207 protein-coding genes and 1 pseudogene (2 of these 208 running past the window's edge) are annotated in these 229631 nt (G+C 71.6%); 98 read left to right on the top strand and 110 right to left on the bottom strand.

All coding sequences use genetic code 11. The features are described 5' to 3' along the window. From KIS93_RS38660 to KIS93_RS38645, 4 genes are all read left to right on the top strand, one after another. Nucleotides 1-1345, top strand: partial view of an extracellular solute-binding protein gene (locus KIS93_RS38660; protein ID WP_080043003.1) — the 3' portion only. The gene continues 296 nt to the left of window position 1, outside the view; only the last 1345 of its 1641 coding nucleotides appear in the window; its start codon lies off the left edge, out of view; it ends in the stop codon at nt 1343-1345. 33 nt (nt 1346-1378) lie between these two features. After that, nucleotides 1379-2365: an ABC transporter permease gene (locus KIS93_RS38655; protein ID WP_080043004.1), complete on the top strand. Its 987-nt coding sequence runs from the start codon at nt 1379-1381 to the stop codon at nt 2363-2365. Continuing rightward, the gene (locus tag KIS93_RS38650) at nt 2362-3273 is read left to right on the top strand and encodes a carbohydrate ABC transporter permease (protein ID WP_080043005.1); all 912 of its coding nucleotides are present in this window, start codon (nt 2362-2364) and stop codon (nt 3271-3273) included. Before KIS93_RS38655 ends, KIS93_RS38650 begins: the two co-directional genes overlap by 4 nt. A 74-nt stretch (nt 3274-3347) precedes the next feature. Beyond that, nucleotides 3348-4472 carry an alpha/beta hydrolase family protein gene (locus KIS93_RS38645; RefSeq protein ID WP_080043006.1) on the top strand — a complete coding sequence of 375 codons (1125 nt, stop codon included), beginning with the start codon at nt 3348-3350 and terminating at the stop codon, nt 4470-4472. Nucleotides 4473-4545: 73 nt separating this feature from the next. On the opposite strand, the gene KIS93_RS38640 is transcribed toward KIS93_RS38645, so the two are convergent. The 4 genes from KIS93_RS38640 to KIS93_RS38625 form a co-directional block, all read right to left on the bottom strand. Next, a complete protein-coding gene (locus KIS93_RS38640; protein ID WP_230465598.1) occupies nt 4546-4977 on the bottom strand; it encodes an imine reductase family protein in 432 nt (143 codons plus the stop codon). A gap of 18 nt (nt 4978-4995) precedes the next feature. Next, complete coding sequence (locus KIS93_RS38635) at nt 4996-5448, bottom strand: hypothetical protein (protein ID WP_080043007.1); 453 nt, start codon at nt 5446-5448, stop codon at nt 4996-4998. A gap of 104 nt (nt 5449-5552) precedes the next feature. Continuing rightward, nucleotides 5553-7412: a HEAT repeat domain-containing protein gene (locus tag KIS93_RS38630; protein ID WP_186404641.1), complete on the bottom strand. Its 1860-nt coding sequence runs from the start codon at nt 7410-7412 to the stop codon at nt 5553-5555. Between the two features lie 242 nt (nt 7413-7654). Then, complete coding sequence (locus tag KIS93_RS38625) at nt 7655-10339, bottom strand: cellulose binding domain-containing protein (RefSeq protein WP_080043010.1); 2685 nt, start codon at nt 10337-10339, stop codon at nt 7655-7657. 186 nt (nt 10340-10525) lie between these two features. On the opposite strand from KIS93_RS38625, the gene KIS93_RS38620 reads away from it, so the two are divergent. Then, on the top strand, nt 10526-11296 hold the full coding sequence (locus KIS93_RS38620; RefSeq protein ID WP_080043011.1) for an SDR family NAD(P)-dependent oxidoreductase: 771 nt from the start codon (nt 10526-10528) through the stop codon (nt 11294-11296). Here the strand turns inward: KIS93_RS38620 and KIS93_RS38615 are convergent. The 7 genes from KIS93_RS38615 to KIS93_RS38585 all read right to left on the bottom strand — a co-directional run bounded on the left by KIS93_RS38615 (nt 11231) and on the right by KIS93_RS38585 (nt 21836). Continuing rightward, on the bottom strand, nt 11231-11752 hold the full coding sequence (locus KIS93_RS38615) for a DoxX family protein (RefSeq protein WP_080043012.1): 522 nt from the start codon (nt 11750-11752) through the stop codon (nt 11231-11233). The two genes, KIS93_RS38620 and KIS93_RS38615, sit on opposite strands and share 66 nt — an antisense overlap. A gap of 235 nt (nt 11753-11987) precedes the next feature. Continuing rightward, the gene (locus KIS93_RS38610; protein ID WP_080043013.1) at nt 11988-14870 is read right to left on the bottom strand and encodes a glycoside hydrolase family 3 protein; all 2883 of its coding nucleotides are present in this window, start codon (nt 14868-14870) and stop codon (nt 11988-11990) included. A 16-nt stretch (nt 14871-14886) separates the two neighbouring features. Then, nucleotides 14887-15708 carry a carbohydrate ABC transporter permease gene (locus KIS93_RS38605; protein WP_080043014.1) on the bottom strand — a complete coding sequence of 274 codons (822 nt, stop codon included), beginning with the start codon at nt 15706-15708 and terminating at the stop codon, nt 14887-14889. After that, nucleotides 15705-16568, bottom strand: a complete 864-nt coding sequence (locus KIS93_RS38600) for a carbohydrate ABC transporter permease (RefSeq protein ID WP_080043015.1) — start codon at nt 16566-16568, stop codon at nt 15705-15707. Before KIS93_RS38600 ends, KIS93_RS38605 begins: the two co-directional genes overlap by 4 nt. Beyond that, nucleotides 16569-17876, bottom strand: coding sequence for an ABC transporter substrate-binding protein (locus KIS93_RS38595; protein ID WP_080043016.1), 1308 nt, complete (start codon nt 17874-17876; stop codon nt 16569-16571). A gap of 17 nt (nt 17877-17893) precedes the next feature. Beyond that, a complete protein-coding gene (locus tag KIS93_RS38590) occupies nt 17894-20179 on the bottom strand; it encodes a TIM-barrel domain-containing protein (protein WP_080043017.1) in 2286 nt (761 codons plus the stop codon). A gap of 268 nt (nt 20180-20447) precedes the next feature. Next, nucleotides 20448-21836, bottom strand: coding sequence for an NAD(P)H-quinone dehydrogenase (locus KIS93_RS38585; RefSeq protein WP_080043018.1), 1389 nt, complete (start codon nt 21834-21836; stop codon nt 20448-20450). Between the two features lie 386 nt (nt 21837-22222). On the opposite strand from KIS93_RS38585, the gene KIS93_RS38580 reads away from it, so the two are divergent. The 3 genes from KIS93_RS38580 (at nt 22223) to KIS93_RS38570 (ending at nt 23968) form a co-directional block, all read left to right on the top strand. Further along, on the top strand, nt 22223-23086 hold the full coding sequence (locus KIS93_RS38580; protein WP_080043019.1) for a recombinase zinc beta ribbon domain-containing protein: 864 nt from the start codon (nt 22223-22225) through the stop codon (nt 23084-23086). Between the two features lie 19 nt (nt 23087-23105). Next, a complete protein-coding gene (locus KIS93_RS38575) occupies nt 23106-23372 on the top strand; it encodes a hypothetical protein (protein WP_080043020.1) in 267 nt (88 codons plus the stop codon). A gap of 104 nt (nt 23373-23476) precedes the next feature. Beyond that, nucleotides 23477-23968, top strand: coding sequence for a gamma-glutamylcyclotransferase family protein (locus KIS93_RS38570; RefSeq protein ID WP_281261987.1), 492 nt, complete (start codon nt 23477-23479; stop codon nt 23966-23968). On the opposite strand, the gene KIS93_RS38565 is transcribed toward KIS93_RS38570, so the two are convergent. Then, entirely contained in the window at nt 23965-25269 is a 1305-nt protein-coding gene (locus tag KIS93_RS38565) for an MFS transporter (protein ID WP_230465599.1), read from the bottom strand. The two genes, KIS93_RS38570 and KIS93_RS38565, sit on opposite strands and share 4 nt — an antisense overlap. Nucleotides 25270-25372: 103 nt before the next feature. Here KIS93_RS38565 and KIS93_RS38560 point away from each other — a divergent pair, with 103 nt between their 5' ends. Genes KIS93_RS38560 through KIS93_RS38540 form a run of 5 tightly spaced genes read left to right on the top strand, consistent with a single transcriptional unit; the run spans nt 25373 to nt 30822 of the window. Next, nucleotides 25373-26359 (top strand): Lrp/AsnC family transcriptional regulator, encoded by a 987-nt coding sequence (locus KIS93_RS38560; RefSeq protein WP_230465600.1) that lies wholly within the window; start codon nt 25373-25375, stop codon nt 26357-26359. After that, nucleotides 26356-27678 (top strand): M20/M25/M40 family metallo-hydrolase, encoded by a 1323-nt coding sequence (locus KIS93_RS38555; protein ID WP_080043021.1) that lies wholly within the window; start codon nt 26356-26358, stop codon nt 27676-27678. Before KIS93_RS38560 ends, KIS93_RS38555 begins: the two co-directional genes overlap by 4 nt. Before the next feature lie 2 nt (nt 27679-27680). Next, nucleotides 27681-28484 (top strand): purine-nucleoside phosphorylase, encoded by an 804-nt coding sequence (locus KIS93_RS38550; RefSeq protein ID WP_080043022.1) that lies wholly within the window; start codon nt 27681-27683, stop codon nt 28482-28484. Continuing rightward, nucleotides 28481-30109, top strand: coding sequence for a phospho-sugar mutase (locus KIS93_RS38545; protein WP_080043023.1), 1629 nt, complete (start codon nt 28481-28483; stop codon nt 30107-30109). Before KIS93_RS38550 ends, KIS93_RS38545 begins: the two co-directional genes overlap by 4 nt. Continuing rightward, the gene (locus KIS93_RS38540) at nt 30106-30822 is read left to right on the top strand and encodes a hypothetical protein (protein ID WP_080043024.1); all 717 of its coding nucleotides are present in this window, start codon (nt 30106-30108) and stop codon (nt 30820-30822) included. Before KIS93_RS38545 ends, KIS93_RS38540 begins: the two co-directional genes overlap by 4 nt. A 43-nt stretch (nt 30823-30865) precedes the next feature. Here the strand turns inward: KIS93_RS38540 and KIS93_RS38535 are convergent, their stop codons facing one another. The 7 genes from KIS93_RS38535 to KIS93_RS38505 form a co-directional block, all read right to left on the bottom strand. Beyond that, nucleotides 30866-31351 carry a GyrI-like domain-containing protein gene (locus KIS93_RS38535; RefSeq protein ID WP_080047266.1) on the bottom strand — a complete coding sequence of 162 codons (486 nt, stop codon included), beginning with the start codon at nt 31349-31351 and terminating at the stop codon, nt 30866-30868. An 11-nt stretch (nt 31352-31362) separates the two neighbouring features. Further along, nucleotides 31363-32292 carry a sigma-70 family RNA polymerase sigma factor gene (locus KIS93_RS38530; RefSeq protein WP_155128579.1) on the bottom strand — a complete coding sequence of 310 codons (930 nt, stop codon included), beginning with the start codon at nt 32290-32292 and terminating at the stop codon, nt 31363-31365. Beyond that, complete coding sequence (locus KIS93_RS38525; RefSeq protein ID WP_080043025.1) at nt 32286-33101, bottom strand: MerR family transcriptional regulator; 816 nt, start codon at nt 33099-33101, stop codon at nt 32286-32288. The genes KIS93_RS38530 and KIS93_RS38525 overlap by 7 nt, the downstream gene beginning before the upstream one ends. Nucleotides 33102-33144: 43 nt before the next feature. Then, nucleotides 33145-33753, bottom strand: coding sequence for a PH domain-containing protein (locus KIS93_RS38520; protein WP_080043026.1), 609 nt, complete (start codon nt 33751-33753; stop codon nt 33145-33147). After that, a complete protein-coding gene (locus tag KIS93_RS38515; protein WP_080043027.1) occupies nt 33750-34823 on the bottom strand; it encodes an adenosine deaminase in 1074 nt (357 codons plus the stop codon). Before KIS93_RS38515 ends, KIS93_RS38520 begins: the two co-directional genes overlap by 4 nt. 166 nt (nt 34824-34989) lie before the next feature. Next, nucleotides 34990-35343 (bottom strand): cupin domain-containing protein, encoded by a 354-nt coding sequence (locus KIS93_RS38510; RefSeq protein ID WP_080043028.1) that lies wholly within the window; start codon nt 35341-35343, stop codon nt 34990-34992. Between the two features lie 5 nt (nt 35344-35348). Then, entirely contained in the window at nt 35349-35933 is a 585-nt protein-coding gene (locus KIS93_RS38505; RefSeq protein WP_080043029.1) for an AMIN-like domain-containing (lipo)protein, read from the bottom strand. Between the two features lie 125 nt (nt 35934-36058). On the opposite strand from KIS93_RS38505, the gene KIS93_RS38500 reads away from it, so the two are divergent. Continuing rightward, complete coding sequence (locus tag KIS93_RS38500; protein ID WP_155128581.1) at nt 36059-37699, top strand: SigE family RNA polymerase sigma factor; 1641 nt, start codon at nt 36059-36061, stop codon at nt 37697-37699. 51 nt (nt 37700-37750) lie between these two features. Here the strand turns inward: KIS93_RS38500 and KIS93_RS38495 are convergent, their stop codons facing one another. Next, a complete protein-coding gene (locus KIS93_RS38495) occupies nt 37751-39115 on the bottom strand; it encodes an MFS transporter (protein WP_230465601.1) in 1365 nt (454 codons plus the stop codon). Between the two features lie 135 nt (nt 39116-39250). On the opposite strand from KIS93_RS38495, the gene KIS93_RS38490 reads away from it, so the two are divergent. Beyond that, nucleotides 39251-39640: a MarR family winged helix-turn-helix transcriptional regulator gene (locus tag KIS93_RS38490; RefSeq protein ID WP_080043032.1), complete on the top strand. Its 390-nt coding sequence runs from the start codon at nt 39251-39253 to the stop codon at nt 39638-39640. 7 nt (nt 39641-39647) lie between these two features. Here KIS93_RS38490 and KIS93_RS38485 read toward each other — a convergent pair whose 3' ends face one another. The 6 genes from KIS93_RS38485 to KIS93_RS38460 form a co-directional block, all read right to left on the bottom strand. Beyond that, the gene (locus KIS93_RS38485) at nt 39648-40925 is read right to left on the bottom strand and encodes a thymidine phosphorylase (RefSeq protein WP_080043033.1); all 1278 of its coding nucleotides are present in this window, start codon (nt 40923-40925) and stop codon (nt 39648-39650) included. After that, the gene (locus tag KIS93_RS38480; protein WP_080043034.1) at nt 40925-41320 is read right to left on the bottom strand and encodes a cytidine deaminase; all 396 of its coding nucleotides are present in this window, start codon (nt 41318-41320) and stop codon (nt 40925-40927) included. Before KIS93_RS38480 ends, KIS93_RS38485 begins: the two co-directional genes overlap by 1 nt. Then, entirely contained in the window at nt 41317-42585 is a 1269-nt protein-coding gene (locus KIS93_RS38475; RefSeq protein ID WP_080043035.1) for an ABC transporter permease, read from the bottom strand. Before KIS93_RS38475 ends, KIS93_RS38480 begins: the two co-directional genes overlap by 4 nt. Continuing rightward, nucleotides 42582-43724, bottom strand: a complete 1143-nt coding sequence (locus tag KIS93_RS38470) for an ABC transporter permease (RefSeq protein WP_080043036.1) — start codon at nt 43722-43724, stop codon at nt 42582-42584. The genes KIS93_RS38475 and KIS93_RS38470 overlap by 4 nt, the downstream gene beginning before the upstream one ends. Beyond that, nucleotides 43724-45268 carry an ABC transporter ATP-binding protein gene (locus tag KIS93_RS38465; protein ID WP_080043037.1) on the bottom strand — a complete coding sequence of 515 codons (1545 nt, stop codon included), beginning with the start codon at nt 45266-45268 and terminating at the stop codon, nt 43724-43726. The genes KIS93_RS38470 and KIS93_RS38465 overlap by 1 nt, the downstream gene beginning before the upstream one ends. Before the next feature lie 81 nt (nt 45269-45349). Beyond that, nucleotides 45350-46420 (bottom strand): BMP family lipoprotein, encoded by a 1071-nt coding sequence (locus KIS93_RS38460; protein WP_080043038.1) that lies wholly within the window; start codon nt 46418-46420, stop codon nt 45350-45352. A 289-nt stretch (nt 46421-46709) separates the two neighbouring features. Between KIS93_RS38460 and KIS93_RS38455 the strand changes: the two genes are divergently transcribed. After that, nucleotides 46710-48590 carry a Xaa-Pro dipeptidyl-peptidase gene (locus tag KIS93_RS38455; RefSeq protein ID WP_080043039.1) on the top strand — a complete coding sequence of 627 codons (1881 nt, stop codon included), beginning with the start codon at nt 46710-46712 and terminating at the stop codon, nt 48588-48590. 132 nt (nt 48591-48722) lie between these two features. Here the strand turns inward: KIS93_RS38455 and KIS93_RS38450 are convergent, their stop codons facing one another. Then, a complete protein-coding gene (locus KIS93_RS38450) occupies nt 48723-49946 on the bottom strand; it encodes a M20 family metallopeptidase (RefSeq protein ID WP_080043040.1) in 1224 nt (407 codons plus the stop codon). A gap of 536 nt (nt 49947-50482) precedes the next feature. Here KIS93_RS38450 and KIS93_RS38445 point away from each other — a divergent pair. Further along, nucleotides 50483-51835: a peptide ligase PGM1-related protein gene (locus KIS93_RS38445; protein WP_080043041.1), complete on the top strand. Its 1353-nt coding sequence runs from the start codon at nt 50483-50485 to the stop codon at nt 51833-51835. Between the two features lie 206 nt (nt 51836-52041). Here KIS93_RS38445 and KIS93_RS38440 read toward each other — a convergent pair whose 3' ends face one another. Further along, entirely contained in the window at nt 52042-52278 is a 237-nt protein-coding gene (locus KIS93_RS38440) for an SCO4848 family membrane protein (protein WP_230465603.1), read from the bottom strand. An 83-nt stretch (nt 52279-52361) separates the two neighbouring features. Here KIS93_RS38440 and KIS93_RS38435 point away from each other — a divergent pair, with 83 nt between their 5' ends. Continuing rightward, nucleotides 52362-53540: a D-alanyl-D-alanine carboxypeptidase family protein gene (locus KIS93_RS38435; protein ID WP_080043042.1), complete on the top strand. Its 1179-nt coding sequence runs from the start codon at nt 52362-52364 to the stop codon at nt 53538-53540. An 812-nt stretch (nt 53541-54352) separates the two neighbouring features. Here the strand turns inward: KIS93_RS38435 and KIS93_RS38430 are convergent. Together KIS93_RS38430 and KIS93_RS38425 are read right to left on the bottom strand one after the other, a co-directional pair. Beyond that, nucleotides 54353-55357 carry a YihY/virulence factor BrkB family protein gene (locus KIS93_RS38430; protein WP_080043043.1) on the bottom strand — a complete coding sequence of 335 codons (1005 nt, stop codon included), beginning with the start codon at nt 55355-55357 and terminating at the stop codon, nt 54353-54355. Nucleotides 55358-55385: 28 nt separating this feature from the next. Beyond that, complete coding sequence (locus tag KIS93_RS38425; protein WP_080043044.1) at nt 55386-56666, bottom strand: amidohydrolase family protein; 1281 nt, start codon at nt 56664-56666, stop codon at nt 55386-55388. 61 nt (nt 56667-56727) lie between these two features. Between KIS93_RS38425 and KIS93_RS38420 the strand changes: the two genes are divergently transcribed. Further along, the gene (locus tag KIS93_RS38420; protein ID WP_186404639.1) at nt 56728-57231 is read left to right on the top strand and encodes a MarR family winged helix-turn-helix transcriptional regulator; all 504 of its coding nucleotides are present in this window, start codon (nt 56728-56730) and stop codon (nt 57229-57231) included. A 16-nt stretch (nt 57232-57247) separates the two neighbouring features. Here KIS93_RS38420 and KIS93_RS38415 read toward each other — a convergent pair whose 3' ends face one another. Next, nucleotides 57248-58105 carry a haloalkane dehalogenase gene (locus KIS93_RS38415; protein WP_080043046.1) on the bottom strand — a complete coding sequence of 286 codons (858 nt, stop codon included), beginning with the start codon at nt 58103-58105 and terminating at the stop codon, nt 57248-57250. Nucleotides 58106-58197: 92 nt separating this feature from the next. Between KIS93_RS38415 and KIS93_RS38410 the strand changes: the two genes are divergently transcribed. The 4 genes from KIS93_RS38410 (at nt 58198) to KIS93_RS38395 (ending at nt 60484) form a co-directional block, all read left to right on the top strand. Next, nucleotides 58198-58653 (top strand): MarR family winged helix-turn-helix transcriptional regulator, encoded by a 456-nt coding sequence (locus KIS93_RS38410; protein WP_230465604.1) that lies wholly within the window; start codon nt 58198-58200, stop codon nt 58651-58653. An 81-nt stretch (nt 58654-58734) separates the two neighbouring features. Continuing rightward, nucleotides 58735-59925: a helix-turn-helix domain-containing protein gene (locus KIS93_RS38405; protein WP_080043047.1), complete on the top strand. Its 1191-nt coding sequence runs from the start codon at nt 58735-58737 to the stop codon at nt 59923-59925. Nucleotides 59926-60026: 101 nt separating this feature from the next. Continuing rightward, entirely contained in the window at nt 60027-60221 is a 195-nt protein-coding gene (locus KIS93_RS38400) for a hypothetical protein (RefSeq protein ID WP_155128585.1), read from the top strand. Then, the gene (locus KIS93_RS38395) at nt 60218-60484 is read left to right on the top strand and encodes a hypothetical protein (RefSeq protein ID WP_080043048.1); all 267 of its coding nucleotides are present in this window, start codon (nt 60218-60220) and stop codon (nt 60482-60484) included. Before KIS93_RS38400 ends, KIS93_RS38395 begins: the two co-directional genes overlap by 4 nt. A gap of 117 nt (nt 60485-60601) precedes the next feature. On the opposite strand, the gene KIS93_RS38390 is transcribed toward KIS93_RS38395, so the two are convergent. Further along, complete coding sequence (locus KIS93_RS38390; RefSeq protein ID WP_222107721.1) at nt 60602-61423, bottom strand: alpha/beta fold hydrolase; 822 nt, start codon at nt 61421-61423, stop codon at nt 60602-60604. 98 nt (nt 61424-61521) lie between these two features. Between KIS93_RS38390 and KIS93_RS38385 the strand changes: the two genes are divergently transcribed. Further along, nucleotides 61522-62619, top strand: a complete 1098-nt coding sequence (locus tag KIS93_RS38385) for a sensor histidine kinase (RefSeq protein WP_155128589.1) — start codon at nt 61522-61524, stop codon at nt 62617-62619. Next, entirely contained in the window at nt 62616-63275 is a 660-nt protein-coding gene (locus KIS93_RS38380; protein WP_080043050.1) for a response regulator, read from the top strand. Before KIS93_RS38385 ends, KIS93_RS38380 begins: the two co-directional genes overlap by 4 nt. 58 nt (nt 63276-63333) lie before the next feature. Here the strand turns inward: KIS93_RS38380 and trpS are convergent, their stop codons facing one another. Beyond that, entirely contained in the window at nt 63334-64338 is a 1005-nt protein-coding gene (gene trpS / locus KIS93_RS38375; protein WP_186404638.1) for a tryptophan--tRNA ligase, read from the bottom strand. A gap of 14 nt (nt 64339-64352) precedes the next feature. Further along, nucleotides 64353-65666, bottom strand: a complete 1314-nt coding sequence (locus tag KIS93_RS38370; protein ID WP_080043052.1) for a hemolysin family protein — start codon at nt 65664-65666, stop codon at nt 64353-64355. A gap of 86 nt (nt 65667-65752) precedes the next feature. Here KIS93_RS38370 and galE (KIS93_RS38365) point away from each other — a divergent pair, with 86 nt between their 5' ends. Then, nucleotides 65753-66700, top strand: coding sequence for a UDP-glucose 4-epimerase GalE (galE, locus tag KIS93_RS38365; RefSeq protein ID WP_080043053.1), 948 nt, complete (start codon nt 65753-65755; stop codon nt 66698-66700). Nucleotides 66701-66976: 276 nt separating this feature from the next. On the opposite strand, the gene KIS93_RS38360 is transcribed toward galE (KIS93_RS38365), so the two are convergent. Together KIS93_RS38360 and KIS93_RS38355 are read right to left on the bottom strand one after the other, a co-directional pair. Continuing rightward, the gene (locus tag KIS93_RS38360) at nt 66977-67963 is read right to left on the bottom strand and encodes a malate dehydrogenase (RefSeq protein ID WP_080043054.1); all 987 of its coding nucleotides are present in this window, start codon (nt 67961-67963) and stop codon (nt 66977-66979) included. Between the two features lie 57 nt (nt 67964-68020). Then, nucleotides 68021-70093, bottom strand: coding sequence for a serine/threonine-protein kinase (locus tag KIS93_RS38355; protein ID WP_080043055.1), 2073 nt, complete (start codon nt 70091-70093; stop codon nt 68021-68023). Nucleotides 70094-70258: 165 nt separating this feature from the next. Between KIS93_RS38355 and KIS93_RS38350 the strand changes: the two genes are divergently transcribed. After that, nucleotides 70259-71386, top strand: a complete 1128-nt coding sequence (locus tag KIS93_RS38350) for a saccharopine dehydrogenase family protein (protein WP_080043056.1) — start codon at nt 70259-70261, stop codon at nt 71384-71386. Here the strand turns inward: KIS93_RS38350 and KIS93_RS38345 are convergent. The 5 genes and pseudogenes from KIS93_RS38345 to KIS93_RS38325 form a co-directional block, all read right to left on the bottom strand. Then, the gene (locus KIS93_RS38345; RefSeq protein ID WP_080043057.1) at nt 71380-72378 is read right to left on the bottom strand and encodes a polysaccharide deacetylase family protein; all 999 of its coding nucleotides are present in this window, start codon (nt 72376-72378) and stop codon (nt 71380-71382) included. The two genes, KIS93_RS38350 and KIS93_RS38345, sit on opposite strands and share 7 nt — an antisense overlap. Before the next feature lie 164 nt (nt 72379-72542). After that, nucleotides 72543-77998, bottom strand: a pseudogene (locus KIS93_RS38340) (ATP-binding protein). Nucleotides 77999-78232: 234 nt separating this feature from the next. Continuing rightward, a complete protein-coding gene (locus tag KIS93_RS38335) occupies nt 78233-79450 on the bottom strand; it encodes an NADP-dependent isocitrate dehydrogenase (RefSeq protein WP_080043059.1) in 1218 nt (405 codons plus the stop codon). A gap of 53 nt (nt 79451-79503) precedes the next feature. Beyond that, nucleotides 79504-79806, bottom strand: a complete 303-nt coding sequence (locus KIS93_RS38330; RefSeq protein ID WP_186404637.1) for a DUF3017 domain-containing protein — start codon at nt 79804-79806, stop codon at nt 79504-79506. Then, the gene (locus tag KIS93_RS38325; RefSeq protein WP_080043061.1) at nt 79803-80924 is read right to left on the bottom strand and encodes a citrate/2-methylcitrate synthase; all 1122 of its coding nucleotides are present in this window, start codon (nt 80922-80924) and stop codon (nt 79803-79805) included. Before KIS93_RS38325 ends, KIS93_RS38330 begins: the two co-directional genes overlap by 4 nt. Nucleotides 80925-81105: 181 nt before the next feature. Here KIS93_RS38325 and KIS93_RS38320 point away from each other — a divergent pair, with 181 nt between their 5' ends. Then, nucleotides 81106-81753, top strand: a complete 648-nt coding sequence (locus tag KIS93_RS38320; protein ID WP_080043062.1) for an FHA domain-containing protein — start codon at nt 81106-81108, stop codon at nt 81751-81753. A 298-nt stretch (nt 81754-82051) separates the two neighbouring features. Here KIS93_RS38320 and KIS93_RS38315 read toward each other — a convergent pair whose 3' ends face one another. Continuing rightward, a complete protein-coding gene (locus tag KIS93_RS38315; RefSeq protein WP_080043063.1) occupies nt 82052-83581 on the bottom strand; it encodes a glycoside hydrolase family 10-like protein in 1530 nt (509 codons plus the stop codon). Between the two features lie 87 nt (nt 83582-83668). On the opposite strand from KIS93_RS38315, the gene KIS93_RS38310 reads away from it, so the two are divergent. From KIS93_RS38310 to KIS93_RS38300, 3 genes are all read left to right on the top strand, one after another. Next, nucleotides 83669-85099 (top strand): glycoside hydrolase family 3 protein, encoded by a 1431-nt coding sequence (locus tag KIS93_RS38310; protein WP_080043064.1) that lies wholly within the window; start codon nt 83669-83671, stop codon nt 85097-85099. After that, nucleotides 85096-85956 (top strand): MurR/RpiR family transcriptional regulator, encoded by an 861-nt coding sequence (locus tag KIS93_RS38305; protein WP_155128591.1) that lies wholly within the window; start codon nt 85096-85098, stop codon nt 85954-85956. The genes KIS93_RS38310 and KIS93_RS38305 overlap by 4 nt, the downstream gene beginning before the upstream one ends. A gap of 64 nt (nt 85957-86020) precedes the next feature. After that, the gene (locus KIS93_RS38300; RefSeq protein WP_080043066.1) at nt 86021-87598 is read left to right on the top strand and encodes a thiamine pyrophosphate-dependent enzyme; all 1578 of its coding nucleotides are present in this window, start codon (nt 86021-86023) and stop codon (nt 87596-87598) included. A 28-nt stretch (nt 87599-87626) separates the two neighbouring features. On the opposite strand, the gene KIS93_RS38295 is transcribed toward KIS93_RS38300, so the two are convergent. Beyond that, the gene (locus KIS93_RS38295; RefSeq protein ID WP_080043067.1) at nt 87627-88478 is read right to left on the bottom strand and encodes a bifunctional methylenetetrahydrofolate dehydrogenase/methenyltetrahydrofolate cyclohydrolase; all 852 of its coding nucleotides are present in this window, start codon (nt 88476-88478) and stop codon (nt 87627-87629) included. A 304-nt stretch (nt 88479-88782) separates the two neighbouring features. Here KIS93_RS38295 and KIS93_RS66005 point away from each other — a divergent pair, with 304 nt between their 5' ends. Further along, entirely contained in the window at nt 88783-89910 is a 1128-nt protein-coding gene (locus KIS93_RS66005; protein WP_080043068.1) for an ROK family protein, read from the top strand. Nucleotides 89911-90321: 411 nt separating this feature from the next. After that, nucleotides 90322-91194: an alpha/beta fold hydrolase gene (locus tag KIS93_RS38285; RefSeq protein WP_230465606.1), complete on the top strand. Its 873-nt coding sequence runs from the start codon at nt 90322-90324 to the stop codon at nt 91192-91194. 140 nt (nt 91195-91334) lie between these two features. Here KIS93_RS38285 and KIS93_RS38280 read toward each other — a convergent pair whose 3' ends face one another. The 3 genes from KIS93_RS38280 to purN form a co-directional block, all read right to left on the bottom strand. Then, nucleotides 91335-91517: a hypothetical protein gene (locus tag KIS93_RS38280; RefSeq protein ID WP_080043070.1), complete on the bottom strand. Its 183-nt coding sequence runs from the start codon at nt 91515-91517 to the stop codon at nt 91335-91337. A 146-nt stretch (nt 91518-91663) separates the two neighbouring features. Beyond that, nucleotides 91664-93217, bottom strand: coding sequence for a bifunctional phosphoribosylaminoimidazolecarboxamide formyltransferase/IMP cyclohydrolase (gene purH / locus KIS93_RS38275; protein ID WP_080043071.1), 1554 nt, complete (start codon nt 93215-93217; stop codon nt 91664-91666). Beyond that, nucleotides 93214-93843 carry a phosphoribosylglycinamide formyltransferase gene (gene purN, locus KIS93_RS38270; RefSeq protein WP_080043072.1) on the bottom strand — a complete coding sequence of 210 codons (630 nt, stop codon included), beginning with the start codon at nt 93841-93843 and terminating at the stop codon, nt 93214-93216. Before purN ends, purH begins: the two co-directional genes overlap by 4 nt. 74 nt (nt 93844-93917) lie before the next feature. On the opposite strand from purN, the gene KIS93_RS38265 reads away from it, so the two are divergent. Continuing rightward, the gene (locus KIS93_RS38265) at nt 93918-94337 is read left to right on the top strand and encodes a hypothetical protein (protein ID WP_246005405.1); all 420 of its coding nucleotides are present in this window, start codon (nt 93918-93920) and stop codon (nt 94335-94337) included. A 137-nt stretch (nt 94338-94474) separates the two neighbouring features. On the opposite strand, the gene KIS93_RS38260 is transcribed toward KIS93_RS38265, so the two are convergent. The 3 genes from KIS93_RS38260 to sucC form a co-directional block, all read right to left on the bottom strand. Next, a complete protein-coding gene (locus KIS93_RS38260; RefSeq protein WP_080043074.1) occupies nt 94475-96100 on the bottom strand; it encodes a cell division protein PerM in 1626 nt (541 codons plus the stop codon). Nucleotides 96101-96428: 328 nt separating this feature from the next. Then, nucleotides 96429-97304 carry a succinate--CoA ligase subunit alpha gene (gene sucD / locus KIS93_RS38255; RefSeq protein ID WP_080043075.1) on the bottom strand — a complete coding sequence of 292 codons (876 nt, stop codon included), beginning with the start codon at nt 97302-97304 and terminating at the stop codon, nt 96429-96431. Between the two features lie 3 nt (nt 97305-97307). Beyond that, nucleotides 97308-98489: an ADP-forming succinate--CoA ligase subunit beta gene (gene sucC, locus KIS93_RS38250; protein WP_080043076.1), complete on the bottom strand. Its 1182-nt coding sequence runs from the start codon at nt 98487-98489 to the stop codon at nt 97308-97310. 263 nt (nt 98490-98752) lie between these two features. Here sucC and KIS93_RS38245 point away from each other — a divergent pair, with 263 nt between their 5' ends. The 3 genes from KIS93_RS38245 to KIS93_RS38235 all read left to right on the top strand — a co-directional run bounded on the left by KIS93_RS38245 (nt 98753) and on the right by KIS93_RS38235 (nt 101412). Next, a complete protein-coding gene (locus KIS93_RS38245; RefSeq protein ID WP_155128593.1) occupies nt 98753-99571 on the top strand; it encodes a hypothetical protein in 819 nt (272 codons plus the stop codon). Between the two features lie 123 nt (nt 99572-99694). After that, nucleotides 99695-100576: a hypothetical protein gene (locus tag KIS93_RS38240; RefSeq protein WP_080043078.1), complete on the top strand. Its 882-nt coding sequence runs from the start codon at nt 99695-99697 to the stop codon at nt 100574-100576. A 68-nt stretch (nt 100577-100644) separates the two neighbouring features. Next, nucleotides 100645-101412, top strand: a complete 768-nt coding sequence (locus KIS93_RS38235; protein ID WP_080043079.1) for a hypothetical protein — start codon at nt 100645-100647, stop codon at nt 101410-101412. A 443-nt stretch (nt 101413-101855) separates the two neighbouring features. On the opposite strand, the gene galE (KIS93_RS38230) is transcribed toward KIS93_RS38235, so the two are convergent. After that, nucleotides 101856-102851, bottom strand: a complete 996-nt coding sequence (galE, locus tag KIS93_RS38230; protein ID WP_080043080.1) for a UDP-glucose 4-epimerase GalE — start codon at nt 102849-102851, stop codon at nt 101856-101858. A 687-nt stretch (nt 102852-103538) separates the two neighbouring features. On the opposite strand from galE (KIS93_RS38230), the gene KIS93_RS38225 reads away from it, so the two are divergent. The 3 genes from KIS93_RS38225 to KIS93_RS38215 all read left to right on the top strand — a co-directional run bounded on the left by KIS93_RS38225 (nt 103539) and on the right by KIS93_RS38215 (nt 105991). Continuing rightward, nucleotides 103539-104945: a glutamate-cysteine ligase family protein gene (locus KIS93_RS38225; protein WP_230465608.1), complete on the top strand. Its 1407-nt coding sequence runs from the start codon at nt 103539-103541 to the stop codon at nt 104943-104945. Nucleotides 104946-104975: 30 nt separating this feature from the next. Beyond that, a complete protein-coding gene (locus KIS93_RS38220) occupies nt 104976-105635 on the top strand; it encodes a neutral zinc metallopeptidase (RefSeq protein WP_080043082.1) in 660 nt (219 codons plus the stop codon). Nucleotides 105636-105733: 98 nt separating this feature from the next. After that, nucleotides 105734-105991: a WhiB family transcriptional regulator gene (locus tag KIS93_RS38215; protein WP_080043083.1), complete on the top strand. Its 258-nt coding sequence runs from the start codon at nt 105734-105736 to the stop codon at nt 105989-105991. 467 nt (nt 105992-106458) lie between these two features. Here KIS93_RS38215 and KIS93_RS38210 read toward each other — a convergent pair whose 3' ends face one another. Next, complete coding sequence (locus KIS93_RS38210) at nt 106459-107424, bottom strand: hypothetical protein (RefSeq protein WP_186404635.1); 966 nt, start codon at nt 107422-107424, stop codon at nt 106459-106461. 271 nt (nt 107425-107695) lie between these two features. Continuing rightward, nucleotides 107696-109480, bottom strand: a complete 1785-nt coding sequence (locus KIS93_RS38205; protein ID WP_246005404.1) for an ATP-binding protein — start codon at nt 109478-109480, stop codon at nt 107696-107698. A 181-nt stretch (nt 109481-109661) separates the two neighbouring features. Here KIS93_RS38205 and KIS93_RS38200 point away from each other — a divergent pair, with 181 nt between their 5' ends. From KIS93_RS38200 to KIS93_RS38185, 4 genes are all read left to right on the top strand, one after another. After that, nucleotides 109662-110018, top strand: coding sequence for a VOC family protein (locus tag KIS93_RS38200; protein ID WP_080043085.1), 357 nt, complete (start codon nt 109662-109664; stop codon nt 110016-110018). Nucleotides 110019-110114: 96 nt separating this feature from the next. Then, nucleotides 110115-110726 carry a VOC family protein gene (locus tag KIS93_RS38195; RefSeq protein WP_080043086.1) on the top strand — a complete coding sequence of 204 codons (612 nt, stop codon included), beginning with the start codon at nt 110115-110117 and terminating at the stop codon, nt 110724-110726. A 47-nt stretch (nt 110727-110773) separates the two neighbouring features. After that, nucleotides 110774-111217, top strand: a complete 444-nt coding sequence (locus KIS93_RS38190) for an iron chaperone (protein WP_080043087.1) — start codon at nt 110774-110776, stop codon at nt 111215-111217. Nucleotides 111218-111366: 149 nt separating this feature from the next. Continuing rightward, nucleotides 111367-112518: an NAD(P)/FAD-dependent oxidoreductase gene (locus tag KIS93_RS38185; RefSeq protein WP_080043088.1), complete on the top strand. Its 1152-nt coding sequence runs from the start codon at nt 111367-111369 to the stop codon at nt 112516-112518. Nucleotides 112519-112548: 30 nt separating this feature from the next. Here the strand turns inward: KIS93_RS38185 and KIS93_RS38180 are convergent, their stop codons facing one another. Next, complete coding sequence (locus KIS93_RS38180; protein WP_080043089.1) at nt 112549-113016, bottom strand: flavodoxin family protein; 468 nt, start codon at nt 113014-113016, stop codon at nt 112549-112551. Between the two features lie 91 nt (nt 113017-113107). On the opposite strand from KIS93_RS38180, the gene KIS93_RS38175 reads away from it, so the two are divergent. From KIS93_RS38175 to KIS93_RS38165, 3 genes are all read left to right on the top strand, one after another. Further along, nucleotides 113108-113824 carry a CPBP family intramembrane glutamic endopeptidase gene (locus KIS93_RS38175; RefSeq protein ID WP_080043090.1) on the top strand — a complete coding sequence of 239 codons (717 nt, stop codon included), beginning with the start codon at nt 113108-113110 and terminating at the stop codon, nt 113822-113824. A 243-nt stretch (nt 113825-114067) separates the two neighbouring features. Next, nucleotides 114068-114289: a type II toxin-antitoxin system VapB family antitoxin gene (locus KIS93_RS38170; RefSeq protein WP_155128595.1), complete on the top strand. Its 222-nt coding sequence runs from the start codon at nt 114068-114070 to the stop codon at nt 114287-114289. Then, the gene (locus tag KIS93_RS38165; RefSeq protein WP_155128597.1) at nt 114271-114699 is read left to right on the top strand and encodes a PIN domain-containing protein; all 429 of its coding nucleotides are present in this window, start codon (nt 114271-114273) and stop codon (nt 114697-114699) included. Before KIS93_RS38170 ends, KIS93_RS38165 begins: the two co-directional genes overlap by 19 nt. A gap of 34 nt (nt 114700-114733) precedes the next feature. Here the strand turns inward: KIS93_RS38165 and KIS93_RS38160 are convergent, their stop codons facing one another. After that, nucleotides 114734-115453: a PIG-L deacetylase family protein gene (locus KIS93_RS38160; RefSeq protein WP_080043093.1), complete on the bottom strand. Its 720-nt coding sequence runs from the start codon at nt 115451-115453 to the stop codon at nt 114734-114736. 124 nt (nt 115454-115577) lie between these two features. Between KIS93_RS38160 and pcrA the strand changes: the two genes are divergently transcribed. Then, nucleotides 115578-117806: a DNA helicase PcrA gene (gene pcrA / locus KIS93_RS38155; RefSeq protein ID WP_080043094.1), complete on the top strand. Its 2229-nt coding sequence runs from the start codon at nt 115578-115580 to the stop codon at nt 117804-117806. A 45-nt stretch (nt 117807-117851) separates the two neighbouring features. Here pcrA and KIS93_RS38150 read toward each other — a convergent pair whose 3' ends face one another. The 3 genes from KIS93_RS38150 to KIS93_RS38140 all read right to left on the bottom strand — a co-directional run bounded on the left by KIS93_RS38150 (nt 117852) and on the right by KIS93_RS38140 (nt 120897). Next, nucleotides 117852-118799: a L,D-transpeptidase gene (locus KIS93_RS38150; protein WP_080043095.1), complete on the bottom strand. Its 948-nt coding sequence runs from the start codon at nt 118797-118799 to the stop codon at nt 117852-117854. A 260-nt stretch (nt 118800-119059) separates the two neighbouring features. Continuing rightward, nucleotides 119060-119692 (bottom strand): response regulator, encoded by a 633-nt coding sequence (locus KIS93_RS38145; RefSeq protein ID WP_080043096.1) that lies wholly within the window; start codon nt 119690-119692, stop codon nt 119060-119062. Next, nucleotides 119689-120897, bottom strand: a complete 1209-nt coding sequence (locus KIS93_RS38140) for an ATP-binding protein (RefSeq protein WP_080043097.1) — start codon at nt 120895-120897, stop codon at nt 119689-119691. The genes KIS93_RS38145 and KIS93_RS38140 overlap by 4 nt, the downstream gene beginning before the upstream one ends. 3 nt (nt 120898-120900) lie before the next feature. Here KIS93_RS38140 and KIS93_RS38135 point away from each other — a divergent pair, with 3 nt between their 5' ends. The 9 genes from KIS93_RS38135 (at nt 120901) to KIS93_RS38100 (ending at nt 131279) form a co-directional block, all read left to right on the top strand. After that, nucleotides 120901-122712 (top strand): PspC domain-containing protein, encoded by a 1812-nt coding sequence (locus KIS93_RS38135; protein ID WP_080043099.1) that lies wholly within the window; start codon nt 120901-120903, stop codon nt 122710-122712. Further along, nucleotides 122702-122905, top strand: coding sequence for a hypothetical protein (locus KIS93_RS38130; protein WP_080043100.1), 204 nt, complete (start codon nt 122702-122704; stop codon nt 122903-122905). Before KIS93_RS38135 ends, KIS93_RS38130 begins: the two co-directional genes overlap by 11 nt. Nucleotides 122906-123016: 111 nt before the next feature. Beyond that, nucleotides 123017-123499 (top strand): (2Fe-2S)-binding protein, encoded by a 483-nt coding sequence (locus KIS93_RS38125; protein ID WP_080043101.1) that lies wholly within the window; start codon nt 123017-123019, stop codon nt 123497-123499. Beyond that, on the top strand, nt 123496-125847 hold the full coding sequence (locus tag KIS93_RS38120) for a xanthine dehydrogenase family protein molybdopterin-binding subunit (protein WP_080043103.1): 2352 nt from the start codon (nt 123496-123498) through the stop codon (nt 125845-125847). The genes KIS93_RS38125 and KIS93_RS38120 overlap by 4 nt, the downstream gene beginning before the upstream one ends. Then, nucleotides 125844-126698 carry an FAD binding domain-containing protein gene (locus tag KIS93_RS38115; RefSeq protein WP_080043105.1) on the top strand — a complete coding sequence of 285 codons (855 nt, stop codon included), beginning with the start codon at nt 125844-125846 and terminating at the stop codon, nt 126696-126698. The genes KIS93_RS38120 and KIS93_RS38115 overlap by 4 nt, the downstream gene beginning before the upstream one ends. A gap of 76 nt (nt 126699-126774) precedes the next feature. Next, entirely contained in the window at nt 126775-127500 is a 726-nt protein-coding gene (locus KIS93_RS38110) for an SRPBCC family protein (protein ID WP_080043106.1), read from the top strand. A 91-nt stretch (nt 127501-127591) separates the two neighbouring features. Further along, nucleotides 127592-128566 carry a glycosyltransferase family 2 protein gene (locus tag KIS93_RS66000; RefSeq protein WP_246005403.1) on the top strand — a complete coding sequence of 325 codons (975 nt, stop codon included), beginning with the start codon at nt 127592-127594 and terminating at the stop codon, nt 128564-128566. A gap of 176 nt (nt 128567-128742) precedes the next feature. Further along, nucleotides 128743-130224 (top strand): CDP-glycerol glycerophosphotransferase family protein, encoded by a 1482-nt coding sequence (locus KIS93_RS65995; RefSeq protein ID WP_246005431.1) that lies wholly within the window; start codon nt 128743-128745, stop codon nt 130222-130224. Beyond that, a complete protein-coding gene (locus KIS93_RS38100) occupies nt 130221-131279 on the top strand; it encodes a glycosyltransferase (protein ID WP_080043110.1) in 1059 nt (352 codons plus the stop codon). The genes KIS93_RS65995 and KIS93_RS38100 overlap by 4 nt, the downstream gene beginning before the upstream one ends. A 46-nt stretch (nt 131280-131325) precedes the next feature. On the opposite strand, the gene KIS93_RS38095 is transcribed toward KIS93_RS38100, so the two are convergent. From KIS93_RS38095 to KIS93_RS38085, 3 genes are read right to left on the bottom strand one after another with little or no spacing between them, the layout of a single operon-like run. Continuing rightward, a complete protein-coding gene (locus tag KIS93_RS38095; protein WP_080043112.1) occupies nt 131326-132363 on the bottom strand; it encodes a sulfotransferase family protein in 1038 nt (345 codons plus the stop codon). Between the two features lie 21 nt (nt 132364-132384). After that, nucleotides 132385-133275 carry a CDP-alcohol phosphatidyltransferase family protein gene (locus KIS93_RS38090; RefSeq protein ID WP_230465610.1) on the bottom strand — a complete coding sequence of 297 codons (891 nt, stop codon included), beginning with the start codon at nt 133273-133275 and terminating at the stop codon, nt 132385-132387. 48 nt (nt 133276-133323) lie between these two features. Then, the gene (locus KIS93_RS38085; protein ID WP_080043114.1) at nt 133324-134769 is read right to left on the bottom strand and encodes a glycosyltransferase family 2 protein; all 1446 of its coding nucleotides are present in this window, start codon (nt 134767-134769) and stop codon (nt 133324-133326) included. A 158-nt stretch (nt 134770-134927) separates the two neighbouring features. On the opposite strand from KIS93_RS38085, the gene KIS93_RS38080 reads away from it, so the two are divergent. Both KIS93_RS38080 and pseI read left to right on the top strand, forming a co-directional pair. Then, on the top strand, nt 134928-135419 hold the full coding sequence (locus KIS93_RS38080; RefSeq protein WP_080043115.1) for a GNAT family N-acetyltransferase: 492 nt from the start codon (nt 134928-134930) through the stop codon (nt 135417-135419). Then, nucleotides 135416-136459, top strand: a complete 1044-nt coding sequence (pseI, locus tag KIS93_RS38075) for a pseudaminic acid synthase (protein ID WP_080043116.1) — start codon at nt 135416-135418, stop codon at nt 136457-136459. Before KIS93_RS38080 ends, pseI begins: the two co-directional genes overlap by 4 nt. A 1-nt stretch (nt 136460) precedes the next feature. On the opposite strand, the gene KIS93_RS38070 is transcribed toward pseI, so the two are convergent. Next, a complete protein-coding gene (locus KIS93_RS38070; RefSeq protein WP_080043118.1) occupies nt 136461-137444 on the bottom strand; it encodes a PseG/SpsG family protein in 984 nt (327 codons plus the stop codon). Then, nucleotides 137441-138169 carry a cytidylyltransferase domain-containing protein gene (locus KIS93_RS38065; RefSeq protein WP_080043120.1) on the bottom strand — a complete coding sequence of 243 codons (729 nt, stop codon included), beginning with the start codon at nt 138167-138169 and terminating at the stop codon, nt 137441-137443. The genes KIS93_RS38070 and KIS93_RS38065 overlap by 4 nt, the downstream gene beginning before the upstream one ends. Nucleotides 138170-138272: 103 nt before the next feature. Between KIS93_RS38065 and pseB the strand changes: the two genes are divergently transcribed. Together pseB and KIS93_RS38055 are read left to right on the top strand one after the other, a co-directional pair. Further along, entirely contained in the window at nt 138273-139250 is a 978-nt protein-coding gene (gene pseB / locus KIS93_RS38060) for a UDP-N-acetylglucosamine 4,6-dehydratase (inverting) (protein ID WP_080043122.1), read from the top strand. Beyond that, on the top strand, nt 139250-140374 hold the full coding sequence (locus KIS93_RS38055; RefSeq protein ID WP_080043123.1) for a DegT/DnrJ/EryC1/StrS family aminotransferase: 1125 nt from the start codon (nt 139250-139252) through the stop codon (nt 140372-140374). The genes pseB and KIS93_RS38055 overlap by 1 nt, the downstream gene beginning before the upstream one ends. 126 nt (nt 140375-140500) lie before the next feature. Here the strand turns inward: KIS93_RS38055 and KIS93_RS38050 are convergent, their stop codons facing one another. The 3 genes from KIS93_RS38050 to KIS93_RS38040 are packed head-to-tail and all read right to left on the bottom strand — an operon-like array spanning nt 140501 to nt 144969. After that, the gene (locus KIS93_RS38050) at nt 140501-142387 is read right to left on the bottom strand and encodes a glycosyltransferase family 2 protein (protein WP_186404632.1); all 1887 of its coding nucleotides are present in this window, start codon (nt 142385-142387) and stop codon (nt 140501-140503) included. 33 nt (nt 142388-142420) lie between these two features. Next, the gene (locus KIS93_RS38045) at nt 142421-144136 is read right to left on the bottom strand and encodes a class I SAM-dependent methyltransferase (protein WP_080043127.1); all 1716 of its coding nucleotides are present in this window, start codon (nt 144134-144136) and stop codon (nt 142421-142423) included. Continuing rightward, on the bottom strand, nt 144133-144969 hold the full coding sequence (locus tag KIS93_RS38040) for a hypothetical protein (RefSeq protein WP_230465611.1): 837 nt from the start codon (nt 144967-144969) through the stop codon (nt 144133-144135). Before KIS93_RS38040 ends, KIS93_RS38045 begins: the two co-directional genes overlap by 4 nt. A gap of 161 nt (nt 144970-145130) precedes the next feature. Here KIS93_RS38040 and KIS93_RS38035 point away from each other — a divergent pair, with 161 nt between their 5' ends. The 10 genes from KIS93_RS38035 (at nt 145131) to KIS93_RS37990 (ending at nt 156985) form a co-directional block, all read left to right on the top strand. Further along, entirely contained in the window at nt 145131-145379 is a 249-nt protein-coding gene (locus KIS93_RS38035) for an acyl carrier protein (RefSeq protein ID WP_080047271.1), read from the top strand. Next, nucleotides 145354-146121, top strand: coding sequence for an SDR family NAD(P)-dependent oxidoreductase (locus KIS93_RS38030; RefSeq protein WP_080043128.1), 768 nt, complete (start codon nt 145354-145356; stop codon nt 146119-146121). The genes KIS93_RS38035 and KIS93_RS38030 overlap by 26 nt, the downstream gene beginning before the upstream one ends. Beyond that, a complete protein-coding gene (locus KIS93_RS38025) occupies nt 146121-147428 on the top strand; it encodes an AMP-binding protein (RefSeq protein WP_080047272.1) in 1308 nt (435 codons plus the stop codon). The genes KIS93_RS38030 and KIS93_RS38025 overlap by 1 nt, the downstream gene beginning before the upstream one ends. Nucleotides 147429-147591: 163 nt before the next feature. Then, nucleotides 147592-148611, top strand: coding sequence for a LuxE/PaaK family acyltransferase (locus tag KIS93_RS38020; RefSeq protein ID WP_080043130.1), 1020 nt, complete (start codon nt 147592-147594; stop codon nt 148609-148611). After that, the gene (locus KIS93_RS38015; RefSeq protein WP_222107718.1) at nt 148611-150266 is read left to right on the top strand and encodes an acyl-CoA reductase; all 1656 of its coding nucleotides are present in this window, start codon (nt 148611-148613) and stop codon (nt 150264-150266) included. Before KIS93_RS38020 ends, KIS93_RS38015 begins: the two co-directional genes overlap by 1 nt. A gap of 437 nt (nt 150267-150703) precedes the next feature. After that, nucleotides 150704-152617: a hypothetical protein gene (locus tag KIS93_RS38010; protein ID WP_186404631.1), complete on the top strand. Its 1914-nt coding sequence runs from the start codon at nt 150704-150706 to the stop codon at nt 152615-152617. 108 nt (nt 152618-152725) lie between these two features. Beyond that, entirely contained in the window at nt 152726-153871 is a 1146-nt protein-coding gene (locus KIS93_RS38005; protein WP_080043133.1) for a glycosyltransferase, read from the top strand. 4 nt (nt 153872-153875) lie between these two features. Beyond that, nucleotides 153876-154577, top strand: a complete 702-nt coding sequence (locus KIS93_RS38000) for a class I SAM-dependent methyltransferase (protein ID WP_080043134.1) — start codon at nt 153876-153878, stop codon at nt 154575-154577. A 104-nt stretch (nt 154578-154681) separates the two neighbouring features. Then, complete coding sequence (locus KIS93_RS37995; protein WP_155128601.1) at nt 154682-155371, top strand: polysaccharide deacetylase family protein; 690 nt, start codon at nt 154682-154684, stop codon at nt 155369-155371. A 30-nt stretch (nt 155372-155401) separates the two neighbouring features. Next, the gene (locus KIS93_RS37990; protein WP_186404630.1) at nt 155402-156985 is read left to right on the top strand and encodes a hypothetical protein; all 1584 of its coding nucleotides are present in this window, start codon (nt 155402-155404) and stop codon (nt 156983-156985) included. On the opposite strand, the gene KIS93_RS37985 is transcribed toward KIS93_RS37990, so the two are convergent. From KIS93_RS37985 to KIS93_RS37975, 3 genes are read right to left on the bottom strand one after another with little or no spacing between them, the layout of a single operon-like run. Next, a complete protein-coding gene (locus tag KIS93_RS37985) occupies nt 156982-157449 on the bottom strand; it encodes a response regulator (RefSeq protein WP_080043142.1) in 468 nt (155 codons plus the stop codon). The two genes, KIS93_RS37990 and KIS93_RS37985, sit on opposite strands and share 4 nt — an antisense overlap. Continuing rightward, nucleotides 157446-159071 (bottom strand): sensor histidine kinase, encoded by a 1626-nt coding sequence (locus KIS93_RS37980; RefSeq protein ID WP_080043144.1) that lies wholly within the window; start codon nt 159069-159071, stop codon nt 157446-157448. Before KIS93_RS37980 ends, KIS93_RS37985 begins: the two co-directional genes overlap by 4 nt. Next, nucleotides 159068-160246 carry a PP2C family protein-serine/threonine phosphatase gene (locus tag KIS93_RS37975; RefSeq protein WP_080043145.1) on the bottom strand — a complete coding sequence of 393 codons (1179 nt, stop codon included), beginning with the start codon at nt 160244-160246 and terminating at the stop codon, nt 159068-159070. The genes KIS93_RS37980 and KIS93_RS37975 overlap by 4 nt, the downstream gene beginning before the upstream one ends. Nucleotides 160247-160481: 235 nt before the next feature. Here KIS93_RS37975 and KIS93_RS37970 point away from each other — a divergent pair, with 235 nt between their 5' ends. Beyond that, the gene (locus KIS93_RS37970) at nt 160482-160979 is read left to right on the top strand and encodes a hypothetical protein (protein WP_155128603.1); all 498 of its coding nucleotides are present in this window, start codon (nt 160482-160484) and stop codon (nt 160977-160979) included. Between the two features lie 92 nt (nt 160980-161071). On the opposite strand, the gene KIS93_RS37965 is transcribed toward KIS93_RS37970, so the two are convergent. Next, complete coding sequence (locus tag KIS93_RS37965) at nt 161072-162946, bottom strand: hypothetical protein (protein ID WP_080043149.1); 1875 nt, start codon at nt 162944-162946, stop codon at nt 161072-161074. A 122-nt stretch (nt 162947-163068) separates the two neighbouring features. After that, nucleotides 163069-163644: a TetR/AcrR family transcriptional regulator gene (locus tag KIS93_RS37960; RefSeq protein WP_080043150.1), complete on the bottom strand. Its 576-nt coding sequence runs from the start codon at nt 163642-163644 to the stop codon at nt 163069-163071. 76 nt (nt 163645-163720) lie between these two features. On the opposite strand from KIS93_RS37960, the gene KIS93_RS37955 reads away from it, so the two are divergent. Continuing rightward, the gene (locus KIS93_RS37955) at nt 163721-164095 is read left to right on the top strand and encodes a nuclear transport factor 2 family protein (protein WP_080043152.1); all 375 of its coding nucleotides are present in this window, start codon (nt 163721-163723) and stop codon (nt 164093-164095) included. After that, nucleotides 164092-164298: a heavy-metal-associated domain-containing protein gene (locus tag KIS93_RS37950; RefSeq protein WP_080043153.1), complete on the top strand. Its 207-nt coding sequence runs from the start codon at nt 164092-164094 to the stop codon at nt 164296-164298. Before KIS93_RS37955 ends, KIS93_RS37950 begins: the two co-directional genes overlap by 4 nt. Before the next feature lie 7 nt (nt 164299-164305). On the opposite strand, the gene guaA is transcribed toward KIS93_RS37950, so the two are convergent. Further along, nucleotides 164306-165853, bottom strand: a complete 1548-nt coding sequence (gene guaA / locus KIS93_RS37945; RefSeq protein ID WP_080043155.1) for a glutamine-hydrolyzing GMP synthase — start codon at nt 165851-165853, stop codon at nt 164306-164308. Nucleotides 165854-165949: 96 nt separating this feature from the next. Between guaA and KIS93_RS37940 the strand changes: the two genes are divergently transcribed. Further along, on the top strand, nt 165950-166855 hold the full coding sequence (locus tag KIS93_RS37940; protein WP_080043157.1) for a hypothetical protein: 906 nt from the start codon (nt 165950-165952) through the stop codon (nt 166853-166855). Between the two features lie 32 nt (nt 166856-166887). Here KIS93_RS37940 and KIS93_RS37935 read toward each other — a convergent pair whose 3' ends face one another. Together KIS93_RS37935 and KIS93_RS37930 are read right to left on the bottom strand one after the other, a co-directional pair. Beyond that, nucleotides 166888-167709, bottom strand: a complete 822-nt coding sequence (locus tag KIS93_RS37935; RefSeq protein ID WP_186404629.1) for an SDR family NAD(P)-dependent oxidoreductase — start codon at nt 167707-167709, stop codon at nt 166888-166890. A gap of 111 nt (nt 167710-167820) precedes the next feature. Continuing rightward, a complete protein-coding gene (locus tag KIS93_RS37930) occupies nt 167821-169314 on the bottom strand; it encodes a DUF885 family protein (RefSeq protein WP_080043160.1) in 1494 nt (497 codons plus the stop codon). A 99-nt stretch (nt 169315-169413) separates the two neighbouring features. On the opposite strand from KIS93_RS37930, the gene KIS93_RS37925 reads away from it, so the two are divergent. Further along, entirely contained in the window at nt 169414-170157 is a 744-nt protein-coding gene (locus KIS93_RS37925; RefSeq protein WP_186404628.1) for an N-acetyltransferase, read from the top strand. 85 nt (nt 170158-170242) lie between these two features. On the opposite strand, the gene KIS93_RS37920 is transcribed toward KIS93_RS37925, so the two are convergent. Next, on the bottom strand, nt 170243-170827 hold the full coding sequence (locus KIS93_RS37920) for a TetR/AcrR family transcriptional regulator (RefSeq protein ID WP_080043164.1): 585 nt from the start codon (nt 170825-170827) through the stop codon (nt 170243-170245). A 19-nt stretch (nt 170828-170846) separates the two neighbouring features. Continuing rightward, a complete protein-coding gene (locus tag KIS93_RS37915; protein ID WP_268966901.1) occupies nt 170847-172427 on the bottom strand; it encodes a succinic semialdehyde dehydrogenase in 1581 nt (526 codons plus the stop codon). Here KIS93_RS37915 and KIS93_RS63715 point away from each other — a divergent pair. From KIS93_RS63715 to KIS93_RS37900, 3 genes are all read left to right on the top strand, one after another. Then, nucleotides 172426-174624 carry a WD40 repeat domain-containing serine/threonine protein kinase gene (locus KIS93_RS63715; RefSeq protein ID WP_080043168.1) on the top strand — a complete coding sequence of 733 codons (2199 nt, stop codon included), beginning with the start codon at nt 172426-172428 and terminating at the stop codon, nt 174622-174624. The two genes, KIS93_RS37915 and KIS93_RS63715, sit on opposite strands and share 2 nt — an antisense overlap. 31 nt (nt 174625-174655) lie before the next feature. Continuing rightward, entirely contained in the window at nt 174656-176599 is a 1944-nt protein-coding gene (locus tag KIS93_RS37905) for a beta-propeller domain-containing protein (RefSeq protein ID WP_080043170.1), read from the top strand. Nucleotides 176600-176755: 156 nt separating this feature from the next. Beyond that, nucleotides 176756-178012: a S8 family peptidase gene (locus KIS93_RS37900; protein ID WP_080043171.1), complete on the top strand. Its 1257-nt coding sequence runs from the start codon at nt 176756-176758 to the stop codon at nt 178010-178012. Between the two features lie 67 nt (nt 178013-178079). Here KIS93_RS37900 and KIS93_RS37895 read toward each other — a convergent pair whose 3' ends face one another. The 3 genes from KIS93_RS37895 to KIS93_RS37885 all read right to left on the bottom strand — a co-directional run bounded on the left by KIS93_RS37895 (nt 178080) and on the right by KIS93_RS37885 (nt 181132). After that, a complete protein-coding gene (locus tag KIS93_RS37895; RefSeq protein WP_080043173.1) occupies nt 178080-178556 on the bottom strand; it encodes a DinB family protein in 477 nt (158 codons plus the stop codon). Then, a complete protein-coding gene (locus KIS93_RS37890) occupies nt 178553-180292 on the bottom strand; it encodes a glycerol-3-phosphate dehydrogenase/oxidase (RefSeq protein WP_080043175.1) in 1740 nt (579 codons plus the stop codon). Before KIS93_RS37890 ends, KIS93_RS37895 begins: the two co-directional genes overlap by 4 nt. Nucleotides 180293-180361: 69 nt before the next feature. Continuing rightward, a complete protein-coding gene (locus KIS93_RS37885) occupies nt 180362-181132 on the bottom strand; it encodes a DeoR/GlpR family DNA-binding transcription regulator (RefSeq protein WP_080047274.1) in 771 nt (256 codons plus the stop codon). Between the two features lie 129 nt (nt 181133-181261). Here KIS93_RS37885 and KIS93_RS37880 point away from each other — a divergent pair, with 129 nt between their 5' ends. From KIS93_RS37880 to KIS93_RS37865, 4 genes are read left to right on the top strand one after another with little or no spacing between them, the layout of a single operon-like run. After that, a complete protein-coding gene (locus tag KIS93_RS37880) occupies nt 181262-182134 on the top strand; it encodes an SIS domain-containing protein (RefSeq protein ID WP_222107717.1) in 873 nt (290 codons plus the stop codon). Then, nucleotides 182131-183264 (top strand): N-acetylglucosamine-6-phosphate deacetylase, encoded by a 1134-nt coding sequence (gene nagA, locus KIS93_RS37875; RefSeq protein WP_080043179.1) that lies wholly within the window; start codon nt 182131-182133, stop codon nt 183262-183264. Before KIS93_RS37880 ends, nagA begins: the two co-directional genes overlap by 4 nt. Further along, a complete protein-coding gene (locus KIS93_RS37870; RefSeq protein ID WP_080043180.1) occupies nt 183264-184166 on the top strand; it encodes a 1-phosphofructokinase family hexose kinase in 903 nt (300 codons plus the stop codon). The genes nagA and KIS93_RS37870 overlap by 1 nt, the downstream gene beginning before the upstream one ends. An 18-nt stretch (nt 184167-184184) precedes the next feature. Further along, nucleotides 184185-185009, top strand: coding sequence for a class II fructose-bisphosphate aldolase (locus tag KIS93_RS37865; protein ID WP_080043181.1), 825 nt, complete (start codon nt 184185-184187; stop codon nt 185007-185009). 60 nt (nt 185010-185069) lie between these two features. Here KIS93_RS37865 and KIS93_RS37860 read toward each other — a convergent pair whose 3' ends face one another. Genes KIS93_RS37860 through KIS93_RS37850 form a run of 3 tightly spaced genes read right to left on the bottom strand, consistent with a single transcriptional unit; the run spans nt 185070 to nt 186738 of the window. Then, the gene (locus KIS93_RS37860) at nt 185070-185504 is read right to left on the bottom strand and encodes a GNAT family N-acetyltransferase (protein ID WP_080043182.1); all 435 of its coding nucleotides are present in this window, start codon (nt 185502-185504) and stop codon (nt 185070-185072) included. Next, complete coding sequence (locus KIS93_RS37855; RefSeq protein ID WP_080043183.1) at nt 185501-186277, bottom strand: phosphotransferase; 777 nt, start codon at nt 186275-186277, stop codon at nt 185501-185503. Before KIS93_RS37855 ends, KIS93_RS37860 begins: the two co-directional genes overlap by 4 nt. Before the next feature lie 11 nt (nt 186278-186288). Continuing rightward, nucleotides 186289-186738 carry a nuclear transport factor 2 family protein gene (locus KIS93_RS37850; protein WP_155128605.1) on the bottom strand — a complete coding sequence of 150 codons (450 nt, stop codon included), beginning with the start codon at nt 186736-186738 and terminating at the stop codon, nt 186289-186291. A gap of 147 nt (nt 186739-186885) precedes the next feature. Between KIS93_RS37850 and KIS93_RS37845 the strand changes: the two genes are divergently transcribed. Next, nucleotides 186886-187701: a TetR/AcrR family transcriptional regulator gene (locus tag KIS93_RS37845; RefSeq protein ID WP_222107716.1), complete on the top strand. Its 816-nt coding sequence runs from the start codon at nt 186886-186888 to the stop codon at nt 187699-187701. A 66-nt stretch (nt 187702-187767) separates the two neighbouring features. On the opposite strand, the gene KIS93_RS37840 is transcribed toward KIS93_RS37845, so the two are convergent. Both KIS93_RS37840 and guaB read right to left on the bottom strand, forming a co-directional pair. Continuing rightward, nucleotides 187768-188889 carry a GuaB3 family IMP dehydrogenase-related protein gene (locus tag KIS93_RS37840; RefSeq protein WP_186404627.1) on the bottom strand — a complete coding sequence of 374 codons (1122 nt, stop codon included), beginning with the start codon at nt 188887-188889 and terminating at the stop codon, nt 187768-187770. Nucleotides 188890-188893: 4 nt separating this feature from the next. Continuing rightward, on the bottom strand, nt 188894-190375 hold the full coding sequence (guaB, locus tag KIS93_RS37835; protein WP_080043186.1) for an IMP dehydrogenase: 1482 nt from the start codon (nt 190373-190375) through the stop codon (nt 188894-188896). Nucleotides 190376-190803: 428 nt separating this feature from the next. On the opposite strand from guaB, the gene KIS93_RS37830 reads away from it, so the two are divergent. Further along, a complete protein-coding gene (locus KIS93_RS37830; RefSeq protein WP_080043187.1) occupies nt 190804-191820 on the top strand; it encodes a helix-turn-helix transcriptional regulator in 1017 nt (338 codons plus the stop codon). Between the two features lie 39 nt (nt 191821-191859). After that, nucleotides 191860-192237 carry a DUF5319 domain-containing protein gene (locus KIS93_RS37825; RefSeq protein ID WP_080043188.1) on the top strand — a complete coding sequence of 126 codons (378 nt, stop codon included), beginning with the start codon at nt 191860-191862 and terminating at the stop codon, nt 192235-192237. On the opposite strand, the gene KIS93_RS37820 is transcribed toward KIS93_RS37825, so the two are convergent. The 5 genes from KIS93_RS37820 to groES all read right to left on the bottom strand — a co-directional run bounded on the left by KIS93_RS37820 (nt 192198) and on the right by groES (nt 197003). Continuing rightward, a complete protein-coding gene (locus tag KIS93_RS37820; protein ID WP_155128607.1) occupies nt 192198-192350 on the bottom strand; it encodes a hypothetical protein in 153 nt (50 codons plus the stop codon). The two genes, KIS93_RS37825 and KIS93_RS37820, sit on opposite strands and share 40 nt — an antisense overlap. Next, complete coding sequence (locus tag KIS93_RS37815) at nt 192347-192982, bottom strand: sigma-70 family RNA polymerase sigma factor (RefSeq protein WP_090930520.1); 636 nt, start codon at nt 192980-192982, stop codon at nt 192347-192349. The genes KIS93_RS37820 and KIS93_RS37815 overlap by 4 nt, the downstream gene beginning before the upstream one ends. 260 nt (nt 192983-193242) lie before the next feature. Then, nucleotides 193243-193845 carry a DUF7711 family protein gene (locus tag KIS93_RS37810; RefSeq protein ID WP_196223943.1) on the bottom strand — a complete coding sequence of 201 codons (603 nt, stop codon included), beginning with the start codon at nt 193843-193845 and terminating at the stop codon, nt 193243-193245. 1154 nt (nt 193846-194999) lie between these two features. After that, the gene (gene groL / locus KIS93_RS37805) at nt 195000-196619 is read right to left on the bottom strand and encodes a chaperonin GroEL (protein WP_080043190.1); all 1620 of its coding nucleotides are present in this window, start codon (nt 196617-196619) and stop codon (nt 195000-195002) included. A gap of 72 nt (nt 196620-196691) precedes the next feature. Next, nucleotides 196692-197003 (bottom strand): co-chaperone GroES, encoded by a 312-nt coding sequence (gene groES / locus KIS93_RS37800; protein ID WP_043623565.1) that lies wholly within the window; start codon nt 197001-197003, stop codon nt 196692-196694. Between the two features lie 303 nt (nt 197004-197306). Between groES and KIS93_RS37795 the strand changes: the two genes are divergently transcribed. Together KIS93_RS37795 and KIS93_RS37790 are read left to right on the top strand one after the other, a co-directional pair. Further along, nucleotides 197307-198506 (top strand): class I SAM-dependent methyltransferase, encoded by a 1200-nt coding sequence (locus KIS93_RS37795; protein ID WP_080043191.1) that lies wholly within the window; start codon nt 197307-197309, stop codon nt 198504-198506. Between the two features lie 166 nt (nt 198507-198672). Further along, nucleotides 198673-200544: an apolipoprotein A1/A4/E domain-containing protein gene (locus tag KIS93_RS37790; RefSeq protein WP_080043192.1), complete on the top strand. Its 1872-nt coding sequence runs from the start codon at nt 198673-198675 to the stop codon at nt 200542-200544. A 42-nt stretch (nt 200545-200586) separates the two neighbouring features. Here KIS93_RS37790 and tsaD read toward each other — a convergent pair whose 3' ends face one another. From tsaD to KIS93_RS37730, 12 genes are all read right to left on the bottom strand, one after another. Next, nucleotides 200587-201618 carry a tRNA (adenosine(37)-N6)-threonylcarbamoyltransferase complex transferase subunit TsaD gene (gene tsaD / locus KIS93_RS37785; protein ID WP_080043193.1) on the bottom strand — a complete coding sequence of 344 codons (1032 nt, stop codon included), beginning with the start codon at nt 201616-201618 and terminating at the stop codon, nt 200587-200589. Beyond that, nucleotides 201611-202042 carry a ribosomal protein S18-alanine N-acetyltransferase gene (gene rimI, locus KIS93_RS37780; RefSeq protein WP_080043194.1) on the bottom strand — a complete coding sequence of 144 codons (432 nt, stop codon included), beginning with the start codon at nt 202040-202042 and terminating at the stop codon, nt 201611-201613. The genes tsaD and rimI overlap by 8 nt, the downstream gene beginning before the upstream one ends. 11 nt (nt 202043-202053) lie before the next feature. Further along, on the bottom strand, nt 202054-202701 hold the full coding sequence (tsaB, locus tag KIS93_RS37775) for a tRNA (adenosine(37)-N6)-threonylcarbamoyltransferase complex dimerization subunit type 1 TsaB (RefSeq protein ID WP_080043195.1): 648 nt from the start codon (nt 202699-202701) through the stop codon (nt 202054-202056). Nucleotides 202702-202748: 47 nt separating this feature from the next. Next, entirely contained in the window at nt 202749-203678 is a 930-nt protein-coding gene (locus tag KIS93_RS37770; RefSeq protein WP_080043196.1) for an aminoglycoside phosphotransferase family protein, read from the bottom strand. Between the two features lie 6 nt (nt 203679-203684). Further along, nucleotides 203685-204233: a class F sortase gene (locus KIS93_RS37765; RefSeq protein ID WP_230465612.1), complete on the bottom strand. Its 549-nt coding sequence runs from the start codon at nt 204231-204233 to the stop codon at nt 203685-203687. 4 nt (nt 204234-204237) lie between these two features. Then, nucleotides 204238-204894: a hypothetical protein gene (locus KIS93_RS37760; RefSeq protein WP_155128611.1), complete on the bottom strand. Its 657-nt coding sequence runs from the start codon at nt 204892-204894 to the stop codon at nt 204238-204240. 210 nt (nt 204895-205104) lie between these two features. Then, the gene (gene tsaE / locus KIS93_RS37755) at nt 205105-205563 is read right to left on the bottom strand and encodes a tRNA (adenosine(37)-N6)-threonylcarbamoyltransferase complex ATPase subunit type 1 TsaE (RefSeq protein WP_346434017.1); all 459 of its coding nucleotides are present in this window, start codon (nt 205561-205563) and stop codon (nt 205105-205107) included. After that, nucleotides 205563-206615: an alpha/beta fold hydrolase gene (locus KIS93_RS37750; protein WP_080043198.1), complete on the bottom strand. Its 1053-nt coding sequence runs from the start codon at nt 206613-206615 to the stop codon at nt 205563-205565. Before KIS93_RS37750 ends, tsaE begins: the two co-directional genes overlap by 1 nt. Nucleotides 206616-206634: 19 nt before the next feature. Further along, nucleotides 206635-207795 carry an alanine racemase gene (gene alr / locus KIS93_RS37745; RefSeq protein WP_186404626.1) on the bottom strand — a complete coding sequence of 387 codons (1161 nt, stop codon included), beginning with the start codon at nt 207793-207795 and terminating at the stop codon, nt 206635-206637. A 94-nt stretch (nt 207796-207889) separates the two neighbouring features. Beyond that, complete coding sequence (locus KIS93_RS37740; RefSeq protein ID WP_080043200.1) at nt 207890-209341, bottom strand: NAD(P)H-hydrate dehydratase; 1452 nt, start codon at nt 209339-209341, stop codon at nt 207890-207892. A gap of 9 nt (nt 209342-209350) precedes the next feature. Beyond that, nucleotides 209351-209701 (bottom strand): holo-ACP synthase, encoded by a 351-nt coding sequence (locus KIS93_RS37735; protein ID WP_080043201.1) that lies wholly within the window; start codon nt 209699-209701, stop codon nt 209351-209353. 12 nt (nt 209702-209713) lie between these two features. Further along, nucleotides 209714-211108, bottom strand: a complete 1395-nt coding sequence (locus KIS93_RS37730; protein WP_080043202.1) for a PhoX family protein — start codon at nt 211106-211108, stop codon at nt 209714-209716. 195 nt (nt 211109-211303) lie between these two features. Here KIS93_RS37730 and coaA point away from each other — a divergent pair, with 195 nt between their 5' ends. The 6 genes from coaA to KIS93_RS37700 all read left to right on the top strand — a co-directional run bounded on the left by coaA (nt 211304) and on the right by KIS93_RS37700 (nt 216734). Next, a complete protein-coding gene (coaA, locus tag KIS93_RS37725) occupies nt 211304-212206 on the top strand; it encodes a type I pantothenate kinase (protein ID WP_080047278.1) in 903 nt (300 codons plus the stop codon). Nucleotides 212207-212376: 170 nt separating this feature from the next. Continuing rightward, nucleotides 212377-213303 (top strand): DUF389 domain-containing protein, encoded by a 927-nt coding sequence (locus KIS93_RS37720; RefSeq protein ID WP_080043203.1) that lies wholly within the window; start codon nt 212377-212379, stop codon nt 213301-213303. A 40-nt stretch (nt 213304-213343) separates the two neighbouring features. Then, nucleotides 213344-214252, top strand: coding sequence for an ABC transporter ATP-binding protein (locus tag KIS93_RS37715; protein WP_080043204.1), 909 nt, complete (start codon nt 213344-213346; stop codon nt 214250-214252). After that, a complete protein-coding gene (locus KIS93_RS37710) occupies nt 214245-215105 on the top strand; it encodes an ABC transporter permease (protein ID WP_080043205.1) in 861 nt (286 codons plus the stop codon). The genes KIS93_RS37715 and KIS93_RS37710 overlap by 8 nt, the downstream gene beginning before the upstream one ends. Then, entirely contained in the window at nt 215102-216016 is a 915-nt protein-coding gene (locus KIS93_RS37705) for an ABC transporter ATP-binding protein (protein WP_080043206.1), read from the top strand. Before KIS93_RS37710 ends, KIS93_RS37705 begins: the two co-directional genes overlap by 4 nt. Before the next feature lies 1 nt (nt 216017). After that, the gene (locus tag KIS93_RS37700; protein WP_080043207.1) at nt 216018-216734 is read left to right on the top strand and encodes an ABC transporter permease; all 717 of its coding nucleotides are present in this window, start codon (nt 216018-216020) and stop codon (nt 216732-216734) included. 3 nt (nt 216735-216737) lie between these two features. Here KIS93_RS37700 and KIS93_RS37695 read toward each other — a convergent pair whose 3' ends face one another. Both KIS93_RS37695 and KIS93_RS37690 read right to left on the bottom strand, forming a co-directional pair. After that, nucleotides 216738-216899 (bottom strand): hypothetical protein, encoded by a 162-nt coding sequence (locus KIS93_RS37695; RefSeq protein ID WP_186404625.1) that lies wholly within the window; start codon nt 216897-216899, stop codon nt 216738-216740. After that, on the bottom strand, nt 216896-217312 hold the full coding sequence (locus tag KIS93_RS37690; RefSeq protein WP_186404624.1) for a hypothetical protein: 417 nt from the start codon (nt 217310-217312) through the stop codon (nt 216896-216898). The genes KIS93_RS37695 and KIS93_RS37690 overlap by 4 nt, the downstream gene beginning before the upstream one ends. 10 nt (nt 217313-217322) lie before the next feature. Here KIS93_RS37690 and KIS93_RS37685 point away from each other — a divergent pair, with 10 nt between their 5' ends. After that, nucleotides 217323-217949: a hypothetical protein gene (locus KIS93_RS37685; RefSeq protein WP_155128613.1), complete on the top strand. Its 627-nt coding sequence runs from the start codon at nt 217323-217325 to the stop codon at nt 217947-217949. Nucleotides 217950-217994: 45 nt separating this feature from the next. On the opposite strand, the gene glmM is transcribed toward KIS93_RS37685, so the two are convergent. From glmM to rplM, 3 genes are read right to left on the bottom strand one after another with little or no spacing between them, the layout of a single operon-like run. Next, on the bottom strand, nt 217995-219341 hold the full coding sequence (gene glmM / locus KIS93_RS37680) for a phosphoglucosamine mutase (RefSeq protein ID WP_080043210.1): 1347 nt from the start codon (nt 219339-219341) through the stop codon (nt 217995-217997). 1 nt (nt 219342) lies between these two features. Beyond that, nucleotides 219343-219867, bottom strand: coding sequence for a 30S ribosomal protein S9 (gene rpsI / locus KIS93_RS37675; RefSeq protein WP_080043211.1), 525 nt, complete (start codon nt 219865-219867; stop codon nt 219343-219345). 26 nt (nt 219868-219893) lie between these two features. Next, nucleotides 219894-220337, bottom strand: a complete 444-nt coding sequence (gene rplM / locus KIS93_RS37670; RefSeq protein ID WP_080043212.1) for a 50S ribosomal protein L13 — start codon at nt 220335-220337, stop codon at nt 219894-219896. A 385-nt stretch (nt 220338-220722) separates the two neighbouring features. Here rplM and KIS93_RS67735 point away from each other — a divergent pair, with 385 nt between their 5' ends. Continuing rightward, on the top strand, nt 220723-221406 hold the full coding sequence (locus KIS93_RS67735; RefSeq protein WP_155128615.1) for a CAP domain-containing protein: 684 nt from the start codon (nt 220723-220725) through the stop codon (nt 221404-221406). Nucleotides 221407-221480: 74 nt separating this feature from the next. Here the strand turns inward: KIS93_RS67735 and KIS93_RS37660 are convergent, their stop codons facing one another. Next, on the bottom strand, nt 221481-221678 hold the full coding sequence (locus KIS93_RS37660) for a hypothetical protein (RefSeq protein ID WP_186404623.1): 198 nt from the start codon (nt 221676-221678) through the stop codon (nt 221481-221483). Between the two features lie 1170 nt (nt 221679-222848). On the opposite strand from KIS93_RS37660, the gene KIS93_RS37655 reads away from it, so the two are divergent. Further along, complete coding sequence (locus KIS93_RS37655; RefSeq protein WP_186404622.1) at nt 222849-223523, top strand: hypothetical protein; 675 nt, start codon at nt 222849-222851, stop codon at nt 223521-223523. Nucleotides 223524-223623: 100 nt separating this feature from the next. Continuing rightward, nucleotides 223624-226473: a hypothetical protein gene (locus tag KIS93_RS37650; protein WP_155128619.1), complete on the top strand. Its 2850-nt coding sequence runs from the start codon at nt 223624-223626 to the stop codon at nt 226471-226473. A gap of 130 nt (nt 226474-226603) precedes the next feature. Here the strand turns inward: KIS93_RS37650 and truA are convergent, their stop codons facing one another. The 4 genes from truA to rpsD all read right to left on the bottom strand — a co-directional run. Further along, the gene (truA, locus tag KIS93_RS37645; RefSeq protein ID WP_080043216.1) at nt 226604-227461 is read right to left on the bottom strand and encodes a tRNA pseudouridine(38-40) synthase TruA; all 858 of its coding nucleotides are present in this window, start codon (nt 227459-227461) and stop codon (nt 226604-226606) included. Between the two features lie 105 nt (nt 227462-227566). Then, a complete protein-coding gene (gene rplQ, locus KIS93_RS37640; protein WP_080043217.1) occupies nt 227567-228115 on the bottom strand; it encodes a 50S ribosomal protein L17 in 549 nt (182 codons plus the stop codon). A gap of 123 nt (nt 228116-228238) precedes the next feature. Then, nucleotides 228239-229255 (bottom strand): DNA-directed RNA polymerase subunit alpha, encoded by a 1017-nt coding sequence (locus KIS93_RS37635; protein ID WP_043623495.1) that lies wholly within the window; start codon nt 229253-229255, stop codon nt 228239-228241. 106 nt (nt 229256-229361) lie between these two features. Then, a protein-coding gene (rpsD, locus tag KIS93_RS37630) for a 30S ribosomal protein S4 (RefSeq protein WP_080043218.1) crosses the window boundary here: on the bottom strand, nt 229362-229631 show its 3' portion. Its footprint extends 357 nt past the window's final position; 270 of the gene's 627 nt are visible here — the last part of the coding sequence; its start codon lies beyond the right edge, outside the window; the stop codon is at nt 229362-229364.

The raw sequence follows: 229631 nt of genomic DNA, 5'->3' as shown, positions 1-229631 counted from the left end.
CACGGTGCCGCCCGGCCTCGGCAGCAACTCCTACTACGACGAGGTCAACAAGCGGCTCGGCGGCGTCGTCCGCTTCAACATCTCCGACGGCAACACCTACGGGCAGAAGCTCAGCACCGTCCTGGCCAGCGGCGACGTGCCCGAGATGGTGATGGTCCCGCAGTGGGAGCTGATCAAGATCGGCCACTTCACCGAGGCCGCCAACAAGCTCTTCGCCGACCTGTCGCCCTACCTGACCGGGGACAAGGCCAGGGAGTTCCCCCTGCTGGCCAACTACGACACCGCCGCCTGGCAGTACGGCGTCTTCGGCGGCCTCCTCCAGGGCATCCCCTGGCAGAACGACCCGTACCCGTTCGCCACGTTCGTCCGCCAGGACATCATGGAAGAGCTCGGCCTGGAGCACCCCAAGAGCGCCGACGACCTCGCCGCCCTCGGCAAGGCGATCACCGACCCCAAGAAGAAGCGCTGGGCGTTCGGCGGCGGCATGGAGCAGGAGCTCCAGCGGGCGTTCGGCGCGCCGCGCGAGTGGCGCAAGAAGAGCGACGGCACGCTGATCTACAAGTACGAGACCGAGGAGTGGATGGCCGCGATCGAAGCGCTCACCAAGCTCTTCGAGGCCGGCTACGTGCACCCCGACATCGTGGCCAACAAGGACGCCGACAACAAGGCCATCTTCGGCAGCGGCGAGATGGTCGTCTACCGTGACGGGCTCGGCGCCTGGCACGAGGCCCTGGGCCGCTTCCAGGCCGACAACCCGAAGTTCGACATGCAGATCGTGGACCCGTACCCGGCGCACGCCGGCGGCACCCCCATCATGTGGCGCAACGAGCCCGCCAGCATGTTCGTCTTCATCAAGAAGGGCCTCGGCGACGCCCGCACCCGCGAGCTGCTCGCCCTGTCGAACTGGGCCTCAGGGCCGTTCGGCACCCAGGAGTACGAGCTGTGCTCCAACGGCATCGAGGGCAAGCACTACACGGTCGAGAAAGGCCGGGTCAAGCAGACCGCGCTCGGCCGCAAGGAGGTCGCGCCCACCTACCTGTTCCTGTCGGGCCGGCCCAACGCCAACGCGATGAGCCAGTACGAGGGCCTCGTCCAGTCGCTGTGGGACTGGCAGACCAAGGCGGCCAAGCTCCTGGAGAACGACCCGTTCGTGGGCATCCGGGTGGAGACGCCCTCCAAGATGGCCGGGCTGACCACCCCCACCGAGGACAAGATGCACGAGATCTTCCGCGGCAAGCGCCCCGTCTCCGAATGGCCCAAGATCGTCAAGGAGTGGCAGGAGCAGGGCGGGAACGAGGCGCGCGAGTTCTACATGAAGGTCGCGCGGGAGAACGGCAGGCTTTGAGGTCTTCTTCATGAACGTCGGAAAGGGCCTCCCATGGGCGCCGTGACCACCCGGCGGCGCTCCCCCGGCCGTACCACGCCCCCGGAAACCCGCACCAAGCCGCACGACCTGACCTGGCGGGCCAAGCTGCGCAGGGACTGGCCGCTGCTGGTGATGAACCTGCCCATGCTGCTGATCGTCGTCGCCTTCTGGTGGGTGCCGGCGCTCGGCAACGTGATCGCCTTCCAGGACTACAACCCGTACACCGACGGGATCCTCGGCAGCCCCATCATCGGCTTCACCAACTTCGCGCTGCTCTTCCAGGACCCGCAGTTCATCCGCGCCATCACCAACACCCTGTCCATCACCGCCTTCCAGCTCGTCTTCTACTTCCCCGTGCCGATCCTGCTGGCGCTGCTGCTCAACAGCATCGTCTCGGCCAAGCTGCGGGCGTTCGTGCAGGGCGTCGTCTACATGCCGTTCTTCTTCTCCTGGGTGCTGGTCATCGCCGTCTTCCAGCAGATGTTCGGCGGCGCCGGCCTGCTCGCGCAGACCCTGCGGCAGCACGGCCACGAGGGCGTCGACCTGATGACGAACTCCGACACCTTCATCCTGCTGCTCACCTCCCAGACCATCTGGAAGGACGCCGGCTGGGGCGCGATCATCTTCCTGGCCGCCCTCAGCACCATCGACCCCAACCTGTACGAGGCCGCCGCCGTGGACGGCGCCCGCCGGTGGCGGCGCATGTGGCACATCACGCTGCCCGGCCTGCGGCCCGTGATCGTCCTGCTGCTCATCCTGCGCCTCGGCGACGCCCTGAACGTCGGCTTCGAGCAGTTCATGCTGCAACGCAGCGCCGTCGGCAGCGAGGCGTCCGAGGTCTTCGACACGTTCGTGTACTGGTCGGGCATCCGCACCGGCGACCTCGGGTACGGCGCGGCGGCCGGGCTGTTCAAGGGCGTCGTGGGGCTGCTGCTCATCATCGCGGCCAACCGCGTGGCGCACGCGTTCGGCGAACGAGGGGTGTATTCACGATCATGACCGCTCTCACCCGAAGGAAACCCGCGCGGCTGGCGCCGTGGGAGGAGCGGCCCTCACCGGCCGGCCAGCTCGGCAAGGGCACCCTGATCACCCTCATCCTCGTCGCCGTGCTCGGCCCCCTCTACACGATCGTCCTGACCAGCCTCAGCTCCTCCGCCACCGTCAACCGGGCGGGCGGCCTCGTGCTGGTGCCCGACGGGATCACGTTCGAGGCGTACCGGCAGATCTTCTCCGACACGGTCGTCAGCCGGGCCGTCCTCGTCAGCACCGGCGTCACCGTCGTCGGCACCCTGATCAGCGCCGGGGTGAGCGTGCTCGGGGCGTACTCGCTGTCGCGCCCCGGCTCCTTCCTGCACCGGCCGCTGCTGTTCAGCGTGCTGCTGATGTTCGTGTTCTTCCCCGGCATCATCCCCGTGTACCTGATGGTGAGCGGGCTCGGGCTCAAGGACAGCTACTGGTCGCTGATCCTGCCCACGGCCGTGTCGGCGTTCAACGTGGTCGTGCTGCGCTCGTTCTTCATGAACATCCCCGGCGAGCTGCTGGACAGCGCCCGCATCGACGGGGCCGGCGAGTTCCGCATCCTGTTCCGCATCGTGCTGCCCATGTCGAAGGCGGTCACGGCCGTCGTGGCGATGTTCTACGCGGTCGGGTACTGGAACGCCTGGTTCAACGCGATGCTCTACATGGACGACACCCGCAAGTGGCCGCTGGCGCTGATCCTGCGCCAGTACGTCGTGGACTCCAACCCCTTACCGGCGGCCACGGCCGGCGTCACCGGCGACGCGCCCCCGACCCTGGCCATCAAGATGGCGATCGTGGTGATCGCCGTCATCCCCGCGCTCATCATGTACCCCATGGTGCAGCGCCACTTCACGAAGGGTGTGATCGTCGGCGCCATCAAGGGATGACCGACGAAAGTCGGGGGTGCGCGGCTACTTTCGCCGGGGACGGTCCGGCGCGGCCGGGTGGCACGGTGGGCGGCATGAGGAAGACCCTGGCCGCGACCGTGCTCGCGCTCTCCGCTTCGCTGACCGTCCTCGCCGCGCCCCCGGCTCAGGCCGCGCCGCCCGTTCCCCGGCTGCCGGCCCCGACCGGCGATCTCCCCGTCGGCAAGACCGACCTGCACCTCATCGACACCAGCCGCCCCGACCCGTGGGTCCCCGAGCGGAAGGCGCGGGAGCTGATGGTGTCGATCTGGTACCCGGCGCGCGCCGCCACGGGCGCGCCGGCCCGCTACCTGACGCCGCGCGAATCCGAGCTGATCATCAGGAGCGAGCCGCGACTGAAGGACGTGCCCGCCGACACCCTCGCCAAGACCGTGACGCACGCCAGGGCCGGCGCCCCCGCGCTGCCGCGCAAGGGCGGCTGGCCGCTGGTGGTCCTGTCCCCCGGCATGACGCTGCCCCGGGCCACCATGACCTCGCTGGCCGAGGAGTTCGCCAGCCGCGGCTATCTGGTGGCGGGCATCGAGCACACGTACGAGTCGCTGGCCACCACCTTCCCCGACGGCCGCACCGTCACCTTCGAGGCCGGGAAGGCGGGGCAGACGGCCGAGACCGGGGAGAAGGTGGCGCGGGTGCGCGAGGCCGACACGGAGTTCGTCCTCGACCGGTTGGCCAGGAGCAAGCACTGGAAGCGGCTCGTCGACGAGCGCAGGATCGCCATGGTCGGCCACTCGGTCGGCGGCCAGAGCGCGGCGCACCTGCTGCCTGCCTCCAGGCGGGTGCAGGCGGCGGTCAACCTCGACGGCACCTACAACCCCCCGACCCCGGCCAAGCCCCTGAAAGAGCCCTTCATGATGATCGGCAACCCCCGGCACCAGCCGCAGTCCGGCGGCAAGGACGGCTCGTGGGACCAGTTCTGGCCGCACGTGACCGGCGGCTGGAAGCGCTGGCTGACCGTGACCGGAGCCGAGCACATGAGCTTCATGGACTACGCGGTGCTCCTGCCGCAGCTCGGGCTGGGCGAGTTCCCGCTGGACGGCGAGCGGGCCCTGCGCGTCACCCGCACGTACGTGACCGCCTTCCTCGACCTGCACCTGAAGGGGAAGCCGCAGCCGCTGCTGGACGGGCCGTCCGAGAGCTATCCCGAGGTGCGGTTCTGGTAGCCGGTCGGCGGCGCTTCAGGTTCTGGCGGCCGGGTCAGCGGCGCTCAGGTTCTGGTAGCCGGGTCAGCGGCGCTCAGGTTCTGGTAGCCGGGTCAGCGCGCTTCAGCACGCCGATCAGGCTGGTGAGGCTCTGCCCGCCGTGGCCGGCGGCGACGCCCCGGCGGAAGAGGTCCAGCACGGCCGCCGGCAGTGAGTCGTCGACCCCGGCCGCCTGCGTGGTGCGCAGCACGTGCTCCATGCTGGCCACGCCCATGGAGACGCGCTCGACGTCCCCCTCGTGGTGGCCCGCGGTGATGCGGGGCGCGTAGAACTCCAGGAAGTACCGCAGGTCCATGGTCTTCACCGCGCGCGGCAGAAACTCCTCCGCCGAGATGCCGTTGGCCTCCGCCACCGCCTGCCCGTGCAGGTAGCCGGTCAGCGCCGTCCAGAACATGTCGATCCCGATCTGGTAGTACAGCGCCGCCAGCCCCGGGTCCTCGCCGAGATGGTCGATGCCGGTCAGCACGGTCCCGGGCTCCTCGGGTCAGGAACGCAGCAGCTCGTAGGCCGCGTACGCGGTGATCCCGTACGCCAGGTGCGGCACCGCGTCCGAGATCCAGGCGGAGGGCGGCCACTCGCGCGGGTCCGTGGTGCCGAGGGCCGTCAGCGGGACGTTCGAGCCGGCCATGGCCAGCGCCGTCAGCGCCGACACCCCCACCGGCCAGGACGGGCGGCGGCCGGCGGCGAGCAGGGCGTAGCAGAGGGCGGCGCCCGCGCCCGTGGCGTAGCCGAGAAGGGAGCCCAGGGCCTCCTTGCGGTTCTCGGCCTGCTCGCCGTCCCCCAGGCCGACGTCCGTGAGGTCGGACAGCTTCTCCACGGCCTGCTGCGGGGTGCTGCTGGCGGCGCGCGCCCGGATCACCATGTCTAGATATGTGGCGATATTGAGTGCGCTGGTGCCGGCCGCGCCCGCGATCAAGCCCTTGACGAGTGTGTGCATGCGGGCCAGCTACCCGGAGGGCTCACCCGCAGGCCCCCACGTCCAATAGCAGTCCTTTCGGGGATTCATCGGGATTTCCATGGCCCGGGCCGCGGTCCATGCGGTCAGGCGGGGAGTTGGAGGGACACACGCAGCAGGCGGGCGTTCTCCTCGCCGAGCGTGGTGCCCGCCGCCGCCACCAAGGTCTCCAGTTCCGTACGGACGTCGGGCGGGCAACCGCGGTGGTACGGCCTCGTCGCGTCCGTGCGGCACCACAGGATCAGGTCGTCGCGGGCGCGGGCCCGCAGCCTCTCGTCCGGGTCGTGCAGGAGGAGCAGGTCCGCCTTGATGCGACTCCAGGTCGTGCGGGCGACCAGCAGCCGATGCGCGGCCTGCCGGACGTGGCGGGGGCGATCGGGGGGGAGCAGGGGCCACAGGTGCTCGATCGGCACGGTGGGGCCGACGGTGGTGAGGGTGGTCACCACCTCCCGCACCACCACCGGGGCCGGGTCCTCCAGCAGGGGGATGACGTCGGCGGTGGCTCCGAGGCGGCGCAGCGTCCGTACGGCCTCGGCGCGGACGCGGGGGCTCGGGGCGGACAGGTACGGCAGGACGAGCGGCGCGTCGGCCTTCGTGCCACAGTCACCCAGCCCGGCCAGCAAACCACGCACCGCCCGGCCCACCCCCGGCTCCGGGGTATACGCCGTCGGCTCCGACTCCTCGACGTGCGCTGCCTGGTCTGCCTCCTCGACGTGCATCGCCTGCTCCGCCTCTTGGGCGTGCGCCGTTGGTTCCACCTCCTGAAGGCGCGCCGCCCGTTCCGCTTCCTGGGCGTGCGCGGCCCGGTCCGGGGTCAGGGCGCGGCGGTAGAGGGTGGCCGGGTCGGTACCTGACTTGCGGAGTGCCCACTGGGCGGTCAGGCGGACCATCGAGGCCGGGTCGTCGAGGAAGCGGTGGCCGTGCTCGACGTGGCCGAGGCGCACGAGGGCGGTCAGGGCCTGGACGCGGCCCTCGGCCGTGGTGCCGTCCAGGATGGCCGTCGCCAGGTCCGGCCGTTCGTGGGTGACGGCGGCGTCGGCGAGGGCGCGGGCGCAGCGCGTACGGGAGATCTGGTCGTGTTCGTGCAGCGCGGCGGCGGTGAGGCGGGCGGGGTCGAGGCGGCCGGCGTCGAGCGCCACCTCGTACGTGAAGCGCCGGCCGAGCCGGTCCTGGCACGCGCGTACGGCGTCCAGGGTGTCGTCGGAGGCGCGCAGGAGGGCGGCGCGCACCAGGTCCAGTGCCGGGCGGGCACGCGTACGGCGGCGCAGGCGGGCGGCCGTGGGCACGGCGGCCAGGAGGGTCGTCGCGTCGGCGTCGCGAAGGGCCTCCTCCAGAGCCTCCAGCGCCAGGTCACGGACGGGCTCGGCCCAGTCGGTGGTTCTGATCAGGAGCACCGGGAGCAGGGCCGGCTCGGTGCGCATCGAGGGGTGGGTGAGGGCGCGCGCCCGCTCCCGCCCGTCCCAGGCGCAGGCGGCCAGCATGAGAACGAGCAGGAGGTGGTCATCCGGGCCGCCCGAAATGCCCGACGTGCCTTGGGCGCCTGACGAGCCGACGGTGCCCGACGTGTCTAGGGTGCCCGACGAGCCGAAGGTGCCCGGCGCGTCCAGAGTGGCCGGCGCGCCGACGGTGTCTGGCGCGCTCGGGGTGCCCGGCGTGCTCGAAGTGCGGCTGCGGCGGCGGAACAGCCGTCCGAGGACAGAGCGCGGGTCAAGGCGGCCCACCGAGGCCAGGCGCGGGTCGAGGGGGGTCAGGAAGGTCAGGCGCGAGTCGAGGTGGCGTACGGCCACGTCGAGGTCGGGCCACACCGCCGGCTCCGCCGCCAGCGCGTCCAGGATCGGCCCGGCGGGATCGTGGTCGTGGACGGCGGCGAGCAGCGCGGCGGCGAGGTCGTCGAACGCACCCCGCCGGCGGCGCCCGACGGCCTGCACGACGAGGCGGCGGATCACGTCCGAAAAGCTCGCGTCAGAACGGCTCGCATCAGAACGGCTCGCCTCCGAACGGATCTCGTCCGCACAGCTCGCGTCCGAACGGCTCGCGTCCGCACGACCCGCATCCGAATGGCTCGCGGTGGTTCGCCGGGTGTCCGTCACGCCGACATCGTGCCAGCCGCCGCAAGCGATGATCGACTGGTTATCCGGAGGAGGCGCTGCCCGTGGGGCTCCCAGCCGGGGCAGCGCCTCCCCGAGCCCTACACCGGGGTGCAGGTGAGGGTGGCGGGCGGGGTGTTGGTGCCGGTGTAGCCGCCGTTGAAGCCGAACGACGTCGAGGCGCCGGCGGCCACGTTGCCGGTGTAGCCGACGTTGACGGCGGTCACGTTGGCGCCCGACTGGGTTTGCGTGGCGCCCCAGATCTGGGTGATCTTCTGGTCGCCCGGCCAGGTCCACGTCACCTTCCAGCCGGTGATCGGGGCGGTGCCGGTGTTCTTGACGGTGACCTCGGCCTGGAAGCCGCCGGGCCAGGAGTTGCCCGCCTTGTAGGTGGCGGTGCAACCGCTGTCAGTGGTGGGGGTGACGGTCGGGGTCACGGTGGGGGTGACCGTGGGCGTCACGGTGGGGGTGACCGTGGGCGTCACGGTCGGGGTGACGGTGACGGGCGGGCCGGTGCGGTCGCCGTAGATGATGCCGCGCCCGTTGGTCCCCACGTAGACGCGGCCGTACACGCGGGGGTCGCCCGTCAGCGCCTCGCCCATGTTGCCCCATTGGTGCTTGTCGTCGTTGATCCGCACCCAGGTGGAGCCGCCGTCGTCGGAGCGGTACAGGCCGGCGGTGCCGTCGACGGTGGCGACGGCGTAGATCGCCTGGTACGTGGCGCCGGGCGCGGCCTTGCCGAAGCCGACGTTCACGGAGCTGGTGACGCCGGAGACCTTGGTGAAGGAGGCGCCGCTGTTCGTGGAGTGCCAGAGGCCGCCCTCGCCGGCCAGCCACAGGTCGCCCTCGATGCCGGGCACGGCCTTGAACTTGGTGGCGGTGGCCGGCAGGCCGGTCGCGGCGGTGGCGGTGAAGGTGGCGCCGCCGTTGGTGCTGAGGTAGAGGCGTCCGCCGCTGAGGCCGTAGAACTTCATGGGGTTGACCCGGTCGGACTCGACGGTGGCGCCGGTGGGCAGGCCGGTGGCGGTCTGCCAGGAGTTGCCGTACCCGACGGAGTAGACGGGGGTGACGCCCTTGGGCGCCCAGACGAAGCGGGAGCCGTCGGCGGCCGCCGCGACCGTGCCGCCCTCGTTGACGCCGCCTGGCTCGGTGCCCTGGAACCAGTTGGCGCCGCCGTCGGTGGAGAAGGCGACGTGGCTGTCGTTCGGGCGGTCGGAGTCAGTGAAGTTGCCGGCCCTGACCATGATCGAGGGGGACTTCTCGGCGTAGTCGAGGCTGGTGGTGGAGGTGAAGACCGGCTGGGTGAACATCATGGACGGCACGGCGTCCAGGCTGGTGTGGCGGAAGCCGGCGATGTCGCCGAGGCCGCTGACGAGGGGCGCGCCGGTGGGCGGGCTGATCAGGTCGAGGACGGCCGTCTCCTCCAGGCCCTTGGCCATGGGTTTGATGGTGAACTGCCCGCCGGAGTCCCACAGGCCGAGGTCCTCGGTGCCGTAGATGGTGGCGCCGGTGCCGTACATCATCCGGTTGGAGTCGAACGGGTCGATCTCCAGGGATTCGGTCATCCAGCCGAGCTTGGGGGTGACCTCGGGGGGTTGCGGGTTGGTGCCGAAGGTCAGCCACGGGTTCGCGGAGATGTCCATCTTGTAGCGGAACGAGCGGTTGGGGTAGGAGGTCCAGTCCCACACGCGGGTCCACGTGGCGCCGGAGTCGGTGGAGCGGAAGAAGATGACGTCCGGCCACCAGGAGACCTGGGTGGCGACCATGATCGTGGACGGGTGCTGCCGGTCGATGGTCAGGCCGCTGTAGCCGAAGTAGTCGTCGGAGCTGGAGGACGGGATGGGGCTGATCTGGGTCCAGGTGCCGGTGGCGGTGGCGTAGCGCCACACGTCGCCCTTGGCCCCGTCGTACGGGCCGCCGGTGTCGCTGGTGGCGAGGTAGAGGTAGCCGTTGACGGTGTCGAGCACGCCCTTGTGGGCGATGTAGCCGGTGGGCTGCCCGGCGAGGCGGGACCAGGTGGCGCCGCCGTCGGTGGTGCGGTAGACCGTGTTGTCCTTGTCGGCGACGCCCACGTAGATGGTCTTGGTGGCGCTGCCGGCGCTGGAGGAGCGCTTGTCGTAGGTCACCCAGATCACGCCGGGCCGGTGGCTGAGGTAGCCGTTGGGGTCGCTGGGGTCCTGGGCGTAGTTGCCGGCGTTGGGGAAGCTGCTCACCTTCGACCAGGTGGCGCCGTAGTCGGTGCTGCGCCACAGGCCGTTGCCGTTGGGTGCGCCGAAGTAGAGGACGCGGTTGTCGTTGGGGTCCACCGACAGGGCCTCGCCCATGCCCCGGCCGGGCATGTTGCCGCCCAGCTTGAACGGCAGCGCCGTGACCTGCCAGGTGTCGCCCTTGTCGGTGGAGCGCAGGATGGCGCCGTTGTTCGGGTCCCAGGAGTTGGTGTACATGCCGACGGCGGCGTACACGCGGTTGGTCTGGACGGGGTCGGTGGCCATGCTGATCACACCGTTGTAGCCCCATTTGTCCCAGCCGACCCAGTCGAGCAGCGGGGTCCAGGACTTCGTGGACTGGTTCCACCGGTACGCGCCGCCGATGTCGGTGCGGGCGTAGATGAGGTTGCGCTCGGTCGGGTTGAAGATGATGCCCGGCACGAACCCGCCGCCGTCGATCCGCACGTTCTTGTACGCGTACGGATCGGCGGCGACCGCCGAGACCGGCGACATCCGCACCACGGCCGCCACGAGCAGGACGGCGGCGGTCGTGAGCATGACGAATAATCTTCTTCGCATGCGCGGCTCTTCCTTTCCGGGCACGCCGGAGGGCGCGCCAGAGGCGTCAGAATGACCGCCATGCACGAGCAGAGTGCACCGACCCTGACCGTCGCCGCGCCTTCGCGCATGAGCTTCACCCAGAAGGCTCACACACGCGCGTAACGCAGGTCAATAGTTTGGACAAGCAACCAATTAAGGGGCGTCATGACAGGCTTTCCCGAGTACCGGGTGGACGGGAAGATCGCACTGGTCACGGGTGCGGCGAGGGGTCTCGGACGGGCCATCTCGCTGGCCCTGGCCCACGCCGGAGCCGACGTCGCCCTCGGCCTCCGGGACGTCACGGCGGACGAGGGCCTGACCGCCGAGATCGAGCGCATGGGACGCGCGGCGCTGCCGCTGCAGATGGACATGACCGTCCCCGCCGAGATCTCCGCAGCGGTCCGGCACACGCTGGACCGGTTCGGCCGGATCGACATCCTGGTCAACAACGCGGGCATCGCTCCCGGCAACCCGGCCGAGCACGTCACGGAGGAGGACTTCGACCGTACCTTGCAGGTGAACCTGAAGGGCACCTTCCTGGCCAGCCAGGCGGCCGGCCGGGCGATGATCGAGCAGGGGCACGGCACGATCGTGAACGTGGGCTCGCAGGCCGGCGAGGTGGCGCTGCCCGGCGAGTCCGTCTACTGCATGACCAAGGCCGCCATCGCCCACCTCACCCGCTGCCTCGCCGTCGAGTGGGGCCCGCACGGCGTCAGGGTGAACAACGTCGCCCCGACCTTCATCCGCACCCCCGGCACCGAGCCCGCCCTGTCGGACCCGGCGTTCGAGGCCGACGTGATCGAGCGGATCGCGGCGCTGCACCGCATCGGCGAGCCGATGGACGTCGCCGGTGCGGTGCTCTTCCTGGCCTCACCGGCCGCCGCCCTGGTCACTGGGCACACGCTGGTGATCGACGGCGGCTGGACGGTCCGCTGAGGGCCGGCGCAGCCCCGCCGCCCAGAGGGCGATCCCGATGTAGAGCACCTGCTCGGGGACGCGCTGCCACAGCGGCGACCCGACGTCCTCCAGGCCGAGCTGGGCCGCGTTGACGTTGGCCGGCAGCAACGCGACGAACAGCAGCGCCAGGCAGATGCCGGCGGCCCTGCGGGTGGGCTCCAGCACCAGCCCGACGGCCCCGGCCAGCTCCAGCACCCCGCTCAGGTACACCATGAAGCCCGGGAACGGCACGAACGACGGCACCATGGCCACCATGTCGTCATAGTTCGGCATGAACGTCACGTCACCGGGGACGAAGTGGGCGCTCGCGGTCATCACGAGCATGACCGCGAGCCCGTGGGCGGCGCTCACCCGCCACGTGGCGAAGCGGCGCACGCCGAGCAATCCGAGCAGCCGGAACGCCACGGTGGCGACCAGCAGGACGGCAACAGTCACCGGAACCTCCATTGGATAGCAGCACTACCTAGCTCTATTAGATAACACCGCTATCCAACGAAGTCAACTCCGGTGCTCACTCTGTCCGCCTCGCTCTTCGGCGGCGCCTTTGACGGGTCTGCCGGCGTGGCGGCCACGAGCGCGGCCATGGCCGCCACGACGGCACCTGCGATCGTCCGCTTCATGAGCTCCCTTCAGAGAGCGGAGTGGATCGCAGGATGCTGCCGGACCCGGTTCACGACCTGGCGAACGCGAAGTCCTTGATCCGCAGGTCGCCCTTGAACACGAGGTACACGCTCCCGCTCCCCGCCTTCACGGTCGCGGTCACGTTCCCGTACTGGTAGATCCCGCCGGTGGCGGGCACCTGGACGGTGGCGAGCAGGGCGCCGGTCGGTGAGCCGCGCCGGACCTCGAACGAGCCGCCGCCCGCCGAGGCGACCGAGGCGGTCAGGCGGGAGCCCCAGGTGGCGCCGGTGAAGGAGACCCAGTCGCCCGCCGACCCTTCGACGACCTCGCCGCGCACCTTGCTCTCGTCGGCGAAGGCGACGCCCGCGTAGTCGTCGAAGTCCATGGCGCGGGTGGTCCTGGTCAGGTCGCGCACGGGGACGGTCTCGCCGGACACGCGCAGCGTCGTGGACTGGCGGATCCGGTCGGAGGAGGAGCCGACGAGCACGTCGTGGGTGGCGTTCTCGACGGTCCACTTGCCGCGGGTGTGGTCCCAGACGGCCAGGTCGGACTTCTTCAGGGTGAAGGTGACCGTGCGGGTCTCGCCGGGGTTCAGGGTGACCCGCTGGAAGCCGCGCAGCTGCTTGACCGGCTGCTCGAAGCGGGAGGAGCGCTGGTGGGTGTAGAGCTGGACGACCTCGTCACCCCTGACCTTGCCGGTGTTGGTGACCTTGACGCTGACCCGCTCGCCCTGCACGCGCAGGCCCTGGTAGGCGAAGGAGGTGTAGCTGAGGCCGTGCCCGAAGGCGTAGAGCGGCCGGTCGTTGCCGTACAGGTACGTCATGCCGGTCTTGGTCAGGTCGTAGTCGAGGATGCTCGGCAGGTCGTCGGTGGCCGGCCAGGTCTGGGTGAGCCGGCCGCCGGGGTTGACGTCGCCGAAGAGCACGTCGGCGACGGCGTGGCCGGTCTCGGCGCCCGCGTGCGTGGTCCACAGCAGCGTCGGCGCGTCCACGATGACGGGGTAGCTGGTCTCCAGCACCACGACCGTGCGCGGGTTGGCCTTGCGGACGGCCTCGATCAGCCGCCGCTGGCCCTCGCCGAGCTTCAGGGTGTCGCGGTCGTGGAACTCGCGCCCGGCCACGAACGGGTGGCTGCCCACCACCACGACGGCGACCTCGGCCTTGGCGGCCTGCGCGGCGGCCTCGGCGACGCCGTCGGAGACGACTTCCTTGGCGAACTTCGCGGCCTGCGCCTTGGGCACCAGGCCGAGCGTGCCGTCGGCGGCGACCCCGACGTAGGCGTCGGGCAGGCCGAACCAGCTCTCGACGGTCTCGAAGCCCGCGTAGCGGATCAGGTGGCTGCCGTCGGGCTGCCGCTCCAGCGCGAACTGCTGGGAGACGTACCAGCCGTCGGGCTCGGCGTCGTCGGTGTCGAGCGAGCGCCAGTCGCCGCCGAGCAGCTTGCCGTTGCCGGCGTTGCGCAGCGTGGACACGCCGCCGGTCCAGTCGGTGAGGTCCCACTGGGAGGCGGCGGTGGGAGCGGTGTCGCTGAGCGTGGCGTTGTCGTCGGGGCCGGTGCCGGTCGCGGTGATGTACTTGCCGGAGTCGAGGTGCTTGAGCGCGATGCGCTCCAGCCCCTCGCCGGTGCGCACGTCGGGCACCCGCTCCTTGATCCCGTCGAGCGGCGTCACCTGGTACGGGAGCTGCCCCGCGTACCAGTCACGGTAGAGCCGGTCCGACAGGGGCCCGACGACGGCCGCGGACTTCGGCTTGGCCAGCGGCAGCACGCCGGAGTTCTTCAGCAGCACCGCCGCCTTGCCGGCGGTCTCGCGGTTGAGCTTGCGGTGCGCCGCGCTGTCGATCACGTCAGCGGTGATCTTCTTGTACGGCCCGCCGTCCGGGTCGAAGTGCCCCAGCCGGGTCCGGATCGACAGCACGTTGCGCACGGACTTGTCGACGTCGGCCTCGGTGATGCGGCCCTGCTGGAGCGCGGCCTTGAGGTTCGTGACGAGCACGCTGACGTCGCTGTTGTCGATCGTGAAGCTGTCGAGTCCGGCCTTCAGCACGGCGGCGAACGCCTCGGGCTTGGTGTCGTAGTACTTCTCGAGGTCGGTGAGGGCGTGCGGCCCCCACGCGTCGCTGGGGTTGTAGAGCGTCTTGTCCGTCCACGACCGCACCACGTCGTTGAGGTCGGGGTTGACGTGGTTGGGCCGCCCGTTGACCAGGTTGTACGACGCCATCACGCCGGTCGCGGCGTCGGCCGAGATCGCCGCCTTGAACGCCGGCTCGTAGTACTCGTGCTTCAGCTTGGGCGTCAGGTTCGAGGAGGTCAGGCTGCGGTTGTTCTCGTTGTTGTAGGCCAGGTAGTGCTTCAGGACGGGCGCGGTCTTGAGGTAGAAGGGGTCGTCGCCCGACAGGCCCTTGCCGTACGCGGTGGAGATGGCGCCGGTCAGCAGGGGGTCCTCGGAGTAGCCCTCCTCGTTGCGGCCGGCGCGGGGGTCGCGCAGCAGGTCCACCACCGGCGCCCACACCTGCAGCCCCCACAGGACGGGGTCGGTGGCGTTGTAGCCGCGGGCCTCGTCGCCCACGGCGGAGCCGACCTTCTTGATCAGGTCGGTGTCCCAGGTGCTGGCCAGCCCGATGGCCTGCGGGAACACGGTGCCGCTGGCGAACTTCTGGTTCCAGTTGTCGTTGAGGTGGTTGGACCAGGCGACGCCGTGCAGGGCCTCGGTGCCGTTCTTGTGGTAGGCGATGCCGAGGCGCGGGATCGCGGGCTGCGACTGGTGCAGCAGGCTCAGCTTCTCGTCCAGGGTGAGCCGGCCGAGCAGGTCGTTCACCCGCTGCTCCAGCGGCAGGCCGGGGTCCTGGAAGGGGAACGATTCGGCGGCCTGGGCGGGCGCGGTGAACAGGGAGGCAGCGAGGGTTAAAGCCGCAAATAACGGGATTTTTCGCATAGGAGTGGGTTCTCCATCACTTGATGGCGCCGACCGTCACACCTCGGGTCAGCGTGCGCTGGAAGATCAGGAAGAAGGCGATCGCCGGCACGACGCCGAGCAGGGCCGAGGCGCTGGACGTGGTCGCGTCCATGTACTTCTCGCCCTGCAGCACGCCGAGCGCGACGGGCACCGTCTGGGTGTCGTTCGAGATCAGGAAGATCAGCGGGAGGAAGAACTCGTTCCAGGTCCAGATGAAGAAGAAGATCAGCAGCACGTTGATCGTCGGCCGGCTGATCGGCACCACGATCCGCCAGAGCGAGCGCAGCCGCCCCGCCCCGTCGATCGCCGCCGCCTCCAGGATCTCCTTCGGGAACTGGCCCAGCACCGCGCTCAGCAGGTACGTGCCGAACGCCGCCTGGATCGCGGTCATCACGATGATCACCGCGAGCTGGGTGTCGTACAGATCGACGGCCTTGGCCAGGTAGTACAGCGGATAGGCCAGGGCCTCCTGCGGCAGCGTGTTCGCCACCAGGAACAGCACGAGGATCCACAGCCGCCCCTTCACCCTGCCGATGCCCAGCGCGTACGCGTTGAGCACCGACAGCACGACCGCCAGCACCGCGACGGACGCGCTGATGAGGAAGCTGTTCCAGAGCTTCGTCCCGAACTGCACCCGGTTCCAGAAGTCGATGATCCCTTGCAGGTAGAGCCCGTCGGGCAGGCTCAGCGGCCCCTGCGAGCCGTACTCGGCGGGCGACTTGACCGCGTTGACCGCCACGATCAGGAACGGGAAGATCATCACGACGGCCAGCACGACCAGGGCGAACAGCACCGCCCAGCGTCCCGGGCCCCTCATGACTCACGCTCCTGGACGCGCAGGAACAGGAACGTCACCACGATGATGATCAGCGCCAGCACCGTGGCGATCGCGGAGCCGTACCCGACGTTGCTCTTCTGGAAGAAGTTCAGGTACGAGAAGTACGACGGCACCATCGTCGCGTTGCCGGGCCCGCCGCGGGTCAGCACGAAGATCGGCCCGAACACCTTCAGCGCGGCGATCGTGCACGTCAGCAGCACCACGAAGATCTCCGGCCGGATCTGCGGGATCGTGATGTGCCAGAACTTGCGCCACCACGAGGCCCCGTCGATCTCGGCCGCCTCGTAGTAGGACGGGTCCACGCGCTGCAGCCCGGCCATGAAGATCACGACCGGGTAGCCGAGCTGGAACCACACCATGATCGCCATGACCGTGGCCAGCGCCAGGTCGGGGTCGCCGAGCCAGTTGACGTCCAGCCCGAAGATCTGGTTGACGGCGCCGTACGACGGGTGCAGCATCCAGCCCCACACCACGCCGGCCACCGCCACCGGCAGCACCTGCGGCAGGTAGTACATCGCGCGCAGCGCCGAGGCGGTGCGCGCCCCGAAGCGCTTGCCGATGTAGTCGAACAGCGCCGCCGCCAGCACGAGGCCGATCATGGTCGGCACGACGGCCATGGCCACGATCAGCCCCACGTTGTGCTGGAACGACTCCCAGAACCGCACGTCCGCCAGCAGCCTGGTGTAGTTGTCGAGCCCGATCCACCGGGGCGTCCCCACACCCGACCAGCGGGTGAAGCTGGCGCCCACGTTCATCAGGAACGGCACGACGATGACGGCCAGGAACAGCAGCAGGCTGGGGATCAGGTAGAGCCAGTATCCCCTCGTTCGAGCTCTCATCTAGTTACCGATGTCGGCGAGGTTGTCCTCGTACGGCTTGGCGAGCTCGTCGAGCACCTGCGCGGAGGTCTTGCTGCCGTTGATCAGCTCCTGAACCCCCGCCACCAGCACGTCGTAGTAGCCGGGCGCCGGCCAGTCGGGGTAGAAGGCCAGGCCGTCGGCGGTGGTCAGCTTGTTGAAGGTCTCGATCAGCTCCTTGCTCTTGGCGTCGGTGATCGCGGCCGGGTCGGCGGCCACGGGGACGCCGCCGGAGTTGCCGAGCAGGTTCTGGATGTCCTTGCTCATCGTGATGTCGATGAAGTCGTAGGCCAGGTCCTTGTTCTCCGACTTCTCGGGCACGACCCAGATGTTGCCGCTGGAGCCGGGCGACATCGTGGCGCCGGGGAACAGGAAGTGGCCCCACTCGAAGTCCTTGATCTCGGAGGCGAAGCGGCCGTACCACCAGCTTCCGCTGATCATGATGGGGAACTTGCCGTTCATGAACGCCACGCCCATGTCCTCGGCCTTCAGGCCGGCCGAGTTCTTGGCGAGGTAACCCTTCTTCACCCAGTCGGCGAACGTGTCGGCGCCGTAGGTGAACTCGGGGTCGTGGAAGTCGACCTTGCCCTTGTAGGACTGGAAGGCCTCCAGCCACGGCTTCTGCGCCTTGGTGAGCGCGAGCTGGTAGAAGATCTGCTGCGCCGGGTACTCGGCGCCGGCGTTGGAGATGGGTGTCACGCCGGCCTTGACGAACGTGTCGAGGGCGGCCGTGAACTCCTCGAACGTGGTGGGCACCTCGACCTTGTGCTTCTTGAACAGGTCCTTGTTGTAGTAGACCATCACGAACTCGCCGTAGTTCGGCACGCCGTACCACTTGCCCGAGCCCATCACGCCCCGGTCGTCGTACTTGGCGGTGGTCTGCAGGCCGCCGGGCAGCAGTTTGTCCCAGCCCCGCTTCGTGACCTCCTCGCTCAGGTCGGTGAGCAGGCCCTGCTTGGACAGCAGCCCGGCCGTGGCGTTGCCCTTGTTGTACTCCATGATGTCGGGCGCCTCGTCCGAGTTCAGCACCATGCTGGCCGTCTTCTGGATCTGCTCGAAGCCCTTCTCCTCGAACTTGACGGTCACGTTCGGGTGCGACGCCTCGAACTTCTTGATCGCCTCGGCCCACGCCTTGCCCATGGCGCTGTCGGCGCTCTCGTAGTGCCACAACTTCAGCACGCGCGGCTCCGTGCCGGTCGGGCTGGGGCTGCCCGATCCGCCGCCCGAGCCGCACGCCGACAGGGCGAGCGCGGCGGCGGCCAGCACCGCGGCGCCTCTCAATCTGACCATGATCCCTCCAGGGGGTGTTACGAGATGACGGCCCGCGCGGGAGCTCCGGCCACCGGGGCGATCTCGACCCCGGTGACGCGCTTCGGGCCGGTGACGGCGACACGCAGGTCCGCGCCGTCCCTGGTGGCGACGGCGATCGTCACGCCGTCCGCGTCGTGGATTTCGACGGTGCCGTCGCCGCCCCCGAAGGCGACGAGGGCGATCTCGGCCGGCACGTCCACGGTCTCCCGCTGCTCCTGGACGGGGATGAGCGCGCCATGCCGGACGAACAGCGGGATCTGGTCGAGCGGCTTGCTGACCGTGACGTAACGGGCGCCCTCCAGCACCTCGTGCGTCCAGTAGTCCACCCACAGGCCGCGCGGCAGGTACACGCTCCGGGTGCCCTCCGGCGCGGTCATGGGGGCGACGAGCAGGTCACGGCCGAGCAGGTACTGCAGGTCGGCCTGCCAGGCCACCGGGTCGTCGGGGAAGTCCACGCACAGGGCGCGCATCATCGGCGCGCCGGTGCGCGCGGCCTCGACGGCCGCCGAGTACAGGTAGGGCATCAGCCGGTAACGCAGCTTGAGCGCCGCCACGGCCTCCGCCTCGACCTCGGGGAACTCCCACGGCTCCCTGGTCGTGGTGCCGTGCAGGCGCAGCAGCGGCGACAGGGCGCCGAACTGGGTCCAGCGCACGTACAGGTCGTCGGTGGGCCGGCCGGTGAAGCCGCCCGCGTCGTGGCTCCAGAACGGCACGCCGGACAGGCCGTGCGCGAGCCCGCCCCTGATCGTGCTGCCCATGGCGGCGTAGCTGGTGTAGGTGTCGCCGCCCCACTGGGCGCTGTGGCGCTGCCCGCCCAGGTACGACGAGCGCGCCCAGACCAGCTCGTGCCCGTTGACCTCGCGGGTGACCCCGGCGACCACGTCGTTGAACAGCAGCGTGTACACGTTGTGCAGGTCGGCGCCGCTCATCCCGTTGTACGCCACGGCGTCGCTCGGCACGCCCTCGGCGAAGTCGGTCTTGAAGGCGGCCACGCCCTGGCGCAGCAGCGGGCGCAGCAGGCCCTTGAACCATTCGGTGGCGGCCGGGTTGGTGAAGTCGACGATGCCGCAGGCGGGGAACGAGCCGTGCCAGCAGTCGGCCACGTACACCTGGCCCGCCTGATTTTTCAGGAAATATCCGGCCTCAGCGGCCTCGCGGAACGTCGGGCTGAGATGGGAGATGTACGGGTTCATCCACAGGCACACCTTGAACCCCATCCCGTCCAGCTCGGCCAGCATGCCGTCCGGGTCCGGGAAGTTCGTGGCGTCCCACTTCAGCTCCGACCAGTGCCCGTCGGCCTGCCAGTAGGTGTCCAGGTGCAGCACGTCGCACGGGATGCCGCGCTCCCTGATCGTGCGCGCCCTGGCCAGCACCCGCTCCTGGCTGTCCACACAGAACCCCGAGGAGATCCACGTCCCGAACGCCCACTTCGGCGGCAGCGACGGCCGGCAGGTCAGCAGGTCGTAACGGTCCAGGACCTCCGCGGGCGTCGGCCCGGCGATCACGTAGTAGTCGAGCACGTCGTCCGGCACCACGATCTGCACCACGCTGTGCGTCGACTGGCACACGTCGAACTCCGTGGGCGCGCCGCTGTCCACCAGCACGCCGTACCCCCTGCTCGACAGGTACAGCGGCACGTTCTTGTACGCCCGCTGCGACTCCGCCCCGAAAGCGTCGAAGTTCCACATGACCGGGCGCTGGCCGCGCTTGTCCAGCCGGGTGAACGACTCCCCGAACCCGGAGAACGCCTCGTCCGGCGCGGCGGCGAAGCTCTCGTGGTAGGCCACCGGCGTACCGGCGGAGCTGGAGCGCCCGAACGGCAACGTCCGCAGCCGGCCGCTGATGTCGACGTGCCCCCGGTCCTGCTCGACCAGCGTCGCGCCGGCCGCGTCGGTGAAGCGCAGGTGCCACGGGTTCAGGCTGATCTCGGCCCGCAGCGGGCCGGCGTCGATCACGATCGGCGCGCCCGGCGCCACCTCGGCGCGCGCCCGCGCGTACGTGCCGGGCGACACCAGCCCGACGGCCCGCTCGGAGCGCGGCCGCGCGGTCGCGTCCTCCGACAGCCGGACCCTGATCACCCCTTCGCCCGCCACGCCCACCTGCACGACCAGTGTCTCCTCCGCCGAGGTGACCGCCTTCAGCATCACCTCGGCGCCGTCGGCCGCGACCAGCTCGGCGGAGGTGAGCGCGGACAGGCCGCCCTCGCCCCGCTCACGGACCGGCAACTCGGGCGGGTCGGCGACGAAGTACTCGTGCGCGACCAGCGGCGGGCGATAGGGCATGGAGGCTCCTTCAAGAACGGCTGCGCCAACTCGTGAGTTAGTTTGCTGTCCATACCAACAAACGTCAACGCCCAGCCGCCCCCGACCCCGCTCCCGTCCCCCCCTCCTCCCACCCCGGACCCCCCGAACCCGCCCGCTCCCCGAGCCCGCGCTGTTCCAGCCCCCGCCCGCTCCCGGCCCCGCTCCGTTCCCGCGCGACCCGCCCCGGAACGCGAAAAGGCGCGTGGTGCCATGCACCACGCGCCTCCAGCAGTCGGGGGCTACCGGCTCAGATCGACACTCCCGGCTGCATGAGCCGCCGCGCCGCCTCCGTGATCGACCCCGACAACGACGGATACACCGCGAACGTGTGCGCCAGCTGATCCACCGTCAGCCGCTGCTGCACCGCCACCGACACCGCCAGGATGAGCTCGGACGCCCGCGGCGCCACGACCACGCCGCCCAGCACGATCCCGGTGTGCGGCCGGCAGAACAGCTTGACGAACCCGTCGTTGAACCCCTGCATCTTCGCCCGCGCGTTGGTGGCCAGCGGCAGCTTGACCACGTTCGCCTCGATCTCGCCCGCCTCGATGGCCCGCTGCGCCACGCCCACCGCCGCGATCTCGGGGTCGGTGAAGATGTTGGAGGCCACCGTGGCCAGCCGCAGCGGCTGCACCGCCTCCCCCAGCGCGTGCCACACCGCGATGCGGCCCTGCATGGCCGCGACCGAGGCCAGCATCAGCACGCCCGTGCAGTCGCCCGCCGCGTACACGCCGGGCGCCGACGTGCGCGACACCTTGTCGACCTTGACGAACCCGCCCCGGTCGAGCTGCACCCCGGCCTCCTCCAGCCCGATGCCGGAGGTGTTGGGGATCATGCCGACCGTCATCAGCGCGTGCGACCCCTCGGCCGTGCGCCCGTCCTCCAGCGTCACCACGACCCCGTCGGCCGTGCGCTTGACGGAGGCGGCCCGCGAGCGCCCCATGACGTTCATCCCGCGCCGCCGGTAGACCTCTTCCAGCACCTCGGCGCCGTCGGCGTCCTCGTTGGGCATCATCCGGTCGCGGCTGGACACCAGCGTGACCTCCGCCCCCAGCGACCGGTACGCGCCCGCGAACTCGGCCCCGGTCACCCCGGACCCGACCACGATCAGGTGCTCGGGCAGCTCCTCCAGGTCGTAGAGCTGCCGCCAGGTGAGGATGCGCTCCCCGTCGGGCTCGGCCCCCGGCAGCACCCGCGGCGTCGCCCCGGTCGCCACCAGCACCACGTCGGCCCTGATCGTCCGGTCACCGGCCCTGACGACCTGCGGATCGACCAGCCGCCCGCGCGCCTTGATGATCTCCACGCCCTCGGCCTCGACCCGCGTCGCGATGTCGGCCGACTGCGCCTGCGCCAGCTCCTTGACCCGCTTGTTGACCAGCGGCAGATCGACCCCCACCGCCCCAGCGTCACCGTCGGGCCCGCCGGAGAACGACACGCCGAGCGACGGCGCGTCGAGCAGCGCCTGCTTGCGCACGGAGGTCGCGATCAGCGTCTTGGACGGCACGCAGTCGGTCAGCACGCAGGCACCACCGGGGCCGTCCTGCTCGACCATCGTGACTTGCGCGCCTAGCTGCGCGGCCACCAGCGCCGCCTCGTAGCCGCCTGGTCCGCCACCGATGATCACGATCCTCGTCACGTGTCCCATTCTCCCGCACCAGCCAGACGAAGCGACAACGGGGCCGTGATCACGGCGTATCCATCCAGACAGGCGAGGGATCGCTAGGTTTGGGACACGGCTGCCGACCAAGGTTGAGGGTTCTCTTTCATGGATGTCTCCGAACTCCCCATCGCCACCTACGATCGCGTCAGCGTGGACAGAAGCGGCCGCTCGGCCAGTTGCGACGAGCAGCACCGCGACAATGTGGACTGCTTGCGCGAGCTGGGCCTCGGGAGAGGCGCACGCTATTCCGACCCCGGCCGTAGAGCATCACCCGGCTCCCCCAGCCGCCCTCAATGGGATCGACTCACGCAGGCCGCCCGCGCCGGTCTCTGGGGCGGGATCTGCGTCTCGCCGGATTCCGAATGATTTCCGCGAGCACCGACGAGGTCTTCGATCTCTCTTCCGAAGAGGGTGCCGCAGCCTTCACAGCCCGCGTTCGGGAGAGTGAACGCGAGGTCACCAAGCTGCGAAGACGTGTGGCACGCAGCCTGCGCAGAAAGGCCGAGGCCGGCGAGATGACAGGCGGACCCCGCCGACGCTTCGGCTTCATCGACGTCCACGCGGGAACGCTCCAAGAATCCGAAGCCGCACTCATCAGAGAAGCCGCCACCCGCATCCTGAGCGGCGAGCGCATCGGCGCCATCACACGCGATTGGGCGACGCGTGGCGTGACCACCCCCGAGATCCGGTCCGACGACGGAACGCGAGTCGTGCACAAAGGCGGCGTCCACTTCACCATCCAGGCTCTGAAGCAGCAGCTGCGTCGCCCGGCCCTGACGGGGCACACACGCTGGACCGCAGGCGCTCTCATCGGGCGTATGCGGGGTGAGAGCACGATCCTGGACGTTTCCACTTGGCTGCACGTGCAGAGCGTGCTGGGCACGACCGGCCCGGGACGCCCTCCGACCGACGACAAATACCTCCTGACCAGTCTGAAACTGTTGTTCTGCGACTCATGCGGCTCCAGCATGAGCGGCCACAGCCCCACAGGCCGCGCTAACCGCTACCGATGCAGCTACAACTCCGGCAAGATCGACTCGCGAGGATGCGGGCAGTCCATCAACGCGGCCGGTCTGGAGGAGCTCGTTCAGGAGACCGCGCTGAACTGGCGGCTCGGAGCCGCGCAGAGAGGGCATCCAGCACGCCCTGTGGACGCGGACCAGGAAATCCAACGGCTGCGCCGGAGAGCAGACCTACGTCGAGCAAAGCCGCATCCTCTCCCCTGACCTGCATCATCTGCTCGGCGTGCCGGTCACCGAGATCGCCAGGGTGCGGGCAGAGATCGAGGAGCGCACCCGCCGAGCCGACCTCACCGAGATCACCGCGGCCGCCGTGCTGGGAGACTGGAACATCGGGACGGACGACCACGACCCGGCACGCCGAGTCCAGCGGCGCCGCATGATCAGACAGGCGTTCCAGTGGATCCGCATCAAGCGCCCCACCAGCCCGCATGGCCGACGCCCCGCCTTCGATCCCGCACGGGTGGTTCTGGGGCTGCGTGAAGAGAGCTGACACGACCCTCCGCCGCCCGATGCGATGGACCGGCGCGGCCCCCAAGCGTGGCAGGATGGCGCGGTAGCTGGATGACGAGTGGCACCCGGCGGGAGGGGTGGATCGTGGCATGGGCTTCGGACCGTTCGGGCAAGCCGAGTGATCTCAGGCTGTACGGCGCGTACGGCACCAACATGGATCCCGAGCAGATGGCGATGCGCGCTCCCCACTCACCGATCTGGGGTGTGGGATGGCTGCCCGGGTGGCGGCTGACGTTCGGGGGCATGGATCTCGCCTGGGAGGGCGCGGTCGCCACGATCGTCGAAGACCCCGACGAGCACGTGTTCGTGGTGCTCTACGACGTGCCCGACTGGGAGGAGACCTCGCTCGACCAGTGGGAGGGGGCCGTCCGGGGCGCCTACCACAAGGTGCGGCTGCGGGTGCAGACGCTCGACGGCGAGGTCGTGGCCTGGTTCTACGTGCTCGACGGTTACGAGGGCGGCCTGCCCTCGGCCCGCTACCTGGGCAGCCTGGCCGAGGCGGCCGAGCGGGCGGGCGCCCCCGACGACTACGTCAAGGAGTTGCGGGAGCGCCCCTGCACCTCGTTCGGGGGTTAGCGCAGCGGCTGGTCCTTGGTCTCCTTCAGGACGAAGAGGTAGACCAGGGTCGAGATGAGCGCGAGCGCCGACATGTACCACGGGAACAGCCCGGGGTTCTTGGCCTCCTGGAGCGCGGTGCCGATGAGCGGCGCGGTGCCGCCGAACAGGGCCACGGTCAGCGAGTACGGGAACCCGGCCCCGGCCGCCCGCACCCGGGTGGGGAAGAGCTCCGAGTTCACCGCGGCCGAGATCGAGGTGAAGCAGCCGAGGAAGACCATGCCGACGAGCTGCACGACCAGCAGGCTCGCGTACGACTGGGTGAGCAGGCCGAGCAGCGGCACGGGCAGCACGAGGAAGCCGAGGCCGAACGTGATCAGCATCGGCCGGCGCCCGATGCGGTCGGACAGCATGCCGAGCAGCGGCTGCAGGATCATGAAGAAGACCAGCGAGATCGTGCCGATCTGCAGGGAGTCGGCCTTGTCGAACGTGACGGTGATCTGCGCGTAGGTGGGCAGGAAGCTGGTCCACGTGTAGTACGCGACGGTGCCGGCGATCGTGATGCCGACGATGGTGGCGGCGGAGCGCGGGTGGTGCTTGAGGAACTCGAACAGCTTGGGCCGCTCGGCCTCGCCGCGCTGGATCTCCTCGGCCACGGCGGAGGTCTCGTCGGCGCCCTTGCGGATCCAGAGGCCGACGAAGCTCAGCAGCGCGCCGACGAAGAACGGGATGCGCCAGCCCCACGAGTTCATGTCGGCCTCGATGAGGCTGGTGGCCAGCAGGGCGGCCAGGCCGGAGGCGAGGAGCTGGCCGATGGTGGTGCTGACGTACTGGAAGCTCGAGTAGAGGCCGCGGCGGCCGGGCGGGGCCGACTCCACGAGGAAGGTGGTGGCGGCGGCGAACTCGCCGCCGACCGAGAGGCCCTGGATGAGGCGGGCCAGGGTGAGGATGACGGGTGCGAGCAGCCCGACGGCCGCGTACGTGGGGGTGAGGCCGACGAGCAGCGAGCCGGCGCCCATGAGCACGATGGTGAACGTCATGGCGGCCTTGCGGCCGTACCGGTCGGCGAAGGCGCCGACGAGCAGACCGCCGAGCGGGCGCATGAAGAAGCCGACGGCGAAGACGGCGAAGGAGCTCAGCAGCGGTACGAGGCTGTTGGCCGAGCCCTTCGGGAAGACCTGCTCGGAGAAGTAGACAGCGAGGAAGGTGTAGGCGTACCAGTCGTACCACTCGACGACGTTGCCGATGCTGGCCGCCATGAGCTGGCGGACGCGGCTCTTGGGGATGCCGAGTGGTGATTGCGCCACCGGGGAGGTCGCCACGTGGGCTCCTTTGCTGACAAGTGCGTGATGGCTTACTGTGCATTCGGGCGACCGAAACAGTCAAATGTTCCCCACAATATTTACAATTCCGACATGGAAACGGGTGCAGGTGGACGTTCTCGACCGGCGGCTCGTGGCCGCGCTGCAAGTCGCTCCGCGTGCCTCGTGGGGTGAGATCGGCCGGGCGGTGGGCGAGCACGAGCGCACGGTCGCCCGGCGGCTGCAGCGGCTGATCGCCGAGGGCGTCGTGCGGGTCACGGCCATCTACGACGACCTGCGCACGGGGCACGGCCGGCCGGTGCACCTGCACGTCCAGGTGCGGCCGGGCACGGCCACGCAGGTGGCCAAGGCGCTGGCCGACCGGCCCGACACGCGCTCGGTCTACTCGCTGACCGGGGCCGCCGACATCGGCTGCGAGCTGGTGCCGCCCTCCAGGGACGAGCTGCACCGCATCCTGTCCTCGCAGGTGTCCGACATCGACGGTGTGCTGCAGACGCAGACGCAGGTGGTGCTGCACACGTTCAGGACGGTCGCCGAGTGGCACGCCCCCTACCTGACCGAGCGGGAGGTGGCCGAGCTGCGGCCCGGCCGGCCGGCCGAGTGCCTGCCCGACGAGGAGGGGCTGTCGCCGCTGGAGCAGGAGATCGCCGAGTTACTCACCGCCGACGGCCGGATCGCGTTCACCGCCGTCGCCGAGCGCCTCGACATCTCCGTGCCCACCGCCCGCCGGCGGGTCACCTCGCTCATCGAGCGGCGGCTGCTGCTGCCCAGGGCCGAGGTGGAGCCCGCGCTGCTCGGCCTGGAGGTGGAGGCCATGCTGTGGCTGAAGGTCCGCCCGCACGGCCTCGACCTGGTCGGCCAGGAGCTGGCCGCGCACCCCAGCGTCCGTTACTGCGCCGCCACGACGGGCACGCACTCCCTCATCGTGCAGGTCGTGGCGGCGCACGAGGCGGCGCTCTACCGTTTCATGACCGGCGTCGTCGGCCGCCACGACGAGATCACCGACGTCGACCTCACGCTGATCACCCGCGCTCACAAGCGCGGCCACCTCCACAAGTCCGGACTGCTCACACTGGAGAGGACCCCATGACCCCTGCCGAGCCCATGACCCCCGCGGAGAAGGAAGTCGCCGACCTGTGCGTGGAGCTGATCCGCGTCGACAGCAGCAACTACGGTGACGGCAGCGGCCCCGGTGAGCGGGCCGCCGCCGAGGTCGTGATGTCGCGGCTGGCCGAGGTCGGCATCGAGGCCACGTACGTCGAGAGCGAGCCGGGCCGCGGCAACGTGGTCACCCGGATCGAGGGCACCGACCCGTCGCTGCCGGCGCTGCTCGTGCACGGCCACCTCGACGTCGTGCCGGCCAACGCCGACGACTGGTCGGTGGACCCGTTCGCGGGCGAGGTGCGCGACGGCTACATCTGGGGCCGCGGCGCCGTGGACATGAAGGACATGGACGCGATGATGCTGGCCGTGCTGCGCCAGATCAAGCGCGAGGGCCGCCGGCCGCGCCGCGACCTCGTCTTCGCGTGGGTGGCCGACGAGGAGGCCGGCGGCGTGTACGGCGCCAAGTACCTCACCGCCCACCACCCGGAGCTGTTCGAGGGCGTCACCGAGGCCATCAGCGAGGTCGGCGGCTACTCGCTGGAGGTGGACCCGTCGCTGCGGCTCTACCTCATCGAGACGGCCCAGAAGGGCCTGGCCTGGATGAAGCTGATCGCCGACGGCACCGCCGGTCACGGCTCGATGCTGAACGACGACAACGCCGTCACCGAGGTCGCCAAGGCGGTGGCCAGGATCGGCGACCACGACTGGCCGCTGACCTACACCCCGACGGTCCGCCGCTTCCTCACCGAGGTCGCCGACGCGTTCGGCATCCCGTTCGACGAGGAGAACCCGCAGCCGATCCTCGACAGGATCGGCCCGCTGGTGCGCTTCGTCGGCGCCACCCTGCGCCACACCACCAACCCGACCCAGCTCGGCGCCGGCTACAAGTCGAACGTCATCCCGGGCCAGGCCACGGCCGTGGTCGACGGGCGGTTCCTGCCCGGGTTCGAGGAGGACTTCTTCAAGACCGTCGACGGGCTGCTCGGGCCGAAGGTGCGGCGCGAGTTCATCCACCACGACATCGCGCTGGAGACCTCGTTCGACGGGGCGCTGGTGGAGTCGATGATCGCGGCGCTGAAGGAGGAGGACCCGGCGGCGCGGGCGATCCCGTACTGCATGTCGGGCGGCACCGACAACAAGACGTTCTTCGCGGACCTGGGGGTGCGCGGGTTCGGGTTCGTGCCGCTGCGGCTGCCGGCGGACATGGACTTCGCGGCGATGTTCCACGGCGTGGACGAGCGGGTGCCGGTGGACGCGCTGCAGTTCGGGGTGCGAGTCCTGGACAGGCTGCTCCTAAACTACTGAAGGTGACCAAAGACGCGTACACCCTGGCCGGTGAGGCCGCCGCGGCGCTGCGCAGCGCCGCGGGCCTCGACACCTTCGACGTGGCCCTTGTCATGGGGTCGGGCTGGGTGCCCGCCGCCGACGCGATCGGTGAGACGGTGCGGGAGATCCCGTTCACCGATCTGCCCGGTTTCCGCGCGCCCGCCGTCGCGGGCCACGGCGGGAAGATCCGTGTCGTGCGCACCTCGTCCGGGCGGCACGCGCTGATCTTCCTCGGCCGCACCCACCTGTACGAGGGGCTGGGGGTGGACGCGGTCGTGCACGGCGTCCGCACGGCGGCCGCGGCGGGCGTGCGCACGCTGGTGCTCACCAACGCGGCCGGCGGCCTGCGCCCCGAGACGCAGAACGTCGGCGACCCCGTCCTGATCAGCGACCACATCAACCTGACCGGCGCCAACCCGATCACCGGCACCACGTTCATCGACCTCACCGAGGTCTACTCGCGGCGCCTGCGCGCGCTGGTGCGCGAGGTCGATCCGAGCCTGGCCGAGGGCGTCTACGTCGCCTTCCGCGGGCCCACCTACGAGACGCCGGCCGAGATCCGCATGCTGCGCACGCTGGGCGGCGACATGGTCGGCATGTCCACCGTCCTGGAGGCGATCGCGGCCCGCGAGGCGGGCCTGGAGGTGCTCGGCATCTCGCTGGTCACCAACCCGGGGGCGGGCCTGTCGGGCGAGCCGCTCAACCACGAGGAGGTCCTGGAGGTGGGCCGCGCCACGGCCGCCCGCATGGGCGTGCTGCTGGCCAAGGTGGTGGACCGCCTGTGACCGTCCTGGAAGCGGCGCGCGCCTGGCTGGCACAAGACCCCGACCCCGGCACGCGCGCCGAGCTGTCCGCCCTGATCGACGCCGGTGACCTGGCCGCTCTGGAGGAGCGGTTCGGGGCCAAGCTGGAGTTCGGTACGGCGGGCCTGCGCGGCGAGCTGGGCGCCGGCCCCAACCGGATGAACCGCGTCACCGTCATGCGGGCCGCCGCCGGCCTGGCCGCCGTGCTCGGGCCGGGCCGGCACGTGGTGATCGGCTACGACGCCCGGCACAAGTCCGACGTGTTCGCCCGCGACACCGCGGCCGTGCTGACGGGCGCGGGCCTGCACGCCTCGCTGCTGCCGCATCCGCTGCCCACGCCCGTGCTGGCCTTCGCCGTGCGCCACCTCGGCGCCGACGCCGGCGTGACCGTCACCGCCAGCCACAACCCGCCGCGCGACAACGGCTACAAGGTCTACTGGGGCGACGGCTCCCAGATCGTCCCGCCGGTCGACGCCGAGATCTCGGCCGCCATCGACGCCGTCGGCCGGGTGGACGAGCTGCCCCTGAACGGCCCCGGCACGCTGACCGAGCTGGGCGAGGGCATCGTCGACGACTACCTCGACGCCGTGACCGCCCTGCCGCTCGGCGACGCCCGCGACCTGCGCGTGGCCTACACGCCGCTGCACGGGGTCGGCGCGGCCACGCTCACCGACGCCTTCCTGCGCGCCGGCTTCGAGAGCCCGATGGCGGTCGAGGAGCAGCGCAACCCCGACCCCGACTTCCCCACCGTCGCCTTCCCCAACCCGGAGGAGCCGGGCGCGATGGACCTCGCCGTCGCGCTGGCCGCCAAGCTCGGCGCCGACCTGGTGCTCGCCAACGACCCCGACGCCGACCGGTGCGCGGTGGGCGTGCCGCTGGCCGGGGGCGGCGTGCGCATGCTGACCGGCGACGAGGTCGGCGGCCTGCTGGCCGAGCACGTGATCACGCACACGAGCGGCGACCGCATGGTGGCCACCACCATCGTCTCGTCCTCTCTCCTGAGCAAGATCGCCCGCGCGCACGGCGTCCGGTACGGCGAGACGCTGACCGGCTTCAAGTGGATCACCAAGGCCGGCCCTGGCCTGGTCTTCGGCTACGAGGAGGCCCTCGGCTACAGCCTCGGCACCGACGCGGGCCTGCCCGTCAACGACAAGGACGGCATCGGCGCCGCCCTCACCGTGGCGGCCATCGCCGCGGCGGCCAAGCGCGACGGCCGTACCCTCCTCGACCTGCTCGACGACCAGGCCCGCCGCTACGGCCTGCACGCCACCTCGCAGCTCTCGTTCCGCGTCGCCGACCTGTCGCTGATCACCGCCGCCATGACGCGCCTGCGCGCCGACCGCACCCCCGTCCTCGGGGGCCGCGCGGTGGAGCGGGTGGACGACCTGTCGCGCGGCGACGGCGGCCTGCCGCCCACCGACGGCCTGCGCTACCGCCTGTCGGGCGACGCCCGCGTGGTGGTCCGCCCGTCCGGCACCGAGCCCAAGCTGAAGTGCTACCTGGAGGTCGTCGTCCCGGTGACCGGCACCCCGGCCCAGGCCAGAGCCGTGGCGGACGAGCAACTGGCCGCCCTGCGATCCGACCTGACCGCCCGGCTGGGCCTGTGACGTTCGAGACGTTCCTGGCCCGCGCCCTGGACGACCCGGACGTGCTCGGGGTGGTGCTCAGCGGCTCCCAGGCCCGCGAGGGCGCCGCCACCGCCCACTCCGACCACGACGTCTACGTGATCGTCGCCGACGGCTCGGCGTTCCCGCCTCGGCGGGACGCCGTCCTGGACGTGGCCGTGATGACGCTCGGGGAGTTCCGGGAGCACGCCCTGCCCGGCTCCGGCACCGCATGGGACCGGTACTCCTTCGCCTACGCCAAGGTCCTGAAGGACACGGGCGGCATCGCCGACCTGGTCACCGCCAAGGGCACCCTCTCCCCGGAGGAGGCACGGTCGCTGGCCCCCGAGGCGCTGGGCGCCTTCCTCAACAGCGCCTACCGGTCACTGAAGAACGACCGCGCGGGCGACCTGCTGGCCGCCCGCCTCGACGCCGCCGACGCCGTCGGCTCCTACCTGACGTACGTGTTCGCCCTGCACGGGCGGGTGCGGCCGTACAACAAGTACCTGGCGTGGGAGCTGCGCCACCACCCGCTGAGCCTGCCGATGTGGTCGCACGAGGAACTGCTGCCCTTGCTGGAGGCCACGCTGTCGCCGGAGACGGCGAGCGCCGTGCGCAGGCTGCTGAACGACCTCGAACCGCGGGCACGGGCGGCCGGGCACGGTGAGGAGTTCGACGGGTGGGGGGATGACCTGGCGTTCATGCGCGGCAGGTGAACGCCTCTGGCGCTGAGCCGCCGCCCAGCGCCAGAGGCGGGCGTCAGGCCAGGCGGAACTGCAGGTCGGTGTCCCAGTTGTGCGGGTCGGGCTCCACTCTGGGGTCGGTCTGGAAGAGCTCCAGGCGGCAGCCCCAGTGCTCGGCCCCGTCCTTCTCCGTCATGTCCCACTCAAGGCCCTGCTCGGCGCCCCACTTCAGCAACGACTCGATGACGTGCCGGAGCTCGTCGGGGTGGCCGTGGTGGGTGACGGTGGCGTAGCGGCCGGCGGGGAGGGTGGCGGCGAACAGGTCGCCCTCCGCCTCCACCGGCTCGGGCACCGGCACCCCCGCCTGCACCACCAGGCGGTCGGCCGCCAGGTCGATGCTCTCGTAGCGCAGGAACGGCGCCCCCGCGATGGGCACGCCGCGTTCGGCGAGCCAGCCGATGATCTCCCCGATGCGGTCGGCGACCAGCCCGAAGGTGGTCATGGTGATGGTGCGGCGCACCCCGACGTACGGGCGCTCGGGCAGTTCGATGATCTGTGGCATGGTGTCCTCCTTCACCCCTCAGTACGGAGCGCGGCGCCGAAACTCATCGGCAGCCCGAAGAGCGGGAACAGCCCGGGATCGAGGAACGTGGTCTCGCCGATGATCAGGCCGCCCGAAACCTCCAGCACGACCAGCGCGAACGGCTCGCCGTCGCGGTCGTAGTGGCCGAAGGCGGGGCAGCCGTTGGCGCGGGTCGGGAGCAGGCGGGCACCCGCGCAGGGCGCCCCGGCGGCCAGCAGGACCGCGCGCACGGCCTCCCGGCCGCGCAGCCACCACGTGAACGGCGGCATGGACGAGGTCGCGTCCTCGTGCAGCAGCGAGACCAGCGTGTCCACGTCGTAGCTCTCGAACGCCGTCACGTACCGGGCCAGCAGGCCCTCGTCCACCTCCTCGTCGAGGGGCGCCACGGCGGGGAGCCTGGTCCTGGCGCGCTGGAGTGCGGAGTTGACCGAGGTGACGGTGGCGGCCAGCAGGTCGGCGGTCTCGGCGGCGCTCCACCTGAGCACGTCGCGCAGGATGAGCACGGCCCGCTGGCGGGGCGGCAGGTGCTGCAGGGCCGCCACGAACGCCAGCCGCACGCTCTCGCGCGTCACCGCCACATCGGCGGGGTCGAGGACGCGGGCGTCGGGGACGGGCTGCACCCAGCGGCTCTCCGGCAGCGGCTCGCCCAGGGCGGCCCCGGGGACGGCGGCCGGGCCGAGGTCCATGGCGCGGGCGCGGCGCTGCGGGCTCCTGAGCAGGTCGAGGCAGACGTTCGTGGCCAGGTGGAACAGCCAGGGGCGCAGCGGGCCGCGCCCGGGGTCGTACGTGCGCCACGCCCGCACGAACGCCTCCTGCACGGCGTCCTCGGCCTCGAAGCCGGAGCCGAGCATGCGGTAGCAGTAGCCGGTCAGCTCGGCACGGTGCCGCTCCAGGTCCTCCTCCAGCTCGCGGGTCAGCACGGGATCACCTCGATCTGCAGCTCCGTCACCCAGGCGTCGATGTCGCACGGCACGTGCAGGCTGATCTCCCTGGCCAGGGCGCGGGAGCGGTAGCCGTGCTCCTCGATCCAGTGGGCCAGCACCTGGAACGTCGACCACGCGGCGTCCATCGACCCCCGATGGATGATCGTGGCGGCCGTCTCGATGGCCGGCAGGTCCACGACGTCGAAGTCGTACGCGCCGGGCCGGACGTTCACGGGCAGGCAGGCGTGCGCCATGACGGAGCCGTCCTCCTCTTGCAGGTAGTGGGCGATGCCGGGCCCGGCGATGCGGACGCACGCGGCCTCCAGCCGCCGGCACAGCTCGTCGAACAGCGGCACGAGGACGGGCCCGATGTCCTCGGGCTCGTAGCTGGCGGCCCTGGCCGCGAGCTGGGCGACGCGCACCCGGGGCACCTTCTTCAGCACGACCTCCGCCGTGCGCATGTGCCCTTCGGTCTCGATGGTGCGCAGCCGCGCCTCGACGCTGCGCAGCCGGGCGAGGTCGGCGCTGATCCTGGCCTCCAGCTCGGCGCGGCGCAGGCGGACCATGCCGTGCAGCTCCTCGGTGCCGACCTGCTCGTCGAGGATCGTCCTGACCTGCTCCAGCGTGAAGCCCAGGTCCTTGATGGCGACGATCCGGTGCAGCCGGGCGAGCTGTTCGGCCTGGTAGGACCGGTAGCCGGAGACGGGGTCCACGTGCGCGGGCCGCAGCAGGCCGATGGCGTCGTAGTGGCGGAGCATGCGTACGGACACCAGCCCGAGCCTGGCGAACTCTCCTATGCTGAACATGGCGACTCAAGAGGTAGGGCCTGACACGGTGTCAGGGTCAATCTCAGGCGACGATCGCGGCGACCACCAGCGCCACCGCGACGACGAGCAGCCCGATCGCGTCGTACGACCAGCTCGTGCGCGCCGGCGCGGCCTCCTCGCCGCGGCGCCTGGCCGACTCGGCGCGCTCGCGGATCTGCTCGCCCACCCAGTCGGCGTGCGTCTTGCCGGCGAACGCCTCGGCCGCCGCCTGCTCGGCCCTGGGCAGCGTCGGCTCGGTCTTGAACCGGCCGCGCTGCTCGGTGGCGGCCCCGCGCCGCTGCGCCCTGGCCCGCTCGCGCGCGCTGCTCATCGGCGTCCACAGCCGCAGCACCCGGTCGTCGCCGTGCCGGACGGTGATGGCGTGCGACACCGTGACGTCCTCGATGGCGGCCCAGGGGAGGAACGTGGTGCGGAAGGGGTTGCGCCCGACCAGCCCCGCCTCCGTGAACACGGTGGCGGGGCGCAGCGCGACGGCGTACACGAGCGCCGTCAGCGCCCCGAGCACGGCCAGCGCGACGAGCGACGCCTTGCCGTTGTAGCGGACGATCAGGTCCCAGACGTTGAGCGCGACGAACGCCAGCCACACCCACGCCATCACGAACGCGAACCGGGACCGGTAGGTCTGCTTCACGGCTGCCACTTGATCTGCTGGAACCCCGGCTTGATCACGCCGTTGATCAGCGCCAGCCGCTCGTCGAACGGGATGAACGCCGACTTCATCGCGTTGACCGTGAACCACTGCAGGTCGTCCCAGTCGTAGCCGAACGCCTCGACCAGCTTGTGGAACTCCAGCGACACGCTGGTGGAGCTCATCAGCCGGTTGTCGGTGTTGACCGTGACGCGGAAGTGCAGCCGCCGCAGCAGCCCGATCGGGTGCTCGGCGATCGAGGCGGCGGCCCCGGTCTGCAGGTTGGACGTGGGGCACATCTCCAGCGGGATGCGCTTGTCGCGGACGTACGCGGCCAGCCGGCCCAGCTTGGCGCTGCCGTCACCGGCGACGGAGATGTCGTCGATGATGCGCACGCCGTGGCCGAGCCGGTCGGCGCCGCACCACTGGATGGCCTGCCAGATCGACGGCAGCCCGAACGCCTCGCCGGCGTGGATCGTGAAGTGCGCGTTCTCCCGCTGGAGGTACTCGAACGCGTCGAGGTGCCGGGTGGGCGGGTAGCCGGCCTCGGCCCCGGCGATGTCGAAGCCGACCACGCCGCCGTCGCGGTAGCGCACGGCCAGCTCGGCGATCTCCCTGGAGCGGGCCTGGTGCCGCATGGCCGTCAGCAGCGTGCCCACCTTGATGGCGCGGCCCCGCGAGCCCTGCTCGAACCCCTCCAGCACCGCCTCCACCACCTGGTCGAGGCTCAGCCCCCTGGTGGTGTGCTGCTCGGGCGCGAACCGCACCTCGGCGTAGACGACGCCGTCGTCGGCCAGGTCGATGGCGCACTCGGCGGCCACGCGGACGAGCGACTCGCGGGTCTGCATGACGGCGACCGTGTGGTCGAACGTCTCCAGGTAGCGTTCGAGCGACCCCGAGTCGGACGCCTCCTCGAACCACTGGCGCAGGTTGTCGGGGTCGGTGGTGGGCAGGCGGTCGTAGCCGCTCTCCCTGGCCAGCTCGACGATCGTCTCGGCGCGGAGCCCGCCGTCGAGATGATCGTGCAGCAAGACCTTGGGAGCCCGGCGGATCTGGTCAAGGGTGGGGCTCATCTGGCCATGATATGAGCACCGCCCGGCTCTCCCGCCGCATCCGGTGCGGGTCCTTTGGGGGAGAAGAGGGGACGGCGGAGCGGCCGCATCCGGTGCGGGTCCTTTCGGGGAGAAGAAGGGACGGCGGAGCGGCCGGTTTTGGCGCGGGTCCTTTCAGCGGCGGCGGTCAGTCGTCGCGGCCGGCCGTTTCCGGGCTGAACGCGGGCAGGCACACGGCGATGTACTCGGCGCCCTCGGGGCCGACGCTGTAGCGGATCTTCTCCCCCGGCGACGTCACCACCGACTGCCCCGCCTCGACCCGGGTGCTGCCCCCGGCGTGCTCGACGATCACCGCTCCGCGCAGGACCACGGTGTACTCGGTGAACGACGGCGTCTGCGCCGGCTCCTCCCAGCCCGGGGGCGCGGTCATGTGGGCGATGGAGATCGCCTCGTCGCCGCTGTTGACGCGGCCGATGTGCTCGTCGATGAGCTTGCCGCCGGGTACGGGGATGCGGGCCGGGCCCTCGATCTTTCTCACCACGGACGTCAGTGTGCCACGTCGAGGATGAGCCGGCTCGGCGAGCCCCGCTCGGTGAGCTGGAACCCGGCGCGCCTGCCCAGCACCAGCCCGATGCCGACGCGCCCCTCGAAGTCGCCGGTGCGGACGACACTGGCGAGGTTGCCGAGCTTGGCGGGGTATATGGGGCCGCCGCCCCAGGTGGCCTTGCCGTCGTCGTCGTGGGCGTTCGCGGGGAAGAGCGTGAGCTGCAGGTACGCGCCGCCGCGCACGTCGATGGGCCGCCCCGACCCGTCCTGGACGAGCTCGTCCACCCATTTCACGTTGTACCCGGGAACGTCGCCCTTCAGGTCCACGACCAGCCGGTCATAGGTGTCGTGGGCGGCGTACCGCACGCCTGTCACGACGGCCGGGTCCGTGCCGGGCCGGTCGACGTCCACCTCGGCGGTGCTCGTCGGCGCGCCCGGCGAGCCGGTGGCGGTGGACGTCTGCCGGGGCAGGGTGGCGCTCTGGTGGGCGGTGCCGCACGCGGTGAGCAGGGCGGCGAGGCAGGCGAGCGAGACGCCCACGCGGGCGTGCGACGGCCGGCCGCGGGGCGGGGATGACGTGCGCATGCCCGGTAGATGCCCAGCGTACGGGCCTGCAAGCGGTGTCGAGGCGGATCGGTGCGGGGTTCACGGGGGCTTCCGGAGAGCGGTGGGCGACGTCTACTCTGATCAACCCACAAGGAGTTATATACGTGAGCAAATCCAATGATTTATCGACTTTTCTGGTCGATTACGGGCCTTCGTTCGCCCGCACCGCGTACCTGCTGACCGGCGACCAGGACCGCGCCAGGACCCTGGCGACGGACGCGCTGGTGACGGTGTGCCGGCGCTGGCCCGCCATCCGCTCCACCGGGCCCGCCCTCCTCGTGCTGCGCGAGCTCTACCGGCGCTTCCTGGCCGCCGACGTGCCGCCGCCCGCGACGTACCCGCTGGCCGTGCTCCCGCCCAGGACGCGGGCCACCGTCGTCGCCCGCTACCACGACGCGCTGCACCCGCAGCAGGTGGCCATGCTCACCGGCACGTGGATCGGCGAGCTGGACAAGGAGCTCCAGCAGGCGCTGGCCCACCTGCGTTCCGCCCACCCCGGCCTCTTCCCCGCCGCCCCGCAGCCCCCCGCCGAAGGCGAGCAGGGCCCTGACTGGGCACACCCGTCCGAGACGGCACAGGCGGCGGCGCCGCACACCCCCGAGGACCAGGGGCCGCGCGGCGCGCTGGTCGCCCTCGCCGCCGAGCTGCCCGCCACACACACCGATCTCGCCGCACCGGTGCTGGCCCTCATCGGCAGGAAGCGCAGGATCCGCGTCGCCACGTGGACGACGGTCTCGGTGGGCACGGTGGGCGCGTTCGTGGCCCTGATCGTGCTCGGCGTCAACGCCATGGTGGCCAACGTCGAGCGCACGATCGCCCGGTCGTCCCCCACGTCCGCGCAGCAGGCGGAGGAGGACGTCCCCGACCCGCTCCCGGCCACGCTGGACGACCCCATCCAGTACGCGTACCTGGGCTACTGCCGCGGCCGGACCGACAACGACCCGAGCAACCCCCAGCCGTGCGCCCAGTGGCGGCTGCAGACCACGTCCGGCAACGAGTGGCGGCTCGGCGGCGCGCGGGCCGGCTACGAGGAGGACAGCCGCACCTCCATGCCCCTGGCCATCAGCCAGGACGGCCGCCGCATCGCCTACCGGCAGCTCGACGGCGCGTACGTGGTCCGCGACGTGCCCTCCGGCGCGGTCAAGACCATCGACGTCGAGGCCGGGAAGGGGAGCGCGCACCTCACCTCCTCCCCCAACGGCCGCTACTTCTCCGTGGACTTCGGCTCGGCCGACGGGGCCACGCTCGACTTCGACACGGGCGTCACCCACTACGAGTACGGCGACGAGGTGCGCATCCTCGCGGTGGCCGACGACGGGACGCGCGTGGTCGCCGAGAAGGAGAAGGCGAAAGACATCCCCGGGCACGCGTCGATCACCAAGCTCTTCATGAACGGCCTGACCACCCTCGAAGGCGACTACCGCGTCGACCCCGGGCTCCTCGACTTCGGCGGCGCCCTGTCCCCCGACGGCCGCACGCTGGCCCTGATCACGGCGGACTCCGAGCTCGTCACCATGGACGGCCGCACCGGGCGCGTCGGCGGGCCGCGTACGGACCTCGCGGACTACGACCTGATCGGCGTCGAGCGGTGGACCGGCCCCGAGGAGGTGCTGGTCCGCTCCTGGGACGACGACTACGTGATGCTGACCAAGGTGAACGTGAAGTCGGGCGCCGTCACGGAGGTCGCCGGCGACTGGGTCGAGTGGCTCGACTACGAGTCCCCGATCGGCGCCGTCCGCCCGTAAAAGGGAAGGACCCCGCCGATGCCGGTCGGCGGGGCCCCGTCGGAGGCGGGCTCAGACCGTCTCGTACACCTTCGCGCTCTCGGCCACGGCGGGCGCGGCCTTGCGTGCCCGCAGCCCCGTCGCCGAGATCGCCAGCCCGACCAGGGCGAGCACCAGCGAGACCACGATGGCCGCGCGCAGCGAGCCGATGGACAGCGTCTCGCCGCCGCCGCCCGAGGTGAGCACGGCGGTCACGACGGCCAGCACGATGGCGCCGCCGACCTGGCCCGAGGTGTTGAGCAGGCCGGAGGCCAGGCCCTGCTCGTCGTCGTCCACGCCGTTGGTGGCCTGGATGTTGAGCGAGGGGAACGACAGCGCGAACGCGATGCCCAGCAGGATCATGCCGGGGATCACCATGCCGCCCAGGCTGGGGGTGCGGTCGATGCCGAGGAAGATCGCGTAGCCGCCGGCCAGCGCGGCGGCGCCGATGACGATCAGCTTGCCGGTGCCGAACCGGTCGGCGAAGTCGCCCATCTTCGTCGAGGTGACGGCGACGAGCAGGCCGGCGGGCAGGAACGCCATGGCGGTGCCGAGGGCCGACCAGCCGAGCAGGTTCTGGAAGTACTGCATGGCGACGAACTGGAAGGCCACGTACGAGCCCATGAGGATGAGCAGCCCCAGGTTGGCCCGCACGATGTGCCCGGAGCGCAGGATGCCCAGCCGCACCAGCGGGTGGCGCATCCGCAGCTCGGCGAAGACGAACAGGCCGAGCAGCAGGGCGACGCCCACCAGCGAGCCGATCGTCTGCAGCGAGGCCCAGCCGACCTCGGGCGCCTGCACGACCGTGAAGACCAGCAGCAGCATCGACGCGGTGATGGTCACGGCGCCGACCAGGTCGTGGCCGCCCTCGGCGCGCTCCTCGCGGCCCTTCGGCAGCACCTTCAGCGCGGCCACGAGCGCGATCACCGCGACGGGCACCGGCATGAGCAGCGTCCACCGCCAGCCGATCTCGGTCAGCAAGCCGGACAGCACGAGGCCGAGCGAGTAGCCGCTGGCGCCGCAGGCGGTGAAGATGCTCAACGCCCTGTTGCGCTCCGGGCCCTCGGGAAAGGTCGTCGTGATGATCGACAAAGCGGCGGGCGCGGTGAACGCGGCGGCCACGCCCTTGATGAACCTGGCGGCGATCAGCAGCCCGCCGTCGTCCACCACGCCACCGAGCAACGACGCCACGGCGAAGACGCCGAGCGCGGCCAGGAACACCCTGCGCCGCCCCAGCAGGTCGGCGGTCCTGCCCCCGAGCAACAGAAGACCGCCATAGCCGAGCACGTAGCCGCTGACCACCCATTGCAAGGACGACGTCGTCAGGCCCAGGTCGTGCTGGATGGCGGGCAGGGCGACCCCGACCATCGAGACGTCAAGGGCGTCAAGAAAGATCACAGCGCAGAGCACGGCGAGCGCGCCCCAACGGGTTGAGGAAGAGGACATGGGTCAGAAGATTACATGCACACACATCTAATGCAAGTGCATTTAATGTCGTTGCATAAATTTTCTCGAAGTGGTAACCTCCGCGACATGGACGAGCGGTTCGTGGTCGACACCTGGCACTACGTCCTGGCGAAACACGCCCAGGCCATGTGCCAGCTGGAGCGCGAGCTGGGCGACCGGCACGGGCTGGGGCCCAGCGAGTTCGAGGTGCTGGATCGCATCGTGCACCACGACAGGAAGCTCCGCATCCAGGAGCTGTGCGACGAGGTCCACCTGAGCCAGAGCGCGCTGTCGCGCGTGGTGGCGCGGCTGGAGAAGGCGGCGCTCGTGACGCGCGGCGTCTGCGACTCCGACCGGCGCGGGGTGTTCGTGTGCATCACGGACGAGGGGCGCGCCCGCCACGCCGAAGCCCTGCCGACGCAGCGGGCGGTGCTCACCGAGGTCTTCGCCGACGCCCCGGTCCCCGCGGTCCCCTGATCTCCGGTTACGCGGTGATGCGGTCGATGATCAGCGGAAGCTGCTCCTCGGTCGCGTCCCCGACCGCGTAGCCGCCCTCCAGCGCCTCCAGCGCCCGCTCGAAGCGGGACGTCTCGTCGGCGTGCAACGTCATCAGCGCCTGCCCGGCCCGCACCAGGTCCCCCGGCTTGGCGTGCAGCTCGATCCCGGCCCCGAACGAGACCGGGTCCTCCTTGCGGGCCCGCCCGGCGCCGAGCCGCCACGCGGCCAGCCCCACGGCGTACGCGTCCAGCCGGGTCAGCACCCCGGACGCGGGCACCTCCACCGTCATCGTCTCCGCGGCCCGCGGAAGCAGCGCGTCGGGGTCGCCGCCCTGGGCGGAGATCATCCGCCGCCACGCGTCCATCGCGGACCCGTCCTCCAGCGCCTTCTCCGGGTCCTTGCCCGCGGCGATCCCGGCCGCCTCCAGCATCTCCCGCGCCAGCCGCACGGTCAGCTCCACCACGTCGGCGGGCCCGCCGCCGGCCAGCACCTCGACCGACTCGGCGACCTCCAGCGCGTTGCCCACGGCCCGCCCCAGCGGCCGGTCCATGGCGGTCAGCAGCGCGACGGTCCGCACCCCGGCGTCGGTGCCGAGCGCGACCATGGTCTCGGCCAGCTCGCGCGCCTCCGTGACGGTCTTCATGAACGCCCCGGAGCCCACCTTCACGTCCAGGACCAGCGACCCGGTCCCCTCGGCGATCTTCTTCGACATGATCGACGAGGCGATCAGCGGGATCGACTCGACCGTGCCGGTGACGTCGCGCAACGCGTACAGCTTCTTGTCGGCGGGCGCGAGGCCCGAGCCGGCCGCGCACACCACGGCCCCGGCCGAGCGCAGCACGTCCAGCATCTCGGCGTTCGACAGGGAGGCCCGCCAGCCGGGCACGGACTCCAGCTTGTCGAGGGTGCCGCCGGTGTGCCCGAGACCGCGCCCCGACAGCTGCGGCACGTACGCGCCGCACGCCGCCACCAGGGGCGCGAGCGGCAGCGTGATCTTGTCGCCGACGCCGCCCGTCGAGTGCTTGTCGGCCGTCGGCCGGTCGAGGGCCGACCAGTCCATGCGCTCGCCCGAGCGGATCATGGCCTGCGTCCAGTCGGCGATCTCGCGCCGGTTCATGCCGTTCAGCAGGATCGCCATGGCCAGCGCCGACATCTGCTCGTCGGCCACCTCGCCCCGCGTGTACGCGTCGATCACCCAGTCGATCTGGGCCGTGGTCAGCTCGCCCCGGTCCCGCTTGGCGCGGATGACCTCGATGGCGTCCATCACGCGCTCCTGCTCAGGTCCTGGGGCCCGAACGCGTACGGCAGGATCTCGGCCATGCGCTTCGGCCCGTCCTCGGTCTCGACCAGCAGGTCCTCGCCGCCGAACTCGTACAGGAGCTGCCGGCAGCGCCCGCACGGCATCAGCAGCTCGCCGTGACCGTCCACGCAGGTGAAGGCCACCAGGCGGCCGCCGCCGGAGCGCTGCAGCGCCGAGACCAGCCCGCACTCGGCGCACAGGCCGACGCCGTAGGAGGCGTTCTCGACGTTGCAGCCGGTGACGACGCGCCCGTCATCCACCAGCGCGGCCGCGCCGACGGGGAATTTCGAGTACGGCGCGTACGCGTGCCGCATGGCCTCGGCCGCCTCGTCCCGCAGGCCGTTCCAGTCGATGTTCAATGTTGTTCCCCCCGGCGGTAGACGACGCCGTCGGCCTTGGGCATCCGCAGGCGCTGGGAGGCGACCAGGAGCACGAGCAGCGTGAGCACGTGTGGTGTGATGAAGACGAACTCGTTCGGCAGCTGGTCGACGACCAGCCAGAGCCAGAACAGCACGATCGCGCCGGCGACGGCCGCGGCCATCAGCACGTACTGCTTGACACCCCGCCCCGCCGGGTCGGCCGTCATGAGACGGCGGGCCTGGAGGATCAGGTAGGCCAGCAGCAGCACGGCCCCGAACAGGAAGAACGAGGTGACCGCGGTGGAGCTGCGCAGTTGCAGCCCGTCGGCGTAGCCGAACAGCGAGGCGCCGATCGCGAGCCCGCCAGGACGCCAGTTGCCGAAGATCATGGCGGCCAGGCCGATGAAGCCGCGCCCGGCCGTCTGGCCCTCGACGTACTTGGTGGAGACGAAGACCAGGAACACGCCGCCGAGCCCGGCGAACGCGCCGGAGATGACGACCGCGACGTACTTGATCAGGTAGACGTTCACGCCCAGCGACTCGGCCGCCCACGGGTTCTCGCCCGCCGAGCGCAGCCGCAGGCCGAAGGCGGTGTGCCAGAGCACGAAGAACGTCAGCGGCAGCAGCAGCACGGCCAGGACCACCAGCACGTTGACGTTGTGCGTGAGCCCGCGCAGGATGCCGGCCAGGTCGGCGAGCAGGAACCAGTGCGTGCTCTCCAGCTTGCCGAGCAGGTCGGGGCCGTCGGAGAGCACCGGCAGGCTGACCTGCCACGTGGAGCCGGAGATGGCGGGCGAGGTGGTGATGCCGGCGCCCGCCTCGGCGGCCTGGGTGCCCTCCTTGAACAGGACCTCTGACAGGAACCGGGTGATCCCCGGCCCGAGCAGGTTGATGGCGACGCCGCTGATGATGTGGTCGACGCCGAAGGTGACGGTCGCGATCGCGTGCAGCAGCCCGCCGAGCGCGCCGCCGAGCAGCCCGGCGACCAGCGCGACGACGGGGCCCCACTGGTAGCCGGCCCAGCCGGCGAACCAGGTGCCGAGCACCATCATGCCTTCGAGGCCGATGTTGACCACGCCCGCCCGCTCGGCCCACAGGCCGCCGAGCCCGGCCAGCCCGATCGGCACCGCGAGCAGCAGCGCGGCGGCGAACGTGCCGGAGGAGGTGATGTCGTTCTGGCCGGACAGGACCCGCACCAGCGACATCAGCAGGATGAGCGCGGCGACGCCGATCAGCGCCACGTGGTACTTGCCGACCCGGGTCATGCTGTCACCTCAACCGGTGTGTTCCTGCCGAGCTGCTGGGCGGCGCGCCGCTCTTCGAGCCTGAGCGCGAACCGGTTGGTCACCTCGTTGGCCACGACCACCAGCAGGACGATCGCGCCCTGGATGATCGTGATGACGGACGGGGGGATGTCGGCGAACTGCAGCGCGCCCTGCGCCCGGTCGAGGAACGCGAACAGCAGCGCGGCGATCGCGATGCCGACGGGCTTGTTGCGGCCGAGCAGCGCCACCGCGATGCCGAGGAAGCCCAGGCCGGCGGTGAAGTTGGAGTTGTAGGCGCCCCGGTCGCCGAGGATCTCGGGCAGGCCGATGAGCCCGGCGATCGCCCCGGACAGCACCATCGCCGAGATCACCATGGTCTTCGGGTTGACGCCCGAGGCGAGGGCGGCCGGGCCGTTGAGGCCGCTGGCCTTGACGTTGAAGCCGAACCGGGTGCGCTCCAGCACCACCCAGATCACCACGCCGAGCAGGATGGCCACGACCAGGAAGCCCCACAGGCCGCCGCCGCGGGTGGGCGGCAGCATCCCGAACCCCTCGAACAGGAAGTTCAGGTCGGGGAACATGGCCGAGTCGGGCAGCTGCGGCGTGGTCACCGTCAGCTCGCCCTTCGCCCGCTGCCCGGCGAAGGGGCCGCGCACGAGGAAGGCGGCCAGGTTGATCGCGATGTAGTTCAGCATGATCGTGGCGATGACCTCGTTCACGCCCCTGGTCACCTTCATGACGGCGGGGATGAGCGCGTACAGGCCGCCGACCAGCGCCGCGACCACGATGATCACGGGGATCTGGATCCAGGCCGGCGCGGTGAACGTGGAGCCGACGTAGGCCGCGCAGATGGCGGCGATGCGGTACTGGCCCTCGACGCCGATGTTGAAGAGGTTCATGCGGAAGCCGACGGCCACCGCCAGGCCGGCGATGAACAGCGGCACCGCGCGGTTGAGGAAGGTGGCGATCGAGTTCGCCTGCGCGCGCGGGGTCTCGCCGAAGTCGAACAGAGCGGTCAGCGCCGTGAGCGGATCGCCGCCCGCGACGTTGATCGCCACACTGCAGATCGCGATCGCCAGGACGATGGCGACGACGGCGCCGGCGACGGTGAGCAGCGCCCGGTTGAGCCCGGCGGGCATCACGTCTCCTCAGTGCCGGCGATGGCGCCGGTCATGTAACCGCCCAGCCGTTCGGGCGTGATGTCGGAAGGGTCGAGCGCGGCCACGAGCCGCCCCCGGTAGATGACCTGGATGGTGTCGGACAGCCCGATCAGCTCGTCGAGGTCGGCCGAGATGAGCAGCACCGCGAGCCCGGCGGCGCGGGCGTTGCGCAGGTGGTCCCAGATGGCGGCCTGGGCGCCGACGTCCACGCCGCGGGTGGGGTGGGCGGCGATGAGGAAGGCGGGCTCGCCGCTCATCTCGCGGCCCACGATGAGCTTCTGCTGGTTGCCGCCGGACAGGGCCAGGGCCAGGGTGTCGACGCTCGGCGTCCGCACGTCGTAGTCGCGCACGATGCGCTCGGTGTCGGCCTTGGAGGCCCGCCGGTCGATCCAGATGCCGCTGCGCGCGGGTTTCCTGGTCTGGTGGCCGAGCACGCGGTTCTCCCACAGGGACGCCTCCAGGAGCAGGCCCTGGCGGTGGCGGTCCTCGGGGATGTAGCCGATGCCGGATTCGCGGCGTTTCAGGGTGGACCAGGTGGTGATGTCCTGGCCGGTCAGCTCGATGCGGCCCTGCGCGGGCCTGATGCCCATGATGGCCTCGATCAGCTCGGACTGGCCGTTGCCCTCGACGCCGGCGATGCCGAGGATCTCGCCCTGGTGGATCTCGAACGACACGTCGTCGAGGAGCAGGCGCTCGCCCTCGCCGGGCATGGTCAGCTCGGAGACCTTCAGCGTGACGGTGTCGGTCACGGTGGACTCGCGCGTCTCGGGCGTGGGCAGCTCGCTGCCCACCATCAGCTCGGCGAGCTGCCGGGCGGTGACCTCCGACGGGTCCACGCTGGCGACGGTGGTGCCGCGCCGGATCACGGTGATCGCGTCGGCGATGTCGAGCACCTCGTCCAGCTTGTGCGAGATGAAGATGACGGTCAGGCCCTCGGCCTTCAGCTCGCGCAGGTTCTGGAAGAGCTCCTCGACCTCCTGCGGCACCAGCACGGCCGTGGGCTCGTCGAGGATGAGGATGCGGGCGCCCCGGTAGAGGACCTTGAGGATCTCCACGCGCTGGCGGTCGCCGACGCCGAGGTCCTCCACGAGCTTGTCGGGATCGACCCGCAGGCCGTGGGTCTCGGCCAGCTCGACGATGCGCCTGCGGGCCTTGCCCGTGTCGAGCACGCCGGCCCGTTTCGGCTCGGCCCCGAGGACGATGTTCTCCAGGACCGTGAAGTTGTCGGCGAGCATGAAGTGCTGGTGCACCATGCCGATCCCGACCGCGATGGCGTCGCTCGGCGTGCGGAAGCTGACCTCCGCGCCGTTGACCCTGATCGTGCCCTCGTCCGGCTTCTGCATGCCGTAGAGGATCTTCATCAGGGTGGATTTGCCCGCGCCGTTCTCCCCGACGATGGCGTGCACCGTGCCGGGCTGGACGGTGATGCGGATGTCGTGGTTCGCGACGACACCGGGGAAACGCTTGGTGATGCCCTCCAGCTCTACGGCGGGTTTCACCGTGGCCAGGGTGTCAGCACTCATTTCGCCTCTCCTACGGGGGGCGGCATAGACAGAAGGCCCGAAGTTCGGACTCCGGGCCCTCAGCTGTCTCTCCTACCCCATTTACGGCTTGGCAGGAACCGTGATTTTGCCGTCGACGATGTCTTGCTTGGCAGCGTCGAGCTTGTCCTTGATGTCGTCGATCTCGCCACCGGTCGTGGACAGGCCCACGCCGTCGACCTTCAGGTCGTACGTGGTGTTCGAGCCGCCCTTGGCGCCGCCCTGGAAGGCCTTGATGAACTCGAACACGCCGACGTCGACGCGCTTGAGCATCGAGGTCATGATCACCGACTGCAGGTCGGTCTCCTTGACCGTCTGGCGCTGGTCGGAGTCGACGCCGATGGCCTTCTTCTTGGCCGCGGCGGCCGCCTGGAACACGCCGAGACCGGAGTCACCGGAGGCGTGGTAGATGATGTCCGCGCCGTCCTGGTACATCTTCTCGGCCGCGACCTTGCCCTTGTCGGGGGCCTTGAAGCCGGAGAAGTCGCCGTCGGGGGTGAGGTACTTGATGTCGATCTTGGCGTCCGCCTTGACCGACTTCACGCCCGCCACGAAGCCGGCCTCGAACTTCTTGATCAGGTCGCTCTCGACGCCGCCGACGAAGCCGACGTGGCCGGTCTTCGACTTGGTGGCCGCGGCGACGCCCGCCAGGTAGGAGCCCTGCTCCTCGGCGAACAGCAGGCCGGTCACGTTCGGCGCGTTGGAGGCCGAGTCCACGATCGCGAACTGGATGTCCGGGTACTCCTCGGCGGCCTTCTTGACGTCCTCGGCGTAAGCGAAGCCGACGCCGATGATCGGGTTGTAGCCGGCGTCCGCGAGCTGGCGGAGCAGGTCACCGCGGTTGGAGCCGTCCGCGGACGGGCTCAGCTCCTTGATCTCGGCGCCGAGCTCCGTCTTGGCTTTCTCCAGGCCGGCGTAGGCCGAGTCGTTGAAGGACTTGTCACCGCGACCGCCGACGTCGAACGCGAGCCCCACCTTGAGGTCGCTGCTCTTCGGCGCCTCGCTGCTGGCCGCGCCGGTCGGCTCCTGGCTGGCCGTGGTCCCCCCACCGCCGCCACCACAGGCGGCCGCCGCCATGAGCATGACGCCGGCGACCGAGCCGAGCGCCACCTTGTTGAATCGCTTGCCGAGCAAGGCGACTCCCTTCCATTTCCCCGCCGCCGATTTGGTCGCAGGCGCGACAGAACGTACGGCACCTGCACGGAAGATAGTTGCTTGACCAGGGACAACCAAACTGGGACACAGGGTCGCAACCGCTCCGTTACCGACATCACTCGCGTCCGTGACCTGAATCGCGATTCAGGCACATCGGACGCCTTTGGAAAGATTTGCCCAACTTTGGTGGTCGATCACCCCTTGCCCTAGGGGCCGCTCGTGACGGAGATTCCGACCGACGGTGGAAATCTTCGTATCGGAGCCCCGCATGCACCCGAGGAGAGCCCTCTCCCTACCGCTGGCCGCCTTACTCGTGGCCACCCTGACCGGCACCGTACCCGCCGCGGCCGACACCCCGGCCGTCACAATCGAGAACGGCGCCACCCAGCCCGTCTTCTCCAGGGCGGACGCCATCCTGCAGACCGTGTTCATCGAGGTCGAAGGGACCGACAGCGACCACGACGGCGCCGACGACCGCGTCGCCGTGGACATCCTGCGCCCCAAGGAGACCGACCAGGGCCTCAAGGTCCCCGTGATCATGGAGGCCAGCCCCTACTACGCCCCCGGCAACGACGTCCCCAACCACCCCGTGGACGTGGACGAGAACGGCGTCCCCCTGCCCGCTCTGACCGCCCTGTCGGCCAAGCTCGACGCCGGCCCCTTCGACGGCTACTACGACAACTACTTCCTGCCCCGCGGCTACGCCATCGCCCTCGTCGAGAACGTCGGCAGCGCCCGCGCCACCGGCTGCCCCACCTCCGGCGGCCGCAACGAGACCGCCGGCCCGAAAGCCGCCATCGACTGGCTCAACGGCCGCGCCAAGGGCTTCGACACCGCCGGCAACCCCGTCGAGGCCACCTGGTCCACCGGCAAGGTCGGCATGATCGGCGTCTCCTACAACGGCACCCTGCCCAACGCCGTCGCCGCCACCGGCGTCGAGGGCCTGGAGACGATCGTCCCGATCGCCTCGATCTCCAGCTGGTACGACTACTACCGCGCCAACGGCGGCGTCGTCGCACCCGGCGGCTTCCAGGGCGAAGACCTCGACGTGCTCGCCAAATACGTCCTGACCAGGCAGAACGGCCAGGAGGCGTGCGGCGCGCTGATCGACGGGATCACCGCCGCCCAGGACCGGATCACCGGCGACTACAGCCGCTTCTGGGACGAGCGCAACTACCTCAACGACGTGCGCAAGGTGAAGGCCAGCGTCTTCCTCGTGCACGGACTCAACGACTGGAACGTCAAGACCAAGCAGTTCGCCCAATGGTGGTACGCGCTGTCCAAGCGGCACGTCCCGCGCAAGATCTGGCTGCACCAGGGCACCCACATGAGCCCGTTCAACCTGCGCACCGCCGAATGGCTGCGCCAGCTGCACGGCTGGTTCGACCAGTGGCTGTACGGGATCGACTCCGGCATCATGCGCGAACCGCAGGCGGACGTCGAGATCGGGCCCGGCCAGTGGGCCCAGCACGCCTCGTGGCCACTTCCGGGCGCCACCACCGTCCCCCTCTACCCGGGCGCCGGCTCCTCGCTCGGCCTCGTGCCGCGGCCCCGGTCCGCGCCCGAGACGTTCGTGGACCAGAAAGCCCGCACGGCCGAGCAGCTCGTCGAGGCGACGGGAGCCGACCCGAACCGGCTCGCGTACACGACCGGGCCGCTGCCCGCCGACGTGCGCATCTCCGGGACGCCGACGGTGTCCGTGCGGGCCTCGTTCAAGGACGGGTCCTCGCCGTACCTGACGGCGCTGCTGGTGGACTACGGCACGGACGTGCGCGCCAACGGGACGCTCGTCTCCACCGGGCAGAGCTACTGCTACGGGCAGGGGGTGCCCGGTGACACCGGTTGCACCACGCTTCGGACGCTCGGCACCGCCACCACCCCGTACAAGATCGTCACGCGGGGGTGGCTCGACGTGCGCAACCGCCACCGCATCGACCGGTCCGAGCCGGTGCGGGCGGGCAAGGACTACAGCTTCACCTGGGACTTCCAGCCCACCGACTACCTGTTCAAGAAGGGGCACCGGCTGGGGCTGGTGATCATCTCGACCGACTACGACTACACGCTGCGGTACCCGCCGGGCACGAAGATCACCGTCTCACCGGGCAAGTCGTCGCTGCGACTCCCGGTGGTACTCGGCCGACTCCCGTAACGCACGGTCCTCGCCGCAGGCTCACGGCGCTCGCCTTAATCGGCGGCCCTCGCCGTGGCCCTTCTCACATCACACTCTCATCACAGCCTGAGGCCCCCGCCGGAGTGCGGCGGGGGCCGGGAGGAGAGCGGATCAGGCCAGCGCGGAGGTGATCGAGTCGAGCGGGCCGACCTCCCACAGCGCCGTCAGCGCCGTGGCGGCCATCACCCGCACGCCCATCGCGATCGCCTTCTCATCGACGTCGAATGTGCCCTGGTGGATGTCGTACGTGAGCCCGTCGGGCGAGCGCGTGCCCAACCGGGCGAAGGCACCCGGGATCGACTCCAGGTACCAGGCGAAGTCCTCCCCGCCGAGCGACTGCTGGGTGGGGACGACGGCCCCGGCGCCGAGGGCCCGCTCGGCCGCCTCGGCCAGCATCTCGACGCTGACCTCGTCGTTGACCACCGGCGGCACCCCGCGCGTGTAGTCCATCGTGGCCTCGATGCCGTAGGCGCTGGCCACCGACTCCAGGAGCGACTTGATCAGGTCGGGGGCGGCGTGCCAGGCGTTCTCGTCGAGGCAGCGCACGGTGCCGGCGGCGATGCCGTCGTCGGGGATGGCGTTGGCGGCGGAGCCGGCCTCGACGCGGCCCCAGACGAGGCTGAGCGACGAGCGCGGGTCGACCCGGCGCGACAGGGCGGCGGGCAGCTCGGTGAGGATCTTGGCCAGCGCGAAGACGAGGTCGGCGGTCAGGTGGGGGCGGGCGGTGTGGCCGCCGGGCCCCGAGACGCGGATGACGATCTTGTCGCAGGCGGAGGTGATCGGGCCGGTGCGCAGGCCGAGCTGGCCGACGTCCACGCGCGGGTCGCAGTGGAGGCCGAAGATGCGGTCGACGCCGCTGATGCCGCCCTGGGCCATGACCTCCAGCGCGCCACCGGGAAGCTCCTCGGCGGGCTGGAAGATCAGGCGCACCCGGCCGGGCAGGAGCCCCGCGGCGGCCTGCTGGGCGAGGAAGATCGAGGTGCCGAGCAGGATCGTGGTGTGCACGTCGTGCCCGCAGGCGTGGCAGGCACCGGCCACGGTCGAGCGGTACGGCACGTCCTTCTCGTCCTGCAGCGGCAGCGCGTCGATGTCGGCCCGCAACGCCACGGTCGGCCCGTCGCCGCTGCCCACGTCGCAGATGATGCCCGTGCCCCTGGGGAGCACCGACGGCGTCAGCCCGGCGGCGGTGAGCCGCTCGGCGATGCGCTGCGTCGTGCGGTATTCGGCGAAGGCCAGCTCGGGGTGCATGTGCAGGTCGCGGCGGAATTCCACCAGCTCCTGCTCGGTCTCCGCCAGGAACGCGTCGAGTTCCCCCCGAAGCTCACGTCCCCGCATATGTCACCGTCCCGTCCCGTGCCGCGCGCCTGCACCTGCTGGCCATCGCGGCTCCTGCGCTCTAAGAAAAACTCTCCATCCCGCGGTGGCCACCAGGTTGAGCGGCCGCTCGGCGAATCAAAAGCCACACCCACTGGTTTCGGTGCGCGAGATCGTCAGCACGGGCTTCGCAGTCATCTGTCGCGAGTGCCGCTGCAGCCCGGGAGCACAGCGGTCGGCCGTGAGCCCGATGGCGATGCTTCGACTTTATCGCTCCCGTGCCGCTTCGCGGCGGCAGATATCCCAAAAGTTGCCTGACGGCAGGCCCGTAACCGCAGGTGGGTCACGTTCCGTACGCATACGGCTGATCCGGAAATAGTCACAAGGGATCAGTAGATCGTGACCCGATGCTGTCAGTTCAAACGTGGTCAGCGATTCCGAATCCTGTCACCTTCTGTCATGGTCATCACACTCCAACGCTGGCTGCATTTGAGAAGAATGCGTGTTTCACTCGCTATATGATCACTAATATCCCGTTCGGGGAGAAGAGTGCTGGGTTGAGCATCTTCGAGCCGAGTGAGGGGACCCTGGTGGTCGTACCCTCGCTCTCCCTCCCGCAGGATGAGCTCCGCCGCATCACGGCGGCCAGGTCGTACGAGGAGCGCCTGCTGTTCCTCCTGCTCACGCTCCGGGAGCCCGGGGTCAAGGTGGTCTATCTCTCCTCCGCGCCCGTCGATCCCGACATCGTCGACTACTACTTCGCCTTCCTGCCCGACCCGGATGACGCCGCCAAGCGTCTGACGCTGATCAGCCTCGACGACCCCTGGTCGCAGCCGTTGACCAGGACCCTGCTCGACCGGCCCGACGCCGTCGAGCGCGTGCGCGCGGCGATCGACGGGGACGCTTGGCTGGTCCCGTTCGTGCTCAGCGAGCTCGAGGAGGAGCTCGCCTCGCTACTCAACGTTCCCCTCTACGGGCCCGCGACGTCCCTTTCCTATTACGGCTCCAAGAGCGGGGCGCGGGAAGTGGGACATGAGGCGGGCGTCCCGATGGCACGCGGCTTCGGCGACGTACGTTCGGAACTCCAGATCGAAGAGGCCCTGGAGGCACTGCCCGGCGAGCGGGTCATCGTCAAGCTGAACGACGCCTACTCCGGGCTCGGCAACGCCATCGTCACGAAGGCCGACAGATCGCTGACCAACTTCTCCGCCGCCGGCGAGACCTGGGAGAACTACCTGCGCAAGATCCGGGACCGGGGGGCCGTGGTTGAGGAGTTCATCGAACATAGGCCGCTCTACTACCCCAGCGCGCTGGCTCAAATCACGCCTGGCGGGCAGGCCCGGGTGCTCGCCACCCACGACCAGGTGCTCGGCGGCCCCAACGGGCACGTCTACCAGGGCTGCACGTTCCCCGCCGCCCCCGAGTACCGCGCCGAGGTCGGCCAGTCCGCCGCGCGCATCGCCGACATCCTCGCCGAGCGCGGCGTGATCGGGCTGTTCGGCATGGACTTCTTCGCCCTCAAGGCCGACGCCGGATACGCGGCGCTGCTGTGCGAGATCAACCTGCGGATCGGCGGCACCACCCACCCGTTCGGCGCCGCCCTCCTGACGACCGGCGCCACGTACGACCCGGCCACCGGCCACCTCATGTCCGGCGACCAGCCGAAGTTCTACACGGCTACCGACAACTGCGCCTCCGGCTGCCTGCGCGGGCGCACGCCCGGTGAGGTGATGCGGACCGCCGACCGGCTCGGCATCGGCTTCGACGCCGAACGCAGCACCGGCAACGTCTTCCACCTGCTCGGCGCCATCCCGGAGCACGGGAAGCTGGGCTTCACCTCGATCGGCAACTCCCGCGAGGAGGCCGACGAACTCCACGCCCTCACCCGCCGCCTCCTGTGCGGCCCCTGAGCACGCGCCCTTGAACGCGTAACCCTTGAGCCCGCGGCTTTCGAGCCCGCCATGCTTGAGCGCGTGAGCGCTTGAACGCACGGCCCTGGAGCCCGCGCCCCTGGAGCCTCGCTCCTGGAGCCCGCGCCCCTGGAGCCCACGACCCTGAAGCCCACGACCCTGAAGCCCGCGACCCTCAGAGCCACGTAAGCCGACTGCCTTCCCCCTCAGACCTGGGAGCCGCGTACTCCGTCGCGATCCTTGGCCGCCTGGGAAGCGCGCAGCCCACGCCAGCCGATCACCGCCAGCACCACGCCGAGAACGACGTTCACCGCGATCAACACCCCGTGCACCACGTAGAAGCTGGTGGGGTGCCCATCGGCCAAGTTAAACCCCAGATTCACCCACTCGAAGATCATGAACGCGCCGAGGACGATGAGGAAACCGGCGATCTTTCGTGACACATGTACCTCTCTAGCATCGAAGGTGGATCTTCGGGGGATGTGTCGCCACATGCGCATTAACACGGAGCTACGCTGAGACCGCCATGTGGACGAAACTCGTGCCGGTCACGGCACTCATCGCCGCGGTCACGCTCACCGGCGCGACCGCCCACGCCGACCCGGCGGCCCACACCGAGCCGACGGCGCCGATCGGCGGCGAGGCGCTGGGCAGCCGCGGCCTGGTCGCCCCCACAGGCGTCAAGAAGCCGCCCAAGAGCAAGGCTACTTCGTACGTGGTCGCGGACGCCGACACGGGTGAGGTGCTCGCCGCCAAGGACGCCCACGGGCGCTACCTGCCGGCCAGCACGCTCAAGACACTGACCGCCGTCACCCTGATCCCCAAGCTGGACAAGAACCGCAAGATCCGGCCCAGCCACAACGCCTGCAACCAGGAGGGCAGCGCGGTCGGCCTGTCCCCGAAGACCACGTACAAGGTGGACGACCTGTTCAAGGCGCTGATGATGTCGTCCGGCAACGACGCCGCCATGGCACTCGCCGAGACCAACGGCAGCCTCGCCCAGACCATGAACGACATGAATGCCGAGGCCAGGCGGCTGCAGGCGTACGACACCGTGGCCAAGACACCCAGCGGCCTGGACAAGCCGGGGCAGAGCAGCTCGGCGTACGACCTGGCGCTGATCGCCCGCGCCGGCCTCGCCAACGCCGACTTCCGCCGCTACATCAGCACCAAGATCGCCAAGTTCCCGGCGCCCAAGGGTTACTACGAGATCAGCAACCACAACAAGCTGCTCTGGCGCTACAACGGGATGATCGGCGTCAAGAACGGCTGGACGTCCAAGGCCCAGGCCAGCTTCGTCGGGGCGGCCACGCGGGGCGGCCACACGATCGTGGTGAGCATCATGCGCCACGAGGGCGGCTTCTGGGACGAGGTCACCCAACTCCTCGACTGGGGCTTCTCCGTACGCGGCAAGGTCACCCCGGTCGGCCGCCTCGTGGACCCGCTCCCGGCCACAGCCCTCGCCGGCCCCGGCCAACAACAGCCATCCACCGCACCAGGCGCATCGGTCGCCCCGAACGCGGCGGCCTCGCCGGGCATCTCAGTCACCCCGGCCGCCCAACCACCCCTGCTGGACACGGCCGCCTCAAAGCAGACCGACTCGACCAAGACGGTCGGCTCCCTGGTGATCGGCGGCGGCCTCCTGTTCGGCCTGATCTGGGTCGGCTACGGCATCCGCCGCAAACGCAGCCACTCCCGCTCCTGACGCCTGACCTCCCGGCCAGGCCCCTGACGACTCGCCCACCCGCCGACCCGCACTGGCATCGCGCGGGCCTCCCCCTGGCGGGCGTCCGACGCCCCACGCCCTGGCCGGGCACCTGCCGACCCGCGCCCCGGCCAGGCACCTGACCGCTCACCCACCCACCCGGCCCGCTCCGGCATCGGGCGCGCCTGCCCGAAGTCAAGGCCGCGACGACCCGCGCCCTGGCCGGGCACCTGACCGCTCGCCCACCCACCCGGCCGGCTCCAGCACAGGGCGGGCCTGCCCTCGGCGGACTCCCGACGACCTGCGCCCCGGCCAGGCTGCCGACGGCTTGCCCACCCACCCGGCCCGCCCTTCCCCCTCCTGCACGGGGCGGGGTTGTGCCGGGCGGGGCTCCTCCGGCATCGGGCGCGCCTGCCCGAAGGCAAGCCCTCGACGACCCGCGCCCTGGCCAGGCACCTGACGATCCGCGCCCCGGCCAAGCCCCTGACGGCTCACTCACCCTCCCGGCCCGCTCTGCCCCTCCTGTATGGGGGCGGGCCGTGCCGGGCGGGGCCCCTCCGGCGCCGGGCAGGCTGCCCGCGGTCGGCTCCTGACGACCTGCGCGCCCCTCCGGCATCGGAGCGGGGCTGCCACTGCGCTCCTCAGGCATGGGCACGCGGGCCACCAGAGCGGGCTCCCGGCGATCTGCGGCCCGGCCAAACTCCTGACGGCTTGCCCGCCCTCCCGGCCTGCTCCGGCACCGAGGCTGCCCCATACCTCGGCCGGGCTCCCCCGATCCGCACGCCAGCCGGGCTCCTGGCGATCTGCCCCCTTCATGCCTCTGACGGTTCGTCTGCCCTGCGTGCTCGTTCCGGCATCGGGGCCGGGCCGGTGCCGGGTGGGCTGGCGACCTCCGTGGAGGGGATCGGCGAGGGGGCGGGGGGTGGGCAGAGGCCGGAGGTGGCGGTCCAGGCGGCGACGAAGAGGATGAGCCGGGCCGAGAAGTTCATCCAGACCAGCAGGCCGGCGATGGCGGTGAACGCGCCGTACACGACGTTGCCCATCGTGCTCGCCAGCAGCAGCGTGGCGATCTGCTTGAGCACCCCGAAGGAGATGGCGCCGAGCAGCGCGCCCTTGGCGATGACGCGGAACGGCTGGGTGGGGCGGGCGACCCAGCCGAGCAGGATCACGAACAGCAGCCAGTCGGCCCCCACGCTGGCCACCACTCCGGCGATCCGCAGCGTCATCCGGCCGAGCGTGGTGTCGCCGCCGAACACGAGCTTCATGACGTGGTCGGTGGCGGTGGTGGCGAATCCGGCGATGAGGACGGAGGAGATGGCGGTGACGCCCAGCAGGAGGAGGGAGGCGAGGTCGCGTAGCTTGCCGAGGAAGAAGTCGAGCGGCGGTGTGGTGGTCATGGACATCTCGCGCAACGCCCCGCGCAGCGCGTCGAGCGCGCCGAGCCCGGCGTAGAGCAGGCCGAGCAGGCCGATGATGCCGGCGGTCATCTTGACCTCGGCGATGTGCTCGAGGTTGAAGTCGAGTTTGTCCATGATGCCGGGCAGCCGCTCGGCGATGGCCTGCTGCATCGCCTTCCTGGTGGTCTCGCTGGTGGCGACGACGAAGCCGAGCACGGAGTAGCCCAGCACGAGCAGCGGGAAGAAGGACAGGAACGCGAAGTAGGTGACCGCGCCGGCCAGCCGGTCGCCGGACTGGAGCTGGTAACGCTGCGCCGCCCGGATGAGGTGGTCGAGCGAGAGCCTGCGTACCCGCCAGTAGTCGAGCTTGCGGCGACCCCAGGCCTTCACCGACTCGACGCGTTCGGTCAGACTCGCCATCACACCCCTCTTCTTCCCACGGCGGCGCTCACATCGCGACCACCGCCTCGGCGCTCTCCGTCAGGACCGCCAGGACCGTCTCCAGGTCGTGATGGAGCAACTGCCCACCACTCTTGACGACACGCCCCGCGACCATGACCGTGTCCACGCAGGAGGTGTCGGCGTTGAGCACGATCGCGCCGATGGGGTCGTGCGCGCAAGCCATGCCGAGCCGGTCGGTCCGCAGGAGCTGCAGGTCGGCCTGCTTGCCGGGCCGCAGGGAGCCGACGACGTCGCCGAGGCCGACCACGTGGGCGCCTTCGATGGTGGCCATGCGCAGCGCGTCGCGGGTGGTGAAGCCGAGCCCGGCGCCGCCGGGGCGGCCGCGTTCGAGCAGGTGGGCGGTGCGCATGAGGCTGAACATGTCGCCCGGCGAGCACACCACCGTGTCGGCGCTGAGCCCGGTGGGCAGACCGGCCGCTCTGAGGGCGCCGGTGGTGGGGTAGCCGAGGCCGAGGTTCATCTCGTCGACCGGGGAGACCGACGCGGTGGCGCCGGCGGCGGCCAGGCGCCGGAGCTCGTCGTCGGTGTAGTGGAGGGCGTGCACGAACGTGGTGGGCGTGGCCAGCAGCCCGTGCCCCTCCAGGAACGCCAGCCCCTTGGCGGCGCTCTCCCTGCCGTGGCCGCCCAGGTGCGCGGTGACGGGCAGGCCCAGCTCGGCGGCCACGCGCCACTCCTCCAGCGCGTGCTCCTCGCTCATGATCTCGGGCCCGAGCGCGGCGACCGCCATCGTGAGCAGGCCGGGCTCGGTGAAGTGCGTCTCGTGCACGCGGCGGGTCTCCTTGGTCAGCCCGCCGGGCGGGCCGCCGTAGCAGTAGCCGAAGACGGCTCTGATGCCGGACTCGCGCAGGGCCCGCACGGCGGCGTCGGTGTGCTCGGGGCTGAACTGGGCGTGCGACCAGTCGAGCAGCGTGGTGACGCCGCCGTCGAGGCATTCGAGCGCGCCGGCCAGGTTGCCCGCGTGCAGGTCGCGCGGGCGGTGGCGGGGGGCGAGCTCGGTGAGGACCCGGCGCAGGTATGCCCCGAAGTCGATGTCGGGCGCGACCGCCCTGATGCCGGCCTGCCAGGTGTGCCGGTGCGTGTCGACGAAGCCGGGCAGGACGAGCCGCCCGGCCGCGTCGATCACCTCGGCGCCCGGCTCGGCGGGCAGGTCGGGGCCGACCTCGGTGATCGTCTCGCCGTCGACCCGGATGTCCGCCCGGCCCAGCACCACGGGCTCGGGCTCGGTGTCGATAACGATCCCGTTCTTGATCAGGATGGTGGATGTCATGGCGGAAAGCTTAGGAGATAGCTTTCGGAAAAGCAATGTGGCGGTGGGTATCCTCGATCGCGTGAAACCGGACGAGGTCGACGCACTGGTGCCCCGCTGGCAGGAGGCGGGCCTGTCGTCGTCGCTCATCGCCACCCTGGAGCTGGGCAAGCGCATCTCGCGCCTGCACCTGCTGTTCGAGCAGGCGATCAAGGCCGAGCTGGCGGAGCTGGGGCTGACGTACGCCGAGTTCGACGTGCTGGCGGCGCTGGCCCGGGCGCCGGCGGGCCGGATGCGGCCCAGCGAGCTGGCCAAGTCGCTCTTCCTCACCTCGGGCGGCATCAGCAACGTGCTGCAGCGGCTCGGCTCGGCCGGCTACGTGGATCGCGAGGCCGACGAGGGCGACGCGCGCAGCCGCTGGGTGCAGCTCACCGCCGAGGGCCGGTGCATGGCGGATGCCGCACTGGAGAGCACCGCCGTCGCCTACCAGGACGTGAGCGCCGGCACCCCTGAGGAGAGCATCCGGCAGGCGGCCGACGCCCTGCGGGAGGTCCTGTCTCATATGGGACGCCGCCGCTACCGCTGAGACATCCCGCCACGACTCACCAGCCCTGCTTGCCCGCCCAGGCCGCGACGGCGGCGGCGATGGCGTCGGGGCTGTCCTCGGGCGCGTGGTGGCCCGCCGGGCCGCAGTGCTCGATGTCGAGGGCGGCGATGTGCCCGGCGCACCAGGCGGCCATCGGCTCCGTGATCAGCAGCGTCGGCGAGGAGTCGAAGGTGAGCAGCAGCTTGGGCACGTCGCCGCTGCCCGCCAGCCACGCGCCGTAGGCCTCGATGCGCTGGACCACGTCGGCCGGCTCGCCGTCGATGGGTTGCGAGCGCGCCCATTCCAGCAGCGGCCGCCGGCTCTCCCTGGTCGGATAGGGCTCGAGGTACGGCCGCCGCTCCTCCTCGCTCAGCGGGTGCAGCACGCCCCCGGTGAACGCGGTCTCCAGCAGGAGGTTGCGGTCGAGCACCAGTGACTCGCCTTCGGCGCTCCTGATCAGCTCGGCCCTGGCTCGCGGCGCCTCGCCCAGGTCGGCGCCGCTCAGCGGCCGGACGAAGGTCTCCAGGAACGCCACGCCGCGCGTACGCCCGGGATGGCGGGCCGCCCAGTCGAAGGCGAGCGCGCCGCCCCAGTCGTGGCCGACCAGCACCACCTCGTCGAGGCCCAGCGCGTCGAACCAGGCGTCGAGGTAGCGGGCGTGGTCGGCGAACCGGTAGGCCAGGTCGGGCTTGCCCGAGCGGCCCATGCCGATCAGGTCGGGGGCGAGCAGCCGGCGGCCGGGCGCGGCGACGCCCGGCAGCACGTGGCGCCAGATGCGGGACGAGGCGGGGTTGCCGTGCAGGAAGACGAAGGGCACGCCCTCCCCGGACTCCTCGTAATGGATGGCGGAGTCGAGCACGTCGATGGTCGGCATGATGGATCTCTCATTCATTCGTGCGACTAACGTTGGTTACGCCAACGAAGTTACATCGTTAGTCTCACTAACGCAACCGCTAGGATCGCGCCGTGACGTACGAGGACGCTCCCGAGCCGCTCCGCGCCCTGCCCAGCCGGATGTTGTCCCTGCTCGCGATGTACGCCGACCGGCTCGTCAGCGAAGGGCTGGCCGCCGAGGACGCCCGCAAGTGGCACTACGCGGCCCTCGTCGCCCTGCGCGAGCACGGCCCCATGAGCCAGGCCGAGCTGAGCAGGCGCACCGGCGTCTACCGCAGCGACATGGTCGCCGTCGTCAACGAGCTCGAGGAGCGCGGCCACGTCGAGCGCGCGCCCGACCCCGCCGACCGCCGCCGCAACGTCATCACGATGACCACCACCGGCCGCCGGCACCTGGAACGGCTCGACGAGCTGATCTCCGGCTTCCAGGACGACCTGCTCGCGCCCCTGACCGGACCGGAACGCGAGCAATTCTCCGCTCTGCTGGCCCGGCTGCTGGCCCACCATTCACCACGGAATACGGCCTGAGCAGGGCGGAAACCATGGCAGCGGGACATCGGGAGCCCTAGCCTGTGTGCAGTCGGGACCGAACCACGAGAGGCCGAGCCCATGGCCGAAATCAGCACCGGGCAGATGGTCCGGCTCCAGCGCGAGCGCAGGGGCATGAGCACCACCGCACTGGCCACCCAGTCAGGCTGCACCGCCAGGCACATCGAGCTCATCGAGCACGGCAAGCGCACCCCCTCGCTCCCCCTGCTGCGGGAGATCGCCAAGGTGCTCGGCGTACGCACCGCCGTCCTGCTGGGCGAGACCCCGCGCGACTCCCACGAGCCGAGCCGGCCGCAGATCAGCGACATCGAGCGGGCCCTGTTCACCAGCCGGTCGCTGGGGCCCGACATCGAGCCGCCCGACGCGGAGCAGCTCGCCGAGCGGGTGGCGGCGGCCCGCAACGCCTGGTTCACCTCGACGCGCCGCTACTCGATCCTCATGGCGGCGCTGCCGTCCCTGGTCACCGACGCCGAACGGCTCGCGCTCGATCACACGCAGCGCTCCTGCAACGTGGCCACCGACGCGTACCTGCTGGCCAGAGGGGTGCTCAAGCACCTGCGCCGGGTGGACCTCGCGCACCTGGCCGCCGACCGGGCCATGCGCTTCGCCGAGGAGTCGGCCGACCCGCTGATGATCGCGTGGGCGTACTGGAACCTGGGGCAGTCGATGTTGTCGGACGACATGCACCAGATCGCGTACGACGTGGCGCGGCGCGGCATCGAGCTGCTCGAACCGCACGTCGGCGACGGCGACGAGCGGCACATCAAGGCGCTCGGGGCGCTGCACCTGCTCGCCGCGATCGGCGAGGCCCGCATGGGCGCCGACGACGACGCGCGGGAACGGGTCCGCGGCCCGGCCGCCCGGCTGGCCGAACGCGTCGACGACTCCTCCGGCGCCTACGACCTGGCCTTCTTCGGCCCCACGAACGTCGCCATCCACATGGCCAGCATCGAGAACGACACCGGCCGCCCCGAGGCGGTGCTGCACCTGGCCGACGACATCGACCTGCGCCGCACGCCGTCCATCGAGCGCCGCACCACCCACCTCGGCCACGTCGCCCGCGCCTGCGAGGACCTGGGCGACGACGCCGCCAGCCTGCTCCACCTGCTGCGCATCGAGCGCGAGTGCCCGGAGGAGCTGGACCACAAGCTGCTGCTGCGCGAGATGGTGCGGTCGCTGGCGCGGCGGGCCCGGCCGTCGTGGGCGCCGGAGGTGCGTTACCTCGCCGAGCGTCACGACATCCCCATCTGAGTCCCCGCGATCGCCCCGAACTTTGAGTTCGGCCGATACGAACAGGAAGATCTTTCGCCTGAGTTCGTCACGCACCGGCGTGCCGGTGCGACTCTGCGTCCATGACCAGAGCGCCGAGTGCCGATTTCGTCATGGAGCGACTGCTCCAGGAGGCCACGCGAGAGTTCCCCGGGTGGTCGTTCGAGCGAGATCACTCCGGGTGGACCGCCGTCCACGACGAGACCCGCCTCACCAGGCACAGCCTGGCCGCCCTGCGTGCCCTCCTGCGTGTGCACCGGGCGGCGCGGAGAGGATGACGGCGACGCCGTCCGAGGCTGAGGGGCCGCTGACGGGGCGGCAGCTCGACGCCTTACGCACCACATACCCGGCGTGGGACATCCACTTCCGCGTCGACGCGCCCGGCGCGGCCCGATGGACGGCCGTGCTGCTGCGGCCGGTGAGCGCGCGGCTGTCGGCTCAGGGGGTGCGGCAACGCATCGGCTGCTCCGACGCCATCACCCTCGCCTCCGCCCTCGCCCACCAGTCCTCGCTCCTGCACAACAACCGGGCGAACGGCTGACCCGCCCGGCCCTCGAACGCCGACGAGGGCCGGGCCCCCTCCGTGTGACTCCCCGGCCGGGCCCCCTCCGTGCGACACCCCGGCCGGGCCCCCTCCGTACGACACCCCGGCCGGGGCTCACCCTCCGCGTGACACCTCGGTGGCGAGAGCCGCGACGACCTCCGCGACCCGGTCCGGGGCCTTGGCGTGGGCCGAGTGCCCCTGGCCGGTCAGCAGCACGCGCCGCGCGCCGGGGATGACCCGCTCCAGCGCGTCCAGCCGCTCCCCCAGGTGCGCGGGGCTGCGGTCGCCGCCGAGCAGGACCACCGGCACGGAGATCCCCGCGTACGCGTCCAGCCGCACCCCCAGCGCGTCCATGGCCACGTTGTCCTCGATTTGCCGTGGGGCCAGCGCCCGCAGGCGGGGCGTGACGGCCACGAACCACCCCACCAGCAGCGCGGCCCAGCCGGGCAGCCCCACCGTGTCGCGTACGAAGACGCGCATGGCCCGGCCGGGCCGGCCGGCGGCGATGGCCGCGCGGGCCCGGCGGTGGATCTCACCGTCAGGCCCTCCCAGTGGCGGCCCGATGACGACGGGCGGCTCGTACAGGACGGCGCCGGAGAAGGCCGCCGGCGCCGCGACCATGGCCTCCAGCGCGATGACGGCGCCCGAGGAGTGCCCGGCGAGCACGACCGGCCCGCCGCCGAGCGCCCGCACCACCGCGAGCACGTGCTCGACCTCTTGGGCGGTCGTGCAGGGGACGTCCTGGTCGAGGTCGAGCCGGTAGCGGCGGCGGTGGAGGCGGACGACGCGGTGGTGCGCGGTGAGCCGCGCGGCCACCTTCGCCCAGGAGGCGCCGTCGTCCAGGCCGGGGGGCAGGACCAGGATGACGGGCCCGTCGCCGCCGTCGTCGATGGCGCGGGCTTCCGTCCCGTCGGCGGTCTTCGCTGTGATGATCATCGCACCGCTCCTTAGCATCGCTAAGTCGAATTTAGCGCCGCTAAGGAGGGCGGGCAATGGGTTTGCGCGGTCAGCGGCGTTCGTGGTGCATTGGGAAGGTGATCGTCGAGGCCTTACGGGGGCGCCGGCGCCCGCCCGCCTGGGCGGGCGACGCCGGGGCCGCCGCGCTGGTGCTGGCGGCCGAGCTGGGCGTGACGAATTACGGTCTCACCACCAAGACCGTGCTGCTCGCCGTGGCCGGCGCGAGCCTCATGCCGCTGCGCCGCCACTACCCGGTGCCGATCGCCGTGCTGGCCGGGGCGCTCTACCTGGCCGGCGCCCGGCCGCCCGAGTACGACGCCCCCGTCAGCGCCATGATGATCGCCCTGTACGCCGTGGGCCGCCACGCCTCCGGCCGCACGGCGGTCGCGGTGGGCGCGCTGGCCGTGCTGGTCGGCGCGGTGTCCTCCCGGATGAGCTGGGAGGGGGTGTCACCGGCGGCGTTCCTGACGGTCGGGCTGACCCCCGCCGCCCCGGTGGCGGCCGGGCACATCGTCCGGCTGCGTGCCGAGCTGCTGCACCGCCGCCAGCAGCAGGCGGCCGAGCTCGCCGTACGGGAGGAGCGCCGCCGCATCGCCCGCGAGCTGCACGACGTGATCGCCCACCACGTGAGCGTGATCTCCCTCTACATGGGCGTGGCCAGGCGGACGATCCCGCTCGACCCGGAGCGGGCCCGGCAGACCCTGCTCACCGGCGAGGGCACCGCCCGCCAGGCCATGGCGGAGATGCGTCACCTGCTCGACGTGCTGCGCACCGACGGCGAGCCGGTGGACGACCAGGCGGACGTCGGCGTCGCCCGGCTGCCCGCGCTAGTCGAGGAGTCGGGCAACGCCACGCTGGAGGTCGCGGGGCAGGCCGCGGAGCTGCCCACGACCGTGGACCACGCGATCTACCGCATCGTCCAGGAGGCGCTGACCAACACCCGCAAGCACGCCGCCGGCGCCCGGTCGCGGGTGCGGCTGGCGTACCTGCCGGGCCTGGTCGAGGTGGAGGTCGGCGACGACGGGCAGGCCAGGCCCGGCCACGTCGGGGTGGGGCTGGGGCTGGCGGGGATGGCCGAGCGGGTGTCGCTGTGCGGGGGCGAGCTGCGCGCCGGGCCGTCGCCGCAAGGAGGGTTCGTGGTGCACGCCCGCATCCCGCTGCCGGAGCAGACATGATCAACGTGCTGATCGTGGACGACCACGCCATCGTCCGCACCGGGCTGCGGCTGCTGCTGGAGACCACCGCGGAGCTGGTCGCGGTGGGCGAGGCGGGCGACGGCGAGGAGGCGCTGCGGCAGTGCCACGCGCTGCGCCCCGACGTGGTGCTGATGGACCTGTACCTGCCGGGGATGGACGGCGTGGCCGCGACCGGGCGGATCACCGCGGAGCTGCCGGAGGTCAAGGTGCTCGCGCTGAGCACGTTCGACCTGGAGGAGCACGTGGTGGCGGCGCTGCGGGCGGGCGCGTCCGGGTTCCTGCCCAAGGACTCCTCGCCGGAGGAGCTGATCGAGGGCATCAAGGTCGTGCACCGGGGCGAGGCGGCGGTGGCGCCCCGGCTGCTGGTCGGCCTGATCGAGACATTCGTACGGCCGGCGCGGCCCCGGCCCGTCGCGGCCGGAGCGCTGCCGGGCCTGACGGAGCGGGACCGGCAGGTGCTGGAGCTGATCGCGCGCGGCCGGTCGAACACGCAGATCGCCGAGGAGCTGGGGCTGTCGGTCTCGACCGTGAAGAACCGGGTGAGCGAGCTGTTCGGCAAGCTCGGGGTGCGGGACCGGGCCCAGGCGGTGATCGCCGCCTACGAGGCCGGCCTGGTGACCCCAGGCCGGCAGTAACCCCAGAGCCGGCAGGCCGGCAGTGACTCCAGGCCGGCAGGGCCGGCAGTGACCCCGCCTACAGCTTGGGCAGGAAGCCCACCTTGTCGCGCACCTGCGCCATCGTCTCCCTGGCGACGGCGGTGGCCCGCTCGGCGCCGATGGCCAGCATGCGGTCGAGCTCCTTCTCGTCGGCCAGCAGCTTCTCCGTGCGCTCCCTGATCGGCGTGAACGCCTCGGTCACGGCCTCGGCGACGTCCTTCTTGAACGTGCCGTAGCCCTGCCCCGCGTAGCGGGCGACCAGCTCGGGGATGGGCGTGCCGGTCAGCGCCGACTGGATGCGCAGCAGGTTGGAGATGCCGGGCTTGTTCTCCTCGTCGAACAGGACCTCGGAGCCCGTGTCGGTCACCGCGCGCATGACCTTCTTGCGCAGCGGCCCCGGCTGCTCCAGCAGGTCGAGGATGCCCGCCGGGCTGGAGGCCGACTTGGACATCTTCGCCGTCGGGTCTTGGAGGTCGGTGATCTTCTCGACCTCCTTGGGTGTGAACGGCTGCGGCAGCGTGAACGTGTCGCCGAAGCGGTGGTTGAAGCGCTGCCCGAGGTCGCGGGTGAGCTCGAGGTGCTGCTTCTGGTCGGCGCCCACCGGCACCAGGTCGGCCTGGTAGAGCAGGATGTCGGCCGCCTGGAGGATCGGGTAGGTGAACAGGCCCACGCTGGCCGCGCTCTCCCCGAACTTCGCCGACTTGTCCTTGAACTGGGTCATCCGCCCCGCCTCGCCCATGCCGGTGAGGCAGATCAGCACCCAGGCCAGCTCGGTGTGCTCGCGCACGTGCGACTGCACGAAGACGGTGGAGCGCTCGGGGTCGAGCCCCGCGGCGAAGAGCTGGGCCGCGGCCACGCGGCTGCGCCGGCGCAACGCGTCGGGCTCGGTGGGCACGGTGATCGCGTGGAGATCGACCACGCAGTAGAACGCGTCGTGGGTCTCCTGCATGGTGACCCACTGGCGGACCGCACCCAGGTAGTTGCCCAGGTGGAAGGAGTCCGCGGTGGGCTGGATGCCGGAGAGTACACGAGGTCTGGCCATAGCAGGCAATTGTGTCAGGAATCCTGCTCCGTCGGCGACTCGGCGGCCGGTCGGCGTTTCACCCGCACCCGGGCGATGCGGCGGCCGTCCAGCTCGGTGACCGCCAGCTCGAACCCGGAGAACTCCACCCGCTCCCCCACGGCGGGCACGTGGCCCAGCATCGCCATGACGAAGCCGGCCAGCGTCTCGTACGGGCCGTCGGGCAGGCGGATGCCGGTCTCGGTGGCGAAGTCGTTGAGGTTGGTCAGGCCGTCGATCTCGATCTCGCCGGCGGGCAGGATGACGACGTCCTCCTCGACGTCGTACTCGTCCCTGATGTCGCCGATCAGCTCCTCCACCAGGTCCTCCATGGTGACGATGCCGGCCGTGCCGCCGTACTCGTCGACGACGATGGCCAGGTGCTGGCCCTCGTCGCGCATCTCGTTCAGGGTGGTGAGCAGGCGCTTGGAGGCGGGCACGAACTTGGCGGCCCTGATCGGCACGACCGCGCTGATCGGCTCGGTGCGCCCGATCAGCTCGGGGTCGAGCAGGTCGCGCACGTGGACGAACCCGATGACCTCGTCGTAGCTGTCGCGGAAGACGGGGAAGCGCGAGTGCGGGAGCGTGGCGGCGAGCCTGGCGGCCTGGTCGAGCGGCGTGTCGGCCTCCATGAACTCGACCTCGGTGCGCGGCAGCATCACCTCCCTGAGCTGCCGCTTCCCGGCGGCGAAGACCTCGGCGATGAGCTTGCGCTCGTCGGCGGTCAGGTCGGTGTGGCCCACCACCATGTCGCGCAGCTCCTCGGTGGTGACCTCCTCCCTGTCGGCCTGCGGGTTGCCGCCGAGCAGCCGCACCACTCCGTCGGTGGACTTCGACAACATCCAGATGATCGGGCGCGACAGGGCGGCGATGCGGTCGAGGAACGGCGCCACGTACAAGGACAGGCCCTCGGCCCGCTGCAGCGCCAGCCGCTTGGGCGCCAGCTCGCCGAGCACCAGCGACACGTACGAGATGGCCAGCGTGACCAGCACCAGGGCCAGCACGGGCGCCACGGCCCCCGGCACCCCCCAGCGCTCCAGCACGGGCACGAGCTGCGCCGCGAGCCGGTCGGCGCCGAACGCGGCCGACAACATCGTGGCCACGGTCACGCCGATCTGCACGGCGGACAGGAACCTGTTCGGGTCGCGGGCCAGCTTGGCGACGCGCTCGCCGCGGCGACCCCGCTGCGAGAGTTTGCGGACCTGGCTGTCGCGCAGGGAGACCATGGCGATTTCTGCGGCGGCGAAGAAGCCCCCGATCAGGATGAACAGCAGGACCAGGGCGATGTTGGCCGCGACGGTGTCAAACATGGTGGTTGGCAGCGTACTCGTCGGGTTTCCCGCGTATGCTGAACGTCGACCCTTACAAAATTAAACATATCTGAACAGGAGTACACATGAGACTGCTCGTCACCGGAGGCGCCGGATACGTCGGCAGCGTGGTCGCGGCGCAGCTCATCGAGGCGGGCCACGAGGTGACCGTGCTCGACGACCTGTCGACCGGGCACGAGGACGCCGTGCCGGAGGGCGCGCGGTTCGTCCGTGCCGACATCACCGAGGCCGGCCAGGCGCTCGACGGCGTCGACGCGGTGCTGCACTTCGCGGCCAAGTCGCTGGTGGGCGAGTCGGTGCAGAACCCGGGGCTCTACTGGGCCAACAACCTCGGGGGCACGCTCGGGCTGCTCGACGCCATGCGGGAGCACGGTGTGGGGCGCATCGTGTTCTCCTCGACGGCGGCCACGTACGGGGAGCCGGAGCGCTCGCCCATCGAGGAGGACGACCCGACGCGCCCGACCAACCCGTACGGCGCCTCGAAGCTGGCCGTGGACACGGCGCTGAGCGCGTACGCGCGCCAGCGCGGCCTGGGCGCGGTGAGCCTGCGTTACTTCAACGTGGCCGGCGCCTACGGGCGGTTCCGGGAGCGGCACGACATCGAGACCCATCTCATCCCGAACGTGCTGAAGGTGGCGACCGGCGAGCGCGAGTCGGTCAGCGTGTTCGGCACCGACTACCCCACGGCCGACGGCACCTGCGTGCGCGACTACATCCACGTCGCCGACCTGGCCAGGGCCCATCTGCTGGCCCTTGAGGCGATCACGCCCGGCGAGCACCGGATCTACAACCTGGGCAGCGGCGCCGGTTTCTCCGTCCAGGAGGTGATCTCGGTCTGCCGCGAGGTCACCGGGCACGAGATCCCCGCCGTCGTCGGCGAGCGGCGGCCGGGCGACCCGGCGGTGCTGGTCGCGTCGTCCGCGCGGATCCAGCGCGAGCTGGGCTGGAAGCCCGAGCGGGCGGCGCTGCGCGACATCGTCTCCGACGCCTGGGGAGCGCTTTCTGAAAAATGACCATACAGAGCGGGAATGTGTGCTGTGATACCGAAATGTGAGGAGCTTTTCACCAAGGGTCACGAAGCTGATCTTCGGTGCCCTCATCGTGGTGTGCAGCGCCCTGGCCGCCGGAGGTGTGATCTTCGCCACCCCGCAGCCCGCTCCGGCCACCGGGCCGACCTCGTGCCCGGAAGTGCCCCCGTAAGCCCGTACGAAAAAGCCGCACGTCCGTACGGAAAAGCTAAACGCGCGCCCCGCGACGGGGGCGCGCGTCACTGACGAGCGGGCTCGGACTCAGATGAGGCCCAGCTCCTTGACCGCCTGGCGCTCCTCCTCCAGCTCGCGCACGCTGGCGTCGATGCGCTCGCGGGAGAACGCGTCGATCTCCAGGCCCTGGATGATCTCGAACTTACCGCCCTGCGCACGCACCGGGAACGACGAGATGAGGCCCTCGGGCACGCCGTAGGAGCCGTCGGAGACCACGGCCGCCGACGTCCAGTCGGTGCCGTTGACCCAGTCGTAGACGTGGTCGATCGCGGCGTTGGCGGCCGAGGCGGCCGAGGAGGCGCCACGGGCCTCGATGATGGCGGCGCCGCGCTTGGCCACCGTCGGGATGAACGTGCCCTGCAGCCACTCGGAGTCGACCTGCTCGGCCGCGATCTTGCCGCCCACCTCGGCGTGGAACAGGTCGGGGTACTGGGTGGCGGAGTGGTTGCCCCAGATCGTCATCTTCTTGATCTCGGTGACCGGCACCTGGAGCTTGGCGGCGAGCTGCGACAGCGCGCGGTTGTGGTCGAGCCTGGTCATCGCGGTGAAGCGGTCGGCCGGCACGTCGGGCGCGTTCTGCTGGGCGATGAGCGCGTTGGTGTTGGCCGGGTTGCCCACGACCAGGACCTTGATGTCGTCGGCCGCGTGGTCGTTGATGGCCTTGCCCTGCGGGCCGAAGATGCCGCCGTTGGCGCCGAGCAGGTCGCCGCGCTCCATGCCGGCCTTGCGCGGCATGGCGCCCACCAGCAGCGCCACGTTGGCGCCGTCGAAGGCGACGTTGGGGTCATCGGTGATCTCGATGCCGGACAGCAGCGGGAACGCGCAGTCGTCCAGCTCCATCGCGGTGCCCTCGGCCGCCTTCACCGCCGCCGGGATCTCCAGCAGGCTGAGCTTGACCGGAACGTCGGCGCCCAGCAGCTGCCCCGACGCGATGCGGAACAGCAATGCGTAGCCGATCTGGCCGGCGGCTCCGGTGACAGTCACCTTGACGGGCACAGTGGCTGACGACGCCATGGCCTTCCCCTAACTCGCAGCGAGAACGTTGACGCCTGGGATGTTACCCGCTCGTCATCAGCAGGTTTCCATCGCGGGCACCTTCAGCTCCGCCTCGAAGTCGACCTTCTCGAAGTACCTGGTCAGGAGCTGCTCGATGTAGCCCTTGGCGTAGAAGTCGGCGATCACCGCCTCCACCGCCTGGCAGGTGCGGACGTCGCCGCGCTTGATGCCCACGCCGTAGCGCTCGTTGGTGAGCTTGGCGCCGAGGATCTTGTACCGCATGTTCTCCCTGGCCGCGAAGCCCGCCAGGATCAGGTCGTCGCCCGGCACGGCGTCGACCTTGCCGCTCCTGAGCAGGTCCATGCAGGCGGCGTAGTCGCTGGCCGTGACCGGCTCGACCTTCACCTTGTCCTGCACGGCGCCGACGGACGGGCTGTTGGGCGCGCAGATCCGCTTGCCCTTCAGGTCGCCCAGCTCGTCGATGCCGCCGCCCGCGCGCACCAGGAGGTCCTGGTGCGCCAGATAGTACGGCCCGGCGAACTGCGTCTCGCTCCTGTCGATCGAGTACGTGGCAATGACCAGGTCCACCCGCCCTTCGGCCAGGGCCTTCGAGCGCTCCTCGCGGCCCACCCGGACGAACGTGGTCTCCTTGGCCCCCAGCTCCGCCGCGATGCGCTGGGCGATCTCGATGTCGAAGCCCTGGAAGTCGTCGCCGTTCTGCAGCGCGACGCCCGGCAGGTCGCCCTTGACGCCGATCACGATCTTCCCGGTCTGCGCCACCTTGTCGGCGACCGTCGAGAACGTGGCGCCGGTCTTCGGCCCGGGCGTCTCCTCAGGCTCCGTCCCCTGGAGAAACTGCAGAGCGGACAGGCCGCCGTTCATCGCCAGCGCGATCGCCGCGGCGGCGACCAGCACGAGCGCGGTGGCCACCGCCAGCCAGACCTTCGCCCGCCCGCGCCGCGCGGGCGCCGCGGGCCCGGGCATCGCGTACGGCGCCCCGCCCCCTTCCGCGGGGCCCGTGGGCGCCGCGTGGCCTGCCGTGCTCGCCGACGGCGCTGTCAAGGCGGGCTGCCCGGCGGGACCGGCGGGCAGCCCGCCCTGCCCCGTGACGGGCCGGTGCTCCTGCGCCCCCGACCCGCCCGTCTCACCGGACGGGGAGGCGGCGGAACCCGTCTGAGGGCCGGTCACCGGGGAGGCGCCGGTTCTGGACGACGGCACCACGGACCCCTTGTGCTGGTCGGTGATCGACCGGGACGGCACCCTGATGAACGGCGTGGTGTCGTCGCTGGCCACCTGCACGCCCCGGGTGAGCACCGCCGTGGAGGCCCCCTTCACCGACGACGACTGCCCCAGCAGCCGCAGCAGGATCTGGTCGGCCGACGGCCGCTCGGCCGGCGACTTGGCCAGCGCCTCCCGCACGACGCCGCGCAGCGGCTCGTGCAGCATGGTGACGTCGACCTCGTGGTTGAGGATGCGGTTGAGGACGGTCGCGATGGACTTGCCCTCGAAGGCGACCTGCCCGGTGGCCGCGAAGGCGATGGTCGCCCCCCACGAGAACACGTCGGTGAACGGCCCGATGTCGTCGCCGGCGATCTGCTCGGGCGCCATGTAGGCGGGCGTGCCGATGGCCCGGCTGGTGATCGTGCCGGTGGAGTCGATGATCCGGGCGATGCCGAAGTCGACGACGCGCGGCCCGTCGGCGGCGATGAGCACGTTGTCGGGCTTGAAGTCGCGGTGCACGATCGAGGCGTGGTGGATCGCGGTGAGCGCGGTGGCGGTGCCGATGGCCAGCCGGTCGAGGGCCGTGCCGGTGAGCGGCCCGTCGGTCTCGACGACCTCGCGCAGCGGCCGGCCGTCGATGTACTCGCTGGCGATGTACGGCGTGTCGCCGTCGAGGTCGGCCTCGATCACGCGGGCGGTGCAGAACGACGCCACCCGCTGCGCCGCCTTCAGCTCCCTGGCGAAGCGTGACCTGGCGATGGTGTCGCCGCTGAACTTGACGTGCAGCAGCTTGATCGCGGCACGCTCACCGGCGTCGTTGACGCCCAGGTAGACGATGCCCTGGCCACCTTCGCCGATCCGCCCGGACAGCCGGAAGGACCCCAGCTCGGTGGGATCGCCGGCGACCAGCGGCGAGATTTGCGGCATTCGTCATCCCCACGTGTACAGAACCCCATCGACGCAAACTTTACGACGATCGGCAACTTCGCAGGGATCGGTTAAGGTTTGGCTACGTCACGGCTTCGTGTCTTTCGTTGATCGCGAGCCCCGCCCGCCTTGCTTCTCCCGCCCGTTCGGGGAAGCCTCAGGATCATGGATCGCCCCTTCGACATCGTGTTGTTCGGCGCGAGCGGGTTCACCGGCGCGCTGACGGCCGCCTACCTCGCCAGGGCCGCGGGGCCCGGCACCCGCTGGGCGTTGGCGGGGCGCGACCGGGCCAGGCTGGAGCGGCTGGGGCTGGACGTGCCGGTGCTGGTCGCCGACGCGGCGGACGCGGCCTCGCTCGCGAAGCTCGCCCGGCAGACCCGGGTGCTGGCGACCACGGTCGGCCCGTACGCGCTGCACGGCGAGCCGCTGGTCGCCGCCTGCGCCGACGCCGGCACCCACTATCTCGACCTCACAGGCGAGCAGGAGTTCGTGGACCGCGTGTACGTGCGCTACCACGACCGCGCGGCCCGCAGCGGCGCCAAGCTGGTGCACGCGTGCGGCTTCGACTCGATCCCGTGGGACCTCGGCGTCCTTTACACCATCACCCGCCTGCCGGAGGGCGTCCCCTTGCGGGTCAGCGGCTTCCTGCGCGTCCACGGGCGCCCGTCGGGCGGCACGGCGGCCACCGTGCTGACGGTGCTGGGCCGCGCCCGCCAGGCCGCCGAGCAGGCCACACAGCGCCGCTCGGCCGAGCCCAGGCCCAAGGGCCGCACGGTCAGCTCCCGGCCCGGCGGGCTGCGCTACGTGGGCGGCTGGGCCCTGCCCATGCCGACCGTCGACCCGCACATCGTCGGCTACTCCGCGCGCCTGCTCGACCGCTACGGCCCCGACTTCACCTACCGCCAGCACTACGCCGTCCGCACGCTGCCGCGCGCGCTGGCCACGGTGGCGGGCGCGGGCGCGTTCGCGGCGCTCGCCCAGCTCCCGCCGGCCCGCCGCTGGATGCGGGGCCGGGTACGCCCCGGTGAGGGGCCGTCACCGGCCCGGCGGGCCAGGAGCTGGTTCAAGGTCACGTTCCTGGGCGAGGGCGGCGGCGAGCGCGTCGTCACGGAGGTCGCGGGCGGCGACCCCGGCTACGACGAGACCGCGAAGATGCTCGCGGAGTCGGCTCTCTGCCTGGCCTTCGACGACGTCCCCGAACGGGCGGGCCAGCTCACCACGGCCTCGGCCATGGGCCGGCCCCTCATCGAGCGCCTGCACCGCGCGGGGATCACCTTCCGCGTCGTTCAGTAGGGCAGGCTCCAGGTGGTGAAGGACTTGCGCAGGTACGGCGCCTTGTACTTCGGATAGGCCACCGTGCGCACGTCACCGTCCGAGGTGTAGCGCATGTCCGGGTTCTTCTTGAGCCAGTCGAGCCAGGCGTGCGAGCAGAACTGCGCGCAGTCGCCCTTCTTGTCCATGGCCTTGATGCGCGGGATGCCCGCCGCGTCGAACGACTTGCTGAAGGGCGCCGGCGCGGGCGTGTACCCGGCCAGGAAGGCCCCCTGGTGCTTGTAGAGCTTGCCGTTCAGCGCCCAGTCCTTCTTGTTCGGCTGGTTGCCGTACGGCAGGGCGATCGTGGTCGGCTTGGTGTACGACAGCGAGTTGATCTGCTGGGCGATCTTGCCGATCTGCTCCTCGACCTCCTTGTGCGAGCGGCCGCGCAGGTTGAGGTGGTCGCTGGTGTGGTTGCCGATCTCGAAGCCGTTGTCCTTGAGCCAGAGCAGCATCTGCGCCTGCTCCTCGCGCGTGGTCTTGCCGAACATGTCGCGCGTGACGTAGAACGTGGCCTTGGGCTTCCAGCCCGGGTGCGCGGCGGCGACCTCCTTGAGTATCGCGACCGCGGTGTCCTTCTGCGGCACGCCCATCTCGTTCAGCGTGAGCTGTGAGGGCGAGGAGTCGTCGAAGGTCAGCACCACGGGGTGCTTGCCGGCCGGGATGTCGATCTTGCCGGCCACCATCTCGGCGGCCGTGATCGGCACGTAGTCCTCCCGCACCAGCCGTTCCAGGTCCGCCCTGAACTGCTGGGGCGACCTGTCGTCGGTCGTCTGCGGCTTCGGCACGATCCGGTGGAACATCAGCACCGGGATCTGCCCGAGCTCGTTGGCCTTCACCTTGGCGGCGTTCTTGACCTTGGCCGCCTTGGTCGCCTTCAGCTTGGCGGCGGCGTCCACCTTGGTCCCGGCCAGCTTCGTGGTGTCCGGCTGAGAGTCGCAGCCGGTCAGGATCACGGCGGCAGTGAGCACCCCCAGCCCACCCAAAATTCTCAGTCGCATCCGAACCCCCCGAAACGCGTACGACTGTTCTTGAGCTGGCTCATACCCACGTGATCAACACCGCCACGCCGCCGTACGCGTCAAGACATGGGAAAGGGGCCGCCCGGCGGACGGCCCCTCACCTGCGACGATCGTTACTTCAGCCGGGCCTCGATGGCCTCGATGATCCGCGGGCGCAGCTCCGCGGCGCTGATGACCGCGTCCACGGAGCCGACCTCGACCGCGCGCCGGATGTTGTGCACGCGGTCGAACTCCGCCGCCACCTCGCCCAGCTTCTCCGAGCGCACCGAGGTGCGCAGCTCGTCGAGCTCGGCCGTCAGCGCCGCCCGGTCGGCCCCGGACGCCGCCGCGACGCGCGCCTCCAGGTCCTGGACGCGCGGATCCGCCGCGGTACGGGCGTTGACCTCACCGGAGAAGACCGCCGCGGCGGCCGGGGCCCCGCCCAGCACCGAGGCGTAGGAGCCCTCCAGCGCCAGCACGGTCATGTTCGGGTTGAGCGCCTTGGAGAACACCACGAACGCGCCACCGTGGTAGCGCGAGATCACGCAGAACACGATGGGCCCGCGGAAGTTCACGATCGCCCGGCCGATCTCGGCGCCGTACTCGAGCTGCAGCTTGCGCATCGACTCCGGCGAGCCGTCGAAGCCGGACAGGTTCGCCAGCACCACCAGCGGCCGGTTGCCGCTGGCCGCGTTGATCGCCCGCGCCGCCTTCTTCGACGACCTCGGGAACAACGTGCCCGCCGTGTAGGTGTCGGGGCCGTCGGTGGGCGGGAAGCCGCGCCGCGGCACCGAGCGCGACTCGATGCCGAGCAGGCACACCGGCATGCCGCCGAGGTGCACGTCCTGGACGACCGCCGTCTCCGCGTCGGCCATGCCCGCCCAGCGCTCCAGCACCGGGTGGTCCTGGTCCGACAGCGCCCGCATCACCGTGCGGATGTCGAACGGCTTCTTGCGGTCGGGGTTGGCCGTGCTGGAGAAGATCTCGCCGACCGTGCTGAAGTCGCTGCCCTCCACCACGTGCGGGAAGTCGGAGATGTCGCGGTCGACCGGGTCGGTCGTCTTCGCCCGACGCGGCCCCTGCTCGCCGGGGGCGACGTAGGTGTGGTCGTAGTGCGACATCAGCACGTCGCGGGCCGCGGACAGGTTCGGCGCCCAGTACTGGGCCTGCCCGTTGGGGCCCATCACGCGGTCGTAGCCGCCGATGCCGAAGTTGTCCTCGGCCGACACGCCGCCCGAGAAGTCGAGCGCCTGCTTGCCCGTGAGCACCATGGCCGAGTCGGGCGTCATGACCAGGATGCCCTTGGTGTGCATGAGCATCGTCGCCTCGGCGTTCCAGTACGGCTGCGCGCCCACGTTGATGCCCGCGACCACGATGTTGATCTCGCCGCCGTCCTGGGTGAACTCCACGATGCGCTTGAGCGCCGCGGCGATCCAGTCCATGTTCTCGGTGCCGGACTCCATGGAGATCCGGGCGCCGGCCGACAGCGCGTACCACTCCAGCGGCACCCGCATCCGCTCGGCCAGGTCGAGGGCGGCGATCACCCGGCGGCACTCCGGCTCCGACAGCGCGCCGAGCGACTTCGTCGGGTCGCCGAGCAGCACGACCCTGGCGATGCCCTCGGGGTGCCGCCTGGTGCGGGTGGTGACCACGCCCGCGACGATGGCCGCCGTGTTGCGGCCCTTCGGCCGGTCGACGGGCACCAGCGCGTGGTTCTCGTCGAGGTCGTGCTCGACGAAGTCGCCGAGCATGCCGGTCAGCTCGTACGGGTAGACGGTGTTGCGGCTGCTGGCCCGCAGGACCTTCTGCCGGTAGTCGTCGAGCGGCTCGATCGGCTCGTCGGACGGCTGGCCGATGGTCAGCTTGGGCGCGCCGGTGGCGTCGAGGGAGATGCGCACGGCCACCTTGGTCAGCGCGCCCGTCTCCGGGTCGCGCTGGCGCGCGATGAACAGCGTCTCCTCCAGCCCGGCGCCCGCGGTCGTCGGCAGCACGCGCCGGGCGAGCATCTCGATCTCGGCGCGGGTGAGGTTGCTGGGCGGCCAGACGTAGACCACGATCCGGTTGGTGTTGAGGCGCTTCTTCGACGGCCGCCGCGCCTGGGCCCGGCGGATGGAGTCGACGCAGGCGGCGATGACGTCCTCGGCCGTCGGCAGCGCGACCAGCCGGCCGTCGTGCTCGCGCAGCTCGGTCAGGTCGCGCACCTGGGCGAAGGCGATCAGGCGGTCGTCGGACGGGTTCTCCCGCGCCACGCACTGGAAGAGGTAGACCTCCTCGTCGGAGGACGGGAGCCGGGTGAGGTCGAACTTGCCGAGCCGCTGGAGCTGCATGCGCTCGGCGATGTACGGGTGCAGGCCGCGGATCAGCCGCTCCTCCGCCATCCCCTCGGCCGAGGGGCGGAAGGTGAAGTGGTGGTGCATGACCGCGCCGCCGCGCCCCGCGACGGTGGCGGTGATGCGGCGGACCTGCTCCGGCAGCGGCTGCGCGGCGACGACCTCGTGCAGCGCGGCGGCCATCGCGTCGGAGTCCTCCGGCTGCCCCTCCCAGGCGAGGTAGATGTCGGCGTCGACGACGTCCTGGCGGTCGCCGGCCAGCTCGGCCAGGCCGCGCAGCGCGCTGCCCAGCGCCTCGAAGCTCACCGCGGAGGAGACCACGCACGAGCCGGCGCGCTCGGCGATCACGAACGCGCAGCCCGCGACCTGGCTGGTGCGCACGGCGATGAGCGGCTTGTTGCCGTAGTAGCGCCGGGTCAGCACCTCCAGCATGACCGCGTTGTCGAGGTCGTCGCGGACGAGGCGCTGGCCGAGCAGCCGCACCAGCGGCTCGGTGCTGCGGACCATCTCGGCGATGCGCTCGGCGCGGTCGGGCGCGTCGGGGTGCGCGTCGAGGTGGCGCAGGTGCTTGCGGACGGCGGCGTAGACGCGGGCGCGGTTGCGGCGCAGCAGCGGCTGGCCGAACCAGGCGAACACGACGCCGCGCGCGAGGTCGGAGATCACCGGGAAGCGGACCTGCGTGGCGGCCAGCAGCCGCTCCAGCACGAGCCCGGCGGGCTCGCGCAGCGCGCCGTCGGGCGGCGGCTCGCGCAGCCAGGTGCGCAGCAGGGTCGCCAGGACGGCGGCGTCGGCGGAGGCGCGCTGCTGGGCCAGGAAGATGCGGAACACGGCGCCTTCGAGCTCGCTCGTGCGCTCCAGGTCGGTGACGCCGTAGTGCCGCAGCGCCTTGGCCAGCTTGGCCTGGAAGCTGGCCGGCAGCCCGGCCCGCTCGACGTCGAGGCTCTGCAGGTAGGTGTGGAAGAACTCGCGCGGGCTGTGCACGTGCTCGTCGCCGTCCTCGCCGGCCGGCCGGTTGCGGCTCAGCTCGGCCAGGTCGGCGAAGACCTCGAACAGCTCCAGCTCCTCCTCCAGCGGCCGGTGCCCCTCCTCGATGGCGGCGCGGCGCGCTTCGAGGTAGTCGTCGATCATCGCGCGCTCGCCGTGCGGGTCGAGGTCGTAGCCCAGCAGCAGGCTGCGCAGGCCCTCCTGGCCGCGCCTGGTGCGCTCGCGCGCCGGGATCTCGCCGGGCGCGGCGGGCAGGTCGAGGTCGACGGCGCCGGCCACCTCCTCGAGCGCGGCGTCGTCGTCGGCCAGCGGCTCCAGCCGCAGCAGCGGCGCGCCGGTCTCGACCTGGCTGCCGACGGAGACGGAGATCTCCTTCAGCCGCGCCTTGAACGGCGCCCGCAGCACCGTCTCCATCTTCATGGACTCCAGCACCAGGACCGGGGCGCCCGCCTCGACCTCGGCGCCGACCTCCAGCGGCGTGGCGACGACCAGCGCGGGCGCCGGCGAGCGGACGACGCCGCCCTCGTCGCGGCTGACGCGGTGCGCCACGCCGTCCACCTCGATCAGGTGGGTGGCCCCGTGCGTGCCGGTGAGCAGCCGGTAGCGGCTGCCGTTGACGACGATCTGGCCGGTGTAACGGTCGAAACGGTCGAGCTCGACGTCGGCGGTGCGCACGTCGCCGCCCGCCTCGACGGCGACGCGGAAGCGGTGGGCGCCGACCCGGGCGACCCGCACGCGGTAGCCGGCGCCGCGCAGCTTGAGGTCGAGCGGCCGGCTGCTCTTGTGCTGCACCTGCGGGCGCCCGCCGAACGCGGTCGCGAGCAGCCGCTGCCGCTCGGCGCGCTCCTCCTCCTCGTACGCCTCGATCGCCGCGGCGGCCAGCGCGACGCCGGAGTGGCGGTGCGAGACGAGCCTGCCCTCGCCGCGGACGCGGTCGATCCAGCCGGTGTCGGCGCTGGCGTCGATCACCTCGGGCTGGTCGAGCAGGTCGAGCACGAAGCTCTTGTTGGTGGCGCCGCCCTCGATGATGACGGACGTGCGCGACATCGCCCGGCGCAGCCGCCCGAGCGCCTCGTCGCGGTCGCGGCCGTACGCGATGATCTTCGCGATCATGGAGTCGAAGTCGGCCGGGATCGTGTCGCCCTCGCTGACGCCGGTGTCGACCCGGATGCCGGGCCCGGCGGGCAGGTCGAGCCGGGCGATGCGGCCCGGCGACGGCGCGAAGTCGCGGTCGGGGTCCTCGGCGTTGAGCCTGGCCTCGATGGCGTGGCCGCGCTCGGCCGGCGGCGCGCCTTCGAGCCGGCCGCCGGAGGCCACGTGCAGCTGTGCCTTGACCAGGTCGAACCCGGTGGTGGCCTCGGTGATCGGGTGCTCCACCTGGAGCCGGGTGTTGACCTCCAGGAAGGCGAACATCCGCTCGCCCGGGTGGTAGAGGAACTCGACGGTGGCCGCGCCACGGTAACCGACCCGGACGGCCAGCCGCTCGGCCGCCGCCTTCAGCTCGGCCACCTGCTCCGGGCCGAGCACCGGCGACGCCGACTCCTCGATGATCTTCTGGTTGCGCCGCTGCACCGAGCAGTCACGGACGCCCAGCGCCCACGCGGTGCCCTGCCCGTCGGCGATCACCTGCACCTCGACGTGCCGGGCCCCGGTGACCAGCCGCTCCAGGAACACCACGCCGCTGCCGAACGCCCGCGCCGCCTCCTGGCTGGTGCGCTCGTAGGCGGCATCCAGCTCCGCCTCGTCGTGGATGACGCGGATGCCGCGCCCGCCGCCGCCCGCGGTGGCCTTCAGCATCAGCGGGTACCCGATCCGCGCCGCCGCCTCGCGGGCGGCGTCGAGCGTCTCGACCGCGCCCCGGCTCCACGGCGCGACCGGCACGCCGACCTCCTCGGCGATCAGCTTCGCGCCGATCTTGTCGCCGAGCTTGCGCATGGCGTCGGGCTCGGCCCGACGAAGGTGACCCCGATCCGCTCGCACAGCTCCGCGAACGCCGGGTCCTCGGCGACGAAGCCCCACCCGACCCACGCCGCGTCGGCCCCCGTCTCCAGCAGCGCCCGCTCCAGCACCTTCAGGTCGAGGTACGGGCGCGCCGCGGCCGGGCCCAGGTCGTAGGACAGATCCGCCTCGCGGACGAACGTGGCCGTACGGTCGACGTCGGTGAACAGGGCGACGGTCTCCATCCGTGTCCCGGTCTCCGCGGCGAGGTCACGTACGGCGTGGATGAGCCGCATTGCGGCCTCACCACGATTGACGATGGCGACACGACTGAACACCCGACCGAGCCCTCCTGTAGACCAACGATGTGCGCCCCTGCGGCACGACAGCCCCGTGCAGTATCAACTCTTCCGCCTGACGACCGGCTGCGCCCATGTCGTACACAGCGCACGCTTCGGGGCTGCATTTGTGGGAAACCCCCAAAAAGCCGACCGCGCCCGGGGCGGCGGCAGACAGTGAAACGACCTCTACCACGCGGGGGATCCGCAGGTAGAGGCCGTTTTCCGCGGCGCTTAGGCCGACATCTTCTTCTTGAGGTTCTCGTCGAGAGCCGCCAGGAAGTCCTGAGTGGTGAGCCACTCGGCGTCGCCGCCGACGAGCAGCGCGAGGTCCTTGGTCATCTGACCGCCCTCGACGGTCTCGATGCAGACCTGCTCCAGCTTGTTCGCGAAGTCGGTCACCTCGGGGGTGTTGTCGAGCTTGCCGCGGTGGGCCAGGCCACGCGTCCACGCGAAGATCGAGGCGATCGGGTTGGTGGAGGTGGGCTTGCCCTGCTGGTGCTGGCGGTAGTGGCGGGTCACGGTGCCGTGCGCGGCCTCGGCCTCGACGGTCTGGCCGTCGGGGGTCATCAGGACCGAGGTCATCAGGCCGAGCGAGCCGAAGCCCTGGGCGACGGTGTCGGACTGGACGTCGCCGTCGTAGTTCTTCGCGGCCCAGACGTAGCCGCCCTCCCACTTCAGCGCCGCGGCGACCATGTCGTCGATGAGGCGGTGCTCGTAGGTCAGGCCGGCCTTCTCGAACTCGTCCTTGAACTCGCTCTCGTAGACCTCGGCGAAGATGTCCTTGAAGCGGCCGTCGTACGCCTTGAGGATGGTGTTCTTCGTCGAGAGGTAGACCGGGTAGTTGCGGGCCAGGCCGTAACGCATCGACGCGCGGGCGAAGTCGCGGATCGACTCGTCGAGGTTGTACATCGCCATCGCGACGCCCGAGCCGGGGAAGTCGTACACGTCGAGCTCGATCGGCTCGGAGCCGTCCTTCGGCGTGTACGTCAGGGTGAGCGTGCCCTCGCCGGGGATCTTCAGGTCGGTCGCGCGGTACTGGTCGCCGAAGGCGTGACGGCCGACGACGATCGGCTTGGTCCAGCCGGGCACGAGCCGCGGCACGTTCGACATGATGATCGGCTCGCGGAAGATCACGCCGCCGAGGATGTTGCGGATGGTCCCGTTGGGGGACTTCCACATCTTCTTGAGGCCGAACTCCTCGACGCGCGCCTCGTCCGGGGTGATGGTGGCGCACTTCACACCGACGCCGTACTTCTTGATGGCGTTCGCGGCGTCGATGGTGACCTGGTCGTCCGTGGCGTCTCGGTGCTCGATGCCGAGGTCGTAGTACTTCAGGTCGACGTCGAGGTAGGGAAGGATCAGCTGGTCCTTGATGAACTGCCAGATGATCCGGGTCATCTCGTCGCCGTCAAGCTCGACGACGGGGCCCTCCACCTTGATCTTGGGCATGCGAATGGTTCCCCTTCAATGAATGGATGCGTTGAGGCTATCGGACCGCCAGGTCACGGTGCGAAAAGGGACAGGATGAGCGCCTTCAGCTCGTTGTTGTAAAGCAGGAGCGAGGTCAGGACCAGCACGAATCCGAAGACGGACAGCGTGATGACGTCGATCTTCCTGCTCCTCAGCGCGAGCTGCCCGCCGTAGCCGGCGAAACGCAGCGCGGCGGCGATCATGATGACGGCGCCCAGCACGAACCCGCCCCAGCGCGGATTCACGACGAAGGTCACGAGCACGCCGACGGCCGCACCCGCCAGGATCAGCGGGTACGGCCCCCAAGTCTCCTGTTTCTCGGACTGATGGCTCACCGTTCTTCGATCGGCTTCCACTTCTGGTCGGTCTCCCCGATGTACTCACTGTCGGGGCGGATCAGCCGGTTGTCGGCGTGCTGCTCGATGACGTGAGCGGTCCAGCCGGACATGCGGCTGATGGAGAAGACCGGCGTGAACAGGTCGGTGGGGATGCCGAGGTAGTGGTAGACGGAGGCGGCGTAGAAGTCGACGTTGGGGTAGAGACCCTTGGTCTCGAAGACGACCTCCTCCATCTCCTTCGACATCCGGTAGTAGGTGTCGTCGCCGCTGGACTCGCCCAGCTCGGCCGACATCTTGCGCAGGTGCGTGGCGCGCGGGTCCTCGGTCTTGTAGACGCGGTGACCGAAGCCCATGATCTTCTCGCCGGCGGCGAGCTTGTCGCGGACGGCCTGGGCCACGCCTCCCGGGGTGAGCGACTCCAGGGTCTTCATGACCTGCTCGTTCGCCCCGCCGTGCAGCGGGCCCTTGAGGGTGCCGATGGCGGCGACGATGGCGGAGTGCATGTCCGACAGGGTCGCGGCGCAGACGCGGGCGGCGAAGGTGGAGGCGTTCATGGTGTGGTCGGCGTGCAGCACCAGGCACTCGTCGAAGATCTCGACCTCGCGCGGGTCGGGGGTGCGGCCGGTGACCTGGAGCAGGAAGTTCGCGGCGATGCTCAGTGAGGGGTCCGGCTCGGGGACCTCGGAGCCGGTGCGGGCGGCGTGGTAGCGGGCGACGAGCAGCGGCTGCTGCGCGACCAGGCGGGCCGCCTTGCGCAGGTTGGCGTCGGGGGTGATGGAGTCCTTGTCGGGGTCGTCGGCGCCGGAGAGCGAGACCAGCGAGCGCAGCGCCTCCATGGGTTTCTGTTTCTCGGCGATCTCTTCGATGTTCGCGGACACCAGGGCGCCCAGCTCCCTGCCCTGCGCCAGCTCGGCACCGTACGCGTCGAGCTCGGAGCGGGTGGGCAGCTTGCCACGCTGGAGCAGGTGTGCGGTCTCCTCGAACGTCGCGCGGCCGGCCAGGTCGTGGATGTCATATCCACGGTAGAAGAGGCGACCGGCCTTTCCGTCGATGTCACTCAGCGCCGTGGACGCCGCGACGACATCGGCCAGACCTTTCGTGGGCTTGTCCGCCATGAGTGTTTCCTCCGCTTATCTTCGACCGAAGTCTACCCGTGAGCAGGCAAAACCGACCGCAAAGGTCCAGACCAATTTCACGACTGATTCTCCTTTCGGCAAAGGAGATTCCGCATCCCCTCGGTTGGGTAAGCCGGAGCTGTAGTAATAGTTACGGCGGGCTACCTGGGGAGGAACTGCCGTGGAGGGGCCGTTCATACGCATCGAGGACACTGGCGAGGTGGTCCCGTTGCGCCCCGAGATCACGACGGTCGGAAGGGGCCGGGGTGTCGATATCCGGCTCACCGATCCCAGCGTGTCTCGACTCCATGCCGAGTTCGTCAGACGAGGACCTTACCTGTACGTCGTGGACCTGGGCCTGTCCAGGAACGGCACGCGGGTGAACGGCAGGCCGATCGCCCGGAGGGTCCTTGACGACGGCGACGTCGTCTCCTTCGGCGCGGCGCGGGGTCGCATCGGTGGAGTCCCCCGAGAGGACTTCACCCCCGAGGTCGAGCTGCGCAGGGCGGCCGCGCCCGAGCTGACCAGGCGCGAGGTCGACGTGCTGACCTCGCTCTGCAGGCCGGCGCTGTCGGACGAGGCGTTCGTCGCTCCGGCGACCGCACGCGAGATCGCCGACGACCTGGTCGTGACGGAGGCCGCGGTCAAGCAGCACCTGCTGCGGCTCTACCAGAAGTTCAGGATCCCCGAAGGCACCAACCGGCGCACCCGGCTGGCCAACGAGGTCGTGGCGCTCGGTCTGGTGCGCCCGACCCCTGTGGTCCCGCCACAGCGCGCGTCGGGTGCCACGGCCGAGCAGCCATCGGCGGCCGGGCGCAGGGCGTCTTAACAGGGCTTCTGGATTCGCGACCGGGGCTACGGCGAGGGGTTCCGGCAGCATCCCGGAACCTTGAGCCACCCACTACCGTGCCGATCTCGGCAGGGTTCGAGCAGCGGTGACCGTCCGAAGGGCGGCGCCGGGCTCGTCGCCGGTCAGGAAATGGCCGGCGACGCGCGCAGGCGCAGCACGCCCTCAGATCAACTCACTTCATCATCCGTTCTCCATGCCCGGGCAGCATCCCTCAGATCGCCCGGCATCCGTCCGGCGGCATCCCTCAGCGCCTGGAATCCGTCCCGGCGGCATCCCCTCAGATCGCCCGGAAACCGTTGCTCGGCTTGCTCGTCCGGTTGGCCCGGTCCACCGCGACCGCGTAGTAGTGGTCGCCGCGCCTGCCGTCGGGGTCGGTCCAGCGGATCTGCCGGTCGCCCGGCACGACCGCGACGAGGTGGCGCGCGTCGGCGAAGTCGCCGGAGCCCGCGTGCCGGTCGAAGCGGAAGATGGCGAACAGGAACGGCTCGTCCCTGCCGGTGGCCACCGCCCGTACCTCCACCCCGTCCGCGCGGCGGCGCGCGGAGGCGAGCACCGGCCGCCTGGGCGGCTGCCCGCCGGCCAGCCTGGGCAGCACGGGCGCCAGCGCGGGCCGCTGGTAGTGGTCGTTGACGGCGGCGGAGATGGAGCCGATCCGGTCCACCTTGACGTCGTTGGCGTTGTACCAGATGTCGCCGGAGATCTCGGGGTGCTCGCGGTTGAGCGTCAGATGCCTGGACAGCTCGCCCGGCACCTGCCACTCGGCGGCCTGCGCGGGGTCGCCCGCCTTGTACGCCGCCTGCCCGATCCACAACAACGTGTTCGTGCCACTGGCGACGTCCGACCACCAGGGCACGAGCTTGGAGTAGTCGGCCGGGGGCTGCCCGATGTACCAGTAGAGCTGCGGCGCGATGTAGTCGAGCCAGCCCTTCTTGACCCAGCCCCGGGTGTCGGCGTGCAGGTTGTCGTAGGACTGGCCGCCGTTGGTGTCGGAGCCGAGCGGGTCGCTGGCCTTGTTGCGCCAGATGCCGGACGGGCTGATGCCCCAGGCGATCTCCGGCTTGGCCGCCAGGACGCGCTGCTGCATCTCCGAGACCATGAGGTCGACGTTGTTGCGCCGCCAGGAGGCCAGGTCGGGGAAGCCGGCGCCGTACTTGGCGAACTCCTCGGCGTCGTCGAAGGCCGTGGTGTTGGTCGGGTAGAAGTAGTCGTCGAAGTGCAGGCCGTCGATGTCGTAGCGGGTGACCGCGTCCATCATGGCGTCCTGGCAGAACTTGCGGACCTCGGGGATGCCGGGGTTGTAGTAGAGCTTGCCGCCGAACGGCAGGATCCAGTCGGGGTGCCGCCGGCCGGGGTGGTCGGGGTGCAGCTTGGCGGGGTCGGCCTGCATCGAGACCCGGTACGGGTTGAACCAGGCGTGGAAGGCCAGGCCGCGCTTGTGCGTCTCCTCCACGGCGAACCCGAGCGGGTCGTAGCCGGGGTCCTGGCCCTGGGTGCCGGTGAGGTACTGCGACCACGGCTCGTACGGTGACGGCCAGAACGCGTCGGCCGTCGGCCTGATCTGCACGAAGACCGAGTTGAGCTTCCGCTGGACGGCCACGTCGAGCCAGGCGAGGTATTCGGCCTTCTGCTCGTCGGCGCTCAGCCCGGGCTTGGACGGCCAGTTGATGTTGACGACGGACGCGATCCACATGCCCCGCATCTGCCGTAACGGCGGGACGTAGCCGGTCTCGGCGAAGGCCGGCAGCGGGACGGCGGAAGCGGCGGCGGCGAGGGCGAGACCCTTCAGGAGAGTCCTTCTGCTCGGCATGGGGGGTGGCCTCCCGGAAGTGGTTGTGTCGAGGCCGACGATGACAGAAAATTACCTTCAGATCAACAACTGTGAAGGAAAATGCCGATGAGCGGTGACCTGTACAGACTGGCGATGACGGTGCTGCATCCGGGGTTCGAGGGAACCTCCGCCCCCGACTGGCTGCGCCGCGCGCTGGGGGAGGGTCTCGGCGGCGTGGTCCTGTTCGCCCGCAACGCCGTGAACGGGCGGCTCGTCCGGCAGCTCCGCGCCGAGCACCCCGGCACCGTGATCGCCATCGACGAGGAGGGCGGCACGGTCACCCGCCTGGAGGTCATGGCCGGCAGCTCCTTCCCCGGCAACCGGGCGCTCGGCGTCGTGGACGACGTGGACCTCACCGAGCAGGTGGGCCGCCAGATCGGCAAGATGCTCGCCGACCTCGACATCACGCTCGACTACGCGCCCTCCGCCGACGTGAACGCCAACCCCGCCAACCCCGTCATCGGCGTGCGCTCCTTCGGCCCCGAACCGGCGCTCGTCGCCCGCCACACCGCCGCCTACGTGCGGGGCGTCCAGGGCGCCGGCGTCGCCGCCTGCGCCAAGCACTTCCCCGGCCACGGCGACACCGTCACCGACTCCCACCTGGCCCTGCCCACCGTGCACGCCTCGCGCGACCTGCTCGCCGAGCGCGACCTGCCGCCGTTCAGAGCCGCGATCGACGCCGGGGTGCGCTCGATCATGTCCGGCCACCTGCTCGTGCCCGCCCTCGACCCGTCGATGCCGGCGACGCTCAGCCGTACCGTCCTGACCGAGCTCCTCAGGGGCGAGCTCGGGTTCGACGGGATGCTCGTCACCGACGCGATCGAGATGCGGGCGGTGGCCGCCATGTTCAGCCCCGGCGAGATCGCGGTGCGCGCGCTCGCCGCCGGCGTGGACGCCGTCTGCGTCGGCCTGACCAGCGAGGACGGCCTGCGCGAGCTGCGTGACACCGTCGTCGCCGCCGTCCGCGACGGGCGGCTGCCCGAGGAAAGGCTCGCGGAGGCCGCCGCGCGGGTGCGCGCCCTGTCCGGCTGGTACGCCTCCCAGTCCGGCGCCCGCGCGAAGGCCCACGACGACATCGACCAGGGCGTCGGCCTGCGGGCCGCCCGCGCGGCGCTGACCACGTCGGGCACCGCCGGGCTCGACCGCGGCCCGCTGGTCGTCGAGATCAACACCCGGCTCAACCAGGCCGTGGACCCCGCCACGCAGACCGGCGTCACCGCCGCGCTCGCCGCCCTGCTCCCGAACACGGACAGTGTGCGGCTCGGCCCCGACGGCGAGCTGCCCGCCTTCGACGAGCGGCCGGTCGTGCTCGTGGTGCACGACGCCGCCCGCCACCCCTGGGTGCGCGACACCGTCGCCAAGGCCCTGGCCGTGCGGCCCGACGCGATCATCGTCGACACCGGCGTCCCCGCCCCGCCGCCGGGCGCCACCCACGTCGCCACGCACGGCATCTCCCGCGTCTCCGCGCAGGCCGTCGCCGAATGGATCGTCACGTGAGCGCCGAGCCCGCCAACCCGGTCGCCGCCGTACGCGCCGTGCTGCCCTCCCTCACGCCGGCGGCGCAGTCGATCGCGCGGCTCATCCTCGACGACCCCGGCCTGGTCGTGCGCAGCACGATCACCGAGTTCAGCGGCGTGTCCGGGACGAGCGAGGCGACGATCGTGCGCACGGCGCGGGCGCTCGGCTTCTCCGGGTACTCCCAGCTCCGCTTCGCGCTGGCGGCGGCCGTGGCCAAGGAGCCCGAGCGGCTCGTGCCCGGCGACCTCGGCCCCGACGACCCGCTCACCGACGTCATCGCCAAGGTGGCGCGGGCCGAGTCGGAAGCGCTCGCCGACACCGCCGCCCAGCTCGACCCCGACCAGCTCGGCGAGGTCGTCGCGGCCATCTCCGAGGCGCGGCGCGTCGACGTGTACGGGGTCGCCGCCTCCGGGCTGGTCGCGGCGGACATGTCGCAGAAACTGCTGCGGATCGGGCTGTCCAGCCACCCGTTCAGCGACGCCCACCTCGCGCTGACCAGCGCGGCGCTGCTGAGAACCGGCGACGTGGCCGTGGCGATCAGCTGCAGCGGGGAGACCCCCGACGTGCTCGTGCCCGCCCGCACCGCCGCCGAGGCCGGCGCCGCCATCGTGGCCATCACGAACAACCCGCGGTCGTCGCTGGCCGAGCTGGCCGACCACACGCTCGTGTCGGCGGGCCGCGAGACCGCCTTCCGTCCCGGAGCGCTGGCCAGCCGGATCAGCCAGCTCCTCATCGTCGACTGCATCTTCGTCGGGCTGGCGCAGCGGCGCTACGACACCGCGGACGCCGCCATCCGCGCCACCCGCCTGGCCACCGACCGGTACCGGAGCCGCTGATCGTCCCCCTTGACAGGCGCCCGTGAAGGCGTAGCTTCCAGGCACATCGAGGCTGGGAGGCACTTTGAGGACCGTCAGGGACGCCGTCTTCGACATCCTTCGCCGCTACGAGCTGACCACCATCTTCGCCAACCCCGGCTCCACCGAGGTGCCGCTGCTGGCCGGGCTCCCTGACGACCTGCGTTTCGTGCTCGGCCTGCACGAAGGGTCCGTGGTCGGCATGGCGACCGGCTGGGCGATCGGCCGCGCCGCCCCCGCGCTGGCCCTGCTGCACGCGGCCGCCGGGCTGGGCAACGCCGTCAACGCCATCGCCACCGCCAGGGAGAACCGGGTGCCGCTGGTCGTCCTCGTCGGCCAGCAGGACCGGCGGCATCTGGCGCTGGAGCCGTTCCTCGCCGGGCGGCTGACCGGGCTCGCCGGCGACTACCCCGTACGCGCCGACCATCCGGTACGGGCCCAGGACGTGCCCGGCGCGGTCGCCAGGGCCTACCACGAGGCCGCCACGTCGAGGGGGCCCGCGCTGGTCGTCGTGCCCATGGACGACTGGGCGGCGCCCTTCGACGGCGAGACCGTGGCCGCCCCCGTACGGCTGCTGCGGCCCGCCGCCGTCGCCGACGCCGACCTCGCGCCCCTCGTGGAGCTGCTGGCCGGGGCCCGCAGGCCGGCGATCGTCTCCGGCGCGGGCGTCGGTTCCGGCTGGGCCGCGCTCGTGGCGCTGGCCGAGCGGCTGGGGTGCCCCGTCTACCAGGAGTCGTTCGGCGGGCGCGCCGGGTTCCCGCAGGACCATCCCCAGTACGGCGGGGTGCTGCCCGGCGAGCGGGACGAGCTGCGGGAGCGGCTGGCGCCCCACGACGTGGTGCTGGCGGTGGGGGCGCCGGTGTTCCGGCAGTACTCGTACGTGCCCGGGCCGCTCGTCCCTGCCGGCACCGTGGTCGCGCTGGTCACCGACGATCCCGACGTGGCGCATCGCAGCCCGGCCGACCTGGCGTACCTCGCCTCGCCCGAGGCCGTCTGCGCCCGCCTGGCCGACCTCGTGCCCTCATCCGGGCGGGGCGGCGCCTGGTCACGCACGCACGGCCACTCGCCGTACGCGGGCGGGCCGCTGCGCCCCACGGACGTGCTGCGCGAGCTGGCCGGGCGGCTCCCCCACGACGTCGCGCTCATCGAGGAGGCCCCGTCCGCGCGCCCGGACCTGCACGCGCTCGTGCCCGCCCGGACCTCCTTCGGGTTCCTCTCGGCCGCCATGGGCGGGCTCGGGTTCGGCCTGCCCGCGGCGGTCGGGCTGCGGATGGCGCAGCCCGACCGGCCCGTCGTCGCGGTCGTCGGCGACGGCTCCGCCCTGTACGGCGTGCAGGCCCTCTGGAGCGCCGCCCACTACCGGGTGGGCGCGCTGTTCGTCGTGCTCGCCAACGGCCGGTACGCCGTCATGGACGGGCTCGCCGAGAGACACGGCGGCGGCAAGGCGCCGTGGCCCGCGTTCGACGAGGTGGACATGGGGGCGCTGGCCCGGTCGCTCGGGTGTCCCGCGGTGCGGGTGGAGACGTACGACGACCTGACGGGGGCGCTCGACGAGGTCATGCCGTCGCTCGCCACCCGCGAGACACCCCTGCTGCTCGACGTGGCCGTCACCGTGGAACGGTGACGGCCCGCCGGCTGTGTCCGGACATTGCCTACGGGAGTTGACGCTCGGCGGCCTCGACCACGTTCGACAGGAGCAGCGCGCGGGTCATCGGCCCGACCCCGCCCGGGTTGGGCGTGAGGTGACCGGCGACCTCCTCCACGTCGGGCGCCACGTCACCGGCGATCTTGCCGTTCACGCGGGAGACCCCGACGTCGAGCACGGCGGCGCCCGGCTTGACCATGTCCTTCGTGATCAGCTCGGGCACCCCGGCCGCCGCCACCACGATGTCGGCCCTGCGCACGTGGGCCGCCAGGTCTTGGGTGCCGGTGTGGCAGAGGGTCACGGTGGCGTTCTCGCTGCGGCGGGTCAGCAGCAGGCCGAGCGAGCGGCCCACCGTGATGCCGCGGCCGACCACGGCGACCTCGGCCCCCTTGATCGGGACGCCGTACTCCTGGAGCAGCAGCACGATGCCGTGCGGGGTGCAGGGCAGCGGGGCGTCGACCATGTGGACGAGCCGCCCGAGGTTGACCGGGTGCAGGCCGTCGGCGTCTTTCGCCGGGTCGATGCGCTCCAGCAGGGCCATCGTGTCGAGCTGCTTGGGCAGCGGGAGCTGGACGATGTAGCCCGTGCACGCCGGGGAGGCGTTGAGCTCGTCGATGGCCGCTTCGACGTCGGCCTGGGTGGCGGTCGCCGGCAGGTCGACGCGGATGGAGGCGATGCCCACCTCGGCGCAGTCGCGGTGCTTGCCCGCGACGTAGATCTGGCTGCCGGGGTCGTCGCCGACCAGGACGGTGCCGAGGCCGGGGGTGATGCCGCGTTCCTTGAGCGCTGCCACCCGGGTCTTGAGGTCTGCCTTGATCTTGGCGGCGGTCGCCTTGCCGTCGAGTTTCACTGCGCTCATGCCCGCAATCCTTCCATGCCGCCCCGCCTTCTCCGCACCGGACCACGCCTACTCCACCCTCTTCTGCCCGGTTATCCACAGAGGCCAGGCAGTCGGCCCGAGTTATCCACAGGGCTCCGGTGACATCGTTGTCATTGATCTTGGAAGGGCTTAGTGTTACGGGCGCCGGCACCACGTGCACGCTGCTGCTTGTATGGAGGTCCCTTGTCGTCCCGCCCACTGTCCCGACCGAGTAGGTAAGACCCATGCCCACACCGGACCACCCTGGCGCCCCCCGCCGGCCCGACCACCCCCACACACACTGATGACCTGCGTCCTTGCCATTGACATCGGAGGAACCAAGCTCGCCGCCGCACTGGTGGACGAAGCCGGTTCGATCCTGCGTTCCGCCACCCGCCCGACACCGCGCGAGGAGGTCATGTCCGCCCTGGCGGCCCTCATCACGGAGGTCCTCGACGGCGGCCCCTCCCCGCAGGCGGCCGGCATCGGCTGCGCGGGCCCCGTCGACCTCGCCTCGGGCACCGTGAGCCCGGTCAACATGCCGAGCTGGCGCGGCTTCCCCCTGCGCGACGAAGTGCGCGAGCTGACCGGCCTGCCCACCGTGCTGGCGGGCGACGCACAGTGCTTCGCCCTCGGCGAGCACTGGCTGGGCGCCGGCCGCGGCTGCACCTCGCTGCTGGGCATCGTCGTCTCGACCGGCATCGGCGGCGGCCTGGTGATCGACGGCGTGCCACTCCTCGGCCCGACCGGCAACGCCGGCCACGTCGGCCACATGAGCATCGACCCCTACGGGGAGCGGTGCGAATGCGGGGGGCGAGGCTGCGTCGAACGCTACTCCAGCGGCCCCAACATGGCCCGCTGGGCCCTGCAGAACGGCTGGTCACCGGGCACGGCCTCCTCCTCGGGCACGCTCTCCGAGGCCACCACCACCGCCTCCCGTCCCAGCAACGGCGCGGAGCCCTCCGCCCGGGGGCCTCAGGGCGAGGTGCAAGCAGACCCCGCCGACGGCGGCGCGGAGCCGTTCGGCCGGGGTCCTCAGGGCGAGGTGCGGGCGGACCCCGCCGACGGCGGCGCGGAGCCGTTCGGCCGGGGGCCACAGGGCGAGGTGCGGGCCGACGCGCGGACGCTGGCCCAGGACGCCGCCGCCGGAGACCCCGTCGCGGTGGCGGCCTTCCAGCGCAGCGCCAGAGCCCTGGCCGGCATGATCGCCTCCACGGCGGCGGCCGTCGAGCTCACGGCGGTGGTCATCGGCGGTGGCGTGTCGGCCGCCGGGGAGGTGCTGTTCGAGCCGCTGCGGCACGCGCTCGACGACGTGACGGGCCTGCCCTTCGTACGGGCGGTCGAGGTCAGGCCGAGCACCCTGGGCGTCCGGGCCAGCCTGGCCGGCGCCGCCCAACTGGCCTGGCGCCCCCACCCGTCGATCACCCCCTGACCCGCCCCGCACGGCACCCGCCCCGATCACCCCATGGCTCGCCCGGACCCCAACACCCGGCCGTCGCCTGAGCCCGTCCACATCGCGGCCCCTGGTGGTCGCCCGCGCCGACCGCGGCGCCGTGCCGGCGAGCCACGTGGGAACCGTGGCGGCGCCGGCGCCGCGCGGCAGGCGGACCCACAGCCGCGCCACCGCGACCGTCCGCATCGCGGCCCCTCGGCGTCGAGGTCCTACGACCACCCGCACCGCGACGCCTCGCGGCCGGCGGCCCGGCGGTGCGGCGGCCGGCCCAGGAGGAGGCATTGGTCCCGTCTCAGCGCGCCCTTGCGTCGCAGCACGGCGGCAGGGGCGGTCGCGGGTTCGTCCCGTCCCGTCGCAGGGATGTCGTACCCGGCGGGTAGCGTGGTTGTGGTGTTCGAGGGTTTCGACGAGTTCGATGTTTCGACCACGCAGACGACCATCCACGGTGTCCGGGGTGGGGCGGGGCCGGCGGTTCTGTTGTTGCACGGCATTCCCGAGACGCACCTCATGTGGCATCGCGTCGCGCCGGCCCTGGCCGAGCAGTTCACGGTGGTCGCGACCGACCTGCGGGGTTACGGCGCGAGCGGGAAGCCGCCCAGTGCGCCCGATCATGGGCCGTACCGGATGCGGGCGATCGCGGCCGAGCAGGTCGAGGTGATGGCGGCGCTGGGGTTCGAGCGGTTCGCGGTGGTGGGTCACGATCGGGGGGCGCGGTGCGCCTACCGGATGGCGCTCGATCATCCGGCCGTGGTCAGCCACCTGGCGGTGCTCGACGTCGTACCGACGGGTGAGGTGTATGCCCGGGCGGACGCCGAGTTCAGCCGGGGTTTCTGGGTGTGGTCGTTCCTGGCGGCGCCTGAGCCGGTGCCGGAGCGGATGATCGCGGCGGCGCCGGAGGTGCTGGTCGATCACATGCTGGACGCCTGGTCGGAGGTGCCGGGCGCGTTTCCCGAGCCGGTGCGTGCCGCTTACGTGGCGGCGTTCCGTGACCCGGGCACCGTGCATGCGATCTGCGAGGAGTACCGCGCCGCCGCCACCCTCGACGTGGCCGACGACGAGGCCGATCGGGGCCGCCGGCTCATCCGGTGCCCGACGCTGGTGTTGTGGAGCGCGGGTGGTGCGGTCGGGCGGTGGTACCGGCCGCTGGAGGTGTGGCGGGGCTGGGCCTCCGACGTGCGCGGCGGCCCGATCCAGGCCGGGCACTTCCTGCCGGAGGAAGCCCCCGAGGAGACCTTGCGCCACCTGCTGGAGCTGCTGGCCTGAGCCATCGCCCCGCGCCCGTCTGCCGGAACTGCGGCGACCAGCGCGGGGGCTGAGCTACCGCGCCGCGCGACCTGCCAGCGCTGCGGCGGCAGGCGCGAGGGCCTGAGGTGCCGGCCCGAGGCGGGGCCCGGCGGTCGGTGCTACTCGCGTTCGGCGGCGGCCTGGGCCTCGCGGCGCTCGATGATGCGGCGGGTGTACGGGATGACCTCTACGACGCGGCTGCCGAGGTAGGCGCCGATGAAGGCGAGGACCAGAAGCACGATGGGGCTGGTGGCCAGGCCGTTCAGGGTGACGAACGCCTGCAGGATCGCGTCGAGCGCCATAGGTGTACTCCAGGGGACGAGGAGCGGGGAGGAGTTCAGGGTAGCCGGACTCCAGGGATGCTCGCCGCAAAACCGATGTTCGCCGCAAAAATGGATAAGGGGCGACATTTTGATCATGTCGCCCCTTATCGGGAAATCAGCGGAGATCAGTGGAAGAAGTGGCGGGTGCCGGTGAAGTACAGGCTGGCGCCGGCCTTCTTGGCCGCCTCGATCACCAGCTCGTCCCTGATGGACCCGCCAGGCTCCACGATGGCCCGCACGCCGGCCTCCAGCAGCACCTCCAGCCCGTCAGGGAACGGGAAGAACGCGTCGGAGGCGGCCACCGCGCCGGCCACCCGCTCCCCCGCCCGCGTGACGGCCAGGCGGCAGGAGTCGACCCGGTTCACCTGGCCCATGCCGACGCCCACGGTGGCGCCGCCGCTGGCCAGCAGGATGGCGTTCGACTTGACGGAGCGGCAGGCGCGCCAGGCGAACTCCAGGTCCGCGAGCACCTCGGGTGAAACGGGCTCGCCGGTCTTGAGCTCCCACTGCGGGGCCGAGTCGCCGGGCGCGTCCACGCGGTCGACGGTCTGGACGAGCAGGCCGCCGTCGATCCTGCGGAACTCGGTCGGCGACGAGGGGCCCTCGGGGCAGAGCAGCAGCCGCAGGTTCTTCTTGGCGCGCAGGACCTCCAGCGCCTCCGCGTCGTAGGCGGGGGCGATGACGACCTCGGTGAACACGTCGGCGATCTGCCGGGCCAGCTCCGCCGTGACGGCCCGGTTCACGGCGATCACGCCGCCGTAGGCGGAGACGGGGTCGCAGGCGTGCGCCTTGCGGTGCGCGTCGGCGACGTCGGCGCCGATGGCGATGCCGCACGGGTTCTGGTGCTTGATGATGGCCACGGCGGGGTCGGGGAAGTCCCAGGCGGCCCGCCAGGCGGCGTCGGCGTCGAGGTAGTTGTTGTACGACATCTCCTTGCCGTGCAACTGCTCGGCGCCCGCCAGCCCGCCGGTGCCCGCCGTGCCGCCCGCGTAGAGCGCCGCGCGCTGGTGCGGGTTCTCGCCGTAGCGGAGGGTGGCCTTGCGCTCGTACGCCGTGCCGGCGAACTCGGGGAACTCCTCGCCCCCGCCCACGTACGTGCCGGCGAACCAGTTGGCCACGGCCACGTCGTACGACGCGGTGTGCGCGTACGCGATGCCCGCCAGCCGCCGCCGCTCGGTCAGCGTGAAGCCGCCCTCGGCCAGCGCGTTGAGCACGTCGCCGTAGAAGCTCGGGTTGACCACGACGGCGCAGGTGTTGTGGTTCTTCGCGGCGCCGCGGATCATGGCGGGCCCGCCGATGTCGATCTGCTCGACGCACTCCTCGTCGGACGCGCCGGAGGCCACCGTCTCCTGGAACGGGTACAGGTTCACCACGACGAGCTGGAACGGGTCGATCTCCAGCTCGTCGAGCTGCGCCACGTGGTGCGGCTTGGTGACGTCGGCCAGCAGCCCGGCGTGCACGCGCGGGTGCAGCGTCTTGACCCGCCCGTCCAGGCACTCGGGGAACCCGGTGAGCTGCTCCACCTTCGTCACCGGGATCCCGTAGGAGGAGATCGCGGCGGCCGTGCCGCCGGTCGAGACGATCTCCACGCCGGCGCCGTCGAGGGCTCTGGCCAGCTCCTCGAGCCCGGACTTGTCGTATACAGCGATCAGCGCGCGCCGGATGGCGATGCGAGTCACGTGGTTTCCCCTCCTGTGTGGTTGCCGATTCGGACGGTACGTCCGCTGACCGTCCAGCCCTCGCGAGCCATCCGGCCGACGGTCTCGACGAGCAGGCGGCGCTCGACCACCTTGATCCGCTCGTGCAGGACAGCCTCGTCGTCGTCAGGTTGCACGGGCACCGCCGCCTGCGCCACGATCGGCCCGGTGTCGACCCCCTCGTCGGCCAGCATGACCGTGCAGCCGGTCACCTTGACCCCGTGGGCCAGCGCGTCACGCACGCCGTGGGCGCCGGGGAACGACGGCAGCAGCGCCGGATGCGTGTTCAGCACGGGGAACGCGTCGAGCGTCGGCGTACCCAAAATTTTCATGAAGCCCGCGGACACGACCAGGTCGGGCTCGTACGCTGCGATCCTGGCCGCGATCGCGGCATCCCATTCCGCCCGCGTCGGATAATCGCCCACTTTTTCGACAAAAGTCGGGATATTTGCCCTGGTAGCCCTGGCCAGCCCCTCGATCCCCTCCCTGTCGGCGCCCACCGCGACCACGCGAGCCCCGTACGACGGGTCGGCAGAAGCGTCCAGCAGGGCCTGTAGGTTGGTTCCAGAGCCGGAGACGAGGACGACGAGCCGCCCAGCCTTAGACACACACACTCCAATGAGGAAACAGGGTGGGGGTCACAGGGTATCTGTTCATCGCCCGGCGACGCAGAGGAGGTCAGGTGTCGACACCGGTGAAGGCACCGGCAGGTCAGCAGCCCGCGGAGTCAGCGGGCCGCCGAGCGATCTGGTTGTCCATCGCAGCGCTGGCCATGACGTTCATGTTGCCACTGGCCGGCCTGGTCATGGCGCTGTTCGCGCTGGTGGCCGGGATCCGGGCGCTACCCCTGCTGAAGGGCGCGGGCAGGCCGACGGGCATGGCGGTGGGCGGCATCACCGTCTCCTCGCTGGCGCTGCTCCTGTCGGCCGGGGCCACGGTGATGCAGCTCTACCTCATGGACGAATACTCCGCCTACCAGGAGTGCATGAAGGGCGCCGGCACGGTGGCCTCGCAGGGCGAGTGCTTCACCCAGTTCAGGGACGCCGCGCAGCGCAAGCTCCCGCCCGACGTCCTGGAGCTCCTCGGCGCCATGCAGCCGTGACCGGCTCCTAGCCGCGATCCCCGGCGTACGGGCTTCAGTCGCGGTCCCGACGTACGAGTTTCAGTCGCGGTCCCGGCGTACGGGTTTCAGTCGCGATCCCAGGCGTGCGGCTTCAGGTGCGGTCCTGGCGCACGGTTTCAGTCGCGGTCCCAGGCGTACGGGTCGACGTAGATGACGTGACCGCCGCGGTCGTCCGACTCGTCCACGATGTCCTTGCGGGGCGGCCGGGCGGCAGGGGCCGGCTCCACCAGGCGCGGCCGGGCCTGGGCCTGGGTTTCCGCCTCGGCCGACGCGTGCTCGTCCTGCCAGTCGTCCCTGATGACCGGGATCTCCTGCGTGTCGGCCTCGGTGGCGTCCATCCAGTGGCCGGGCAGCGGGCGCGGGTCCGACTCGGCCAGCCCCACCTTGCTGGCCGCCTTGGCCAGCGCGGCACCGGCCTTGCGCACGGGAGCGGCCGCCTTGTCGAGCGGCACCCTGGCCCGCTTGTTGAGCAGCAGCAGGTTGGTGACGCCGGCCGAGATGCCCGCGGCCACGCCGACCTCCAGCGCCACCGACAGCGCGACCTCCCACGGCGAGGGCCCGACCGTGGCCAGCCGCCCGCCGCCCATGGGGCCGCCGGACAGCGCCGCCAGCACCCCCGCCCCCAACCCTGTGGTGACCCCGGTGAGGAACCCCCACAGCGGCGCCGCCTCGTACGACGGCGACGGCGAGATGCGGGCCACCATCACGCCCGCCACGGCTCCCGCCGCGAACGGGATCGCGACCACCGCCATCATCCACGCCGGCACCGGCCCGCTCTCCGGCAGCGCCCCCAGCAGCGGCAGGCTCGGCACGGTGCCCAACTGCACGCCCGTGGGCGCCACCAGCGTGTCGGCCCCGATGGCGAACCCCGGCCCGGCGATGTAGGAGAACGCCCACACCACGGCGTTCAGCAGGTAGAGAAGCTGGAGCAACGCCAGCAGCACGCCGCCCACGAACCCGGGCGACAGCACCTCCGACAGCCCCCGCACCTGGTCGAAGTTGAGCACGACGGCGAGCAGCACCAGCCCGAACCCGGCCACGAGCAGCAACGCCGTGGCCACCGCCGTGCCGACCGTCAGCGCGCGCACCCGCTCGGGCAGCAGCCGCAGCATCACCCGCCACGGCCCGATCATGCGCGCCGTGGCCAGCGAGCCCGCCAGGAACGCCAGCACGAAGTGGCTGAGCAGCGCCTCCCCGATGAAGGGCTGCGTGATCTCGTTGCTCGCCACGAGCGCGATCAGGCCGGCGAGCAGCGCGTACGGGGCCGCCAGCGACACCCCGGCCTGCACCACCAGCACGAGCTGGGCCCGGCGCCGGGCACCGGCCTGCTCCTTCGGGCTGTTCTTCGGCAGCCGGGCGGGCAGGCGCAACCGCAGGTCGGCGTCGCGGGCCATCCACCGGCCCGCGCGGTAGAGGAGCACCGCGGGCAGGATCATCAGGCCGAGCGGCAGCAGCCCGACCCGCCCGCCCGGAATCGCGAACCCGGCGTGGTGGGCGGCCAGCCACAGCTGCGCCGCCGTACGGAACACGCCCGGCAGCCCCGCGCCCAGCGTGCCGCGCGGCGCGGCGATCCACCCGACGAGGGTGAGCGTGGTGAGCGCGGCCAGACCGACACCGAGGGTGAAGACGGCAGCGAGCATCCCCGACACCGGCAGGGGGCGCCTGGTGTCGTCGTCATCGCCGGAGAGCTTGCCAAGCATCGACCGGGGGCCTGTACGCAACTGGTCGAGGATCGCCGTCACACGGCGATTTTCTCAATCTTTCCCAACCAAAGCTTGGTTGACGCGCCGGGATCGACCCCTTTCTGATCCCACCGTGCCCGCTTCACGATGCGTCGTCACGGCGGCGCGCCACTGACCGGGTCAGAAAGCGTCTCCCTGGACAGAGGCCGGCCCACGACGGCGGGTGGGGCAAGCCCGCGAAGCCGTAAAGACACCAAAGACGCGAAGACCCCACGCGGCCGGACGCCGAGCGGGGTCTTCACCAGAGCTGAAGGTCAGCGACCCCGCGCGGTCAGGAGCCGAGCGGGGTCTACACCTGAAGGCCCGACGGGCCCTCACCAAGAGCGGGTCAGCGGGCCTGCATGATTTCGCGCATGAGGCGGGCCGTTTCGGAGGGGGTCTTGCCGACGCGGACGCCGACCTTCTCCAGGGCCTCCTTCTTGGCCTGGGCGGTGCCGGCCGAGCCGGACACGATCGCGCCCGCGTGGCCCATCGTCTTGCCCTCGGGGGCGGTGAAGCCCGCCACGTAGGCGACGACCGGCTTGCTGACGTGCTGCTCGATGTAGGCCGCGGCCCGCTCCTCGGCGTCGCCGCCGATCTCGCCGATCATCACGATCGCGTCGGTGTCCGGGTCCTCCTGGAACGCCTGGAGCGCGTCGATGTGCGTGGTGCCGATGACCGGGTCGCCGCCGATGCCCACGGCCGTGGAGAAGCCGAAGTCGCGCAGCTCGTACATGAGCTGGTAGGTGAGCGTGCCGGACTTGGAGACCAGGCCGATGCGGCCGGCGGTGGTGATGTCGGCGGGGATGATGCCGGCGTTGGAGGCGCCGGGCGAGGCGATGCCGGGGCAGTTGGGGCCGATGATGCGGGTCTTGTTGCCCTTCTCGACCGCGTACGCCCAGAACTCGGTGGAGTCGTGGACGGGCACGCCCTCGGTGATCACGACGCAGAGCGGGATCTCGGCGTCGATGGCCTCCTTGACCGCGTCCTTGGTGAACTTCGGCGGCACGAACACGACGGACACGTCGGCGCCGGTGGCCTCCATGGCCTCCTTGACCGTGCCGAACACGGGCAGGCCCTCGTGCGTGGTGCCGGCCTTGCGGGCGTTCACGCCGCCGACGACCTTGGCGCCGGAGGCGAGCATGCGGCGGGTGTGCTTGGTGCCCTCACCACCGGTCATGCCCTGAACGATGATCTTGCTGTTCTCAGTCAACCAGATGGCCATGGGTCACGCACCTACCGCAGCGAGCTCGGCGGCACGCTTGGCCGCTTCGTCCATCGTGTCTACCAGCTCGACGCGCGGGAGCGCGGCGTCGGCCAGGATCTGCCGCCCGAGCTGGGCGTTGTTGCCGTCGAGGCGGACCACCAGCGGGTGGGTCACGGCCTCGCCGCGGCTCTCCAGCAGCTTGAACGCCGAGACGATGCCGTTGGCGACGGCGTCGCAGGCGGTGATGCCGCCGAAGACGTTCACGAAGATCGACTTGACGCTCGGGTCGGAGAGGATGATCTCCAGGCCCGCGGCCATGACCTCGGCCGAGGCGCCGCCGCCGATGTCGAGGAAGTTGGCGGGCGACGGCTTGCCGGGGAACGCCTCGCCGGCGTAGGCGACCACGTCGAGGGTGGACATGACCAGGCCCGCGCCGTTGCCGATGATGCCGACGTTGCCGTCGAGCTTGACGTAGTTGAGGTCCTTCTCCTTGGCCTTGGCCTCGAGCGGGTCTTCGGCCGCCTTGTCGGCCAGCGCCTCGTGGTCGGTCTGGCGGAAGCCGGCGTTGTCGTCGAGCGTGACCTTGCCGTCGAGGGCCTTCACCTGGCCGTCGGCGGACAGGATCATCGGGTTGACCTCGACGAGCGTGGCGTCCTCGTCGACGAAGCAGCACCACAGCTTCTCGATGAGCTCGGCGGCGCCGTCGAGCGCCTTCTCCGGCAGGCCGCCGGCCACCGCGATCTCGCGGGCCTTGGCGCGGTCGATGCCCGTCAGCGCGGAGACCGGCACCTTGGCGACCTTCTCCGGCGAGGTGTGGGCGACCTCTTCGATGTCCATGCCGCCGGAGGCGGAGCAGATGGCGAGGAACGTGCGGTTGGCGCGGTCGAGCAGGAAGGAGAAGTAGTACTCCTCCGCGATCGCGCTGGCCTCTTCGACGAGGACCTTGTGGACCGTGTGGCCCTTGATGTCCATGCCGAGGATGGCCTCGGCCTTGGCCACGGCGTCGGCGGCGTCGTCGGCCACCTTCACGCCGCCGGCCTTGCCCCGGCCACCGGTCTTGACCTGGGCCTTGACGACAACGCGGCCGGTCAGCTCCTCAGCGGCCGACCGGACCTCCTCCACAGTGTGGGCGACGATGCCGCGCGGCACAGGGATGCCGTAGTCAGCGAAGAGCTCCTTCGCCTGATGTTCGAACAGGTCCACGAGGGTCCGTCCTTGCTTATCCGACTGATGTTCGACGCCCCGGGCAACCCGTGCGTGCCGGGCGTTTCCGCCAGTGAAGCCTAGCCCGAAGCTTGACCTGCCCAGGTCACCGGGTCGTGGTTCTTCCGGTATGTGACGGTGATCTCACTTCCTCAGGCACGACATCTGCACAGAAATTGCATGAATTAGTCGCCGTAAGACCCAGCGCTCGATATAGGGTCGTGATCTTCCAATGGCAGGCTTGCCCCCCGCTCCTCTTGGTAATGCTGAAGGAAACCCGAATGAAGCGAATTCTCGCGGGCTTGACGCTGGCGTCGTCCGCCGCGCTCATGGCCGCCACGCCGGCGCAGGCCGCGCCCGTGAATCCGGTCAAGGCACTGAAGAAGCAGTACGTGGCCGGTCACGGAGTGCGCATCTCGGAGACGTCCCGTGCGGCGACGAACGGGAAGACCGTGCAGGCCACGACGACGACGGGCAGCCTGGAGTTCGGGAAGTCGGGGGTCGTCGCCACCGACCTGCGTACCAAGGAAAAGGGCGGGCTGGCCGGGATCTCACCGACCCGGATGATCACCGTGGGCAAGTACGCCTATGCCCAGGGTGGCATTTACAGCGAAGGATTGCCCGAAGGCAAGACGTGGGTGCGTTACCCGAACGATCCGCCCATGCGCACCAGCAACCAACCGCTCGACGTCTTCAATTCCAAGCTGCTCAAGACGCTCGTCGCCAAGGCGAAGAGCTTCAAGGGCGGCACGTACCGGGGCGTGCTCACGTTCAGCGAGCTCGGCAAGGTCTACGGCGAGAAGATAGACAAGCGGATGGGCAAGATCAAGATCAACTATGCCCTCGGCGTGAACTCCAAGGGCTTGATCACCGGGATCCGCAGCGACTACGTCATGGACTTCGGCGTCCTCGGCAAGACCTCCGCCACCGTGAACACCCGATACACGGGTTGGGGCGCCAAGATCACGGTCAAGGCCCCGCCATCCGACACGGTGGTCGACTACAGCGAGCTCGGGACGGACACGGACGTGCCCCAGGAGATCCCGAACGGCTCGCTGAACTCGCTCGGCAGGGTCCAGTAGCTCACGGCGTCCTCCAGCGATCGACGTCCGGAAGCTCCCGACCTCCGCCGAGCCGTTCGACCGGGGCCGGCTCTCTCCCGGCCCCGGCCGTCATTTCCCCCTCAACACATCAAGGACATCCGCATGAAGCGAATCCTGACGGGCGTGGCGTTAGCCACGACCGCCGCACTGGTGACCGCCACGCCCGCGCTGGCCGCAGCGCCCAAGGACCCCGTGGTCGCCGTCAAGAAGCAGCTCGTCCCCGGCAAGGGCGTGAAGTTCACCGAGCGCACCACCATCAGCGACGGCGACACCCGCGAGGTGTTCGCCCGCCGCACCGGCACGCTCCAGTTCAGCAAGTCGGGCATCGCGGCCTCCGACATCACCGGCAAGCTCAACATCAAGGCCAGCGACCTGGAGGGCCTCGACGAGAGCGGCGAGAACGCCGACCTCACCACCCTCCTCAAGGCGATGGCCCAGCCGGAGCGCACCATCCGCATCGGCACCACGTCGTACATGTCCGGCAACATCTGGGCGACGATGATGCCGGAGGGCAAGACCTGGTTCAAGGCGCCGAACGGCCCCACCGGCGGCCTGCTCGGCACGTTCAGCCAGCCGCTCAACCTCGCCGAGCCCGCCACGATCAAGACGCTGCTCAAGGGCGCCAAGACCACCGGCAGCGGCTACGCGGGCAAGACGCTCGTCCGCGACCTGTGGAAGGCGTCCCCCTGGCTGCGCGCCACCTGGACCGCCAAGCCGTCCGCCAAGGCGATGAAGAGCGCCATCAGCTGGCGCATCACCGTCAACGGCGCCGGCCTGCCCACGCGGCTCGTCACCACGTTCCCGATGGCCGTGCTCGGTGCCGGCGGCAAGGGCAGCGTGAGCGTCGACACCAGCTACACCGGCTGGGGCTCCGCCGTGTCGATCAAGGCGCCGCCCGCCGACGAGGTCACCTCCACGTTCAAGGACGGCGAGGACGACATCTCCGAAGCCCTGGACCTGCCGCTCGGCAGCATCGCGGGCTGACCTGACCACCGAGTCCCCTTCCGCCTCCCGAGGCGGGAGGGGACTCCTTCTTCGTCGAGGACATATCCATGAAGAAGGCACTGGCGGTGGCGGCGGCCGCCGCGACCCTCCTCAGCGCCGCCCCCGCCCAGGCGGCCACCCCCGATCCGGTACGGGCGGTGCGACAGCAGTTCGTGGCCGGGCACGGGGTGAAGTTCTCCGAAACGCTCATCACGGAGAGCAAGGGCGACAAAGAGAAGTTCGTTCAGATAAGCGGCACGTACGCGTTCGGCCCGTCCGGCGTCGTCGCCTCCGAGGGCACCTTCCGGGAGCGCCTGACCAAGGACAAGACAACCCTGCACTTCCGCACGGTGGGGCGGCGCCTTTACCTCAAGGGCGACAACCTGCCCGAAGGCAAGACGTGGATGCGCGTGGACGACGACGCGTTCAAGACCCCCCTCACACTGCAGCCCGTCGACATCCTGCGGCTCCCCCAGCTCAAGGGCCTGCTCTCGCACACCACGTCCGTACGGAACGGCGCCTACAGGGGCAGCGTGACCGCGAAGCAGGCCCGCGAGCTGGGCGGCGACCGCGCGCCCGCGGGCTACGACTTCCGGCTCAGCACGGACTCCAGCGGCCTGCCCACGCACCTCCGCACCCAGGAGATAGCCGACAGGACGACCGTGAGCGTGTACGACGACACCAGGTACAGCGCCTGGGGACACAAGGTCACGATCACGGATCCGCCCGACCACGAAGTGATCGACATGGACGACATCGCGGACTCCACGTTCGACGAGACCCTTGAGGAGATCCTGGATCTCGCCGACAACGCGGTGGCCGCCGGCCGCCGATAGAGCCCCGACGACGTCGCACCCCGGCGGTCCTCCGGCTCCGGCGTGCTCCAGGCCCTCCAGCGTGCTCCAGGCCCTCCAGCGTGCTCCAGGTCCTCTGGCGTGCTCCAGGTCCTCGGCGTGCTCCAAGTCCCCTGGCGTGCCTCAGCTCCTCCAGCCTGCCTCAGGCCCTTCGCACGACGATGTCCTTGGCTGGGGCGTCACCTGCTTCGAGACGCCCCGCCATCCACCCCGGCGTCACGGACCACCGTGGGTCGTGCCGCGCCAGGAGGCCCCGCCACGCCATGCCGCGTCAGGGACGCCGACGGGCGCACCACATCAGACGGCACCGTCAGGTCACGTCAGGAGACGCGCCAGCCGAGCCGTGTCAGGAGGCGCGCCAACCGAGCTGTGTCAGGCGGCGCGCCAACCCGGGTCGTGTCAGGAGGCGCGCCGGCCGGGTTGTGTCAGGCAGCACCGTCCGCCGGCTCCAGTCTCGAGTCGCGGAGGGCCGCCCACTCCAGGGAGTGCCGGATCCCCTCCTCGACCGAGTAGCGGGCCTGCCAGCCCAGCAGGCGGTGGGCCAGGTCGCTGCGGGTGTAGGCGCCCGCCACGTCGCCAGGGCGGGCCGGGGCCTCGACGACCTCGATGGGGCGGTCCACGACGCGGTTGAACGCGTCGACCAGCTCGCGGACCGTCGTGCCCGCGCCCGTGCCGAGGTTGATCACGTCGGTGTCCAGCTCGTCGAAGCGCCGCAGCGCCGCCACATGGGCGGTCGCCAGGTCCCAGACGTGGATGTAGTCACGGATGCCGGTGCCGTCGCTCGTGGGCCAGTCGGTGCCGGTGATCCGGAACGGGACGCGCTCCTCGTACGCCTCGATCATCTTGCCCAGGGCGTGGCTGGGGCGGCGGAGCTGCAGGCCCGTGCGCATCTGGGGGTCGGCGCCGATCGGGTTGAAGTAGCGCAGGGACAGGATCCGGATCGGCCGGCTCGCGGAGATGTCGGCGAACATGCCCTCGCAGACCGCCTTCGTCCGCGCGTACGGGCTCTGGGGATCGAGCGGGGACTCCTCGGTCACCGTGTGGTCGGGGCCGGCCTGGTAGATCGACGCCGAGGAGCTGAAGATCATCCGGGTACGGCCGTTGCGGATCAGGTGATCGACGAACTCGAGGCTCTTGGTGACGTTCGCGCGGTAGTAGCCGATGGGGTCGGCCACGGAGTCGGGGACCACGATGAGCGCCGCACAGTGAATGACGGCCTCGATATCCGGATTTTCCGCAAATATCTTGTCAATCAGCGGCCCATCGCTGATATCCCCCTCATAGAACAGCCGCCCCTCGGCGAACTCCCGCCGGCCCGTCACGAGGTTGTCCAGAATGACGGGGTCTATCCCGGCATCGAGGCACGCCGAAGCGATCGTGCTGCCGATATAACCTGCTCCGCCAGTAATCAAAACGCGCATCTCTGCACCCTAGCCATCCGCGACCACGGGTGTTGACGGCCTGTGGATAACTTCGGCGCGCGCTCGTCGTACGGCCGCCTCTGAACCGCTCCGCCTACGTGCACCAACCGCCTGCGCGCCCGGCCCTGCCCACCGGCCCAGGCCGCCCACCTGCGCGCCACCCGTCCATGCGCGCCACCCACCTACGTGCCTGGCCCCACCCACCGGCCCAGGCCGCCCACCTGCGCGCCACCCGTCCATGCGCGCCACCCACCTGCGCGCCTGGCCCCGCCCACCTGCGCGCGCCACTCCCCCATGCGGCCCGTCGCCTGCGCCCACCCCCGCCCCTTCCTCCTCGCCCACCTGGACGCGCCCCCGCCCCCGCCTGTGCACCCACCGACCTGCGCTCGTCACCCGCCTGGCGCGCCCGCCCGCCTGTGCGCACCACCCATCCGCGCACACCGCCCACCTCAGCACGCCAACCTCACCTCCAGCCGCACGAACGGGCTCGCCCGCGCAACCCGCGCACCGACCGGAACCCCACGCCGACCGATCATCCGCGCCGCCTGCCTCACAGGCACCAGGTGGGATCCCGTAGCGCGCGCCCTATGGCTTAGTTGGGCTTTGCGTGCGACATTTCGAGCTATGGGCAGGGACGTGCCAGTAGTCGTGTTCAGCAGAGAAGACCGCCGTAAATATCGTGAAAAAGTGCATCGCTGCCTCGACGTCTTCGCCCAGATGCTGCGCGAATCCCGCTTCGAGTTCGAGCGGCCGCTCGCGGGGCTGGAGATCGAGCTCAACATCGTGGACTCGGACGGCGAGGCGGCCATGCGCAACGCCCAGGTGCTGGCCGCGATCGCGCAGCCGGACTGGGCCACGGAGCTGGGCCAGTTCAACATCGAGATCAACATCGAGCCCCAGGACCTGGCGGGCGACGGCGCGCTGCGTCTGGAGCACGACGTGCGGGCCAGACTGAACCACGCCGACGAGCGCGCCCGTTCGGAGGGCGGTCACCTGGTGCTGATCGGCATCCTGCCGACGCTGCGCGAGCGGGACATCACCGAGGGTACGCTCTCCGCGAACCCCCGCTACCGGCTGCTGAACGAGCAGATTTTCGCGGCCAGGGGCGAGGACCTGCACCTGGCCATCGAGGGTGTCGAACGCCTCGACACGCATGCCGACAGCGTCGCCCCCGAGGCGGCGTGCACGAGCGTACAGCTACATCTGCAGGTCAGCCCCGAGACGTTCGCCGCACATTGGAACGCGGCCCAGGCCATCGCGGGCGCCCAGGTGGCGGTGGCGGCCAATTCGCCGTACCTGTTCGGCAAGGAGCTGCACAGGGAGACCAGGATCGCGCTGTTCGAGCAGGCCACGGACACGCGGCCGGCGGAGTTGAAGACGCAGGGCGTGCGGCCTCGGGTGTGGTTCGGGGAGCGGTGGATCACGAGCGTTTTCGACCTGTTCGAGGAGAACGTCAGCTACTACCCGGCCCTGCTGCCCCTCTGCGACGACGAGGATCCGCGCGCCGAGCTCGAACGCGGCCGCGTCCCCCATCTGCACGAGCTGACCCTGCACAACGGCACCATCTACCGCTGGAACCGGCCCGTCTACGCGGTCGTGGACGGGGTGCCGCACCTGCGCGTGGAGAACCGGGTGCTGCCCGCCGGCCCCTCGGTCGCCGACATCGCGGCCAACGCCGCGTTCTACTACGGGCTGATGCGCGTGCTGCCGTACGACGAGAGGCCGATCTGGAGCCAGATGTCGTTCAAGGCGGCCGAGGACAACCTGGCGGCGGCGGCGCGGCACGGGCTGGACGCCCGCCTGTACTGGCCGGGGCTGGGCGAGGTGCCGGCGGCCGAGCTGATCCTGCGGCGGCTGCTGCCCATGGCGCGCGACGGGCTGGCCAAGTGGGGCGTGCACGGGCACGTCGCGGACCGGCTGCTGTCGGTCATCGAGGGCCGCTGCCTGACCGGCCGCACGGGCGCGAGCTGGCAGGTGGAGCGGGTACGGGCGCAGGCGGGCTCCGGTGATCGGCACGAGGCGCTCCGGGGCATGACACTGGAGTACATCGAGCGCATGCACACCAACGAACCCGTCCACACCTGGGACGTCTGAAGCCCGCGAACCTCTGCGGAGGCGTACACCGTGACCCGTGCCCTTCCCCCGATCACCCGGCTGCTCGCCGGCCTGCTCGCCGTCGCCCTGGTGGCCGCCTGCGGTGTCGTCCGGGCGCCGTCCATGGACCGGCGCGGAGCCGACTCGTTCGAGGACGACGTCGTCACGGCGCGCACGCTGACCGAGCAGTTCTGGAGCCGGCAGTTCCAGCAGCTCGGCCGCACGTACCGGCCCATCAGCGACTTCATCCCCTACTCCGGGAGCGCCGGCCCGAGCTGCGGCGACGAACCCGCCGTCCCGAACAACGCCTTCTACTGCCCGCTCGGCCACTTCATCGCGTTCGACCAGGGGTGGATGGAGGGGCTGTGGAGCGACATGGGCGACGGATCCGTCTATGTCATCATCCCGCACGAGCTGGGGCACGCCGTCCAGGCCCAGCTCCGCACCGGCTTCACACTGAACGTCCAGATGGAGCTCCAGGCCGACTGCTACGCGGGCGGCACCCTGTCCGCCCTCGTCGACTCGGGCGCGCTCACGACAGAGCCAGGGGACGAGAACGAGCTGATCAGAAGCCTCGCGGCAGCCGGCGACCCCACCGACGACTGGCTCAACCCGGCCGCCCACGGAACGGCCGAGCAACGGCAGGCGTCGTTCGCCCGCGGATACCAGGACGGGGTGGGCGCGTGCTGAGGTCGTACCTGACCCGCCTCCCTCGAACCCAGGGTCGTATCGACAGGTCAACCCAGAGGATGATGTCTTCGATCATGACCTCGCTCTACCGTTGACCCATGCCACCGGAGGAGATCAGCTGGCTGCGCAGGGGCGCATGCAGATCCAGCGACCCCGACCTCTTCTTCCCCCTCGCCCCCACGCCGTTGCAGGAGGCCCGCGCCAAGGCGGTCTGCGCGACCTGCCAGGTGCTGGAGGAGTGCCGCTCCTACGCCTTACGAGCCGGCGAGTCGGAAGGCATCTGGGGCGGCCTCACCCCCGACGAACGCCGCCGCACCCGCTTCCCGGAGGGCTGGCGCCGCCCCGCCGCCTCCTGACCCCCACCTGAACACCCCGACCCTGCGGAAGACTCAGCGCGCCGGCTACCTGGCGGGCTCGCGGACTCAACGCACTCGCGGGTGCGTAGCCCTGCGTGGTCTCACAAGGGCAGCGTCTTGCAGGCGGGCAGGCTTGCGTGCTCGTGGACCGTCGGCCGCCGGCTCACGGGCTCGCGGGCGGGCAGGCTCGGGGCAGCATGCCATGCAACGGCCTCGCGGGCGAGCAGCCTCGCGGGTCAGGGGCGGGCAGCACTGGAGGAGCTGGCGGCCTCGCGGGCGGGCAGCCTCGTGGACGCAACCCAGCCTCGCGGGCGGGCAGCCTCGCGGGCGGACGGCGTCGCCGATGGGCCGCCTCGCGGGTGGTCCTCTCAGGATGGGCTTGGCTGCTTGAGGGGTGGGGGCGAGTGAAGGGAGGAAAAGGACGCGAGCGCCGCTTCCCGAGGCGGGGGCGGCGCCCATCGTGGTGATCAACGGGGTGGGGCCATGGGGGCGAGGCCGAGATTGGTGAGTATGGCTGCGCCTTGCTCGGCGTGGTCCGTGCCCGCCAGCACCAGGGTGCGGGCCGACTGGTAGCGGCAGCCGGCGGTCTCGAAGGCGGCTGCCGTGGCGAGCAGGGACTGCTGGTCGCCGTCGAGGAGGGCGGCTGCTCGGTCCACGATGGCGCCGGCTACCGGGTTGCCGGCGACGATCTTGCGGGTCTCCGTCACGTAGTCCCGGGCGGCGGGGCTGCCGGCGAGGACGGCTGCTTCCGTGCGCAGGGCGACGTACCAGTGGTGCCAGATCCAGGTGACCCACTTCCACACCTGGGCGGGCTCGGGAGCCATCCGTTCCAGGGCCTCCGCGGGGCGGCCGCGGTGCAGCAGGAGGATCGCGTCGAAGATCGGGCCGTAGCCGTAGGTGTGCGCTGGGAGGGGGCCCAGCCGTTCCAGTACGCCCTGCCACTCGCGCTGGGCGTCATGGTCGTCGCGCAGGCCGTGAACCATCGCCACGGCGGCCACCGCCCGGCCGAGGTACGACTGGGCGGGGCTGCCTGCCCGCTGCCAGGCGTCCAGGAAGCGGACGCTGTTCGCGAGCACCTCGTCCACGTTGCCCGCCAGCGCGTCGGTGACCAGCAGCCAGTTCGTGGCGCGGTGACCGACCTCGGCCAGCAGCGGGTGCTCGGCGAGCCGGCGTGCCCACCGGCGGGCGGCGGGGAGGTCGCCCGTGCCCAGGCTGGCCTCGGCGGCCTCACCGAGCGCCTCGATCAGCTCGTGGGTGGCGGCCGGCGTCTCAGGGGCGGACGTCAGCAGCGTGATCCGGCGCTGGGTCGTGGCGGCGGCGGCATACGTGTCACCCGCCCAGCTCAGGGCTCCGGTCAGCACATCTAGTGCGGTCGATTCGGCGAGGGGATCGCGGGTGCGGTGGGTCAGCTCCACTGCCCGCTCTGCGCGCACGATCGTCTCCGGCACAGAGCCGTCGGCTTCCTCCGGTGCGGGCTGAGCGGGCTGGGCGAATTGAGCGAACGGAACGGGCTCGGCGGATCCGGCAGGCTGGGCGGACTCGGCGGGCTCCGTAGGGTCGGCGGGGCGGGCGGGGTCGGCGGAGTTCGTGGGCGGTATGGGGGCGTTCGGGGCCTTCGGTGGGGAGGCGGGTGGGTTCTGGGGGCGGGGGTGTTCGGTTCGGGGTTGGGGGTTCTGGCGGCGGCACTTGGCTGCTGTCCGCCCGTTACCGCCGCGTCAAGGGTCCAGCCGGCCCGGCTGTGGCGACGGCGGCCTGGGCGGCGGGGTCCGTGCCGGCCAACGTTCGGGCCTCATCGATCAGGGCGAGGACTTCCGCGGGGGCCGGGAGCTGTACGAAGGTGGTTGCGAAGCGGAATGTGGCGGTGGCGGCGATGGCGAGGTCGGTGGCGGCGCCGGCCGGGTCGCCGGCGGTGCGGGCGGCGTCGGCGGCGGCGCGGCGCAGGCGGAAGAGGTCGTCGCCGCGCATGCGGCAGCCGGCCACGACGGCGGCGTGCCGGAGTGAGAGAGCGGCCGAGCCGGGGTTCTCGGCGAGGGCGGCCGCCTGTTCGTGGCGGCGTTGGGATTCGCCGATCAGGTTGCGGGTGAAGGTGAGCTCGGCGAGGCTGCGGGCGAGTTCGTACGCTTCCCCGCGCCGTTCCGGCTGGTCGGCGGCCCAGGCGAGGGCGGCGCGGAGGTCGTCGGCGACCTGGTCGAAGCGGGGCCGCCAGTCCTCCCCCACGACGGCGAGCGCCGCGGCCCTGCGCAGGCACCAGCGGAGGTGGCGAGAGCGGAGGTCGGCCAGCTCGCCGGCCTCCGTCAGACGTTCGGTTCCGTACTGGCGGATGGTCTCCAGGGCGCGGTACTCCGTGCCAGCGGGGGACGCGGACACGACCAGGAGGCTCTGCTCGGCGAGCCGGGCCAGGCCGTCGATGACGAGGCCTTCGTCGTCCCCGGTGACCTCGGCCGCCGCGGCGGCGGTGAACGGGGCCGCGAACACCGACACCCGCCGCAGCAGCGCCTGGTCGGCGGGCTCCAGCAGGGCGTGGCTCCAGTCCAGCGCGGCCCGCACGGAGCGGTGCCGCTGGTCGGCGCGGGAGCCGCCGGTGAGCATGCGCAGGGGGTGCGACAGGGCGGCGGTGATGCCGTCCAGGCCGAGCGTGGAGTAGCGGGCGGCGGCCAGCTCGATGGCCAGCGCCATGCCGTCGAGGCGTTCGCAGATCGCGGCGATCTGGTCGCGCAGCGCGGGGTCCACCGGCCGGCCGACCGCGGCCGCCCGTTCCATGAACAGCGTGACGGCGTCCGACCCGCCGTCGGCGGGCAGCGACAGCGGCGGCACGGCGTACACCCGCTCGAACGGCACCATCAGCCGGGCCCGGCTGGTGGCCAGCACGGTCACGCGGGGGCAGGCCGCCAGCAGCCGTTCCAGGAACAGCGCCACCCCGTCGGCGACCTGCTCGCAGTTGTCCAGCACCAGCAGGGCGTGCCGGTCGGCCAGGGCGGCGACCACGGACTCGGTCATGTCGCGGCCGGGCTGCTCGCCGAGGCCGAGCGCCCCAGCGACCGCGGTGGCGGCCATGCCCGGGTCGGTGACCGGGACGAGGTCCACGAACCACACCCCGTCGGGGTAGTCGCCGGCGGCCTCCGCGGCCACGGCCAGCGCGAGCCGGGTCTTGCCGACCCCTCCGGGGCCGGCCGCGGTCACCTGGCGGTGCGTGCGCAACATCTCGGCCAGCTCGGCCCGCTCGCTCGCCCTGCCGATGAACGAGGTCAGCAGCGACGGCAGCACCGGCGCCGGATGGGAGGGGGCGGCACCGGCGGCGGGCTCGGGTGCCCGCTGGGCGAGCGCCCGGCGGTCGGGGACGTCCAGCTTGCGCAGGAGGGAGGAGACGTGGCTCTCCACCGTGCGCACCGAGATGCAGAGCCGGGCGCCGATCTCGGCGTTGCTCAGGTGAGCGCCGACCAGTTTCAGTACTTCGGCTTCACGGGGCGAGATGTCCACTGCTGCCAACACTGTCCCAGTTTGCCCTATCGCCTGCGTAGCACCCATCCGTGACGGCCACCGTGCGGGGTCCGTGGTGGCGATCCGTGGAGCGAATCCGTGGCCGCCACGGATGTGCGCCCCCATGGCCGGACGCGAAGCTGTGAGCACCTACCCGGCGGGTTCACGAAACCCACGACGAACAGGAGCGACCATGACCGGCTCTTCCACGCAGGGGATCAAGACCGTGCTGCACCCCGTGTCCGACCTGGCCAGGTCCAAGGCGGTGTACGCGGCCCTGCTCGGCATCGCCCCGCAGGTCGACACGGCCTACTACGTCGGCTTCGAGACCGAGGGCCAGCACATCGGGCTGGTGCCGGACGGCGGGCCGCAGGGCATGACCTCCCCGGTGGCGTACTGGCACGTGCACGACATCGAGGCGACGCTCGCCGAGGTGACCGCCGCGGGCGGCACCGTGAAGGAGGCCGTGCACGAGGTCGGCGCCGGCCGCGTGGTGGCCACCGTCGTGGACCCCGACGGCAACGTCCTCGGCCTCCTCCAGGACCGCTGACCACTCAGCCGATGCCACAAGGGCCGCTGAGCCCCCGCTGAGCCCCCCTGATCCGACCTGCCGGCTTCGTTCGTTCTCTCCCCCTAAGGAATCGTCATGACCGCCTTCGCGTCCGTCACCATCGAAGTCTCCGACCTCGCCGCCGCCCAGGCCTTCTACCAGGCCGTCGGTCTCGCCCGCTACGTGAACGTCCGTGTCTCCGACGAGCCGACGACCGGTTTCCGCGGTTTCGCCCTGTCCCTCGTGGCGTCCCAGCCGGGCGACGTCGACGCGCTCATGACCGCCGCCCTCGACGCCGGCGCCACCACGCTGAAGCCGGCCACGAAGAGCTTCTGGGGCTACGGCGGCATCTTCCGCGCCCCGGACGGCACGATCTGCAAGGTCGCCAGCTCCAGCAAGAAGGACTCGGGGCCCGCCGCCCGGCGCATCGACCAGGTCGCGCTCCTGCTGGGCGTGGCGGACGTCAAGGCGAGCAAGCGCTTCTACGTCGAGCACGGCCTGGCCGTGGGCAAGAGCTTCGGCGGCAAGTACGTCGAGTTCGACACCCCGTCCTCGGACGTCAAGCTCGCGCTGTACCCGCGCCGGGCCCTGGCCAAGGACACCGGCCTCCCGCAGGAGGGCAGCGGGTCGCACCGGATCGTGCTCGGCGGCGACAGCGGGTCCTTCACGGACCTGGACGGGTTCGTCTGGGAGACCGCGTCCGCCTGAGCCAGGCCGCCCCTACATCCACCTTCGACAAAGAGGAGAAGACGACCATGAGCAGCGACACCTACCAGGGATTCACCGCCGAAGAGCGCGCCGCGATGAAGGAGCATGCCAAGGACCAGAAGAAGGCGGCGCGGCACGCCTCCGCCGCGGAGAAGGCGGCGGAGGCGGCCAGGGACGTGCTCGCGAAGATCGCGGAGATGCAGGGGTCCGATCGGGTGGCGGCCGAGCGCGTGCACGCCATCGTCCTCGCGAACGCGCCGTCCCTGGCGCCCAGGCTCTGGTACGGGATGCCCGCCTACGCGCTCGACGGGAAGATCGTCTGCCACTTCCAGCCCTCGACGAAGTTCAAGACGCGTTACGCGACCCTCGGGTTCAGCGACCAGGCGAGCCTCGACGACGGGACGATGTGGCCGGCCGCCTTCGCCCTGACCGAGGTCACGCCCGAGGTGGAGGCGCGGATCGGTGAGCTGGTCAGGCGGGCGGTCAACTGAGCCCGCCCGGTGGCGACGCCACGACCCCGTACCCGCGAGGAGGCGGGGGAAGGCGGCGGTGCGGAAATACCGGCCTTTCGGTGCAGCTCTGTGGAGGTACCGTGCAAAGCATCGCGTGGGCACAGCCCTCCCGCCTAGCGTCGCCAGGTATGCGAAGAGTGGACGTACTGGTCGTAGGTGCGGGCCTGGCCGGGCTGCGTACGGCGGGCCTGCTCGCCCGCCGCGGGCTGGACGTGCTGCTGGTCGACCGGCGCAGGTCGCTGTCGGCGGGCATCCGCACCACGGGGATCTTCGTGCGGCGCACCCTCGACGACTTCGACCTGCCGGATCGGCTGCTCGGGCCGGGCATCCGCGACGTGCTGCTGTACCCGCCGTCGAGGCGGGCGCCGGTCCGGCTCACCAGCGACCGTGACGAGTATCGCGTGGCGGACATGGCGGGCGTCTACGAGCACGCGCGCCACGCGGCCGAGGAGGCGGGGGCACAGGTCCTGCTCGGCGTCCGGTACACCGCCACGACGCGATCGGCGGGGGGCGGGGCTGGAAGGCGCGCCGTGTGGTTGGCGGGGGCGGAGCCGGTGATGGCGCGGTTCGTCGTCGGGGCGGACGGGGCGCGATCCCGGGTGGCCTCCGATCTCGGTCTCGACGTCAACAGGCGCTTCCTCGTCGGCGCGGAGATCGTCCACCCGATCGCCCCCGGGCGGGGCGCGCCGGCGTTCCACTGCGTGCTGGATCCCCGGATCGCTCCCGGGTACCTCGGATGGGTCGTGGACGATGGGCGGCACGCGCACGTGGGGGTCGCGGGGTATCCGGAGGCGATGCGGAGCGGCGTCCGTCACCTGCTGGAGGTCTTCGCCGAGGACGCTCCCGGTCACGCCCCTCCGACGGGGCCGGTCGAGCGACGGGGAGGGCCGATCCCGGTGGGCGGGGTGCTGCGGCGGCTGGCGTGCCCGGCCGGGCTGCTCGTGGGGGACGCGGCGGGCGCGGTGTCGCCGCTGACGGCCGGGGGGCTGGATCCGTGCCTGCGCATGTCGGAGCTGGCGGCGACGGTCACGGCCGAGTGGCTGCGTACGGGGGATGAGGGTGTTTTGCGGCAGTACGACGGGAATGCGCTGCGGGCGCGGTTCCGTGGCCGGTTGTTGCTGCGCCGCGCGTTCGCCGGGCTCCGCTCCCCCGCCGCCGTGGAGGCGGCGGTGGCCGGGTTGCGCGGGCGGGCCGGTCGAGGGCTGGCGGCGCGGGTGCTGTTCGGCGACGGCTCGTTCCCCGACGTCCCGCTGAAGCCCGCCCTCACACCCGGCCGATAGCCCGCTGATGGCCCGGCCGACAGCCCGCTCTCACACGGGGCTGATCGTGGCGGCGACGGTGGCGCCGAGTTCCCAGCAGGCCGTCAGGTCGTCCTTGCTCACGGTGCCCGTCACCGTCACAGGCAGGTGGGCGCGCTCCCACCCGAGCCCAGCAGCGATCGACTCCACGGCCCGCACGGCCCCGCCCGTGTCGTTGTTGCCGTGCACGTAGAGCCCGTACGGCAGCCGCCGGGTCTCCTCCAGGCACGGGTAATAGACGGTGTCGAAGAAGTGCTTGAGCGCCCCGCTCATGTACCCGATGTTCGCCGGGGTGCCGAGGATGACGGCGTCGCATTCCAGCACGTCCACGGCGGTGGCGCGCAGCGCGGCGCGGGTGACGGTCTCGACGCCCTCGACCTCGTCGGTGGTCGCGCCGGAGCGTACCGCCTCGAAGAGCTCCTGGAGGGTGGGCGAGGTGGTGTGGTGCACGATGAGCAGGCGGCGGACGGCTGGCGGCACGGGGCGATCCTCTCATGTCCGCGCCGGTCGCCGCCCGATCCCGTGGCGACGCCGGTCACCGCCCGATCTCCTGGCGACGTAGCCTGCAAGGGTGCTGCTGCGCTCGATCGCCGTCCTCACCGCCGCCAACATCATGAACAACAAGATCGCCCCCCGCCTGGGGCCGCTGACCTCCGCCGTCGCCACGGCGGCGCTGGTCGCGATGGCGCGCCGGGCCGGCGTGTCGTGGGAGGAGCTGGGGTTCGAGCACGGCCGGCGCGGCGCGGTCGCCGGGGGTGTGCTGGCGGCGGCGGTGGCCGCGGTCTACACGGGCGGCGTCGCGCTGCCGCGCACCAGGCCGCTCTTCCACGACGACCGGGCCCTGTCGCTCTCGCGCGCCCGCGTGCTGGAGGAGGCGCTGCTCCAGGTCCCGCTCGGCACGGTGCTGCTGGAGGAGGTGGGCTTCCGCGGGGCTCTGTACGGGATGTTGCGCCGCGAGCACGGCACGGCCACGGCCACGGCGGTCTCGTCCGGCCTGTTCGGGTTGTGGCACATCCTGCCGGCCATCGACATGGCGCGGGCCAATCCCGCTCTCGGCGCGCTGACGGCGGGCGAGTCCCCCGGGCGCCTGGACACGGCCCGGGTGGTGGCGGGGAGCGTGGTGTCGACGGCGGCGGCCGGGGTGCTGTTCTGCGAGTTGCGGCGCCGTCGCGGCCTCCTGACCCCCGTCATGCTGCACCTGGCCACCAACTCCTTCGGCTACGCCTTCGCCCGCATCGCGGCGAAGCTGCCGTCGGGCGCCCCTCAAAAGGGCCACCACCCGAAATGAGTAATTCATCCCGCCCGGCCCGGAATCGGTAAGCGGCCGAGGGCCGTTCGGCCGGCGTGCGGTGCAGGATTTTCGCCCCCGGGCAGTGTTTTATCCCCTGACCTTTCGTCATGGCCACAACCTGCGGCTCCGCAGGCCGTAACGTCTCCGGGGCGACTCATTTCAAGGCCGCGCTCCTTGACGTGTGCGCCTCCCCCCAGAAAGCGCGATTCACGTAAGCCGGAGGTACGGAGGTGTTGCTGCGTGCGCACAGTAATCGACATCGACAAGGAGCTCCTGGAAGCGGCCCAGCAGACGCTGGGCACGCCGACCACGAGAGAAACGGTCCACGCCGCACTGCGGGCGGTCGCCGGCAAGGACGCGGACCGGGCGGGTGCGAGAGCGTTCGCGTTCTGGCGCACGGAGGGGAGCCCGGACCTGCTGGATCCGGAAACCACGAAGCCTGCGTGGCGACGACGGGACTGATGTACCTCCTCGACAAGAGCGCCCTGGCGCGCATCCGCGTCAGCGACGTCATCGCCCGGGCGCTGCAGCCGCTGTTCGCCGCACGGGCGGTGGCGACCTGCAGCGTCGTCGACCTGGAGGTGCTCTACAGCGCCCGCGACTACGCGCACTACCAGCGCATCCTGCACGCCCAGCGGCAGTGCGTCCTGCTGCCCCTGGACGAGGAGGTGCAGGCGCGGGCCATGGCCGTGCAGCGGCAGCTCGTCGAGATCTCGCAGCATCGCGGCATCGGGCCGAACGAGCTGCTGATCGCCGCCTGCGCCGAGGTGCACGGGGCGACGATCCTGCACTACGGGCACGCCTTCGACATCATCTCGGAGGTGACCGGGCAGCCCTCCCTGTGGGTGGTGCCGCCCGGCTCGGTGCCGTGAAGGCCGTGACGGCCCTGGAGGCCCCACAAGGGACTCAGGCCGTCGGGACCACCTGGAAGCCCTCCGCGTAGCGGCCCTCGCCGAGCCCGGCCTGCTCGGCCCAGGCGGCGAAGCGGCTGCGTACGAAGTCGGTGAACCCCTCCACGTGGGAGACCTGGCTCACATGCGACTGCAAGGCCGCGAGCTTGCGGTCCATGGACTCGGTGATGTCCACCCAGTGGTTGGGCGTGGAGCCGCCGTTCAGCCACACCTCACGTACGGTCCACGCCTCCAGCCCCTCCTCCTTGATCAGCTCCGGGAACGCGTACGGGTTGCGCGCGTCGGGGTAGACCGCGTCGAGCGTGGCCCCGCCGACGGCGCGGTGGTCGGGATGGCTGGGGGCGATGAACTGGTAGTTGCGGTCGGGGTGGTGCGTGATGACGAGGTCGGGCCTGACCTGGCGGATCACCCGGGCGATGGCCCGCCGGAGCTCCAATGAGGGCACCACCTGGCCGTCGGGGTAGCCGAGGAAGCGCACGTCGGTGACGCCGACCGCCTTGGCCGCCGCCAGTTGTTCCTTCCTGCGCAGCTCCGCCATGCCGGAATTGTCCAGGGTGCGCTCGTTCCCGCCGGCGTCACCGTCCGTGACGAGCAGGTAGGTGACCTCCACCCCCTTGTCGACGAACAACGCGACGCTTCCCGCGGAGCCGAAGTCGGCGTCGTCGGGATGGGCGGTCACGACGAGTACGCGGTTGATCTCGCTTTCCGGCAGCATGACTCCCCTTTCGAACCTTGCTCGGGGGACAACCGGCACCCCGCCGACGGCATTCCGGGCGCCGTTTGTCGGTGGAGCGTCTTAACCTAGGTGGGTGCCGACCCAAGTCTCTGTTGACCACCCCTTGCTCGATGGCCTCAACCCGCAGCAGCGCGAGGCCGTGATCCATCATGGCAGTCCACTGCTCATCGTGGCCGGAGCGGGGTCGGGCAAGACGCGGGTGCTGACGCACCGCATCGCGTACCTGCTGGCCGAGCGAAACGTGCATCCGGGCGAGATCCTGGCGATCACCTTCACCAACAAGGCCGCCAAGGAGATGAAGGAGCGCATCGACAAGCTCGTCGGCCCGCGCTCCAAGGCGATGTGGGTGATGACGTTCCACAGCGCCTGCATGCGCATCCTGCGGCGGGAGGCCAAGCGGCTGGGGTTCCCGTCCAGCTTCTCCATCTACGACCAGGCCGACTCCCAGCGGCTGATGGCGATGGTCTGCAGGGAGATGGAGCTCGATCCGAAGCGGTATCCGCCGCGCTCGTTCTCGGCTCAGGTGAGCAACTTCAAGAACGAGCTGATCGACTACGAGACGGCGATCGACCGGGCGGGCTCGCACCTGGAGAAGACGCTCGCGCAGGCGTACAAGGCCTACCAGCTCAAGCTGACCGAGGCCGGCGCGATGGACTTCGACGACATCATCATGAACACGGTGACGTTGTTCCAGCTCTTCCCCGACGTGGCCGAGCACTACCGGATGCGGTTCAGGCACGTGCTGGTCGACGAGTACCAGGACACCAACCACGCCCAGTACATCCTGATCAGGGAGCTGGTCGGGCATCCGGAGCTGCGCACCAACGACGGCGAGCTGGTGCGCACCGGCGCCGACATGTCGGAGCTGTGCGTGGTGGGCGACGCCGACCAGTCGATCTACGCCTTCCGCGGCGCGACGATCCGCAACATCCTGGAGTTCGAGCGCGACTACCCCGACGCCCGCACGATCCTGCTGGAACAGAACTACCGCTCCACCCAGAACATCCTGGCCGCCGCGAACGCGGTGATCGCCCGCAACGAGTCGCGCAAGCCGAAGAACCTGTGGTCCGACCAGGGCGACGGCCCCAAGATCGTGGGTTACGTGGCCGACAACGAGCACGACGAGGCCATGTTCGTGGCGCAGGAGGTCGATCGGCTCAGCGACGAGGAGGGCGTCAAGCCGGGCGACGTCGCGGTCTTCTACCGCACCAACGCCGCCTCCCGCGTGTTCGAGGAGATCTTCATCCGCACCGGCCTGCCGTACAAGGTGGTCGGGGGCGTGCGCTTCTACGAGCGCAAGGAGGTCAAGGACCTCCTGGCCTACCTGCGGGTGCTGGCCAACCCGGCCGACGTGGTGTCGCTGCGGCGCATTCTCAACGTGCCCAAGCGCGGCATCGGCGAGCGGGCCGAGGCGATGATCGAGGCGCTGTCCTCGCGCGAGGGCATCACCTTCTGGGACGCGCTGCGCCGGGCCGACGAGGCGTACGGCATGGCCACGCGCTCGCTCAACGCGGTCAAGGAGTTCGTCGCGCTGATCGAGGAGCTGATCGCCAAGGGCGAGGGCATGCCGCCGTCGGCGCTGGCGGAGGAGGTGCTGGTGGCCACCGGCTACCGCGCCGAGCTGGAGGCGTCCGAAGACCCTCAGGACGAGTCCCGCCTGGAGAACCTCAACGAGCTCGTCTCCGTGGCCTCCGAGTTCGAGGAGGCCAACCCGGAGGGCACGCTGGTGGAGTTCCTGGAGCAGGTGTCGCTGGTGGCCGACGCCGACCAGATCCCCGACGCCGACGGCGGTCAGGGCGTCGTCACGCTGATGACGCTGCACACGGCCAAGGGCCTGGAGTTCCCGGTCGTCTTCCTGACGGCCATGGAGGACGGCGTGTTCCCGCACGTGCGTTCGCTGGGCGAGCCCAAGGAGCTGGAGGAGGAGCGGCGGCTGGCCTACGTGGGCATCACCCGGGCGCAGCAGCGGCTCTACCTCACGCGGGCGGCCGTGCGCAGCTCGTGGGGGGCGCCGTCGTTCAACCCGGCCTCCCGCTTCGTCAACGAGGTGCCCGGCCAGCTGCTGGAGTGGCGCACCGACCCCGAGAAGTCGGCCTGGAACGCGGCCACGCGGCGCGAGCCGGCCCGTCCCCCCGCTCCCGCCAAGAGCTCCTCTGGCGGGCGCAAGGTGCCGTCGCTGGCGCCCGGCGACCGGGTCTCGCACGACGCGTTCGGGCTGGGCACGGTGGTGTCGGTCGACGGGGTCGCGGAGAAGACCAAGGTGAAGATCGACTTTGGCAGCGGCGGGGAGAAGACGCTGCTGCTGGCGTACGCGCCGCTGGAGAAGCTGTAAGGGCCGCCCCCCTCGGCGGGGAGCGGCCCTGTCGGGTCGGTGGCGTCAGCTCTTCAGGGCGCTGCCCTTCTTCCACTGGGTCCAGTTGAGCTGCCAGTAGCTCCAGCCGTTGTTCCACTGGAGCTTGCGCTTGGTGCCGGTGATCTTCACGACGTCACCGCGCTGGGCGATCGTGTAGAACCACTTCGCGCCGGCCGGGGTGGCGCGCACGCAGCCGTGGCTCTGGTTGGAGACTCCGAGGTACTGGTAGTAGCCGGCGCTCTGGTGCACGTACTCGCCGCTGTCGGAGATGCGCACCGCCCACGGGATCTCCTCCTTGTAGTAGCGCGGGTCCTTCGGGTCCGTCACGCCCATCCAGGAGGAGGTCATGGTCTCCATGGCCTTCTTGCCCATGGTTAGGTGCACGCCGCTGGTGGTCAGGTAGACGTCCACGCCGTTCCTGATCAGGCCGCCCCGCCCGGCGCTGATCGGGATCTTCTTGGCCAGCTTGCCGTTGCGGTACACCTTCATCGTGTGCTTGCGGGTGTCGACCACCGAGATGTTCTTGGCGCCGACGGCGAACCTGCGGGAGACGTTCTTGGCGCCGGTGTTGCCGGGCAGCTCCGCCAGCCGCGCGGTGAAGAGCACCTTCTGGTACGGCTTCCAGTACGTCTTCGTCCGGTAGATGACCTTGCGGGCGGACACCCAGCGCCACGCGCCCTCGTGCGGCTCCTCCGACTCGACGTCCAGCACCGCCTCGACCGCCGCCTTGTCCTTCACGTCCCGGTCGAAGGTCACGATGATCGGGAACCCGACGCCCACCTTCTCGGTCTTCTCCCCCATCGGGGTGATGTCGGCGATCCCTACCTTGATCTTCTTCCCGGACGGGGTCTCGGTGGGGGACGGCGACGGGGTGGGGGCCACGGCGGCGGCAGCGGGAACGACGCTGGCCTGGGGCCTCGGGGCGGGGGCGCTCTCCGCCGCGCACGCGGTGGCGGCGACCAGTGCGACCAAAGCCGGAAGCATCCGGGTGACGCGCTTCAAGGGGTTACTCCTGGACTATGTGCTTCGACTACCTCCTTGTGTGACAACTGGGAGAGCTGATTCGTGGGCGAAAAACCGATAACTATCCTGTAACGGTCCAAAACCACGTAACCGGGCAATGTGGGCTCGCGTCACGGCGGCCCGCCGGTGACGGGTTCAGCGGCCGTTTCCTGGAAGGTCCTCAGCCGGAGTACGGCGGGTGGCCGGCCACGGCCTGCCGTAAGAAATCATCAGACGAGGCGGCGCGCGGTCGCCCAGCGCGACAGCTCGTGGCGGTTGGACAGCTGCAGCTTGCGCAGCACCGACGACACGTGCGTCTCCACCGTCTTGACCGAGATGAACAGCTCCTTCGCGATCTCCTTGTACGCGTAGCCGCGCGCGATCAGCCGCAGCACCTCCCGCTCCCGCTGCGTCAGCGAGTCGAGCTCCGGGTCGATCGACGGCGCCTCCGACGAGGCGAACGCGTCGAGCACGAACCCCGCCAGCCGCGGCGAGAACACCGCGTCGCCCTCCGCCACCCGGTTGATGGCGTCGGTCAGCTCCTTGCCGCTGATGTTCTTGGTCACGTAACCGCGGGCCCCGCCCCTGATCACGCCGATGACGTCCTCGGCCGCGTCGGAGACCGACAGCGCCAGGAACCGCACCTGCGAGCCGGAGCCCAGCACCCGGCGCAGGACCTCCTGACCGCCGCCGCCGGGCATGTGCACGTCGAGCAGGACCACGTCGGGCTGGTGCGCGGCGATCGCCTGGACCGCCGTCTCGACGTCCTCGGCCTCGCCGACGACCTCGATCGAGTCGCCCAGCTCGGCGCGCACGCCCGACCGGAACAACCGATGGTCATCGACGATCAGTACGCGCGTCATGCCTTCTCCACCTTCATCGTCAACATCACTTCCGTGCCCTCTCCGGGCTCGGTGCGGACCCGGGCCGTACCTCCGTGACGTTCCATTCTCCCGATGATGGACTCCCTGATGCCCATCCGGTCGAGCGGCACCGCCTCCATGTCGAACCCCTTGCCCCGATCCTTCACGAAAATCGTGACCTCTTCACCCTCTACTTCGGCGTAGACGGAGATCGAGGGGCTCTCAGAGTATTTGGCCGCGTTGACCATCGCCTGCCGGGACGCCTTCAGCATGGCGGCGAGCTTGCCCGCCGGGTCGAGGGCGATGTCGCCGACGCAGACGATCTCGATGGGCACGCCGTGCGCGTCCTCCTCCTCCGCCGCGATCCGGCGGACGGCCGCCGCCACCGTCGCGTCGGCGTCCTGGGCTGGCTGGTAGAGCCAGTTGCGCAGCTCGCGCTCCTGCGAGCGGGCCAGGCGGGAGACCTCGCGCGGGTCGTGGGCGACGCGCTGGATCAGCGTCAGCGTGTGCAGCACCGAGTCGTGCACCATGGCCGCCACCTCGGCCCGCTCCTCCTGCCTGATGCGCTCGCGCCGCTCCAGCTGCAGCTCTTTCCACAGGCCGGCCAGCCACGGCGCGGCTATGACGAGCAGCCCGCCGACGACCACGACGGTGAACATCAGGCTCTCCCTGACCTGGGGCAGCTCGCCCTCCGCGGCCAGGAAGCCCGTCGCGCCCACCACGACCAGGATGATGCCGACCAGCGTGCGCACGCGGTTCTTGCGCATGCTGCGCGACGCGCCGCTCACCCACCCCTTGCGGCGTTCGGGATCGGCCTGCTGCCACAGGATGAGCGCGCCGATGCCGCCCACCGCGAACGGCAGCAGACCGATGCCGCCCTGGTTCGCCCCGGTCAGCCAGCCGAACGAGAACAGCGCCGCCCCGATCGCGCTGAACGCGGCGAGCTGGCTCCAGTCGCGCTGCGGCGCCTGCCCCTGGTAGGGCTCGCGCGGCGTCACCATCCACAACACCGCGTACGCCACCGCACCGGCCCCCTGGACGACGGTGAGCAGCACGAACATCAGCCTGATCACCACCGGATCAAGCTTGAGCTGCGCCGCCAGCCCCTGGGCGACACCGCCGACGAGGCGGCCCTCCATGGGGCGCATCATGCGGCGGTAGGGCGTGTCGCCGCTCTGCTCGGCGAGTGTCTTCTGGTCAGCCATAACATGGCCATAGTCACATGTCGGGGGGCATGCGGGCATCAGGGAACAACCCCCGGGTCGCGTCAGGGGTGTCCCGGATGCGAGCACCGTGCGCGTAGGTCCACGATGGTAGGCATGACAGAAGCTCCGCCCAGACAGTCTGCCTCTCCTCATCGCGAGCTGCGACGCAGCAGCGAGGGGCGCTTCCTCATGGGAGTGTGCGCGGGCCTCGGGCGGCACACCGGCATCGACCCCGTGGTGTTCCGCGTGGGCGTCGTGGTGCTCCTGCTCGGCTCCGGCATCGGGCTGTTCCTCTACCTGGCGGCGTTCCTGCTGATGAAGGAGCCGAACGGGCGGCCGGGCATCATCGAGCACTGGACCCGGCGCGACTTCGACGCCGAGGCCGTGATGGCGCTGCTGACGGCGGTGCTGGGGTTCGGGCTGGCGATCAACCTGGCGACCGTGTGGCTGGACGCGGGGACGCTCGTCGTGGCCGTGTTCCTGGCCGTGTCGCTGCTGGCCGCGCACTCCAGCGGGGTGGACCTGCGCGCGCTGGCGCGCTCGATGCCCGAGCGGCTCAGCCGGCGGGCCGGCGAGGCGCGGCCGGCGGCCTCCTACGAGAGTGCCGCCCCACCCGCTCCCGTACGCGCTCCGGAGCCGCCCCCGGCCCCGCCCGTTCCTTCGCCGGGAGTCGCGGTGCCCACCCGGCAGCCCGGCGCCGACGCGCCAGAGCCGCCCGCGCGCGGGGCGGAGCTGCCCGCACAGGACGCGGCCCCGGCCCCCCAGAAGACGGCGGAGGGCGTGCGCGAGGCGGCGCACGCGGAGGCGCGCCAGGAAGCACGGACCGACGCAAGCGAGGACGCGCGAGCGGACGTGCCCGCCGCGGCTTCCCTGGCGCACGAAGCACCGCGCGAAACAGCGCCGCGCGAAGCAGCGCACGAAGCACCGCACGAGGCAGCGCGCGAGGAGCGCGAGGTTCCGCGGGACGAGGAGCCCGTCTCCCCGTACGCGATCACCGCCGAGCACGCCGCACCCCCCACCTCCACCTACCGCCCGGCCCCCCAGACGAGGACGAGGACGAGTGCGGGCTACGGCAGCGACGGCGAGCCGTTCGCGCCGAACGGCCCCTACCAGCCGCTCGACCCGGCCAGGAGGGCCGGCGGCTACTCGCCGTACGACCCGGGCCTGTACGGCCGCCCCGTCCCGGAGCAGCGGCGGCGGCGCCCGAGGTCGTTCATCGGCCTCATCACCATCCTGCTGGCAGTGATCATCGGAGGGATCGTCGTGGCCGTCCAATCCAGGTCAGCGGCGGGAGTGAGCCCGACCATCGTCGGCGGCGCCATGCTCATCACGATCGGCGCCGGGCTGCTGGTGGCGGCCTGGTGGGGCCGGGGTGCGGGGCTGGTGGCCGCGGGCACGGCGGTGGCGCTGATCGTGGGCGTGGGGCTGATGCTGGGCGGCATGCCGCGGAACATCGGCAGGGCGGAGTGGGCGCCGACCACGGTGGCGGAGGCGAGCCGGCTGTTCGACGTGGGCGTGGGTGACGGGGAGCTGGACCTGTCGGAGCTGACGCTGCCGCCGGGGTCGGAGGCGACGGTCAACGCGGCGGTGTCGGCGGGTGAGCTGGTGGTGATCGTGCCGCCGACGGCGCGGGTCGAGGTGCACGCCAGCAACAAGATCGGTGACATTCTGATCGGCCAGTCGCTGAGAGGCGGCGTGGACGTGCGGACGAGCAAGGTGCTGGAGCCCGAGGTGAAGCCGAAGGGTGAGGTGGCGACTATCGTGCTGAACCTGAAGGGCGGCTTCGGCGACATGGAGGTGCGGCGTGCCGCGTGAGGTGGAGCGGCCCCGTCGCGTGCACCGGACGGACTGGATGGCCCTGCTGAGCGGCCTGCTCTTCATCGTGCTGGGCATCCTGGTGGTGACCCGCACGATCGGGGATCCGCTGGTCCTGGTCGGGGTGCTGGTGCTGGGGCTGGCCGGCGCGGGGCTGGTGGCGATCCTGGCGCGGGTGGTGCGCGGCAAGTAACCCCGGCAAGTAACCCCGGCGAACAAGCGCGGTGAGTAACCCTTGACCGGGAAAAACCCCGGCGTAGGTTCGGGAGTGTCCGCCTTTCCCCCTGCTCCTGAGGGAGGACGTATGCCCCGAATCACCGTCACTGTCGACGGTATCCAGTACGAGCAGGACGTCGAGCCGCGGCTCCTGCTCGTCCACCTGCTACGAGAACGCCTGGGCAAGACCGGCACCCCCGTGGGCTGCGACACGAGCAACTGCGGCGCCTGCACGGTCCTGCTCGACGGCAAGAGCGCCAAGAGCTGCTCGGTGCTCGCCGTCCAGGCCGACGGCTGCGACGTCGTCACCATCGAGGGTCTGGGCGCCAACGGCTCCCTGCACCCGATGCAGCAGGCCTTCCACGAAGAGCACGCGTTGCAGTGCGGCTACTGCACGCCCGGCATGGTCATGGCGGCGATCGACCTGCTCAGGCAGGATCCCGACCCGTCGGAGGAGACGATCAGGCAGGGGCTGGAGGGCAATCTCTGCCGCTGCACCGGATACTGCAACATCGTGCGGGCCGTCCGCAGGGGCGCGCAGGAGATGGGTCAGGCGGTGAGCCGGCCATGACCGTGGACCAGGAGGTGGGCCGGCCGCGCCGGCGCAAGGAGGACGCGAGGCTGCTGACGGGGCGCACCCAGTGGACGGACAACCTCTCGCGCCCTGGCACCCTGCACGTGATGTTCCTGCGCAGCCCGATGGCGCACGCGAGGATCGCCAGGATCGACGTGTCGGGGGCGCGCGGTCTGCCGGGGGTCGTGGCGGCGTTCAGCGGCCAGGACTTCCGGGAAGAGCAGGGCAGCCTGCCGTGCGCGTGGCCGCGCAGCGGCGACACGGTCATCCCGGAGCATCCGCCGATGGCGGTCTCGGAGGTCCGCTACGTCGGCGAGGCGGTGGCCTGCGTGGTGGCGACCGACCGTTACCGGGCGGCGGACGCCTTGGAGGCGATCGAGGTCGACTACGAGCAGCTGCCCGCGGTGCTCGACATGAACGAGGCGCTGTCGGAGTCGGCCGCCAAGGTGCACGAGACGGGCAACCGGGCCTTCACGTACCGGACGACGTCGGGGGACCTGGAGGCGGCGTTCAGGGACGCGCCGGTGGTCATCGACCGCACGTTCGTGCAGCAGCGGCTGATCCCGAGCGCGATGGAGCCGCGGGCGGTGCTGTGCGAGACCGACGGCGACACGTTCACGATGTGGACGTCCACCCAGATCCCGCACATCCTGCGCACCATGCTGGCGCTGGTGACCGGCGTGGCCGAGCACAAGCTGCGGGTGGTCGCCCCCGACGTGGGCGGCGGGTTCGGCTCGAAGCTGCAGGTGACCGCGGAGGAGGTGCTGTGCCTGCTGCTGGCCCGCCGGCTGGGCAGGCCGGTGAAGTGGACGGAGTCGCGCTCGGAGGGCAACCTGACGGTGCACCACGGCCGTGACCAGATCCAGCACCTGCGGCTGGCGGCCGACTCCGACGGGCGGATCCGCGGGCTCCAGGTGGAGCTGCTGGCCGACATGGGCGCGTACCTGGTGCTGCTGACGCCGGCGGTGCCGCTGCTCGGGGCGCAGATGTTCAACGCCATCTACAAGATGGACGCCTACGAGTTCGCCTGCACGGGCGTGTTCACCACGAAGATGCCGACGGACGCCTACCGGGGCGCCGGGCGGCCGGAGGCCACGTTCGGCATCGAGCGGATGATGGACGAGCTGGCCGCCGAGCTGGGCCTGGACCCGCTGGAGGTGCGGCGGCGCAACTGGATCAGGCACGACGAGTTCCCGTTCACCACGATCTCGGGCCTGACCTACGACTCGGGCAACTACGAGGCGGCGACGGACCGGGCGATGGCCCTGTTCGGCTACGACAAGCTGCGCGCGGAGCAGAACGACCGGCGTGACCGGGGCGACCCGGTCCAGCTCGGGATCGGGGTCAGCACGTACACGGAGATGTGCGGGCTGGGGCCGTCGCGCTGGTTCGGCAGCGAGAACGCCGGGGCGGGCGGCTGGGAGCACGGCTCGGTGCGGGTGTTGCCGACGGGCAAGGTGGAGGTCGTCACCGGCAGCTCGCCGCACGGGCAGGGGCACGTGACGGCGTGGAGCCAGATCGTGGCCGACGCGCTCGGGGTGCCGTTCGAGGACGTCACGGTGCTGCACGGCGACACGGCGATCTCGCCGAAGGGTCTGGACACCTACGGCTCGCGCTCGCTGACCATCGGCGGCATCGCGGTGCTGAAGGCGTGCGACAAGGTCAAGGACAAGGCCCGCAGGCTGGCCGCGCACGTGCTCGAATGCTCGCCGGACGACCTGGAGTTCGAGGCGGGCGCGTTCAAGGTGCGGGGCACCGAGTCGCAGACCACGATCCAGGAGCTGGCGCTGGCCGCGTTCGCGGCGCACGACCTGCCCGACGGGGTGGAGGCGCGGCTCGACTCCGACGCCACGTTCGACCCGGACAACTTCTCCTTCCCGCACGGCACCCACCTGTGCGCGGTGGAGGTCGACACCGAGACGGGCATGGTGAAGATCCGCTCGTACGTGGCGGTGGACGACGTCGGCAAGGTCGTCAACCCGCTGATCGTGGACGGCCAGCTGCACGGCGGCATCGCGCAGGGGGTCGCGCAGGCCCTGTTCGAGGAGGCCGTGTACGACGCCGACGGCAACCTGCTGACCACGACGATGGCCGACTACCTGCTGCCGTCGGCCGCGGACCTGCCGGACTTCGCCCTCGACCGGACCGAGTCGCCGGCGACGAGCAACCCGCTGGGCGTGAAGGGCGTGGGCGAGGCGGGCACGATCGCCGCGACCCCGGCCGTGGTGAACGCGATCGTGGACGCGCTGCGCCCGTACGGCATCAACGACGTCCGCATGCCCTGTACGCCGGAGCGGGTCTGGCGCGCCCTACAAGATCGCACGCTGGAAGGAGCACGGCGATGATCCCCGCGCAGTTCGACTACGTGCGGCCGGCGTCGCTGGCCGAGGCGTGCCAGGAGCTCGGCTCCGACGAGGACGCGAAGGTCCTGGCGGGCGGGCAGTCGCTGCTGCCGTTCCTGCGGCTGCGGCTGGCGTACCCGTCGAAGCTGGTGGACATCGGCCGGCTGGCCGACCTGCGGGGCGTGCACGACCGCGGCGACCACGTCCACATCGGTGCGATGACCACGCACGACGAGGTCATGCGCTCCCCTGTCGTACGCGAGGGCTGCCCGCTGCTGGCGCTGACGGCGGCGCAGGTGGCCGATCCGGCGATCAGGCACCGGGGCACGTTCGGCGGCTCGCTGGCGCACGCGGACCCGGCCGGTGACCTGCCGGCCGCGGTGCTGGCGCTGGACGGCGTGTTCGTGGCCGCGTCGGCGTCGGGTGAGCGGGAGATCCCGGCGGCCGAGTTCTTCGTCGACTACCTGGAGTCGTCGCTGCGGCAGGGCGAGATCCTGGCCGGGGTGCGGATCCCGAAGCTGGGCGCGGGCTGGGGCTTCCACTACGAGAAGTTCCACCGCACCGCCCAGGCGTGGGCCATCGTCGGCGTGGCGGCGGCGGTCAGGCGCTCGAACGGCTCGATCGCCGAGGCGCGGATCGCGCTGACGAACATGGGCCCGACACCGGTGCGGGCGCGGGCCGTCGAGACCGCGCTGCAGGGCGTGGAGCTGGGCGACCAGGTACGGCAGGCGTGCGTGGAGGCGGCGGCCGACACCTCGCCGCCGGCGGACCTGCACGCCCAGCCGGACTACCGCCGGCACCTGGCCAAGGTGCTGACCGACCGGGCGGTGCGGGCGGCGGCCGGGGCGCCCTGATCTGTGGCGGGGGCGCCTCTTCCGGGGCGCCCCCGACCCGTCGTAGGGTCACTGGCATCGGACAAGGAGCGAATCGATGGCGATGCGGTTCGAGCACGAGTTCACTGTTCCCGTACCGGTCGAGCAGGCGTGGGCCGTGTTGCTCGACGTCGAGCGGGTCGCGCCGTGCCTGCCCGGGGCGACTCTGGACATCTTCGAGGGTGACGAGTTCACCGGCAGGATGAAGGTCAAGGTCGGCCCGATCACGGTCACCTACCGCGGCACGGCCAGGTTCGAGGACGTGGACAAAGACTCCTACTCGCTCACCATCCAGGCGTCGGGCAAGGAGGCCAGGGGTTCGGGCACGGCCGCCGCCACGGTCAAGGCGCGCATGGAGCCGCGCGAGGAGGCCACGCTGGTGACGGTCGAGACGTCGTTCAACGTGACCGGCCGGCCCGCGCAGTTCGGGCGGGGCGTGATGGCCGAGGTGGGCGGCAAGCTCATCGAGAAGTTCGCGGCGAACCTGTCGGAGCTGCTGTCGGAGCCGGTGATCGAGCCGGTGGCGCCGGTCCAGGAGCCCCAGGAAGGGACCCAGCAAGAGGCCCAGCAGGAGACGCAGCAGGAGGAGCGGCATCTGAGCGCGGTGCCGGATCAGGACGTCCGGCCGATCGGCACGCTGCGGACGTCGCGCTCGCCCGACGAGGAGGCGCTCGACCTGCTGGAGATCGCCGGGCAGCCGCTGCTGAAGCGGCTGGCGCCGGTCGTGGGCGGCCTCGCCGTACTACTTGTCGTTATTTGGGTGATACGTCGGCTTATGCGCTGATTTTCAGCAAATACTCCCTAAAGTCCGGACGCTTCCCTCGTCCTGGGGGAAGTGTCACTCCCGCTGGGGAACTAGGGGGAGGACTCGCGGGATGCCGGACTGCACCGTCGTCGTCATCACCTACAACGACGCCGAGCGCCTGCCCAGAGCGGTGCGCTCCGTCCTCCGGCAGTCGCTGCGCGACCTGGAGGTGATCATCTCCGACGACGCCAGCACCGACGGCACGCCGGAGGTGGCGCGGCGGCTCGCCGAGGCCGACCCGCGCGTGCGTTACCTGCGCAGGCCGCACAACAGCGGTGGTTGCGGGGCGCCGCGCAACGACGGGATCGACGCGGCCGCCGCGCCGTACGTGATGTTCCTCGACAGCGACGACGAGCTGCCCAGGCACGCCTGCAAGAGCCTGCTCACCGAGATCGAGCGGACCGGGGCCGACTTCGTGTCGGGGCAGATCTCCCGGCTGTTCGAGCCGAGCGGGCGGCTGCGGCCGTACTATCCGTCGTTGTTCGCGCGGCGGCGCGTGGTCGAGGGCATCAGGCAGGAGCCCGAGCTGTTCCTCGACTCCTTCAGCACCAACAAGCTCTACGACGTGGAGTTCCTGCGCGAGCACGTGCTGCGCTTCCCCGAGGACATCCACTACGAGGACCACGTCTTCGCCGCCGAGCTGTACGCGCTGGCCCGCCGGTTCGCGGTCGTGCCGTGGACGGTCTACCACTGGCACCGGGCCCCCACCAACGACTCGATCTCGCTGAGCATCGACGACCTCGCGAACGTGCGCCAGCGGGTGATCGCCGCCCGCCTGAGCGACGACCTGCTGCGCGAGCACGGGCCGCGGACCTGGTGCCGCACCGGCAGTACCGGTTCCTGCGCCAGGACCTGCGGGTCTACCTCAACCCGCTGCCGCTGCGGGACGCGGTGTGGGTCAAGGAGTTCGCCGCGATCGTCCGGCCGTACCTGGAGGAGCTGCCCGCCGAGGTCTTCGAGCGGGTCGGCCCGCTGGACCGGGTCTGCTGCCGGCTCATCCTGGACGACCGCGTCGAGGACCTGCGCATCGCGGCGGGCTCGCTGACGGGGCCGCACGCCCCGCCCCGGGCGGCCGTGCAGGTCGGCGGGCGCACCTACTGGGGCACCACGGTCGCGCCCGGCCTGGACATCACCGCGCTGCGGCTGGCCGAGCTGCCGTTCAGCGCCTCCAGGCTGCGCCACGAGGTCGCGGCCCTGGTCTCCGACGGCGAGCGGGTGCGGATGACCGTGCGCACGTACGACCCGTTCGGCGCGCTGCCGTCGGAGTGGTCGGCGTTCCTGCAGCTCGGCAAGGTACGCATCCCGATCTCGCCCGAGCCGTCCGGCGAGGGCGGATACGTCTCCACGGTCACGTTCACCCCCAGGGGCCGGTGCGAGCCGCGCATCGGCTTCACCCGGACCTCCGACGGGCACACCACGACCGACCGGATCATCGCCGATCCGCACACCGAGCCGATCGAGCTGCCCGGCGGCACGGTCACGACCGAGGGGTACGCCGCCTACCTGTGTGTGCGGCCCGCCCCGGCCGCCCGGTCGTTGTGGCGGCGGGTCAGGCGGCGGCTGATCAAGCGGGTCAGCACGCCGGCGAACAAGCTCCGGGCGTACAAGGTGCTGATCAGGGTGCTGCCGCGGCGCCGGAACCTGGCGTTGTTCGAGTCGGACGTGGGCAAGGGCTACAACGGCAGCCCGCGCGCCATCTACGAGGAGATCAGGCGGCGCGGCCTGCCCATCGAGGCCGTCTGGTCGGTGGCGAAGGGGCGCGCGAGCTTCCCCTCCGACGTACGGCTCGTGCGGCGCGGGAGCTGGCGCTACGTCTACACGCTGGCCAGGGCCGGGATCTGGGTCGACAGCCACGGCTTCCCGCTCGACTACCCCAAGCCGAAGGGCACCCGCTACCTGCAGACCTGGCATGGGCAGGGGATCAAGTCGATCGGGTTCGACGCGCCGGACCTGCGCGGCGACTTCGACGGGCCGCGCGCGCAGTGGCGGGCCGCGGTGGCGCGGTGGGACGCGCTGGTGTCGCCGAGCGCGGAGTTCTCGCGGGTGTTCCTGCCGTCGAACGGGTACGCGGGCAAGGTGTACCGGTGCGGGACGCCCCGGTGCGACGCGCTCGTCCAGGCCCGGCGGACGGACGACGTGCGGGAGCGGCTGGAGGTGCCACCCGGGCGACAAATCCTGCTTTATGCGCCTACTTACCGGGATCGGGCGAAGAACAGCGGCAAGTCCATCCGGGTGGATCTGGAGCTGCTGGCCGAGGAGCTGGCCCAGGACTGGGTGGTCGTGCTGCGTACGCACCCGGTCGAGCGCTACAGCCCGCCCGAGCACCTGCGGCACTTCGTCCGCGACGCCTCGTCCTATCCGGAGATCAACGAGCTGATCCTGGCCTCGGACGCGCTGCTGACGGACTACTCCTCCGTCATGTGCGACTACGCCGTGACGGGCAAGCCGATGATCTTCTTCATCGACGACTGGGACGACTACCGGCTCTCCGAGCGCGGCGTCTACCACGACCTGCCGTCGATCGCGCCGGGCCCGTGCCTGACCACGACCGAGGACCTGGTGACGGTGCTGCGCGCGCTGCCCGCCGTGCACGAGACGTACGCCGAGCGCTACGCCGCCTTCCGCGACCTGTGGTGCGCCGACGAGCACGGGGACGCCGCGGCCAGGATCGTGACCGACTTCTTCGGGCAGGCGGCGCGATGACCGTCGTGTTCACCTGCCTCGACGCCGACACCCTCGGCGGCATCCAGCAGGTCACCCACACCCTGGCCCAGGGGCTGGCCGAGCGCGGCCACGAGGTGCACGTCATCGGCCTGCAGCGGGCCGCGACGCCGTTCCGCTACGTGGATCGGCCGCTCTACCACCACCACGTGATCAGCAACCGGCCGGTGACCGGGGGCCTGGCCCGCCGCCGGGCCGACCGGCGGCTGAAGGCGCTGCTCGGCGAGGTCGGGCCCGGTTACGCGGTGCTGACCTCGCCGTCCGTGGTGGCGCGGACCGCGCGGCTGCTGCCCGGCTCGCTGCGCCCGATCGGCCAGTACCACGGCTCCTACGACCACGCCCGCGACTGCTGGCACCTGGCCTCGATCCGGCGCCACTACCCGGAGCTGGACCAGGCGGTCTTCCTGAGCGAGGACGACGCCCGGCTGTTCTCGGAGCACGCGCTGCTGCCCAACGCCTGCGCGCTGCCGAACCCGCTGGCCGCCTGGCCGGGGGCGATGTCCGTGCTGGAGTCGCCCCGGGTGCTGGGGGTGGGGCGGCTGGAGGGCGTCAAGCGCTTCGACCGGCTGATCACCGCGTTCGCCCGGTCGGGCGCGCCCGAGCCGTGGGAGCTGCACCTCGTCGGCTCCGGCGCCGAGCTGCCCCGGCTGCGCGCGCACGCGCGGCGCGAAGGGGTGGACGGGCGGGTGGTGTTCAGGGGCGCGGTGCCCGCCGCCGCGATGTCCGCCGAGTACCTGGCCGCCTCCGTGGTGGGGCTGACCAGCGAGTACGAAGGGCTGCCCGTGGTGCTGCTGGAGGCGGCGGCGCACGGGGTGCCGGCCGTGGCCTTCGACGTGTCGGGCGGCGTGCGCTCCACCGGGGCGGTGCTGGTGCCGCCGGGCGACGTGGACGCGTTCGCGGTGGAGCTGGGGCGGCTGGTGGACGACGAGGAGGAGCGGCGGCGGGTCGGCGCCGACGCACGGGCCAGGGCGGAGTCGTTCGTCCTCGACCACGTGCTGGACAAGTGGGAGGCCCTGTTCGCCCACGTGGAGCGCTGACCCGCGCCGCCGCGCTCCCCGGGGGAGCACGGCGGCGGGAGCCGGGTCAGACCGGCTCGGTCAGCTCCTTGCGCTGCTGCGGCACCCCCGCCAGCGACCGCTGCCGGGTGGTGAGGAGGGCGGCGACGGGGCTGGGCTCCCTCAGCCGGTTGAAGCGGTCACGCATGCTCTTGCGCATCCGGGACGCCTTGCGCTTCTGCATCGTCTTCTGGCAGGCCACCACGTGCTCCTTGGCCGGCTTCGGCGCCCCGCTCAGCTCGTACCCCATGGACTCCAGCCGGTCCCCCAGCATGTGCTCGCACAGGGCGATCTCCCAGTCGTCGAGCCGGTTCGACCAGCTCCCGACGCGGCTGCGGGTGACCTCGCGGTGGGTGTTGCTGTGCCAGACCTTGTGCTGCGGCACCGCGACGCTGGCGGCCTCGCGGGGCGAGATCATCGACGGCGAGAAGTCCTCGTCGAGGAAGTGGCAGAGCTTCTTCAGCTCGGTCATCGGGTCGTCGGTGAGGTCCTCGTAACGCAGCTCGTAGTAGGTGTCGGAGGCGAGCGTGCGCTTGAGCCGGCCGCCCGCGTCGATGGCCTCGGCCCAGGTGGAGACGGCGTGGAAGGAGTCGAGGGTGTACCAGGGCATCTCCTTCAGCGAGGCGACGCAGTCGCGGCCGTCCCTGATGAGGTGGATGAACTGGGCGTCGGGGAAGAGCCGCAGCAGCAGGTCCACCTGCTTGACGTAGCTGGGCCGCTTGTCGCCCCAGCGGGCCTTGTCGAAGCGGTCGGCGTACATGCGGAACGCCGTGCCGATGACCGAGCCGAGCGAGCCGGGGCCCTCGACCGCCTGCCGGACGAACTCGTTCTTGTCGATCTTGAGCTCGCGGAACTTGGTGCTGCGGTCGGTCGCGATCCACTCCGCGAGGGCGCGGCGCCGCTGGGCGACCCGCAGGTCGCCCCACGTGCGGCGGCGGTAATAAGCGGGAACGAGGAAGCGCGTCTCCGGTGGCACCGCCATGCGGGGGTGCGAGTGGAGCATGAGCTGGAGCATCGTGGTGCCGGACCGCGGACATCCGATGACGAAGACTGGCCGGTCGGACATGTCGTACTAACCCCCGAAAAACTAGACGAGAACGTGCTCTCGGCTCTCCTGAGGCGAGCCCGCGCCGTGCCTGCGCGCGAAGAGCCACATCCGGTAGACAAGGAAGACCTCGTTGGCGAGCAGCAGGAGCCCCGACAGCGCGGCGAGCGGGATCAGCGCCCATGCCCCCGCAAGGGGCGCGATCACGAACACCGCCGCGTGAAACTCGATGCCGCTCACCAGGTGCGATCGGACGCGATGGCGGGCCAGGAACCGGTTGAGCCGCCGGAAGAGCCGCAGGAGGCCGCGCGGCCGGCCCGCCCGCCCCAGCGGCGCGCGCTCGGGCTCCTGCGCGGACTCTTGTGCGGGCAGCGGGTCCGGATCCGGGTCCGTGAGGGCGTCCGCGTCCGTGAGGGTGTCCGGCTCCGACAGGGGATCGCGTTCCTGGCGCTCCTCCCTGATGGCGTCGCGCACGCGCTTCATCTGCGGCGCGTTGACGTACCGGAACAGGTCCAGGACCGCCACCGCCGCGCCGAGCACCACGTAGCGCACGTCGCCGGTCAGCGCGTACTGCCCGTACGCCAGCCCCCCGGCGCACAGGACCACCCTGATCCGGTCGCCCACGTAGTCCAGCCAGAGGCCGAAGGGCGTCCCCGTGCCCTTGAGGCGGGCGATTTTGCCGTCCACGCAGTCGATCATGAAGCTCAGATAGAAGAAGGCCGCGCCCGCTATGAGCTGGTTCGATGCGAAACAGGCGGCCGACACCATGCCGAGGACCAGCGAGAGCACCGTGAGTCCGTTGGGTGTCATCCGGGTGCGGTTGGCGACGGGCAGTGCGACCCGGCAGGCGACCGGGTCCACGAAATACACGGTCCACCAAGAGTCTCTCCGCTTGCGTGTCTCGTAGACGTCATCCAGCGAATAGGTCCTCATGCCTCCCAGCATGACCACGCGGCGCGCCGGGACGATTACTGTCTGGAACTACTGGGGGATGTCCATGCCGCTTCTTGACCAACCCGGCACGGACAACCGCCACACGCCGCCGCTCGCGTCGTCCCGGCACCAGCCCTTCAGCACCAGGCCGCGCATCTCGGCCCGCACCTGGAGCCGCCACGGGCCGCCGCCTTCGAGCCGGTCCGGGTCCACCGCGGCCACCACGCCGTACCGGCCGCGCCGCCGGACCTCCAGCGGGATGCGCCGCTGACCGTCGCTGAGCCACAGGGCGACCTTCGGCACCTTGCGCTCGACGCGGTGGATCCCCACGTACACGCGCAGCCGGTAGCCGGCCCCGGTCCACTCGCACGACTCGAGCCTGGCGACCAGCTTGAGCTCCTCGCGGGCGTCGAACACCTCGTCCGGGATGCGCAGGCGGCGGTCGCGGAAGAAGGGGTAGTCGCCGTACCAGTTGGTGGTGCGCAGCCCGCGCGGGCGCACGCGGGTGACGTCCTCGCGACCGCGCCGGAACTCGCGCACCGTACGCAGCTCCGCGACCAGCCCGCGCCGCAGCAGGTGCAGCTCCAGGCGGCGCAGCGACGGCGCGCTGTCGAGCACGTGCGGGCCCAGCGCGGCCAGCCAGGCGTGCCCCAGCTCCAGCAGCGGCCCCGGATCCCCCTCGCAGTGCTCCAGCGCCTGGAACAGGAACACCGTGTCCTTCTCCAGCACCAGCGCGTCGAAGCCGTCCAGCAGCTCCGGCGCCCGCTCGTCGAGGAAGGCGCGCACCGAGCGGATCGCTGCCAGCCGCTCGCTCAGGTTCGGCAGCTCGGAGCGGCGCTGCGTGATCGAGGTCTCCCCCTCCTCGTCGCGCTTGCGCCAGTGGTAGACGACGTCGCCCACCATGTCCACGCTGGTCGCCAGCACGTGCGCCTGCATGGCGACCGGCACGTCCTCGTAGATGCCCGACGGGAACGCCAGCCCCGCCCGCTCCCAGAACTCGCGCCGGTAGACCTTGTTCCACACGGTGCGGTCCCTGACCAGCACCTGCTTGTCGGTGATGTGCGTGCACAGCTGCGGGCGCCTGAACACCTTCTCGTGCAGGACGGACTCCTCCAGCCCGCCGTCCACGAGCCGCCGCACCGCGCCGCACGCCAGGTCGGAGCCGGTCTCCGAGAGGCTGCCCACCAGCACCTCGTACGCCTCGGGCGGCACCACGTCGTCCCCGTCCGCGAAGGCCAGGTACGTGCCCCGCGCCCGCCGCAGCCCCTGGTTACGAGCCGGCCCCGGCCCCAGGTTGCGCTGGCCGACCAGCACGAAGCGGTCGTCCGCCGCCGCGAAGTCCTCGGCGACGCGCCGGCTGCCGTCCACGGAGCCGTCGTCCACGAGGATCACCTCGATGTCCTCCAGGGTCTGCGCGGCCAGGGATTTGAGGCACTCGGCCAGGTACGGCTCCACGTTGTAGATCGGGACGATGACGCTGAGCAGGGGGATCATGCCGGGATCGCTCCTTGGTTCGGTACCGGGTCGAGGGCAGCATGCCGTGAGCGCCGATCGGATTCCCGCTCCGATGGCCGTCCCTGATGAGCTCTTTACCGGACGCGTAATCCGCTACCTTGTGCAAGAGATCGAGCACGAAGAGTCAGGGGGACACGGTGCTCAGAGACGTCCGGGGCGATGATCTGGCCGCCATGCGCCGCTGGCGCAACCATCCGCGCGTGCGCGCCGCCAGCTTCACCACCCACGAGATCACCGAGGACGAGCACCTGCGCTGGTGGGCGGCCGTCCGCACCGACCCGAGCAGGCGCGTGCTGATCTACGACCACCACGGCGTCGCGACGGGGGTGGTGACCTACTCCGACCTGACACCGGAGAGCGCCACCTGGGGCTACTACCTCGACCTCGACACGCTGGAGCGGCAGGGGGCCCTGCTGCCGGCCTGGATCGGGCTGGAGCGGGCGGCCGTCGGGCACGCCTTCGGCCCGCTCGGGCTGAGCAGGCTGCGCGGCGAGGTGCTCGACGGCAACGAGCCGGTGATGCGGCTGCACAGGCGCTTCGGGTTCGCGGAAGTGGGCAGGCGCCGGCAGGTCGTCGACGGCGTGCCGCGCGAGGCCGTGACCTTCGAGATCAGGAAGGAAGGCCGATGATCTCCATCGGAGGACGGGCGATCGGGCCGGGGCAGCCGCCGTACGTCGTGGCCGAGCTGTCCGGCAACCACAACGGCAGCCTGCGGCGGGCGCTCGACATCGTCGACGCGGTGGCCGTCGCCGGGGCGCACGCGGTGAAGCTGCAGACGTACACGCCCGACACGCTGACCATCGACTGCGACGCGCCGCCGTTCCGGGTGGGCGACGGGCACGAGCTGTGGGGCGGGGAGAGCCTTTACCGGCTGTTCGAGCGGGCCCACACGCCGTGGGAGTGGCACGAGCCGATCTTCGAGCGGGCGCGGGAGCTGGGGCTGGCGGCGTTCTCGGCGCCGTTCGACCCCACGGCGGTCGAACTGCTGGAGAAGCTGGGCGCGCCGGCGTACAAGATCGCCTCTTCGGAGATCGTGGACCTGCCGCTGATCCGGCTGGCCGCCGGCACGGGCAAGCCGCTGATCATCTCCACCGGCATGGCCACCGTCGCCGAGATCGAGGCCGCGGTGTCGGCGGCGCGCGAGGCCGGGTGCACGCAGCTCGCCGTGCTGTCGTGCACGGCGTCCTATCCGGCCGCGCCCTCCGAGAGCAACCTGCGCGCGCTGCCGCTGCTGGCCGCGGTCACGGGCGAGGTCGTGGGGCTGTCCGACCACACGCCGGGGATCGGCGCCGCGCTGGCGGCGGTCGCGCTGGGCGCCTGCCTGATCGAGAAGCACGTCACGCTGTCGCGCGACGACGGCGGCGTGGACGCGGCCTTCTCGCTGGAACCGGCCGAGCTGGCGGCGCTGGTGGTGGAGAGCGAGCGGGCCTGGCAGTCGCTGGGCGAAGTGGCGATCGGGCCGCGCCCCTCCGAGCGGGAGGGGCTGCGGTTCCGCCGGTCCCTGTACGTGGTGCGGGACGTCAGGGCGGGCGAGCCCGTCACCCCCGAGAACGTGCGCTCGATCCGGCCCGCGGGCGGCCTGCCCCCCGACGCGGCCGGGCAGGTGATGGGCCGCCGGTTCACCCGGGACGTGCCCTTCGGCACCCCGCTGAGCTGGGACCTCATCTGATCTAACAGAGTGCGAGGAGGGCGTCGGCGACGCGCTCGCGGCCCCGGCCGTCCACCAGGCCGCTCCCCCGCCGCCCCAGCTCCTCGCGGGCGGCGGGGTCGGCGAGCAGGCGGGCCAGCGTGCCGGTCGCCGCCGGCTCCGAAGGCACCCGGCCCAGCCCCGCCGCCGCGCCCCGCCCCACCAGCTCGTCGTAGCCGATGCGCTGGTTGTCGGCCACCCACGTCAGCGCCGTGGGCACGCCAAGGTGCAGCAGCTCCCAGATGGCCGACCCGGCCGCCGTCACCACCAGGTCGGCCGCCGCCATCAGCTCGGGCAGCCGGTCGGTCGGCGGGATCACCGTGATCGGCCCGCCCGCCTCGAACGGCGACGGGCTGACGACCGTGCCGCGAAAGGGCCTGCCCGTCGCGTTGAGCGCCCGCGCCCACGCCGGGGCGACGCCGCCGCTGTCCGTGCCGCCGAAGAAGCACAGCACGTTCGGGGGCGCCCCGTTTCCGGGTGCCGCCCGGGTGCGGCCGCGCACGCTGTCGCGCAGCAACGCGTACCGGGCCCCGGCCAGCCGGCGGGCCGGCAGCGGGAAGGGCCGCCGCTCGGCGCCGAGGTTCTGGTCGAGGTAGAGGTCGGCCTCCTGGCCCAGCGGGTCGCCGTCCATGAGGGCCAGCACGGCGAAGCGGGCGTCCCGCAGCACCGCGCCGGTCTCGGCGGGCAGGTCGTAGGAGTCGAGCACCACGGCGTCGAGGCGCAGCTCGCAGGCCAGCGCGGCCAGCCGGGCGGGCTCGCGCGGCGCGGGCACCAGCGGCAGCCCCCGCTCGGTGAGCTGGGCCCGCGCCCAGGCGGACCCGCAGACCTCGCCGAGGAAGACCACCCCGACGCCCCGCGCGCACAGCTCTTCGGCCAGCGCCACGCAGCGCACGAGATGGCCGACCCCGCTCTTCACCCCGGCGTCGCAGCGGAAGCCCACCCGCGCGGGGTGCGCCGGGCCGCTCACGCGTCCTGCAGGGCCTTCTGCCGTACGTGGGCGTTGAGCCCGCGCACCTCGGGCCGCTCGCGCAGCCAGCTCACCAGCTTCCTGACCGGCACGCACCGGTCGCCCAGCTCGGCCACCACGGCGCTGAGCAGCCGCCAGTCGTCCTCGGTGTCGAGGGTGACGCGCAGGTCGTCGGCGGCGGGACGGTAGGCGAGGCCGAGCAGCCGGGCGTCGCCGGGATGCTCGTAGAGGTAGGACGTGACGTGCGTGCGGTGGAAGCCGGTGGCCTCGGCGTCGGCGCGGGCGAACGCGGCCCGGCTCGCGAGCTCCACGTCCACCCCGCGCGGCAGCGTGCGCGCCAGGCTGGTGCTCAGGTAGTCGAGCCCCGGCACGGCGCGGAAGACCAGCGCCGCCTCCCTGATGACCTCCGGGTCGAGCAGCGGGCAGTCGGCGGTGAACCGCATCACGGCGTCCCACCGCCGCCCCTCCAGCACCTGCGCGAACCGGGTGAGCACGTCGTCGACGGGCCCCCGGTGGCAGGCCACGCCCAGCCGGTGGCACTCGGCGACGACGGCGTCGTCGGCCGGCTCGGTCGTGGTGGCGACGACGAGGTCGTCGAGGGCACCCGCCTCGCGCGCGGCGCGGACCACCCAGCCGAGCACGGAACGGCCGCCCAGCTCTCTCAGTACCTTTCCGGGTAGACGTGTTGATCCCATACGGGCCTGAACAATTCCGACAATACGCACCGAAGCCCCATTCCCCCGTGTGACAGCGCGTGATTGGTCGATCGCGCTATGCTACCGCGAGCCACGACGACGACAGCGCGTTAGCGCGATTTCAGGGGGCCACGTGAGCATTCTCAGTGGATCGTCGATTCTGATCACCGGAGGCACGGGGTCCTTCGGCAAGGCGTTCATCCGTCACGCGCTCGACTCGCTCGCGGTCCGGCGCCTGGTGGTCTTCTCCCGCGACGAGCTCAAGCAGTACGAGACCCGGCAGCTCTTCGGCGACGACGAGCGGCTGCGCTGGTTCATCGGCGACATCCGCGACCGCGACCGGCTCACCCGCGCCATGCACGGCATCGACTACGTCGTCCACGCCGCCGCGCTCAAGCAGGTCGACACCGCCGAGTACAACCCGTTCGAGTACGTCCGCACCAACGTGGCCGGCTCCCAGAACGTCGTGGAGGCCGCCATCGACTGCGGCGTCCGCAAGGTCGTCGCGCTGTCCACCGACAAGGCCTCCAGCCCGATCAACCTCTACGGCGCCACCAAGCTGGTCGCCGACAAGCTCTTCGTCTCGGCCAACCACTACGCCGCCGCCCACGAGACCCGCTTCTCCGTCGTCCGCTACGGCAACGTCGTCGGCAGCAGGGGCTCGGTCATCCCGCTGTTCCAGCGGCTGGCGCAGCAGGGCAGCAGCCTGCCGATCACCGACAAGCGCATGACCAGGTTCTGGATCACGCTGGAGCAGGCCGTCAGGTTCGTGGTCGACTCCTTCGACCTCATGCAGGGCGGCGAGCTGTACGTGCCGCGCATCCCCAGCATGCGCATCACCGACCTGGCCGAGGCACTGGCCCCCAGCAGCTCGATCTACGAGATCGGCGTGCGGCCCGGCGAGAAGCTGCACGAGGAGATGATCGGCCCCGACGACGGCCGCAGGACCCTCCGTCTCGAAGACCGGTTCGTCGTCCAGCCCACGATCGCCACCTGGGGTTACAAGCCGCCGCAGTCCGGCGAGCTGCTGCCCGAGGGCTTCTCCTACCGCTCCGACACCAACGAGCAGTGGCTGTCGGTCGACGACCTGCGCGACATGGTGGCCGGCTGATGCTGCCCTACGGCCGCCAGTCGATCACCGAGTCCGACATCGAGGCGGTCGCCGAGGTGCTGCGCGGCGACTGGCTGACCACCGGGCCCGCGGTCGGCGCCTTCGAGGCCGAGCTGGCCCGCTGGACGGGCGGCGTGCCCTGCGTGGCGGTCACGTCGGGCACCGCCGCGCTGCACGTCGCCTACGTCGCCGCCGGGGTCGGGGCGGGCGACGAGGTGGTCACCTCGCCGCTGACGTTCGTGGCCACGGCCGCCACGGCCGCCCTCCTGGGCGCCCGCGTGCGCTTCGCCGACGTGCAGCCCGACACCGGCAACCTCGACCCCGAGGCCGCCGCCGCGCTGGTCACCCCCGGCACGAAGGTGATCACGGCGGTCGACTACGCCGGCCACCCCGCCGACTACGACGAGCTGCGGCAGGTCGCCGACGAGGCCGGGGCGCTGCTCGTGGCCGACGCCGCGCACTCCATCGGGTCGGCGTACAAGGGCCGGCCGGTGGGCGCGCTGGCCGACCTGACCACGTTCTCCTTCTTCCCCACCAAGACCGTGACGACGGCCGAGGGCGGCGCCGTGGCCGCGGCCGACCCCGCGCTGCTGCGGCGGGCCGCCCTGTTCAGGAACCACGGCCTGGTCAGAGAGCCGGCCGAGCAGCGCGACCCCGGCGAGGGCGGCTGGCACCAGGAGGTGCACGCGTTCGGCCTCAACTACCGGCTGCCCGACGTGCTGTGCGCGCTCGGCGTCAGCCAGCTGCGCCGGCTGGAGCGCTTCCGCGCGCGCCGGGCCGAGCTGGTCGCCCGCTACCACCGCCTGCTGCGCGACGTGCCGGGGCTGACGCTGCCGGCCCAGCGCGCGTACGTGCGGCCGAGCTGGCACCTTTACCCCGTCAGGGTCGGCGACGGGCGGCGGCGCGAGGTGTACGAGCGCATGCGGGCCGCCGGCATCGGCGTGCAGGTCAACTACGTGCCCGCGTACTGGCACCCCGCCTTCGCCGACCTCGGCTACCGGCGCGGCCTGTGCCCGCGCGCGGAGGCGTACTACGCCGAGGAGCTGTCGCTGCCGCTGTTCCCCGGCCTGACCGACGACCAGCAGGACCACGTCGTGGAGACGCTGACGAAGATCCTCGGGTAGCCGGCGCTCGGCGGGTCGCGGGCGGCCGTCGTCCTCGGGCGGTCAGCGCTCGGCCGGTCGCGGGCGGCCGTCGTCCTCGGGCGGTCGGCGCTCGGCGGGTCGCAGGCGGCCGTGGCCCTCGGGCGGTCAGCGCTCGGCCAGCAGCAGGCAGCCATCCTCGCCGCGGTCGATGAGGAAGCGCCGCTCGTCCACCGTCGCGACCGCCCGCTGCCGCGTGCGCACCAGCGGACGCAGCGCGGTGCCCTGGTCGATCACCACCTCCCACCACGACTCGTGCCCCACTCGCTCGTCGATGTCGGCCAGCGGCACCCGCGCCTGGAAGTCCTGCCCCGCCAGCGCCACGGGGAAGTACATCTCCTCGCCGTCGCTCCTGCGTTGCAGCCGCACCACCGGCTCGCCGTCGCCGACGTCGGCCATCTCGCCGGAGAAGACCAGATCGCCGCCGTCCACGCGGTACTCGCCGATGACCGCTTCCGCCGTGCGCAGCCGTACGCCCCAGGCGCCCTTCGCGGTGCGCGCCGGCACCAGCCACACGCCCGACTTCCTGCGCGGCACCGGCATCAGCGGCGGCAGCCAGCGCGGCCCCGCCACCCGGCCGTCCAGCCGCAGGCCCTGCCCCTTGAGCTGCACCTTCAGGTCCCAGTGCCCGTGCCGGGCGAGCTGCGCCCGCGTCAGCGTGCCGGGGTCGAAGGCGAACCTGAACGGGAACGCGTGCTCCGGCAGCCGCCCTCCGTCCTCCTGCTCGACGCTCTCCCAGACGGGCACGCTCTCCTCGTCCGACAGCGGCACGACGTCGCCGGTGCCCCGCTCCTGCATCCACGTACGCACCCGCATCCGGCGCAGCTCGCCCACGTCGAAGCGGCCCACGGCCACCCGCCCCGAGCCGTGCAGCACGCCGTCGCGCCAGTCGAGGCTGACGAGCCTGGTCAGCAGCGCCAGCTCGCCGGAGACCTCCGACAGGTGCCCCGGCATCGACGGGTGCCGGCCGTACCAGCGCTTGCGCAGCAGCCCGGCCGAGCCGATCCTGGGCCGCAGCCGCCCGTCGCCGGCCTGGGCGAAGACGGCGGCCAGCTCGTCGAGGCGGCGCTCGTGCAGCAGGTGGACCAGCAGCCGCTGCTCGAACGGCAGGCTCCGCCAGGCCTCGCGGGACACGCCGTCGAGGTAGCGCACGGCCAGGTCCACGAGCTCCGGGTCGGCGCGGCCGCCCATCGCGGCCAGCGCCTCCACGGCCACGGCCATGTCGATGTCGAGCGTGTCGCGGTCAAAGTCGGGCTTGAGCTTCGGCGCGCCGGCGGCCAGCAGCCCGGCCGTCTGGAGCACGGACAGCAGGCGGTCGCGCAGGTTGCCCGGCTCCAGGCGGCGCTGGGTGATCGAGGCGTCCGGCTCGTCGCGGTGCCGCCAGTGGTAGACGACCCTGGCCAGCACGTCCACGGCGCGGGCGCCGATGTGCGCGGCCATGGCCACGGGCTGGTCCTCGTACATGCGCTCGGGGAAGCTCAGGCCCTGGGCGTCCCAGAAGGAGCGGCGGTAGACCTTGTTCCACAACATGCGGTCGCGGATCAGCAGCGGGTGGCGGGTGATGTGGGTGCGCCGGGCCGGCCTGGCGAACGCCTCGCGGTGCGCCCACGACGGCACGAGCAGGTTGCGGTAGAGGCGCATGACGTTCCCGCAGGCCAGGTCGGAGCCCGTGTCCTCCAGGGAGGACACCAGGCGTTTGAACGCGTCGCGCGGGACGGTGTCGTCACCGTCGACGAAGGCCAGGTACTCGCCGCGCGCGTGCCGCACCCCGACGTTGCGGGCGTGGCCCACCCCATGGTTGTCCTGCCTGATGAGGGTGATCCGCGGGTCGTCGCCCAGCCTCGACTCGACGACGGCCGCGCCCTGGTCGGCGCTGCCGTCGTCCACGCAGATCACCTCCAGCTCCGCCAGCGTCTGCTCGGCGATGGAGTCAAGGCACGGACCGATGTACTTCTCGACGTTGTGGAACGGGACGATCACCGAAAGAACCGGCACAAGCACTCCTCATCGTTTCCTCAGCTCATTTCCTCACCCGGACAGCATGCGGAAGACGCGGCGGGCGACCTTGCGGGGGCGGGCCAGGCGGCGGGAGAGCCGGTAGCCGAGCGTCCGGCGGTAGGCGGTGGCCTTGCGCTGGGTCCGGCGCAGCTTGGCCTTCGCGCGCACCAGCTCGCGCTCGCGGTAGGAGAGCTTGGTCTCCAGACGGGAGATCCTGGCCAGGGCGGCGGTCAGCTGGTCGGCCAGCCGGTCGCGGGCGGCCAGCAGGTCACGGTACGTCGGGGCGTGCTCGGTCAGCTCGGCCGGCTGGCCCAGCTCGGCGTCGAGCTTGCGGGCCCGGTCGAGGTCGCCCGGCTCGCACGGCCGCCCCGCCATGCCGCACAGGGTGAGCGTGAGCTGGTCGGCCTCCAGCGGCCACGGCCACGGGTGGTGGTGCCCCGCCGCCAGCAGCCGCACCGCGAACCGCCACAGGATCCGGCACAGCACCACCTTCGGCCCCGGCATGACGGCCAGGCCCACCGGCGGGTTGACCGCGGCGAACCGCTCGCCGTCGTAGACGAGGCTGTCGGTCGCCGCCGACACGTCGCCGCCCGCCTCGATCCACTCCGCCAGCCCGGCCAGCAGCTCGCGGACGGTTCGGACGTCCTCGCGGGCGCACGCCTCGACCAGGATCTCCTCGACCACCCGGCCCGCCGGAATCGGGCGCTCCTCGCCGCCGGGCAGGCGCCTCATGCCGCCGGGGGTGAGCTCGTACAGGGCCGGGCCCTCCTCGATGAGCCCCAGCGGCAGCTCCACCGCGCGCGGCCGATCGGCGGGCTGGGGCTGGTCGGCGGGCTGGGGCTGGTCGGCGGGTTGGAGCTGGTCGGCGGGCCGTGCTTCGTCGGCGGGGTGCGGCCGGTCGGCGGGCAGGGGTGCTTTCGTGGCCACGGCCAGCCACAGCGGGGCCAGTTCCTCGCCGAGCCGGTGCCGGAACACCAGGCGGGTCAGCCGCAGCGGGTCGGCCACCAGCATCCGGTCGCCGTCCCTGGCGCTCAGCGGGAACGTCAGCGCCTCCGGCAGGTCGAACGCCAGCGCCTCCCTCGACAGCAGCGACCGCGGCGCCCGCCGGTCGGGATAGGCCGCGTAGCAGCGCCGCAGGCTCAGCCCCGCCGACTCCAGCCCCAGATCCAGCGCCTCGGGGCCGCTGGGGTAGCTCGGGTCGAAGCCGTGCGGCGCCCACTGGTCGTCGGCGCACTCCCGGTCGGCGGGCCTCGCCTCGATGAAGCGGTCCACGCCCAGGTCGTTGCGGACGCCGAGGACCAGCGTGCCGCCGGGCGCGACGAGCGCGGCCAGCGCGCCCAGCGACTCGTTCCACGCGGCGGCCGGCGCCTCGGCCGAGTGGGTGCGCAGCAGGCCGTCCATGGCCAGCACCAGGTCGTACGGCTCGTCCGCGTCCAGCACCTCCAGCCGCCCGCAGAACACCTCCAGCTCCGGATGCCGCGCCCCCAGCGCGCAGGCGTCAGGGTAGGAGCGCAGCAGCACGGCGGCCGAGGGGGCGCGCGCGACCACGTCGTCCACCAGGGCCCGGGGGTGCGGCCCGACCAGGAGCACCCGCCCGCGGCCGGGGATCGTGCGCCTGATCAGCTCCAGCGCGGCGCCGCGCCACTCGGTGACGCCGCCGATGGTGCCCAGGTCCGACCACAGCAGCATCTCCCCGCCGATCAGCCGGACGTTGCCGGGTGCCTCGTCGCTCGTGGGGCCCTTCATGCGGTGCGCACCCGCTTCCATCCGAACATTCGCCGTAGCTCCTCCGGTGTCGCCTGATACTCGAACCCCAGCTCGCGCCGCGCCACCTCGGCCGCCAGCTCGCGATCGACGTGCGTGCCGTGCAGCTCGGGCCAGAGCCGCATGCGGCGGGCGGTGCCGCCGTACTCGGGGCGTTCGTCCTCGAACTGCATCGGGTCGCCGTAGACGGCCACCTCGCAGCCGACCGAGGCGCCGTAGAACAGCGCGCTGCCGAGCCGGTTGGAGGCCACCCTGCGGTGGCGCCGCAGCTCGACGAGCTGCTTGCGCAGGAAGTCGCGGCCCTTCCCCTCCCAGCGGGATCCGCGCTCGCCATGGCAAATAACCCGGAAACCGCGCGATTCGTACGAACGCCGAATGTCCGGATTTGCATATTCAAGCCAATAAAGGCAGATCGTAACCGGACCAATCTCGACATCACGGATCTCATCGGCAAGCCGGGCATGGTCCCCGCTGACGGAATGCTTTTCCCAGCCGTGGAAGGGATACCAGATCGTACCCTCACGATCGGGCTGCACGCCCAACTCGGGCTCCAGGTAAAGGAGGTAGATCCAGGGGGCGCCGATCAGGTAGTGGCCCCTGCGCCCCATCGACCAGCCTCTGCGCCGCAGCACGTCCGACCAGACGAAACGGGGGTATCCGGGGCTGCACCAGTGGTCGTTGGGGGGGAATCCGTGGAGATAGTTCCATCCGTGCTGGAGGAAACCTTGGATTCGTTTTGGCGCCTCGTCCGACAGGCCACAGTACGTGCCGAGTATGCGGGAGTGCCCGTACCAGTGATTGGATTCGTCCATCATTCCCCCCGTACGGTTGCCGTGGTCCCATGCGACATTCCCAGCCCTCCTCGGGGGTCACGCCTCGTTATACGGTTCCATTACTCAGGCCGGGGGCTTGGTTTTTCCTGGCGGGCGATTGCCGCTACACTTCGTCATGGCTTGAGGACAGAGAGTGAGTGATCATGAGTCATCTCGATCGCCTGCGGGCCGTCTTCCGCATGGCGCTCAACCTTCCGCCCGACACCGACGTCGACGGCCTCGAATACCGCGCCATCCCGCAGTGGGACTCCCTTGCGCACATGGCGCTGATCGCGGCGATGGAGGACGAGTTCTCCGTCATGATCGACACCGACGAGATGATCGACATGAGCTCGTTCGCCAAGGCGGCCGAGCTGCTGGAGAAGCATGGCATCGGCGCGGCCGCCCTCTGACCCGCCGACGGCCCGCGTGGCGCTGGTCACCGGCTCGACCAGGGGCATCGGCCGGGCCGTCGCGGCCACGCTGGCGAGCCGCGGCCACATGGTCGTGGTGCACGGGCGCGACGACGAGCGGGCCTCGAAGGCGGCCGCCGAGCTCGCCGCCGAGACCGGCGGCACGATCGACCCGGTCGCCGGCGACGTGGGCGACCCGGCGCAGGTCAGTGCCGTGATGCGGCGCGTCCACCAGCGGCACGGGCGGCTCGACGCGCTGGTCGTCAACGCGGGCGTGCACGAGGCCGCCCTGCTCGGCATGACCGGCTCGGCCACCATCGACCACCTCTTCCAGGTCAACGCCGTCGGCGCCGCCCACACGCTGCAGGCCGCGCTCGGGCTGCTGCGCCGGGGCCGGTCTCCGGCCGTGGTGCTGACGGCCTCGGTCATGGGCCGCTCCGGCGGGCCCGGGCAGGCGGTCTACTCCGCGACCAAGGCCGCGGTCATCGGGCTCACCCTGGCCGCCGCCAAGGAGCTCGGGCCGGCCGGGGTCAGGGTCAATGCCGTGGCGCCCGGCTACATCCGTACCGACCTGCTCGGCACCCTCGACGACGACGCCCGCGCGGCCGTCGTCGCCGCGACCCCGCTCGGCCGGCTCGGCGAGCCCGCCGACGTCGCCGAGGCCGTGGCGTTCCTGCTGTCGCCGCAGGCCCGGTTCGTGACCGGGCAGGTGCTCGGCGTGGACGGCGGGCTGGTGTGGTGATGTTCCCCCACCCGCGGGCCCGGCTCATCCCCTCCGGCGCGGAGGAGGGCATCGGCGGCGACCAGCTCGCCCACTACATCAAGCGCGCCGCGGAAAACCTCGACGGGCTGCGGCCCGGGCCGCTGTTCTGCGCCATGCGCAACACCCTGGCCTCCGTGTTCTGCTACCTCGGCGCCTGGCACGCCGGGCGGCCCATCGCGCTGCTCGACCCCGACCTGCCGGCCGCCACGCTGGCCGAGCTGTCCGAGCGGTTCAGGCCGGCCGCGCTGCTCGGGTTCACCAACCCGCTCGACGACCCGCCGCCGTCGCGCGCCGACGTGCCCGACCCGCACCCCGACCTCGGGCTGCTGCTGGCCACCTCGGGCTCGACCGGCGACCCCAAGCTCGTCCGCCTGTCGCGCCAGGCCGTGCTGTCCAACGCCCAGGCCATCGCCACCGCCCTGTCGATCGGCCCCGGCGAGATCGCGCCCACCAGCCTGCCGCTGCACTACAGCTACGGCCTGTCGGTGCTCAACAGCCACCTCATCTCCGGCGGCACCGTGGTGCTCACCGAGGCCGGGCTGCTGGAGCGGTCCTTCTGGGCCGACCTGCACACCTACGACTGCACGTCGCTGGCCGCCGTCCCCTACCAGTACTCGATGATGCGCCGCATCCGCTTCGACCGCTCGAAGTACCCGAGGCTCACCACGCTCACCCAGGCGGGCGGGCGGCTCGCGCCCGAGCTCGTCCAGGAGTTCGCCGGCCAGGTGGAGCGCTTCTACGTGATGTACGGGCAGACCGAGGCCACGGCCCGCATGGCCGTCCTGCCGCCCGACCGGCTGGCCGACAAGCTCGGCACGGTCGGCGTCGCCGTGCCCGGAGGGTCCTTCGAGATCGACGACGGCGAGGTGGTCTACCGCGGGCCCAACGTCATGATGGGCTACGCGGAGAGCGCCGAAGACCTCGCCAGGGGCGACGACCTCGGCGGCGTGCTGCGCACCGGCGACCTCGGCACGCTCGACCCCGACGGGTTCCTGCAGATCACCGGGCGGCTCAAGCGCATCGCGAAGGTCTTCGGCACCCGGGTCAACCTCGACGACGTCGAACGCATGCTGCGCGGCCTCGGCCCCGTGGCCGTCACCAGCGGCGACGACCGCGTGACCGTCTGGACAGAAGCGCTCGACCCCGCCGCCCAGGTGCGCATGGCCCGGCGGCTGGGGGCCGAGCTGCGGCTGCACTGGAGCGGGTTCGACGTCCGGCACATCGACCACCTGCCGCTGCTGGCCACGGGCAAGATCGACTACCGCACGCTGGAGTCCCTGACATGAACGACCGGCCCCGGCCGCCGTGCGCGGTGACGTGGGTGAGCGCGGGTGGTCGCGATCGCCCGGTGACGTGCGTGAGCCGGGGCGGGCGCGGTCACCCGGTGACGTGCGCGAGCCGGAGGGGTCGCGGTCGCCCGGTGACGTGCGTGAGTGGGAGGGAGCGCCGGTGTTCACCTTGAGCGCGCCGGAGCGGGAGGCCGTGCTGGTGCCGGAGCTGACCGCGCTGACCGAGCGGCACCGCGCCGCGTGCCCGCCGTACCGGAGCATCCTCGACGCCATCGGCGCGGCGCCGCCCTACGAGCGACTGGCCGACCTGCCGTGGCTGCCCGTGCGGCTGTTCAAGACGCACGAGCTGCGCAGCGTACCGGAGGAGCAGGTCTTCAGGGTGCTCACCTCCAGCGGCACCACCGGGCAGCGGCCGAGCCGTATCCACCTCGACCGCGAGGCCGCGGCGGCGCAGACCCGCATGCTGGCCGCCACGATCAGGGCCGTGCTCGGCGAGCGGCGGCTGCCGATGCTGATCGTCGACACCCGCGCGGTCGTCCGCGACCCCACGCTCAGCGCGCGCGGCGCCGGCGTGCTCGGCATGATGACGTTCGGCCGAGACCACACGTTCGTCCTCGACGAGCAGGGGTGCGTGGACGCCGAGGCGGTCAAGGCGTTCCTGGCGCGCCACGGCGGCGAGCCGTTCCTGGTCTTCGGGTTCACGTTCATGGTCTGGCTGCACCTGCGCGGCCTCGGCGCCGACCTGTCACAGGCGGTGCTGATCCACTCCGGCGGCTGGAAACGGCTGGCCGAGCAGGCGGTCGGCAACGCCGAGTTCCGGCGGCGGCTGGCCGACGAGTGCGGGCTGCGCAGGGTGCACAACTTCTACGGCATGGTCGAGCAGATCGGCACCGTGTTCCTCGAAGGCCCCGACGGCGACGGGCTCTACTGCCCCGACTTCGCCGATGTCGTCATCCGCGACCCCGAGACCTGGCAGGAGGCGCCGACCGGGGTGCCGGGGCTCATCGAGGTGGTCAGCACGCTGCCCACGTCCTACCCCGGCCACGTGCTGCTGACCGAAGACCTCGGCGTGGTGCGAGGGGTCGACGACGGGAGCTGGCCGGGCAAGCGGTTCGAAGTCCTCGGCCGGCTGCCCCGGGCCGAAGCGCGCGGCTGCAGCGACACGATGGGGCAGAGCTGATGCCGGCCGACCACGCCGACGCGCACGACACGCCGTCCACCGTGGAGGCCAGGCTCCCCGCCGACGTGCACGACACGCCGTCCACCGTCGAGGCCAAGCTTCCCGCCGACACGCACGAAACGCCGTCCACCGTCGAGGCCAAGCTTCCCGCCAACGTGCACGAAACGCCCACCATCCAGGCCAAGCTGCCCGTAGTCGGTGGGTGGAAAGCGTCCGCTGACGAGGCCGGGCCCGCCGCGCGTGCGGCCTCCGGCGTCGAGGCCGGGATTCCCGCCGGCAGGCAAGAGGTGTCCGCCGCGGAGGCGAGGCCCCTGGCCGGCGCCCGCGAGACGTCCGCCCGCGAGACGTCCGCCCGCGAAGCGTCCGCCCTGGACGCGTCCGTCCTGGAGGCGTCCGCCCTGGGGGCGGGGCGCCCTGACGGTGGGCCCGAGGGGGCGGTCGTGCAGGTGCGGTTTCCCGCTTGGGGGACGATGCCGGTCGAAAGGGTGCTCGGGGAGCTGGGCACGGCCCTTCCTGGTGGTCTTCAGGTGGGGGACGAGCGGGTCAGGGAGTTCCTTGCCGCGTTCGGGCGGCGGCTGTTGCGGCCGGTGCTCGCGCGCCGGCATCCCGAGCTGGGCTCGCTCGGCTTCTTCCTGCGGCCGAGCGAGCTGGCCCGCACAGTCGAGGCGCTCGAAGGCGAGCACGTGCGCGTGCCGCGCGGCCTGATCTTCCACGTTCCGCCCGCGAACGTGGACACCGTCTTCGTCTACTCCTGGGCCCTGTCGGCCCTGATGGGCAACCGCAACGTCGTGCGCCTGTCGCGGCGCTCGGGCTCGGTCGCCGAGACCATCCTGGAGACGCTGCACGAGGCGCTGGCCGACGCCGATCCCGCGATCGCCGCCACGCAACGCATCATCTCCTACGCCCGTTCCGACGCCGTCACCGCCGCGCTGTCGGCCGCCTGCGACCTGCGGGTGGTGTGGGGCGGCGACGGCACCGTACGCGAGATCAGGCGGCACCCGCTCGCCCCGCACGCCCGCGACCTGACCTTTCCCGACCGGTCCTCGTTCGCGGTGATCCGGGCGGCGGCGTGGTTGTGCGCGCCGCGGGCGGCGCGGGTGACGGTCGCCGAGGGGTTCGTCAACGACACCTACTGGTTCGACCAGGCCGCCTGCTCCTCGCCTCGCACCGTGTTCTGGGTGGGGGCCGAGGGCGACTGCGAGGCGGCGCGGGCCGACTTCACCGGCCACGTCTCGCGGGTGGTGACGGTGCGCGGGTGGGGGGTGGACACGGCGATGGCCGTGGAGAAGCGCGTCTCCACGTACGGGCTGGCCGCCGACGGGCTGGCGGAGAGCGTGGAGTTCCACGGGAACGCGCTGGCCTGCGTGCGCCTGTCGGCCGCGGCGGCGGCGCCGCGGCGGTGGTTGGGGGCCGGGACGTTCGCGCACGCCAGGCTGGGAGCGCTGGGCGAGCTGGTGCCGCTGGTGGAGCGGCGGGATCAGACGATGACGCACTTCGGGTTCGGGCGGGCCGAGTTGGAGGAGCTGGCCAGGGAGCTGGCGGGGCGCGGGGTCGATCGCATGGTGCCGGTGGGCAGCGCGTTGAGCTTTCACCGGGTGTGGGACGGGGTGGATCTGCCGGCCGAGTTCACGCGCCTGGTGACCGTGATCAGATGACGCCGGCGGTACCCCGGGGGCCGCTCGCCCGTCCGCGGGTGTCGGCGGGGTGGAGAGCCTGGTCGCGGGTGCCGGCGGGGCGGGGGCTTGGCCGCGGGTGCCGGCGGGGCGGAGAGCCTGGTCGCGGGTGTCGGCGGGGCAGGGGGCCTGGCCGCGCGTGTCGCCAGGGCGGGGGCCTGGGTGCCGGTGGCGCTCGTGTGCGCCGGGGCCGTGGCCGCCTTCCTGTGGTGTGGGGTCTCCGCCCGCGACCTGTGCGCCTTCACCGCCTACGTGCTGGGCGGGGTGGCGCTGCCTGGCACGTTGTTGTGGCGCGCGCTGGCCGGGCGAGGGCGGACTGCCGGGCGAGGGCGGACTGCCGTGCGGGAGGCCGGGGCCGGGCGAGGGCGGACTGCGGTGCGGGAGGCCGGGCCGGGCGGGGGTGGGCGGCGGCCGAGGAGGTGGCGGGGGGGCTGGCGCTCGGGTACGCGGTCGAGGTGCTCGCCTACATCCCGGCGCGGGCCGTGGGGATGCCGTTGCTGGTCGTGGTGCCGCCGGTCGTGGTCATCGGGGCGTTCGTGTGCGTGCCGGAGCTGCGGCGGCACTGGCGGCGGGAAGCGGGCGGCGAGCGGGTGCCGGTGTGGTGTGCCTGGGTGCTGGCCGGGATCGTGGCGTTCCTCGTCGTGTGGAGCGCGCTGTTCCAGTTCCGGGTGCCGGTCGAGGCCGGGTACGTGGATCTGCCGTACCACCTGGCCCTGGTCGGTGAGGTCAAGCAGCACGTGCCGCCGGCCATGCCGGCGGTGCTGGGTGAGCCGCTGGCCTACCACTGGTTCGTCTACGCCGATCTGGCCGCGACGAGCTGGGTGACCGGGATCGAGCCGGTGACGCTGGTCTACCGGCTGGCCATGCTGCCGATGGCGGCGGCCATGGTGGTGCTGGTGGCGGCGGTCGGCAGGCGGCTGGGCGGGAGCTGGGCGGCGGGGGCCGCCGCCGCGGGGGTGACGTACTTCCTGTTCAGCCCGGAGCTGGTGGATGAGGTGGTGTTCAGCTCGCGTTCCATGTTCACGGTCTGGACGAGCCCGACGCAGACGTTCGGGGCGCTGCTGTTCGCACCCCTGGTTCTGCTGCTGACCAGCGGGGGGCGGATATGGGTGGGGCCGGGCGTGTTGCTGGTGGCGCTCACCGGGGCGAAGGCCACCTACCTGCCGTTGTTGCTGGCCGGGCTGCTCGTGGTGATCGCCGTGCGGTGGGTGGTGGAGCGGCGGGTGCCCGGCCGGTGGCTGGGGGTGGCGGGGCTGACGCTGGCGTGCCTGCTGTTCGCCCAGCTCGTGCTGTTCGGGCGGGGGGCGCAGGGCATGAGCGTCTCGCCTCTCGCGACCGCGCGGACGGTGTGGGGGGCCGTGGCGGACGTGGGGATGCCGGAGCTGGCGTCGGTGTCACCGGCGCCGCTGGTGGTGCTGACCGGGGTCCACCTGTTCTGCCTGGCCTGCGTCTGGGGCGGGGTCGTGGGGCTGGGGCGGCGGGCGCTGGAGCCCGCCGTGCTGCTGTTGCTGGGGATCGGGGCGGCGGGCATCGGGGCGACTCTGGTGTTCGGGCATCCGGCCGAGTCGCAGCTCTACTTCCTGGAGGCGGCCCGGCCCTACCTGTCGGTGGCCGCCGTGTGCGGTGTCCTGTCGGCGGCGAGGGCTTCGTGGGCTCGGGTGGCGAAACTGGCCGGGACGGGGGCGGTGGCCGCGCTGGTGGTGGCGCATGTGGGCTTCCTCGGCGGGGCGCTGGAGCGGGTGGTGGCGCCGTACCTGGTGCTCGGGGCGGGAGCTCTGGTGGTGGTCGCGGGGGCGCGCCGGCGGGGGGCCGTGCCGGTCGTGGCGGTCCTGGCCGGGTTCGCGCTGCCCACGTCCGTACGGGACGTGGCCGGGCACGTCCTGCCGTCGGCGCAGTGGCGGGAGCGGCTGATACCCGAGGGGGCGCTGGAGGCGGGGCGGTGGCTGCGCGGGCATTCCTCGCCCGATGACGTGGTGGCCACGGATCTGCACTGCCGCCACGACTTTTGGCAGGTGTGCGACAGCCGGCACTTCTGGGTGTCCGGGTTCAGCGAGCGGCGGGTGCTGGTGGAGGGCTGGGCGTACGCGGAGAGCACGCTGTCGCGGGCGCGGCCGTTCGTCCGGTCGTACCTGGCGGTGCCGTTCGCGGATCCGGGGCGGCTGGCGGCGAACGACGCGGTGTTCCGGGCGCCGACGGCGGCGAACGTCCGCACGCTCGCCCAGAAATATGGCGTTAAATGGCTTTTTACCGGCATAAATCCGGAGCTGGGGAAATATGCGCGATTGAGGTTTCAGAACGGCACCTCTTCCGTCTACGAGCTCCCGGAAAGGTAAAGATCCTTCCGCTTCCCGGAATGGAGCGTAAAAAGCCGCACGCGCCCCGCTGGACTCCCCCACCACCATGTCCGTGGACCCACGGCCACGAGCAGATCAGGGGAGCCTATGGACACGCGCGCCGCCATGGAGCCGAGCCCCGGCGTGCTCGCCTCCACCGCTCTGGCCAGCGTGGACATCGTCATCCCCGTGCTGAACGAGGAGCGCGCGCTGCCGGGCTGCGTCCGCACGCTGGCCCGCTACCTGGAGGCCGGGTTCCCGCTGCCGTGGCGGATCACGATCGTGGACAACGGCAGCACCGACGCCACCTGGCCGCTCGCCACCGCCCTGGCCGGGGAGCTCCCCCACGTGTACGCCCGGCGGCTGGAGATCCGCGGCCGGGGCGCGGCGCTGCGGGCGGCCTGGCAGGACAGCCCTGCCGACGTCGTGGCGTACATGGACGTGGACCTGTCCACGGATCTCGGCGCGCTGTTCCCGCTGGTGGCGGCGGTGGCCGGCGGCCACTCCGAGATCGCGGTCGGCACCCGACTGGCGCCCGGCGCGCGCACCCGCAGGTCGCTGCGCCGCGAGGTGGTGTCGCGTGGCTACAACGCGCTGCTGCGGCACGGGTTCGGGGTGCGGTTCAGCGACGCGCAGTGCGGGTTCAAGGCGGCCAGAGCCGACGTGGTCCGGCCGCTGCTGCGCAAGGTCGGCGACGACTCCTGGTTCTTCGACACCGAGCTGCTGCTGCTCGCCGAGCACAACGGCCTGCGCGTGCACGAGGTGCCGGTCGACTGGATCGAGGACGGCGACTCGCGGGTGCGGGTGGTCAGGACGGCCGTGGACGACCTGAAGGGCCTGGCCAGGGTCGCCTGGACGATGGGCACGGGACGGGCGCGGGTGCGGGTGCGCAGGGCCGAGCCGGCGCCCGCGCATCCGGACGCGGTGCTCACCCACCCCATTTCCGATATCTCCGCGCTTATCGGGCTGATTCCCGGAATCACGCACGCGCTGGCCTATTTCACGTTACGAGAAATGTGGTCACCGGTGACGACGAACCTCGGCGCGCTCTTTCTGGCCGCGTTCGTCAACGTCACGGCCCGTCGCCGGTCGGCCTTCCACACCGCGGCCCGGTTCGCGCTCCTGTACGCCCTCACCACCGCGGCCGTGCTCGGCGTGCCCGCCGGCGGCGCCGTGCCCGAGTCGGGCGCCGTCGCGGCCACGTACTGCCTGCTCGCCCTGCTCCGCTGGGTCTTCACCCGGACAAGGAACTGACACGATGGAAACCACTGAGCTCCGCCGCCTGATCGCGCTCGAGGACACCCACTGGTGGTACCGGGAGCGCCGCGCCATCCTGCGCAGGGAGGTGCGCGCGCTGGGCCGGCCCGGGCGGGCGCTCGACGTCGGCGCCGCCGGCGGCGGCAACACCCAGGTGCTGGTCGAGGCGGGCTGGGACGCCACCGCGACCGACCACTGCGAGACCGCGGTGGAGACGGCCAGGCGGCGCGGGCTCAAGGCGGTCCGGGCCGACGCGCGGGCGCTGCCGTTCGAGACGTCGAGCGTGAGCCTGGTGACCGCGTTCGACGTGCTGGAGCACATCCGCGAGGACCACCTCGTCACCGAGGAGATCGCCCGCGTGCTCGCCCCGGGCGGGCACGCGCTGATCGCGGTGCCGTGCGACATGTCGCTGTGGTCGCCGCACGACGACGCCGTCGGCCACGTACGCCGCTACGGCCGCGACTCGCTCACCGTCGTCGTCGAGAAGGCCGGCCTGACCATCGACCGCCTGTGGAGCTGGAACGTGCTCCTGCGCCCCCTCGTGGCCCGCCACCGGCGCCGCTCCACCGGCGGCAGCGACCTGCGCAGGACCCCGCTGCTGCTGAACGCGGGCCTGTCGGCGGTCGTCTGCGCCGAGCGGTATCTGCCGGTCAAGTCGCTCAAGGGCGTGACGCTGTTCCTGCGGGCCAGGCTCAACCGGTAACGGTACCCAGCGATTCCTGCGGGCCAGGCTGAACCGGTAACGGTACCCAGAACGAGACGTACGGGCACGCATGGGCGGGCGGGGTTGCCTCTAGGCTTTGCTTTGTGGTGATTCAAGCCCTCCTCGCGGCCTCGCTGGCCTTGACCTCCATGCCCGCCATGCCCGCCCAGGCGGCCCAGAGCGCCGCCGTCGACTGCGCCCGCGTCAAGTGCCTGGCGCTGACGTTCGACGACGGGCCGGGCAAGTACACCCCCGCCCTGCTCAAGACGCTCGCGAAGGCGGGCGCCAAGGCCACGTTCTTCCTCGTGGGCAAGCGGGTGGAGGAGCGGCCCGAGGTGGCCAGGCAGATCGCCGCGCGGGGGCACGCGATCGGCAACCACACCTACTCGCACGCCTCGCTGCCCGCCCACTCCGACAACGACATCCTCGACGAGCTCAAGGTCACCCAAGACGTGATCGGCGAGGTCACGGGGCGGCGGCCGGTGATGTTCCGCCCGCCGTACGGGCAGACGGACGAGCGGGTGCTCGGGCTGGCGGGCCAGACCGAGCTGGCGCAGATCCTGTGGACCGACACCACCCTCGACTGGAGCCTGCGCGACACCAAGAAGATCAAGGCGACCGTCCTCAAGCAGGCCAAGCGCGACGGCGTGATCCTCATGCACGACGTGGTGCCGCAGACGGTGCAGGTCATGCCGGAGATCCTCAAAGAGCTCAAGAAGCGCGGCTACCACCTCGTCACGGTGCCCACGCTGCTGCGCGGCAACGGACCGACACCTGGGCAGAGCTACTTCTGACCGGTTCCCCCTCTGCTCGGGAATGGGACCATGGGGAGAGACACCAGGCGCAGGCCCTGGGTCGCGCTGGCGACCTTCCTGATCGTCCAGGCCGTGCTCGGCTGCTGGTGGGCGGCGCTCTATCCCGGTCTGTTCAGCCGCGACTCGGTGCTCTACCTCAGCCACACGATGGTCGGGCCCTGGGTGAGCGACCACTCGGTGCTCTACGACGCGCTGGTGTGGCTGAGCTTCACCAAGACCGGTGACCTGGGCGCCGTCACGTTCGCGCAGACCACGGCCATGGCGGGGGCGCTGACGTACCTGGCGCAGTCGCTCAAGGCGCTGGGCGCGCCGAAGCTGCTGACGACCGTCGTGGCCGTGCTGATGCCGCTGGCGCCGCCGGTGGGCGCGTTCACGGTGACGCTGTGGAAGGACGTGCCGTTCACGATCTGCGCCGTCGCCATCGCGGGCGTGTGCGCGCGGATCGCCGCCCGGCGCTCCGTCGGCGCGCCCGCGCTGGCCGGGCTCGCGCTGCTGTTCGTGGCGCTCGGGCTGTTCCGCGCGAACGGCTTCCTCGTCGCGGGCGTGGCCGTGCTGGCGCTCGTGGTGCTCATCCCCCGCGCGCGGATCCGGCTACTGCTGGCCGGCACGCTCGCCGCCGCCCTGCCGCTCGTGCTCTCGAACGCGGTCTTCCCGCAGTTCGGCATCGTGGCGCCGTCGAAGACGTACGTCTACCACACCGCGTACGGGGACATCGCGGTCGTCTACCGGCAGCGGCCCGACCTGTTCACCCCGCACGACATCAGCCTCATGGCGGCCGTGGCGCCGATCAAGCGGTGGTGGGAGGGCGGCACCTGCTACACGATCAACCCGCTGATCTGGCGCAAGGACTTCAGCTGGCAGCAGGCCGACCTGCACGCGAGCGAGCTGCTGGAGCTGTGGCAGCGGCTGCTCGTCACCGAGCCGCGGCTGGTCGTGGACGCCCGCCTGTGCCGCGGGTCGATCGCGTGGCGGCCGGCCCAGGACACCTCCGCGACCGGGGGGATGACCTACCGGCTGTCACGGCGGCCCAGCGCCGACACGTACGTGGGGCCGTACAAGGTGGCCGACTTCCCCGGGCGGTGGGTGTTCTCGCTGCGGCCGCTGTCCATGGAGCTGAACCGGGTCGCCGACCCGTGGCTGACCGGGGCGCTGACGCCCGAGTGGGACTGGGTGCTGTGGCGGGGGGCCGCGTGGGCGTACCTGTCGTACCTGGCGGTGGTGCTGGCGGCGTGGGCGCTGCGCAACCGGTACGTGCTGGGGGTGGCGGCCGTGGTGGCGGGGCAGCAGCTCGCCGTGCTGGCCAACATCTCGGCGCAGGACTTCCGTTACATGGCCTCGCCGATCTTCGTGGGGGCGTTGCTGCTGCCGCTGTTCCTGGGGAGCCTGGCGCGGCTGTCGGCCGAGGGGGGCCAGGGGCTGCGGCGACGCTTGCGGCGCCGCCCGGCCATCCCCGCACCCGAGCCCGCACCCGAAGCCACACCCGAGCCTGGGCCCGAGCCGGAGCCGGAGCCGGAGCCTGCGCCTGAGGAAGCGGAGGCCGAGCCGCTCGTGGTGTCCAAGTCCGAGCCCCTCGATCCCGAGGAGCCGGGCTAGAGGCCGTCGTCCCCGCCGTACGCCCGCGCCCGCCCCGGTAGCCGCACCACCGTGACGAAGAACTCGTCGATCTGCCGGATGACGGCCATGAAGCGGTCGAGATCGACGGGCTTACTGACGTACGCGTTCGCGAACAGCTCGTAGCTGCGCAGGATGTCCTCCTCCGCCGAGGAGGTGGTGAGCACGACGACGGGGATCGAGCGCAGCTCCGGGTCGCCCTTGATCTGCTCCAGCACCTGCCGGCCGTCGTACTTGGGCAGGTTGAGGTCGAGCAGGATCAGGTCGGGGCGGGGCGCGCCGGCGTAGGCGTTGCGCCGGTAGACGAAGTCCAGCGCCTCCAGGCCGTCCCTGACGACGTGCAGGTTGTTGCGGATCTTGTTGTCCTCGAACGCCTCGCGCGTGATGAGCTCGTCACCGGGGTCGTCCTCGACGAGGAGGACTTCGATGGGTTGCCCCGTCGTCATGAGCTGGTTCCTTCGTGGTCGGGCCCGGGATCGGGTGGCGGGTCGGCGGCGGGCTGGGTGGCCGGCTGGGTGGCCGGCTGGGTGACTGGCAGGGTGAAGCAGAGCCGGGCGCCGCCGGTGTAGCCGGTGTCCAGCCAGATCCTGCCGCCGTGGTTCTCGACGATCTTCTTGCACATCGCCAGGCCGATGCCGGTGCCGCTGTACTGCTCGCGGCTGTGCAGGCGCTGGAAGATGACGAAGATCTTATCGGCGAACTCGGGCTCCACGCCGATCCCGTTGTCCGACACGGAGAATTCCCACCCGTCCGGCCCCTGCTCGCAGCCGACGCGGATCAGCGGCTCACGGCTCGGGTCGCGGAACTTGATGGCGTTGCTGATGAGGTTCTGCCAGAGCAGGCGCAGCATCGTGGGGTCCCCGACGACGGTGGGCAGCTTGTCGGGGCGTTCGAAGCGGGCGCCGGACTCCTCGATGGGAGTCGAGAGGTCGTCGAGCACCTTGTCGAGCGTCTCCTCCAGCTCGACGGGCTCGCGGTCGTCGTACACCCGGCCCACGCGCGAGAAGCGCAGCAGGTCGTTGATGAGGACCTGCATGCGGGTGGCGCCGTCCACGGCGAAGCGGATGTACTGCTTGCCGCGCTCGTCCAGCACCTCGCCGTACCGCTTCTCCAGGAGCTGGCAGAAGGTGGCGACCTTGCGCAGCGGCTCCTGGAGGTCGTGCGAGGCCACGTACGCGAACTGCTCCAGCTCGGCGTTCGAGCGGCGCAGCTCCACGGCCTGCGCGTCGAGGTCGGCGGCCTGGTCGCGCAGCAGCACCTGCTGGCGGTGCGAGTCGCCGAGGGCCTGCACGATCCGTACGCGCATCAGGTCGACGTCCTGGGCGACCTCGCGGATGTCGGCCGGGCCCCTGGCCGGGATGGCGTGGTCGAACTCGCCGGCCGCGATCTGGCGGGAGGCCGTGCGCAGCTCGTCGAGCGGCCGGCCGACCGCTCGGCGCAGCAACACCGCCATGCCCACCATGGCCAGCGGGAACAGCACGAGCATGGCGAGGAAGGCCCAGTTGCGCACCTTCTCGGCCCGCGCCAGGTCGGCCCGCGAGGTGTCGCGGAGCTGCCTGAGCAGGGCGTTCTGCCGTTCGAGCAGCACCCTGATCTCGTCGAACGCCTGCTTGCCCGCCTCCACCCGCGCCGCGGGGACGGTGCCGTCGTCGCGCCGCTCGGCGATCATGGGGTCGGCGTACTCCCGGCGCCAGGCGGCGGCCTTGCCGCTGATGGATTTCAGCTCGGCGAGGAGATCGGGCCGTCCGGCGAGGTGCGCGGTCACCTGCGCGCGGCTGCGCCGCTCGGCGGTCACGCCCTCCGCGTACGGCTGCAGGAACTCCTGCCGGCCGGTCAGCAGGAAGCCCCGGACGCCGGTCTCCTGGTCGATCAGCGCCTTCTGCATCTGGGCCGCCTCGATCGAGGCCGGCGAGATGCGCGTGGTCAGCTCGTCGGACAGACTGCTCGTCCGGTCGATCATGACCGCGCCGACCACGCCGCAGACCGCGATCACGATGGTGAAGGCCGCGATCAGCACGATGAACCAGCCGTGCACCGTCAACCGGCGCAGGCGTGAGCTGTCGGTCATGCGCGTTCTCTCCACCGCAGGTGCACCACGGCCAGGTCGTCGGCGGGCGCGTCGGGCGCGGTGACCTCCTCGACGTCGGCGAGCAGCGCGTCGAGGAAGCCCTCGCCGTCGAGGTGCGCGTGCCGCCGGGCCAGCTCCAGCAGGCCCTCCTCGCCCAGCCAGCGCGGCGGCGCGCCGGGCAGGCGGCGCTCGAACAGGCCGTCGGTGTACAGCGTCAGGCCGCCGCCCTTGGGCAGCTCCAGCACGTCCTGGTGCCAGTCGGCCTCCACCGGCAGGCCCAGCGCGAGGCTGGGCTCCGGCTCGGTCAGGCTCACGGTGTCGCCGTCGTGCAGGAGCATGCCGGGGTGGCCGGCCCGCCAGATGCGGACCGTGCGCTGGTCGGGCTCGAGGACGAGGGTGGACAGCGTGACGAAGATGTCGGCCCCCGGCCGCTCGGCCTCCAGGATGCGTTCGAGCCGGCGCAGCAGGGCCGCGCCGGTCACGCCGCTCAGCACCAGCGCCCGCCAGGCGATGCGCAGGCACACGCCCAGCGCCGCCTCGTCGGGGCCGTGCCCGCACACGTCGCCGATGAGCGCGTGCACGGCCTTGTCGTCGGATTCGACGACGTCGAAGAAGTCGCCGCCCAGCGTGGCCGAGCCCCTGCTCGGCCGGTAGCGCGAGGCCACCTCGATCGGCATGCTCTGCAGCAGCGGCGTGGGCAGCAGGCCGCGCTCCAGGCGCTCGTTCTCCTTGGCGCGCACCCGCTCGGCGTGCAACGCCACGGCGGCCTGCTCGGCCTGCTTGCGCTGCATCGCGTACCGCAGCGTGCGGCCCAGCCACTCGGCCTCGACCCGGCCCTTGACCAGGTAGTCCTGAGCGCCGGCCGTCACGGCCGCGAGGCCCGCCTGCTCCTCGGCCAGGCCCGTGAGCACCACCACGGCCGCGTCGCCCGCCTCCTCGATCACGGCCGACAGGGCCGAGAACTCGTACGCGTCGGGCAGGCCGAGGTCGAGCAGCACGCACTGGGGCCGCAACCGGACCAGGGCCCGCCGGGCCTCGTCCACGGAGCGCGCCCACTCCAGGCGTACGGACAGACCGCTGTCCTCCAGCAGCTCCTCGACGATCAACGCGTCCTGCGGATCGTCCTCGACGAGCAACACCAGCGGCTGCCTGCCGTACTCGCTCGCATGGGACATGCGGGCTTCGCCACTCCTTCCGAACCGCGGGTCACGGGCACCCCCTTGCCAACCGCGGTCCGCGTTGGCCCAGGAGATGCCTCCCTTCCCTCAATTATCGAATGTATTCGTACTGATTTCGGAGAGGTGGCACGGGGGCGGCACGAGCCGTTCCGCCGGCCGTCGCGAGATGGAACGCCTTGGGGGCGAGCCGCCGTCCGCCGGAGGACGGCGCCCGAGTCCCTTGGAGATCACCGTGAATCCGAACAGACCCCGAGCCGGCGCCCGGCGCGGGCTCCTGCGTGTGCTGGGCGTCGTGCTGGCGCCCGTCGCCGCGATCGTCCTGATCGGGCAGCCCGCCCACGCGGCGCAGGCCTGCACGGGCCAGTCCAGCAGCAACGTGTGCCTGACGATCGACGACGCCGGCGGCGGGCTCTTCCGCGTCACCATCGGCATCGACTGGCGGATCGGGCAGGTGCCCGCCCAGCAGATCATCGACGCGCCCGGCGACCCCTTCACCGCCGCGGTGTTCGCCGACGACAGCAGCGGATACCTCTTCAGCGTTCCCATCACGAACGTGGGCGCCTCGGCCGACGCCGGGCTCAGCGGCGAGGGGTCCGTCCTCATGCCCAGGATCTGGCTCGACGAGGACTTCAACGACGTGGACGAGGTGCTCGCCCGGATCAAGGTCAACGACTCCCGCTTCGGGGTGATCAGGAGCTTCAGCTCGCCGCAGATCCAGCAGTCCTTCTGACCTGCCGGGCGCGAGGGCGGAGCGGCTCCCCCCGCCCCGCCCTCCCGTCGCGTGCGGGACCGCAGGTCAGTGGGGCGCGCCGCGCCGACCGGTCAGTGGGGCTGGTAGCAGCAGCGGGCGCCCGTGCGGACGGTGGCGCGCAGCTCCTCGCCGATGGCCGCGTCGACCGCCGCGACGCGGTCGACCGCCCGCCAGATGGCCTTGCCGACGGCGATCCTGGCCCGCTCCTCGCTGCCCGCGAACGGCCGGGCCCGCCCGCCGATGCCGGTGGCCGCGGTCAGCTCGGTCAGCAGCCAGTCGCGCTCGATGCGCAGCGCGGCGGCCCGCTCCAGGTCGTGCATCGACTCCAGCTCGTCGATCTCGCCCTCCAGCCGCGCCAGCCGCTCCTTGTACGTCCGCCTGGCCACGTCGTCCAGCACCGGCTGCTCCGAGCTCGCCGTGCTCCTGGCGGCCTCCGCCCCGGCGGCCAGGTCGATGGCGGGGATCTCCTGGCCGGGGTTGGCCATCAGCGCCGCCAGGTACCCCATGCCGACGCTGTGGCTGACCAGCGCGCTGCGCCCGTCCAGCTCCAGCAGCCAGTGCAGGCCGCGCCGGCGGCAGCGGCACAGGCCCCTGGGCGCGTCGGGCCGCACGCTCGCCTTCGGCAGCACCATGCCGAGCTCGGCGGCCTCCCGCGCCGCGCCGGGCCCCTCGTCGCCGGGGTCGCCCTTGAGCGCGAGCGCCTGCCCGAGCCGGTGCCGGGACAGCACGGTGGCGGGCCAGTGCCCCAGCGCCAGGTTCTGGCGGACGGCGGTGCGCAGGTGCTCGACCGCCCGGCCGGCGTCGCCGAGCGTGAGCGCGGCCATGCCCAGGGGGTGGTGCGCGGAGCCTAGGCAGGTGACGCCGTGGCCGGCGATCACCGGCAGGTCGGCGAACGGGGTGAGCGCGGCGTACACGTATGCGGCGGTCTCGGTGTCGCGCAGCAGGTGCGCGGCCTCCCCCATGAAGTACATGGACGTCATCCACGTGCTGGAGCGCGGCAGCTCCGTCCCTCGCAGGCGGGCCAGCAGCCCTTCGGCCGTGCGGCGGTCGCCCGCGTCGGCGGCGGCCGCGGCCAGGCTGGCCAGGTAGGAGTTGTCGAGGGCGCTGAGGGTGGGCGAGTGCACCATTTCCGACAGGGCGGGCACCAGCTCGGCGCCGCGCCCCTGGAGCCAGCGGATGGCGACGAGCTGCCAGCCGTACCAGCCGGTGGCGTCCACGTCGCCGGTGGCGTCGCCGAACTCGGCGCAGGCCGCCGCCAGCGTCTCGGCCTCCTCGAAGCGGCCGGCGCGGATGCTCAGCATCACCCTCATCGCGCTGACCACGAACCCGATCGCCCGGTGCTCCTTGGCGGCCAGCATGCCCTGCAGCTCTTCGAGGCTGCGCTCGGCCGTCGGCGACGCCTCAAGGAACAGGTCGACGGTCCGCAGCAGCAGCCCCATCAGCGCGTCGCCGCGGCGGCCGGTGCGGACGGCCTGCCCGATCAGCTCCTGGGCCAGCCGCAGGCGCCGCTCCCCGTGCTCGGGGCCGAGCAGGCAGTTGTGGGCCAGGCTCAGCGTCTCCGCCAGCGCCACGGGGTCGCCGGCGGCGCGGGCCCGGTCGAGGAGCCGGAGGATGGCGTCGTGGGTGCCGGCGCGGTAGTCCTCCTCGGCGGCCTGCCGGGCGCGCAGCCGCAGGGCCAGCGTCGAGCGGGGGTCCAGCCGCCGCAGGGCGTGCCGCTGGCGGGTGCGTACGCGCTCCCAGTCGGCGCAGGTGCGGTGCTCGTGCACCCACACGCCGCTCAGCCCGAGCGCGGCGCGGCCCATCTGCTCGGGGTCGCCGCCCAGCTCGGCGTCCTGGTAGGCGGTGTCGAACCAGTAGCGGGCGGCCCGCAGGTCGCCGTCCACGGACAGGGCGCGCTCGCCCGCCAGGATGGCGAAGGTGATGTTGCCGCGCGGGACTTGGTGCATGTCTCGTGTGACGCCCACGTTGTGCGTCCCCCCTGGATCGGCCGGACTCGCCCCGACTGTCAGGAGCCGGCTCACCGCGTTTTGATACAGATCACGGCCGGGGAATTTCGGGGGGCGCGGGCTCAGGGGGCGGCGAGGGCCCGGAGGAGGGTGGTGTGCAGGGCCCGCTTGGACTCCTCCGGTGACATCCGGCCGGCGGCGGCCTGCTCGCTCGCCGCGTGCGCGAGCCTGATCGTGACCGCGACCAGCCATTCCGCCGGTACGTCGGGGTCGAACTCGCCGGCCTCCTGGCCGCGCCGGATCACCCGCTCCAGCCGTTCGGCGACCGGCGCGTGGCGGTCGTGGTCGGCCTCGGGGGTGACGGGCAGCGAGCCCAGGCGCTGGAGGAGGGCGGGGTGGCGCCCGGCCACTCGCTCGCCGGCGTCGAGCAGCCGCAGCAGCACCTCGGCCGCCGGGCCCTCCCCGGGGTCGGCGGCGTCCATGGCGGCGACCGTCTGCTCGGTGAGGTGCGCGAGGACGGCCTCCAGCAGCCGGTCCCGCGACGGGAAGTGCGCGTAGACGGTCTGCCTGCTCACGCCTGCGGCCGCGGCGATGGCGTCGACGCTGGCGTCGGGGTCGGCGTCGAGCAGCCCGGTGGCCGCCTCCAGGATGGCGGCCCGGCTGCGGCGGGCGTCGGCACGAAGGTTGCGCGCACTCATCTCTTACACCTTGTCCAAGTTAGCGGGACGTGTATATCTTACAGCGCGTAAGAGTTAGGCGAATCCCGGGAGCAGCATGAAGACCGACCCGAAGACGTTCATCAGCGACTTCATCTCCTCGCTGACCTCAGACCTGGTGAACACCGACGAGGACCCGGCCGCGATCATCGACCGCTACCACACCCCCGACATCGTGCAGATCGCCGACGGCCACCGCATGGACCGCGACAAGCTCATCGCCCACACCCGCCCCATCCGCAAGAACCGCCCCGAAGGGCGCATGGAGGTGCACGACGCGGTCATGGACGGCGACCGGCTCGCCGCCCGCTACACCCTGCACATCCGGCAACGCGGCAAGGATCTCGCGATGGACGTGTACTTCTTCGGCCGCTTCGCCCCCGACGGCCGGATGCGCGAGGCCCACATGCTGACCCGGGCGCTGCCGGCATGACGACGACGAGCACGTACACGGTGACCGGCATGGCGTGCGGCCACTGCGCCGGATTCGTCACCGAGGAGATCGAGCGCATCCCCGGCGTGAGCACCGTGACGGTGGACGTCGCCACCGGCATGGTGAAGGTGACCAGCGACACCCCGCTCGACCCCGGCGACGTGCGGGCCGCCGTGGAGGAAGCGGGCTACGAGCTGGCGTAAGGGCGGGTCACTCCCACTCGATGGTGCCCGGCGGCTTGCTCGTCACGTCGAGCACCACGCGGTTGATCTCGCGCACCTCGTTGGTGATGCGGGTGGAGATGCGCGACAGCACGTCGTAAGGCACCCGCGCCCAGTCGGCCGTCATCGCGTCTTCGGAGGTGACGGGCCGCAGCACCACCGGGTGCCCGTACGTACGGCCGTCGCCCTGCACGCCCACCGAGCGGACGTCGGCCAGCAGCACCACCGGGCACTGCCAGATCTGCCGGTCGAGCCCCGCGCGCGACAGCTCCTCGCGGGCGATGGCGTCGGCCTCGCGCAGGATGGCCAGCCGGTCGCGGGTGACCTCGCCGACGATGCGGATGCCGAGGCCGGGGCCGGGGAACGGCTGGCGCCACACCATGGCGGCGGGCAGGCCGAGCTCTTCGCCGGCGCGGCGCACTTCGTCCTTGAACAGCGCCCGCAGCGGCTCGACCAGCTTGAACTGCAGGTCTTCGGGCAGGCCGCCGACGTTGTGGTGGGACTTGATGTTGGCGGTGCCGGTGCCGCCGCCGGACTCCACGACGTCGGGGTAGAGCGTGCCCTGGACCAGGAACTCCACGGGGCCGTCGGCCATGATGGCGCGCTGCTCGTCCTCGAAGACGCGGATGAACTCGCGGCCGATGATCTTGCGCTTCTCCTCCGGGTCGGTGACGCCTTCGAGGGCCTTGATGAAGCGCTCGGAGGCGTCGACCACGCGCAGCTTGACGCCCGTGGCGGCGACGAAGTCGCGCTCGACCTGCTCGGCCTCGCCCTTGCGCAGCAGGCCGTGATCGACGAACACGCAGGTCAGCCGCTCGCCGATGGCACGCTGCACGATCGCGGCGGCCACGGCGGAGTCGACGCCGCCCGACAGCGCGCAGATGGCGCGGCCGTCGCCGACCTGGCGGCGCACGGCCTCGACGGAGTCTTCGACGATGTTGAGCATCGTCCACGACGGGCGGCAGCCGGCCGCGTCGAGGAAGTGCTTGAGCACGGCCTGGCCGTGCTCGCTGTGCAGCACCTCCGGGTGGAACTGCACGCCGTAGAGGCCCCGCTCGACGTGCTCGAACGCGGCGACCGGCGTCTCGCGGGTGGAGGCCGTCACCGCGAAGCCCTCGGGCGCCGCCGCCACGCTGTCGCCGTGGGACATCCACACGGTCTGGCTGGCGGGCAGGCCCGCGAAGATGACGCCCTCATCGAGCACCTCCAGGGCGGTGCCGCCGTACTCGGCGACGCCGGTGCGGGCGACCTCGCCGCCCAGCGCCTGCGCCATGGCCTGGAAGCCGTAGCAGATGCCGAACGTGGGCACGCCCGTGGAGAACAACCCGTGGGGCACCGGCGGGGCGCCCTCGGCGTAGACCGAGGAAGGACCGCCGGACAGGATGATCGCCTTCGGGTTCTTCGCCATCATCTCCTCGACCGGCATGGTCGAGGGCACGATCTCGGAGTAGACGTGGCACTCGCGCACCCGCCTGGCGATGAGCTGCGCGTACTGTGCGCCGAAGTCGACCACCAGCACTGTGTCGAATTCAGACACCGTGAGAACCCCCCAAAGGCGAATGCGGTGCACCCAGTGTATCGGCCTTGGCCCTTACACCTGGCCTGGCACCGGCCGACGTGCTAACACAGAACAATGGATCTTGTCTGGCCGGCGGCGGCGTGGGCCCTGTGGGTCGCCACGCTCGCGGCCGCCTTCAAGGTGTCCAGCAGGCACCACCCCGGGCCGGGCCCCGAGGGGCCCGCGCCCGCGCCCGTGGCCGACCTCTTACGCGGCACGCGGGCTCAGGAGGTGTTCCATTCCGCGCTGTTCGAGCTGGCCGAACGCGGGTGGGTGGCGATCGAGGGCGACCACCTGTCCCTGCGGCCCCCGCCGCGGGAGCCGCTGCCGGCCTACGAGCGGTGGGCCATGGAGCAGGTACGCGCCCGCCTCGGCGACGCCCCCGAGGTCGCGGTCATCGACCTCATGCCGCCGGCGTCCGAGCTCGACCGCGCGTTCGTCCCCCTCGTCCGCCGGCACGCCATCGACCTGGGCCTGGCGCGGCGGCGCTGGCCGAGCCTGCTCGTCCCGGTGCTGCTGGCGGCCGGGCTCGCCGTCCCCTGGTGGGTCACCGTCGCGGCGTCCGGCGTGTCGTGGCCGGGGATCATCGCCACGGCGGTGTCGTTCGTGGCGGGCGTCGGGCTGCTCATGGGCGGGCGCGGGTTCGTCCTGACGGCGCGCGGGCGCGAGGTCGCGCAGGCGGGCCCGGCCGGCTCCGAGCCGGAGTGGATCTTCACGGGCAGCGGCTGGAGCAGCGGCGAGATCGTGCCCGCCCGGCCGCTCCCCCGCCGCCAGGAGATCACCGGGCACGTCGTCAAGCGGTGGGCCGACACCGGCCGCTACTACATCGCCCTGCACGACGGCAGCTCGGCCAAGGCCACCGCGTTCGAGATCGAGGAGGGGCTCTACCAGGACGTGCTGCCGGGCGACTCCGTACGGGTGCTGGTCAGGCCGGGCAGCGGCACGGTGGTGCGGATGCTCGCCCACGACCGCCACTGGTAGGCGGACACGGGCAGCCGGGCACGGGCAGGCGGTCACCGGTAGTCGGGCAGGCTGCCGGTCAGCAGGGTTTCCGTCTGCTCGCGCAGGCGGTCGGCGTACTTGGGGTCGGTCAGCAGCAGGAACCGCTCCTCGCGTATGCCCGCCACGACCAGGTCGGCCACCTCCGACGGCTCGATGCCGCGCTCGGCCGCCCTGCTGACCGACTCCCGCGACTCCACCTCGTCGGGGGTCGGGGTGACGGCCAGGCCGGGCGGGCGGGTGCGGTCGGACTCGCCGATGCGGGTCCTGACCGCCCCCGGGCACAGCGCGCTCACGCGCAGCTTGGACCCGGTGGCGGCCAGGTCCTGGGCCAGCGCCAGCGAGGCGGCCAGCGCCGCGTACTTGGTCACCGCGTACCCGCCCGCCCCCGGCCGGGCGAACAGGCCCGCGACGGAGACGGTGTTGACGACGTGGCCCTCGGTGTCCTGCTCGATCATGCGCGGCACGAACTCGTGGACGCCGTGCAGCACGCCCCACAGGTTCACGCCGAGCAGCCAGGAGAAGTCCTCCTCGTCGCGGGTCCACAGGTGGCCGCCCTGGAAGACGCCCGCGTTGTTGCACAGCACGTGGACGGCCCCGAGCTCCCCGAAACAGCGGTTGGCCAGGTGACGCACCGCCCAGGCGTCGGAGACGTCGGTGATCTGCGTGAGCACCTCGACGTCTCCCGCCATCGCGGCCGTGCGCGCGAGCCCGTCGTAGTCGACGTCGGCGAGCATCAACGTCATCCCCTCGGCCGCGAACCGGAGGGCCAGCGCCCGTCCGATGCCGCTTGCCGCACCCGTCACCACCGCGACCTTGCCGGAGAGCTCGCGCACGGACAGCCTCCCTAGCGACTCGACGCTACAGACGTTCCCCCGATCACCGCGGAAGACGCCACCCGGAGCGGGCGCGCGTCTCCCCGGCGGACGCCGACCGGGACCGGCGGGTCAGAGGGCGGCGTCGATCAGGCCGAGCGGCGGCGAGCCCAGGTGCAGCAGCTCCTTGTGGAAGCGCTGCACGGTGAAGCCGGCGCCCCACTCGGCGCGGGCCCGCTCGCGCAGGTCCATGATGAGCAGCTTGCCCCAGGTGTAGCGGCCGTACGTCGGGTCGAACGAGGCCCGCCGCGCCTCCGACAGCGCCGCCGGGCCCGCCAGGTGCGTGTCCGACTCGAACCGCCTGGCGCCCTCCTCGACCGTCATCTGCCCGGTGTGCACGCCGATCGCGCAGGCCAGCCGGGTGACGCGGATCAGCGCCTCCACCCACACGCCGATCTCGAAGCGCGGGTCGCCGGCCTCGAAGCCCTCCTCGACGCACAACTCCTCGGCGTAGTGCGCCCAGCCCTCGATGAACGCCAGCGACTGCAGCACCCTGCGCACCTCGGACGGCGCCCGCCGCAGCGCCCTGGCGTGCGAGAAGTGCCCCGGCGCGACCTCGTGCACGTTGATCGCGGGCAGGGTCGTGGCGCTGAAGACCTCCAGCCACTCCTCCTGCTCCTGCTTCGGCCAGGACGTGTCGGGCGGCGTGATGTGGTACCACGACGGGCCTTCGGGCTCGCCCGGCGAGTTCCACGCCATCATGGCCATCGCCCAGCGGCGCGACTCGGGGGCCAGGCCCACCAGGCACTCGCCGTCGTGGTAGGGCACGAGGTCCTTCTCGCGGGTGAACGCGATGGCCTTCTCCGTGCCGATCCGGGCGGCCTCGATCACGCCTTCGGGGTCGGGGTGGTCCTTGACCAGCTCGCGTACGACGTCGAGCGGCGCCTTGTCCTTCTCGCCCAGTTTGGCGCACGACTCGGCGAGCAGCGCCATGAGCCGGTCGCGCTCGGCGTCGGCCCGCTCGGCCAGCTTGCCGAGGTCGACGGGCAGGCCCTCGGCGGTGCCCATCAGCTTCGCCAGCGCCTCGCCGCCGAGCGACGCGTCCGGATCGCCCTCGGCCGCGGCCCGCTCGACGTGGGCGACGAGCCGTCCGTGCGCCCGCAGCGCGGCCTCGTCCGTGACCCCGGCCGCCAGCCCCTTCACCGCTCCGAGCAGGGACTTCGCGACGGGCGCCGGCACCTGGTCGAGCGCCTCGACGGCCTGGTCCACGGCCTCGGGCCAGAGCGCGAGGTGGGCCGCCCTGGCGGCGTCGCGCTCCTCCTGCGGGCCGTAGTCGCGGTCGTAGCAGGCCAGGTCGAGGTTGGAGAGGTGGAACAGCGGGTTCTTGCGGTGCAGCTCCAGCTCGCCGAGCTGGGTACGCAGGCTCTCCTCGAACACCTGGAGGTGCCTGGCGTCGTGCGCGTCGTCGGGCGCGGGCCCCTGACCGAGCCGGGCCAGCCCCGCCCGTACGCCGCCGGGCGACAGGTCCTGGATCCGACCGTCGTACTCGTGCCTGCCGCCGCCCTCGCGCGCCTCGGCCACCATCAGGTCGGTGATGGCTCGTAGCCTGGCGTCAAGTTCTGTCATGGCGCCGACGCTAGCGCACCTCGTCTTGGGATCTTAAGTACCGGTAACTCCGGGAAAATGGGACGCGGGCCCGCCTGCCCGGAAGGCAGGATGTCCGGCATGGCCATCCGCATCACCACGCTCGCCGAGCGCCCCGAGTTCGCCGCGACGCTCTGGGACATGGACCACACCTGGCACCGGTTCATGCTGGAGGACCCGGTCGCGGACCTGTACTACGCGGTGGTCAAGACCGCGTACCCGGACCACGTGCTGGTGGCCGACGACGATGCCGAGCCGGGGCGGCTGGTGGCGCGGGGCTACATGACGCCGTTCGTGTCGGACGGGGGCGAGCTGCCCGACAGCGGATGGGACGGCGTGATCCGCTCCGGCTGGCTGGCCCGCGAGCGCGGCCTGCCCACCGACGCCGTCTCCGCCCTGGAGATCACCGTCCGCCGCGACCTGCTCGGCAAGGGCCTGTCGGCGGTGATGCTGGGCGCGCTGCGCGACCAGGCCGCCCGGCTCGGCCACCGCGAGCTGGTCGCCCCCGTACGCCCGAACCTCAAACACCTCGAACCGCACACCCCGATGAGCGAGTACGCCTACCGGACCCGCCCCGACGGCCTGCCCCACGACGCCTGGCTGCGGGTGCACGTGCGGGCGGGCGGGAAGATCGTCAAGGTGGCGCCGCGCTCGATGGTGGTGGCGGGCACGCTGGCGGAGTGGCACGACTGGACCGGCCTGCCGTTCGACCGCTCGGGGCCGGTGGAGGTGCCGGGCGCGCTCGCCCCCGTGCACTGCGACGTCCCCCAGGACCACGCCGTCTACGTCGAGCCCAACGTCTGGGTCAGCCACGTGCTGGACTGACCGGGGCCGGCGCACTCGCGGCCTCTAGGGGATCGGCGGGTTCCCGGCCCTTCGGCGATCAGCGGACCCGCAGCCTTCTCCCTGATCAGCGGGCCCGGAGCCCTTCGATGATCCGCCAGGTGGTGCGGTGGCAGAGCGCGCGGAAGTCGTCCTCAGCCATCCCGATCCGCCCGCTCAGGTACTGCTGCACCAGCCCCTGCGCACCGGACGTCACCGCCATCGCCACCTCCAGCGGATCGTCCTCCCGCAGGAACCCCGCCCGCATCCCCTCCTCGACCAGCCCCGCCACCACGCTGAACGGCGGCCCCTGCCCGTCACGGAAGTCCTCGGGAAACCGCCGCGCCCCGGCCCAGGCGTCGGAGACGAGGAACCGGTACAGGTGGCGGCTGCCGAGCGCGAAGTCGAGGAAGTCGTCGAGCGCCGCCGCCATCCGCTCCTCCAGCCCGCCGGAGGAGACCCGCCCGGTCCAGGCGGCGGCCAGCTCCCGCGCGCTGACGTCGGCGACGGCCCGCAGCAACGCGTCCCTGCTGGGATAGTGCCGGTAGATGGCCATGGCGGTGACGCCCACGGCGTCGCCGACCCGCCGCATGCTCACGGCCTCGGCGCCTTCCTCGACGAGAATGCGCCGCGCCACGTCCACGATGCGCCCGGCGGTGCCCTGATCGTTCACGTATACAGCGTATACGCGCCTATTTGAGCCTCACCCGCCGCGCCGCCTTCAGCGCCGTCACCAGCAGCCCCGCCCACTTCTCGTACGGCATCCCGCCCGGCGGCTCGAATCCCAGCCAGCCCGCCTGCGAGGCCACCGTCCTGGCCTCGGTGTAGCGCAGCAGCCCCTCGATCCCGTGCCGGCGGCCGAGCCCCGACGCCTTCACCCCGCCCATGGGGGCGTCGTAGGACGCGTACGCGGAGGCGTACCCCTCGTTGATGTTGACCGTGCCGGCGTTGATGCGGGCGGCCAGGCGCCGGGCGCGGGGCAGGCTGCCGCTCCAGATGGAGGCGTTGAGCCCGTAGGCGGTGTCGTTGGCCAGCGCGACCGCCTCGTCGTCGGTGGAGAAGGGGTAGAGCGCCACCACGGGGCCGAACGTCTCGTCGCGGCACAGCGCCATGCCCTCCGCCACCCCGGTGAGCACTGTCGGCTCGTAGAACAGCGGGCCGAGGTCGGGCCTGGGCCGGCCGCCGGTGAGCACCTTCGCGCCCTTGGCCACGGCGTCGTCCACGTGCGCGGTGACCGCGTCGAGCTGGCGGCGGGAGGTGAGCGAGCCCATCTGCACGGTCCAGTCGTGCCCGGCGCCGAGCTTGAGCGCGCCGGTCTCGCGGACGAAGCGCTCGGCGAAGGCGTCGAAGACGGACGCGTGCACGTACAGGCGCTCGATCGACAGGCAGAGCTGGCCGGCGTTGGTGAAGCAGGCGCGCAGGGCGCCCTGCACGGCGACGTCGAGGTCGGCGTCGTCGAGCACGATCATCGGGTTCTTGCCGCCGAGCTCCAGCGAGCAGCCGATGAGCCGCTTGGCCGCCTCCTCGGCGACCTTCCGGCCGGCGCGGGTGGAGCCGGTGAAGACGACGTAGTCGGCGTGGTCGAGCAGCGCGTCGCCGATCTCGGCCGGCTCGCCGAGCACGACCTGCCAGATCTCACGCGGCATGCCCAGCTCGGCCAGCAGGTCGATGGTCCACAGCGTGGACAGTGCGGTCTGGGTGTCGGGCTTGTGCACGATCGCGTTGCCGGCCAGCAGCGCGGGCACCGCGTCGGTGACGCCCAGCGCCAGCGGGTAGTTCCACGGGCTGATCAGCGCGACCACGCCCTTGGGCCGGCGCAGCTCGGTCACGCGGGTGGCGGCGGGGAAGATGCCCTTGCGGGCGCGCGGGGCGAGCAGGCGGGGCGCGCGGCGGGCGTAGTAGAGGGCGCAGCCGGCGACGTCGAGCACCTCCTCGAAGGCGTGCTTGCGAGCCTTGCCGGTCTCGTTCTGGACGATGTCGAGGATCTCGTTCCTGCGGTCGAGGATGGCGTCGTGCAGGAGGAGGAAGGGTCTGGCTCTCTCGGCGGGCGATCGGGCCGCCCACCCGGCCTGGGCCGCCCTGGCTCTCTCGTACGCCGCGCGAACGTCGTCGGCGTCGGAGATGGGCAGCTCAGCGAGGGTTTCTCCGCTGAAGGGAGCGATGACGCGCTGTGTCCTACCACTGGACGTGACCTGCATCTCAGAAGCATATTCCGCCCGGCTACCGGCGGGTAGTTTTTGCGGATTCGCGGCATAGGGCCAGAATCCCCTCATGGCATCCTTCGCTCCGCTCCGGCCCGGAGACCCACAGCGGCTGGGGGGCCTCGAGCTCCTCGGCCGGCTCGGCGAGGGCGGTCAAGGCGTCGTTTACCTGGCCAAAGACCACGCGGGCCAGCACGTGGCCGTCAAGTGGCTGCGCCCCGACCTGTCGGGCGACCAGGTGAGCGTGGAGCGGTTCCTGCGCGAGGTCCAGGTGGCCCAGCGCGTGGCGCCCTTCTGCACCGCCGCCGTCCTGGGCACCGGGGTCGAGCAGGACAGGCCGTACATCGTCAGTGAGTTCATCGAGGGCCCGTCCTTACAGCGGGTCGTGCAGGAGGAGGGGCCGCGCGCGGGCTCCGTCCTGCACCGGCTGGCCATCGGCACCGCCACGGCGCTGGCCGCCATCCACCAGGCGGGCATCGTGCACCGCGACTTCAAGCCGGCGAACGTGATCATCGGCGCCGACGGGCCCCGCGTGATCGACTTCGGCATCGCGCGGGCGCTCAACGCCACCTCCACGATCAGCAGCATGGTCGTGGGCACGCCGTCGTACATGCCGCCCGAGCAGATCATGGGGCACACCGTCGGGCCGGCCGCCGACATGTTCTCGTGGGCCAGCGCCATGGTCTTCGCCGCCTCCGGGCGGGCGCCGTTCGGCAGCGACACGATGCCCGCGGTGATCAACCGCGTGCTCAACCAGCAGCCCGACCTCAGCGCGCTCGGCGAGGGCCCGCTGCGTGACGTGGTGGTCGCGTGCCTGAGCAAGGACCCGGCGCAGCGGCCCACGGCCGAGCAGGTGATCATGCGCCTGCTCCACCAGCCCGCGCCGAACCCCGGCATGCTCGCACAGGGCGCCGCCGAGGCCGCCCCCGCGCAGCCGCCCTACCGGCACCCCGCGGGCCCTCCGTCCGGGCCGCACGGCGGCCCCTCCTCAGGCCCACCGTTCGCGTCGCCGTCCGGCGCCCCGTCAGCACCCATGCATACGCCGATGCAGGGGCCGATGTCGGGCAACGTCCCGTACGCGACCGGCGCCCAGTTCCCTCAGCCGCAGCAGCAGGCGGCCTGGCAGCAGCCCACGATCCCGCCGTACGCCCAGGGACCGTACACGCAGACGCGCCCCCGCAAGAGCGGCAGGGCCCCGCTGATTGCCGGCGTCACCGTGGCGGTCGCGCTGCTCCTGCTCGCCGGCGTGATCGTGGTCATCCAGCTCGACAAGGCCGCGACGACCGTCGCGGTGGACACCGGCACGCCGGAGCCGCAGCGCTCGCGCACGTCGAAGACCGCGCAGGCGTCCGTGCCGGCGACCGGCAACAGGCGCTCGATCCCCGGCGGCGAGATCTATCTGTACGAGAACCCCGCCGACGCCATCGTCCTGACCTCCTACGAGGTCTTCGACAAGCCGAAGGACGACTGGATCGACTACGCGAGGAACTCGCTGCGCGGCACGTTCACGAAGCTGTCGGGGAACTGGGAGTCGATGGTCTCCCCCGACGGGAAGCTCCTGGCGACCCGGGGCAGGAGCTACAGCTCCGACGACTACGACTTCATCGTCATCAGCGACCGCACCTCCGGCGAGCGCACGACGATCAAGACCGTCAAGGAGCCGCTGATCAGCAGCATCAGGTCCTGGTCGAAGGACGGCTCGAAGATCCTGCTGAACGTCGAGAAGAAGAGCGGCAGCAAGTGGCTGTACACGGGCTTCGTCCTGGTGGACGTGGCCGCTAAGACGGCCGAGGTGGTCGACGTGGACGACACCTCCGTCCGCGAGACCGCCTTCGGCTTCGACGGCGACGACGAGGGCGTGGTCAACGTCTACGGCAACGAGAAGAACCGCAGCCTGCGCTTCTTCGACAGCGAGGGCAAGGCCACCCGCTCGCTGACGGGCATCGGCACGCTCTCCGCCGGCACCCAGGACATCTTCTCGCCGTCGGGCAAGACGTTCTTCACCAACTGCCCCAACGGCGGCGACGGCGACCACTGCATCTGGGACACCGCGACGGGCAAGCAGGTGCGCAAGTTCTCCTCCGACTGCGACAAGGCGCTCGGCTTCTACGACGAGAGTCACCTGTACTGCTGGGAGCAGAACAACGGCGACAACGACGAGATCCAGGTGCTCGACTTCAACGGCAAGCTGCTGCGCAAGATGCTGGAGGTCCCCGACGACCTCAACTTCAGCCCGGTGTTCACCATCAACCCATCGAAAGGCTCCTGAACCATCGCGCTCGCGCAGCCGTGATGAGGGCATGAAGACGTTGATCCGCACGGCTGTGACCGCCGCCGCGCTCGCCGCGGTCACGGCCGCCTGCACCTCTTCGACGGGAGGCGCCTCCGGCCCGCCCCCGAAGGCCGTCTCGCTCGGCGCCGTCCGCCTGGTCGCCTACGACAGTTGTGACGACGCCCTGGCCGGGCTGCGGGAGCGGGCGGCGGCGAACGTCACCGCGTACGGCTTCGGCGGTGTCATGCCGTTCGCGGTCGCGGAGGACTCCGCGGCCGCGTCGAAGGCCAGGGTGACGGCGACGCCGGAGCATTCCACGACGAACGTGCACGAAGCCGGCGTGGACGAGCCCGACCTGGTCAAGACCGACGGCAACCGGATCGTCACGGTCGCGGACAGCACCCTGCGGATCATCGACACGGCTACCAGGAAGATCACCGGGTCGCTCAAGCTGGTCGAGGGCGACGCCGCCCCCGGGGTGCCCGCCGACCTGCTGGTGTCGGGTGACCGCGCGCTGGTGCTCATGCGCGGCGGCGACATCATGTACAAGGCGCGCTCGTTCATGCCGCCGGGCGACACCCGCTACGTGCTGGTGGACCTGGCGGGCGAGCCCCGGGTGCTGAGCACGATCCGGCCGCAGGGCTCGTACGTGGACGCCAGGATGATCGGCTCGACGGTCCGGCTCGTCACCCGCAGCCAGCCCGAGATCACCTTCCCGGAGCCGAAGCAGAACGCCACGGAGGCGGACCTGCTCAAGGCGAACCAGGAGGCGGTGCGGCGGGCGCCGGTGTCGGCCTGGCTGCCGAGGATCGAGATCACGGACGCGTCGGGCGCCGTCAGGAAGGACGCGGTGACGTGCGAGCGGGTCAGCCACCCCGCCGACTACACCGGCACGTCGATGCTGACCGTGCACACGATCGACCTGGCCCAGGGGGTCACGGAGGCGGGCACCGACCCGATCAGCCTGGCGGCCGACGGGGACGTGGTGTACGGCACCGGCCAGAGCCTGTACGTGGCCAGCAACCCGCGCTGGTGGTCCCCGGTGGTGCGGCCGGCGGTGGACACCGTCGCCCCGGCGGTGGAGCCCACCCCCGACGACCCGGCGGTGTCCCCGGAGCCGACCCCGACGGTGCCGCCGGAGGAGACGGAGGTGCACCGGTTCGACATCACCAAGCCGGGCGCGCCCTCGTACGTGGCCTCGGGCAAGGTGCCGGGCAGGCTGCTGAACCAGTACGCGCTCTCGGAGTACGACGGCCACCTGCGCGTCGCCACCACGGTCGGCTCGGGCGACGAGAAGAGCAGCACCAGCAGCGTCCACGTGCTCAGGGCCGACACGCTGGCCAAGGTCGGCGAGGTGGGCGGGCTCGGCGAGGGCGAGCGCATCTACTCGGTCAGGTTCATCGGCCCGATCGGCTACTGCGTCACCTTCCGCCAGGTGGATCCGCTGTACACGCTGGACCTGCGGGATCCGGCGGCGCCGAAGGTGACGGGCGAGCTGAAGATCACCGGCTATTCGGCGTACCTGCATCCGGGTGGTGAGGGCCGGCTCATCGGGATCGGCCAGGAGGCCACCGAGCAGGGCAGGACGCGGGGCACGCAGGTGTCGCTGTTCGACGTGAGCGATCCGGCCGCGCCGCGCCGGATGTCGCAGTTCTTCCAGAAGGACTCCGGCTCCGAGGCCGAGTGGGATCCGCACGCGTTCCTGTACTGGCCGAAGACGGGCCTGTCGGTGATCCCGCTGAACAAGGCGAACGAGTCGGGGGCGCTCGTGCTGCGGATCGGCGACGCGGGGATCAAGGAGCTGGGCCTGATCAAGCACCCCCGGCAGAGCCAGGAGGGCGGTTACACCTACGAGCCGGGCATCCAGCGTTCGCTGGTCATCGGCGACTCGTTGTGGACGGTCTCGTACGAGGGCGTCCAGGTCAACGACCTGGCCACGCTGTCCTCACAAGCCTGGATCCCGCTCCGTTAAGCAACCAAAGGGCGCCGGTTCGTAGCGAACCGGCGCCTTTTTTATGGACATATCCCGACAAATGGTGAAAACTTTGCTTACACCCCACTGTCGGACCGGTTGGTTCGTGTAACACGCGGGCGGGCCGGTCCCCAGACCAGAAAGGCCCACGCTGCCATGCGACCACGCACCCCCCTGCGCGCATTGCTCGTCGGCGCGCTGGCGTTACTCACCGCGCCCCTGCCCGTGACAGCGGCGACCGCCTCGGCCGAACCGGAAGGCACCTACATCGTCCAGCTCAACCCCGCCATGCGGGCGACGCAGGGCGCCACCCAGGACCAGGTGGCCGACCTCGGCGGCCGGGTCGTCGGCGTGTACGAGCACGCGTTCAAGGGCTACACCGCCCGCCTGAGCGCCACCGCCGCCGAGAAGCTCAAGCACAACCCGAACGTGATCAGCGTGGAGCCCGACGCCGAGGTGCACGCGTTCGTCCAGACGGTGCCCACGGGCGTGCGGCGCATCTTCGGCCCGGCCAACCCGAACCTCGACATCGACGGCACCGACGACGTCCGCATCGACGTGGACGTCGCCGTGGTGGACACCGGCGTCGACAACACCCACCCCGACCTGAACGTGGTCGCCCGGGCCAACTGCGTGACCGGCGTCTGCGTCAACAACACGGGCACCGACGACAACGGCCACGGCTCGCACGTGGCGGGCACGATCGGCGCCCTCGACAACACGATCGGCCCGGTGGGCGTCGCGCCCGGCGCCCGCATCCACGGCGTCAAGGTGCTCAACGCGGCCGGCTCGGGCACCCTGTCCGGCATCGCCGCCGGCCTCAACTGGGTGGTGGCCCGCGCCTCCACCATCGAGGTCATCAACCTGAGCCTCGGCTGCAACGGCTGCTCCAGCAGCGCGATCAGCACGGCGATCACCAACGCGGTCAACGCCGGCATCGTCGTCGTGGTCGCCGCGGGCAACAGCCACGCGAACACCTCCTCGTTCTTCCCCGCCAACCACCCCGACGTGGTCACCGTGTCCGCGCTGACCGACAACGACGGTTTGCCCGGCGGCACGGGGGGCAGCACGCTGTCGTGCCGCAGCGAGACCGATCAGGACGACACCTCGGCGTTCTACTCCAACTACGGCTCCACGGTGGAGATCACGGCGCCGGGCACCTGCATCTACTCGACCTACCGCGCCGGCGGCTACGCCACGATCAGCGGCACCTCGATGGCCAGCCCGCACGTGGCGGGCGCGGCGGCGCTGCTCACCAGCGGCACCCACAAGCCGACGACCAGGGCCGGATCCCTGGCCGTGCGCAGCACGCTGGTCTCGACGGGCAACTTCAACTGGACCGACGACTCGGGCGACGGCGTCAAGGAGCCGCTGCTCGACGTGCACGACGCCACGCGCTACCCGCCCGCGTGAGCCCTTCGTGAGCTGAGCCACCCCTGGAACGGGCGGTCCGCGGACCCCGCAGCGCCGCGGGCCGCCCCTACCCGGCCACCTCGCGGGCGATGTCGAGGTGCCCCGCGTGCCGCATGTACTCCTCCAGGACGTGGAACATGATCCACGCCAGCGTCGGCGGCTCCTCCGGCGGCCGGAACCGGCCGATCCGCGACGCCCGCTCCTCCAGCCGCGCCCCGGCCACCACCTGCCGGGAGCGCTCGCACTGCGCCAGGTAGAACGCCTTGATCTCCTCGAACGGCTCGCCGGCGACCAGCGCCTTCCGTTCGTCCCGATCGCCGTACGGGTCCTCGACCGGCTCTCCCGCGAAGTCCCACACGAACCAGCGCCGCTCCATGTACGCCAGGTGCTTCAGCATCGCCAGCGGCGTCCACCCGGAGGGCACCCGGCTCACAGCGGGCTCGGGGAACTCCTCGACCGCCCGCAACACCGAGGCCCGGTAATAGTCGAGATATCCCGACAGCAGCTCCCGGGGGTCCGACAGCTGCCCGGACGGCTCGTTCATGACGTGTGCTCGGGCATCACGACGGGCACGATCTCGGGCGCGCCCAGCCTGATCGCGTCGGCCTCGTGGTCGGAGTCCTGCTCCTGCGAGCGGCGCTCGGCCTCCACCCGCTTGGTGTAGTACTCGACCTCCCGTTTGACCTGCTCGCCGTCCCAGTCGAGCGGCCCGGCCAGCAGCTCGGCGGACTCCTGCGCGACCGCCACGCCCCGGTGGAAGGTCTCGATGGAGATGCGGGTGCGCCGGGTGAGCACGTCGTTGAGGTGGCGGGCGCCCTCGTGGGTGGCGGCGTAGACGATCTCGGCCCGCAGGTAGTCGTCGGCGCCCGCGAGCGGCCGGCCCAGCGACGGGTCCTGCTCGATCAGCTCCAGCAGCTCGTCGATCATCCCGCCGTACCGCTGGAGCAGGTGCTCGATCCTGGCCACGTGCAGCCCCGACTCCTGGGCGATGCGGTGCCGCGAGTTCCACAGCGCCTGGTAGCCCTCGGCGCCCACGAGCGGGATGCGGTCGGTGCACGAGCGCGGCACCCGCTGGTCGAGCCCGTGCGCGACCGCGTCGACCGCGTCGCGGGCCATGACCCGGTACGTCGTGTACTTCCCGCCGGCGATCATCACCAGGCCCGGCACGGGATGCGCCACCACGTGCTCCCTGGACAGCTTGGACGTCTCGTCGGACTCGCCCGACAGCAGCGGCCGCAGCCCCGCGTACACGCCTTCGACGTCGTCGCGGGTCAGCGGCACCGACAGGACCGCGTTGACGTGGTCGAGCAGGTAGTCGATGTCGGCGCGGGAGGCGGCCGGGTGGCTCTTGTCGAGCGTCCACTCCGTGTCGGTGGTGCCGATGATCCAGTGGCGGCCCCAGGGGATCACGAACAGCACCGACTTCTCCGTACGCAGGATGATGCCGGTCAGCGAGTGGATGCGGTCGCGCGGGACGACCAGGTGGATGCCCTTGGAGGCGCGCACGTGGATCTGGCCGCGCCCGCCGACCAGCTCCTGGATGTCGTCGGTCCAGACGCCGGTGGCGTTGACGACCTGGCGGGCGCGTACCTCGAACTCCTCGCCGCACTCCAGGTCGCGCACCCGCACGCCGGTGACCCGCTCGCCCTCCCGCAGGAAGCCCACGACCTGCGCCCTGGGCGCGATGTGCGCGCCGTACGTGGCCGCGGTGCGCAGCATGGTCAGCACGTAGCGGGCGTCGTCGACCTGGGCGTCCCAGTATTGGACGGCGCCGGTGAAGGCGGTCTTCTTCAGCGCGGGCGCCAGCCGCAGCGCCCGCGACCTGGACAGATGGCGGTGCCCCGGCACGCCGCGGGTCAGCCCGGTGGCGAAGCCGAGCGTGTCGTAGAGGGCCACGCCGGCGCCCACGTAGGGGCGTTCCCACCCGTAGTGGGTCATCGGGAACAGGAACGGCACGGGCCGCACCAGGTGCGGCGCGATGCGCTGCAGCAGCAGCGCCCGCTCCTGCAACGCCTCCCGCACCAGCTCGAAGTTGAGCTGCTCCAGGTAGCGCAGGCCGCCGTGGATCAGCTTGGACGAGCGCGAGGACGTGCCCGAGGCGAAGTCGCGCGCCTCCACGAGGGCGACGTCGAGGCCGCGGGTCACGGCGTCGAGCGCGATGCCCGCCCCCACGACGCCGCCGCCGACCACGACCACGTCGAGCTCCTCGGAGGCCATGCGCTCCAGCGCCTCGGCCCGCTGCGCGGGCCCGAGCCGGGCCGCGCTCCTTCCCGACGTCATAACTCCCCCTGGAACACCTGTGGTCTGCGTTCCGGTACCTACCCGCGCAGGACGCGCCCTGTAACGCCCTCAGGCGCGGACGACCTTCACGCCGGCGTCCGTGAGCTGCCCGGCCAGCGTGTCGGGGAGCTGCGCGTCGGTGACGAGCGTGTCGATCTGGCCGATGGGGCAGATGCGGGAGAACGCCCGCTTGCCGATCTTGGAGGAGTCGGCCACCACCACGACCTGCGCGGCCCGGCTGATCAGCAGGTGGTTCACGCTGGCCTCGCCCTCGTGGTGGGCGGAGGCGCCGAGGGCGACGTCGAGCCCGTCCACGCCGAGGAAGGCGACGTCGAGCGTCACCTGCTCCAGCACCCCCGAGGCGAGCGGCCCGATCAGCTCGTACGACTGCTGCCTGGCCACCCCGCCGGTCACCACGATCTTGACGTGCTGCCGGACGGTCAGCTCGGCCGCGATGTTCAGCGCGTTGGTGACGACCGTGAACCCGGCCTCCAGCGCGGGCAGCGTCGCGAGCGTGCGGGCCAGCTCGGACGTCGTGGTGCCGCCGTTGAGCCCGACCACGGCCCCCGGCGTGACCAGCTCGGCCGCCGCCAGCGCGATGCGGTGCTTCGCGTCGGCGTGCCTGGCCGTCTTGTAACGCAGCGGCAGGTCGTAGCTGACGCTCTGGGCCACCGCGCCGCCCCGCGTGCGCATGAGCATCTGCTGCTGGGCGAGCTGGTCGAAGTCGCGCCTGATCGTCGCGGTGGAGACGTCGAGCGCCTGGGCCGCCTCCTCCACCGACAGCCTGCCCTCCTGCGCCAACAGCTCAAGGATGGCGTTCCAGCGGTCGTAGCGGGACACGGAGGCCTCCCTAGGGGTGAGGAACAGGAGCAAGCGTGGCACAACCTGGAGCACCAGAGCTACCGGTGTTCATTTCTGCACTTTTTTGATATGAATGCAGCAGGAACAATCAATCATGGGAGGCAAGTGGTGACCACCCACACCGAGGCCGAGATCGCGTCCCAGCCGTCCTGCTGGCGCCGCGCCGTCGCGAACATCCCCGCCGACGCGCTGCCCCGCCGGGGCGAGCGGGTCGCCGTCGTCGGCTGCGGCACGTCGTGGTTCATCGCGATGGCGTACGCCGTGCTGCGCGAGCGGGCCGGGCACGGCGAGACCGACGCGTTCGCCGCCTCCGAGTTCCCGCACGGCCGCCGCTACGACCGGGTGCTGGCCCTGACCCGCTCGGGCACCACGACCGAGGTGCTCGACCTGCTGGCCAGGACCACAGACAAGAGCGTGGCCATCACCGCCGACCCCGAGACGCCGATCATGAGCGCCGCCGGCGAGGTGATCGTGCTCGACTACGCCGACGAGAAGTCCGTCGTGCAGACCAGGTTCGCCACCACGCAGCTCGCCATGCTCCGCGCCTCCCTCGGCGAGGACCTGACGCGGGCGATCGCCGACGCCGAGCAGGCCGTGGCCGAGCCGCTGCCCGACACGCTGGTGCGGGCCGAGCAGTTCAGCTTCCTCGGCACCGGCTGGTCGGTCGGGCTGGCCCAGGAGGCCGCGCTGAAGATGCGCGAGGCGTCCCGCTCCTGGACGGAGGCGTACCCGGCGATGGAATACCGGCACGGCCCGATCAGCATCGCCGCCCCCGGGCGGGTGACGTGGATGCTCGGCCAGGCCCCCGAAGGGCTGCGCGCGCAGGTCGAGGAGACCGGCGGCACGTTCTTCGAGAGCGCGCTCGACCCCATGGCCGAGCTGATCCGCGCCCAGCGGGTCGCGGTCGCGCGCGCCTTCGCCCAGGGGCTGAACCCCGACGAGCCCATGCACCTCACGCGATCTGTGATCCTTTCTTCATGAGCCTTACTCTTGCCGACGCCAAAATCGTGACGCCCGAGGGCGTGCACGAGGGGTGGCTGACCATCGAAGACGGCCGCATCACGCACGTCGGCCACGGATCCGCCCCCGGGCCCGGCCTGAGCGTGGGCGGGCGGCACGTCGTGCCGGGGTTCGTCGACGTGCACAACCACGGCGGCGCCGGCGGCTCCTTCCCCACCGGCGACCTCGACCGGGCCCGCGACGCCGTGGCGCTGCACCGCCGCCACGGCACCACGACCATGATGGCCAGCCTGGTCACCGACACGGTCGAGGGCCTGGCCGCGGCGGCGTCGGCGCTGGCCGGGCTCTGCGACGAGGGGCTGCTGGCCGGCATCCACTTCGAGGGCCCGTACATCGCCAGGTCCCGCTGCGGCGCGCACGACCCGACGCGGCTGCGCGAGCCGTCGCCGCAGGAGTTCGCGGGGCTGGTCAAGGCCGGGCGCGGGCACGTCCGCATGCTCACCATCGCGCCCGAGCTGCCCGGCGCCCTCGACACGATCAGGTTCGCCGTGGACGAGGGCGTGCTGGCCGCCATCGGGCACAGCGACGCCGGCTACGAGCAGACCATCGAGGGCATCGAGGCGGGCGCCACCGTGGCCACGCACCTCTACAACGCGATGCCGCCGCTCGGCCACCGCGCGCCGGGGCCCGTGGCGGCGCTGCTCGACGACGAGCGGGTGACGGTCGAGCTGGTCAACGACGGGGTGCACGTGCATCCGGCCATGCTGCGGCTGGCGTACGAGGTGGCCGGGCCCGGCCGCACCGCGCTGATCACCGACGCCATGTCGGCGACCGGCCTGGGCGACGGCGACTACGTGCTCGGCTCGATGGCCGTGCGCGTGCACGACGGCGTGGCGCGCCTGGTCGAGGGCGGCTCGATCGCGGGCTCCACGCTGACGATGGACGTCGCGTTCCGCCGCGCCGTCCAGGAGCTGGGCATTTCGCTGCCCGACGCCGTCCAGGTGGCCTCGCTGACGCCCGCGCGGCTGCTCGGGCTGGCCGGCCGCATCGGCTCGATCGCCGTCGGCAAGGCGGCCGACCTGGTCGTGCTCTCCGACTCGCTGGAGGTGGACGGCGTCCTGAAGGACGGCGTCTGGATCACGGAGCCTTAATGATCATCACGGTGACGCTCAACCTCGCCCTCGACGTGACCTACCAGGTGCCCGCCGTCGACTGGAACGGAGTCAACCGGGTCAGCACGGTGCACAGGCGCGCGGGCGGGAAGGGCGTCAACGTGGCCAGGGTGCTGGCCGCGCTCGGCCACGACGTGCTGGTCACGGGCCTGGCCGGCGGGCCCACCGGCCGCGCCGTCGAGGCCGACCTGTCCTCGGCGCGCCTGCCCACCGCCCTGTACGGCATCGCGGGCGACTCCCGCACCACCCTCGCCGTCACCGACGCCGAGCACACGACGTTGTTCAACGAGCCCGGCCCCGACGTCACGGCGGCCGAGTTCGAGGGTTTCGCCCGGCACTACGAGCAGCTCCTCGGCGACGCCGACGCGGTCGTGCTGTCCGGCAGCCTGCCGCGCGGCCTCCCGGCCGACACCTACGCCACGCTCGCCGCCCTCGCCGCCGACCAGGGCGTGCCGTGCATCGTGGACGCCGACGGCGAGCCCCTGCGCCACGCACCCAAGGGCCGCCCCGCCATCCTCAAGCCCAACGCCGACGAGCTGGCCAGGGCCGTGCCGGGCGGCACCCCCGCCGAGGGCGCGCAGGCGCTGCGCGGCCAGGGCGCGGGCGCCGTCGTGGTGTCCATGGGCGCCGACGGGCTGCTGGCCGTCACCGGCGAGGGCACGTTCGCGGCGCGAATGCCGTACACCGTGCGCGGCAACCCCACCGGCGCCGGCGACTCGCTCGTGGCGGGCCTGGCGCTGGGCCTGGTCGAGCCCGCCCCGTGGCCCGACCGGCTCAGGCGGGCCGCCGCACTCGGCGCCGCCGCCGTGGCCACACCCGTGGCCGGGGAGTTCGACCCCGACGTGTACGCCGACATCCACCCCCAGATCACCATCACGTAGTCACGTTAGGAGCCCGTCATGCCCCTCGCCCCCATCGGCGACATCGTCCGCCAATCACCCGCAGGGGTGGGCGCGTTCAACGTGATCCAGCTGGAGCACGCCACCGCCATCGTGGCCGGCGCCGAGGCGCTCGGCCTGCCCGTCGTGCTGCAGATCAGCGAGAACTGCGTGCGCTACCACGGCGCGCTGGAGCCGATCGCGCTCGCCTGCCTCGCCGTCGCCAGGAGGGCGGACGTGCCGGTCGCGGTGCACCTCGACCACGCCACCGACCGCGCGCTCGTCGAGGAGGCGGTGGGGCTCGGGCTCGGCTCCGTCATGTACGACGCCTCGGCCCTGCCCGACGAGGAGAACGTCGCCGCCACGGCCGAGGTGGCCGCCTGGTGCCATGAGCGCGGCGTGTGGGTGGAGGCCGAGCTGGGCGAGGTCGGCGGCAAGGACGGCGTGCACGCGCCCGGCGCCCGCACCAAGCCGCACGAGGCGGTCGACTACGTGGCCAGAACCGGCGTCGACGCGCTGGCCGTGGCCGTCGGCACCTCCCACGCGATGACCACCAAGGACGCCGTGCTCGACCTGGAGCTCATCGCCGAGCTGCGCGCCGCCGTGCCGGTGCCGCTGGTGCTGCACGGCTCCTCAGGGGTGCCCGACGACGTGCTGCGCGAGGCCGTACGACAGGGCATGAAGAAGATCAACATCGCGACGCACCTGAACAAGGCGTTCACCGGCGCCGTCCGCGACTACCTCGTCCACGACGAGCGGGTGGTGGACTCCCGCAAGTACCTCAAGGCCGGCCGCGACGCCGTGGCCCGCGAGGTCAGCCACCTCCTGGGCGTGCTCACGGGCTGAGCTCCTTGCGCATTCTGGGGCGTGCTCACGGGCCGAGCTCGTTGCGCATCCTGGGCGTGCTCACGGGCTGAGCTCCTTGCGCATCAGAACGGCGGAGCGGCCCTCGATGCCCACGCGGCCGGTCTCGACGTAGCCGAGCGACGCGTACAGGGCGATGTTGGCGGCCATCCTGACGTTGGTGTAGAGGCGCAGCGCCGGCAGCCCCAGCCGGCGCGCCTCCTGTTCGGCGTAGGCCATCAGGCGGCGCCCGATGCCCTGGCCGTGCAGCTCGGGCCGCACCGCGACGTTCTCCACGAGCAACGCGCCGTCCTCGGGGACGAGCACGATCAGCCCGTCGAGCCCGTCCGTGACGTGCACCCGGCCGGCGGCGATCAGCGCGGCGTAGTCGGCCTCCATCGGCAGCGGCCGCATGCCGACGACCTCGATCCAGGGCGTGTAGGCGTCGTGCACGAGCCGCTCCACGGCGGCCCTGTCACCCTCGTCGGCGAGCCTCATGCGCCCAATGTTGCCAGCACCCGCTCGACCTGCCGCCGGAAGGTCCCCGGCGGGTTGCGCGGGTGCTCGTGCGACAGCAGGAAGAACCACACCAGCGCGTGCACCTTGCGGCACTCCCTGGTGCGCCGCTCCTCCTGCGGGCTCAGCTCGAACCGGTGCGCGATCTCCACCTCGCCGTCCACCCACATGGACACGTGCTCGGCCAGCTCCGCCAGCTCGAACGCCAGATCGCTGCGCCCCGAGTCCTCGAAGTCGACGATGCGCACCCGCGTGCCGTCCCACAGGAAGTTCGCCAGGTTCCCGTCGCCCGCCCCGAACACCTCCCGCACGCCCGCCTCGCCAGGCGACCAGCTCTCCAGCCAGCGCAGCCCCTCCTTGACGACCCGGTCGGCCAGCGGCTCCCTCGGCTCCCAGCCGGCGCACCGCTTCCTGACCCAGTCGACCAGCGCCTCGCGCTGCCACGGCCGCACGGGGACGCCGCGCAGCACGCGGCCGGGCACGGCGGCGTGCAGCTCGGCCAGCGCCTCCGCCATGGCCGACACGTGCTTGCCGCCCGCGACCAGCCCGCGCAACGGCACGCCGGGGATGCGCGACATGGTCACCGCGCCGCCCTCGAACGCGATCGGCTCGGGCGCGAGCCCCGGCGCGTGCTCGGCCAGCAGCCGCAGCGCCCGCCACTCGCGCTCGGCCGCGCCCGGCTTGCTGTCCTGGTAGCGCTTGACGACGCGGTCGCCCTCGTACGTCAGCTCGTGCGTGTGCTGAAGATCAGCCATGTCTCCGCATGTTAGGAGACACGAGCCGCCTCATCGCGGTAGCCCACCGAGCCCGCCGGGTCGGCGTAGTCGCGCGAGTGCACGATGAGGCCGTCCCTGACGCGCATGACCATCACGTACGAGCGGGTGAACGGCTGCCCGGAGGAGAGGACGTGGCCGTGCAGGTCGTACTCGACGATGACCACCTCCGGGTCGGTGCTCTCGTGCAGCACCACGTTCGCCACGCGCTCGTGCCGCACCACCGTCGCCGCCCGGCCGAACCTGGCCCGATGCCCCTCCCTCCCCTCGAACCTGGCCGGGATGCCCGGCGGCGCGAACGGCAGCTCGATCACCGAGTCCTCCGAGTAGAGGTCGGCCAGCGCGGCGAGGTCACCGCCGGCGGCGACGCCCAGGAACCGCTCGGCCACTTCACGCGCGGACGCCTGCATCACGCACCTCCAGTAGAATCCGGAACGTAGCACCCGCTTAGACCGTACGGAACGCGCGTTCCGCTTGTCAACCGGAGGTCCGGCATGAACGTGCCCGGTGCGGATGGGTCCGATGCGGACGGGTCCGGTGTCGATGTGCCCGGTGCGGACGGGTCTGGTGCGGACGGGTCCGGTGTGGACGTGCCCAGTCTGGACGGATCCGGCATGAACGTGCCCGGCCGCCAGGACGCACGCCTCAACCGCGCCCGCGTCCTGGCGGCGGCCCGGGAGGCGTTCGCCGAGCAGGGCCCGTCGGTGCCGCTCGACACCGTCGCCCGCCGGGCCGGGGTGGGCGCTGGCACCGTCTACCGGCGCTTCCCCAGCAAGCAGGCGTTGCTCGCGGCGGTGGTGAACGACCGGCTCGACCGGCTCGTCGAGGAGCTGCGCTCCCTGCTGGGCCGGCCCGGCGACCCCGGCGCGGCCTTCTTCGCGGCCTTCGGGCGCGCGGTGGCGGAGGTGGCGCTGAACAAGGCGCTCTGCCAGGCGATGACGACCACGGAGGGCATCTCTCCCGGCGCCCGCGACCGCCTGCTGGCCGCCCTCTCGCCCCTGCTCGCCCGCGCCCAGCGGGCGGGCGCCGTCCGCGCCGACGCGACCCCCGAGGACGTGGCCCGCCTGATCGCCGGCTGCGCCACCATGGAACACGCGTCCACCCTGGAACGCGGCGGCACCCTCGAACACGGCGGCACCCTGGAACACGCGGGCACCCTGGAACACGCGGGCACCAGGCGACGCAGCGCCACCTCGGCCCCTGCGGCCACCTCGCCCAGCCGCGCCACCCAGATCGTCATGGACGGCCTCAGAGCGACCACCGCCACCACCCTAACGAAACCTAACGAAACCCGGTGCGCGGAGTGCGGCACGCCTCTTACCCCCACCGCCACGGGCCGCCCCGCCCGCTACTGCGGCAACGCGTGCCGGCAGCGCGCCCACCGCCGCCGCCACACCCCCGCCTGACCGCCGCCTCCCCAGAACGGCGAAACGGCCGCCACCCGATGCCGGGCGGCGGCCGTTTCGCGGGAACTAGCGCTGGATCGGCGCCACCACGACCTCGACCCGCTGGAACTCCTTGATGTCGGAGTAACCGGTGGAGGCCATGGTGCGCTTGAGCGCGCCCATGAGGTTCATCGACCCGTCGGCCACGCTGGACGGCCCGTGCAGGATCTGCTCCAGCGTGCCCACCGTGCCGAACGCGACCCGCCGCCCGCGCGGCAGGTCGGGGTGGTGCGCCTCGGAGCCCCAGTGGAAGCCGTGCCCGGGCGCCTCCACCGCGCGCGCCAGCGGCGAGCCCACCATGACGGCGTCGGCGCCGCAGGCGATGGCCTTGGCGATGTCGCCGGAGGTGCCCATGCCGCCGTCGGCGATCACGTGCACGTAGCGGCCGCCGGACTCGTCGAGGTAGTCGCGCCGCGCCGCCGCCACGTCGGAGATCGCGGTGGCCATCGGCACCGCCACGCCGAGGACGTTGCGGGTGGTGTGGGAGGCGCCGCCGCCGAAGCCGACCAGCACGCCGGCCGCGCCGGTGCGCATGAGGTGCAGCGCGGCGGTGTAGGTGGCGCAGCCGCCCACGATGACGGGCACGTCGAGCTCGTAGATGAACTGCTTGAGGTTGAGCGGCTCGGCCCGCCCCGAGACGTGCTCGGCGGAGACCGTCGTGCCGCGGATGACGAAGATGTCGACGCCCGCGTCGATGACGGCCTTGTGGTACTGGACCGTGCGCTGCGGCGACAGCCGCACGGCGGTGGTCACCCCGGAGGCGCGGATCTCCTCGATGCGGCGGCCGATCAGCTCTTCCTTGATCGGCGCGGCGTAGATCTCCTGCAGCCGCTTCGTGGCCGCCTCCTGGTCGAGGGCGGCGCACTCCTCCAGCAGCGGCAGCGGGTCCTCGTAGCGCGTCCACAGCCCTTCGAGGTCGAGCGGCGCCAGGCCGCCGAGCCGCCCGATCTCGATGGCGGTGGCCGGCGAGACCACGCTGTCCATGGGAGCGACGACCACGGGCAGCTCGAACCGGTAGGCGTCGATCTGCCAGGCGATCGAGACCTCCTCCGGGTCACGGGTGCGCCGCGAGGGCACCAGGCCGATCTCGTCAAGCGCGTACGCCCGCCGCCCGGTCTTCCCCCGGCCGATCTCCACCTGCTGAGTCATGCTCTTACCTTCTGTGATAGTTCGGAGCTTCCACGGTCATCTGGATGTCGTGGGGATGGCTCTCCTTGAGGCCCGCCGCCGTGATCGGCATGAGCTCGCAGTCGGTGTGCATCTGCTCGATCGTGCGGCAGCCGGCGTACCACATGCCCTGGCGCAGCCCGCCGATGAGCTGGTGGGCGACGGCCGCGACCGGGCCGCGGTAGGGCACCTGGCCCTCGATGCCCTCGGGGATGTACTTGTCCTCGCCGCCGACGTCGGCCTGCGCGTAGCGGTCCTTGCTGAAGGAGGTGCCGCCGCGCTCGCGGTTGCGTACGGCGCCGAGCGAGCCCATGCCCCGGTACGACTTGAACTGCTTGCCGTTGATGAAGATCAGCTCACCGGGCGACTCCTCGCAGCCGGCGAGCAGCGAGCCCAGCATGACCGTGTCGGCCCCGGCGGCGATGGCCTTGACGATGTCGCCGGAGTACTGCAGGCCGCCGTCGCCGATCACCGGCACGCCGGCCGGCGCGCACGCCTTGGACGCCTCGTAGATGGCCGTGACCTGCGGCGCGCCGACCCCGGCGACGACGCGGGTGGTGCAGATGGAGCCGGGGCCCACGCCCACCTTGACGGCGTCGGCGCCCGCGTCGACCAGCATCTGCGCGCCGGCCCTGGTGGCGATGTTGCCGCCGATGACCTCGACCTTGCTGTTGGCCTTGATCTTGGCGATCATGTCGGCCAGGCCCTTGGAGTGGCCGTGCGCGACGTCCACGACCACGACGTCGACCCCGGCCTCGATGAGCGCCTTGGCGCGCAGCTCGGCGTCGCCGCCGACACCGATCGCCGCGCCGACGAGCAGCCGGCCGTCGGCGTCCTTGGTGGACAGCGGGTACTGCTCGCTCTTGGTGAAGTCTTTGACGGTGATCAGGCCGCGCAGCCGGCCGTCGGCGTCGACGAGCGGCAGCTTCTCGATCTTGTTCTGCCTGAGCAGCTTGAACGCCTCGTCGCGCGACACCCCGACCGGGGCGGTGACGAGCGGCATCTTGGTCATGACCTCGCGCACGGGGCGCGTCTGGTCGGTCTCGAAGCGCATGTCGCGGTTGGTGACGATGCCGACCAGCGTGCCCGACACGTCGGTCACGGGCACCCCGGAGATCCGGTACGTGGCGCACAGCCGCTCGACGTCGGCCAGCGTGTCGTCGGGGCTGCACGTCACCGGGTTGGTGACCATGCCCGCCTCGGACCGCTTGACCAGGTCGGCCTGCTGGGCCTGCTCCTCGACCGACAGATTGCGATGCAGAATGCCGATGCCGCCCTGACGGGCCATGGCGACCGCCATGCGGGCCTCGGTGACGGTGTCCATCGCCGCGGAGATCAGCGGGATCGACAGCGTGATGCCCTTGGACAGGCGAGATCGGGTATCGGCCTCTCCTGGCTGCAGGTCCGAATACCCGGGCACCAGCAGCACGTCATCGAAGGTCAGACCCATCTCGGTGAACTTGGACATGCCGCGGCCCCCTCCTGCCTAGCTTTGGTGTGCACTAAGTCTAGGCCCTGGCTCCAAAACGCACTTAAGCCGGGAGCACGAAGACCCCCACGGTGGTCCGACGTGCTCCCGGCTTCCGGCAAAGAAGTGCCGGGGGATGGGACGGTCGGTGATCCGTCCCATCCCCCGGCCACCGGCATCCGGGCAACGGTGGCGCTGCACGCCACCGAACCCCCCTCCGCGTCCTGATGGCCGGCGCAACCGCGCCCTTGGCTGGATGCCGACGCTAGGTAAAGCCTGCGTTACTCAACGGCACATCGCAATGTGAAAACGTGCAATTGCACGAAGTTGCACGTCCTGGAGAAGCAGTCCGGGCAACACGCGGACAAGGAGGGAATGCGGGGTTATCCTCGCGGCACGCCCGTGTCCCCCCAACGGAGCCGCCCATAATGCCCAACCAGCCGCGAATGATGTCCGATCCGCTCAAGACGCTGGGCCTCGACCCGGCACAAACCGCGCTCTACTCCGCCGTGTTGCGCCTGCACAAGGCCACCCGCTCCGATCTGGCGCAAGCCATGGACGGCCCCGTCGAAAAAGTTGGCCGCCAGCTCGACGATCTGGTGAAGCTCGGGGTCATCGACGAGCAATCAGGGCAATACCTGGCCAGACATCCCGCCGCGGCACTCGGCCGGCTGATCGCCGACCGGCTCGACCGGCTCGCCGAGGAGAGCCGAATGATCGATTCGGCGCTCGGCTCGATTCGCGGGCTGATCCGCGACTACGACGCGGGGCGCGACTATCGCAGCGGGCCATTCACGGTGGAGATGGCGAGCGGGGCGGACATCCTGTACGAGAGCGTGGTGGGCATCGCCGTACAATGTCAAACGCCACCAATGCCATTACTGACCGCGGTTCCCGACGAGCGCACTATGACCGACTTTGCGCGGAAATTTGCGGATCCATGGATTGATGCGCAAAAACGGAAATTGCTGACCGTTCAAGCGATCATTCCGGTGTCCTCGCTCGTGCTCCCGGGCGTCCGCGACCAGCTCGCCCGCCTCACCGAGGCGGGCGGCGAGGTGCGCACGATGGACCGGGTGCCGAGCTGGTTCATGGCCGCCGGGCCCGAGATGGCCGGCCTGCCCGCCCACTGGGGCGGCAACCTGCCCGACCACGCCTACAACTTCTACCTGGTCCGCACCTCCGTCGTGGTCGGCGTGCTCACCTCGCTCTTCCGCGAGCTGTGGGCCCGCGCCGTGCCCCTGCCGTGGGGCCGCAGGAGCGACGGCATGGTGCAGGTGCTGCGGCTGGCCGCGCAGGGCATGTGCGACGACTCGATCGCCCGCCAGCTCGGCGTGTCGGTACGAACCGTACGCGCGAGGTTCGCCGACGCCATGACCGAGTTGGGCGCTCAGTCCCGCTTTCACGCGGGCGTGGAGGCCACCAGACGCGGATGGCTGAGGTAAACCCCACCGCGCGGGCCGCTTCGGTCATATGGTGGGAAGGTGCTGGAAGACGTCCCCCGCGATCCGTTCGCGGACGACCCGAACGACCCGTCCTCGGCGATGGGAGCGCTCGACGACGCCGAGCCACTCACCGCGGCCGAGCGCGACGAGGCCATCACCGACCTCGCCGACGTCGAGGTCTTCCGCTCCCTGCTCGAACCGCAGGGAGTGCTGGGGCTCGTCCTCGACTGCCCTGAATGCGGCGAGCAGCACTTCTTCGACTGGGAGCTGCTGCGCGGCAACCTGAAACAAATGATCGAGAAAGGCCAGCCGCAGGTGCACGAGCCGGCCTTCCACCCCGACCCCGCCGACTACGTGAGCTGGGACTACGCGCGCGGCTACGTCGACGGTGTCATCGACACGGAGGAGCGCCGCTGATCGACGTCATCGAGCAGCGCGGCGAGCAGGCGCACTGCTGGATCCCCTGAGTCGGGCAGCTCTCCACGACCGAGCGCGTCGAGCAGCGCGTCGGTCTCCTCCTCAGGCGTCAAGCCGACTCCAGCTCCGCCATCTGCCTCAACCTGGCCAGCGCCCGATGCTGGGCGACACGAACCGCACCCGGTGACATACCGAGTACATTACCGGTCTCCTCGGCCGACAGCCCCGACACCACCCGCAACAGCAGCAACTCCCGCTGGTTGTCGGGCAGCCGGGCCAGCAGCCGCCGGGCGTGCTCCACCTCGATGTAGCGGACCACCGTCTCTTCCGGCCCCGGCCCGTCGTCGGGCCCGTCGGGCAGATCCTGGGTCGGCACCGCGGAGCGCACCGAGCTCCGCAACGCGTCGGCCACCTTGTGCGAGGCGATGCCGAACACGAACGACGCGAAGGGCCGCCCCATGTCGCGGTATCGCGGCAGCGCGGACAACACCGCGATGCACACCTCCTGGGCTACGTCATCGGCAATGTGATATTGCCCTGAAACCCTGCCCAGCCTGGCGCGGCAATACCGCACCACCATCGGACGCAACTCACCGAGCAGGGATTCGATCGCACTGCGATCTCCCTGCACGGCGAGGCTCGTCAGTTCCCTAAGGTCGGAGTCATCCGTCCGTGCCGGAAGTCTCGACGCGAGCCTTACCCCAATTTTGGCGTCGGCGACGCTTCCCTCGCTCACGATAGGCATGATGCCCGCACTGATCCGGCCTGTCGTCATGGCGAACGGCTACGGATTGGTCACATTGAAGCGACGATAACGAGGAGTAATCAACCGACCACACTAAGCCTTAATACTGACATAATGTTTCAGACGATAACCCGGAATGCGCGACATTTGTCAGACCCCGGACGCTTATCGCACACTCCCGGTTTACTCCAATAATCCACCTTTTCCCCCACTTCCCCCCCATCCCGCCCACCACCGGACACGCCGCCTGCGGCTCGCCCTCATTCGTCCCGCGGCAAGTCGAGCAGCTCCAGATACCCGCGCACCGCCTCCCACAGATGGTGCTCCGGATACCGCCGCAACCCCCGATGCTCCCGCCGCCACCGCCGGTCCCAGTACGCGCCGTGCACCGCCCGCAGATGCTCCAGAGCCGCCTCCAGCTCCTCCGCCACCCCGGCCACCCGCTCCTCCGCGCGGGCTTCCCCGTCACCGCCCCGCAACTCCCCGAACCGCCGCCCCCGCAACGCCTCCAGCACACCCTCGTCGACCCCGTCCAGCGACCAGAACCGCACCGGCTCGTGAATCCGATGATTGGCCACCGGCTCCCGGAACGACCGCCACCAGTAGGCGACCCCGCCCTGATCCAGCCGCAGAAAGTCCACCAGCCACGCGGTCCCCGGCGGATGCGTCCCCCACGCCACCTCCTCGGGCGGCAGGTTCAGCACGAACGCCACCTCGATCTCATCGACCGGATCCGCCCCCTCGACGAGACCGCCGAACACGTACGCTTCGCGCAGGAACGGCTCCTCGGCCGGCAACCGCCTGGTCTGCTCACACGCCTCGGCCAGCATCCGCAGCCGCTCCACCGCCCGCCCGTACCGCATCTCCACCGCCTCCCCCGCCCACCCTAGGCCGCCCCACCCACCACCTCCGTCCGCCCCCTGACCAAGCTGCACCACCCCACCGGCAGGCGGCCCCTCCTCACACGCACCGGCAGGCGACACCAGAGGCCCCTCCGCACGGGAGCCGGGCACGGACGCGCGCTCCCAAGCCACGCGCCCACACGGGCACCCTCGGGCCCGACACGGTCGCGCCTCTCGCGCACGCCGGGAGCGGCAGGCGAGCACCTTCGCGTGCGCCGCCCACCATCGCGGCGCTCCAACGCACCGCTCACGAGCAGGCGGCCACGGACACGCCTCCCACGCACGCCGGCACCGGCAGGCGAGCACCCCTCGCATGCGCCGGCCACCGTCGCGACAGCGCAGGCGACGTCACAGCACGCCGCTCGCGAGCAGGCGGCCACGCTCCTCGCGCGCCAGGCAGGCACCCTACGCGCCCCGCGGTGCGGCGGCCCGCCAGCACGACACGCGCAGGCCCCGCCACAGCGCCCCGCTCACGGACAGGCCACCCCGGGCGCGCCTCTCTCGCACGCCGGAAGCGGGCACGCGGGCACGGACGCCTCCCGCGCACGCCGGGAGCGGCAGGCGAGCGCCTTCGCGTGCGCCGACCAGCATCGCGCCCCAGCGCACCGCTCACGCGCAGGCGACGTCACAGCACGCCGCTCGCGAGCAGGCGGCCACGCTCCTCGCACGCCGGGCAGGCACCCCACGCGCCCCGCGGTGTGGCGGCCCGCCAGCACGACACGCGCAGGCGCCGCCCCAGCGCACCACTCACGAGCAGGCCACCCCGGGCGCGCCTCTCTCGCACGCCGGAAGCGGGCACGCGGGCACGGGCGTCTCTCGCACACGCCGGAAGCGGCAGGCGAGCACCCCTGCCATGCGCCGGCCACCGTAGCGGCAGTGCTGGAGCGCCACAGCGTGCCGTTCATGGGCAGGCGGGGCCACAGCGCCCCTCTCGTGTGGCGGGCGGGGCCACAGCGGCCCTCTCGTGTGGCGGGCGGCGGGGTGTGCCCTTGCGGGGGTTGGCGCGGGCGGCGTGGCATGGCGCGCGGCCACAGCCCCGTGCCCGTGCCCCACAAAGCCGTACGGCCCGCACCCCCTCCGGGTGCGGGCCGTAGCGGCGAAAGAGGTGGGGTCGGTCAGTGGCCGTGACCGTGACCGTGGCCCTGGCCGGCGGCCGGGGCCTCCTCCTCGGGCTTGTCCACCACGAGCGCCTCGGTGGTGAGCAGCATGCCCGCGATCGAAGCCGCGTTCTGCACGGCCGAGCGCGTGACCTTGACCGGGTCGATGACGCCCTGGTCGAGCAGGTTCACGTACTCGCCGGTGGCGGCGTTGAGGCCGTGACCGGGCTCCAGCTCGGCGACCTTGTGCGTCACCACGTAGCCCTCGAGACCGGCGTTCTCGGCGATCCAGCGGGCGGGCTCCACCAGGGCGCGGCGGACGATGCCGACACCGGTGGCCTCGTCGCCGGTCAGGCCGAGGTCGTCGAGGTCCTTGGAGATGTGGATGAGCGCGGAGCCACCGCCGGAGACGATGCCCTCCTCGATCGCGGCGCGCGTCGCGGAGATCGCGTCCTCGAGGCGGTGCTTCTTCTCCTTGAGCTCGACCTCGGTGGCGGCGCCGACGCGCAGCACGCACACACCGCCGGCGAGCTTGGCCAGGCGCTCCTGCAGCTTCTCGCGGTCCCAGTCGGAGTCGGACTGCTCGATGGCAATCTTGATCTCCTTGACGCGGTCCTCGATGGCCTGCGCGTCACCGGCGCCGTCGACGATGGTCGTGGCGTCCTTGGTGACGACGACGCGGCGGGCCGTGCCGAGCACCTCGAGACCGACGTGCTCCAGCTTGAGGCCGACCTCCTCGCTGACGACCTGGCCGCCGGTGAGGATGGCCATGTCCTGGAGCATCGCCTTGCGGCGGTCGCCGAAGCCGGGGGCCTTGACGGCGACGGAGGTGAAGGTGCCGCGGATCTTGTTGGTGACCAGGACGGCCAGGGCCTCGCCCTCGACGTCCTCGGCGACCACGAGCAGCGGCTTCTTCGTCTGGGCGACCTTCTCCAGCAGCGGCAGGAAGTCCGCGATGGAGGAGATCTTGCCCTGGGTGAGCAGGATGTAGGCGTCCTCGAGGACGGACTCCATCCGCTCGGGGTCGGTCACCATGTAGGCCGACAGGTAGCCCTTGTCGAACTGCATGCCCTCGGTGAACTCGAGCTCCATGCCCATGGCGTTGGACTCTTCGACGGTGAGGACACCGTCCTTGCCCACCTTGTCGAACGCCTCGGCGATCAGGCCGCCGATCTGCGCGTCCTGGGCGGAGATCGTCGCTACGTTCGCGATCTCCTTCTTGTCGCCGACCTCGCGGGCGCTGGCGAGCAGCTTGTCGCTGACGGCCTTGGCGGCCTTGTCGATGCCGCGCTTGAGCGACAGCGGCGAGGCGCCGGCGGCGACGTTGCGCAGGCCCTCGCGGACCATGGCCTGGGCCAGGACGGTCGCGGTGGTGGTGCCGTCACCCGCGATGTCGTTGGTCTTGGTGGCAACTTCCTTGGCGAGCTGGGCGCCGAGGTTCTCGTAGCGCTCCTCCAGCTCGATCTCACGAGCGATGGTCACACCGTCGTTCGTGATCGTCGGCGCACCGAACTTCTTGTCGATGACGACGTTGCGGCCACGCGGGCCGAGGGTTACCTTCACGGCGTCCGCGAGGGCGTTCACGCCGCGCTCGAGCGCGCGGCGGGCGTCCTCGTCGAACTCCAGGATCTTCGCCATTGCTGAAAGTCCTCTCCTAGCGTCGAAAGCCCCGGCCGCCCTCTAGAGCGCCCGGGGCTCGACACATCCGGCCTACTTCTCGATGATCGCGAGAACGTCGCGGGCGGAGAGCACGAGGTACTCCTCGCCGCCGTACTTGACCTCGGTGCCGCCGTACTTGCTGTAGAGGACGATGTCGCCCTCAGAGACGTCGAGCGGAATCCGCTTGTCGCCGTCCTCGTCCCAGTTGCCGGGGCCCACCGCGAGGACCTTGCCCTCCTGCGGCTTCTCCTTGGCGGTGTCCGGGATGACCAGGCCGGAAGCGGTGGTCTGCTCGGCCTCAAGCGGCTGGACCACGATGCGGTCGCCGAGCGGCTTAACGGGAACCTTGGTGGCGGTCGTCACGATCGGACCTCCCCTTCAGATTTGAATGATCTAGAAGAGGCGACCAGCTGGGCCTGCCGTCGCGGGTGTCAGACCTGCCTCGTCGCACGTTGGCACTCTCAAGGGGAGAGTGCCAACAGGAAACATATGCAAGAGGGGCTTGACAGTCAACACGAACGCGTCTGCTGAGAGCGATCAGACGGCCACAAGCTCGTGACCTGCCCGCTCCAGTCTTCCACGTGCGGCGACACGAGAAGCCACCGCCGCGCCGCTCCCCGACTCCGGACGCGGGCGGGCTCCGGCGTGGCGCTAACGTCAGGTGACGTGGATCCCGACGCCTTCACCGAGTTGCTGACCCCGCGCGGCAGGCGCGCTCTGGCGGAGGCCGAGGAGCTGGCGGGCGCCGATCCGGTCGCCGCCGCCACGACCCTGCGCCGGACGTACGACGCGGCGCTCACCTCCGCGGCCCTCACCCAGGCCGGCCTGCGGGCCCGGGCAGTGGCCAAGTTCGGCGCGGACGCGGGGCGGATGTTCTTCACGCCGCACGGCCTGGAGCAGTCCACGCGGGCGGAGGTCGCCGAGCACCGCGCCCGCCGCCTGCTGGCCCTGCACGGCGAAGGCGCCCCCAGGGTCGTGGACGCGTGCTGCGGCGTCGGCGGTGACCTGCTGGCGCTGGCGCGGGCCGGCTGCACGGTGACGGCCGTCGACACCGACCCGCTGACGGTCGCCGTGGCCAGGGCCAACGCGGAGGCGTTCGGGCTGGCCGACCGGGTGACGGTGCGGGTGGGGGACGCGGCGGAGGTGCGGCCCGAGGAGTACGACGTGCTGTTCGCCGACCCGGCCAGGCGCACGGGCCGGGGCAGGACGTTCGACCCCATGGCCTACTCCCCGCCCTGGCCGGTGGTGCTCGACCTGGTCGCGCGCGCCCGCCTGGCCTGTCTCAAGGTCGCTCCCGGCATCCCGTACGAGTTCATCCCGGAGGGCGCCGAGGCCGAGTGGGTCTCGTACAAGGGCGAGGTGAAGGAGGCGACCCTGTGGAGCGGCCACGGGGCCGGCGGCCGGCGGGCGACCCTGCTGCCGGGCGGCCACACGCTGGCGGCCACGGGCGTCCAGACCCCGACGGGCGCGCCGGGCCGTTACGTCTACGAGCCCGACGGCGCCGCCGTGCGCGCGCATCTGGTGGGCGAGGTGGCCGAGCTGGTCGGAGGGAGGCTGCTCGACCCGATGATCGCCTACATCACGTCGGACGCGGAGGTGGCCACTCCCTGGGCCAGTGCGTACGAGGTGGACGACATCTTCCCTTTTTCCCTGAAAAAACTCCGCACCGCCCTCCGCGAGCGACAAATCGGCAATGTCACCATCAAGAAGCGCGGCTCCGCCATCGACATCGAACGCCTTCGCACCGATTTGCGGCTCAAAGGCGACAATTCCCTGGTCGTCATCCTGACCAGAATCGCCGACAAACCCTCAGTAATCCTCTGCAAGGCCCTCCCACCTGCCCGAACCGGTTCATCCGTACGTTAATGACGATCTTTCAATTCACCCCTGACGGACCTTGATCGAGAGGCTAAGGTGAGCGGGCGAGGAGTTCTCCGCCCTATTGCGGTTGACCGCGCTCTCACCCTTCATCGATAAACCGGACCTATCCCACCGCTGCGCGGCAGACCGTCGGCGAGCGAAGGAGCTTTCGGTGGACCATTCCAACCACGCCGCCCTTCTTCCAAACGGCTACGACGCCGTCCCCAAGAGGATGCGAGACCTGCTCGCGCGTGCCGCCCAGGACCATGTCTACGAGCAACGCACCCAGGGCGCCGTGCTCGACGAGATCCGGCAGCGGCTCGAAGGCATGGAGTGGCTGCTGCGCGAGGTGCGCGAGCGCGAGCTGGGCGGTCTCAGCGGCACTCTGGAGGCGGTCAGCGGCCGGCTCGACGAGATCTCGGCCAAGCCGCCGATGTGGGCGGAGGGCCTGGCGCAGCACGTGGAGGCCGTGCGCGACCACGTCGACGCGGTGGGCGACAAGGTCAACCACGTGGACGCCCGGGTCACCCCGGTGGCCGAGCTGCCGAGCCTGTGGGCCGACCTGGGCACGGTGGGCGAGAGCGTGGACGAGGCGCTCAAGCGCCTGCAGTCGGTGCTCGACACCACCGACGGCATCACCAGGGGCATGACCGACTTCGCGGCCCTGCTGGCCGGCCTCAACTCCAGCATGGAGGCCGCCGCCAGCCGCTTCACCAGGCTCGACAAGTCGATGGCCGAGCTGGCCAGCCGCACCGACCGCGTCGAGGACGTCGTCAACGACCTGTCGGAGACCGTGGCGGGCACGGCCGAGCAGCTGACGGCCAGGGTGGAGGCCGCCGAGCAGCGCACCACCGCCCGCCTCGACGAGACCGACCAGCGCCTCACGGCCCGGCTCGACGACACCGACGAACGCCTCACCGCCCGCCTCGGCGAGACCGACGAGCGGCTGAGCGCCCGCCTCGACGACACCGACCGGCGGCTGGGCACCCGGCTCGACGAGACCGACCAGCGGCTCGCCACGGCCCTCCTGGAGGCCGACGAGCGGCTCGTCAGCCGGCTCAAGGAGGCCGACGAAGCGCTCACGGGCCGCCTGGCCGACGTCGAGCAGCGCCTGACCACCCGCCTCGACGAGGCCGACCAGCACCTCGCCGTGCAGCTCGGCGAGAGCGAGCAGCGCCTCACGGCCCGGCTCAGCGGCGTCGACGCCCGCCTCGACCGGGCCGAGGGCAAGCTCACCGGCCTCGACACCAGGCTCACCGGGTTCGACAGCCGGCTGGAGTCCGCCGACGAGTGCCTGGCCGACATCGACACCAGGATCGACGGCCTCGACGGCCGCATGAGCGGCGTGGACAAGCGGCTGGTCTCCATGGAGGGCCAGATCGGCGGCGTGGACAAGCGGCTGGGCACCCTCGACGGGCACCTGGGCCGCCACGACGACCGGTTCGACGCGCTCGACGTGCGCATCGACACCCGCTTCTCCTCCCTCGACGAGCGCATCGCGGCCAGCGACCAGCACGCCGCCGAGATCGCCACCCGCAACGAGGGCCGCTTCAACAAGCTCGACAACCAGGTCGACGCCATCGACGAGCGGCTGGTGGAGGCGGAAGAGCACATGAGCAGCCGCTTCGACACCCTCGACGGCCACTTCGGCGGCCTCGACACCCGCTTCCACGGCCTCGACACCCACCTCAACGGCCTGGCCGCGCGCGCCGACCAGGCGGGCGAGCACCTGGAGTCGGTCGACGAGCGCATCGAGGCCGTCAGCCAGAGCATGAGCCGGCTGCCCGCCGAGCTGGCCATCCCCGAGCGGGTCGGCGAGCTGCTGCAGGCGCACGTGGGCGAGCAGGCCGAGCGCCTGACCGCCGCCACCGACGCGCTCACCGAGCTGGTCCGCGCCAGGCCCGACAGCGACGAGCTGACCGGCACGGTGACCGGCATCGTCCAGCCGGCGGCGGCAGACCTGACCAAGCGCCTGGACGCCCTGGAGGAGACCATGCTGGCCCTGGCCGAGGCCCTCCTGCGCCCCACCCGCGCCAAGGACTGACGCGGGCAGTGCCCGCGGGTGCTCCCCGCGGGCACGAGGGGCCTACACGTGCACGGTCGTGATCGGCAGCGACGAGTCGGCCGGGATCTCCAGCGTGGAGGGCGTGACCCCGGCCGCGACCAGGTCGGAGCCGAGGGCGGCGACCATGGCGCCGTTGTCGGTGCACAGCCCCGGCCGGGGCACCCGCAGCCGTACGCCGGCCGCGTCGCACCGCTCCTGCGCCAGCGCCCGCAGCCGCGAGTTGGCCGCCACGCCCCCGCCGATCAGCAGGTCGTGCACGTCGTACTTGCGGCACGCCTGGATGGCCTTGCGGGTCAGCACGTCGACCACGGCCTCCTGGAAGGAGGCGGCGACGTCGGGCACGTGGATGGACTGGCCGGACGCCTCGCGGGCCTCGACCCAGCGGGCGACGGCCGTCTTGAGCCCGGAGAAGGAGAAGTCGAGCGTGCCGTCGTCGAGCTTGCCGCGCGGGAACGCGATGGCCGCGCCGGAGCCGTCGCGGGCGGCCCGGTCGATGTGCGGCCCGCCGGGGAACGGCAGGCCCAGCACCCGGGCGACCTTGTCGAACGCCTCGCCGGCGGCGTCGTCGACGGTGGAGCCGAGCGAGATGACGTCTTCGGCGACGTCGGGCACGAGCAGCAGCGAGGAGTGGCCGCCGGAGACGAGCAGGGCGATGCACGGCTTCGGCAGCGGCCCGTGTTCGAGCTGGTCGACGGCGACGTGGGCGGCGAGATGGTTGACGCCGTAGAGGGGGACGCCGAGGCCGAGCGCGTACGACTTGGCGGCGGCGACGCCGACGAGCAGCGCCCCGGCGAGCCCCGGGCCGGCGGTGACGGCGATGGCGTCGATGTCGGAGAACCTGAGCCCGGCCGTGGCCAGCGCGGCCTCGACGGTGGGCGTCATGGCCTCCAGGTGGGCGCGCGAGGCGACCTCGGGCACGACGCCGCCGAACCTGGCGTGCTCGTCCATGCTGGAGGCGATCGTGTTGGCCAGCAGCTCGTGACCTCTGACGATGCCGATGCCGGTCTCGTCGCAGGACGTCTCGATGCCCAGGACCAGGGGTGCGTCAGTCACCTAGCTTCCTTCTCATCATGATCGCGTCGGTGCCGTCGTCGTAGTAGCGGCGGCGGGTGCCGATCTCCTCGAACCCGAAATGCCGGTAGACCGCCTGCGCGTGCGGGTTGTCGGCGCGTACCTCGAGGAAGATCTCCCGCGCGCCCCTGCGGACCGCCTCGGCCAGCAGCTCGGTCAGCATGGCGCTGCCGATGCCGGTGCCGCGGTGCTTGTCGAGCACGGCGATGGTCTGCACGTCGGCCTGGTCGCCGGCGGCGGCCAGGCCGGCGTAGGCCACGATCTCGTCGTCGACGAGGGCCACGACGTAGTGGCGGGTGCGCGGCATGTCGGCCAGCTCGCCGCGCATCATGCCCTCGCTCCACGCGTCGAGCGGGAACGTGGCGCGTTCGATGGCCATGACCGCGGGCAGGTCGGCCTCGGTCATGGGGCGCAGCCTCACGCCGTCACCCTCTTGGGCGCGCCCGGCACGACCGCGTCGGGGCGGCGCAGGTAGATGGGGCGGGGCGGGTCGAGCGGGACGCCCGCGGCCAGCCGCTCGGCGGCCAGCGCGGCCAGGGCGCCCGCGTAGGGGTAGAGCGGCAGGTCGCGGCCGCCGCCGAGGAGGTCGGGGTAGAGCTGCGCGCCGGCGCCGACGACCGGCAGCCCGGACACGGGCACGTCGGCGGGCCGGTCGACGAAGGGGCCCTCCGCGCGGGTGCGGTGGTCGGTGTAGCGGGCCCAGAAGACTTCCTTGCGCCGCGCGTCGGTGGCCGCGAGGAACTGCTCGGACAGGCCGCTGCCGTACGCGACGGCGTCGAGCGTGCAGATGCCGTAGGCGGGCACGCCGAGCGTGGTGGCCAGGCCCTGCGCGGTCATCAGCCCGACGCGCAGGCCCGTGTAGGGGCCGGGGCCGCTGCCCGCCACGATGGCCGTCACCTCGCGCAACGGCACGCCGGCCTCGGCGAGGACGGTCTGGATGGTGGGGACGAGCAGCTCACCGTGGCGCCGGGCGTCGATGGTGGTCGACTCGGCGAGCACGCGCCGCCCGTCGTGGAGCGCGGCGGTGACGGCGGGAGTCGCGGTATCAAAGGCCAGGACCAGCACGACTGTTTAGCCTACCCGCCGCGCGGGTCTCGCCCGGCCGGTTCGGGTCAGGCCCACCCCGTACGCCGCTTCAGCCAGTCGAGCGCCACCACGCCCTGCGCCCGCTGGAACGCCCGGAGCGTGGGCAGCCCCGGCGGCCCCGGCTGGCGGGACTGGCGGACGAGGTAGCCGGTCACGGCCGCGACCACCGCCGTGACGGCGGGATCGTCGTCGGTGAGCAACTCGTGCGGCGCCGGCCCGCCCTGCATCCCGACGGACGGCAGCATGCCGACCCGGTCGAACCAGGGCTGGGCCGTGCAGGCCCACGGCCAGTCGACGACGTAGACGCGCTCGCCGGTCAGCAGGATGTTGTCGGCCCGCAGGTCGGCGTGGACGAGGCTGTCGCCCGCCGCCGCCCGCGCCCAGCCGGACTCCAGCTCGGCCAGCGCGTCGAGGTGGCGCAGGATCCACGGGTCGAGCCCGGCGGTGTCCTCGCCGGTCAGGCGCCTCCAGCCCTGGAACGAGCCGCCGAACACCTCCTCGACGGACGGCGCGTCGATCGGCGAGGGCGTGAGCGCCGCCGCCATCTCCTCCACCGCGGCCAGCACCCGGTGCAGCTCGTCGCGCCGCCACGGCATCGCCGGGTGCCGGCCTTCGACGTCCTCGAACACGAGCGCCACCCAGCCGTCCAGCTCGAAGCCGGTCAGCAGCCGGGGGGCGGGCACGGAGGGCGGCAGGGCGGCGGCGGTGCGCAGCTCGGAGCGGTAGATGCGCACGGTGTCCGGGTTCGGCTCGGGGCCGACGGCCTTGACGAAGGCGCGCCGGCCGCCGCGCGTGCGCAGGCGGACGGCGGCGGCCGGGGAGAAGCCGCCCGCCTGGGTGACGGCCTCGGCCACGGGGTCGCCGAGGAAGTCCTCGACGGCGGCGCGCACCTTCGGGTGCACCTCGTGCCAAGGGGTCCGGCTGCCGGCGGCGGGCGGGTGGTCGGCGGCGCTCATCTGCTCTCAGACTTGGGAGGCGTACACGATGATGTTGTCGAGGTACTCGCCCTTGGCGTAGTCGAACTTGCCGCCGCAGGTCACCAGCTTGAGGCCGTCCTCGACGTAGACGCGCTCGGCGGGGAAGCGGTCTTTGTGCACCTGCTCGATCGCGTCCACCTTGAACTCGACGACCTTGCCGTCGCTGCGCTCGACCTTGACGGTCTCGCCCTTGCGTAACTGCCTGAGCTTGTAGAACACGGCGGGCGCGGTCTTGGTGTCGACGTGACCGATGATCACCGAGGCGCCCTTCTCGCCGGGCACGGCGCTGCCGGTGTACCAGCCGGCCACCTTCGGCTTCTCGTACGGCGGCAGCTCGACCTCGCCGTTCTTCTGCAGGTCGAGCTTCATCAGCGGCGCTTCGACGTCGATCGAGGGGATGTCGATGCTCTCGGGCACGACGCCGGCGGCGGCGGGTGTGGTGGTGTTGGTGCTGGTCTGCATGCCCTTGCCGAACGCGACGAGCACCAGCCCGGTGATGGCGCCGGCGAGCACCACCCGTCCTGGTCGGGCCACGGCTCTATGCCCGGTTGCGCCGCTTGACCGCGAGGCCGATGCCGCCGGCCAGGGCCAGCGCGATCAGCACGCCGGCGGGCCCGAGCGGGATCGACGAGTCCTCCGAGACGTCTTGCGCGTAGGTGCCGCCGCCGCCCGCCCTGGGCGCCCTGGTGGGCACGGTGCTGGTGGGCTCGTCGGTCTGCGGCGAGACGACGCGGAGCGTGGCCCTGCCCATGTCGTTGGTGCCGTCGCACTTGACGTCGACGCGGTAGCTGCCGCGCCGGATCGTTCCCGAGACCTGCGCCTCGCCGCGCACCCAGGGCGAGCCGGCGCCGGCCGTCGGCGACGGGCTGAGCGAGGCCGCGGGCACGGGGTTGAGCGTGACGCCGTTGATGAACGCCCTGGACGTGGCGGTGCCGGTGTGGGCCGGGCCGCCGCTGGGCACCGGGCAGTTGGCCAGGATCCAGACCCTGGACGTCTCGCCGGCCGTGACGCGGTCGGGGTTGAGCTGCACCGAGATGGTCTGCCTGGTCGTGGTCGTGGTCGGCTGCGAGGTGGTGGTCGTGGTCGTGGTGGGGGTGGTCGTCGGGGTGCCGGGAGTGGGTGTCGAGGCCGAGGGCGTGGGTGTGCCCGTTGGACCGGTCTCCGCCGAGGCGGAGCAGCCGGTCAGACCGACCATGACGATGGCTCCCGCGTACGCGACTCGCCTGACCCTGAGCACCGGCCGCACCCCACTCCGCCGTCTTGCACCCCAGCATCCACCAGAATCGGTGAACTTGCTCGTCCTGATACCCAGAAATTCTGGGCGAATCCCTGACCAACGATCTTCATTTTGCTCGTCGGCCTGATACGGCAAGGGTGCCAGCTTTACCCGGCGTTGACGCGGGTTTCAGTCTTGTAGCGGATCAGACGGCGTGTCGGCCCACCTGGGGCCCACGCCGCGCAGGGTCACGACGCGGGCCTCGTCGCCGCCCTCGCGGTCGATGTGGATCTCCAGCCGGTCGTCGGCCAGCCCTTCGACCAGCCCCTCGCCCCACTCGACGACGGTGACCGACTCTTCGAGCGAGGCGTCGAGGTCGAGGTCGTCGACCTCCAGGTCGCCGCCGAGCCGGTACGCGTCGACGTGCACGAGCGGCGGCCCCTGCCGCAGCGACGGATGCACCCGGGCGATCACGAACGTCGGCGAGGTGATCGGGCCGCGCACCTTGAGCCCTTCGGCGATGCCCTGGACGAGCGTGGTCTTGCCGGCCCCGAGGGGGCCCGACAGCACCAGCAGGTCGCCGGGGCGCAGGTGGGCGGCCAGGCGGGCGCCGTAGGCCCGCATGTCGTCGGGAGTCGCGAGCCGCACTAGATCTCCACTCTCTTCAGCAGGTCGCGTAGCGTGTCGTTGACGATGCCCGGGCGTTCGAGCTGGATCAGGTGCGAGGTCTCGGGCACCTCGGTGAGCTGCGCCTTGGGCAGCGCGGCGGCAATGGCCTTGCTGTGGTCGGGCGGGGTCAGCCAGTCGCGGTCGCCGACGAGGATCGCGGTGGGCACCTGGTCGAGAACGTGCAGGGCGGAGAGCTTGTCGTGGTTCATCAGGGCCGGGTAGAAGTTGGCGACCACTTCGGTGGGAGTGGCCCTGATCATCGACTCGGCGAAGTCGACCACGGTGGGGCTGACGTTCTTGGAGTCGCCGAAGCCGATGAGGCGGGTGATGAGGAAGGCGATGTCGCTGCCGGCGTGGCGGGTGCGGTCGACCCACGTGCCCCGCTTGCCCAGCATCGACACCGTGCCGGGGGCCACCTTGTGCACCACCTTCGACAGCACGGCGGGCAGGCCGAGGGTGAGCTCGGCCAGCTTGCCCGCCGAGGTGGAGACGAGCGCCGCCGCGCGGATCTTGTCGCCGAACAGCTCGGGGTGGCGGTCGGCCAGCGCCATCATCGTCATGCCGCCCATGGAGTGGCCGACGAGCGCGCACGGGCCCGGCACGAACCGCTCGATCACCTCGGCCAGGTCGTCGCCCAGCCGGTCGATCGTGCAGTCTTCGGCCTTGGCCCGCTGGGAGCGGCCGTGGGAGCGCTGGTCCCACAGCACCAGCCGGTAGTTCTCCCGCAGGTCCTTACGCTGGTAGTGCCACGACTCCAGGCTGAGGCAGTAGCCGTGGGACAGGACGACGGTCAGCGGCGCGTCGTCGGGGCCGTCGATCTCGACGTGCAGCGCGTAGCCGTCGGAGGTGACGAGCGTGCGCTCCCTGCCCCGCAGCTCGCCGAACGGCTCGCTCGCCTCGGTGTCGGGGCGCAGCCTGATGCGGCCGACCGCGTACCGCTTGACCAGCGCCGCCGCCGCGACACCGGCGGAAGCCGCACCGACGAGCGCGCCGGCGATCCCGACCCTGCGCCGTGTTGTCGTCGTCGTCATGTCCCCGATCCTTCTCCGCTCATGCCCGCCGCGAAGTGCCCTTCGTCACGTTGACGTGAACGCGCGGCACGCGCGAACCGATTCTCGTCACGATCTCATGCGTGATCGTGCCGAGGGTATCCGCCCATTCCTGAGCGGTCGGCTCGCCCCCGTCACCCGGCCCGAACAGCACGACCTCGTCGCCCGCCGACAACGGGTCGTCGCCCATGTCGATCATGAACTGATCCATGCACACCCGGCCGGCGATCAACCGGCGACGGCCTCCCGCCAGAACCTCGGCCCGCCCCGTCGCGTGCCGCAGTATGCCGTCCGCGTACCCGAGAGGAACGAGACCAAGCGTGGTCTCCCGTCCTGTGATGTAGAGGTGACCGTAGGAGACGCCGGAGCCCTCGGTGACGCGCTTGACGAGACCGATCCTGGCCGTCAGCGTCATGGCCGGCCTGAGGCCGAAGTCGCCCTGCTCGGGGATGGGGCTCAGGCCGTACATCGCGATGCCGGGCCTGACGAGGTCGTAGCGGGCGGCGGGCAGCGTCATCGCGGCGGCGGAGTTGGCCAGGTGCCTGATCACCTCGGAGCCGGCCGCGCCGACCTGCTCGGCCAGCTTCAGCGCCGCCTCGTAGGCCTCCAGCTGCTGCTCGATCGACGGATGCCCCGGAATGTCGGCGCAGGCGAAGTGGGACCAGAGCCCGACGATCTCGATGACGCCCTCGGCCCGCAGCTCCAGCGCCCGGTCGAGCAGGCCCGGCCAGGCGGCCAGCGGCGCGCCGCCCCTGCTCATGCCGGTGTCGGCCTCCAGGTGCAGCTTCGCGGGGCGGCCCGCGCGCCGGGCGGCGGCCGCGATCTCGTCGAGCAGCCGCACGTCGGCGGCCGACAGCTCGACGTCGGCGGCCAGCGCCTCGTCGAGCGGCTCGCCCGGGGTGATCAGCCACGACAGGACGGGTGCGGTCACGCCCGCCGCGCGCAGCTCCAGCGCCTCCCTGACGAACGCCGTGCCCAGCCGGCTCGCGCCGCCCTCCAGCACCGCCTCGGACGCTGGCACCAGCCCGTGCCCGTAGGCGTCGGCCTTGACCGCGCCCATGATCTCCGCGCCGCCCGCGCGCTCCTTGAGCAGCGCGACGTTGTGCCTGATGGCGGCCAGATCGACGCGTGCCTCGGCGGGCGTCGCCACTGGGGAGTACATCCTTCTAGTGTGGCAGCTCCCGCACGTCGCCGGGTCCAGTTTCCATCCAGCGCGCCTTGAGATCGACGCTGGTCAACACGGCCCCGCCGGCTGGTCAGCGCGCCGCTTCCGCCACCGTACGCATGGCGGCCGGGATCGCCGTGGCCACGTCGGCGGCGGCCAGGGGGGCGCCGTCGGCGGCCAACCCGCCCGCGACCCCGTGCAGGAAGGCCGCGCACGAGGCGGCGTCATAGCAGCTCAGCCCCTGGGCGAGCAGCGCGCCCGCCAGCCCCGACAGCACGTCGCCGGTGCCGCCGGTGGCCAGCCAGGGCGTGCCGGTGACGTTCACCCGCGCCGGCCTGCCCTCCTCGGCCACCACCGTGGTCGAGCCCTTGAGCAGCACGGTCACGCCCAGCTCGGCCGCCGCCCGCCGGGCGTGCTCCAGCCGGGCCGCCTCGATGGCGGCCCGGTCGGCGCCGATGAGCCTGGACAGCTCGCCCGCGTGCGGCGTGATCAGCACCGGCGCGGCCCGCCGCAGCAGCCCGGGGTCCCGCGACACGAGCGTCAGCCCGTCGGCGTCGACCAGCACGGGCACGTCGGTGGCCAGCACCCTGGCGGCCAGCTCGTGCGCCCAGGCGTCGGTGCCGAGCCCGGGGCCGAGCACCCACGCCTGCACGCGGCCCACGTGCTCGATCGAAGGCTCGTCGAGCAGCGTGACCACGGCCTCGGGCCACTGGGCGCGCACCTGGGCGACCGGCGCCTCGCGGCCGGCGTACCTGACCATGCCGGCGCCGCCGCGCAGCGCGCCGCCGACGGCGAGCACGGCCGCGCCGGTGAACAGGTCGCTGCCCGCCGCGACCCCCAGCACCCCTCTGCGGTACTTGTCCGACTCGCCGCCGGGGCGCGGCAGCAGCCCGTCCACATCGCGGCCGGTGAGCGCGGCGACGTCGGGATCGGGCAGGTACGGGCCCAGCCCGATGTCGCACAGCTCGACCCGCCCCGCGACGGCGGCGCCCGGGTCGACGAGCAGCCCCGTCTTGTACGCCCCCATGGTCACGGTCACCCCGGCCCGGACGGCGGCGCCCTCGACCCGGCCGCTGCTCGCGTCCACGCCGCTGGGCACGTCGACGGCCACGACCGTGCCCCGGGCGGCGTTCGCCTCCTGCGCGAGCCGCGCGTACGGCTCCCGCAGCGCCCCGGAGGCCCCGATGCCCACGAGCCCGTCGATGATCAGGTCGGCCGCCTCCACCACGTGCCCGTCGGCGACCCGCCCGCCGGCGTCGAGCAGCGCGCGCAGCCCGGCCTCGTGCGTCTTGGAGCCGGCGAGCACGGCCTCCACCCGGGCGCCGCGCCTGGCCAGCCGCTCGCCCGCGTACAGGGCGTCGCCGCCGTTGTCGCCGCTGCCGACGAGCAGCACGACGCGCCTGCCGTAGACGCGGCCCAGCAGGTCGGCGCAGACGGCGGCGAGCCCGGCGGCGGCCCGCTGCATGAGCGCGCCCTCGGGCAGCCGGGCCATGAGCGCGTGCTCGGCGCCCCTGATCTGGTCGGCGGTGTAAGCGGTACGCATGATCCGAAGCTATCCCTCCGCGATCACATAGGCCACGGCGACGCCCGCGTCGTGGCTGAGCGACAGGTGCCAGCGCTTGACCCCCAGCCCGTACGCGACCTCGGCCACCCTGCCCGAGACCCGCAGCTCGGGCTTGCCCAGCTCGTCGCAGCGCACCTCGGCCTCCAGGTGCCCGAGGCCCTTGGGCGCGCCGAGCGCCTTGGCCACGGCCTCCTTGGCGGCGAACCTGGCGGCCAGGGACTGTATCGGCAGGGGCCGCTCGACCTCGGTGAACAGCCGCTCCCGCAGCCGCGGGGTGCGCTCCAGCGCGGCCTCGAAGCGGGCGATGTCCACGACGTCCACGCCGATACCCAGGATCATCGGTCCAGGGTATTAGAACGGCCCGCGCTCCCACGGCCCCCAGATCGCGATGGACATGCCCTGCTTGGCCTGGAGGTTGACGTAGAGCGTGTACCCGCCGGGGCCGAACGTCGAGCCGGCGAACTCCGCGCCTTCGTCGCCGGGGATGGGCTGCAGCCGGCAGAAGTCGAAGATCTCGCCGGTTCTGGTCAGGCCGCGCAGGTAGTTGTCCCCGTCGCCGTCCTCGCACAGCACGAGCGTGCCGTGCCTGCTGACGGTCACGTTGTCGGGCAGGTCGAGCACCGTGGAGCGGGGCGACTCGTAGACGAGCTTGAGCCGGCCGCTCCACGTCTCGTACGCCCACACCTGTCCCCGCCCGTCGCCGAACCCGTCGGGTGCCCGCTCGCCCGGCGCGGTGGCGCCGCCCTGGGTGGAGACGAGGTACACCGTGCCGTGGTGGTGCACCGCGCCCTCCAGCCGGGCGAAGATCGCCGCGCCCTTCTTCCTGCCCTGCCTGCCCACGGCCTGGACGGCCTCGTCGTAGGCGGGCCTGCCGGTGAAGTCGGGGTCGGGGTCGTCGATGTCCACCCAGGCGGTGCCGTACGTGGCGCCGGGCTCCTGACCTTTGGACAGGTCGGCGCGCTCGGTGCCGGCCACGGCGAGCATCTGGAGCCGGCCGCCGTCGAGCAGCCGCCCGGCCAGGATGGGGTGCTTGGGCGGCAGGTAGCGGTAGAAGCCGGAGGGGAAGGAGAAGTTGTCCTCGGTGAGGTAGACGGCGCCGGAGGAGGGGTCGAAGGCGGCCGACTCGTGCGGGAAGCGGCCGGCGGAGCGGATCGGCCTGGCCGTGGCGGGGCGGGTCACCGGCACCTCGAAGAGGTAGCCGTGCTTGCGGGTGAGCCGGGCGTTGTCGTCGGCGGCGACGTCGGGGCCGTTGACGGTCTCCTCGCAGCTGATCCAGGCGCGCCAGGCCATGGGGCCGCCGGAGCAGTTCATCATGGTGCCGTTGAGCGAGGGGGCGCTCCTGATCACCTCGCCGTGGCGGGTGACCTGGATCGTCGAGGTGCCGCCCCCGGCCATGGGGTCGTAGGCCCTGGTCTTGTCGCCGAAGGCGCCGACGGCCCCGTTGACCTCGTGGTTGCGGATGAGCACCGCGCTGCCCTTGGGGCCTGCGAAGGCGGCCATGCCGTCGTGCCGGCCCGGCACGGTGGACCCGTCGGTGTAGCGGTCTCCCGCCACGCTGAACGAGCGGTAGCGGAACCCGTCGGGAAGGTGCAGGCGTACCTTGCCGTCGCGCAGGTCGCGGACGGGGCGCAGCGGGCCGTAGCCGCGCGCGGGCGCGGTGCCGCCCTTCGCGGCGACGCACGCGACCCCCGCGAAGGGCCCGGCGATCCCCGCGACGACACTGGAGATGAAGCGACGACGGTCCACGGAATACCTCCCGTCGGGGACAGTAGTCGCCGGTCAGCCGTTGCACGCCCGATTCAGCAAGACCCGTATCTCTTCCCCGAACAGGCTCTCGGTAATCCCATGTCTTTATCCACAGGCTGTGGATCTCCGGGCGCAACCCCGCCCGAGGCCCGGTTCGCCGCACATCGCTACGCTGCCTAGGTGAACAACGGCTACGTGGAACTGAGCAGGGAGCAGTGGAGCGAGCTCCGCAAGAACACGCCCTTGACTCTCACCGCAGACGAGCTGGAAGAGCTACGCGGCGTCGATGACCCGATCGACCTCACCGAGGTCACCGACATCTACCTCCCCCTGACCCGGCTGCTCAACCTGCACTTCACCGGGTCCAAGCAGCGCAGCAGCGTGCTGAGCGCGTTCCTCGGCAAATCCGAGCAGCGCGTGCCGTACATCCTGGGCATCGCGGGCAGCGTCGCGGTCGGCAAGTCGACCACCGCGCGCCTGCTGCACACCCTCCTGGCCCGCTGGCCCGAGCACCCGCACGTGGAGCTGATCACCACCGACAGCTTCCTCTACCCCAACGCGGTGCTGGAGGCCAAGAAGATCATGCATCGCAAGGGTTTCCCCGAGAGCTACGACCGGCGGGCGCTGGTCAGGTTCGTGGCGGAGGTGAAGGCGGGCGCCGCCGAGGTCAAGGCGCCCGTCTACAGCCACCTTGAGTACGACATCGTCCCCGGTGCCGCCCAGACCGTGAAAAGTCCCGACATCCTGATCATCGAGGGGCTCAACGTCCTCCAACCGGCCCCGCCCACGTCCCTCGCCGTCAACGACTACTTCGACTTCTCCATCTACGTCGACGCCAAGGTGGAGGACATCCGCACCTGGTACGTCGAACGCTTCCACAAGCTGCGCCGGACCGCCTTCGAGGACCCGAAGTCGTACTTCCGGCACATCGCCGAGCTGTCCTATGACGAGGCCACCGACTTCGCGCGCAACGTGTGGCGCGACATCAACGAGCGCAACCTCGTCGAGAACATCGCCCCCACCAGGGGCCGCGCCGACCTCGTGCTCAAGAAGGGCGCCGACCACTCCGTACGGCGGGTGCGGCTCCGCCAGACCTGAACGCCTCCTCGAACACGTACCGGGCGAACCTGCCCGCGCACTCCTGATCGTCGATGTCGGCGAACCAGCACTCCTCACCATGGTCATGACACCAGCTCCAGATCATGTGAGGGAGCCTCGCGTAAGCGCATCAACACCCCGTCAAGATCCGATCGACGACAATTGACCCCGTGCTACATCTGCGACTGATCATCCCGGCCGCGCGCACCGACGAGGCGACGGCGGTGCTGGAGGAATGCCCCGGCGTCACCAACATCGTCGTCCTGCCCGGCGCGGCCCGGGAGCCGCGGGGCGACGTCGTGCTCTGCGACGCGGCCAGAGAGTCGGCCAACGAGGTGCTGGGCAAGCTCGAATGGCTGCGCGGCGAGGGCTCCATCGCCGTCGAGCAGGTCGATCTGTCGCTGTCGAAGGCGGCGGAGGACGCCGTGGAGGAGGCGCCCGGCGACCCCGACGACGCGGTCATCTGGGAGGAGCTGGCGCACAAGGTCCAGGCCGACTCGCGCGTGACGTGGGCGTACCTCGCCTTCCTCGCCATCGCCACCCAGCTCGCCGGCATCGGCGTGCTCCAGAACTCCCCCATCCTGATCGTCGGCGCGATGGTGCTCGGCCCCGAATTCGGCGCCGTCGCGGCCATCTGCTTCGGCCTGCTGCAGCGCCGCGGCCACCTGATCGTGACCGCGCTGCGGACGCTGGTCGTCGGGTTCCTGGTCGCGATCGCCATCACGTACGCGTGCGCGCTCGTCTCCCACTGGCTGGGCTGGATCGACGCGGCCAACCTCGCCACGAACGAGGAGGTCCAGTTCATCGTCAAGCCCGACCGCTGGTCGTTCATCGTGGCGCTGCTGGCGGGCTCGGCCGGGGTGCTGTCGGTCACGGCGGGCAAGTCGTCGGCCCTGGTCGGCGTCTTCATCTCGGTCACCACCGTGCCCGCCGCGGGCTACGTGGCGGTGGCGGCGGCGGTGTCGGACTGGAAGGAGCTCGCGCCCTCCGTCTCCCAGCTCGGCGTCAACATCCTGGGGATGGTCATCGCGGGCACTCTCACCCTTGTGGTGCAGCGGAAATTCTGGCCTCAAGTAGGACGCCGTTCATCCGTATGACCGAGGCCACACCTTTGGTCCGGCTAGTAGGGTCCGGCACATGCACATCCTCGCCACCGAGGGGCTGACCAAACGTTTCCCCACCGTCACCGCGGTCGACCAGCTCACGGTCACCGTGGGGTCAGGCGTGACCGGACTGGTCGGAGCGAACGGCGCGGGCAAGTCGACGCTGATCAAGATCCTGCTCGGCCTGCTGCCGCCGTCCGGCGGCACCGCGCGCGTGCTGGATCTCGACGTCACCGCGCAGGGCGCCCAGATCCGCCGGCTCGTCGGCTACATGCCGGAACACGAATGCCTGCCCCCCGACGTCTCCGCCACCGAGCTGGTCGTCCACCTCGCCCGCATGTCCGGGCTGCCGCGCACTGCCGCGCGTGAGCGCGCCGCCGACGTCCTGCGCCACGTCGGGCTGGCCGAAGAGCGCTACCGCCCCGTCGGCGGGTACTCGACCGGCATGAAGCAGCGGGTCAAGCTGGCCCAGGCGCTGGTCCACGACCCCAAACTGATCTTCCTCGACGAGCCGACCAACGGCCTCGACCCGCGCGGCCGCGACGAGATGCTGACGCTGATCAGGCGCATCGGCACCGAGTTCGGCATCAGCGTCCTGGTCACCTCTCACCTGCTCGGCGAGCTGGAGCGCATCTGCGACCACGTCGTCGTCATCGACGCGGGGCGGCTGCTGCGCTCGTCCGCGATCGGCGAGTTCACGCAGGCCACGCAGACCGTGACGGTCGAGGTGGACGAGGGGCTCGACGAGCTGGCCGCCCGGCTGACCGCCGGCGGGCAGACCGTCTCGCGGCAGGGGCGCCTGCTGGTGGTCAAGGTGCTGGGGCCCGCGACGTACGACGCGATCCGCGACACCACGGCCGAGCTGGGCCTGTGCCTCATCCGCCTCGAACAGGGACGTCACCGCATCGAGGACGTCTTCAGGGAGGAGGTGGCACATGTCTGAGATCTACGACATCGGCTACCGCCACTACGACGGCCCCCGCCTCGGCCGCGCCTACGCGACCAGGGCCCTGGCCGTGCACAGCCTGCGCGGCGTCTTCGGCATCGGCCGCCCGGCCCGCAGCAAGATCGTGCCGTTCGCGCTGGCCGCCATCATGATCATGCCGTCCATCGTGGGCATCGCCATGATGGCCCTGGTCAAGCAGCGCGGCATCCCCTACAGCGGCTTCGCCGTCGTCATGCAGGCCGTCGTCGCGATCTTCCTGGCCGCGCAGGCCCCCACGGTCGTCGCGCCCGACCTGCGCTACCGCGTGCTGCCGCTCTACCTCTCCCGCCCCGTCTCGATCACCGAGTACGTCGGCGCCAAGGTCGCCGCGATGACCGTCGCCGTGTTCGCGCTGATCGCGGTGCCGCTCACGGTCACCTACCTCGGCGAGCTGATCGTGGACATGCCGGGGCCGCCCGCCACGGGCGAATACCTCGGCGCCGTGCTCATGGCGTTCCTGCTGGCGCTGCTGCTGGCGGCGTTCGGGCTGGCGCTGGCCTCGTTCACGCCGCGGCGCGGCCTCGGCGTCGCCTCCGTGATCACGGTCTACCTGCTCTCGTCGGCCTCCGTCCCGATCATCTACGGCACCCTGTACTCCTCCGGCAACGAGAGCGCCGCCGCCTGGGCGTGGCTGGCGAACCCGTTCTGGCTGGTCGACTCCGTGCAGCACTGGTTGTTCGGCACCACGCCGCACTCCATCGAGGGCGCCGCCTACCCCAGCGGCCCCGCCTCGGCCGCGGTCCTGGTGCTGCTGATCGCCGCCGGGCTGGCCGCTCTCGCCCTGCGTTACAGGAAGGCGGCCGCGCGATGAGGATCGAGCTCTCCCAGGTCTCCCGCTGGTACGGCAACGTGGTCGCGGTCAACGACGTCACGATGACGATCGGGCCCGGCGTCACCGGGCTGCTCGGGCCGAACGGGGCGGGCAAGTCGACGCTCCTGCACATGATGGCCGGGTTCCTGTCGCCGTCGGGCGGCACGGTCACGCTGGACGGCACGCCCGTATGGAAGAACCACCACATTTACCGAAATATCGGCTTAGTGCCGGAAAAGGAGGGCGTTTACGGCTTCCTGACCGGCTGGCAGTTCGTCCTGTCCGCCGCCCGCCTCCACAACCTGCCCGACCCGGTCGAGGCCGCCCGCAAGGCCCTGGCCACCGTGGAGATGGAGGAGCCGAAGGACCGGCGCGTCGAGACGTACTCGAAGGGCATGCGCCAGCGCGTCAAGGTCGCCGCCGCGCTCGTCCACGACCCGCCCGTCCTGCTCCTCGACGAGCCGTTCAACGGCATGGACCCCCGCCAGCGCCTGCACCTGATGGACCTCATCCGCACGATGGGCACGGCGGGCAAGACCATCCTGTTCAGCTCCCACATCCTGGAGGAGGTCGAACGGGTCGCCCAGCACATCGAGGTGCTGGTCGCGGGACGGCACGCGGCGTCGGGCAACTTCCGCGAGATCAGGCGCCTGATGACGGACCGGCCCCACCTGTTCGTGATCCGCTCCAGCGACGACAGGAAGCTCGCCGCCGCCCTCGTCCGCGACGACTCGACCGGCGGCATCTCGCTGCGCCCCGACGGCCTGGAGGTGCAGGCCACCGAGTTCCGCCGCTTCGCCCGCCTCCTGCCGCAGGTCGCCCGCGACGAAGGCGTCCGCCTGCACGAGGTCTCCCCGGCGGACGAGGACCTGGAGAGCGTCTTCTCCTACCTGATCAACAGGAGCACGTGACATGAACACCGTGGTTGCGGGCATCACCTACCGCGCGCTGCTGGGCCGCCGGCGCATCATCCTGCTCCTGCTGCTCCCGCTCGCCCTGATCGCCCTGGCCGTGCTGCTGCGCGCGTTCGGCGCCGCCGACCAGGCCACGACCGTGGACCTGATGCAGAAGTTCGCGATCAGCACCATGCTGCCGCTGCTCGGCCTCATCGCCGGCACCGGCGTCATCGCCCCCGAGATCGACGACGGCACCATCATCCACCTGATGTCCAAGCCGATCTCCCGCCCGGTCATCGCGCAGACGAAGTTCCTGGTCGCGGCCTCGCTGCTGGCCGTGTTCGGCGCCGTGCCCACCTACGTGGCGGGCCTGCTGCTGATCGGCGGCGAGGACGGCATCGCCACCGGCTTCGCCGCCGGCACCCTCGTCGCCGGCATCGCCTACGCCGCCGTCTTCCTGCTGCTCGGCATCGTCACCCGGCACGCGGTCACGATCGGCATCATCTACGCCCTGGTCTGGGAGAGCCTGGTGGGCAACCTCATCCCGGGCGTCCACAAGTTCTCCATCCAGTACTGGGGCCAGTCGATCGCCGACCAGCTCAGCGACTCCCCCTTCTTCAAGACGGACGTCGCGCTGAGCTTCGCCATCCCGGCCCTGATCGTCGTCACCGTCGGCGCCGTCCTGCTGGCCGGCCAGCGCCTGCGCGCGTTCTCCCTCACGGGCGACGAGTGACGCTCACGTGATGTCCCTGCGCAGCGGCGCCGCGATCGCGACGAGCGCGGCGAGCAGCGCGTACGCCAGCAGCACGGCGGCCCCCAGCCAGGCGGGCAGCAGGACGACGGCGGCCCCGCCGGTCTGCGTCGCGACGGCGTCGGCCAGGTACGTGAACCCGGTCAACGCCGCCGCGGCCCGCCCGGCAGGTACGGATAGAGCACGTTCGCGCCAGGGACCATCAGCAGCGCGGTCTCGACGAGGTAGAAGTAGCCGCCGAGCACGGCCGGCGCGGCGACCTGGTTGGGCAGCAGCGCCCCGACGGCCACCCCGAGCAGCATGTACGCGGCCATCGCCAGCACGATCCTGACCAGCAGCACCAGCACGGCGCCGGCGGGCAGTCCCAGCGTGATCCCCTTGGCCGTGGCGGCCGCGAAGAGCGCCGCACCGGCCATGGCCGCGCTGAGAAGCCCGTAGCCCAGGCCCGCGACCGCGTGAACGGCGAGCTTGGCGAGCAGCGCCTGCCACCGCCCGGGAACGAACAGGGCGGTGGTGGTGATCGTCTGGTGGCGGTGTTCGGCGCCGACCCTGCCCGCCACGCTGGCGTCCTTGCACGGGCTCGGCGCCGACCCCGCCCGCCGCGCGCCCACCAGCGTGTTCACCGCCTTCGAGCCGGTGCTGCTCCAGGCGGTGGTCACCGTGGCCTTCCCGGCGCTGACGCTGGTTCTGCTCCGCGCCCGCCCCGACCTCGACGCCGCCCGGCCGGCGGGATCGGCCCGCAGATACCGCGTCTACCTGCGCGGCATGGCGCGGCTCTCCCTGCTCGGCGCCGCCTGCGTGAACTTCTCGCTGTTCATCGCCGCGCTGCGGCTCTGGGAGGTCTTCGCCCTCGGCACCGCGGCGGCCGTGCTGCCGCTCGCCGCTCTGGTGCTGGGCCCGCTCGCCTGGGAATGGCGCGCCGGGCAGGGCGGGCACCGTCTGCCCCGCCTGCCGGGCGAGGAGAAGGAGGACTCCGGGCTCGTCCAGCGTGACGACGACCGGCACTGGCACCTCGCCGGCACCGTCTACGCCAACCGCCACGATCCCGGCGTCGTCCTGCACGCCCGCTTCGGCCAGAGCTGGACGCTGAACCTCGGGCATCCCGTGGCGTGGGCGGTCGTCGCCGGCCTGGCCGCGCTGGTGCTGCTGGCCCTCACCGGGATCATCGACCTGCCCGAACGGCACGGTCTGTTCTGAAGCGTTCACCGGGTACGGACCCCGCACCCGGTGAACGATCGGCCGTCAGACGCAGGCCGTCCGTACGACGTCGGCCAGGCGGCCCGCCACCTGTGTGGCGTGCTCCTCGGAAGCGGCCTCCACCATGACCCGGATCATCGGCTCGGTGCCGCTCGGCCGGATCAGCACCCGGCCGGTCTCCCCCAGCTCCGCCTCCGCCTCCGCGACGGCGGCGACGAGCTCGGGCACCGACGCCTTGCCCTTGTCGACGTCCTTGACGTTGATCAGGATCTGCGGCAGCGGCGTCATCACGGCGGCCAGCTCCTTCAGCGGCACGCCCGACTTGGCCACCACGCCCAGCAGGTGCAGCGAGGTGAGCAGGCCGTCGCCCGTGGTGGCGTGGTCGAGCATGATGACGTGCCCCGACTGCTCGCCGCCCAGGTTGTAGCCGTCGGACTTCATCCGCTCCAGCACGTAGCGGTCGCCCACCGCGGTCTCCACCACCGTGATGCCCGCGTCGCGCATGGCGAGCTTGAAGCCCAGGTTCGACATCACGGTCGCGACGACGGTGTCCTTGGCCAGCGTGCCCTCGCCGTGCATGGCGGCGGCCAGGATGGCCATGATGTGGTCGCCGTCGATGATCGCGCCCGTGTGGTCGACCGCCAGGCAGCGGTCGGCGTCGCCGTCGTAGGCCACGCCCAGGTCGGCGCCGCGCGAGATGACGACCTGCTGGAGTTTGTCCAGGTGGGTCGAGCCGTGCCCGGCGTTGATGTTGAGGCCGTCGGGCCTGGCGCCGATGGCCTCGACCCGGGCGCCCGCGCGCACCAGCGCCTCCGGCGCCACCATGTGGGCGGCCCCGTGCGCGCAGTCGACCACGATGTTCAGCCCGTCGAGCGAGCCCGTCATCGTGGCCAGCACGTGCGAGATGTACCGGTCGGCCTCCCCGTACGCGTCGCGCACGCGGCCCACGCCGGAGCCGACGGGGAAGCTCCACTCCTCACCGAGCCGCCGCTCGATCTCGTCCTCGACCGCGTCGGACAGCTTGAAGCCGCCGCGCGCCAGGAACTTGATCCCGTTGTCCGGCGCCGGGTTGTGCGAGGCCGACAGCATGACGCCGAGATCGGCGCCGAGCGCGGCGGTGAGGTGGGCGACGGCCGGGGTGGGCAGCACGCCGAGGCGCAGCACGTCCACTCCGGACGCCGCGAGGCCGGCGACCACGGCGGCCTCGAGAAACTCTCCCGAGGCACGCGGGTCCCGGCCTACGACCGCCACCGGACGGCGTCCGGTAGCGGCGAACGCGCCTGCATCGCCGAGGACGTGGGCGGCCGCCACGGACAAGTCCATGGCGAGCTCCGCCGTGAGGTCGCGACCCGCGACCCCACGTACCCCGTCGGTGCCGAAAAGGCGCGCCAACTTAGCGCTTGCTGTACTGCGGAGCCTTACGGGCCTTCTTGAGGCCGTACTTCTTCCGCTCCGTGGCGCGGGCGTCACGGGTGAGGAAGCCGGCCTTCTTCAGCGGCGGGCGGTTGACCTCGACGTCCAGGATCGCCAGGGCGCGGGACAGGCCCATGCGCAGCGCGCCGGCCTGGCCGGTGACGCCGCCGCCGTCGATGCGGGCGATGACGTCGAACGCCTCCTCGGCGCCGAGCACCACGAAGGGCTCGTTGACGATCTGCTGGTGGACCTTGTTCGGGAAGTAGACGTCCAGCGAACGACCGTTGATCGTCCACTTGCCGGTGCCGGGGACGATGCGCACGCGGGCGATCGCCTCCTTGCGGCGGCCGGTGCCGTACGAGTTGCCCGTGGTGACGGGCTTGCGCACGGGAGCGTCAGCGCTGGCGGCGGACTCGGTGGTGTACTCGGACGGGAAGTCCTCGCCGGAGTAGTCCTCCAGCTCGGCCGTCTCTACGGCCGTCTCGACACCGGTGGGCTCAGCCACGGTTCTCCTCTAACTCTTTCGAACTACTACTGGGCGATCTGGGTGATCTGGAACGGCACAGGCTGCTGGGCCTGGTGCGGGTGCTCGGAACCCGCGTAGACCTTCAGCTTCTTGGCCATCTTCCGACCGAGGGAGTTCTTCGGCAGCATGCCCTTGACGGCCTTCTCGACGGCCTTCTCCGGGCGCTTCTCCATGAGCTCGCCATAGCTGACGGAACGCAGACCGCCCGGGTAGCCCGAGTGGCGGTACGCCTTCTTCTGCTCACGCTTGTTACCGCTCAGCGCGATCTTGTCCGCGTTGATGACGATGACGAAGTCACCGGTGTCGACGTGGTTGGCGAAGATCGGCTTGTGCTTGCCGCGGAGCAGGGTCGCGACGTGGCTGGCCAGCCGGCCCAGCACGACATCGGTCGCGTCGATGACGTACCACTGACGCTGGACGTCGGCGGGCTTCGGTGAGTACGTGCGCACGGTCGTAGCCTTCTTTATGCTCGCGTCTTCGGCGCTGTCGGATGCGACAGCTACATTGGTCGGTCGGTGCGGGCACACGACGGCCCGGACCTTCCGTCTCCTCAACACGGGAGATGACGCCGGACGCGCCGCGCATTGGTCACGCTGGACCTATGCACACAACGAACCTAAGTTACCCGCCCCGAGGCGCGCAGGTCAAAGTGACCGGTAACCCGAGGCGAGTCTACCCGACCGCAGAACGGTTCGATTTCGTTTCCCTGGGACCCCTTCTTTCCCAGGACCAGACATCTCTATCGTTAGCGGCGGTATGTGGCGGATCTCTCACACCCGGCAAACCCAGCGCGGCCCTCGGCGCCGGAGCCGACTGGGTGTGCTGACCTGCCTCATGGCCGTGCTCCTCACCGGCGTGCTCATCGGCCGCCTCACCGACGGCCCCGAGCCCACCCCCCATGTCTACCTGAACGAGACCGCCCCGCCCGCCGCCGCCACCGCCAACCCCGCCCCCACCACGGCCAGGAAGGCGCAACCGCAGGCCGAGCGCATCCCCCGGGGCATCACCACCAAGAAGACGCCCCGCGGCACCGCCACCCCCAAGCCGGCGAGGACGCCGAAAGACCAGATCGACGGATTCAACACCCACGACGACCCCGCCGTCGTCGCCGAGCCCCACGACGACGGGGTGCGCGTCATGACGGGCATGGCCTCCCAGGTCGTCACCCTGACCAACGCCGCCAGGGCGCGGCGCGGCTGCGGGCCGCTGCGGGTCGACTCCGCGCTCATGCGCTCCGCCCGTACGCACTCGCTGGAGATGGCCCGCACGGGACGGCTCTCCCACAACTCCCCCGACGGCGCCTCCCCCTGGGACCGCATGGAACGCGCCGGATACCGCTGGGGCGCCGCCGAGAACATCGGCGCCGGCTACGGCACCGCCCAGGAGGCCGTGGACGGCTGGCTCGACAGCCCTGACCACCGCAGGAACATCCTCGACTGCGGACTCAAAGCCATCGGCGTCGGCGTCGCCTCCGGGCCCGGAGGACCATGGTGGACCCAGGACTTCGGAACCCAATGACGAACATCACGGTAATGTCGCCGCATGGTTTCCAACGGCAGTGGGGAACGTGAGAACGGCACGGGCAGCGCCCCCTACGGGATGGGGGGCGGCTCGAAGGGCTCGGGCGACTCCTCAGGCAGCGCGCCTTCCGGCGGCTTCTTCACCAGCCGCGGCCCCGCCAACGACCAGTCCTCCGGCAACGGCTCCACCGACCCCTTCGGCAGCGTCCCGCGCGATCCGTTCGACAGCGGGCCCGGCGGGTTCGGCGGCCCTTCCGGCAGCTTCTTCACCACCAACGGCCCCGGCGGCCCCGGCGCCCCTGGCCCTGGCCCTGGCGCCCCCGGCGGCCCTGGCGGCGGGCCCGGCGGTGGCCCCGCGGGCGGCAGGCCCGGGAGCGGCGCCCCCGGCAACGGCGGCCCTGCGGGCGGTGGCCCCGGCGGCGGTGGGCCCGCGGGCTCCGGCCGTCCTGGCGGCCCTGGAGCCGGGGAGCCCGGCAGCCTCTTCATGAGCGGCGCCCCCGCGAACAACGGCCCCTCCGGCAACAACCCCTCTGACAGCGGATCCTCCGGCGGCTTCTTCACCCGCGGCGGCCCCGCAGGCGGCCCCGGCAACGGCGGCCCAGGCGGCGCCCCTGGAAACGACTTCTTCGGCAACGGCGCCCCCGGAGCCGGCGGCCCTGGCGGCGACTTCTTCGGCAGCCCTGGCAACGGCGGCCCGGGCGGCGACTTCTTCGGGAACGGCGGCCCCGGCAACGGCGGCCCCGCGACCGGCAGGCCCGGCGCAGGCCCGGACGGACCCGGAGGCGGCAGACCGGGCGGAGGCGGCCCGGGAGGCAACGGCCCCGCCGGAGGCCCCGGTGGGGGACCTGGTGGCGGACCCGGCAGGCCCTCCGAAGGCCCGCCGAGCGGCCCGCAGTCGTCCGGCGGCTTCTTCGGCCCGACCCGCTCGGAGGCGACCCGTTCGGCGGCGACCCCTTCGCGGGCGGCCCCTTCGGCGGCGGCGCCCCGAACGCCCCCACGCCCGGCCCCGGCGGCCCGGGCCCGCAGGGCGGCGGACCAGGGGGTTTCGGACCCGACAACCGGCCGAACGAACGCCCGGACGGACGATCCGGCAATCCCTCGAACAACCGAGCCGAGGGACGCCCGGACAACGAAGGCGGCGACCGTTCCGGCGAACGGCCTGAGGGGCGCGGGCCGGGCCGTCGTGGCAGGCGCGCCGCCGGCCCCGACGACGGCGGCGCCGACAACAACCGCAAGGACCCCTTCGCCTCCGAGGACTTCGGCGCCGAGGAGTCCGCGGCCGGCAGGGGCCGCCGCTCCCGCAAGGACCGCAAGGCGGGCGACGACGGCGGCAAGACCGACGAGGGCGGCACATCCCGCGCGCCGCAGAGCAAGGTCGGCTGGAGTCCGTACGACGAGGGCTCCCGCTCGCGCGGCCCGCTGCTGGCCGTCATCGGCGGCGTGGCGGTGCTCGGCCTGCTCGGCGGCGGCCTCTACCTGATGTGGAACGCCGAGACCCCGACCTCCGCCCAAACGGCCGCCCCGAGGGCGACCTCGGCACCGCTGCCGTCGGCGCCGGCCGGCAAGTACGGGTTCGCCGCCGACCGCAAGACGGACCCGGACGCCATCTCGGTCAAGGAGATCTTCGGCTCCAAGAAGAAGATCACGGTCTCGGGCCGCGGCTACGAGATGACGATCACCAGCAAGGACAAGAAGTGCGACGACGGCGCCCTCGGCGATGATCTCAAGAAGGCGCTGAAGTCCGCGAAGTGCGCCCAGTTCGTCCGCGCGAGCTTCCGCGACAAGGCGGGCAAGGTGATCGGCACGGTCGGCGTCGCCAACCTCAGCTCCAGCAAGAACGCCGCCAAGGTGGCCAAGGCCGGCGACAAGCAGAACTACGTCAAGCCGCTGGCCGGCAAGGACAGCGTCACCAAGCTCCTCGGCTCGGGCGCCGGAGGCGCGAAGATCTCCACGTACGGGCACTATGCGATCTTGGTCTGGTTCCAGAACAAGGACGGCACGAAGCCCGACTCGAAGGGGTCGAAGCGGATTTCCGAGGCCATCAACGACCTCACGAAGGCCACCGTGTTCCAGGCTCTGGACCACCGGGCGCTCACCGGCAGCGCGCTGAGCTGAGCGGTCTTTGTGGGGCATATGCGCTTGTAGAGGACTCGTGATGCCCTTGGGAACGCCCATACCGACATAACGATCTCGCTACTCTCGCTAGGCTCCAGCTATGCGTGGCCAGGAACCCGGGTCTGAGCACGATCGCAGGGAAGCCGACCGCTCGGCCGTCCCCGCGACGCCACCGCCGAGCTTCGGCCAGACCAACGGGCGAGACGTTCCAGCGGCGTTCCATCCCTTCGACGAGGCGGCGGACGCCGACGCGCGTCCCGTCCCACCCGTCCTGAAGGCGCCGCCATCCGACCAGGAGACGTCGCCCGGCGCCCAGCCATGGGAGGTGCCGGGCGACGACGCCTCCCCCTACGACTGGTTCTCCGACCCCACCACCCCACCCCCCAACCAGCACGCCTTCGACGGCCGGCAGCCCGGCTGGGAGCCCCCCGCCGACCAGCATGCGTTCGGCCCGTCCTCGGCCGGCGCCGCGCCCTTCGGCGCGCCGTCGCCGGACCAGCGCGCGTTCGAGCCGCCCCAGAGCGGCCCCGCGCCCCTCGGGCCGCCGCCGGCCGGCCCCGCGCCATCCGGCCCGCCGTCGGCCAACCAGCACGCCTCCGGCCAGCACGCGTTCGAGCAGCGCCAGCCCGGCCGGGAAGCGGCCGCGACTCACCCACCGTTCGGCGCACAAGCCGATCACAGCGCACGGCCGAACCAGGAGCCGCCCGCCGGCCAGCCCTTCGCCGCACCGGTCGGCCACGACGCCCACACGAGCCAGCCCTTCGCCGCCCCCACCGGCCAGGAGCCACCCACGGGGCAGGAGCCGCCCGTCGGTCAGCCGTTCGCCGCGCCCGTCGGCCACGAGCCGCCTGCCGGCCAGCCCTTCACCCCGCCTACCGGCCAGGAGCCGCACGCAGGCCAGCCCTTCGCGGCGCCCGTCGGCCCATCCTCCGCGCCGCCCAGTGGTCAAGAGCCGCCCACGGGGCAGGAGGCGCCTGCGGGGAATGCGTTTGCGCCGCCCGCCTACCAGCAGCCGTTCGGTGGGCCGCCGACCGGTTTCGCCCCCTTCGGGGCGCCCGAGGGCGGGCAGCCGTGGGAGGCCGAGGATGGCCAGACGCGGCCGGGCCGGATCCGGGACATTCGCCCCTGGGACCAGCCCGAGGGCGCGGCCGGGCAGGGGGCGGGCCGGTGGCCGGGCGAGCCGGTGGTGCCGGGGGCGCCGCCGTGGGAGCCGCCGCCCGCGTTCACCGCCGCCGCGGCGGGCATGCCGGCGTGGCCCGCGCCCCTCTCCGACCCGCACGCCATGCCACCATGGCCGGCCGCCACGGGCGAGCTGGAGGCCGAGCCGGACGAGCCGAGCCTCCCCCCGCCCTTCGACCCGAACGCGACCAACCCGGAGGGCTTCACCCGCCCGCCCCACCAGGCCACCACTGACGCGAACCGGGCCGCTGCCGACCGGCCGGAGCCCCCGTTCGCCCAGGACGGCCTGCCCGCACCCAGCGAGCAGGACGCCACGAACCCCTCGGGCCCCCGCCCCACCCACCAGCCCTCGCCGCAAGCCGCTCACCAGCCCACGCCCCAGACGGCGCCGCAGCACGGCCCGGACACCGCCGCCTTGCGCGAAGGCCCGGACGACGCCGCCCACCAGGGTCCGGATCACGCCGCCCACCACGGCCCCGCTGACGCCATCACGGGCCAGGGCGCGCAGGACGCCGAGACCCCGCCTGACGGCATCCCCCAGGCCCCGGACGCGCCGGCGAAGGGCGGCCACGACCAGCACCAGCCCGCGCCCTCGCACCCTGATCAGGATCAGGACCGGCCCGCGCGCCCGCACGCCACCCCTGACCAGCAGGAAGAGCTCCAACCCGAGGACACCCGGCTCTCCCTGCCCTTCCCGATCGCCCATCCGTCGGCGGAGGCGGAAGGCCAGGCGAACCCATCCCAAGGCCCATCCCAAGGCCCATCCCAAGGCCCGTCCCAGGGTCCGTCCCAGGGCCCGGCCCACTACTTCGACCCGAACGCGACCGACCCCACCGCCTCCTCGTCCCTCCGCCCGCCGGAGCCAGGCGACGTACCCGTCTGGCCCCCCACACCCCCCGCCGGTGACAAACTGCCCGAGCTCCCGTTCTCCAGAGACTCCTGGGGCCAGCGCCCGTCCACGTCCCTGGACGTGCCCAGGCCCCCGGCAGGCGGTCCGGCCTTCCCGCCGGGCGCGTTCAAGCAGCCCCCGTTCCAGACCCCGCCCCCACCGCCGCCACCGCCCAAGAGCAAGCGGGCCCTGCTGGTGACGCTGGGCGCGCTGGCCCTGGCGGGCGTGGCGACGGGCGGGTTCTTCGCCTTCCAGGCGGTGAGCAGCGCTCCGCCGACGACGGCGGCGACCCGGGCGAGCGCGCCGCCGAGCACCTCCGCGCCGTCCTCGCCGCCGGACGTCGCCGGCTCGTCGATCCTCAATTCGGAGCAGACCGACCCGCAGAAGCTGTCGTTGTCGGAGGCGTTCCCGAAGAAGAAGGTGGATGCGGCGGGCACCACGTTCACGCGGGTCAAGGCCGACATGGAGACGACCTGCGAGAAGGCCGCGACGGGCGCGTTCGCCGACGCGCTCAAGGCGCAGAAGTGCACGCGCGTCCTTAGGGCGACGTACGTGGACAGCAAGCGCCGCTACGCCGTCACGACGGGCATCGCGGTCCTGCCGGACAAGGACGCCGCCACCACCACGGACCAGGCGAAGGATCTGTCACGCAACATCTGGTTCCGCCCGCTGCCCGGCCCGAAGAACTCGGGGGGCGAGCGCGTGCACATCGCCGGCGGCTACGCGGCGGGCCTGGTCTGGGGCCGTTACATCGTCTTCAGCTACGCCACCCACGCCGACGGCCACACGCCGGAGGCGAAGGACAAGACGTTGCCGAAGGTCAGCGGCGCGTTCCGCGACCAGACCGCCCTGGTGCTCGAACGCCGCATCACGAAGGGCTGACGCAGATCACGAAGGGCTGACGCGGATCACGAAGGGCTGACGCCGCATCACAGGAGCCTGACGCCGCATCACGGGAGCCTGACGCGGCATCACGGGAGGCTGACGCCGCATCAAGCGAGGCTGGCCCGCCTCACAACTGCGTCGAGGCGGTGCGTACTCGCCGCGTGGCCTGAGCCCGCGCGGCGAGCTCGGCCTCCGGCGGGTAGCCCACTTCCTCCAGGCACAGCCCGTGCGCGGGCGCGACATGCACCCCGGAGTCGCGTACGGCCCGCGCCAGCACCTGCCCCGGCCACTCCACGGGCCGCCGCCCGTCGCCGGCCGCGAGCAGCGACCCGACCAGGGCCCGCACCATCGAGTGGCAGAACGCGTCGGCGACGACCGTGGCCTCCAGGACGCCGTCCGCCCGCCGCTCCCACTCCAGCCGCTGCAGCTCCCTGATCGTCGTGGCCCCTTCCCGCTTCTTGCAGAACGCCGCGAAGTCGTGCTCGCCGACCAGCCGGGCCGCGGCCGCGTTCATGGCGTCGAGGTCGAGGGGCCGGTTGTGCCAGACGACCTCGCGCCGCCGCAGCGGGTCGACGCCTCCGGCCGCGTCACTCACCCGGTACGCGTACCGCCGGAACATCGCGGAGAACCGTGCGTCAAAGCCCTCAGGAGCCACCGAGACCCGATAAATCCGTACATCTGGCTCCAGGACACCACCGAGCCGCCGCACGAGCGCAGAGAGCCGCTCATCGACGCCCAGAGGCCCGCGGTTGCCGTCGAGCTCCCCCAGCGCCGCCTCAGGCACGTCCACGTGGGCCACCTGACCGCGCGCGTGCACCCCCGCGTCGGTACGCCCGGCCACGGTCAGCATGGCGGGCCCGTCGAGCCGCAGGATCCGGCCGAGCGCCTGCTCGATCTCCCCCTGGACCGTCCGCAGCCCCGGCTGCCGAGCCCAGCCGGAGAAGTCGGTCCCGTCGTACGCGAGGTCGAGGCGGAGCCGTACCACGATGAACCTCCCAAAAGAGAAAAACGGACCCGAACCCCCGCGAGGGGATCCGGGCCCGTCTCAAACGCCTGAACGCTCAGGCAATGTCCTGCTCGGCCTGAAAAATCAGGCCTCGTCCTTCTTCGCCTCGCCGGCCTCGGCAGCCTCGGCGGCGGGAGCCTCGTCGGCGGCCTCAGCCTTGGCCTCAGTGGCCTCGGCAGCCTCAGGCGCCTCGGTCTCCTCAGCCTTCGTCTCCTCGGCGGCCGGAGCGGCGGCAGCGGCCGGAGCCTCGGTGCGGCGCGTGGTGACGCCGTTCAGCGGCTCGGTCACCAGCTCGATGACCGCCATCGGCGCGTTGTCGCCCTTACGGGGGCCGATCTTGGTGATGCGGGTGTAACCACCGGGCCGCTCGGCGAACGTCGTCGCGAGCTCGGTGAACAGGTGGTGCACGACGCCCTTGTCCCGAACGACGGTCAGGACCTGACGCCGGTTGTGGATGTCGCCCTTCTTCGCCTTGGTGATCAGGCGCTCGGCGAGCGGGCGCAGGCGCTTGGCCTTGGCGACCGTCGTGCGGATCTTGCCGTGGCGGAACAGGTCCGTGGCCAGGTTGGCCAGGATCAGCCGCTCGTGCGCCGGGCTGCCGCCAAGACGTGCACCCTTGGTGGGCTTGGGCATGGTCTTTCTCCTCCTGGGTTAACCCGCCCCGGCCGTACCAGGTACCGGAGTCGGGCCGGACCGCGGTCGCAGGCGCGGTCCGTTATTGAGCCCCCGCGCACGAGCGCGGGGGCTGACGGTGAATCAGTACTGCTCGGTCTCGACGTACGCGCTGTCGTCGTCGTCGTAGCCGCCGCCGGCCACCGCGCTCGGGTCGAACCCGGGCGGGGAGTCCTTGAGCGCCAGCGACATCTCGTGCAGCTTCTGCTTGACCTCTTCGATCGACTTGGCGCCGAAGTTGCGGATGTCGAGCAGGTCCTGCTCGCTGCGGGCGACGAGCTCACCCACGGTGTGGATGCCCTCGCGCTTGAGGCAGTTGTAGGAGCGGACGGTGAGGTTGAGCTCCTCGATCGGCAGCGCCAGGTCGGCGGCCAGGGCGGCGTCGGTCGGCGACGGGCCGATGTCGATGCCCTCGGCCTCGACGTTGAGCTCGCGGGCCAGGCCGAAGAGCTCGACGAGGGTCTTGCCGGCGGAGGCCACCGCGTCGCGGGGCTTCATGGCGGGCTTGGTCTCGACGTCGAGGATGAGGCGGTCGAAGTCGGTGCGCTGCTCGACTCGGGTGGCCTCGACCTTGTAGGTGACCTTGAGCACCGGGGAGTAGATGGAGTCGATCGGGATCCGGCCGATCTCCTGGCCCGGCTGCTTGTTCTGGGCGGCGGAGACGTAGCCGCGACCGCGCTCGACGGTCAGCTCCATCTCCAGCTTGGCCTTGCCGTTGAGGGTGGCGATGCGCAGCTCGGGGTTGTGCACCTCGACACCGGCCGGGGGCGCGATGTCGGCGGCGGTGACCTCGCCCGGGCCCTGCTTGCGCAGGTACATCACGACGGGCTCGTCGTGCTCGGAGGAGACGACCAGCTCCTTGAGGTTGAGGATGATGTCGGTGACGTCTTCCTTGACCCCGGGAACGGTCGAGAACTCGTGCAGCACGCCCTCGATGCGGATGCTCGTCACGGCCGCGCCCGGGATGGACGACAGCAGCGTGCGGCGCAGAGAGTTGCCGATGGTGTAGCCGAAGCCGGGCTCCAGCGGCTCGATGACGAACCGGGACCGGGTCTCGTCGATCGACTCTTCGAGAAGGGTCGGACGCTGAGCGATCAGCATGTGCGGGTTCTCCCCTTTTTCGTGTGGCGACCGCTATATGACGCCACTCCGATAAACAGCCTAGTCGGGGTACGGCATGCCGCACCCCGACCGGACGAGTGACTACTTACTTCGAGTAGTACTCGACGATGAGCTGCTCCTGGACCTGGGTGTCGATCTGCTGGCGAACCGGCAGCTGGTGAACCAGGACGCGGAGCTTGTCCGGCACGACGCCGAGCCACGCGGGCACGGTGCGCTCGCCGGCGGTGGCGCGGGCCACCTCGTACGGCATGAGGTTGCGCTTGGTCTCGCGCACCTCGATGATGTCGTGCTCACGCACGCGGTACGACGGGATGTCGACCTTCTTGCCGTTCACCAGGAAGTGCCCGTGACGGAC

It is taken from the genome of [Actinomadura] parvosata subsp. kistnae (assembly GCF_900323885.1).
Classification (GTDB): domain Bacteria; phylum Actinomycetota; class Actinomycetes; order Streptosporangiales; family Streptosporangiaceae; genus Nonomuraea; species Nonomuraea composti.
This window is presented reverse-complemented; position numbering and strand designations above follow the sequence as displayed.

Coding starts and splice junctions, on each gene's coding strand:
- KIS93_RS38655 (WP_080043004.1), top strand. CDS start 1,379: ATGGGCGCCGTGACCACCCGGCGGCGCTCCCCCGGCCGTACCACGCCC.
- KIS93_RS38650 (WP_080043005.1), top strand. CDS start 2,362: ATGACCGCTCTCACCCGAAGGAAACCCGCGCGGCTGGCGCCGTGGGAG.
- KIS93_RS38645 (WP_080043006.1), top strand. CDS start 3,348: ATGAGGAAGACCCTGGCCGCGACCGTGCTCGCGCTCTCCGCTTCGCTG.
- KIS93_RS38635 (WP_080043007.1), bottom strand. CDS start 5,448: ATGCACACACTCGTCAAGGGCTTGATCGCGGGCGCGGCCGGCACCAGC.
- KIS93_RS38625 (WP_080043010.1), bottom strand. CDS start 10,339: ATGCGAAGAAGATTATTCGTCATGCTCACGACCGCCGCCGTCCTGCTC.
- KIS93_RS38620 (WP_080043011.1), top strand. CDS start 10,526: ATGACAGGCTTTCCCGAGTACCGGGTGGACGGGAAGATCGCACTGGTC.
- KIS93_RS38610 (WP_080043013.1), bottom strand. CDS start 14,870: ATGCGAAAAATCCCGTTATTTGCGGCTTTAACCCTCGCTGCCTCCCTG.
- KIS93_RS38605 (WP_080043014.1), bottom strand. CDS start 15,708: ATGAGGGGCCCGGGACGCTGGGCGGTGCTGTTCGCCCTGGTCGTGCTG.
- KIS93_RS38600 (WP_080043015.1), bottom strand. CDS start 16,568: ATGAGAGCTCGAACGAGGGGATACTGGCTCTACCTGATCCCCAGCCTG.
- KIS93_RS38595 (WP_080043016.1), bottom strand. CDS start 17,876: ATGGTCAGATTGAGAGGCGCCGCGGTGCTGGCCGCCGCCGCGCTCGCC.
- KIS93_RS38590 (WP_080043017.1), bottom strand. CDS start 20,179: ATGCCCTATCGCCCGCCGCTGGTCGCGCACGAGTACTTCGTCGCCGAC.
- KIS93_RS38580 (WP_080043019.1), top strand. CDS start 22,223: ATGATTTCCGCGAGCACCGACGAGGTCTTCGATCTCTCTTCCGAAGAG.
- KIS93_RS38555 (WP_080043021.1), top strand. CDS start 26,356: ATGACCCCTGCCGAGCCCATGACCCCCGCGGAGAAGGAAGTCGCCGAC.
- KIS93_RS38535 (WP_080047266.1), bottom strand. CDS start 31,351: ATGCCACAGATCATCGAACTGCCCGAGCGCCCGTACGTCGGGGTGCGC.
- KIS93_RS38525 (WP_080043025.1), bottom strand. CDS start 33,101: ATGTTCAGCATAGGAGAGTTCGCCAGGCTCGGGCTGGTGTCCGTACGC.
- KIS93_RS38515 (WP_080043027.1), bottom strand. CDS start 34,823: ATGAGCCCCACCCTTGACCAGATCCGCCGGGCTCCCAAGGTCTTGCTG.
- KIS93_RS38505 (WP_080043029.1), bottom strand. CDS start 35,933: ATGCGCACGTCATCCCCGCCCCGCGGCCGGCCGTCGCACGCCCGCGTG.
- KIS93_RS38490 (WP_080043032.1), top strand. CDS start 39,251: ATGGACGAGCGGTTCGTGGTCGACACCTGGCACTACGTCCTGGCGAAA.
- KIS93_RS38485 (WP_080043033.1), bottom strand. CDS start 40,925: ATGGACGCCATCGAGGTCATCCGCGCCAAGCGGGACCGGGGCGAGCTG.
- KIS93_RS38475 (WP_080043035.1), bottom strand. CDS start 42,585: ATGACCCGGGTCGGCAAGTACCACGTGGCGCTGATCGGCGTCGCCGCG.
- KIS93_RS38470 (WP_080043036.1), bottom strand. CDS start 43,724: ATGCCCGCCGGGCTCAACCGGGCGCTGCTCACCGTCGCCGGCGCCGTC.
- KIS93_RS38465 (WP_080043037.1), bottom strand. CDS start 45,268: ATGAGTGCTGACACCCTGGCCACGGTGAAACCCGCCGTAGAGCTGGAG.
- KIS93_RS38455 (WP_080043039.1), top strand. CDS start 46,710: ATGCACCCGAGGAGAGCCCTCTCCCTACCGCTGGCCGCCTTACTCGTG.
- KIS93_RS38450 (WP_080043040.1), bottom strand. CDS start 49,946: ATGCGGGGACGTGAGCTTCGGGGGGAACTCGACGCGTTCCTGGCGGAG.
- KIS93_RS38435 (WP_080043042.1), top strand. CDS start 52,362: ATGTGGACGAAACTCGTGCCGGTCACGGCACTCATCGCCGCGGTCACG.
- KIS93_RS38430 (WP_080043043.1), bottom strand. CDS start 55,357: ATGGCGAGTCTGACCGAACGCGTCGAGTCGGTGAAGGCCTGGGGTCGC.
- KIS93_RS38425 (WP_080043044.1), bottom strand. CDS start 56,666: ATGACATCCACCATCCTGATCAAGAACGGGATCGTTATCGACACCGAG.
- KIS93_RS38415 (WP_080043046.1), bottom strand. CDS start 58,105: ATGCCGACCATCGACGTGCTCGACTCCGCCATCCATTACGAGGAGTCC.
- KIS93_RS38405 (WP_080043047.1), top strand. CDS start 58,735: ATGGCCGAAATCAGCACCGGGCAGATGGTCCGGCTCCAGCGCGAGCGC.
- KIS93_RS38400 (WP_155128585.1), top strand. CDS start 60,027: ATGACCAGAGCGCCGAGTGCCGATTTCGTCATGGAGCGACTGCTCCAG.
- KIS93_RS38395 (WP_080043048.1), top strand. CDS start 60,218: ATGACGGCGACGCCGTCCGAGGCTGAGGGGCCGCTGACGGGGCGGCAG.
- KIS93_RS38390 (WP_222107721.1), bottom strand. CDS start 61,423: ATGATCATCACAGCGAAGACCGCCGACGGGACGGAAGCCCGCGCCATC.
- KIS93_RS38380 (WP_080043050.1), top strand. CDS start 62,616: ATGATCAACGTGCTGATCGTGGACGACCACGCCATCGTCCGCACCGGG.
- trpS (WP_186404638.1), bottom strand. CDS start 64,338: ATGGCCAGACCTCGTGTACTCTCCGGCATCCAGCCCACCGCGGACTCC.
- KIS93_RS38370 (WP_080043052.1), bottom strand. CDS start 65,666: ATGTTTGACACCGTCGCGGCCAACATCGCCCTGGTCCTGCTGTTCATC.
- galE (WP_080043053.1), top strand. CDS start 65,753: ATGAGACTGCTCGTCACCGGAGGCGCCGGATACGTCGGCAGCGTGGTC.
- KIS93_RS38360 (WP_080043054.1), bottom strand. CDS start 67,963: ATGGCGTCGTCAGCCACTGTGCCCGTCAAGGTGACTGTCACCGGAGCC.
- KIS93_RS38355 (WP_080043055.1), bottom strand. CDS start 70,093: ATGCCGCAAATCTCGCCGCTGGTCGCCGGCGATCCCACCGAGCTGGGG.
- KIS93_RS38350 (WP_080043056.1), top strand. CDS start 70,259: ATGGATCGCCCCTTCGACATCGTGTTGTTCGGCGCGAGCGGGTTCACC.
- KIS93_RS38335 (WP_080043059.1), bottom strand. CDS start 79,450: ATGCCCAAGATCAAGGTGGAGGGCCCCGTCGTCGAGCTTGACGGCGAC.
- KIS93_RS38325 (WP_080043061.1), bottom strand. CDS start 80,924: ATGGCGGACAAGCCCACGAAAGGTCTGGCCGATGTCGTCGCGGCGTCC.
- KIS93_RS38315 (WP_080043063.1), bottom strand. CDS start 83,581: ATGCCGAGCAGAAGGACTCTCCTGAAGGGTCTCGCCCTCGCCGCCGCC.
- KIS93_RS38310 (WP_080043064.1), top strand. CDS start 83,669: ATGAGCGGTGACCTGTACAGACTGGCGATGACGGTGCTGCATCCGGGG.
- KIS93_RS38295 (WP_080043067.1), bottom strand. CDS start 88,478: ATGAGCGCAGTGAAACTCGACGGCAAGGCGACCGCCGCCAAGATCAAG.
- KIS93_RS66005 (WP_080043068.1), top strand. CDS start 88,783: ATGACCTGCGTCCTTGCCATTGACATCGGAGGAACCAAGCTCGCCGCC.
- KIS93_RS38280 (WP_080043070.1), bottom strand. CDS start 91,517: ATGGCGCTCGACGCGATCCTGCAGGCGTTCGTCACCCTGAACGGCCTG.
- sucD (WP_080043075.1), bottom strand. CDS start 97,304: ATGGCCATCTGGTTGACTGAGAACAGCAAGATCATCGTTCAGGGCATG.
- KIS93_RS38245 (WP_155128593.1), top strand. CDS start 98,753: ATGCTGAAGGAAACCCGAATGAAGCGAATTCTCGCGGGCTTGACGCTG.
- KIS93_RS38240 (WP_080043078.1), top strand. CDS start 99,695: ATGAAGCGAATCCTGACGGGCGTGGCGTTAGCCACGACCGCCGCACTG.
- KIS93_RS38235 (WP_080043079.1), top strand. CDS start 100,645: ATGAAGAAGGCACTGGCGGTGGCGGCGGCCGCCGCGACCCTCCTCAGC.
- galE (WP_080043080.1), bottom strand. CDS start 102,851: ATGCGCGTTTTGATTACTGGCGGAGCAGGTTATATCGGCAGCACGATC.
- KIS93_RS38215 (WP_080043083.1), top strand. CDS start 105,734: ATGCCACCGGAGGAGATCAGCTGGCTGCGCAGGGGCGCATGCAGATCC.
- KIS93_RS38200 (WP_080043085.1), top strand. CDS start 109,662: ATGACCGGCTCTTCCACGCAGGGGATCAAGACCGTGCTGCACCCCGTG.
- KIS93_RS38195 (WP_080043086.1), top strand. CDS start 110,115: ATGACCGCCTTCGCGTCCGTCACCATCGAAGTCTCCGACCTCGCCGCC.
- KIS93_RS38190 (WP_080043087.1), top strand. CDS start 110,774: ATGAGCAGCGACACCTACCAGGGATTCACCGCCGAAGAGCGCGCCGCG.
- KIS93_RS38185 (WP_080043088.1), top strand. CDS start 111,367: ATGCGAAGAGTGGACGTACTGGTCGTAGGTGCGGGCCTGGCCGGGCTG.
- KIS93_RS38160 (WP_080043093.1), bottom strand. CDS start 115,453: ATGCTGCCGGAAAGCGAGATCAACCGCGTACTCGTCGTGACCGCCCAT.
- KIS93_RS38145 (WP_080043096.1), bottom strand. CDS start 119,692: ATGACGCGCGTACTGATCGTCGATGACCATCGGTTGTTCCGGTCGGGC.
- KIS93_RS38140 (WP_080043097.1), bottom strand. CDS start 120,897: ATGGCTGACCAGAAGACACTCGCCGAGCAGAGCGGCGACACGCCCTAC.
- KIS93_RS38135 (WP_080043099.1), top strand. CDS start 120,901: ATGGCCATAGTCACATGTCGGGGGGCATGCGGGCATCAGGGAACAACC.
- KIS93_RS38125 (WP_080043101.1), top strand. CDS start 123,017: ATGCCCCGAATCACCGTCACTGTCGACGGTATCCAGTACGAGCAGGAC.
- KIS93_RS38120 (WP_080043103.1), top strand. CDS start 123,496: ATGACCGTGGACCAGGAGGTGGGCCGGCCGCGCCGGCGCAAGGAGGAC.
- KIS93_RS38115 (WP_080043105.1), top strand. CDS start 125,844: ATGATCCCCGCGCAGTTCGACTACGTGCGGCCGGCGTCGCTGGCCGAG.
- KIS93_RS38110 (WP_080043106.1), top strand. CDS start 126,775: ATGGCGATGCGGTTCGAGCACGAGTTCACTGTTCCCGTACCGGTCGAG.
- KIS93_RS66000 (WP_246005403.1), top strand. CDS start 127,592: ATGCCGGACTGCACCGTCGTCGTCATCACCTACAACGACGCCGAGCGC.
- KIS93_RS65995 (WP_246005431.1), top strand. CDS start 128,743: ATGACCGTGCGCACGTACGACCCGTTCGGCGCGCTGCCGTCGGAGTGG.
- KIS93_RS38100 (WP_080043110.1), top strand. CDS start 130,221: ATGACCGTCGTGTTCACCTGCCTCGACGCCGACACCCTCGGCGGCATC.
- KIS93_RS38095 (WP_080043112.1), bottom strand. CDS start 132,363: ATGTCCGACCGGCCAGTCTTCGTCATCGGATGTCCGCGGTCCGGCACC.
- KIS93_RS38090 (WP_230465610.1), bottom strand. CDS start 133,275: ATGAGGACCTATTCGCTGGATGACGTCTACGAGACACGCAAGCGGAGA.
- KIS93_RS38085 (WP_080043114.1), bottom strand. CDS start 134,769: ATGATCCCCCTGCTCAGCGTCATCGTCCCGATCTACAACGTGGAGCCG.
- pseI (WP_080043116.1), top strand. CDS start 135,416: ATGATCTCCATCGGAGGACGGGCGATCGGGCCGGGGCAGCCGCCGTAC.
- KIS93_RS38055 (WP_080043123.1), top strand. CDS start 139,250: ATGCTGCCCTACGGCCGCCAGTCGATCACCGAGTCCGACATCGAGGCG.
- KIS93_RS38045 (WP_080043127.1), bottom strand. CDS start 144,136: ATGAAGGGCCCCACGAGCGACGAGGCACCCGGCAACGTCCGGCTGATC.
- KIS93_RS38040 (WP_230465611.1), bottom strand. CDS start 144,969: ATGATGGACGAATCCAATCACTGGTACGGGCACTCCCGCATACTCGGC.
- KIS93_RS38035 (WP_080047271.1), top strand. CDS start 145,131: ATGAGTCATCTCGATCGCCTGCGGGCCGTCTTCCGCATGGCGCTCAAC.
- KIS93_RS38030 (WP_080043128.1), top strand. CDS start 145,354: ATGGCATCGGCGCGGCCGCCCTCTGACCCGCCGACGGCCCGCGTGGCG.
- KIS93_RS38025 (WP_080047272.1), top strand. CDS start 146,121: ATGTTCCCCCACCCGCGGGCCCGGCTCATCCCCTCCGGCGCGGAGGAG.
- KIS93_RS38015 (WP_222107718.1), top strand. CDS start 148,611: ATGCCGGCCGACCACGCCGACGCGCACGACACGCCGTCCACCGTGGAG.
- KIS93_RS38005 (WP_080043133.1), top strand. CDS start 152,726: ATGGACACGCGCGCCGCCATGGAGCCGAGCCCCGGCGTGCTCGCCTCC.
- KIS93_RS38000 (WP_080043134.1), top strand. CDS start 153,876: ATGGAAACCACTGAGCTCCGCCGCCTGATCGCGCTCGAGGACACCCAC.
- KIS93_RS37990 (WP_186404630.1), top strand. CDS start 155,402: ATGGGGAGAGACACCAGGCGCAGGCCCTGGGTCGCGCTGGCGACCTTC.
- KIS93_RS37985 (WP_080043142.1), bottom strand. CDS start 157,449: ATGACGACGGGGCAACCCATCGAAGTCCTCCTCGTCGAGGACGACCCC.
- KIS93_RS37980 (WP_080043144.1), bottom strand. CDS start 159,071: ATGACCGACAGCTCACGCCTGCGCCGGTTGACGGTGCACGGCTGGTTC.
- KIS93_RS37975 (WP_080043145.1), bottom strand. CDS start 160,246: ATGTCCCATGCGAGCGAGTACGGCAGGCAGCCGCTGGTGTTGCTCGTC.
- KIS93_RS37965 (WP_080043149.1), bottom strand. CDS start 162,946: ATGCACCAAGTCCCGCGCGGCAACATCACCTTCGCCATCCTGGCGGGC.
- KIS93_RS37960 (WP_080043150.1), bottom strand. CDS start 163,644: ATGAGTGCGCGCAACCTTCGTGCCGACGCCCGCCGCAGCCGGGCCGCC.
- KIS93_RS37955 (WP_080043152.1), top strand. CDS start 163,721: ATGAAGACCGACCCGAAGACGTTCATCAGCGACTTCATCTCCTCGCTG.
- KIS93_RS37950 (WP_080043153.1), top strand. CDS start 164,092: ATGACGACGACGAGCACGTACACGGTGACCGGCATGGCGTGCGGCCAC.
- KIS93_RS37940 (WP_080043157.1), top strand. CDS start 165,950: ATGGATCTTGTCTGGCCGGCGGCGGCGTGGGCCCTGTGGGTCGCCACG.
- KIS93_RS37930 (WP_080043160.1), bottom strand. CDS start 169,314: ATGACAGAACTTGACGCCAGGCTACGAGCCATCACCGACCTGATGGTG.
- KIS93_RS37925 (WP_186404628.1), top strand. CDS start 169,414: ATGGCCATCCGCATCACCACGCTCGCCGAGCGCCCCGAGTTCGCCGCG.
- KIS93_RS63715 (WP_080043168.1), top strand. CDS start 172,426: ATGGCATCCTTCGCTCCGCTCCGGCCCGGAGACCCACAGCGGCTGGGG.
- KIS93_RS37915 (WP_268966901.1), bottom strand. CDS start 172,427: ATGAGGGGATTCTGGCCCTATGCCGCGAATCCGCAAAAACTACCCGCC.
- KIS93_RS37905 (WP_080043170.1), top strand. CDS start 174,656: ATGAAGACGTTGATCCGCACGGCTGTGACCGCCGCCGCGCTCGCCGCG.
- KIS93_RS37900 (WP_080043171.1), top strand. CDS start 176,756: ATGCGACCACGCACCCCCCTGCGCGCATTGCTCGTCGGCGCGCTGGCG.
- KIS93_RS37895 (WP_080043173.1), bottom strand. CDS start 178,556: ATGAACGAGCCGTCCGGGCAGCTGTCGGACCCCCGGGAGCTGCTGTCG.
- KIS93_RS37890 (WP_080043175.1), bottom strand. CDS start 180,292: ATGACGTCGGGAAGGAGCGCGGCCCGGCTCGGGCCCGCGCAGCGGGCC.
- nagA (WP_080043179.1), top strand. CDS start 182,131: ATGAGCCTTACTCTTGCCGACGCCAAAATCGTGACGCCCGAGGGCGTG.
- KIS93_RS37870 (WP_080043180.1), top strand. CDS start 183,264: ATGATCATCACGGTGACGCTCAACCTCGCCCTCGACGTGACCTACCAG.
- KIS93_RS37865 (WP_080043181.1), top strand. CDS start 184,185: ATGCCCCTCGCCCCCATCGGCGACATCGTCCGCCAATCACCCGCAGGG.
- KIS93_RS37860 (WP_080043182.1), bottom strand. CDS start 185,504: ATGAGGCTCGCCGACGAGGGTGACAGGGCCGCCGTGGAGCGGCTCGTG.
- KIS93_RS37855 (WP_080043183.1), bottom strand. CDS start 186,277: ATGGCTGATCTTCAGCACACGCACGAGCTGACGTACGAGGGCGACCGC.
- KIS93_RS37840 (WP_186404627.1), bottom strand. CDS start 188,889: ATGACTCAGCAGGTGGAGATCGGCCGGGGGAAGACCGGGCGGCGGGCG.
- guaB (WP_080043186.1), bottom strand. CDS start 190,375: ATGTCCAAGTTCACCGAGATGGGTCTGACCTTCGATGACGTGCTGCTG.
- KIS93_RS37830 (WP_080043187.1), top strand. CDS start 190,804: ATGCCCAACCAGCCGCGAATGATGTCCGATCCGCTCAAGACGCTGGGC.
- KIS93_RS37815 (WP_090930520.1), bottom strand. CDS start 192,982: ATGCCTATCGTGAGCGAGGGAAGCGTCGCCGACGCCAAAATTGGGGTA.
- KIS93_RS37810 (WP_196223943.1), bottom strand. CDS start 193,845: ATGCGGTACGGGCGGGCGGTGGAGCGGCTGCGGATGCTGGCCGAGGCG.
- groL (WP_080043190.1), bottom strand. CDS start 196,619: ATGGCGAAGATCCTGGAGTTCGACGAGGACGCCCGCCGCGCGCTCGAG.
- rimI (WP_080043194.1), bottom strand. CDS start 202,042: ATGACCGAGGCCGACCTGCCCGCGGTCATGGCCATCGAACGCGCCACG.
- KIS93_RS37770 (WP_080043196.1), bottom strand. CDS start 203,678: ATGAGCGCCGCCGACCACCCGCCCGCCGCCGGCAGCCGGACCCCTTGG.
- KIS93_RS37760 (WP_155128611.1), bottom strand. CDS start 204,894: ATGGTCGGTCTGACCGGCTGCTCCGCCTCGGCGGAGACCGGTCCAACG.
- KIS93_RS37750 (WP_080043198.1), bottom strand. CDS start 206,615: ATGACGACGACGACAACACGGCGCAGGGTCGGGATCGCCGGCGCGCTC.
- alr (WP_186404626.1), bottom strand. CDS start 207,795: ATGTACTCCCCAGTGGCGACGCCCGCCGAGGCACGCGTCGATCTGGCC.
- KIS93_RS37740 (WP_080043200.1), bottom strand. CDS start 209,341: ATGCGTACCGCTTACACCGCCGACCAGATCAGGGGCGCCGAGCACGCG.
- KIS93_RS37735 (WP_080043201.1), bottom strand. CDS start 209,701: ATGATCCTGGGTATCGGCGTGGACGTCGTGGACATCGCCCGCTTCGAG.
- KIS93_RS37715 (WP_080043204.1), top strand. CDS start 213,344: ATGCACATCCTCGCCACCGAGGGGCTGACCAAACGTTTCCCCACCGTC.
- KIS93_RS37710 (WP_080043205.1), top strand. CDS start 214,245: ATGTCTGAGATCTACGACATCGGCTACCGCCACTACGACGGCCCCCGC.
- KIS93_RS37705 (WP_080043206.1), top strand. CDS start 215,102: ATGAGGATCGAGCTCTCCCAGGTCTCCCGCTGGTACGGCAACGTGGTC.
- KIS93_RS37700 (WP_080043207.1), top strand. CDS start 216,018: ATGAACACCGTGGTTGCGGGCATCACCTACCGCGCGCTGCTGGGCCGC.
- KIS93_RS67735 (WP_155128615.1), top strand. CDS start 220,723: ATGGCCGTGCTCCTCACCGGCGTGCTCATCGGCCGCCTCACCGACGGC.
- KIS93_RS37650 (WP_155128619.1), top strand. CDS start 223,624: ATGCGTGGCCAGGAACCCGGGTCTGAGCACGATCGCAGGGAAGCCGAC.
- rplQ (WP_080043217.1), bottom strand. CDS start 228,115: ATGCCCAAGCCCACCAAGGGTGCACGTCTTGGCGGCAGCCCGGCGCAC.
- KIS93_RS37635 (WP_043623495.1), bottom strand. CDS start 229,255: ATGCTGATCGCTCAGCGTCCGACCCTTCTCGAAGAGTCGATCGACGAG.